The 230,686-nt window shown below is 60.1% G+C and carries 191 protein-coding genes (2 of these 191 only partly in view); 110 read left to right on the top strand and 81 right to left on the bottom strand.

What is annotated here, in order from left to right:
• A protein-coding gene (locus AB9L16_RS04140; RefSeq protein WP_375123143.1) for an L-serine ammonia-lyase crosses the window boundary here: on the bottom strand, nucleotides 1–1,364 show its 5' portion. The gene continues 13 nt to the left of window position 1, outside the view; only the first 1,364 of its 1,377 coding nucleotides appear in the window; the start codon lies at nucleotides 1,362–1,364; the stop codon falls past the left edge of the window.
• A 135-nt stretch (nucleotides 1,365–1,499) separates the two neighbouring features.
• On the opposite strand from AB9L16_RS04140, the gene AB9L16_RS04145 reads away from it, so the two are divergent.
• A complete protein-coding gene (locus AB9L16_RS04145; RefSeq protein WP_016771630.1) occupies nucleotides 1,500–2,447 on the top strand; it encodes a LysR substrate-binding domain-containing protein in 948 nt (315 codons plus the stop codon).
• Between the two features lie 200 nt (nucleotides 2,448–2,647).
• A complete protein-coding gene (locus AB9L16_RS04150) occupies nucleotides 2,648–3,055 on the top strand; it encodes an HPF/RaiA family ribosome-associated protein (RefSeq protein WP_016771629.1) in 408 nt (135 codons plus the stop codon).
• Between the two features lie 10 nt (nucleotides 3,056–3,065).
• Here the strand turns inward: AB9L16_RS04150 and AB9L16_RS04155 are convergent, their stop codons facing one another.
• The 4 genes from AB9L16_RS04155 to AB9L16_RS04170 all read right to left on the bottom strand — a co-directional run bounded on the left by AB9L16_RS04155 (nucleotide 3,066) and on the right by AB9L16_RS04170 (nucleotide 8,101).
• Entirely contained in the window at nucleotides 3,066–4,076 is a 1,011-nt protein-coding gene (locus tag AB9L16_RS04155; protein ID WP_375123144.1) for a hypothetical protein, read from the bottom strand.
• 69 nt (nucleotides 4,077–4,145) lie between these two features.
• Nucleotides 4,146–6,479, bottom strand: a complete 2,334-nt coding sequence (fecA, locus tag AB9L16_RS04160) for a TonB-dependent Fe(3+) dicitrate receptor FecA (protein WP_375123145.1) — start codon at nucleotides 6,477–6,479, stop codon at nucleotides 4,146–4,148.
• A 162-nt stretch (nucleotides 6,480–6,641) separates the two neighbouring features.
• Nucleotides 6,642–7,574 carry a DUF4880 domain-containing protein gene (locus AB9L16_RS04165; protein ID WP_375123146.1) on the bottom strand — a complete coding sequence of 311 codons (933 nt, stop codon included), beginning with the start codon at nucleotides 7,572–7,574 and terminating at the stop codon, nucleotides 6,642–6,644.
• Complete coding sequence (locus AB9L16_RS04170) at nucleotides 7,571–8,101, bottom strand: sigma-70 family RNA polymerase sigma factor (protein ID WP_341639119.1); 531 nt, start codon at nucleotides 8,099–8,101, stop codon at nucleotides 7,571–7,573. Before AB9L16_RS04170 ends, AB9L16_RS04165 begins: the two co-directional genes overlap by 4 nt.
• A 145-nt stretch (nucleotides 8,102–8,246) precedes the next feature.
• Between AB9L16_RS04170 and AB9L16_RS04175 the strand changes: the two genes are divergently transcribed.
• The 6 genes from AB9L16_RS04175 to AB9L16_RS04200 all read left to right on the top strand — a co-directional run bounded on the left by AB9L16_RS04175 (nucleotide 8,247) and on the right by AB9L16_RS04200 (nucleotide 14,654).
• A complete protein-coding gene (locus tag AB9L16_RS04175) occupies nucleotides 8,247–8,552 on the top strand; it encodes a DUF3649 domain-containing protein (protein ID WP_041479671.1) in 306 nt (101 codons plus the stop codon).
• The gene (locus AB9L16_RS04180) at nucleotides 8,549–10,132 is read left to right on the top strand and encodes a PepSY-associated TM helix domain-containing protein (protein ID WP_375123147.1); all 1,584 of its coding nucleotides are present in this window, start codon (nucleotides 8,549–8,551) and stop codon (nucleotides 10,130–10,132) included. The genes AB9L16_RS04175 and AB9L16_RS04180 overlap by 4 nt, the downstream gene beginning before the upstream one ends.
• Nucleotides 10,132–10,458, top strand: a complete 327-nt coding sequence (locus tag AB9L16_RS04185; protein WP_150636167.1) for a DUF3325 domain-containing protein — start codon at nucleotides 10,132–10,134, stop codon at nucleotides 10,456–10,458. The genes AB9L16_RS04180 and AB9L16_RS04185 overlap by 1 nt, the downstream gene beginning before the upstream one ends.
• Before the next feature lies 1 nt (nucleotide 10,459).
• Nucleotides 10,460–11,026: an RNA polymerase sigma factor gene (locus AB9L16_RS04190; RefSeq protein WP_071174434.1), complete on the top strand. Its 567-nt coding sequence runs from the start codon at nucleotides 10,460–10,462 to the stop codon at nucleotides 11,024–11,026.
• On the top strand, nucleotides 11,023–12,012 hold the full coding sequence (locus tag AB9L16_RS04195) for a FecR domain-containing protein (RefSeq protein WP_375123148.1): 990 nt from the start codon (nucleotides 11,023–11,025) through the stop codon (nucleotides 12,010–12,012). The genes AB9L16_RS04190 and AB9L16_RS04195 overlap by 4 nt, the downstream gene beginning before the upstream one ends.
• Nucleotides 12,013–12,224: 212 nt before the next feature.
• Entirely contained in the window at nucleotides 12,225–14,654 is a 2,430-nt protein-coding gene (locus tag AB9L16_RS04200; RefSeq protein ID WP_375123149.1) for a TonB-dependent siderophore receptor, read from the top strand.
• Nucleotides 14,655–15,116: 462 nt separating this feature from the next.
• Here the strand turns inward: AB9L16_RS04200 and AB9L16_RS04205 are convergent, their stop codons facing one another.
• Nucleotides 15,117–15,992 carry a helix-turn-helix domain-containing protein gene (locus AB9L16_RS04205; protein WP_375123150.1) on the bottom strand — a complete coding sequence of 292 codons (876 nt, stop codon included), beginning with the start codon at nucleotides 15,990–15,992 and terminating at the stop codon, nucleotides 15,117–15,119.
• 140 nt (nucleotides 15,993–16,132) lie between these two features.
• On the opposite strand from AB9L16_RS04205, the gene AB9L16_RS04210 reads away from it, so the two are divergent.
• The gene (locus AB9L16_RS04210) at nucleotides 16,133–17,035 is read left to right on the top strand and encodes a DMT family transporter (RefSeq protein WP_150636173.1); all 903 of its coding nucleotides are present in this window, start codon (nucleotides 16,133–16,135) and stop codon (nucleotides 17,033–17,035) included.
• 18 nt (nucleotides 17,036–17,053) lie between these two features.
• On the opposite strand, the gene AB9L16_RS04215 is transcribed toward AB9L16_RS04210, so the two are convergent.
• From AB9L16_RS04215 to AB9L16_RS04230, 4 genes are all read right to left on the bottom strand, one after another.
• Nucleotides 17,054–17,563, bottom strand: coding sequence for a DUF2165 family protein (locus AB9L16_RS04215; protein WP_375123151.1), 510 nt, complete (start codon nucleotides 17,561–17,563; stop codon nucleotides 17,054–17,056).
• 140 nt (nucleotides 17,564–17,703) lie between these two features.
• Nucleotides 17,704–18,678: a 2-hydroxyacid dehydrogenase gene (locus tag AB9L16_RS04220; protein WP_375123152.1), complete on the bottom strand. Its 975-nt coding sequence runs from the start codon at nucleotides 18,676–18,678 to the stop codon at nucleotides 17,704–17,706.
• Nucleotides 18,679–19,795: 1,117 nt separating this feature from the next.
• Entirely contained in the window at nucleotides 19,796–20,170 is a 375-nt protein-coding gene (locus AB9L16_RS04225; protein WP_150742824.1) for a DUF6124 family protein, read from the bottom strand.
• A gap of 389 nt (nucleotides 20,171–20,559) precedes the next feature.
• Nucleotides 20,560–21,528: a LysR family transcriptional regulator gene (locus AB9L16_RS04230; RefSeq protein WP_024011667.1), complete on the bottom strand. Its 969-nt coding sequence runs from the start codon at nucleotides 21,526–21,528 to the stop codon at nucleotides 20,560–20,562.
• Between the two features lie 272 nt (nucleotides 21,529–21,800).
• Between AB9L16_RS04230 and AB9L16_RS04235 the strand changes: the two genes are divergently transcribed.
• From AB9L16_RS04235 to AB9L16_RS04250, 4 genes are all read left to right on the top strand, one after another.
• The gene (locus tag AB9L16_RS04235) at nucleotides 21,801–23,300 is read left to right on the top strand and encodes an efflux transporter outer membrane subunit (RefSeq protein WP_375123153.1); all 1,500 of its coding nucleotides are present in this window, start codon (nucleotides 21,801–21,803) and stop codon (nucleotides 23,298–23,300) included.
• A gap of 139 nt (nucleotides 23,301–23,439) precedes the next feature.
• The gene (locus AB9L16_RS04240; protein ID WP_236168113.1) at nucleotides 23,440–25,632 is read left to right on the top strand and encodes an FUSC family protein; all 2,193 of its coding nucleotides are present in this window, start codon (nucleotides 23,440–23,442) and stop codon (nucleotides 25,630–25,632) included.
• On the top strand, nucleotides 25,622–25,822 hold the full coding sequence (locus AB9L16_RS04245) for a DUF1656 domain-containing protein (RefSeq protein ID WP_016771611.1): 201 nt from the start codon (nucleotides 25,622–25,624) through the stop codon (nucleotides 25,820–25,822). The genes AB9L16_RS04240 and AB9L16_RS04245 overlap by 11 nt, the downstream gene beginning before the upstream one ends.
• 10 nt (nucleotides 25,823–25,832) lie before the next feature.
• Entirely contained in the window at nucleotides 25,833–26,699 is an 867-nt protein-coding gene (locus AB9L16_RS04250) for an HlyD family secretion protein (protein ID WP_095180415.1), read from the top strand.
• A gap of 45 nt (nucleotides 26,700–26,744) precedes the next feature.
• Here the strand turns inward: AB9L16_RS04250 and AB9L16_RS04255 are convergent, their stop codons facing one another.
• The 3 genes from AB9L16_RS04255 to AB9L16_RS04265 all read right to left on the bottom strand — a co-directional run bounded on the left by AB9L16_RS04255 (nucleotide 26,745) and on the right by AB9L16_RS04265 (nucleotide 29,526).
• Nucleotides 26,745–28,040, bottom strand: coding sequence for a hypothetical protein (locus AB9L16_RS04255; protein ID WP_375123154.1), 1,296 nt, complete (start codon nucleotides 28,038–28,040; stop codon nucleotides 26,745–26,747).
• A 161-nt stretch (nucleotides 28,041–28,201) separates the two neighbouring features.
• Complete coding sequence (locus tag AB9L16_RS04260; RefSeq protein WP_375123155.1) at nucleotides 28,202–29,026, bottom strand: SDR family oxidoreductase; 825 nt, start codon at nucleotides 29,024–29,026, stop codon at nucleotides 28,202–28,204.
• Nucleotides 29,027–29,061: 35 nt separating this feature from the next.
• Nucleotides 29,062–29,526, bottom strand: a complete 465-nt coding sequence (locus tag AB9L16_RS04265) for a hypothetical protein (RefSeq protein ID WP_056783040.1) — start codon at nucleotides 29,524–29,526, stop codon at nucleotides 29,062–29,064.
• Between the two features lie 170 nt (nucleotides 29,527–29,696).
• On the opposite strand from AB9L16_RS04265, the gene AB9L16_RS04270 reads away from it, so the two are divergent.
• Nucleotides 29,697–32,441 (top strand): RHS repeat domain-containing protein, encoded by a 2,745-nt coding sequence (locus AB9L16_RS04270; protein ID WP_375123156.1) that lies wholly within the window; start codon nucleotides 29,697–29,699, stop codon nucleotides 32,439–32,441.
• Nucleotides 32,442–32,520: 79 nt separating this feature from the next.
• On the opposite strand, the gene AB9L16_RS04275 is transcribed toward AB9L16_RS04270, so the two are convergent.
• From AB9L16_RS04275 to yaaA, 13 genes are all read right to left on the bottom strand, one after another.
• A complete protein-coding gene (locus AB9L16_RS04275; RefSeq protein ID WP_024011673.1) occupies nucleotides 32,521–33,972 on the bottom strand; it encodes a mannose-1-phosphate guanylyltransferase/mannose-6-phosphate isomerase in 1,452 nt (483 codons plus the stop codon).
• 154 nt (nucleotides 33,973–34,126) lie between these two features.
• Entirely contained in the window at nucleotides 34,127–34,783 is a 657-nt protein-coding gene (locus tag AB9L16_RS04280; RefSeq protein WP_095180418.1) for an alginate O-acetyltransferase AlgF, read from the bottom strand.
• Between the two features lie 14 nt (nucleotides 34,784–34,797).
• On the bottom strand, nucleotides 34,798–35,970 hold the full coding sequence (locus tag AB9L16_RS04285) for an alginate O-acetyltransferase (protein WP_110646400.1): 1,173 nt from the start codon (nucleotides 35,968–35,970) through the stop codon (nucleotides 34,798–34,800).
• A 10-nt stretch (nucleotides 35,971–35,980) separates the two neighbouring features.
• A complete protein-coding gene (locus tag AB9L16_RS04290; RefSeq protein WP_375123157.1) occupies nucleotides 35,981–37,546 on the bottom strand; it encodes an MBOAT family O-acyltransferase in 1,566 nt (521 codons plus the stop codon).
• A gap of 271 nt (nucleotides 37,547–37,817) precedes the next feature.
• Complete coding sequence (locus AB9L16_RS04295) at nucleotides 37,818–38,930, bottom strand: mannuronate-specific alginate lyase (protein WP_095180419.1); 1,113 nt, start codon at nucleotides 38,928–38,930, stop codon at nucleotides 37,818–37,820.
• An 8-nt stretch (nucleotides 38,931–38,938) separates the two neighbouring features.
• A complete protein-coding gene (locus tag AB9L16_RS04300; RefSeq protein ID WP_375123158.1) occupies nucleotides 38,939–40,405 on the bottom strand; it encodes an alginate O-acetyltransferase in 1,467 nt (488 codons plus the stop codon).
• 11 nt (nucleotides 40,406–40,416) lie between these two features.
• The gene (algG, locus tag AB9L16_RS04305) at nucleotides 40,417–41,988 is read right to left on the bottom strand and encodes a mannuronan 5-epimerase AlgG (RefSeq protein WP_197892463.1); all 1,572 of its coding nucleotides are present in this window, start codon (nucleotides 41,986–41,988) and stop codon (nucleotides 40,417–40,419) included.
• 26 nt (nucleotides 41,989–42,014) lie between these two features.
• Complete coding sequence (locus AB9L16_RS04310; RefSeq protein ID WP_041479487.1) at nucleotides 42,015–43,496, bottom strand: alginate export family protein; 1,482 nt, start codon at nucleotides 43,494–43,496, stop codon at nucleotides 42,015–42,017.
• On the bottom strand, nucleotides 43,493–45,001 hold the full coding sequence (gene algK, locus AB9L16_RS04315; RefSeq protein WP_205900631.1) for an alginate biosynthesis TPR repeat lipoprotein AlgK: 1,509 nt from the start codon (nucleotides 44,999–45,001) through the stop codon (nucleotides 43,493–43,495). Before algK ends, AB9L16_RS04310 begins: the two co-directional genes overlap by 4 nt.
• A gap of 9 nt (nucleotides 45,002–45,010) precedes the next feature.
• Entirely contained in the window at nucleotides 45,011–46,180 is a 1,170-nt protein-coding gene (locus AB9L16_RS04320) for an alginate biosynthesis protein Alg44 (RefSeq protein ID WP_024011680.1), read from the bottom strand.
• A gap of 35 nt (nucleotides 46,181–46,215) precedes the next feature.
• Nucleotides 46,216–47,697, bottom strand: coding sequence for a mannuronan synthase (gene alg8, locus AB9L16_RS04325; protein WP_162098720.1), 1,482 nt, complete (start codon nucleotides 47,695–47,697; stop codon nucleotides 46,216–46,218).
• Between the two features lie 79 nt (nucleotides 47,698–47,776).
• On the bottom strand, nucleotides 47,777–49,093 hold the full coding sequence (locus AB9L16_RS04330) for a nucleotide sugar dehydrogenase (RefSeq protein WP_016771595.1): 1,317 nt from the start codon (nucleotides 49,091–49,093) through the stop codon (nucleotides 47,777–47,779).
• Between the two features lie 809 nt (nucleotides 49,094–49,902).
• Nucleotides 49,903–50,682, bottom strand: a complete 780-nt coding sequence (gene yaaA / locus AB9L16_RS04335) for a peroxide stress protein YaaA (RefSeq protein WP_236168109.1) — start codon at nucleotides 50,680–50,682, stop codon at nucleotides 49,903–49,905.
• Between the two features lie 363 nt (nucleotides 50,683–51,045).
• Here yaaA and AB9L16_RS04340 point away from each other — a divergent pair, with 363 nt between their 5' ends.
• The 6 genes from AB9L16_RS04340 (at nucleotide 51,046) to AB9L16_RS04365 (ending at nucleotide 56,302) form a co-directional block, all read left to right on the top strand.
• A complete protein-coding gene (locus AB9L16_RS04340; RefSeq protein ID WP_375123756.1) occupies nucleotides 51,046–52,122 on the top strand; it encodes a polysaccharide deacetylase family protein in 1,077 nt (358 codons plus the stop codon).
• 338 nt (nucleotides 52,123–52,460) lie between these two features.
• Nucleotides 52,461–53,855, top strand: coding sequence for a PhoH family protein (locus AB9L16_RS04345; protein ID WP_024011685.1), 1,395 nt, complete (start codon nucleotides 52,461–52,463; stop codon nucleotides 53,853–53,855).
• 240 nt (nucleotides 53,856–54,095) lie between these two features.
• On the top strand, nucleotides 54,096–54,569 hold the full coding sequence (moaC, locus tag AB9L16_RS04350) for a cyclic pyranopterin monophosphate synthase MoaC (protein WP_007972660.1): 474 nt from the start codon (nucleotides 54,096–54,098) through the stop codon (nucleotides 54,567–54,569).
• Entirely contained in the window at nucleotides 54,566–54,808 is a 243-nt protein-coding gene (locus AB9L16_RS04355) for a MoaD/ThiS family protein (protein WP_016771591.1), read from the top strand. Before moaC ends, AB9L16_RS04355 begins: the two co-directional genes overlap by 4 nt.
• A 2-nt stretch (nucleotides 54,809–54,810) precedes the next feature.
• A complete protein-coding gene (gene moaE, locus AB9L16_RS04360; protein WP_095180425.1) occupies nucleotides 54,811–55,263 on the top strand; it encodes a molybdopterin synthase catalytic subunit MoaE in 453 nt (150 codons plus the stop codon).
• Between the two features lie 262 nt (nucleotides 55,264–55,525).
• Complete coding sequence (locus tag AB9L16_RS04365) at nucleotides 55,526–56,302, top strand: ABC transporter substrate-binding protein (protein WP_150742837.1); 777 nt, start codon at nucleotides 55,526–55,528, stop codon at nucleotides 56,300–56,302.
• Nucleotides 56,303–56,403: 101 nt separating this feature from the next.
• Here the strand turns inward: AB9L16_RS04365 and AB9L16_RS04370 are convergent, their stop codons facing one another.
• The 5 genes from AB9L16_RS04370 to AB9L16_RS04390 form a co-directional block, all read right to left on the bottom strand.
• Nucleotides 56,404–57,030, bottom strand: a complete 627-nt coding sequence (locus tag AB9L16_RS04370; protein ID WP_016771588.1) for a transcriptional regulator — start codon at nucleotides 57,028–57,030, stop codon at nucleotides 56,404–56,406.
• Nucleotides 57,031–57,114: 84 nt separating this feature from the next.
• Nucleotides 57,115–58,242, bottom strand: coding sequence for an FAD-binding oxidoreductase (locus AB9L16_RS04375; protein ID WP_252868834.1), 1,128 nt, complete (start codon nucleotides 58,240–58,242; stop codon nucleotides 57,115–57,117).
• A 150-nt stretch (nucleotides 58,243–58,392) separates the two neighbouring features.
• Nucleotides 58,393–59,337, bottom strand: coding sequence for an ornithine cyclodeaminase family protein (locus AB9L16_RS04380; protein ID WP_305382263.1), 945 nt, complete (start codon nucleotides 59,335–59,337; stop codon nucleotides 58,393–58,395).
• Between the two features lie 117 nt (nucleotides 59,338–59,454).
• The gene (gene rhlB, locus AB9L16_RS04385; protein ID WP_375123159.1) at nucleotides 59,455–60,933 is read right to left on the bottom strand and encodes an ATP-dependent RNA helicase RhlB; all 1,479 of its coding nucleotides are present in this window, start codon (nucleotides 60,931–60,933) and stop codon (nucleotides 59,455–59,457) included.
• A 96-nt stretch (nucleotides 60,934–61,029) separates the two neighbouring features.
• The gene (locus AB9L16_RS04390) at nucleotides 61,030–61,686 is read right to left on the bottom strand and encodes an alpha/beta hydrolase (RefSeq protein ID WP_056783069.1); all 657 of its coding nucleotides are present in this window, start codon (nucleotides 61,684–61,686) and stop codon (nucleotides 61,030–61,032) included.
• A gap of 468 nt (nucleotides 61,687–62,154) precedes the next feature.
• Between AB9L16_RS04390 and AB9L16_RS04395 the strand changes: the two genes are divergently transcribed.
• The 4 genes from AB9L16_RS04395 (at nucleotide 62,155) to AB9L16_RS04410 (ending at nucleotide 66,317) form a co-directional block, all read left to right on the top strand.
• Entirely contained in the window at nucleotides 62,155–63,186 is a 1,032-nt protein-coding gene (locus tag AB9L16_RS04395; RefSeq protein ID WP_016771583.1) for an amino acid ABC transporter substrate-binding protein, read from the top strand.
• 66 nt (nucleotides 63,187–63,252) lie between these two features.
• Nucleotides 63,253–64,434 (top strand): amino acid ABC transporter permease, encoded by a 1,182-nt coding sequence (locus tag AB9L16_RS04400; protein ID WP_071174462.1) that lies wholly within the window; start codon nucleotides 63,253–63,255, stop codon nucleotides 64,432–64,434.
• A 10-nt stretch (nucleotides 64,435–64,444) separates the two neighbouring features.
• Nucleotides 64,445–65,539: an amino acid ABC transporter permease gene (locus tag AB9L16_RS04405; protein WP_016771582.1), complete on the top strand. Its 1,095-nt coding sequence runs from the start codon at nucleotides 64,445–64,447 to the stop codon at nucleotides 65,537–65,539.
• 13 nt (nucleotides 65,540–65,552) lie between these two features.
• Nucleotides 65,553–66,317 (top strand): amino acid ABC transporter ATP-binding protein, encoded by a 765-nt coding sequence (locus AB9L16_RS04410; RefSeq protein ID WP_016771581.1) that lies wholly within the window; start codon nucleotides 65,553–65,555, stop codon nucleotides 66,315–66,317.
• Nucleotides 66,318–66,374: 57 nt separating this feature from the next.
• Here the strand turns inward: AB9L16_RS04410 and AB9L16_RS04415 are convergent, their stop codons facing one another.
• The gene (locus AB9L16_RS04415; protein WP_056783073.1) at nucleotides 66,375–66,863 is read right to left on the bottom strand and encodes a type II toxin-antitoxin system MqsA family antitoxin; all 489 of its coding nucleotides are present in this window, start codon (nucleotides 66,861–66,863) and stop codon (nucleotides 66,375–66,377) included.
• Complete coding sequence (locus AB9L16_RS04420) at nucleotides 66,860–67,171, bottom strand: type II toxin-antitoxin system MqsR family toxin (protein ID WP_071174464.1); 312 nt, start codon at nucleotides 67,169–67,171, stop codon at nucleotides 66,860–66,862. The genes AB9L16_RS04415 and AB9L16_RS04420 overlap by 4 nt, the downstream gene beginning before the upstream one ends.
• Nucleotides 67,172–67,337: 166 nt before the next feature.
• On the opposite strand from AB9L16_RS04420, the gene AB9L16_RS04425 reads away from it, so the two are divergent.
• From AB9L16_RS04425 to AB9L16_RS04445, 5 genes are all read left to right on the top strand, one after another.
• The gene (locus AB9L16_RS04425; RefSeq protein WP_095180430.1) at nucleotides 67,338–67,997 is read left to right on the top strand and encodes a FadR/GntR family transcriptional regulator; all 660 of its coding nucleotides are present in this window, start codon (nucleotides 67,338–67,340) and stop codon (nucleotides 67,995–67,997) included.
• On the top strand, nucleotides 67,987–69,291 hold the full coding sequence (locus tag AB9L16_RS04430) for a CynX/NimT family MFS transporter (RefSeq protein ID WP_375123160.1): 1,305 nt from the start codon (nucleotides 67,987–67,989) through the stop codon (nucleotides 69,289–69,291). The genes AB9L16_RS04425 and AB9L16_RS04430 overlap by 11 nt, the downstream gene beginning before the upstream one ends.
• A 190-nt stretch (nucleotides 69,292–69,481) precedes the next feature.
• A complete protein-coding gene (locus AB9L16_RS04435; protein ID WP_095180432.1) occupies nucleotides 69,482–69,952 on the top strand; it encodes a nuclear transport factor 2 family protein in 471 nt (156 codons plus the stop codon).
• Nucleotides 69,953–69,992: 40 nt separating this feature from the next.
• Nucleotides 69,993–70,295: a GIY-YIG nuclease family protein gene (locus tag AB9L16_RS04440; RefSeq protein WP_095180433.1), complete on the top strand. Its 303-nt coding sequence runs from the start codon at nucleotides 69,993–69,995 to the stop codon at nucleotides 70,293–70,295.
• A gap of 84 nt (nucleotides 70,296–70,379) precedes the next feature.
• Nucleotides 70,380–71,315 (top strand): glutathione S-transferase family protein, encoded by a 936-nt coding sequence (locus tag AB9L16_RS04445; protein ID WP_375123161.1) that lies wholly within the window; start codon nucleotides 70,380–70,382, stop codon nucleotides 71,313–71,315.
• Between the two features lie 116 nt (nucleotides 71,316–71,431).
• Here AB9L16_RS04445 and AB9L16_RS04450 read toward each other — a convergent pair whose 3' ends face one another.
• Nucleotides 71,432–71,782, bottom strand: coding sequence for a glutaredoxin family protein (locus AB9L16_RS04450; protein ID WP_041479507.1), 351 nt, complete (start codon nucleotides 71,780–71,782; stop codon nucleotides 71,432–71,434).
• Nucleotides 71,782–72,786 (bottom strand): nucleoid-associated protein YejK, encoded by a 1,005-nt coding sequence (gene yejK / locus AB9L16_RS04455; RefSeq protein WP_039759184.1) that lies wholly within the window; start codon nucleotides 72,784–72,786, stop codon nucleotides 71,782–71,784. Before yejK ends, AB9L16_RS04450 begins: the two co-directional genes overlap by 1 nt.
• Nucleotides 72,787–73,181: 395 nt before the next feature.
• Here yejK and AB9L16_RS04460 point away from each other — a divergent pair, with 395 nt between their 5' ends.
• Nucleotides 73,182–73,463, top strand: a complete 282-nt coding sequence (locus AB9L16_RS04460) for an HU family DNA-binding protein (protein WP_003221909.1) — start codon at nucleotides 73,182–73,184, stop codon at nucleotides 73,461–73,463.
• Between the two features lie 194 nt (nucleotides 73,464–73,657).
• Here the strand turns inward: AB9L16_RS04460 and rlmF are convergent, their stop codons facing one another.
• The 5 genes from rlmF to AB9L16_RS04485 all read right to left on the bottom strand — a co-directional run bounded on the left by rlmF (nucleotide 73,658) and on the right by AB9L16_RS04485 (nucleotide 80,325).
• Nucleotides 73,658–74,677, bottom strand: coding sequence for a 23S rRNA (adenine(1618)-N(6))-methyltransferase RlmF (gene rlmF / locus AB9L16_RS04465; RefSeq protein ID WP_016771571.1), 1,020 nt, complete (start codon nucleotides 74,675–74,677; stop codon nucleotides 73,658–73,660).
• A 232-nt stretch (nucleotides 74,678–74,909) separates the two neighbouring features.
• Complete coding sequence (locus tag AB9L16_RS04470) at nucleotides 74,910–77,756, bottom strand: valine--tRNA ligase (protein WP_375123162.1); 2,847 nt, start codon at nucleotides 77,754–77,756, stop codon at nucleotides 74,910–74,912.
• Between the two features lie 194 nt (nucleotides 77,757–77,950).
• Nucleotides 77,951–78,337: a hypothetical protein gene (locus tag AB9L16_RS04475; protein ID WP_056783087.1), complete on the bottom strand. Its 387-nt coding sequence runs from the start codon at nucleotides 78,335–78,337 to the stop codon at nucleotides 77,951–77,953.
• Nucleotides 78,338–78,345: 8 nt separating this feature from the next.
• Nucleotides 78,346–78,774 (bottom strand): DNA polymerase III subunit chi, encoded by a 429-nt coding sequence (locus AB9L16_RS04480; protein WP_056783088.1) that lies wholly within the window; start codon nucleotides 78,772–78,774, stop codon nucleotides 78,346–78,348.
• Between the two features lie 60 nt (nucleotides 78,775–78,834).
• Nucleotides 78,835–80,325: a leucyl aminopeptidase gene (locus AB9L16_RS04485; RefSeq protein ID WP_150636214.1), complete on the bottom strand. Its 1,491-nt coding sequence runs from the start codon at nucleotides 80,323–80,325 to the stop codon at nucleotides 78,835–78,837.
• Between the two features lie 296 nt (nucleotides 80,326–80,621).
• Here AB9L16_RS04485 and lptF point away from each other — a divergent pair, with 296 nt between their 5' ends.
• From lptF to pdxJ, 8 genes are all read left to right on the top strand, one after another.
• The gene (lptF, locus tag AB9L16_RS04490; protein WP_016771566.1) at nucleotides 80,622–81,743 is read left to right on the top strand and encodes an LPS export ABC transporter permease LptF; all 1,122 of its coding nucleotides are present in this window, start codon (nucleotides 80,622–80,624) and stop codon (nucleotides 81,741–81,743) included.
• Entirely contained in the window at nucleotides 81,736–82,797 is a 1,062-nt protein-coding gene (lptG, locus tag AB9L16_RS04495; protein WP_056783092.1) for an LPS export ABC transporter permease LptG, read from the top strand. The genes lptF and lptG overlap by 8 nt, the downstream gene beginning before the upstream one ends.
• Nucleotides 82,798–82,970: 173 nt before the next feature.
• Nucleotides 82,971–84,767 carry a translation elongation factor 4 gene (gene lepA / locus AB9L16_RS04500; RefSeq protein ID WP_016771564.1) on the top strand — a complete coding sequence of 599 codons (1,797 nt, stop codon included), beginning with the start codon at nucleotides 82,971–82,973 and terminating at the stop codon, nucleotides 84,765–84,767.
• A gap of 9 nt (nucleotides 84,768–84,776) precedes the next feature.
• Nucleotides 84,777–85,631: a signal peptidase I gene (gene lepB, locus AB9L16_RS04505; protein ID WP_375123163.1), complete on the top strand. Its 855-nt coding sequence runs from the start codon at nucleotides 84,777–84,779 to the stop codon at nucleotides 85,629–85,631.
• 169 nt (nucleotides 85,632–85,800) lie between these two features.
• Nucleotides 85,801–86,490 (top strand): ribonuclease III, encoded by a 690-nt coding sequence (rnc, locus tag AB9L16_RS04510; RefSeq protein WP_024011703.1) that lies wholly within the window; start codon nucleotides 85,801–85,803, stop codon nucleotides 86,488–86,490.
• Nucleotides 86,483–87,385, top strand: a complete 903-nt coding sequence (gene era, locus AB9L16_RS04515; protein WP_016771562.1) for a GTPase Era — start codon at nucleotides 86,483–86,485, stop codon at nucleotides 87,383–87,385. Before rnc ends, era begins: the two co-directional genes overlap by 8 nt.
• A 166-nt stretch (nucleotides 87,386–87,551) precedes the next feature.
• The gene (gene recO, locus AB9L16_RS04520) at nucleotides 87,552–88,241 is read left to right on the top strand and encodes a DNA repair protein RecO (protein ID WP_056783095.1); all 690 of its coding nucleotides are present in this window, start codon (nucleotides 87,552–87,554) and stop codon (nucleotides 88,239–88,241) included.
• A gap of 39 nt (nucleotides 88,242–88,280) precedes the next feature.
• Nucleotides 88,281–89,027, top strand: a complete 747-nt coding sequence (gene pdxJ / locus AB9L16_RS04525) for a pyridoxine 5'-phosphate synthase (RefSeq protein WP_095180437.1) — start codon at nucleotides 88,281–88,283, stop codon at nucleotides 89,025–89,027.
• 83 nt (nucleotides 89,028–89,110) lie between these two features.
• On the opposite strand, the gene mltF is transcribed toward pdxJ, so the two are convergent.
• Nucleotides 89,111–90,571: a membrane-bound lytic murein transglycosylase MltF gene (gene mltF, locus AB9L16_RS04530; protein ID WP_375123164.1), complete on the bottom strand. Its 1,461-nt coding sequence runs from the start codon at nucleotides 90,569–90,571 to the stop codon at nucleotides 89,111–89,113.
• A 285-nt stretch (nucleotides 90,572–90,856) separates the two neighbouring features.
• On the opposite strand from mltF, the gene purL reads away from it, so the two are divergent.
• The 3 genes from purL to AB9L16_RS04545 all read left to right on the top strand — a co-directional run bounded on the left by purL (nucleotide 90,857) and on the right by AB9L16_RS04545 (nucleotide 96,364).
• Nucleotides 90,857–94,753, top strand: a complete 3,897-nt coding sequence (gene purL / locus AB9L16_RS04535) for a phosphoribosylformylglycinamidine synthase (protein ID WP_095180438.1) — start codon at nucleotides 90,857–90,859, stop codon at nucleotides 94,751–94,753.
• Between the two features lie 5 nt (nucleotides 94,754–94,758).
• The gene (locus tag AB9L16_RS04540; RefSeq protein ID WP_252868840.1) at nucleotides 94,759–95,070 is read left to right on the top strand and encodes an NGG1p interacting factor NIF3; all 312 of its coding nucleotides are present in this window, start codon (nucleotides 94,759–94,761) and stop codon (nucleotides 95,068–95,070) included.
• Between the two features lie 934 nt (nucleotides 95,071–96,004).
• The gene (locus AB9L16_RS04545; protein ID WP_150636222.1) at nucleotides 96,005–96,364 is read left to right on the top strand and encodes a DUF6124 family protein; all 360 of its coding nucleotides are present in this window, start codon (nucleotides 96,005–96,007) and stop codon (nucleotides 96,362–96,364) included.
• A 57-nt stretch (nucleotides 96,365–96,421) separates the two neighbouring features.
• Here the strand turns inward: AB9L16_RS04545 and AB9L16_RS04550 are convergent, their stop codons facing one another.
• From AB9L16_RS04550 to AB9L16_RS04585, 8 genes are all read right to left on the bottom strand, one after another.
• A complete protein-coding gene (locus tag AB9L16_RS04550) occupies nucleotides 96,422–102,145 on the bottom strand; it encodes a toxin (protein ID WP_375123165.1) in 5,724 nt (1,907 codons plus the stop codon).
• 130 nt (nucleotides 102,146–102,275) lie between these two features.
• Nucleotides 102,276–103,991, bottom strand: a complete 1,716-nt coding sequence (nagE, locus tag AB9L16_RS04555) for an N-acetylglucosamine-specific PTS transporter subunit IIBC (RefSeq protein ID WP_375123166.1) — start codon at nucleotides 103,989–103,991, stop codon at nucleotides 102,276–102,278.
• 23 nt (nucleotides 103,992–104,014) lie between these two features.
• Nucleotides 104,015–106,528, bottom strand: coding sequence for a phosphoenolpyruvate--protein phosphotransferase (ptsP, locus tag AB9L16_RS04560; protein ID WP_375123167.1), 2,514 nt, complete (start codon nucleotides 106,526–106,528; stop codon nucleotides 104,015–104,017).
• 34 nt (nucleotides 106,529–106,562) lie between these two features.
• Nucleotides 106,563–107,585, bottom strand: coding sequence for an SIS domain-containing protein (locus AB9L16_RS04565; RefSeq protein ID WP_375123168.1), 1,023 nt, complete (start codon nucleotides 107,583–107,585; stop codon nucleotides 106,563–106,565).
• Complete coding sequence (gene nagA / locus AB9L16_RS04570) at nucleotides 107,566–108,672, bottom strand: N-acetylglucosamine-6-phosphate deacetylase (protein WP_252883232.1); 1,107 nt, start codon at nucleotides 108,670–108,672, stop codon at nucleotides 107,566–107,568. Before nagA ends, AB9L16_RS04565 begins: the two co-directional genes overlap by 20 nt.
• 40 nt (nucleotides 108,673–108,712) lie before the next feature.
• Nucleotides 108,713–109,444 carry a GntR family transcriptional regulator gene (locus tag AB9L16_RS04575; protein ID WP_056783114.1) on the bottom strand — a complete coding sequence of 244 codons (732 nt, stop codon included), beginning with the start codon at nucleotides 109,442–109,444 and terminating at the stop codon, nucleotides 108,713–108,715.
• Nucleotides 109,445–109,726: 282 nt separating this feature from the next.
• Entirely contained in the window at nucleotides 109,727–110,242 is a 516-nt protein-coding gene (locus AB9L16_RS04580; RefSeq protein ID WP_076566026.1) for a murein L,D-transpeptidase family protein, read from the bottom strand.
• 74 nt (nucleotides 110,243–110,316) lie between these two features.
• A complete protein-coding gene (locus AB9L16_RS04585; RefSeq protein ID WP_056783116.1) occupies nucleotides 110,317–110,871 on the bottom strand; it encodes an NUDIX hydrolase in 555 nt (184 codons plus the stop codon).
• 147 nt (nucleotides 110,872–111,018) lie between these two features.
• On the opposite strand from AB9L16_RS04585, the gene AB9L16_RS04590 reads away from it, so the two are divergent.
• From AB9L16_RS04590 to purT, 5 genes are all read left to right on the top strand, one after another.
• The gene (locus AB9L16_RS04590; protein WP_016771547.1) at nucleotides 111,019–111,618 is read left to right on the top strand and encodes a CoA pyrophosphatase; all 600 of its coding nucleotides are present in this window, start codon (nucleotides 111,019–111,021) and stop codon (nucleotides 111,616–111,618) included.
• A 38-nt stretch (nucleotides 111,619–111,656) separates the two neighbouring features.
• A complete protein-coding gene (locus tag AB9L16_RS04595; protein ID WP_016771546.1) occupies nucleotides 111,657–112,181 on the top strand; it encodes a gamma carbonic anhydrase family protein in 525 nt (174 codons plus the stop codon).
• Nucleotides 112,178–112,393 (top strand): DUF1289 domain-containing protein, encoded by a 216-nt coding sequence (locus AB9L16_RS04600; protein WP_039759143.1) that lies wholly within the window; start codon nucleotides 112,178–112,180, stop codon nucleotides 112,391–112,393. The genes AB9L16_RS04595 and AB9L16_RS04600 overlap by 4 nt, the downstream gene beginning before the upstream one ends.
• A 153-nt stretch (nucleotides 112,394–112,546) precedes the next feature.
• Nucleotides 112,547–113,014, top strand: a complete 468-nt coding sequence (locus AB9L16_RS04605; RefSeq protein ID WP_016771544.1) for a VUT family protein — start codon at nucleotides 112,547–112,549, stop codon at nucleotides 113,012–113,014.
• Between the two features lie 100 nt (nucleotides 113,015–113,114).
• A complete protein-coding gene (gene purT / locus AB9L16_RS04610; protein WP_150742857.1) occupies nucleotides 113,115–114,296 on the top strand; it encodes a formate-dependent phosphoribosylglycinamide formyltransferase in 1,182 nt (393 codons plus the stop codon).
• 124 nt (nucleotides 114,297–114,420) lie between these two features.
• Here the strand turns inward: purT and AB9L16_RS04615 are convergent, their stop codons facing one another.
• From AB9L16_RS04615 to AB9L16_RS04625, 3 genes are all read right to left on the bottom strand, one after another.
• Nucleotides 114,421–115,737: an MFS transporter gene (locus AB9L16_RS04615; protein ID WP_041478199.1), complete on the bottom strand. Its 1,317-nt coding sequence runs from the start codon at nucleotides 115,735–115,737 to the stop codon at nucleotides 114,421–114,423.
• A gap of 275 nt (nucleotides 115,738–116,012) precedes the next feature.
• Complete coding sequence (locus AB9L16_RS04620; protein ID WP_375123169.1) at nucleotides 116,013–117,254, bottom strand: CNNM domain-containing protein; 1,242 nt, start codon at nucleotides 117,252–117,254, stop codon at nucleotides 116,013–116,015.
• Between the two features lie 12 nt (nucleotides 117,255–117,266).
• Nucleotides 117,267–118,079 (bottom strand): inner membrane protein YpjD, encoded by an 813-nt coding sequence (locus tag AB9L16_RS04625; RefSeq protein ID WP_016771539.1) that lies wholly within the window; start codon nucleotides 118,077–118,079, stop codon nucleotides 117,267–117,269.
• Nucleotides 118,080–118,289: 210 nt separating this feature from the next.
• Between AB9L16_RS04625 and ffh the strand changes: the two genes are divergently transcribed.
• The 5 genes from ffh to rplS all read left to right on the top strand — a co-directional run bounded on the left by ffh (nucleotide 118,290) and on the right by rplS (nucleotide 121,872).
• Entirely contained in the window at nucleotides 118,290–119,666 is a 1,377-nt protein-coding gene (ffh, locus tag AB9L16_RS04630) for a signal recognition particle protein (protein ID WP_007967791.1), read from the top strand.
• A gap of 261 nt (nucleotides 119,667–119,927) precedes the next feature.
• Nucleotides 119,928–120,179, top strand: coding sequence for a 30S ribosomal protein S16 (gene rpsP / locus AB9L16_RS04635; RefSeq protein ID WP_003185073.1), 252 nt, complete (start codon nucleotides 119,928–119,930; stop codon nucleotides 120,177–120,179).
• A gap of 5 nt (nucleotides 120,180–120,184) precedes the next feature.
• Complete coding sequence (rimM, locus tag AB9L16_RS04640; RefSeq protein ID WP_016771538.1) at nucleotides 120,185–120,721, top strand: ribosome maturation factor RimM; 537 nt, start codon at nucleotides 120,185–120,187, stop codon at nucleotides 120,719–120,721.
• A gap of 2 nt (nucleotides 120,722–120,723) precedes the next feature.
• On the top strand, nucleotides 120,724–121,476 hold the full coding sequence (gene trmD, locus AB9L16_RS04645) for a tRNA (guanosine(37)-N1)-methyltransferase TrmD (protein WP_038860625.1): 753 nt from the start codon (nucleotides 120,724–120,726) through the stop codon (nucleotides 121,474–121,476).
• 45 nt (nucleotides 121,477–121,521) lie between these two features.
• The gene (gene rplS / locus AB9L16_RS04650; RefSeq protein ID WP_041478196.1) at nucleotides 121,522–121,872 is read left to right on the top strand and encodes a 50S ribosomal protein L19; all 351 of its coding nucleotides are present in this window, start codon (nucleotides 121,522–121,524) and stop codon (nucleotides 121,870–121,872) included.
• Between the two features lie 166 nt (nucleotides 121,873–122,038).
• Here the strand turns inward: rplS and AB9L16_RS04655 are convergent, their stop codons facing one another.
• Nucleotides 122,039–123,847 carry a cation:proton antiporter gene (locus AB9L16_RS04655; protein WP_375123170.1) on the bottom strand — a complete coding sequence of 603 codons (1,809 nt, stop codon included), beginning with the start codon at nucleotides 123,845–123,847 and terminating at the stop codon, nucleotides 122,039–122,041.
• Between the two features lie 108 nt (nucleotides 123,848–123,955).
• Between AB9L16_RS04655 and xerD the strand changes: the two genes are divergently transcribed.
• From xerD to AB9L16_RS04690, 7 genes are all read left to right on the top strand, one after another.
• Nucleotides 123,956–124,852, top strand: a complete 897-nt coding sequence (gene xerD, locus AB9L16_RS04660; protein WP_071174488.1) for a site-specific tyrosine recombinase XerD — start codon at nucleotides 123,956–123,958, stop codon at nucleotides 124,850–124,852.
• 366 nt (nucleotides 124,853–125,218) lie between these two features.
• Nucleotides 125,219–125,950, top strand: coding sequence for a bifunctional protein-disulfide isomerase/oxidoreductase DsbC (dsbC, locus tag AB9L16_RS04665; protein ID WP_016771534.1), 732 nt, complete (start codon nucleotides 125,219–125,221; stop codon nucleotides 125,948–125,950).
• Between the two features lie 131 nt (nucleotides 125,951–126,081).
• Nucleotides 126,082–127,386 (top strand): homoserine dehydrogenase, encoded by a 1,305-nt coding sequence (locus AB9L16_RS04670; protein WP_252885418.1) that lies wholly within the window; start codon nucleotides 126,082–126,084, stop codon nucleotides 127,384–127,386.
• A 106-nt stretch (nucleotides 127,387–127,492) separates the two neighbouring features.
• The gene (gene thrC, locus AB9L16_RS04675) at nucleotides 127,493–128,902 is read left to right on the top strand and encodes a threonine synthase (protein ID WP_375123171.1); all 1,410 of its coding nucleotides are present in this window, start codon (nucleotides 127,493–127,495) and stop codon (nucleotides 128,900–128,902) included.
• A gap of 120 nt (nucleotides 128,903–129,022) precedes the next feature.
• Nucleotides 129,023–130,396, top strand: coding sequence for a transporter substrate-binding domain-containing protein (locus AB9L16_RS04680; RefSeq protein ID WP_375123172.1), 1,374 nt, complete (start codon nucleotides 129,023–129,025; stop codon nucleotides 130,394–130,396).
• Between the two features lie 117 nt (nucleotides 130,397–130,513).
• Entirely contained in the window at nucleotides 130,514–130,921 is a 408-nt protein-coding gene (locus AB9L16_RS04685; RefSeq protein ID WP_041478191.1) for a response regulator, read from the top strand.
• 162 nt (nucleotides 130,922–131,083) lie between these two features.
• A complete protein-coding gene (locus AB9L16_RS04690) occupies nucleotides 131,084–131,365 on the top strand; it encodes a DUF3509 domain-containing protein (RefSeq protein WP_016771530.1) in 282 nt (93 codons plus the stop codon).
• A 220-nt stretch (nucleotides 131,366–131,585) separates the two neighbouring features.
• On the opposite strand, the gene AB9L16_RS04695 is transcribed toward AB9L16_RS04690, so the two are convergent.
• Nucleotides 131,586–132,785, bottom strand: a complete 1,200-nt coding sequence (locus AB9L16_RS04695; RefSeq protein ID WP_375123173.1) for a CaiB/BaiF CoA transferase family protein — start codon at nucleotides 132,783–132,785, stop codon at nucleotides 131,586–131,588.
• A 146-nt stretch (nucleotides 132,786–132,931) separates the two neighbouring features.
• Between AB9L16_RS04695 and AB9L16_RS04700 the strand changes: the two genes are divergently transcribed.
• The 3 genes from AB9L16_RS04700 (at nucleotide 132,932) to AB9L16_RS04710 (ending at nucleotide 136,611) form a co-directional block, all read left to right on the top strand.
• Nucleotides 132,932–133,474 carry a YaeQ family protein gene (locus AB9L16_RS04700; protein ID WP_007908961.1) on the top strand — a complete coding sequence of 181 codons (543 nt, stop codon included), beginning with the start codon at nucleotides 132,932–132,934 and terminating at the stop codon, nucleotides 133,472–133,474.
• A 54-nt stretch (nucleotides 133,475–133,528) separates the two neighbouring features.
• Complete coding sequence (gene recJ, locus AB9L16_RS04705) at nucleotides 133,529–135,238, top strand: single-stranded-DNA-specific exonuclease RecJ (protein WP_375123174.1); 1,710 nt, start codon at nucleotides 133,529–133,531, stop codon at nucleotides 135,236–135,238.
• A 266-nt stretch (nucleotides 135,239–135,504) separates the two neighbouring features.
• Nucleotides 135,505–136,611, top strand: coding sequence for an NADH:flavin oxidoreductase/NADH oxidase (locus AB9L16_RS04710; protein WP_039759093.1), 1,107 nt, complete (start codon nucleotides 135,505–135,507; stop codon nucleotides 136,609–136,611).
• A gap of 177 nt (nucleotides 136,612–136,788) precedes the next feature.
• On the opposite strand, the gene AB9L16_RS04715 is transcribed toward AB9L16_RS04710, so the two are convergent.
• On the bottom strand, nucleotides 136,789–138,417 hold the full coding sequence (locus AB9L16_RS04715) for a glucan biosynthesis protein D (RefSeq protein ID WP_150636247.1): 1,629 nt from the start codon (nucleotides 138,415–138,417) through the stop codon (nucleotides 136,789–136,791).
• A gap of 403 nt (nucleotides 138,418–138,820) precedes the next feature.
• Here AB9L16_RS04715 and AB9L16_RS04720 point away from each other — a divergent pair, with 403 nt between their 5' ends.
• A complete protein-coding gene (locus AB9L16_RS04720) occupies nucleotides 138,821–139,006 on the top strand; it encodes a hypothetical protein (protein ID WP_041478186.1) in 186 nt (61 codons plus the stop codon).
• Nucleotides 139,007–139,185: 179 nt separating this feature from the next.
• Nucleotides 139,186–139,917 (top strand): tellurite resistance TerB family protein, encoded by a 732-nt coding sequence (locus AB9L16_RS04725; protein WP_375123175.1) that lies wholly within the window; start codon nucleotides 139,186–139,188, stop codon nucleotides 139,915–139,917.
• Nucleotides 139,918–141,312: 1,395 nt separating this feature from the next.
• Here AB9L16_RS04725 and AB9L16_RS04730 read toward each other — a convergent pair.
• The 6 genes from AB9L16_RS04730 to AB9L16_RS04755 form a co-directional block, all read right to left on the bottom strand.
• Nucleotides 141,313–141,729: a hypothetical protein gene (locus AB9L16_RS04730; RefSeq protein WP_375123176.1), complete on the bottom strand. Its 417-nt coding sequence runs from the start codon at nucleotides 141,727–141,729 to the stop codon at nucleotides 141,313–141,315.
• Between the two features lie 345 nt (nucleotides 141,730–142,074).
• On the bottom strand, nucleotides 142,075–142,506 hold the full coding sequence (locus AB9L16_RS04735; protein WP_252887377.1) for a HEAT repeat domain-containing protein: 432 nt from the start codon (nucleotides 142,504–142,506) through the stop codon (nucleotides 142,075–142,077).
• Nucleotides 142,503–147,278, bottom strand: coding sequence for an RHS repeat-associated core domain-containing protein (locus AB9L16_RS04740; RefSeq protein ID WP_375123177.1), 4,776 nt, complete (start codon nucleotides 147,276–147,278; stop codon nucleotides 142,503–142,505). Before AB9L16_RS04740 ends, AB9L16_RS04735 begins: the two co-directional genes overlap by 4 nt.
• Nucleotides 147,278–148,015, bottom strand: coding sequence for a DUF4123 domain-containing protein (locus AB9L16_RS04745; RefSeq protein WP_375123178.1), 738 nt, complete (start codon nucleotides 148,013–148,015; stop codon nucleotides 147,278–147,280). The genes AB9L16_RS04740 and AB9L16_RS04745 overlap by 1 nt, the downstream gene beginning before the upstream one ends.
• Nucleotides 148,005–150,047 carry a type VI secretion system tip protein TssI/VgrG gene (tssI, locus tag AB9L16_RS04750; RefSeq protein ID WP_375123179.1) on the bottom strand — a complete coding sequence of 681 codons (2,043 nt, stop codon included), beginning with the start codon at nucleotides 150,045–150,047 and terminating at the stop codon, nucleotides 148,005–148,007. The genes AB9L16_RS04745 and tssI overlap by 11 nt, the downstream gene beginning before the upstream one ends.
• A 134-nt stretch (nucleotides 150,048–150,181) precedes the next feature.
• Complete coding sequence (locus tag AB9L16_RS04755; RefSeq protein WP_007949952.1) at nucleotides 150,182–150,697, bottom strand: Hcp family type VI secretion system effector; 516 nt, start codon at nucleotides 150,695–150,697, stop codon at nucleotides 150,182–150,184.
• Between the two features lie 438 nt (nucleotides 150,698–151,135).
• On the opposite strand from AB9L16_RS04755, the gene AB9L16_RS04760 reads away from it, so the two are divergent.
• From AB9L16_RS04760 to AB9L16_RS04820, 13 genes are all read left to right on the top strand, one after another.
• Entirely contained in the window at nucleotides 151,136–152,758 is a 1,623-nt protein-coding gene (locus AB9L16_RS04760; protein ID WP_056783144.1) for a methyl-accepting chemotaxis protein, read from the top strand.
• Nucleotides 152,758–153,294, top strand: a complete 537-nt coding sequence (locus tag AB9L16_RS04765; RefSeq protein WP_056783146.1) for a chemotaxis protein CheW — start codon at nucleotides 152,758–152,760, stop codon at nucleotides 153,292–153,294. Before AB9L16_RS04760 ends, AB9L16_RS04765 begins: the two co-directional genes overlap by 1 nt.
• The gene (locus tag AB9L16_RS04770; RefSeq protein ID WP_256810801.1) at nucleotides 153,291–154,565 is read left to right on the top strand and encodes a CheR family methyltransferase; all 1,275 of its coding nucleotides are present in this window, start codon (nucleotides 153,291–153,293) and stop codon (nucleotides 154,563–154,565) included. Before AB9L16_RS04765 ends, AB9L16_RS04770 begins: the two co-directional genes overlap by 4 nt.
• Entirely contained in the window at nucleotides 154,562–155,245 is a 684-nt protein-coding gene (locus AB9L16_RS04775) for a chemotaxis protein CheW (protein ID WP_056783150.1), read from the top strand. The genes AB9L16_RS04770 and AB9L16_RS04775 overlap by 4 nt, the downstream gene beginning before the upstream one ends.
• A complete protein-coding gene (locus AB9L16_RS04780; RefSeq protein WP_375123180.1) occupies nucleotides 155,242–157,512 on the top strand; it encodes a hybrid sensor histidine kinase/response regulator in 2,271 nt (756 codons plus the stop codon). The genes AB9L16_RS04775 and AB9L16_RS04780 overlap by 4 nt, the downstream gene beginning before the upstream one ends.
• Nucleotides 157,509–158,519, top strand: coding sequence for a chemotaxis response regulator protein-glutamate methylesterase (locus AB9L16_RS04785; RefSeq protein WP_095180462.1), 1,011 nt, complete (start codon nucleotides 157,509–157,511; stop codon nucleotides 158,517–158,519). The genes AB9L16_RS04780 and AB9L16_RS04785 overlap by 4 nt, the downstream gene beginning before the upstream one ends.
• A 48-nt stretch (nucleotides 158,520–158,567) precedes the next feature.
• A complete protein-coding gene (locus AB9L16_RS04790) occupies nucleotides 158,568–159,569 on the top strand; it encodes a PleD family two-component system response regulator (RefSeq protein ID WP_041478162.1) in 1,002 nt (333 codons plus the stop codon).
• A gap of 307 nt (nucleotides 159,570–159,876) precedes the next feature.
• A protein-coding gene (gene prfB, locus AB9L16_RS04795; protein WP_099758102.1) for a peptide chain release factor 2 occupies nucleotides 159,877–160,972 on the top strand; the annotation gives its coding sequence in 2 pieces (ribosomal slippage) (nucleotides 159,877–159,948 and nucleotides 159,950–160,972; 1,095 coding nt in all).
• 79 nt (nucleotides 160,973–161,051) lie between these two features.
• Nucleotides 161,052–162,554 carry a lysine--tRNA ligase gene (lysS, locus tag AB9L16_RS04800; RefSeq protein WP_076566067.1) on the top strand — a complete coding sequence of 501 codons (1,503 nt, stop codon included), beginning with the start codon at nucleotides 161,052–161,054 and terminating at the stop codon, nucleotides 162,552–162,554.
• A 105-nt stretch (nucleotides 162,555–162,659) separates the two neighbouring features.
• Entirely contained in the window at nucleotides 162,660–163,373 is a 714-nt protein-coding gene (locus tag AB9L16_RS04805) for a TetR/AcrR family transcriptional regulator (RefSeq protein WP_056783159.1), read from the top strand.
• Between the two features lie 139 nt (nucleotides 163,374–163,512).
• Nucleotides 163,513–164,763, top strand: a complete 1,251-nt coding sequence (locus AB9L16_RS04810; RefSeq protein WP_166554750.1) for a flavohemoglobin expression-modulating QEGLA motif protein — start codon at nucleotides 163,513–163,515, stop codon at nucleotides 164,761–164,763.
• Nucleotides 164,764–164,915: 152 nt separating this feature from the next.
• Nucleotides 164,916–165,821 (top strand): alpha/beta hydrolase, encoded by a 906-nt coding sequence (locus AB9L16_RS04815; protein WP_375123181.1) that lies wholly within the window; start codon nucleotides 164,916–164,918, stop codon nucleotides 165,819–165,821.
• The gene (locus tag AB9L16_RS04820) at nucleotides 165,818–166,147 is read left to right on the top strand and encodes a hypothetical protein (RefSeq protein ID WP_041478159.1); all 330 of its coding nucleotides are present in this window, start codon (nucleotides 165,818–165,820) and stop codon (nucleotides 166,145–166,147) included. Before AB9L16_RS04815 ends, AB9L16_RS04820 begins: the two co-directional genes overlap by 4 nt.
• 239 nt (nucleotides 166,148–166,386) lie before the next feature.
• On the opposite strand, the gene AB9L16_RS04825 is transcribed toward AB9L16_RS04820, so the two are convergent.
• The 4 genes from AB9L16_RS04825 to AB9L16_RS04840 all read right to left on the bottom strand — a co-directional run bounded on the left by AB9L16_RS04825 (nucleotide 166,387) and on the right by AB9L16_RS04840 (nucleotide 170,799).
• Nucleotides 166,387–168,630, bottom strand: a complete 2,244-nt coding sequence (locus AB9L16_RS04825; protein WP_375123182.1) for a hypothetical protein — start codon at nucleotides 168,628–168,630, stop codon at nucleotides 166,387–166,389.
• Nucleotides 168,631–168,831: 201 nt separating this feature from the next.
• Entirely contained in the window at nucleotides 168,832–169,620 is a 789-nt protein-coding gene (locus tag AB9L16_RS04830; RefSeq protein ID WP_024011746.1) for an OmpA family protein, read from the bottom strand.
• 55 nt (nucleotides 169,621–169,675) lie between these two features.
• Nucleotides 169,676–170,080 carry a DUF4398 domain-containing protein gene (locus tag AB9L16_RS04835; RefSeq protein WP_024011747.1) on the bottom strand — a complete coding sequence of 135 codons (405 nt, stop codon included), beginning with the start codon at nucleotides 170,078–170,080 and terminating at the stop codon, nucleotides 169,676–169,678.
• Nucleotides 170,081–170,454: 374 nt separating this feature from the next.
• Complete coding sequence (locus AB9L16_RS04840; protein ID WP_016771500.1) at nucleotides 170,455–170,799, bottom strand: hypothetical protein; 345 nt, start codon at nucleotides 170,797–170,799, stop codon at nucleotides 170,455–170,457.
• 213 nt (nucleotides 170,800–171,012) lie between these two features.
• Between AB9L16_RS04840 and ppc the strand changes: the two genes are divergently transcribed.
• The 7 genes from ppc (at nucleotide 171,013) to AB9L16_RS04875 (ending at nucleotide 178,350) form a co-directional block, all read left to right on the top strand.
• Complete coding sequence (gene ppc / locus AB9L16_RS04845) at nucleotides 171,013–173,643, top strand: phosphoenolpyruvate carboxylase (RefSeq protein WP_252883244.1); 2,631 nt, start codon at nucleotides 171,013–171,015, stop codon at nucleotides 173,641–173,643.
• A gap of 300 nt (nucleotides 173,644–173,943) precedes the next feature.
• The gene (gene adk / locus AB9L16_RS04850) at nucleotides 173,944–174,594 is read left to right on the top strand and encodes an adenylate kinase (RefSeq protein ID WP_056783171.1); all 651 of its coding nucleotides are present in this window, start codon (nucleotides 173,944–173,946) and stop codon (nucleotides 174,592–174,594) included.
• 93 nt (nucleotides 174,595–174,687) lie between these two features.
• Nucleotides 174,688–175,362, top strand: a complete 675-nt coding sequence (gene tsaB / locus AB9L16_RS04855) for a tRNA (adenosine(37)-N6)-threonylcarbamoyltransferase complex dimerization subunit type 1 TsaB (RefSeq protein ID WP_056783172.1) — start codon at nucleotides 174,688–174,690, stop codon at nucleotides 175,360–175,362.
• A gap of 257 nt (nucleotides 175,363–175,619) precedes the next feature.
• Entirely contained in the window at nucleotides 175,620–175,928 is a 309-nt protein-coding gene (locus AB9L16_RS04860) for a hypothetical protein (RefSeq protein WP_016771497.1), read from the top strand.
• The gene (locus AB9L16_RS04865) at nucleotides 175,928–176,788 is read left to right on the top strand and encodes a DUF72 domain-containing protein (protein ID WP_236168075.1); all 861 of its coding nucleotides are present in this window, start codon (nucleotides 175,928–175,930) and stop codon (nucleotides 176,786–176,788) included. Before AB9L16_RS04860 ends, AB9L16_RS04865 begins: the two co-directional genes overlap by 1 nt.
• Nucleotides 176,789–176,818: 30 nt before the next feature.
• Entirely contained in the window at nucleotides 176,819–177,655 is an 837-nt protein-coding gene (locus tag AB9L16_RS04870; RefSeq protein ID WP_375123183.1) for an oxaloacetate decarboxylase, read from the top strand.
• 2 nt (nucleotides 177,656–177,657) lie between these two features.
• Nucleotides 177,658–178,350 (top strand): extensin family protein, encoded by a 693-nt coding sequence (locus AB9L16_RS04875; RefSeq protein ID WP_305382295.1) that lies wholly within the window; start codon nucleotides 177,658–177,660, stop codon nucleotides 178,348–178,350.
• 3 nt (nucleotides 178,351–178,353) lie between these two features.
• Here the strand turns inward: AB9L16_RS04875 and AB9L16_RS04880 are convergent, their stop codons facing one another.
• Nucleotides 178,354–178,974, bottom strand: coding sequence for a hypothetical protein (locus AB9L16_RS04880; RefSeq protein WP_056783179.1), 621 nt, complete (start codon nucleotides 178,972–178,974; stop codon nucleotides 178,354–178,356).
• 92 nt (nucleotides 178,975–179,066) lie between these two features.
• Between AB9L16_RS04880 and AB9L16_RS04885 the strand changes: the two genes are divergently transcribed.
• Nucleotides 179,067–179,849 (top strand): class I SAM-dependent methyltransferase, encoded by a 783-nt coding sequence (locus AB9L16_RS04885; protein ID WP_375123184.1) that lies wholly within the window; start codon nucleotides 179,067–179,069, stop codon nucleotides 179,847–179,849.
• A 108-nt stretch (nucleotides 179,850–179,957) separates the two neighbouring features.
• Here AB9L16_RS04885 and AB9L16_RS04890 read toward each other — a convergent pair whose 3' ends face one another.
• Nucleotides 179,958–180,593, bottom strand: a complete 636-nt coding sequence (locus AB9L16_RS04890; protein ID WP_056783182.1) for a TetR/AcrR family transcriptional regulator — start codon at nucleotides 180,591–180,593, stop codon at nucleotides 179,958–179,960.
• Between the two features lie 94 nt (nucleotides 180,594–180,687).
• On the opposite strand from AB9L16_RS04890, the gene AB9L16_RS04895 reads away from it, so the two are divergent.
• The 3 genes from AB9L16_RS04895 (at nucleotide 180,688) to AB9L16_RS04905 (ending at nucleotide 186,821) form a co-directional block, all read left to right on the top strand.
• A complete protein-coding gene (locus AB9L16_RS04895) occupies nucleotides 180,688–181,788 on the top strand; it encodes an efflux RND transporter periplasmic adaptor subunit (protein WP_041478148.1) in 1,101 nt (366 codons plus the stop codon).
• Between the two features lie 6 nt (nucleotides 181,789–181,794).
• The gene (locus AB9L16_RS04900) at nucleotides 181,795–184,863 is read left to right on the top strand and encodes an efflux RND transporter permease subunit (protein ID WP_375123185.1); all 3,069 of its coding nucleotides are present in this window, start codon (nucleotides 181,795–181,797) and stop codon (nucleotides 184,861–184,863) included.
• 566 nt (nucleotides 184,864–185,429) lie between these two features.
• The gene (locus AB9L16_RS04905) at nucleotides 185,430–186,821 is read left to right on the top strand and encodes a Fic family protein (protein WP_252868863.1); all 1,392 of its coding nucleotides are present in this window, start codon (nucleotides 185,430–185,432) and stop codon (nucleotides 186,819–186,821) included.
• Here the strand turns inward: AB9L16_RS04905 and AB9L16_RS04910 are convergent.
• The 3 genes from AB9L16_RS04910 to plsB all read right to left on the bottom strand — a co-directional run bounded on the left by AB9L16_RS04910 (nucleotide 186,818) and on the right by plsB (nucleotide 190,550).
• Nucleotides 186,818–187,507: a DUF4197 domain-containing protein gene (locus AB9L16_RS04910; protein WP_252868864.1), complete on the bottom strand. Its 690-nt coding sequence runs from the start codon at nucleotides 187,505–187,507 to the stop codon at nucleotides 186,818–186,820. The two genes, AB9L16_RS04905 and AB9L16_RS04910, sit on opposite strands and share 4 nt — an antisense overlap.
• A 23-nt stretch (nucleotides 187,508–187,530) precedes the next feature.
• Nucleotides 187,531–187,929 carry a YbaY family lipoprotein gene (locus AB9L16_RS04915; protein WP_137215256.1) on the bottom strand — a complete coding sequence of 133 codons (399 nt, stop codon included), beginning with the start codon at nucleotides 187,927–187,929 and terminating at the stop codon, nucleotides 187,531–187,533.
• Between the two features lie 119 nt (nucleotides 187,930–188,048).
• Entirely contained in the window at nucleotides 188,049–190,550 is a 2,502-nt protein-coding gene (gene plsB / locus AB9L16_RS04920; protein ID WP_122610711.1) for a glycerol-3-phosphate 1-O-acyltransferase PlsB, read from the bottom strand.
• A gap of 236 nt (nucleotides 190,551–190,786) precedes the next feature.
• Between plsB and AB9L16_RS04925 the strand changes: the two genes are divergently transcribed.
• Nucleotides 190,787–190,996 (top strand): cold-shock protein, encoded by a 210-nt coding sequence (locus tag AB9L16_RS04925; protein WP_016771489.1) that lies wholly within the window; start codon nucleotides 190,787–190,789, stop codon nucleotides 190,994–190,996.
• Between the two features lie 137 nt (nucleotides 190,997–191,133).
• Here AB9L16_RS04925 and AB9L16_RS04930 read toward each other — a convergent pair whose 3' ends face one another.
• From AB9L16_RS04930 to AB9L16_RS04945, 4 genes are all read right to left on the bottom strand, one after another.
• Nucleotides 191,134–191,511, bottom strand: coding sequence for a hypothetical protein (locus AB9L16_RS04930; RefSeq protein WP_375123186.1), 378 nt, complete (start codon nucleotides 191,509–191,511; stop codon nucleotides 191,134–191,136).
• Between the two features lie 75 nt (nucleotides 191,512–191,586).
• Nucleotides 191,587–192,396: a putative RNA methyltransferase gene (locus AB9L16_RS04935; protein WP_323620725.1), complete on the bottom strand. Its 810-nt coding sequence runs from the start codon at nucleotides 192,394–192,396 to the stop codon at nucleotides 191,587–191,589.
• Nucleotides 192,396–193,547 carry a succinyl-diaminopimelate desuccinylase gene (gene dapE / locus AB9L16_RS04940; protein WP_258707662.1) on the bottom strand — a complete coding sequence of 384 codons (1,152 nt, stop codon included), beginning with the start codon at nucleotides 193,545–193,547 and terminating at the stop codon, nucleotides 192,396–192,398. Before dapE ends, AB9L16_RS04935 begins: the two co-directional genes overlap by 1 nt.
• A gap of 242 nt (nucleotides 193,548–193,789) precedes the next feature.
• Nucleotides 193,790–196,381: a glycosyltransferase gene (locus AB9L16_RS04945; RefSeq protein WP_056783195.1), complete on the bottom strand. Its 2,592-nt coding sequence runs from the start codon at nucleotides 196,379–196,381 to the stop codon at nucleotides 193,790–193,792.
• A gap of 214 nt (nucleotides 196,382–196,595) precedes the next feature.
• Here AB9L16_RS04945 and tcdA point away from each other — a divergent pair, with 214 nt between their 5' ends.
• Nucleotides 196,596–197,414, top strand: coding sequence for a tRNA cyclic N6-threonylcarbamoyladenosine(37) synthase TcdA (tcdA, locus tag AB9L16_RS04950; RefSeq protein ID WP_071174533.1), 819 nt, complete (start codon nucleotides 196,596–196,598; stop codon nucleotides 197,412–197,414).
• Nucleotides 197,415–197,503: 89 nt separating this feature from the next.
• On the opposite strand, the gene AB9L16_RS04955 is transcribed toward tcdA, so the two are convergent.
• The 4 genes from AB9L16_RS04955 to AB9L16_RS04970 all read right to left on the bottom strand — a co-directional run bounded on the left by AB9L16_RS04955 (nucleotide 197,504) and on the right by AB9L16_RS04970 (nucleotide 200,670).
• Complete coding sequence (locus tag AB9L16_RS04955) at nucleotides 197,504–197,908, bottom strand: SufE family protein (protein WP_375123187.1); 405 nt, start codon at nucleotides 197,906–197,908, stop codon at nucleotides 197,504–197,506.
• Nucleotides 197,905–199,110, bottom strand: coding sequence for an aminotransferase class V-fold PLP-dependent enzyme (locus AB9L16_RS04960; RefSeq protein WP_056783198.1), 1,206 nt, complete (start codon nucleotides 199,108–199,110; stop codon nucleotides 197,905–197,907). Before AB9L16_RS04960 ends, AB9L16_RS04955 begins: the two co-directional genes overlap by 4 nt.
• A gap of 131 nt (nucleotides 199,111–199,241) precedes the next feature.
• Complete coding sequence (dapD, locus tag AB9L16_RS04965; RefSeq protein ID WP_041478134.1) at nucleotides 199,242–200,276, bottom strand: 2,3,4,5-tetrahydropyridine-2,6-dicarboxylate N-succinyltransferase; 1,035 nt, start codon at nucleotides 200,274–200,276, stop codon at nucleotides 199,242–199,244.
• Between the two features lie 31 nt (nucleotides 200,277–200,307).
• A complete protein-coding gene (locus tag AB9L16_RS04970; protein ID WP_038860603.1) occupies nucleotides 200,308–200,670 on the bottom strand; it encodes an ArsC family reductase in 363 nt (120 codons plus the stop codon).
• Between the two features lie 291 nt (nucleotides 200,671–200,961).
• Between AB9L16_RS04970 and AB9L16_RS04975 the strand changes: the two genes are divergently transcribed.
• On the top strand, nucleotides 200,962–202,593 hold the full coding sequence (locus tag AB9L16_RS04975; RefSeq protein ID WP_375123188.1) for a Na+/H+ antiporter: 1,632 nt from the start codon (nucleotides 200,962–200,964) through the stop codon (nucleotides 202,591–202,593).
• A 45-nt stretch (nucleotides 202,594–202,638) separates the two neighbouring features.
• Here the strand turns inward: AB9L16_RS04975 and dapC are convergent, their stop codons facing one another.
• From dapC to map, 3 genes are all read right to left on the bottom strand, one after another.
• Nucleotides 202,639–203,838, bottom strand: coding sequence for a succinyldiaminopimelate transaminase (dapC, locus tag AB9L16_RS04980; protein ID WP_375123189.1), 1,200 nt, complete (start codon nucleotides 203,836–203,838; stop codon nucleotides 202,639–202,641).
• 221 nt (nucleotides 203,839–204,059) lie between these two features.
• Nucleotides 204,060–206,762, bottom strand: coding sequence for a [protein-PII] uridylyltransferase (locus AB9L16_RS04985; RefSeq protein WP_016771478.1), 2,703 nt, complete (start codon nucleotides 206,760–206,762; stop codon nucleotides 204,060–204,062).
• A 40-nt stretch (nucleotides 206,763–206,802) separates the two neighbouring features.
• The gene (gene map / locus AB9L16_RS04990) at nucleotides 206,803–207,585 is read right to left on the bottom strand and encodes a type I methionyl aminopeptidase (protein ID WP_056783207.1); all 783 of its coding nucleotides are present in this window, start codon (nucleotides 207,583–207,585) and stop codon (nucleotides 206,803–206,805) included.
• A gap of 373 nt (nucleotides 207,586–207,958) precedes the next feature.
• On the opposite strand from map, the gene rpsB reads away from it, so the two are divergent.
• From rpsB to kdsA, 20 genes are all read left to right on the top strand, one after another.
• The gene (gene rpsB, locus AB9L16_RS04995) at nucleotides 207,959–208,696 is read left to right on the top strand and encodes a 30S ribosomal protein S2 (protein WP_003222119.1); all 738 of its coding nucleotides are present in this window, start codon (nucleotides 207,959–207,961) and stop codon (nucleotides 208,694–208,696) included.
• 191 nt (nucleotides 208,697–208,887) lie between these two features.
• Nucleotides 208,888–209,751 carry a translation elongation factor Ts gene (tsf, locus tag AB9L16_RS05000; RefSeq protein WP_095180487.1) on the top strand — a complete coding sequence of 288 codons (864 nt, stop codon included), beginning with the start codon at nucleotides 208,888–208,890 and terminating at the stop codon, nucleotides 209,749–209,751.
• 209 nt (nucleotides 209,752–209,960) lie between these two features.
• Nucleotides 209,961–210,704 carry a UMP kinase gene (gene pyrH, locus AB9L16_RS05005; RefSeq protein WP_003222124.1) on the top strand — a complete coding sequence of 248 codons (744 nt, stop codon included), beginning with the start codon at nucleotides 209,961–209,963 and terminating at the stop codon, nucleotides 210,702–210,704.
• Nucleotides 210,701–211,258, top strand: a complete 558-nt coding sequence (gene frr, locus AB9L16_RS05010) for a ribosome recycling factor (protein ID WP_007954771.1) — start codon at nucleotides 210,701–210,703, stop codon at nucleotides 211,256–211,258. The genes pyrH and frr overlap by 4 nt, the downstream gene beginning before the upstream one ends.
• A gap of 14 nt (nucleotides 211,259–211,272) precedes the next feature.
• Complete coding sequence (gene uppS / locus AB9L16_RS05015) at nucleotides 211,273–212,028, top strand: polyprenyl diphosphate synthase (protein ID WP_016771475.1); 756 nt, start codon at nucleotides 211,273–211,275, stop codon at nucleotides 212,026–212,028.
• Complete coding sequence (locus tag AB9L16_RS05020) at nucleotides 212,028–212,834, top strand: phosphatidate cytidylyltransferase (protein ID WP_375123190.1); 807 nt, start codon at nucleotides 212,028–212,030, stop codon at nucleotides 212,832–212,834. Before uppS ends, AB9L16_RS05020 begins: the two co-directional genes overlap by 1 nt.
• Nucleotides 212,831–214,021: a 1-deoxy-D-xylulose-5-phosphate reductoisomerase gene (ispC, locus tag AB9L16_RS05025; RefSeq protein WP_375123191.1), complete on the top strand. Its 1,191-nt coding sequence runs from the start codon at nucleotides 212,831–212,833 to the stop codon at nucleotides 214,019–214,021. The genes AB9L16_RS05020 and ispC overlap by 4 nt, the downstream gene beginning before the upstream one ends.
• Before the next feature lie 54 nt (nucleotides 214,022–214,075).
• Nucleotides 214,076–215,428 (top strand): sigma E protease regulator RseP, encoded by a 1,353-nt coding sequence (gene rseP, locus AB9L16_RS05030; RefSeq protein WP_056783211.1) that lies wholly within the window; start codon nucleotides 214,076–214,078, stop codon nucleotides 215,426–215,428.
• Between the two features lie 74 nt (nucleotides 215,429–215,502).
• On the top strand, nucleotides 215,503–217,878 hold the full coding sequence (gene bamA / locus AB9L16_RS05035) for an outer membrane protein assembly factor BamA (RefSeq protein WP_041478127.1): 2,376 nt from the start codon (nucleotides 215,503–215,505) through the stop codon (nucleotides 217,876–217,878).
• Nucleotides 217,879–217,923: 45 nt separating this feature from the next.
• Nucleotides 217,924–218,427 carry an OmpH family outer membrane protein gene (locus tag AB9L16_RS05040; protein WP_003222140.1) on the top strand — a complete coding sequence of 168 codons (504 nt, stop codon included), beginning with the start codon at nucleotides 217,924–217,926 and terminating at the stop codon, nucleotides 218,425–218,427.
• Between the two features lie 3 nt (nucleotides 218,428–218,430).
• Nucleotides 218,431–219,486, top strand: coding sequence for a UDP-3-O-(3-hydroxymyristoyl)glucosamine N-acyltransferase (gene lpxD, locus AB9L16_RS05045; protein WP_056783213.1), 1,056 nt, complete (start codon nucleotides 218,431–218,433; stop codon nucleotides 219,484–219,486).
• Nucleotides 219,487–219,592: 106 nt separating this feature from the next.
• Nucleotides 219,593–220,033: a 3-hydroxyacyl-ACP dehydratase FabZ gene (fabZ, locus tag AB9L16_RS05050; RefSeq protein ID WP_016771469.1), complete on the top strand. Its 441-nt coding sequence runs from the start codon at nucleotides 219,593–219,595 to the stop codon at nucleotides 220,031–220,033.
• Nucleotides 220,030–220,806 carry an acyl-ACP--UDP-N-acetylglucosamine O-acyltransferase gene (gene lpxA, locus AB9L16_RS05055; protein WP_150636319.1) on the top strand — a complete coding sequence of 259 codons (777 nt, stop codon included), beginning with the start codon at nucleotides 220,030–220,032 and terminating at the stop codon, nucleotides 220,804–220,806. Before fabZ ends, lpxA begins: the two co-directional genes overlap by 4 nt.
• Before the next feature lie 2 nt (nucleotides 220,807–220,808).
• A complete protein-coding gene (gene lpxB, locus AB9L16_RS05060; RefSeq protein WP_370695114.1) occupies nucleotides 220,809–221,939 on the top strand; it encodes a lipid-A-disaccharide synthase in 1,131 nt (376 codons plus the stop codon).
• Nucleotides 221,940–221,950: 11 nt separating this feature from the next.
• Nucleotides 221,951–222,577 (top strand): ribonuclease HII, encoded by a 627-nt coding sequence (gene rnhB / locus AB9L16_RS05065; protein ID WP_252886035.1) that lies wholly within the window; start codon nucleotides 221,951–221,953, stop codon nucleotides 222,575–222,577.
• Between the two features lie 76 nt (nucleotides 222,578–222,653).
• Nucleotides 222,654–226,175, top strand: coding sequence for a DNA polymerase III subunit alpha (dnaE, locus tag AB9L16_RS05070; protein WP_122747625.1), 3,522 nt, complete (start codon nucleotides 222,654–222,656; stop codon nucleotides 226,173–226,175).
• Between the two features lie 139 nt (nucleotides 226,176–226,314).
• A complete protein-coding gene (locus tag AB9L16_RS05075) occupies nucleotides 226,315–227,262 on the top strand; it encodes an acetyl-CoA carboxylase carboxyltransferase subunit alpha (protein WP_016771465.1) in 948 nt (315 codons plus the stop codon).
• Between the two features lie 132 nt (nucleotides 227,263–227,394).
• A complete protein-coding gene (tilS, locus tag AB9L16_RS05080) occupies nucleotides 227,395–228,723 on the top strand; it encodes a tRNA lysidine(34) synthetase TilS (RefSeq protein ID WP_252877524.1) in 1,329 nt (442 codons plus the stop codon).
• A 274-nt stretch (nucleotides 228,724–228,997) separates the two neighbouring features.
• Nucleotides 228,998–230,629 carry a CTP synthase gene (locus tag AB9L16_RS05085; protein ID WP_076566135.1) on the top strand — a complete coding sequence of 544 codons (1,632 nt, stop codon included), beginning with the start codon at nucleotides 228,998–229,000 and terminating at the stop codon, nucleotides 230,627–230,629.
• Between the two features lie 4 nt (nucleotides 230,630–230,633).
• Nucleotides 230,634–230,686: the 5' portion of a 3-deoxy-8-phosphooctulonate synthase gene (kdsA, locus tag AB9L16_RS05090; protein WP_007954807.1), read on the top strand. Its footprint extends 793 nt past the window's final position; 53 of the gene's 846 nt are visible here — the first part of the coding sequence; the start codon lies at nucleotides 230,634–230,636; its stop codon lies beyond the right edge, outside the window.

A 230,686-nucleotide genomic window follows, 5' to 3' on the forward strand; every position in this document is an offset into this window, starting at 1 on the left:
CAGTTCACCGCCAGCCCGCCCCGCGAGGTTTCCTTGTACTTGTCGTGCATGTCGGCGCCGGTGTCGCGCATGGTGCGAATCACCCGGTCGAGGGAAATAAAGTGATTGCCGTCGCCGCGCAGGGCCATTTGCGTGGCGTTGATCGCCTTCACCGCCGCGATGGCATTGCGCTCGATGCACGGCACTTGCACCAGGCCACCGACCGGATCGCAGGTCAGGCCGAGGTTGTGTTCCAGGCCGATTTCGGCAGCGTTCTCCAGTTGCTCCGGTGTCGCGCCGAGGACGTCGGCGAGGCCGGCGGCGGCCATTGCGCAAGCCGAACCGACTTCGCCCTGGCAGCCGACCTCGGCACCGGAGATGGAGGCGTTTTTCTTGCACAAAATGCCGACAGCGGCGGCGCCCAGAAAGAACGCAACGACGTCATCGTCAGACGCATCCGGATTGAATTTCATGTAGTAGTGCAGAACCGCCGGAATGATGCCGGCGGCACCATTGGTCGGCGCGGTGACCATGCGCCCGCCGGCGGCATTTTCTTCGTTGACGGCAAGGGCGAACAGGTTGACCCATTCCATCGCCGACAGGGTCGAGCTGATCACATTCGGTTTGCCGATTTCCAACAGGCTGCGATGCAGTTTCGCCGCGCGGCGCGGTACTTTCAGACCGCCGGGCAGGATGCCTTCGTGGCGCAAACCTTGTTCGACGCACTCGCGCATCACTGACCAGATGTGCAGCAGGCCTTGGCGAATCTCGGCATCGCTGCGCCAGGCGCGTTCGTTGGCCATCATCAGTTCGGACACGCGCAGATTGTGCTTTTTGCACAAAGCGAGCAGTTCGGCGGCGCTGGAAAAATCGTAGGGCAACACCACGTCGCTGGTTGGCGCCACGCCAGATTCGGCTTCAGCCGCTTCGACGATGAAACCGCCGCCCACCGAGTAATAGGTTTGCGCGAACAGCTCGGCGCTTTCGCCAAAGGCGCTCAGCGACATGGCGTTGGGGTGGTAGGGCAGGCTCTCGTCGAGCAGCAGCAGATCGCTCTGCCAGTCGAACGCAATCGAGCGTTGACCGGCGAGGGACAGTTGTCCGGTTTCGCGCAGTTGCTGGATGCGTGGATCGATGGTCGAAGGATCGATGCTGTCCGGCCACTCGCCCATCAGGCCCATGACCGTCGCGCGATCGGTGGCATGGCCAACGCCGGTCGCAGACAGTGAGCCGTACAGACGGATTTCCACCCGTCGCACGTCATAGAGCAGATGCTGGTCGATCAGGGCCTGGGCAAAGGTCGCCGCTGCACGCATCGGGCCGACGGTATGGGAACTGGACGGGCCGATGCCCACTTTGAATAGATCGAAAACACTGATAGCCATGCTAAACCCTTACAAGCAATGGAGTAGGAATCGCTGCCATTTTTTGTCGGACAAGCGCAATGTCGGCGATACTGCCTGCCTCGCTTCGAGGTGACCAACGAAACCTCCTAAGACAGCCTTTAGCAGGACTAAACAATGAGTCGTCAATTGCATGCCCAGACCTACGTCTGGCTGCAGGTGTTTGCCTGTGCCGCGCGGCACCTGTCGTTCACCCGTTGTGCCGAAGAGCTGCACATCACCCCGGGCGCGGTCAGCCAGCAGATCCGCCAATTGGAAGAGCGCCTGGGTTTTCGCCTGTTTCATCGGCGAGCGCGGGGCGTTGAGTTGAGCGCGCAGGGGCAGCGGCTGGCGATTACTGTCAATGAAGCCTATGGCAGCATCGATGCGGAGCTGCGCCGGCTGGACGCGGGGATGATCAGCGGAACTCTGCGGTTGCGGTCGATCCCGTCGTTTCTCGGCAAGTGGCTGACTCCGCGCCTGCCGCGCTTGCAGCAACGCTTTCCGGACATCCAGTTGCGCCTGGTGGCCGAGGACAGCAGCGTGCCGTTGCACGAAGGCGATTTCGATCTGGCCATCGACCTCAACGATGGCAGTTACCCCGGATTGTTATCCACAGCCTTGCTCGACGAGCAGATTTTCCCGGTGTGCGCGCCGAGCCTGTTACGTGGGCGACCGCCGTTGCACGGGCCGGCGGATCTGGTGCATTTCCCGTTGCTGCACGACATCACCGCCTGGCGTGGCAGTTACGAATACGCGGAATGGGAGTTCTATTTGAATGCGATCGGCTTCGAAGGCGCCGATGTGCGGCGCGGCCACACGTTCAATCGCAATCACTTGACCATCGAAGCGGCGATTGCCGGTATGGGCGTGGCGATTGCCCGGCGCACGTTGCTCAATGATGAGCTGGAGCGCGGCACTTTGATTGTGCCGTTCGGGTTGTCGGTGCCCAACCATAAACGCTACGTGCTGCTATATGCGCCGGGGGCGTTGAGCCATCCGGGCGTGCGCGCTGTGCATGACTGGCTGGTGGAGGAGGCGGGGATTTTTCGCAGCCTGCACCCGCTGAATGAGCAACAGATGTGAGCAGATTTTTCTGCGGAGCGGGTCGACCCAACTCCCGACATTAACAGCGCCCAGCTCGGTTGTCCGGCTTTTTTTGCGAATGAATATTTTTCTTTTTTCAGGGGTTGAAATGTTCGTCGCTCGGGCCGATTGTTGTAACCAGGAGGTCAGGAAATTCAACTCAAGGCCTCCAGCGAGCTAGCTGAAATAAGGGATGAACTATGCAAATCCAAGTCAACAGCGATAACCATATTCAAAGCAGTAAGCGACTGGAGGAGTGGGTACGTACAACTATTGAGAGCACGCTCGACCGTTATGAAGAAGACCTGACCCGTGTCGAAGTCCATCTGAGCGACGAGAACGGCGAGAAACCAGGTCCCCATGACTTGCGCTGCCAACTGGAAGCGCGGCCAAAAGGCCACCAACCGATTTCCGTGACCCACAAAGCCGATTCGCTGGAACAGGCGATCGACGGTGCTGCCGAGAAACTCGAGCACAAACTGGATCATCTGTTCGGCAAACTGCGAGGTAAACCACGCGCCGCTGTAGTGCCATTTACCGGCAAAGCCAACGACAAGCTGTTGGCGGAAGAATTTGACGAGAACGAACAGGCAGCGATCAACAGTTGATGCGCTGATTTCACAAGTAACCAAAGGAGAACGGGCCTGCTGATGCAGGCCCGTTTTTTGTTTGTGGTGTTGGTGATTGCTCGCAGGGTTTAAGACCGTAGCCCCTCACCCCAGCCCTCTCCCGAGGGAGAGGGAGCCGATCCCGGTTGTTTTCAAGTCCAGCGTTCGGCTCGATATTGCAGGCGAGCGTAAATCGTAAATACACCTCGGTCAGTCCCTCACCCTCTGGGAGAGGGGGCCGATTCCGGTTGTTTTCAAGTCCAGCGTTCGGCTCGATATTGCAGGTGAGCGTAAATCGTAAATACACCTCGGTCAGTCCCTCACCCTCTGGGAGAGGGGGCCGATCCCGGTTGTTTTCAAGTCCAGTGTTCGGCTCGATATTGCAGGCGAGCGCAATTCGTAAATACACCTCGGTCAGTCCCTCACCCTCTGGGAGAGGGGGCCGATCCCGGTTGTTTTCAAGTCCAGCGTTCGGCTCGATATTGCAGGCGAGCGTAAATCGTAAATACACCTCGGTCAGTCCCTCACCCTCTGGGAGAGGGAGCCGATCCCGGTTGTTTTCAAGTCCAGCGTTCGGCTCGATATTGCAGGCGAGCGTAAAGCGTAAATACACCTCGGTCAGTCCCTCACCCTCTGGGAGAGGGGGCCGATCCCGGTTGTTTTCAAGTCCAGCGTTCGGCTCGATATTGCAGGCGAGCGTAAAGCGTAAATACACCTCGGTCAGTCCCTCACCCTCTGGGAGAGGGGGCCGATTCCGGTTGTTTTCAAGTCCAGCGTTCGGCTCGATATTGCAGGCGAGCGCAAATCGTAAATACACCTCGGTCAGTCCCTCACCCTCTGGGAGAGGGGGCCGATTCCGGTTGTTTTCAAGTCCAGCGTTCGGCTCGATATTGCAGGCGAGCGTAAATCGTAAATACACCTCGGTCAGTCCCTCACCCTCTGGGAGAGGGGGCCGATTCCGGTTGTTTTCAAGTCCAGCGTTCGGCTCGATATTGCAGGCGAGCGTAAAGCGTAAATACACCTCGGTCAGTTCCCTCTCCCTTTGGGAGAGGGTTAGGGTGAGGGGCTTTTGATCTTCGATGGGGTGGGGTCAGAACGCCACCGACGTCTGCACATAAACCGTCCGCGGCTCTCCCACGTACTTGCCCTTGTTGTTGTCATCGAACGAGCGTGTGAAGTACTGCGTGTTGAAGATGTTCTTCACGCCCACCGCCACATTCAAATCCGACAGTTGCGGTCCGAAGTCATACCCGGCGCGGCTGCTGAACAGCATGTAACCGGGGATCTTGCCAGTGCTGCCATCGGCACTTTCCTTCGAGGTGTTGGCGTTGTCGGCGAACTGGTCGCTCTGGAAGCTGCTGTCCAGATTCAGCTTCCATGGCCCTTCGGTATAACCGACGCCAATCGTGCCTTTGTGCTTGGAGGAAAACGGCACGCGGTTGCCTTTGTTCGGCCCGTCTTCGCGAATGGTCGCATCGACATACGCATACGTGGCGTAGACATCGAAACCGGCCAGCGCCGGACTCAGATCATCAAGCGCGTAATTGACGCTGGTCTCGATGCCCTGATGGCGGGTTTCGCCGCGAGCGATCACCGAGTCGTTGGTCTGGTTGCTTTCGTACTGGTTGTCGAAGTTGATCAGGAATGCGCCGATTTCCGCGCGCAGGGCACCGTTGTCATAGCGCGTGCCGAGTTCCCAGGTGCGGGCTTTTTCCGGCTTCACTTCGCCGCTGCTGACCCGGTTGGGCATCTGGCTGTATTGCACGCTGCCGAACGAGCCTTCGGTATTGGCATACAGGTTCCAGCTGTCGGTGAGGTGATAAAGCACGTTCAGCGCCGGCAGCGCGGTGTTGTAGTCGCCCTTGTATTTGACGTTGGTCAGGTTGTTGGTCTGTTGCGACTCGATCATCTCGTAGCGCACGCCCGGGGTGATGGTCCATTTGCCGATGTCGATGCGGTCATCGACGAAGAATGCGTTGGCCTCGGTACCACCGCGAGTGTCACGGTCGTTGCGGCTGCTGGTGGTCGGGTATTCGTTGGCGCTGATCGGCGTGCGATAGCGCAGTTCGTGGCCGGCCTCATTGATGTAGCGGTAGCCGACGCCGACTTCGTGGCTGCTCGGACCCAGGTCGAAGCCTTGGGCGAAACGGGTTTCCAGACCACGCACCCAATACTCGCGAGGCGACAGCGAAAGAAACGTGCCCTGATCCAGATAACCGCTGCGCAGGGTTTTGGTGAAGAAGGTGTTGGCGGTGAATTCTCGGCGATCTTGCTGATAGCGATAGCCGAAGTTGAACATCGTGCGGCGCCCCCAGAACTGGTCTTTCGGTCGCGTCGACTGATACGGATCGGCATCGTAATCGGCGACATTGAGACCGCCGGGCATGTCGGCCTTGCCCTCGTAATACTGGGCCATGGCGTTGAAGCTGTTGGCGTCGTCGAGCTGGTACTTGCCCTTGAGGATCAGGTCGTCGATCTCGGTATCGCTGTGTTCACGCCAGTCACCACCACGGGTGCCGGAGTACAGCAAGGCGCCACCGAGGCCGTTGGCGTTGGTGCCGCCGGCCAGCAGATTGGCGCTGGTCTTGAAACCGTCGTGGCTCGACGATGGGCTTGTTTCAGTCTGCAAACCACCCTTGACCGTTGGCTCGTCGGGAATCGCCCGGGTCACGAAGTTGACCACGCCGCCGACGTTCTGCGGGCCGTAACGTACCGCACCGCCGCCACGCACCACGTCCACGGCATCCATGTTGCCCATGCTGATCGGCGCGAACGAAAGCTGCGGCTGACCATACGGCGCGAACGGCACCGGGATGCCGTCCATCAATACTGTCGAGCGTGCGGCCAGGCGCGGATTCAAACCGCGAATGCCGAAGTTCAGTGCCATGTCGTGGCTGCCGGTGCCGTTGTTCTCCGGCGCATTCACACCGGGGATGCGGTTGAGCACGTCGCGGGCCTGGGTCGCGCCCTGGCGTTCGAACTCTTCGCGGCGGATCACATCACGCGCGCCGGGGTGTTCGAAGACATTGATCTGCGCCGCATCGCCGAGCCAGTCGCCGACTACGGTCGAGGTGCCCAGCTCCAGCGCCGCGTCAGCCAGCGGTTGCAGGCTGAAGGCGTTATTACCCTCGGCGCGGGCTTGCAGGCCGGTGCCTTCGAGCAAGGCATCGAGGCCTTGTTGCGCGGTGTAATTGCCTTCCAGACCACGGCTTTGCACGCCGCTGGTGACTTGCGAACCGAAGGAAATCAGTACGCCTGCTTCACGGCCAAACTGGTTGAGCGCGGTTTCCAGCGATGCCGGGGCGATGTGATAAACCTTGGCTTCGGCACCCATCGCGGCGGGCAGGGCGGTGAAACTCAGGCTGGCGCCGAGCAGAAGATTGCGCAGGCTGCGGGCCAGTGGCGTAAGGCGGGTGGGCTGCATGTGGATGATCCTGAGAAGGTGGAATCAAGGGGGCTTTCCTTCTCTGTCACGCCAGATCTGAAAAACGGCTCATTTATTTTTTCAGAATCAAAAGATCGCAGCCTTCGGCAGCTCCTACAGAAAAAATGCATTCCAAATGTAGGAGCCGCCGAAGGCTGCGATCTAAACCCGCGCTTCGACGCTCACCCAATAACGGGTAAAGCGCTTCACTTGCACCGGCAGACTGATCTGCAGCAGGTCGAGAATCCGCTCGCTGTCATCCAGTGGATACGTCCCGGAAATCAGCAGATCGGCAACCTGACTGTCGCACCGCAGCTGCCCGCGCCGGTAGCGGCCAAGCTCTTCGAGGAAATCGCCGAGGCGCATATGGGCGGCGACCAGCATGCCGTCGGTCCAGGCGCCGCTGTTGGCGTCCAGCGGTTTGGGGGCGCTGACCGAGCTGGCAGTAAAACTCAACTGCCGCGCGATCGGCAGCAGCAGGGGCGCGCGCTGGCTGGCGATGAGTTCGACTCGTCCTTCGAACAGGGCGATCTGCGTGCGATCGGCAAAGTGGCGCACATTGAGGCGCGCACTTTGGGTTTTCAGCACACCGTGTGCCGTACGTATTTCGAACGGATTTGCAGCGCTCAACAGCATTTCGCCTTCAAGCAGACGAATAGACCGCTGCGTACCATCAACATCAACCGAGCTGGCGGTATTGAGCTGCAACGAATCGGCACCGCCCAGGCCGATCTTGCGCCGCTGGCCGACCGGCGTGCGGTAATCGGCGAGCAGCGACGGCAACGGCGTGTGCTCGCGCATGCCCCAGGTCGCCGCTGAGCCGGCACCGAGAATCAGCAACATTTTCAGCGCCTGACGGCGACTGCCGGACTTCGGTCCGTTCAACGCGGCGTGGGCCAACGGCGACGACACGCCGCGCAAGCGCTGGTTGACCCGTTGCATGTGTTCCCACGCTCGGCGGTGTTCGCTGTGTGCATCCAGCCATTGTTGCCAGGCCTGTTGCTGGCGCGAGGTCAGCGTGCCCTGCTGCATTTCCAGCAACCAGTGCACCGCCTGTTCGGCGACTTGCGCGGAGAAATCCGGCGTGCGATTCACAGGGCGAAATAGCAGCGCATGGCCGCTTTGTTCAAATGGCGTTTGACCGTGGCCACCGAGATTCCCAGTTCTGCGGCGATCTGTGGATAAGTCAGACCATCGACCTGAGCGAGCAGGAACGCGCGTTTGATCTGGCGCGGCAAACCGTCGAGCAGCTCATCGAGTTCGACCAATGTCTGCAGGATGATCGCTTTGTGCTCTTCTGACGGCGCGACCATTTCAGGCATCTGCGCCAGCGTCTCGAGGTAGGCGCGTTCCACATCCTGCCGCCGGTAATGATTGAACAGCACGCGCTTGGCCAGGGTGGTGAGAAAGGCGCGCGGTTCGATGATCAGCGGTGGCTCGCGGGCGGTCAGCACTTTGATGAACGTGTCCTGGGCCAGATCCGCCGCACTGTCCGGGCAGCCGAGCTTGCGCCGCAACCAGCCGGTGAGCCAACTGTGATGGGCATGGTAGAGCGATTCGACGGGATGGGCGGGCGGCAACGAAATGACTCCGGACGCAAAACTTGCGTAGAGAACGTGCATTAGAGAACAAGAACGGTTCGCATTGTAGAGGCTGGCGATAGTGTCCGGCAATCAGATGCTTTTGCGTATGATAATATTTATCATTAATATTGCTCGCCTGTAGATTCGGCTTGTCGGCCGAACGTTTCCGTTTCAGGGTCGAAACATGAAAGGCAAACTCGCCACCCTTCCCATGTCCTATCGTCTGGCCGTCACTTCGCGAGTGCTGGCGGCGATTTTCGGCGGCTATCTGGTCGCGGCGCTGGCCAGTGTCACCCTGACGTTGTGGCTGCCGCTGAACCGCGCCGAAGCGGTGGTCACTGGCATGACTGTGTCCTTTCTGGTCTATCTGGTTGCCGTGCTCTGGTGCTTTGCCTGCCGCAGCGCGTGGTCGGCGTGGGTCGGCCTGTTGGTGCCGAGCGTGATTCTCGCCACCGTTTCCGGTGCCGCGCGCGGTCTGGGGCTGGCATGAAGGAAGGGTTCCGGCAGGCGATGGCCTGGCTGCACACCTGGGCCGGGCTGGTGTTCGGCTGGCTGCTGTTCGCGATTTTCCTCACGGGAACGCTGGCTTACTTCAAAGATGAAATCAGCCACTGGATGCAGCCGGAGATCGCAGCACATTCGCTTGATAGCGAAGCGAGCCTGGCGCAGGCGCAAGATTATCTGCAACAACACGCCGCCGGTGCCTCGCGCTGGCTGATCGATCTGCCCGATGCCCGCGACCCCGGTCTGACCGTGCGCTGGCAGCAGGCGCCGGGCAAACCCGGCGAGCGCGGCCGCTTCGAATCCCGAACTCTCGACGCTCAGACCGGGGCCGAGGTGCAGGGCCGCGAAAGCATGGGCGGCGAGTTCTTTTACCGTTTCCACTTCCAGTTGCAGATGCCTTACCCGTGGGGGCGCTGGCTGGCGACCCTCGCCGCGATGGTGATGTTCGTTGCGTTGATCAGCGGCATCATCACCCACAAGAAAATCTTCAAGGACTTCTTCACCTTCCGCCCGCGCAAGGGCCAGCGTTCCTGGCTCGACGGGCATAACGCCGTGGGCGTGCTGGTGCTGCCGTTTCACTTGATGATCACCTACAGCAGCCTGGTGATTTTTATGTCGATGGTCATGCCGGCGAGCATCGTCGCCTCTTACGGCAGCGACGTGCGCAAGTTCTACGACGAAGTCTTTCCCGCCTCGAAGACCCCCGAGCGCGCCGATATCGCCGCGCCGCTGACCGCCATGGCGCCGCTACTGGCCAAGGTCAGCGAGCAGTGGTCGGGCGGCCATACCGCGCGCCTGTCGGTGAGCAACCCGGGCGATGCCAGCGCCACGGTAGTGCTGTCCCGCGCGGGCGATCGGGTGGTGCATGATTTCGGCCGGGCGGTGACCTTCAACGGCGTCACCGGGCAGCTTCTGAGCAGCACCCCCGATCAACCCATAGCGATGGCGGTGGGTGGCGCGTTCTACGGTTTGCACATGGGCCATTTCGCCGGGCCGCTGTTGCGCTGGCTGTATTTCATTTGCGGACTGGCCGGCACGGCGATGATTGGCACCGGGCTGGTGATCTGGCTCGGCAAGCGGCAGCTCAAGCACATGAAAAGCGCGGCGCTGCCGTTCGAATTGCGCCTGGTCGAGGTGCTGAATATCGCCAGCATGGCCGGCCTGGTATCGGCGGTGGCGGTGTTCTTTTTAGCCAATCGACTGTTGCCGGTGAGTCTGGCGGGGCGGGCCGATTGGGAAGTGAATGCGTTTTTTATTGCCTGGGGGCTTAGCCTGTTGCACGCGGTATTGCGTCCGGGACGCAAGGCGTGGATCGAACAGCTGACGCTCGGCGCCGCGCTGTTTATCGCGGTGCCGCTGATCAATGCGCTGACCACACCGTGGAATCTTGGCGCGACCCTGATGCAGCGCGACTGGGCACTGGCCGGATTTGATCTGACGTGTCTGGCGACGGGACTTTTTCTCGGCTGGGCTGCGCGCAAGATGCAGCGTACGGGCGACCGCGTCAGCGTTCGCAAAGCAAGTTCTTCGCCTCGCTCGAACACAGTTGAACAGGGGGCCAACTGATGCTGCTGGCCCTGTTGCTCACCTATGCCGGCTTCACCGCGTTGTGCCTGTCGATGCCACGCCATCATGCCGAGTTGCTCGGCGCCAAACCGTCGACGCGCCGCCGTCAGGGTCTGGCGGTGGCGGGATGGCTGTTGCTGGCGCTTTCGCTGTGGGCGGCGGTGGCGGCCGGTGGCTGGAGTTTCGGTCTGGTCGACTGGTTCGCGGTGCTGATGCTCAGTGCTTTGGCACTGGTGCTGTTGCTGCCGTATCGCCCGCGTCTGGCCATGGCACTGGCCGGGTTGAGCCTGCTGGCGAGCCCGGTCGCCGCATGGGCGCAGTGCTGAAGTGCTGATCGGTCTGCCGCCGGAATCGCGTGACGATGAAGCGCGTGGCGCGCGTGCGCATTTTCTTCAGGTGTTTCTGTCACAGCGTGCGCAAATGGAAGCGCTGGTGAACCGGCGCGTGGGTTGTCGGGCGACGGCGGCGGATCTGGTCCAGGATCTGTTTTTGCGCTTCTGGCGGCGGCCGCTGGTGCAGGTCGAAGAACTCAGCACCTATCTGCTGCGCTGCGCCGGCAACATCGCCATCGATCATTTACGCAGCGAAGGCACGCGCACGCGGGTCAACGAAGGCTGGCAGCCGGACGAACCCGACAGCCACGGCAGTGAGCCTCAGGCCGCGCTGGAAGCGGGCAACGATCTGCGCCATGTCGAAGCCGCGTTGCGCGCCTTGCCCGAGCGTACCCGGCAGATCTTTCTGCTCAATCGCATTCACGGGCGCAAGTACGCCGACATCGCCAAGGCCATGGGCCTGTCCCAAAGTGCCGTGGAAAAACATATGATGCGCGCCCTCGAGGCCTGCAAGGCCAGCCTGCGCGACCCCGCGCCACGCCTGCCAGGGAAAGCACCGTGAAGCCATCCGATCCGATCACACCGACGCCGGCCCAGGAGCAGGCCGCGCTGGCCTGGCTGAGCCTGTTGCACGACCGCCCGAGCACTGGCGATCAACTCACCTTCAGCCAATGGCTGCGCGCCGATCCGGCCCATGCCGAAGCGTATGCGCAGGCGCAGGTGATCTGGGAACTCAGCGAAAGCCCCGCGCGCACGCTGGCCGATGAAGATGCGTTCGCGCTGCAAGGTTATCTGCAGGCGATGCACGCCCCGCGTCGTTCGCCGATGTTGCGTTGGTCTGGAGCGCTGGCGCTGGCCGCGTGTCTGCTGCTGATGGTCAGCCTCGGCACCGGGTGGCAGGCGCAGCGCTGGCTCGACGATCTGCGCGCTGATCATGTCTCGGCACCTGGGGAAATCCGCACGGTGACTCTGGCCGATCAGTCGCAAGTGACACTGGATGCCGACAGTGCGATTGCTGTGGATTTCAGTCATGGCCAGCGCCGCGTGAAATTGATCAGAGGTGCTGCTTTCTTCAGCGTCACCCACACCGGCGACCCTTTTGTGGTGGCGGCGGAGCAGGGCGAGGCGCGGGTGCTCGGCACCCAGTTCGAAGTACGTCGGCAACCTCACGGCGCACAAGTGACGGTATTGTCCGGGCGTGTCGCGGTGACGGCAGACGAGCATGCCCAACAGCAGATTCTCACGGCCGGCCAGCAAGTTGCCTACGCCGACGGCACTGCGGAAAAACTGCATCCCGTGGACAGTGAAGCGCAACTGGCCTGGCGTCAGGGTTGGCTGACCTACTACAAGACCACGCTGGCCGATGTCGTCGAGGATCTGCGCCGCTATTACCCGGGGCGGATTGTGCTGCTCAACGATGAGCTGGCGGCGCGCAAGGTCAGCGGCAGCTTTCCGAGCAAGGATCCGCAGGCGGTGCTCAATTCGTTGCAGGGGGTACTGGGATTTGAGCAGCATCGGGTGTTGGGGCAACTGATTATTTTGCGCTGAGGCTGCCGGCCTCTTCGCGAGCAGGCTCGCTCCCACAGGGTACGCATTCCAAAGGTGGGAGCGAGCCTGCTCGCGAAGGCGTCAGCCCAGGCAACAAATCCCCCGCAAAATATTTTCAAATTAAAGGTGAGGTAACCCCGAGCCCCATCCGTGTAGTGACTGAAACTGCGAGCCATTCGCATCCGTTGCGGTTCTACACAGGTCATTGAGCAATGAAGTCCAGGGCAAAATCCGGTTCGGTCAAACAGTGGTTGGGCATGTCGGCGTTGAGTTTTTCCGCGTTGGCATTGCTGCCGATGAGTATCGCGCTGGCGGCAGAAGCGGTGAGCAATCAGGCGCAACAGCAATTCAATTTTGCCCTCGCCGCGAAACCGTTGCCGCAAGCCCTGAGCGACTTCAGCCGCGTGACCGGGCAAAGCGTGGTCTACACCGATGAAGCGCCGTACGGCCTCAATGCTCCGGCAGTCAACGGCCAGATGAGCGCCGAACAGGCCCTGCAACGTCTGCTCGGCAATTCCGGCCTGAGCTTTCGCCGCACCGACAGTCATACCCTGGCGCTGGAGCCGTTGCCGACCGAAGGGGCGCTTAATCTCGGCGCCACCACCATCACGTCCACGCGCGACGAATCGATGAGCTATCAGCCGCCGGAAACCAGTTCGGTGATGCGCTCATCGGCGTCGCTGCAAGAAATTCCACAGACGGTCAATGTCATCCCGGCGCAGGTCATTCGCGATCAGGCGCCGCGCAATCTCGATGACGCGCTGGCCAATGTCAGCGGCATCACCCAGGGCAACACCTTGGGCAGTACCCAGGACTCGGTGATGACTCGCGGTTTCGGTGACAATCGCAACGGCTCAATTATGCGCGACGGCATGCCGCTGGTGCAGGGCCGTGGCATGAACGCGACCGTGGATCGCGTCGAAGTGCTCAAAGGCCCGGCCTCGTTGCTCTACGGGATTCAGGATCCGGGTGGCGTGGTCAACCTGGTCAGCAAGAAGCCGGAACTGACCCAGTACAACGCCGTGACCGTGCGCGGTTCGACCTACGGTGACGGCAAGAACGGTAGCGGTGGCGCCTTCGACAGCACCGGCGCGCTGGGCGACTCCGGCTTCGCCTATCGCATGGTCGTCGATCATGAAGACGAAGATTACTGGCGCAACTTCGGCACCCACCGCGAGACGCTGATCGCACCGTCGCTGGCCTGGTACGGCGAGCGCACCAAGCTGTTGTTCGCCTACGAGCACCGCGAGTTTCTCACCCCCTTCGACCGTGGCACGCTGATCGATCCGCGCACCAACCATCCGCTGGATATCTCGCGCAAGCAGCGTCTCGATGAGCCGTTCAACGACATGGAAGGGCGCTCGGATCTGTACCATTTCGAAGCCGACCACGAACTCAACGACGACTGGAAAGCCCACTTCGGCTACAGCTGGAACCGCGAAACCTACGATGCCAGCCAAGTGCGCGTGACTGCGATCGACACCAACAAAGGCACACTGACCCGCAGCATGGACGGCACCCAGAATGCGATCAGCACCGATCGTTTCACCACCGCCAGCCTCGAAGGCAAGGTGAATGTACTGGGCATGCAGCATGATCTGGTGTTCGGCGTCGATGACGAGTACCGCAAGATCTACCGCGAAGATCTGATCCGGCAGAAAAGCCTGACCACGTTCAGCTATCTCAACCCGGTGTATGGTCGCGAAGTGATGGGCACTACGGTGAGTGCGCCCGACAGTGCGCAGACCGACAAACTGCGCAGCGATTCGCTGTTCCTGCAGGATTCGATTCACCTCAACGAGCAGTGGATTCTGGTCGCTGGCGGACGTTTTCAGGAGTACGACCAGTACGCCGGCAAAGGCGTGCCGTTCAAGGCCAATACCGACAGCAATGGTCAGAAATGGGTGCCGCGCGCCGGCCTTGTGTATCGCTACAGCGATGCGCTGTCGTTCTACGGCAGCTACACCGAATCCTTCAAACCCAACTCGACCATCGCCCCGCTGAGCGGCAGCAGTACCGTGCTCGACGGCAGCATTGCGCCGGAAGAAGCCAAGTCGTGGGAGCTGGGTGCGCGGCTGGATATGCCGGGCAGCATCACCGGCAATATCGCGTTGTTCGACATCAAGAAACGCAACGTACTGGTGGCCAACTCCGAAGGTCCGACGACGATCTACAGCGCCGCTGGCGAGGTGCGTTCACGCGGGCTGGAAGTCGACCTGAGCGGGCAACTCAGCGAGCACTGGAACCTCATCGGCAGCTATGCCTACACCGATGCCGAAGTCACCGAAGACCCGGAATACAAAGGCAAGCGCCTGCAAAACGTAGCGAAGAATTCCGGCTCGCTGTCGGCGGTGTATGACTTCGGCAATGTGTTTGGCGGCGATCAGTTGCGTGTCGGGGCGGGCGCGCGGTACGTCGGCGAGCGTGCCGGCAACGCGGTGAATGATTTTGACCTGCCGAGCTATACCGTGGCGGATGCGTTTGCCACTTACGACACCACGGTTGAGGGGCAGAAGGTCAAGTTTCAGTTGAACGTGAAGAACCTGTTCGACCGCACTTATTACACCTCTTCGGCGAGCCGCTTCTTTGTGTCGATGGGGGATTCGCGGCAGGTTTCGCTTTCCAGCACGCTGGAGTTTTGAGGCAAGATCAAAAGCCCCTCACCCTAGCCCTCTCCCGGAGGGAGAGGGGACTGACCGTGGGATATTCCAGAGGTACACCGACTTGAACGTGTTGCTTTGAATCCATAATCGATTCGGTGTTTCAGGTCGACGTACAGTGCAAGACAACTCGGTCAGCCCCCTCTCCCTCTGGGAGAGGGGGCTGACCGTGGGATATTCCAGAGGTACACCGACTTGAATGTGTTGCTTTGAATCCATAATCGATTCGGTGTTTCAGGTCGACGTACAGTGCAAGACAACTCGGTCGGCCCCCTCTCCCTCTGGGAGAGGGGGCTGACCGTGGGATATTCCAGAGGTACACCGACTTGAATGTGTTGCTTTGAATCCATAATCGATTCGGTGTTTCAGGTCGACGTACAGTGCAAGACAACTCGGTCGGCCCCCTCTCCCTCTGGGAGAGGGCTGGGGTGAGGGGAAAAGGGCTCAACGCAAAAACGCCTGCCGATACTCGCCCGGCGTCCCACCCAAAACCTGCTTGAACCGATTGGTAAAATGGCTCGCACTGGCAAACCCGCACGCCAGCGCAATCTCGCCCAAGGGCAACGTCGTCCCGCGCAACAATTCCCGCGCCCGACTCAAGCGCCGCGCCAGCACATATTGATGCGGCGGCAGGCCGAAGCTCAGGCGAAACATCCGCGCAAAGTGATATTCCGACAGTGCACACAGCCCGGCCAGTTGCCCGAGGCTGATGGCTTCGCTCAACTGGTTGTCGATGAACTCCACCAGTTGTCGGCGCTGATGTGGCGCCAGCCCGCCCTTCAAGCGCAAGCCGTGTCGCGCACCGACCTGGCTGAGCAAGGTGTGGCTGATCAATTCATGGGCGAGGCTGCTGGTCAGCAAGCGCTCGGCCGGCTCTTGCCAGTTCAGGTTCAGCAACTGCCGAAAGCGCTGCGCCTGCTGCGGATCTTCGAGAAAGGTCTGCTCGCGTAATTGCATCTCGCGCGGTTCGCGATCGAGCAACGTGACGCAACCGAGGGCGAATTGTTCGGCGCTGAAATACAGGTGCGCCAAGCGGATGTCGCCATTGATCACCCAGCCCGATTCGTGATCGGCCGGCAGGATGCACAGCTTGTCCGGCCCGCCTTTGCGGCCCGGCTGGCCACGACGGAATGTGCCGGTGCCGCCGGCGACGTAGCAGGACAGCGTGTGATGACTTGGCGCTTCGTATTCCTGGGCATCGTGGTGGTTGGTCCACAAAGCCGCAGACATGCCGTCACCGAGCTCGGCGCTGTGCACAAGGCGTGCATTCGGCGAGCGGTTGAGGGCTTGAAAGACTTGCAGGGTATCGATAGCAGCCATGTTCTGTTCTCTCCAACGCCTTGCATCCTACTCCGTAGACGCCGCGCTGCCAGCCTGCCGCCAGACAAAAGCGCAAGATTGTGCAAGCGCCGAATGATGACCGAGGCAGACACTCAAGGCCTGTTTAAGGAGTGTTGGCCATGAACCTGTCGTTGTACTTGCTGACCGTACTGATCTGGGGCACCACCTGGATTGCCTTGAAATGGCAATTGGGCGTGGTCGAAATTCCGGTGTCGATTGTCTATCGCTTCGGCCTGGCTGCGCTGGTGTTGTTTGCCCTCTTGCTGCTCAGCCGGCGTCTGCAACCGATGAACCGCCGTGGGCATTTGATTTGTGTGGCTCAAGGGTTATGTCTGTTCTGTGTGAACTTCATGTGCTTTCTGACCGCCAGCCAGTGGATTCCCAGCGGTCTGGTGGCGGTGGTGTTTTCTACGGCGACGTTGTGGAACGCGCTGAATGCGCGGGTGTTTTTCGGCCAGCGCATTGCGCGCAATGTGTTGATGGGCGGTGCGCTGGGGCTGTTCGGTCTGGGGCTGTTGTTCTGGCCGGAACTGGCCGGGCATCAGGCCAGTCCGCAAACCCTGCTGGGGCTGGGTCTGGCGTTGTGTGGCACCTTGTGTTTTTCAGCGGGGAATATGCTTTCGAGCCTGCAACAGAAGGCCGGCCTCAGACCGCTGACCACCAACGCCTGGGGCATGGCCTACGGCGCGGCGATGCTGACGGTGTGGTGTCTGTTCAACGGCATACCCTTCACCATGGACTGGTCGCCGCGATATGTCGGTGCGCTGTTGTATCTAGTGATTCCCGGCTCGGTGATCGGCTTCACCGCGTACCTGACGCTGGTCGGGCGCATGGGCCCGGAGCGGGCGGCTTACTGCACGGTGCTGTTCCCGGTGGTGGCCCTGAACGTGTCGGCGTTTGCCGAAGGTTATCAATGGACCGCGCCAGCGCTGGTCGGGCTGGTGTTGGTGATGTTGGGCAACGTGCTGGTGTTTCGTAAACCGAAAGTGCTGTTGTCTGCGGCTCAAGGGAAGTTGGCTTGATAAAACGAGCGCTGATACTCAGCGCTCAACTTTTAAAGTGATGTAGATCATCACCGGGAAGATGAAGTCGACAATATGCCTTGCCCAGTCCTTGGCATTCCAGGATTGCGAAGTGTCCATGTCGAACCATTCGACACCTACAGTTTGCAGGCACACGTAATAAATGAAGATGGCGACCAATATACCCATGATCGAAAATTTCTTGGCTTCATGGAATACCGCTGGCGATGCATCGATGTAGCGATACAACTGGTAAGTGCCGATCAGGCAGAGCACGGTGTAGGTGACTTCCATGGTGATGATGAACCAGTAGATCCGGTGATGGATCATCGGCGAATCGATCGCGCGGTACATGATGTTTTCACTGGCGTTGGTGGTGTCCATGCTCAGGATATGTGCAACGTAAGTATAGTTGGACTCATAGTCAGTGAAGTTATGGATCATCACCAGCAGGCCAAAGAAACTTATATAAGCCATCAAGATGACTTTGCTGTAACGAATGAGTTTGTCGGTGGTCAGGATGTTCACGAGGTTGGCTCTCCATGGCAATTAATCAATAAGTTGATAAGTTGCGAGAGCTTATATTGCTGTTACTTGGTCTGGCGTTTTTGTTCGGTTGCAAGTTATGTAAGGTGAAGGCCGGCGCAATGTTGCGCCGGCCCTTTTTTTCAGCCGCGCCAGACTTGCGGGTTGACCAGATCCTGCGGCCGTTCGCCGAGCAGGGCGCTGCGCAGGTTGGCCAGGGCGCGGTTGGCCATGGCTTCGCGGGTCTCGGTGGTGGCCGAGCCGATGTGCGGCAGGGTCACGGCGTTTTTCAACTGGAACAGCGGCGATTCGGCCAGCGGTTCTTTTTCGTAGACGTCCAGCCCGGCGCCGCGGATGCGATTGTTTTGCAGGCCTTCGATGAGTGCCGGTTCGTCGACCACCGGGCCGCGCGAGATGTTGACCAGAATAGCGCTCGGCTTCATCAGCGCCAGTTCGCGATGGCTGATCAGGTGGCGGGTCTTGTCGCTCAACGGCACTACCAGGCAGACAAAATCGGCTTCGGCCAGCAGTTCATCCAAGCTGCGGAACTGCGCGCCGAGCTCCTGTTCCAGTTCGGTCTTGCGGCTGTTGCCGCTGTAGATGATCGGCATGTTGAAGCCGAAGCGCCCGCGCCGGGCGACAGCGGCGCCGATGTTGCCCATGCCGACGATGCCGAGGGTCTTGCCGTGCACATCACTACCAAACAGCGGGGCGCCGACGCTGGCCTGCCATAGCCCGGCCTTGGTCCAGGCGTCGAGTTCGGCGACGCGGCGGGCGCTGCTCATGATCAGGGCGAAGGCGAGGTCGGCGGTGCTTTCGGTGAGCACGTCGGGGGTGTTGGTGAGCATAATCCCGCGTTCGTTGAAGTAGTCGAGGTCGTAGTTGTCGTAGCCGACCGAGACGCTCGAGACCACTTCGAGTCTGGTTGCGCTTTGCAGTTGTGCGCGGCCGAGTTTGCGGCCGACGCCGATGAGGCCGTGGGCGTGGGGCAGGGCTTCGTTGAACTGGGCGTTGATATCACCGGTCTTGGGGTTGGGGACGATGACGTCGAATTCTTCTTGCAGGCGTTCGATCATGGGCGGGGTGATGCGGCTGAAGGCCAGGACTGTTTTTTTCATTGGGCTTGGGCTCGTCGGGGCTTGATTGCAAGCACGCTAACATTTTCTCGCTCGGGTTGTCTTGGCGGCCTCTGGGCCGACCAGGTTCTTGGGGTTTTGGGTGAATATCCGTTTCTTCGGGTGTTGCTGATTACGGTTCCGCCCTTACGGCGGGTCACCTTTTTCAAACGCCAAAAAGGTAACCCAAAAGGCTTGCTCCTGCGTTCGGCCCTCGCAGGCTCGGGTCCCTTCGCTCCGGAACTGATCCGGGCGCAGCGGCTCCGGTTTGCTTCGCTGCACCTACACTCGCTGTGTACGACTGCGTCGTACGGTCGCTGCGCTCCCACGCCCGGATCAATCCCTCCACTCAGCCTTCCGACGTCGCCGGTGGATCAAGATCAAAAGCACTCGAGCTTGCGCTCATTGTTGAGTGGGGCGGCTGCGCCGCGGGCAGCTGCGCTGCTTTGCCTTTGCTTTTGTGGGAGTGAGCCTGCTCGCGATGGCGGCCTGACAGTCGACCTGTTTCTCGCTGATGTACTCGATTCAAACTGTGGGAGCTGGCTTGCCAGCGAAGGCGGCCTGACAGCCGACCTGTTTCTCGCTGATGTACTCGATTCAAACTGTGGGAGCGAGCCTGCTCGCGAAAGCGTCTCCACTGCCAACCCATCTCTGCCAGATTCACCCCGTCCCTGTGGGAGCTGGCTTGCCAGCGAAGGCGGCCTGACAGCCGACCTGTTTCTCGCTGATGTACTCGATTCAAACTGTGGGAGCGAGCCTGCTCGCGAAGGCGTCTCCACTGCCAACCCATCTCTGCCAGATTCACCCCGTCCCTGTGGGAGCTGGCTTGCCAGCGAAGGCGGCCTGACAGCCGACTCATATCTCGCTGATGTACACGATCCAGAATTGTGGGAGCGAGCCTGCTCGCGAAAGCGTCTCCACTGCCAACCCATCTCTGCCAGGTTCACCCCGTCCCTGTGGGAGCTGGCTTGCCAGCGAAGGCGGCCTGACAGCCGACCTGTTTCTCGCTGATGTACTCGATTCAAACTGTGGGAGCGAGCCTGCTCGCGAAAGCGGTTTATCTGACACCTCGAATGTTGAATGTGCCGAAGCCCTCGCGGTCGGGCTCGCTCCCGGGAGGTCAGCTGCGTGACGGGAGCTGATGGATTTCGTAGTTATCCAGCACGCGGTTCACCGCCAGTTCCGCCAGCATGATCACCTGCTGGATGGCCAATATCGTGTGCCGTTGTGGGCTGTCGACGTGGGCGGCGATGTCGCTGCTCATGATGCTGGCCGAGGCGAGGGATTCGCAGGCGTGGGCCAGCAGGCTTTCGTTGTCCTGGTCCGGGGCGACCTGGAACATGGTGCTGGGTTTGTGGTTTTGCTGCGCGCTGGCGGACGGTTTGAGGTAGTGATCCAGCGCACGCTCGGCGGCGTCGTGGAGTTTCGTTGAGTCGGGGGATTGGTAGGGGGAGGTGCTTGCGGATTCGGGGGGATTGGGTGTGGGTTTGAACATGGTGAAACTCCATTCTGGAAGTGGAGTTCGCCACTGACTGCGACCAAGCAATCGGGTGGCGAACCGTACGCGGGTTGGTCGACCAGGGAATGGAAACCCGGCAGGGACGAGGCCCTCCCACGCACAGCTCGCCATTAAGCATGCTTGAAAATGTGCGCCATTCTAAACCCGGACGACCAAGTCCGGTCGCTGATTCGTCAGCAACCGCCAAATCCTAGCCAGCGCTCTTCCGACGGACAACCTGCAAAACCTGTCGGAAACTTCCCCGTAAACACCGCGATGTAGGAGCTGCCGTAGGCTGCGATCCGTTGATTTTTAAACAGCAAGATCCAAAGATCGCAGCCTCGTTGCACTCGTCAGCTCCTGCACGAAGTCAGCGGTGTTTAAAGTCAGGTGGCGACGCGCGCGCCAGCCAGACTCCCGCTCAACTCATACGCGACCAATTCCGCCTGATGCGCCGCCAATATCTCCGGCAACGACCCACGCAAGTACTCCACCCAGGTTTTGATCTTGGCATCCAGGTACTGCCGCGACGGGTAGATCGCGTAGAGGTTGAGTTCCTGCGAGCGGTAGTTCGGCATCACGCGCACCAGGGTGCCGTTGCGCAGGCCTTCGATGGCGGCGTAGACCGGCAGCACGCCGACGCCCATGCCGCTGGTGATGGCGGTTTTCATGGCGTCGGCGGAGTTCACCAGGAATGGCGAGCTGTTGATGGTGACCGTTTCCTGGCCGTCCGGGCCGTCGAAGGCCCATTTTTCCAGAGGGATCACCGGGCTGACCAGGCGCAGGCAGGCGTGGTTGAGCAGGTCGCTGGGTTTCTGTGCGGCGCCGTTGGCTTTCACGTACGCCGGCGAGGCGCAGACGATGCTGTAGGTGATGCCCAGGCGCTGCGAAACGAAGCCCGAGTCGGGCAGTTCGCTGGCCAGCACGATGGACACGTCGTAGCCCTCGTCGAGCAGGTCCGGCACGCGGTTGGCCAGGGTCAGGTCGAAGGTCACGTCGGGGTGGGTCTTGCGGTAGCGGGCGATGGCGTCGATGACGAAGTGCTGACCGATGCCGGTCATGGTGTGCACTTTCAGCTGGCCGGCGGGGCGCGCGTGGGCGTCGCTGGCTTCCGCTTCGGCTTCTTCGACGTAGGCGAGGATCTGTTCGCAGCGCAGCAGGTAGCGCTTGCCGGCTTCGGTCAGGGCGATGCGCCGGGTTGTGCGATTGAGCAGACGGGTTTGCAGATGGGCTTCGAGGTTGGAGACCGCGCGCGAGACGTTGGCGGTGGTGGTGTCCAGTTGCACGGCGGCGGCGGTGAAGCTGCCCGCTTCGGCAACACAACTGAAGGCGCGCATGTTTTGCAAAGTGTCCATGGGGTGCTCTCAAGGGAGATGGCAAATTGTGACACGAAGTTTCAGGGGCTGAGACCCCCGACCAAGGGATTATCTCGTTAACCGTAACAAAGATTCACAGAAATCCCAGCTTATCGCCGCAGAGGCAGCTCCATAGAATTGCGCCGATCCCTGTAGGAGCTGCCGAAGGCTGCGATCTTTTGATGTTGTCTTTAAAAAGATCAAAAGATCGCAGCCTTCGGCAGCTCCTACACAAGTCCCTCGATTGATCCCTTTCTCAGGAATTCGCAGCTGTGCCGCGTCGCATCAACAGAGCGCTTTTGCCGCTCAGTGTTCTGGCTTTAACCCTGGCTCTCGGCGGCTGCATCTCTACCCAAGGCATTGCCCCTCACGGCGAGGCACTCGCGGCCGATTCACTGGCCACCGACGCGGCCATTGCCGAGGCCGCCAAAGACGCCCACTGGCCCAGCGCCCAATGGTGGCAGGCGTTTGGTGATGCGCAACTTAATCGCTGGATCGACCTCGCCGTGCAAGGCAGCCCGAGCATGGCCATGGCCGCTGCGCGGGTGCGTCAGGCCAAGGCCATGGCCGGTGTTGCCGAAGCGGCCGAGGCGTTGCAGATCAATGGCGAGTCGACCCTCAAGCGACACAACTGGCCGACCGATCAGTTCTACGGCCCCGGCGAACTGGCCAATACCACCACATGGGACAACAACGCCGCGCTCGGCTTCAGCTACGCCCTCGACCTCTGGGGCCGCGAGCGCAATGCCAGTGAACGCGCGGTGGATCTGGCCCATGTGAGCGTGGCCGAGGCGCGACTGGCGCAGCTGGAACTGCAGAGCAATCTGGTCCGCGCCTACATCGAGTTGTCGCTGCATTACGCCCAGCGCGACATCGTCGCGGCGACGCTCCAGCAGCAACAGCAGATTCTCGATCTGGCGCAGAAACGCCTCAGCGGCGGTATCGGCACGCATTTCGAAGTCAGCCAGGCCGAAGCGCCGCTGCCGGAAACCCATCGCCAACTCGATGCGCTGGACGAGGAAATCGCCCTTAGCCGCAACCAGATTGCAGCGCTGGCCGGTAAAGGCCCGGGCGCTGCGGCGCAACTGCAGCGGCCGACGCTGTCCCTCGCGGCGCCGTTGAAATTGCCCTCGGCATTGCCTGCCGAACTGCTCGGGCAGCGTCCGGACGTGGTCGCCAGTCGTTGGCAAGTGGCGGCGCAGGCGCGTGGCATTGATGTTGCCCACGGCGGTTTCTACCCCAACGTAGATCTGGTCGGCAGCCTCGGCTACATGGCCACGGGCGGCGGCGCGCTGGAGTTTCTGACCGGCAAGAAACTCAACTACAACGTCGGCCCGGCGATCTCGTTGCCGATCTTCGACGGCGGCCGCCTGCGTGGCGAATTGGGCGAAGCGGCGGCCGGTTATGACATCGCCGTGGCGCACTACAACCAGACCCTGATCAACGCGCTGAAGAACATTTCCGATCAGTTGATCCGCCGCGAGTCGATGGACAAGCAGCAGAACTTCGCCGCCGAGTCCGTGGCCGCAGCACAGAAGACCTACGACATCGCGATGATCGCCTATCAACGCGGCCTCACCGATTACCTCAATGTGCTCAATGCGCAGACCTTGCTGTTCAAGCAACAGCAGGTTCAGCAGCAAGTGCAGGCCGCGCGATTGAGTGCGCATGCCGAGCTGGTGACTGCCTTGGGGGGCGGCCTCGGTGCGGGTAATGACGTGCCGACAGCCGAGCAGACCCAGGCCCCGAAAACCCCGGCGCTCCTGCGTTGAACACAGCATCCATTGTGGGAGCGAGCCTGCTCGCGAAGGGGGCGTATCAGTCAATGAACATGTTGCCTGGGACTGCGCTTTCGCGAGCAGGCTCGCTCCCACAGGTTTCGAGTCCGCATTGCATGCCTGAGTATTTCCAATGACCTCCTTGCCCGCCCCCCTGCGCTGGCTCCACTCCCTGGAATGGCGTCGCGGTTTTTTCGACTGGGCACGCAGCGATGGCGTGACCTGGGTGTATATCTTCAAGGTGTTGCTCGCCGCGTTTCTCACATTATGGCTGGCGATGCGTCTGGAATTGCCGCAACCGCGCACGGCGATGATCACGGTGTTTATCGTCATGCAGCCGCAGAGCGGCCAGGTGTTCGCCAAGAGTTTCTATCGCTTGCTCGGCACGCTGGCCGGGTCGGCGATGATGGTCACGCTGATCGCTTTGTTCGCGCAAAACACGGAGCTGTTTCTCGGCTCGCTGGCGATCTGGGTCGGCATCTGCTCAGCCGGTGCCGCACGTTGCCGCAACTTTCGCGCGTATGGTTTTGTTCTCGCCGGTTACACCGCAGCGATGGTCGGTCTGCCGGCGCTGGCGCACCCGGACGGCGCCTTTATGGCGGCGGTGTGGCGGGTGCTGGAGATCTCGCTGGGCATTCTCTGTTCGACGCTGATCAGCGCGGCGATCCTGCCGCAGACCGCCAGTGCGGCGATGCGCAACGCCTTGTATCAGCGCTTCGGTGTGTTCGCGCTCTTCGTCACCGACGGCTTGCGCGGGCGCAGCAAAGCCGAGGCGTTCGAAGCCAGCAACGTGCGCTTCATTGCTGAAGCCGTCGGCCTGGAAGGGCTGCGCAGCGTGACCGTGTTCGAAGACCCGCACATGCGCCGGCGCAACGGTCGTCTGAGTCGTTTGAACAGCGAGTTCATGGGCATCACCACGCGCTTCAACGCCTTGCATCAATTGCTCGAACGCCTGCACGGCAATGGCGAAGAGCACGTCGTGGCAGCGATCAAACCGGGCTTGCAGGACCTCGCCGAAGTGCTCGACGGCTTCAGCGGTCGCGCGCTGACCAGCCCGGATGCGGCACGTTTGGCGACCGCGTTGGCCACCTACAAGGAAGGTCTGCCGGCTCGTGTCCGAGCGTTGCGCGGAATCTTTCAGGACACTGCTCCGAGCGAAGCCGAACAACTGGATTTTCACACCGCCTACGAATTGCTCTACCGCTTCGTCGATGACCTGCACAGCTATGCGCAGACCCACGCGTCGCTGGGCGAGCATCGTCACGAACGCGAACGCTGGGACGAGCCGTTCACCCCGCAAACCAACTGGTGGGCGGCGGCCGCTTCGGGGATCCGCGCCTCGTTCATTCTGCTTGTGCTGGGCAGTTACTGGGTCGCCACCGCGTGGCCGAGCGGGGCGACCATGACCCTGATCGCCGCCGCCACCGTCGGTCTTTCCGCCGCCACACCGAACCCGAAACGCATGGCTTTTCAAATGGCCTGCGGGACTTTTCTCGGCGCGCTGATCGGCTTCGTCGAGATGTTTTTCATCTTCCCGTGGATCGACGGTTTCCCCTTGCTCTGCGTGATGCTCGCGCCGGTGATCGTGCTCGGTTCGTTCCTCGCCTCGCGGCCGCAATACGCCGGGGTCGGACTGGGCCTGCTGATTTTTTTCAGCACTGGTTCAGTGCCGGACAATCTCACGATCTACAACCCCTACACCTTCATCAACGACTACATCGCCATGGTCATGGGCATGCTCGTGTGTGCTGCGGCGGGGGCGATTATTCTGCCGCCGAACAGTCGCTGGCTGTGGCAGCGCCTGGAGCAGGATCTGCGCGGGCAAGTGGTCTATGCGATCAGTGGAAAACTCAAAGGCCTGGCCTCGAGTTTCGAGAGCCGCACCCGCGATCTGCTGCATCAGGCCTATGGCCTCGCGGCAGGGCAACCGAAGGTGCAGAAGAGTCTGCTGCGCTGGATGTTCGTGGTGCTGGAAGTCGGCCACGCGATCATCGAGTTGCGCAAGGAGCAGGCGATCCTGCCGGTGCACCCGGCGTATGCCGAATCGCAGCCGTGGCGTCAGGCAATCCGCGTGATGGGGCGTGCGCTGGTGCGCCTGTTTCTGCAGCCGAACGCAAGCAATCTCGAACGCGCACTGGTCGCGGTCGATCACGCCATCAGCCGCGTCGCCGCCACCGATGAGCCGTTCGCGCCGCACTTCGATACCTCCGCGTTGCGCCGGGTGAAAAGCTATCTGCACTTTATTCGCACCTCGTTGCTCGACCCGCAATCACCCCTGGCCGAATTCGCTCCCGCCAGGCCCGAAGGACTTGCCCATGCCTCGTGAAATCGCCTTCCACGGCGTGTACATGCCGACCATGACCCTGATGTTTTTCATTGCTGCGGGATTGGCCTGGGCAGTTGACCGCTTCCTCTCGGGGTTCGACCTGTACCGCTTTTTCTGGCACCCGGCGCTGCTGCGCCTGAGCCTGTTTACCTGTCTGTTCGGTGCCATGGCGCTGACTGTCTACCGTTGAGAACATCTTGATGAAAAAGTTTTTCAGCCTGCTCGCGACCCTGCTGGTGCTGGCCCTGGCGCTGTGGATTGGCCGCACGTTGTGGGAGCACTACATGAACACGCCGTGGACCCGCGATGGCCGCGTTCGCGCCGACATCATCAACGTTGCCGCCGACGTCACCGGTGAAGTAGTCGAAGTGCCTGTGCGTGACAACCAACTGGTGAAAAAGGGCGATCTGCTGATGCGCATCGACCCCGAGCACTACCGCATTGCGGTCAAGCAGGCGCAGTCACTGGTCGCTTCGCGCAAGTCGACCTGGGAAATGCGCAAGGTCAACGCCCATCGCCGCGCCGACCTCGACAATCTGGTGATCTCCAAGGAAAACCGCGACGACGCCAGCAACATCGCCGACGCCGCGCTGGCCGATTACCAACACGCCCAGGCGCAACTGGAAGCCGCCGAACTCAACCTCAAACGCACCGAAGTGCGTGCGGCGGTGGACGGTTACGTGACCAACCTCAATGTGCATCGCGGCGATTACGCACGTATCGGCGAGGCGAAGATGGCCGTGGTCGACATGAACTCGTTCTGGGTTTACGGCTTTTTCGAAGAAACCAAACTGCCGCACGTCAAAGTCGGTGACCAAGCCGACATGCAATTGATGAGCGGCGAAGTGCTCAAGGGTCATGTCGAAAGCATTTCGCGCGGGATCTACGACCGCGACAACCCGGAAAGCCGCGAACTGATTGCCGACGTGAACCCGACGTTCAACTGGGTGCGGCTGGCGCAGCGCGTGCCGGTGCGGATTCATATTGATGAGGTGCCAGAGGGCGTGTTGCTGGCGGCGGGGATTACTTGCACGGTAGTGGTGAAGCAGGACCTGGCAGACAAGTGATCGACGGCGTCGCCCCTGAACCGGGCGACGCGGTGATGCTTCCAGCTACTGGGAAATGTTGTAGCGATACAGACAACCCAGAGGGTTTTCTGGATTGATGTTGAGGGCAACAATCAATTTGCCTGGGGCCTGCTGATAATGAAGCCTGGAGAGCGAGTCGGTGGTCTCCTCGCGATGGATGACGCCACCCGCGTCTGAAAAATCGGAGTTGTAGCCACCGCTCCGGGTTTTCACACAGGCAATATAATTGCCCTTCTCGTCTCCACCAGAAACTACGATGTTATCAGCGAAAGGAACATGGTCCGCCCAGTTGACTCGCCTGTCGCTGCCGAGAGCTGGTGGGAGTGGCATGGCATTCGGATTGCCGAAAACGTCAAAATCGGGCTTACCTTTTTCATCGAAGGCGAACAACATGCCGTATCGCTCACTGACACCGCTGCCCATGTTGGTGTAGCCAGATGCCGTAAATCTATCAGGGGCTCGCTGTCTCACAGTATTGAGTTCGGCACCCATGAAGTTGTACCGGACTACCACAACCCCGGGTCTTTCCGGGAGGCCGAAACTCTCATGGAGCGCGCCACTGTCTGAATTCAACATCACGAGGAGACCGTCCGTGTTCACGTCGGGCTCGTATTTTTCGTAGCCTGCAAATAACAAGAGTCCATTGTCGAGCACGCAACCGTCGCTGAGTGAAGTCGATGCATGCGGCATCCCGTGATTAATTTCAACTCGGCCATCTGTGCCGAATGCCTTCACGGGTGCGCCTTGCGCATCGAATTTGTAAAGGTGCGCCCTGAGCACGTCAGGCGTGTGGTAATCAACGCCGACAATAACGCTGCCATCGGGTAGCGCGAAGACGAATGCCGGGCCTTTTTTCGTAAGCCGTTGTGTGTTTGGGGGATCGATGATGACTTGGCCATTCTCGCCAAAGCTGCTCACTCGATTGCCTTTGCTGTCAAGGCAGAGAATCGCAGCGCTAACCTCGTTCGATTGCTCATTGGCTGTGCTGCCTGCCATGAACAGCCGCCCATCGGCACCTTCTGCAATCGGCCCGCCAGAGGCCTGCTCATTGGCCAGGAACGAACCCGTGACACGCCCTGCGACCCCAAACGCCAGGTCTACGGCACCCAAGTGGTTCAGCTTGGAAATGAAGAAGACGCCTTTGTCGAAGGTACTGGTGACCAGCAACGATTTATCGCTCAGCAGCGTCGACCCCGTGAGGGGCCGGGACTTCGTCGGGTCATCCTGGAATATATCGTCAAGTTGAAGTTTGCCTTGGCCGCTTCCCCATGTAGCGTCGATTGTCGCCCTGATGTTCGCGGCCTTCTCTGCGATTGCCATATACGTCCCTGCGCGGTTGTCGTGAGGTCGGTTGATTCGCCGGGCGCTAACACGGTCTTAACACTGTTCACCTGGCTTGAACTCACGATAGGCCTTCGCTTAGAGGGCGCCTACTGTCAACTCTGACAGGTCTGGCTACCGATGGTCGCAACGACTGGGGATCAGAGCCTGGCGCGCAACCCGAACCGCTTCATCAACGTCGATTCCAGCAAACCCTTCGGCAACAACGCCGCCAATAACGGCAACGCCCGGCTGCCGTTGCCGATGCGAACCAGCCGTGGCGGCTTGCTCTGCCGCACCGCTTTCAACAGCTCAGCCGCAAACTCACTGGCCGGTGTTGGCTTGTCCTGCGATGCCTTGGCCCGTGCCCGAATGCCTTCACGCAGGGGAAACCACGGCGATTGCTCGTTGATCAACTGCTCGGCTTCATGTCCGGCATTCTTCGCAAAACTCGATTCGATCGCACCGGGCTGGACTTCCATCACACGGATGCCAAACGGTGCCAGCTCCATGCGCAACGCGTCGCTAAGCGCATGCACCGCCGCTTTCGACGCGCAGTAGGCGCCGGCAAACGGTGTGACCAGCACACCCGACACACTGCCGATATTCACCACCAACCCCTTGGCCGGACGCAGCAGCGGAAACAACGCGCGGGTGACGCCAACAATCGAAAACACGTTGGTCTCGAACTGGCGCTGCATCGCCTGCACGCCGCCGTCGAGCAGCGGCCCCATCGCGCCGTAACCGGCGTTGTTGATCAGTACATCAAGGCCGCCATGTTGCTGGCTCAGACGCTCGGCGAGGTGTTCCAGCGCGGCGCCATCGTTGACGTCCAGCTCGACAGCGGTGAAACCGGCAGCGCTGAGCGCGCTGACATCTTCAGCCTTGCGCGCACTGGCCCAGACTTCGTAGCCGGCGGCTTTGAACGCGTCGGCAAGGGCGCGGCCGATGCCGCTGGAACAACCGGTAATCAACGCAACGGGCATGGCGCATTCCTTGTGCAAACAGTCGGGGGAGGGGATTAGTCGGAGAAACTACCTTGCAAATGCTCGGCGCGAAACTCCAGGGTTTGCGGGCGATAGCCGGGGCGCAGCGGCGGCAGTGGCAAGCAGTCTTCCCAGGTCGCGCCGGCCTGCAATTCGCCGGGGCCGCGATAGCGTGGGGCAGTGTATTGATTGTCGGCCAGGTTGACCGTATCGCCCGGCGCATAAGCGGCGATGCGCCAGCGCAGCTCGGTCAGCGGCACATTGTTGCCATTGTTCATTTTCAATTGCAGCGGACGGTCGGCCGGGCATTGCTCGGGAGCGTAGGCAATGCGCAGTTCCAGGCGCGCCAGTTGCTTGATCTCGCGGTTGTCCAGCCACACCACCCACATGGCCACGAAACCCAGGCCAATCGCAGCGGCTACCGAAACCGGCAAGGCCTTGGCCGGGTAGCGCAGCAGCAGGATCAACCAGGTAATGACCAGCAGGATGCCGATGAACATGCGTGAGCGCTCCGTGGGTGAGTGAGCCCCATCCTACCGAAGGCTTGGCGCAATGGGTATTCGGGACGAGTTTGTGCGCACCGTTGGTCGGGACTGTAATTTCTGACAGTAGGAATGCGGTTTCGCGCTTGCTCTCATGAGCCAAGGGCACACTGGGACGTTGACGCACTATGGGCATCCACAGCAATACGCCAACGCTTGCCGTGAACGATCCGCGCGGTTTGGCCATCCTCAACGTCAACTACTGGCGCGCCGATGCGGCGCTGGCAAGCGAGCCCCGGATCGAGCGGACGTTGCGCGACAACGCCGGCCGTGCAGTCAAACAATGGGATGCGCGATTGTGGGCGTTGCAGGCGATTGATCCACAAGCGCCCGCCAGCCTCACCACTGTCCATGCCTTGAACGATATCGCGCTGCGCTCGGACAGTACCGATGCGGGAGTCCAGGTCCAGTTGCCGGGTTTGGCCGGCCAGACGCTGTGCAACTGGGACAGCCGTGGCACATGCCGCGAAATTGCATACGATGACTTGTTGCGACCTGTCGCGGTGTTCGAGGAAGGCACCGGCGTACCTCGCCGTTGTTCCGAGCGCCTTGCCTATGGCCGCCCCGGCGCGGGCGATCCGCTGCGCAATCAGCTCGGTCAAGTGATTCGTCATGACGATCCCGGTGGCAGTGTTCTGTTCTCGCAGTTTGCGATCACCGGGCAGTGCAGTGAAAACATCCGTCACTTCACGCTTGAGCCGGTTGCCGCGGATTGGCCAGAGGCTATCGTCGATCGACAGAAGTTGCTCGAACCCCAAGGGGCAACCACACAGTGGCGCTACGCCCCGCTGGGACCTGTACTCGAACAGATCGATGCCGGTGGCAATCGGCAGGCCTTCGCACTGACTCTCCACGGCCAGTTACGCGCAGTTGAAATACGGCTCAAACTTCAGACTCAGAACCATTCGGTCGTCAGTGATATTCGCTACGACGCTTACGGACAAGTCACTCATGAACTGGCAGGCAACGGCGTGCTGACTACGCTGAGCTACCGTCCCGAAGACGGCCGCCTGCTCACGCGCCATGCTCAGGACAATCTAGGCAATGTGCTGCAGCATCTGATCTACGCCTACGACCCGATGGGCAATGTAACGAGTATCGAAGACCAGGCATTGCCCGTGCGCTGGTTCGCCAACCAGCGCATCGAGCCGGTCAGTCGTTACCGCTATGACAGTCTTTATCAGTTGTCCCATGCCACTGGCTGGGAGGCCGGCGTTGCCGGTGGCGGGCCGACCGCTGTCGCCAACTACAGCCAGCGCTATCATTACGACGTCGGCGGCAATTTGCGCGGGCTGACTCACGTCGGCCAACAGAGTCCAGGTCATCAACTGCAGGCCGCACGCTTTAGCAATCGGTGTTTGCCGTGGCACGACGGTAAGCCGCCCTCTGAAGCAGAGATCGCGGAAGCTTTCGATTCGCGGGGTAATTTGTTGTTGCTGGATCAGGGGCGCCGGTTGCAGTGGAATCTGCGTTGCCAGCTGGACTCGGTCGTGGTCGTCTCACGCCGATCAGATGCCGATGATCGTGAAAGCTATCTCTACGACGGCGCCGGTCAGCGGGTATGCAAGACGCGTTCGTCACGGGCCTCTGCACGCAGTCTTCTTGCACAGGTGCGTTATCTGCCAGCGCTGGAATTACGCACCGATACCGGCACCGGTGAGAGCCTGCAGGTGATCATCGTGCGGACCGGACTCAATATCGTACGCGTCCTGCATTGGCAAAGCGCACCGCCGACCGGCCTCAATAATCTCTACCGATACAGTTTCAATGATCATCTGGGCTCAATCAGTCTTGAGCTGGACGCGGATGCGCAACTGATCAGCCGCGAGCATTTTTATCCATTCGGTGCAACGGCGTGGGCCGAAGAACCCGACGTCAGCTACAAGACCGCGCGGTATTCGGCAAAGGAACGTGACGCCACGGGACTTTACTATTACGGGTTTCGCTATTACGTCCCGTGGCTGCAACGCTGGCTGAACAGCGATCCTGGTGGAGCGATCGACGGCCATAATCGCTACCGCGCGCTGCGCAACAACCCAATGACTTACAGGGACAGCGACGGGCGCAAGCCCGACAAGCCCGACAAGCGTGCTGGCGACCGGGTGTATCACGATCTTGCCGACAAGAAACTGGTCAATCCCGTGCAAGCCGCCGGCATGCAGCCAGTGCGCCGTTACTTCGAGAATGATCCAAATCCCGACGTCCAGGCCTACCGCCGCGAAATACCGGTAGCGCTGGCAGAGCTGGGAGCCCGGGACAACTCCGTGCTCAACACACATCAGGCACATGTCATTGCCGCCGTCCGGACGCACACCGCGCCACCTTCGGGGGCCGTGCTGTACCACTCCGGTGAATTCGTTTCTTCGACAATGAATCGGGTGTTGGGGGAGGAGACCACCAGCCGGATCATGGGACCCATGTCCGTTGCGTTCAACAGCCCTGTCGAAGAACCGCAAGTGCTTGCAGCCAGGCGCGGTGCCGTGGCCAAAGGCTTCCAGATCGGCGGAAATCTGCTGATGCACGCCGCTAACCCCGCAGCTCAGTTGGTGGGCTCACTGAGTGTGGCAATGGGCAATGCCATGCAGGTTTCCGAGGCTCAGACGCGGATTCAGTACAAACTGCTCAGCACACCCGTTGCCGTGCCTCTTGCCATCTCCTCGAACAGTCCGGCGGTCGACTTGCAGTCCTTCAATCGATCGGCCCGGCGGCAGCCGTTGTTCGCAGAACCGGAATCAACGCCCACACCGTTGGCGCAGCAACTGTTTGCAGCCGCGTTTACACAAGGTCCAGCGGAGCTGGCGCAGGCGACGGAAGGCGAGTCGGTCGATGAAGATTCACCACTGGCGAGACGCCGCAATTCAGTCTTCGGCTAGACAAAAAAAGCCCCCGCCCAGCCCGCTGCGGATAGGGAACGCAACGGGCTGGACGAGGGCTTCTTGTTTCAGCAGGCGATTACTGCGCGATGGTTTTCACCGACACGCCGCGTTCGATCGGGGTGGAGCGGCCGTAGATATCTTCGAAACGCTCGATATCGTCTTCACCCAGGTACGAACCCGACTGCACTTCGATGATTTCCAGCGGGATCTTGCCCGGGTTGCGCAGGCGATGCACCGAGGCGATCGGGATGTAGGTCGACTGGTTTTCGGTGAGCAGGAACACGTTCTCGTCGCAGGTCACTTCGGCGGTGCCGCTGACCACGATCCAGTGTTCGGCGCGGTGGTGGTGCATCTGCAGCGACAGGCACGCACCCGGCTTGACCGAGATGTGCTTGACCTGGAAACGCCCGCCCATGTCCACCGAGTCGTACGAGCCCCACGGACGATAGACTTCGCAGTGGTTCTGGGTTTCGCTGCGGCCCTGGGCATTGAGGGTGTTGACCATCTGCTTGACGCCCTGGACCTTGTCCTTGTGGGCAATCATCATCGCGTCCTTGGTTTCGACCACGACGATGTTTTCCAGACCGATCACCGAGACCAGTTTGCCGTTGCCGTGGATCATGCAGTTCTTGCTGTCCTGGATGACCACATCGCCTTTGCTGACGTTGCCGTTGGCGTCTTTCTCGTTGACTTCCCACAGCGACGACCAGCAGCCGACATCGCTCCAGCCAGCGGTCAGCGGCACCACGCAGGCGCGCTGGGTTTTTTCCATCACCGAGTAGTCGATGGAGTTGTCCGGGCAGCAGGCGAAGGTGGCTTCGTCGAAAGTGATGGTGTCGGCGTCCTGCTGGCTGCGCTCAAGGGTCAGCAGGCAGGTGTCGTAGATGTCCGGATCGTGCTTTTTCAGTTCTTCGAGGAAGCGGCTGGCGCGGAACAGGAACATGCCGCTGTTCCAGTAGTAACCGCCGGATTCGACGTACTCGGTGGCGCGCTTCACATCCGGTTTTTCGACGAAGTGCGAGACGCGGCTGACGCCTTCGGGCAGCAGCGAATCAGCAGTGGATTTGATGTAGCCGTAGCCGGTTTCCGGTTTGGTTGCCGGCACGCCGAACAGCACCATTTCGCCGTTTTCCGCAGCGACGGTGGCCAGGGCCAGCGCACGTTGCAGGGCTTTCTGGTCTTCCAGCACGTGGTCGGCCGGCAGCACCAGCATCAGTTCGTCACGGCCTTCATTGACCAGCATCATCGCGGTCAATGCTACGGCCGGCGAAGTGTTGCGGCCGAACGGTTCCATCAGGATGCGCTGGCATTCCAGATTGCGCGCGGCCAGTTGCTCGTTGACGATGAAACGGTGCTCTTTGTTGCAGACCACGATTGGCGTGTCCATGCCTTCGAACACCAGACGCTCGAGGGTTTGCTGGAACAGTGTGTGTTCGCCGGTCAGGGCGAGGAATTGCTTGGGGAATTGCTTGCGCGAAAGAGGCCACAGACGCGAACCGCTACCACCTGACAAGATCACCGGAATCATAGTGTTTACTCCATAAAATCAATTTGGTTAGAGCCCTGTGGGAGCGAGCCTGCTCGCGATGGCGATGGCTCAGTCGACATTGATGTTGCATGTCAGACCGTATTCGCGAGCAGGCTCGCTCCCACAAGGGGTACTGCGTCAGTTCACAAAAGGATTAGCGAGTCGACACCGGGCGTTTCACCCAGACTGGCGACAGGTTGCTGCCGTTGCCGGTGACGTACAGCACCGCTGCCTCACCGCGCTCCAGGGCGACCGGTTTCACGTCGCCGACTTTCTTGTCGCCTTCGTACAGCGCCAGGCTGACTTTCACCGGGTTGATTTCACGTTCGCCACGGCCCTTGGCAGCGACGTTCGGCACCACTTCGGTCTTGCCGTCGGCGGTTTTCAGGGTCAGCGATTTGTCGCTCAGGTTCTGCACACGCACCAGGGATTTCTGCTTGTTCTTGAACGGCGGCTCTTCGATCAGTTGTGGCGCGCCGGAAGCGTTGTTGACCAGGGTGTAGTAGTGGTCACCAGCGAGTTTGACCGGCAGGGTCTGGCTACCGACCTTGGCGCTGTAATCGCCGCCCGGCATGAAGCTGAAGTCGCTGCTGGCCAGTGGCGCGATATCGCTCAGGTTGGTGCTGCCGACAGTCGCGCTGACTTCGGCGTTGCTGGCGTTGTAGACACGCACGAAGGTCGAGCCTTTCGGAGCGGTCGGGCCGTACAGCGCGGCGTCGCCACCGGCGAAGGCTGGGACGGAAAGTACGCTGAGGCCAGCAACCAGTGCGAAGCTTTTAGCGAGACGACGAGGAGTAGTAGTGAAAGTCATGGTGTACCTCTCTTTCAGTTTTGCGCCCGATCGGGCGTCTCGGATTTAGTGTTGATGGCTACGTTTTGTTGGCGGGCGCCGGCTTGTTTGAGCTCTGCGACCCACTGTGGGTCGGCGTCGCCGATTTCGTTGTTCACAGGCAGATATCGTTCAGGAAACTCCCAGATCAGCACTTGTGGCGGGCTGTTCTTGAAGTCATCGCTTTTCAGGTAGCTGAGCATCGGCAGAATCGGGCCATGGCCGTCTTCGGCGTAGTTGACGACGTCGCTGTGCAGCGCTTGTTTGAGCGCACCGACGAAGTTCCAGTTGGGGTTGGCGCTGTAGCTGGTGCCGATCAGCGCGACCGGTACTTCGCTGTTGGCGAACAGGGCGTCGTCACCGGCAGGCTGTTCGGCGGCAACGGTGTTGCGTTTGAGCAGTGGCTCAGGCGCCGGCATCATGTTTTCGAACAGCGGATCGAGCGGCAGGAACAGACGCAGATCGCCCTTGTGCGTGACCTTCTCCGCTGGCGTGGTGACGAAGCGCTGTGGCTCGCCGCTCAGCGGGAATTTCTCGGCAATGGTTTTCGCCAGCGTGTTGGCGGCGATCTCGGCGCCTTCCGGCGTCCAGTGGGTGTCGGTGCGCAGGAACACTTGCTGACCGTTCTGCTTGGCCTGTTGCAGCGGGCCGAGCAGGTCAGGGGCGAGGATCTTGTCGGCCGCGACACGGGCGTGGAAATCCTGATACAGGTTCTGGTGAATGCTCGAAGGCTTCACTTCATCCAGATGCTCCGGATACAGACGCACCTTGGCCGGCACGATCGCCATCACCAGTTTCACGCCTTTCTCTTTCAGGGTCTGACGCACGCCTTCGACCAGCGCGTAGTTGCCTTGCAGGTTCTGCTGTTCGTTGACGATCGGGTTGAATTCCTCATCGCTGTACAACCACTGGTCGCGGCCGAGCACGACGCCCGGACGACCTTCGTTGAACAGTTTGAAATCCAGCGCGGCCCAGAGGTTGGTGCCCAGGCGCTTGATCGGGAATTCATCGTCGTAGTGGGTTTCCACCGCCTTCGTCCAGCGGCCGTTGAGCACCGTCGCATCGGCGTTGGTGCTGAAGCCGAAGAAGCTGCGAACCGACCACAGACCCAGGACCAACAGCGTCACCAGGAACAGGGCGATGTAGAAGATGCGTAATGAGCGGGTCATGTCAGATCCCTCAGAACTGGAAGTAAAGGAACGGCGAGAAGCTTTGCGCCGAGAGTTTGAGAATCGAGGCGATGAACAGCAGCAGGATCAGCCCGCGCATCACATAGCGCGACCAGTCAGCGGTGCAGTAAGCCGGTTGCACTTGGGCTTCTACGCCGACGGTGTAGCCAGGTTCGTGGATGCTCGCCGGATTTTCCCCAGGCGCTGCCTTGATCATTCCCGGCGTCGCCGTGGCAGGGCCATTGGCCTCGACGTTGACTTCCGGTTTGGTCTTGGCTGGCGGCTGATTGGTGTACAGATCACGCAGGCCGAAGAACGCCAGGGTTACGTAAGCCACCACCAGAGTCGCTACTTGCAGACCGGTGAGGCTGGCCTGATTGAGTTCCGACAGCGACCAGTCGCCGAAGCTGAACATTGCACCGTACATGCGACCGGCGACGTGCAGATTCTCGGCACGGAAGATCACCCAGCCCATCACCACCAGCAGGAAGGTCAGTGCCCAGCGGATCGGGTTGAGGCTGCGCGGCGAAGTGTTCAGGCCGAGCATTTTTTCGATCGCCAGCCACATGCCGTGCCAGGCGCCCCAGATGATGTAAGTGATATTCGCGCCGTGCCACAGACCACCCAGAAGCATGGTCAGGAACAGATTGCGATAGGTCATCAGCGTGCCTTTACGGTTACCGCCGAGGGTGATGTACAGGTAGTCACGCAGCCAGGTGGAGAGGCTGATGTGCCAGCGGCGCCAGAACTCGGTGATCGACTGGCTGATATACGGCTGCTTGAAGTTTTCCATGAAGCGGAAACCCATCATCAAGCCCAGACCGATGGCCATGTCGCTGTAACCGGAGAAGTCGAAGTACAGCTGCGCGGTGTACGCCAGCGCACCGAGCCAGGCATCACCCGTGGTCGGATTTTGCAAGGCGAAGCAATGGTCGGCGACCACGGCGAGGGTGTCGGCGATGAAGACCTTCTTGATGAAACCCTGCATGAACCGCGTGCAGCCCTCGGAGAACTTGTCGAGGGTGTGCGTGCGGTTGTTGAACTGATCGGCGAGGTCGCGGAAACGCAGAACCGGGCCGGCAATCAGGTGCGGGAAGATCGCCACGAATGCTGCGAAGTCGATCAGGTTGCGCGTGGCCGGAGTGTCGCCACGGTACACGTCGATGATGTAGCTGATCGATTCGAAGATGTAGAACGAAATACCGATCGGCAGCAGCACGTGGGTGAGGATGAACGGCTCGAGACCGAACGAAGTCATGATTTCGTTGATGCTGTCGACACCGAAGTTGGCGTACTTGAAGTAGCCGAGGATGCACAGGTCGACGGCCACGCCGAGCAGCAGCCAGCGCTGCGCCGGTTTGGTTCTGACGCCAGCGGCACCGACTTTCAGGCCGATCCAGTAGTTCCACAACGTGACCGCTGCGAACAGCGCGAGGAAGTCCACCCGCCACCAGGCGTAGAACACATAGCTGGCGATCAGCAGCAGCAGGTTGCGATAGCGTTGCCCGCTCAGGTAGTACAAGCCGAGAAAGATCGGCAAGAACAGAAACAGGAACACGTTGGATGAAAATACCATCCCGATCTCTCCATGTTTGAACCAACAGTCAAGGGCCAAAGCCCCCCCAAACCCCCCGTGGTAGTGGAGGGGTGACACAGTGTTTGCTTGAGGTCTGGGCTGGCCGTCAAACCGCGCCCCTCACCCCCCGCCCTCTCCCGGAGGGAGAGGGAGCCTGATCTCCATGGTTTTCAAAAATGGAGATCGACTCGGTATTTCATTTCGACGTAACTCGCACAGCCACCTCGGTCAGTCCCCTCTCCCTCCGGGAGAGGGTTAGGGTGAGGGGCTTTTAGCCCTTTTCATGCGACGGGTCGTAGACCTTGGTCAGGTCGCCGCCAAGACGGAAAGTCTTGAACGGTTGCATGTCGCGTTTCTTCTCGATCACATCCGGCGCACAGGTGTAGAGCGTGCAGAACGGTTCGAGCCAGGCGAATTTCATGTCCTCTTTCAGGTCGGTCATGTCCTGCTTTTTGCCGTTCTTTTCTTCGAACTCGTCAGGGTCCTTCACGCCGGCCAACACGCGGTCACCCAGACGCTTCAGTGCGCCATTGTTTTCCTGACGCAGATCGACACCGTTGACCTGGGCGAAACTGGCGATCATCGCCAGCGGCGGCAGGGCGTAGTTGTGATAGGCGAGGGCGCGTTGCTGGCGCTTGAGTTCGTTGGGCAGGAATCCGTCGGCGTCGACCTGGTTGACGCCGACCTTGTATTCCTTCACCGCCCAGTCGAACAGGTCGCGGCGGTTGGTGGCGACGGCGGTGGCCATCACCGACCAGGCGGCCCAGTACGAGTGGTTGTTGGTTTTTTCCAGCGGCAGGTTGTCCCAGTCGCTGACCACCTGATCGGCCATTTTGCTGAACCAGGCTTCGATCACCTGCGCTTCCTGCTGATGCTGGGCCAGCGGATGCGAGTCGGAAAACTTCAGGCGAATGTACGACGAGGCCATGCTGCCCAGTGCCCATTTGCGCATCGACTTGCCGGTGTGGTTGAAGTCTTTGGACATCAACGCGTCAGCCTTGGCCCATGCGGTCAGCCAGTTGAGCGTGCATTCGAGCTGCTCCGGGCGACCGTCGCGCATGAACTGCATGACGCGCTTGGCGGTGCCGCGCTCCAGCGTGGTGATGTCTTTGGTGGTGTCGCGAAAGGCTTTTTCCGACTGCACATTCAGCGTCGCGCGGGCCTTGTCCGAACCTTCGTATTTGCTGCGAAATTGCAGCGGACCGGTGTATGGCGCCGGCATCGCGTCGCAGCCGTCGCTCTTGTCGCCGGTCTTGAATTTATCCACCGGGGCGAAGTAGCCCTGCGGTGGACGCAATGGCGCGGCGGCCTGAGTTGCCCCGGCGAACATCGCCAGGCTCAGGAGTGTCGGTGCCAACAGATTTTTCAGTTTCGGATTTCGCATAGCAGACCTCATTGCCCGAGCTGCGCGGTCTGTTGACCGACGCCCGGGAATACGTTGCGTTTGCAGATTTTCGCTTCGACTTTTTGTGGCGCGGCGCCAGGTCCGGCTTCAGGACCCTGGACTTCGACTGCCAGCAGGTTTTGCGAGGCCCAGTCTTCGTCCGTGCGCAGCTCAAAGGCGAAACGACCGTCGGTGTCGGAGGTTTCCGGTTTCTCGATCTTGATGTCCTCGTGGCGACCGTTCATGTACCAGAGGGTGGCTTGCAGGGTTTTCACCGAGGTGTCGGCGAAGCGGATATCAACCTGATGGTTGGAGTTCTGCAGGTTCAGGTTCTTGCTGTTGACCAGCAGTTCTTGCTTGCTGCCCGGCTTCAGCGTGGCGCTGGCGGACATCTGCGCGTCCTTGCCTTCGCAACCGTTGTCGAGCAGCGCCATCATCTGGCGATAGATGGTTTCCTGGTCGAGGCGATACAGCGGCGAGAATTCCCAGATGAGAATCTTCGGCGGGGTCTTCTGGAATTCTTCGCTGCCCAGGTATTGCAGCATCGAACCTTCGAAACCGCCGCCGGGGAAGGCCACGTTGAGGATGTCGGCGCCGATGGCTTCTTCGAGGAAACCGGCGAAGTTGTAGTTCTTGCCGCTGTGCGATGTACCGACCAGAGTGATCTGCGGATTGCCGGAATCGCCGAACAGATCGCCGTCACCGGCCTCGCCTTTCGGCTCGGTGGTGAACTGGTCCATGTACTGGATCGCGTAGCTGGTGCCGCACAGTTGCCCGGCCATGTTGTGCAGGGTGCCGGTCTTGCCCATGCGCCCGGAGCGCTTGGTCTCGAATTCACGCTTGGGAATGTCGGCGAAGGCCGGGATCTGCTTGACCTTTTCGGCGACGATTTTTGCCGTGCGCTGGGCACCGTAAGGTGTCCAGTGCTGGTCGCCACGGAAGTAGAAATCGTGGGCGGGCAGGGTGTCCGGCAGCGATTCGTTGGTCAGTGGCGACAGGTCCGGCACCACGTAGCCCATCTTGGCGAAACGGCCGAGCATGGTCTTGTAGTTGCCCAGCGCTTTCTCGTAATCGAACGCGGCTTTTTCCTGCGGGTTGAGCTTGTTGCGGTTCACCAGGCCACGGGTCGGCTGGTAAACGATCACCAGCTCGACGCCTTTGCTCTTGAACGCATCGTGCAACTGCTGCAGGCGCTTGTAGCCGGCCGGCGTGGTGTTGAACTCGGTGCGCAGGTCTTCCTGGGTACGGAACAGCCAGTCGCCCTGAGCCTGTACCAGGGTGGTGAAGTTCTGCTGATAACGCGTGGTGTAGTTCTTCGCGTCATGGGCCGCCGGGCACAGGTTGCAGCACGGCTCGGCGGTGAACTTCGGTGGCGTGACGCTTGCGCCTTCAGCGTCGGCGCGAGCGTTGCCGGCAGCGAGAATGCCGAGAGTCAGGGCCGAGAGGCTGAGCAGTTTGATCATGTGTGGGTGCATAAAAATTATCCTCAGTCCTGCAATTCGGTCTGGCGTTCGACAGGGTCGATCAGCACGGCTTTCTGCTGGCGCACCAACAGATCGAGAATTTCATCCTGGCGCTCGCCGAGGATGCCGTTGAAGCTGATCCCGCTGGACTTGGTCGGCGCCAGCATCGACACGCGATACAGCTCGACACTCAGCGGCGAGTCGATCGACAGCGGACCGCTGCCATTGGCCGCCAGCTCGCCGCCGACGACGATCAGCGAGACCTGCGCGTCGAACGGGTCGAGCTTGATGTCACGGTCGGTGTCGGTCAGGTCCTTGATGTGGCCGTAGATACCGGTCAGGCCGTTGGTCATGGCGACGTTTTCGTAGAGGCGGATGTTCACACTGTTACGAATACGAATGCCGTGACGGGTATTGCTGATGACCTTGTTTCCCCACAGCAGGTTGTCGGCGGACTCGTAGAGCGTGATGCCGTCGGTGTGGTTCTTGTAGATCTCGTTGTAGGCAATGATGTTGTTGACGCTGTTACGGTCGATCACCAGGCCCGACAACTTGTTGTCGAAACTCTTGTTGTTGAAGATGAAGCTGTCGTTGACCTCACGGGAAATGATGATCCCGTGCTTCTTCTTCGTGCCATGAACGGTGTTCTCGGCAATGATCAGACGGTGCGAGCGGTCATGCGGGTCGATGCCGTAGACGATGTTGTCTTTGTAGGTGTTGCCCTTGACCACAAAGTCGCTGGTTTCGTAGCAGTAGAAGCCGTACCACATGTCCGAGAACTCGGAGCCGACGATCCAGCCGGTCGGTTCCGGGCGCTTGAGGACTTTGGCCATGTTCGGCGTGTACTGGGAAATACTCACCCCGTACGACTTACTGTTGGCGTAACCGAAGCTGGCCATCTTGCTGTTGACGATGTAGGTCTCGGTGCCGCCCCAGGAGAGCAGGAACGGACGGAATTCCTTCGGCGAACGGAAGGTCGCCGGGCCGTTTTCCTTTTCGCGCCAGCCGGTGACTTTGGTGTCACGCACGAACAGCTTGCCGTCGTTGACCAGGAACGAACCGGCCTCTTGGGACAGGCGCAGTTCCTGGGTCTGACCGTCGATTTCGAGGATGCCTTTCTCGCCGACCACGATCGGCAATTTGGCCAGGTACACGCCCGGGGACGTCTCGCTGAAATACTGCTTGGGCAGTTTTTTCGCCAGATCCTTGAGGTTCATGTAGCCGTCGTCGATGAAGATCGCCTGCGGGATGCCGTGCTGACGCACCACCCATTCGGCCATCTTGTTATCGCCGCCGATGAAGTCCTTCAGGGCGTTTTCCTGCATCATCCGGCGCACACTGATCTTGCCCGGTTTGCTGCGCACGATCTTCGCGGCAGCGGCTTCGGCGGTGAAGCCGGACAGGTCGGGCAGTGTCGGCTTGGCCAGTTTCAGTGCGTCGGTCGGCGCGCTGCTGACGGTGTAGGTCTTGGCCTGTTGCAGTTCCTTGGCCACGGTCGCAGGTTTCGCCGGTTCAACATTGGCGAAGGCGCCGGCGCTGGCCAGCAGCATCGCGCCGGCCAGCAGGCTGAGTGAGCCTGTTCTGGTGCTGATCATGTCGGGCACTCCCTTGGCGGTTTGCATCAGAAGCGCCAGATCACGTCAATGAATGCGCGGTGCATGTAGGAATCAACCTGGCTGCCATAGGCGTCGCCCGGTTTGAACACACCGCCACGGAAACGCACCAGTGCCGAAGGCTCGTCGATCGACTGGCTCAACGCCGCCGGCAACAGGCCTTGCTTGAAGTACTTGGTGACGACCAGGTCCATTTCCTGACCCAGGTCCTTGTTGCCATCTTCAAGCGGCAAGGATGTGCTGGAGAGGATCGCGCCGGTGACGTCGTCGGTGTTGTTTTCCACCGCATTGATGCCGTTGCTGCCGACCGGCTTGTTGCCGTCGACACGCCAGAACTTGTGGTAGATCAGGCTGGCGTCGTACTCGTCGTTGACCATCCACGAACCGAACAGGGTGGCGGTCTGCATGTTGTTCATTTCGCCACGGAACGCTTCGCCGAAACGGTGCACGCGCGAGCGGGTACCGGTGTAGTTGGAGCGGTTGCTCTCCAGACCGTTCTGTTCGTAATCGGCACTGGCGCGGGCGTAGGCACCGCCGACTTGCCACTGCGGATCGAGGCGCAGACGCACGCCGACATCGGCTGCCCAGCCGCTGATGTCATCGCTGCGCTTGGCTTGTGTCGGGCGCGTGCCGTCGGCGTTCAGCGCGTTGACCGTGTCGCGGTCGCCGCTCATGCCGGTGATGCTGCCCCAGTAGTTGACGGTGTTGGTGTTGCGCCAGTTGTAGGCGTCGCTGTCAGCGGTCAGGCCGATCCAGCTGATGTCGCCGTTCTCGGTCTTGTCCAGCGAGTCGCGCGGGACGCCCGGCTCGGCGTAATCGAGTTTGCCGTCATCGTGAGTGTGGTGGCCGCGAATGCCGACCCACTGGCCCGGTGTCCACTGGTAAGCAGCGTCGGCGTAGGCGTGCAGGCGATCCTTGTCTTTCGGCGCCAGCTCTTTCAAGTCGGTGCGGTATTCGCTGAAACGCTCGGCAACACCGGCATTGGCGCGCAGCAGGGTGGTGTCGAAGGTCCAGTTCAGCGCTTCGATGTTGGTGTCGCGCCATTGGCCGTCGTCATTGCGCAGACGCTGGCGACCGAACTTGAGCATCTCGCCCGGGTACGGGGTGAGGCCGCTGTAGCCGACCCAGAACTCGCGCATCGCCAGGTAGTTCTTCTTGGTTTTGCGATCACTGTTGTCGGTGGCTTGTTCGCCGTCGGATTGTTGCAGGGTGTCGGTCTCGATGATGTCGGTCGAGGTCACCGCCTGACCCATCGCGTAGGCGCTCCACGCGCCGCTTTCGCCGTAGATCCAGGGACGCAGGTCGAGGCCCACGCCATTGACGTCACCGCCGCCGGCAGTGCCGAGGTCACGGTCGTCTTCGGACTGGCCGGTGAGTTTCACTTCCAGGCCGAAGTTCTTGGTTTCAGTCATCGCAGCCAGTGTCGGGCAAGACCAGATCAGCGCGAAGGTGAGGCCAATACCGGCCTTCACGAATGGGTTCAGCTTCATAGTTTTTCCTCGCCGTCTTCTTCTTGCAGGGCGTGCAGTTGCAGCGTGTTCGAGTTCAGGGCGCCACGGCTGGCCTGTTCCTGTTGCAACAGGCGGCGGGCTTCGGGCAGGCGCTCGGGCGGCAGTTGCGCCTCGAGGGTCGCTGCCAGTTCATCGGCTTGCGGGGTGTTCTGGGCCTTGGCCAGTTGGCTGAATACGTAGGCGTTCAGCGGGTCGGGCTTGGTACCCTTGCCTTGGGAAAACAACTGGGCGATGGCGAAGTCGGCACTGTTCTGGCCGTTGCGCGCAGCGGTCAGCAGGTGGTCCAGAGCCTTCTGCGGATAGACCTTGCCCAGGTAGCCACGACGGTAGATCTGGCCGAGGTAGTAGTCGGCGGCCACTTCGCGGCCAACGGCTTTCTGGAAGTGTTCCTCGGCGACTTTCGCGTCGGCCGGGACCATTTTGCCTTCGTAGTAGACCTTGCCCAGCAGCAGTTCGGCGCGCGGCTGGTCGGCGGCGCGACCGTTGTCCAGGTACTTCATCATCTGGTCGACGTCGCCCAGTTCGGGGAAGTCGTAAAGCAGTTGGGCGAGGGTGACCCACGATGCCGGGTAGCCCGGAGCGATCGGCTCGAGCAGCGCCTGCGCGGTTTTTTCGTCAGTCTTGCCCAGGGTCGAATCGGCCAGCACGCGGGCCACGGAATCGACACGCTGCGCGGTGACGGTGCCACGGCTGTAACCGGCCTGCATCTGCTTGATCAGCTCGGCCTGTTGCTCCGCCTGGCCACGTTTCTGGTAGACGGTGGCCAGTTCGACGTAGCAGATGTCGGTGGTATTGAGCGCGGCCTTGCAGATCTTTTCCACGTCATCCAGATGCTGGTCGTAAGTGCCTTGGGTGCGATACAGCAGCACCTGCGCCAGACCCGCTTCCGGGTAGCCCGACTTGCGCCACTGATCGATCTGCTGCTGCGCGTTGATGTTGGGGAAGCTGTGCGGGTATTGCAGATACAGCATCGCCAGCGGGATCAACGTGTTGCCTTCGCCATTGGCGGCGGCTTTTTTCAGCAGGGTTTCGGCTTCGTGGTGCTCGGCTTCGGTGGAGCCTGGCTTGGCCACCAGCAAACGACCGAGACGTGCCTGGGCACGCGGCGACACGCTGGCCGCTGCGCGGTAAGTCGCCTCGGCCTGTTTCATCTGCGCCGGGTCACGGCTGTCGACCTGGATATCGGCCAGGCCGACTTGCGCCTCGCTGTAACCCAGATCGGCCAGTTGCTGGTAATTCTGCGCAGCGGTGGCGGTGTCGCCACGCTTGAGCGCTTCGTTGGCCAGACGCTGATCGGGCAGCCCGGCGCAACCGGCCATAGAAACTGCCAGTGCCAGCGAGCACACCATCAATCCCATGTGGGAGCGAGCCTGCTCGCGAAGCAGTCGACTCGGTACTTCAGACAAACCGCGCTGGCCCTTTCGCGAGCAGGCTCGCTCCCACAGGGTCGGCGGTGTGTTCAAGTTATGCGTAGTCACAGGCATGTCCTCGACTTAAAGACCGGCAGCCATGGCTTTGTCGATCAGCCAGTTCAGGTTCGGGCCACGGTCGCTGTTCACTTCCACCGGGCGGCCGGCGAGGCTGCTGTCGAGCGGCTCGTCAGGCTGGATCTGCACGCGGATGTCGGAGGACAGGTCGGCGCTCTTCAGGCTCGTGCTGCTGACGATCTTGCCGGTGCGGGTCTTGTCTTCGCCGGCGATCTGGAAGCTCACCGGGGTGCCCGGGCGCACGTCGCCGAACTGGCGATAGGAGAAGCGTGCTTCAACATTGGCCTGGGTGTTGCGCGGCACCAACTGGAAGATCACGTCGCCCTTGCTCGCGTACTGCCCGTCAGCCACCAGTTGCTGGGCCACGGTGCAGTCGCACGGCGAAGTCAGGGTGCCGGTCATTTGCTTGCCGAACAGTTCTTCAACCTTGGCCGGGGCCAGTTGGTCTTCGGCCAGATGGCCCTTGAGCACGTCGAGCATGCTGGTGCTGAAGGTCGCCAGCGGTGCGCCTTTGGCGGCAACGCCGTCGGACTTGACCAGGCTCTGTACGGTGCCGTCACGCGGCATGGTGATGTTCATCCCCGGCACGCTGACCAGACCGGCCTGCGCGTGGCTGACGAAGTACATGCCGTACACCGACTTGAAGATGAAACCGGCAGCGACCAGACCAACAGCGAAAATACCGGCGCTGAAGGTCACGGCTTTCAGGCGGCCGAACGGGGTCATGCCGGTGTCGTTGGTCTTGTTCTTGCGCGCCTTGGTGAAGTTGTCGCGCTGCAGGGTCGCCAGCACTTCGCCGATGCTGACGATGTCGCCGGCCAGGTGCGAAGTGATCAGGTGGCGCAGAGTGGAAATGTCCTGCGGCTCGAGGTTCTGGAACTGGCAGCCGGCGCGGCCGGTGGCGCGGTCAAAGGAACGCACCTGCAGTTCAACGTCCATGGCCAGGCCGAGGTTGTCGATGACAAATTGCAGACGCGCCTTGTACACCTCGCCGATGGTCAGCGGCATCTGCCCGGCGTTGAACGCCAGACCGCCAGCCGACAGATCGAGGACCCGCGCTTCGAGCGGAGTCCGGTCAGGGCCGAAGAAACGCAGCTTGGCCGGGATTTTCACGCGAGCGTGCTGGCGCTGGGCTTCGGATTCATGCACTACGTTGACGTTGACGGCGGTATTCATAGGGGCGATTTCCTTGTTAATTCAATAGGAGCGGGTCAGACCATCATCAGCAGCACGGCGACAAAAATGCTGCCGGCGGAGAAGGTCATGGTCCGAGACGACCAGGTGTTGAACCAACGTTGAAAGCTGGCGAGATCACGGGTCAGGGATGTGGGCTGGCGAGTCCAGGATTGTTGGTCGAGGCGGAAGAACACGTAGATCTTCACCAGGGCGCCAACGATCTGGTTGTAATACAGAATCGCCGGGTAAGCAGGGCCGATGCGGTGACCGGAACACGACAGCAACAGCGTCAGGATCAGGCGGGTGATACCGATCCACAGCAGGTACACGAGGATGAACGCGGTGCCGTACTTGAAGCTGGCGATCAGTGCGACGGTCAGGCCGAGCAGCGAGGTCCACATCGACACGCGCTGGTCGAACAGCACCACCGAGGTGAACGCGCCGAGGCGGCGGATACCCAGACCCAGTGCACGCGAGTTCTGGCGCAGGTTGTTGCCGTACCAGCGGAACATCAGCTTGCGGCTGGCCTTGATGAAGCTCTTTTCCGGCGGATGTTCAACGGTGTTGATCGCGGCATCCGGCACGTAGAAGGTGTCGTAACCCAGGCGCATCAGGCTGAACCAGCTCGACTTGTCGTCACCGGTCAGGAACTTGAAGCGGCCCAGACGCCAGTGTTGCAGCGAGTCGCTTTCAACGTCGGCGATGAACTCCGGATTGGTCACCACGGAGGCTTTGAAAACCGACATCCGACCGGTCATGGTCAGTACGCGCTTGGACAGGGCCATCGAGCACATGTTGATGTGGCGCTGGGCGAAACGCAGCTTGTGCCATTCGCTCATGATGTAGCCGCCGCGCACTTCGCAGAACTCGTTGGTGGTCAGGCCGCCGACATTGCCGAACAGCTGGAACCACGGCACGGTCTTGCGCACGACGCCTTCGCCGAGCACGGTGTCGCCGTCGATCACGGCCACCACGGCACGGTCGTCCGGCAGGTGACGGGAGATCGCACGGAAACCGAAGGCCAGACCATCGCGCTTGCCGGTGCCGGGAATGCGCACGAAGTCGAGCTTGACCCGCTCCGGCGGATTCATCCGTGCCCACAGTGCCTTGACCAGCAGCTCGTCGGACATTTCCACGATCGAGCAGACAATGGTGGTCGGCAGTTCGCAGTCGATGGCTTCGCGGATCACCGAGCTGTAGACCTGCGCGGTTGTCAGCGCGTCAATACGAAAGCTGGTGACCATCAGAAACACATGCGACGGATCGGCCGCTTTACCCAGCTTGCGTACTTTGCGACGCAGGTGCGGGTAAACGATGTAGAGAAAAATCATGCCGCGCACAAAGTGCGTTGCACCCATCGAGTAGCGCCAGATACCCACGGCGCCAATCAGGAAAATGAAGTCCTTCGACTCGGAGTCGAATGTGGACGTGGGCAGCATCAAGGCCAGGCCCATCAGCAGACTGAGATAAAAAAGCCAGCCGGCTGATTGCAGAAAAAAATGTTTGAGCTTGGTCATAACCGTCATCCGAAGGTGATGGAGGCTTCAAGCCGCAAGCGTGTTGCTTTTGCTTGCGGCTTGAAGCTTGAGGCTTGCCTTACCAGCAAATGCCTTCGGTGCGGCTACCGGCGCTGGTGGCCTTGGACATGAAGCCCACCAGGTCGATGACTTGCTTGCCCTGCGGCGCTTCCTGGGCCAGCGAACGGAATTTCTCGTCGCGGTTGCCGAGGATGATCACGTCGGAGTTATCGATCACCGAGTCGAAGTCGGAGTTGAGCAGGGACGATACGTGCGGAATCTTCGATTCGATGTAGTCCTTGTTCGCACCGTGGACACGGGCGTATTCGACGTTGCTGTCGTAGATGCTCAGGTCGTAACCCTTGCCGATCAGCATTTCCGCCAGTTCGACCAGCGGGCTTTCGCGCAGGTCGTCGGTGCCGGCCTTGAAGCTCAGGCCGAGCAGGGCGACTTTGCGTTTTTCATGGCTTTCAACGATGTCGAAAGCGTTCTGCACTTGCGATTCGTTACTGCGCATCAGCGAGTTGAGCAGCGGTGCTTCGACGTCCAGAGAACCGGCGCGGTAGGTCAGCGCACGCACGTCTTTGGGCAGGCACGAACCGCCGAAGGCGAAGCCCGGGCGCATGTAGTACTGGGACAGGTTCAGAGTCTTGTCCTGGCAAACCACTTCCATCACTTCACGACCATCGACGCCGACCGCTTTGGCGATGTTGCCGATCTCGTTGGCGAAGGTCACTTTGGTCGCGTGCCAGACGTTGCAGGTGTACTTGATCATCTCGGCAACGGCGATGTCCTTGCGGATGATCGGGGCGTCGAGTTCTTCGTACAGCGATTGCAGAACGTCGCCCGAGGCGGTATCGAACTCGCCGATAACGGTCATCGGTGGCTGATCGTAGTCAGCGATGGCGGTGGATTCGCGGAGGAATTCCGGGTTGACCGCAACGCCGAAATCGACGCCGGCTTTCTTGCCCGAGCAGTCTTCCAGAATCGGGATGACCACGTTGGCCACGGTGCCTGGCAACACGGTGCTGCGCACGACGATGGTGTGGCGGGTGGTTTTTTCACGCAGGACAAAACCGATCTCGCGGCACACGGCCTCGATGTAGTTCAGTTCCAGGTCGCCGTTCTTTTTGCTTGGCGTGCCGACGCAGATCATCGACAGGTCGGTATCACGAATCGCCTCGGCGAAGTTGGTCGTGCCGCGCAGACGACCGGTCTGGATACCCTGTTGCAACAGTTCACCCAGGCCCGGTTCAACGATCGGCGATTTGCCGGCGTTAATCATGTCGATCTTGTCTTTGGCAACATCGACGCCAACTACGTCATGGCCCCGTGCAGACAGGCAACCGGCACATACTGCGCCAACGTAACCCAAACCAAATATGCTGATGCGCATCGCAATTACCTCTGTATATATCAGGCCTTAGAAGGCCGGAGTTAATGGTGTTCAGCGGTCACTAGTGCACTCGGAAGTGCGGCTTACAGGCGCCACAATGCCGTGTGCAGGCATACAAAGTTCCGAGTGTCTAATAAGTGCACTCAAGATGTGCGCAACTAGGCCTTGTTGTTATGACTTGCCCTGTTATGCAGCCGATCTTCCGTGCGGGAAGACTCTAGTGCAGTCGTGTAGCCTGCTCGACGTCCGGTAGGGAGCCGGTAAATCAAGCAGTTAGGTGCTCAGGCGAGCACGTTTATAGGGGCGCGGCCTTGGCCTTTGTAGGGGATATTAATGGTGCGTATCTCCTGTCCTTCGATTGTTTTGAGACTAGTTAGTCACTCAGGCAAGTTGCTGTGACAACTTGGTTACATGGCTATCAGCTCTGCGTAAGTTATCTCGTACAAACTCGGCGAGAATCGTTACCGGTGGTATGAGCAACGCATTTGGACATAGTTCCAGCCCGCTCATCGTGCCAGCCGAAATTTTTTGAAATATTGATGAGGATGGCACTGGGTGCAAACTGATAGCACTAACGATTTCGCCCTTTAGTTATCGGGGCGAAACCGGGGTCGATATTTTTGTGCCACTACGGGTAAAAAATTTAAGTGCCACTACTGAAAAAAAACTTCAGTGTCGAGTGAAACTAAAATTAGAAAAGAGTGTGTGGTTTTATTGGCGCCATGAATTTGGCGATATGCAGCGGGGGAATTTTGACTTCGGGCGGACTGCACGACTCTGGAGGAAAAGAGTCGTGCAAAGGGCATGCTTTATTCCGGGGCGTGGTCGCGCAAAAACACCAGATTGTCAGGTTTCGATTGTTCGGCGCTGTAGCGATAACCCTGTACATCGAATTGCTTGAGCTGAGCCGGGTCGTTGATGCGTTCCTGGATCACAAAACGGCTCATCAGGCCGCGCGCTTTCTTCGCGTAGAAACTGATGATCTTGTACTGGCCGTTCTTCTGATCCTTGAACTCGGTGTTGATGATCCGCGCATTCAGGGCGCTGCGCTTGACCGCAGAAAAGTATTCGTTGGATGCAAGATTGAGCAGTACGTCATCGCCCTGATCGGCCAGCGCTTCATTCAGCCACTCGCTGATGCGCGTACCCCAGAACGCATACAGATCCTTGCCACGGCCGTTGGCCAGTTTGGTGCCCATTTCCAGGCGATAGGGTTGCATCAGGTCCAGCGGCCGCAGCAGGCCATAAAGGCCGGAGAGCATGCGCAAGTGCTTTTGCGCGTAGTCGAATTGCGCCTCGCTGAAGGACTGCGCGTCGAGGCCGGTGTACACATCACCCTTGAAGGCGAGCAGGGCCTGCTTGGCGTTTTCCGGGGTGAAGTTGGGGGTCCAACTGCCGAAACGCGCGGCGTTGAGGCCACCGATTTTGTCGGACACGTGCATCAACTCGCTGATCTGCGCCGGACTCAGCTCGCGCAACTGCTGGATCAATTCCTGGGAATGGTCGAGGTACTGCGGCTGGGTAAAGCGCTGGGTCGCCGGCGGTGTTTCGTAGTCGAGGGTCTTGGCGGGGGAAATCACCATCAGCATGAAGTCGTCTCCTTTAATAGTGGGGGCGATTCTAGGGGGTTGTCCTTGTTGACTCCAGCTATCAAGCCCATAGGTGATCGACGGCTTAACTCAAACCCCTTGTGGGAGCGAGCCTGCTCGCGAAAGCGGATTCACATGATCGTTCCCACGCTCCGCGTGGGAATGCAGCCCGTGACGCTCTGCGTCACAGTCGTCGGACGCGGAGCGTCCGGGGAGGCGTTACCCCGCAGAGCGTGGGAACGATCATCCGTGGCTGAGGGGAATAGGGCAGGATCAGCTATAGTGCCGCGCGGGTTTTGTTATGGAGACATCCCTTTGCGCATTGTTCTTTTATTCACCGCGTGGCTGCTGAGCTTCGGCGCCATGGCGGCGCCCGGTGATGCGGCGACGCTGGATCGCACGACCTGGCCGGAGCAGCTCAGCAACCCGACCCTGTTCGACGTCGCGTCGCGGGCGGAAATCCTCATGTTCGCTCGCGGCCTGCTCGGCACCGAGTCCATCGACGAGGCGGCACTGGCCCAGCGCCTGGGCCTGCGCACGGTCAATATCGATGCGGTCAATCAGCTGCGCCAGCGCCTCTGGCAGCGCTTGCTCGCCAACTACAACCACGCCCAGCAAAGCTGCGATCAGGACGCCTCGTTCTGCTTCCTCGTCGAAGACCTGCCGACCCTGCGCGAGCAGGCGGCCAAGTTCGTCGTCAGCGACGACAGCTATTACACCAAGTGGGCCGAGCCGAGCCGGATCTTCCATTTGCAGTACCTCGACGAGCTGATGCGCAAGGCCGCGCTGTCGCCACAAACCAGTAGCGAATTCGATCGTTTCGGCGACTACGAGCGCAACGGCGACGACATGCACGACCGGCTGTTTCTGCTGACGTTCGACAGCGCCGCCAACGTGCAACCGGACAACACCGACTGGCTGACCGAATACCTGCGCAAGTCCAATCTGAGCGGGACATTCTTTGTCTTGGGCAAGGATATTCAGGCGCGACTCACCGGCAGCTCGGTCAGCAGCCTGCAGGCGAGTTTCTCCCGGCAGTGCGTTGGCGTGCAGGGCTGGGAGTTCCGCTCCCACAGCCATTGGCAGGACTGGCAGGATTCGGTGCGGCGCAGCGCCGATCTGGTGAAGAACAAACTGCCGGAAAACTACGTGCCGCTGTTCCGTCCGCCGGATGGCCAGCGCCGCAGTGACGCACAAGGTTTCTTCAATAGCCAGGGCCTGCAAGTGGCGCTGTGGGACATCGATGCCCAGGACGGTGCCGGCAAGCTCAAAGGCCCTGCAAGCGCGCAGCGGGTGCTGACCCTGATGCTGCTGTGGCGGCACGGGGTGATCAATTTCAACATGAAACAGGATGCGGTGAAGACGTCCTTACCGTGGCTGATCACCCAGACTGCGCAGAGCGGCATCGGCTGGGAAGACTGTCAGGACGCGTTTCGTTGAGAAACGACAAAAAGCCCGGAAACATTGGGCTTGGGGTAATTTTCAGGAGGAATTCGATGCAGGCGGACTTCCGACTTTAGCGGGGTACGGGGAGTCCGCCAAGGGCTTTTCGTCACTCTGCAAAATAAACTTAAAAAAACCGTCAAAGTGCTTTTTTATGTCATCGGTTTTGGAGTATTACGAAGACAGACCGCCGAAACCTGCGACACAGGTGGCGTCTTCCCAGACTCCTATTGTGTGCAGTTCATCCAGACCCTCGTGGATGAATTCGGCAGTCACCTCGAGGCGCAGCACTGTCACGGTATTGCGTCGAATGGCTCCCACAAAGGTGACCGAGTATGGATGATCACGGACGCAGCCCTTCCTCCAACCAGCCAATCCTGTATGTACTCGATACCAACGTATTGATTCACGATCCAAATGCCCTGCTGAATTTCGAAGAACACCACGTCGCCATCCCGATGACCGTGCTGGAAGAGCTGGACAAGCTCAAGAGCGGCCATCACAGCGTGGCCGCCGAATGCCGCCAGGCGATCCGCCTGATCGACAAGACCCTGGGCGATGCGTCCCCTGAAGACGTTGAGCTGGGCGTGCCGATCCAGCGTGGCAAGGGCGGGCCGAAGGGCTTGCTGTCAATTCTGATGAGCAAGCAGGCCGAGTCGAACCTGATTCTGCCCGAGCATCTGAACGACAACAAAATCATCAACCAACTGATTGATCTGCATACCCGCGATCCGCAAAAACCGGTGGTGCTGGTCACCAAAGACATCAACATGCGCCTCAAGGCGCGCGCCTGTGGGATCGACGCCGAGGACTACAGCACCGACCAATTGGTCGATGACGTGTCCCTGCTGCCCAACGGCTACCACAACATGACCGGCTCATTCTGGGACCGCGTGAGCAAGGTCGAAACCCGTCAGGACCACGGCCGCACCTGGCATCAGGTACAACTGATCGACAACCTGCCGGCCGTGCACATCAACGAGTTCATCATCGACGAGCAGGGCTTTGTCGGCTGGATCAAGGAAATCCAGGAAGACCGCCTGCTGATCCTCGACCTGCACCAGGAGCCACTGCTGCATCAAGAGGCCTGGGGGCTGAAGCCGCGCGACATCTATCAGAGTCTGGCGCTGTATGCGTTGCTTGACCCGGACATTCATCTGGTCAACCTGTCCGGCGCCGCCGGGTCCGGTAAAACCATTCTGGCGCTGGCCGCTGCGATCGAGCAGACCATGGTCAGCAAACGTTATCGCCGCATCATCGCCACCCGCAGCGTGCAGGGTCTGGACCAGGAAATCGGCTTCCTGCCCGGCACCGAAGCGGAAAAAATGGAGCCTTGGCTGGGCGCCATCACCGACAACCTCGAAGCCTTGCACATGGATGACGAAAACACCCATGGCAGCGTCGACTACATCCTCAGCAAAGTGCCGTTGCAGTTCAAATCGCTCAACTATATTCGTGGTCGCAGCTTCCAGCAGAGCCTGATCCTGATCGACGAATGCCAGAACCTCACGCCGCACCAGATGAAAACCATCATCACCCGTGCCGGCGCCGGTTCCAAAGTGGTGTGCCTGGGCAACCTGGCGCAGATCGACACCCCATACCTGTCCGCGACCAGCTCCGGGCTGACCTACCTGACCGAACGCTTCAAGGATTTCCCCAACGGTGTGCACATCACCCTGCAAGGGGTGCCTCGCTCGATCCTGGCCGAATACGCCGAATCGCATTTGTAACCTTTCACCCAGAACCGGGTGGCCCTTAAAGCCGCCCGGTTTTTTTATGGATAAATGCATATCTCCTGTGGGAGCGAGCCTGCTCGCGAATGCGGTGTATCAGTCGACATCTATAGTGAATCTGAATCCGCTTTCGCGAGCAGGCTCGCTCCCACAGGGGGCAACGGTGATTTCATAATCAGTGATGCGGATATCTGACCCACAGGTTTACAATCCACGCTCCTGATCAGGAGTAATCCCGTGCTGACTCATCTCGATTCCCAAGGTCGCGCCAACATGGTCGACGTCACTGAAAAAGCCGTGACGTTCCGTGAAGCGACCGCTCAAGCGCTGGTGCGCATGCTCCCTGAAACCCTGCAGATGATCGTCAGCGGCGGTCATCCCAAGGGTGATGTGTTCGCCGTGGCGCGCATTGCCGGAATTCAGGCGGCGAAGAAAACCAGCGATCTGATTCCCCTGTGCCACCCGCTGATGCTGACTGGCGTCAAAGTCGAACTCAGCGCCGAAGGCGATGACAGCGTGCGCATTGTCGCCCGCTGCAAGTTGTCCGGGCAGACCGGTGTCGAAATGGAAGCGCTGACCGCCGCCAGCGTCGCCGCCCTGACCATTTACGACATGTGCAAAGCCGTCGACCGGGGCATGACCATCGAAAGCGTGCGTCTGCTGGAGAAAGTCGGCGGCAAGAGCGGCCACTTCCAGGCGGAGCAGCCATGAAACTGACCGTGAAATTTTTTGCCCGCTACCGTGAAGCGCTGGGCGTGGATTCGGTTGCGGTTGAAGGCGATTTCGCCACCGTCGATGACGTTCGCGCACTGTTGGCGCAACGTGATGGCGCCGAAGTGCTGAGCGAGCAGAACCTGATGTGCGCACGCAACGAAGACCTCTGCCAGCTCGACGAGCCAGTAGTTGATGGCGACGAAGTGGCGTTTTTTCCCACCGTCACCGGAGGCTGAACATGACGATTCGCGTGCAGGCCAAGCCGTTTGATCCGGGCGCTGAAGTCAATGCGATGCACGCGGCCAATGTCGGCGTTGGCGCAGTGGTGAGTTTTGTCGGTTATGTGCGCGACTTCAACGACGGGCTCGACGTGGCCGGGATGTTCCTCGAACACTATCCGGGCATGACCGAAAAGGCTCTGGGCAAGATCACTGTCGAAGCCGAGCAGCGCTGGCCGCTGTTGAAACTGGAAGTGCTGCACCGCATCGGCGCGCTGGAGCCGGGCGAGCCGATCGTATTCGTCGGTGCCGCCAGCGCCCATCGCCAGGCCGCGTTCGACGCCTGCGCCTTCGTCATGGACTACCTGAAAACCCGCGCGCCGTTCTGGAAAAAAGAAAACACCAGTGACGGCCCGCGTTGGGTCGAAGGGCGTGACAGTGATCATGCGGCTGCGGATCGCTGGAAGAAGTAGTTTCTGTAGCGCCCTCCGGTCAGTCTTCGCGAGCAGGCTCGCTCCCACAATTGGAAAGCGTTCCCCTGTGGGAGCGAGCCTGCTCGCGAAGGCGTCATCTGTGACACCGAAAATCCTTCCCTCTCTACCCGATTGACGATTTGTACCTGAGAGTCCAGTATGGATTTCCAAGTACAAAAAAGCTTCTGTCTTGCAGCTATCAGCTTGCCGCTTGTAGCTGCTCTTCTTCGCCAAACCAACAACAACCCGCGAGAGAACGAACATGAAGAAACTTCCCCTCATCACCGGTCTGGCTCTCAGTCTGCTGGCCTGCTCCAGCGTCTTCGCCGCCGAGAAAACCCTGCGTATCGGCATCGAAGCGGCCTATCCGCCATTCGCGTCGAAAACCGACAAAGGTGAAATCGTCGGCTTCGACTACGACATCGGCAATGCCCTTTGTGCGCAGATGAAGGTCAAGTGCGTGTGGGTCGAAGGTGAGTTCGACGGGCTGATTCCTTCGCTGAAAGTGAAGAAGATCGACATGGCGCTGTCGTCGATGACCATCAACGAAGATCGCAAGAAGTCGGTGGATTTCAGCCACAAGTACTATTTCACTTCTTCGCGTCTGGTCATGAAGGAAGGCGCTACGGTCGATGATCAGTACGCCAGCCTCAAAGGCAAGAACGTCGGCGTGCAGCGCGCGACCACCACCGATCGTTATGCCACCGAGGTGTTCGAACCCAAGGGCATCAACGTCAAGCGCTACAGCAACAACGAAGAAATCTACATGGACCTGGCGGCGGGGCGCCTCGATGCGATTTTCGCCGACACCATCCCGCTCAATGACTTTCTGTCGATGCCGCGCGGCAAGGGTTATGCGTTTGTCGGGCCGGAGCTGAAGGATCCGAAGTACGTCGGCGAGGGTGCCGGGATTGCCGTGCGCAAGGGCAACGGTGAACTGGTCAGCCAGTTGAACAGCGCCATCGACGGGATTCGCGCGAATGGCGAGTATCAGAAGATTTCCGAGAAGTATTTCAAGACCGATATCTACGGCGATTGATCAAGCGCTTTCGCGAGCAGGCTCGCTCCCACAGGGGTAACGCATTCCAAATGTGGGAGCGAGCCTGCTCGCGAAGAGGCCAGCGCTAGCGATGCAAATCTTCAGCCCTTCAATTCCTTCAAATGTTTGTACACCGTCGCCCGCCCCATGTTCAGCACATTGGCCACGTAGTTCGAGGCGCTCTTGCCCTTGAACGCGCCCTCGGCGTGCAGCGCCAGCACCAGTTCGCGTTTGTGATCGCGGGTCAGCAGGTTCAGGCTCAACTGCCGCTCGCGCAACCAGGCGTGGAGGAAGGTGTTGATGCGTTCCTGCCAGTCATCACGGAACAGCGAGTCCGGCTGCGGAATCAGCTTGCTCGGCGAGAGAAACAGGTCCAGCGCCGCTTTGGCGTTCTCGAACAGGGAAATATTCAGATTGATGCACAGCACCGCCAGCGGCCGACTTTCGCTGTCACGCAGCACGGTGCTCAGGCTGCGAATTTTCTGACCGTCCCAGTTGAGCTTTTCGTACGGGCCGATGTTCCTGTCGCTGACATCCTCGCTGAGCATGTCTTCGAGTGACGAGTCGTCGCCGATCTCGCGCTTGGACAGGTTGTTGGCGATGTAGTCGACCTTCTGCGTGCGCAGGTCGTGCAGCACCACCTCGGCATGTGGAAAGAACAGCGTGGCAATGGCGTCGGCGATGGCGCGGAAGTTATCCAGCGCCGGGTCGAATTCGGGGGCAGTCATGACAGTGGAGCTCCAGGCAGCGTCAGCGCCCCTTGTGCCGGGGCGCTGCGAGTGTGCCGCAATCTTTTCGACGAGTCGATGCGATCAAACCAGTCGGGCCGGGGAGAGCATGGCGCTGTCCAGACCGAATTGATGCAGGTGCTCGGGGAATGGCTCGCCGCGCACCAGCGCCGCACTGGCCTGGCCCATCGCCGGCGACGTCTGAATGCCGTAGCCGCCCTGCGCGGCGACCCAGAACAGCCCTGGCACCTGCGGATCAAAGCCGCTGAGCAAATCACCGTCGGCAACGAAACTGCGCAGACCGGCCCAGGTGCGGGTCGGACGGCGAATGGTCAGCGTGGTGGCCTCTTCGATCTGATAAATGCCCATGGCGATGTCGAGTTCTTCCGGCTGCACGTCGTGCGGTTCGACCGGATCGGCATTGGCCGGCGAGCCGAGGAACATGCCGGCGTCGGGCTTCATGTAGAAGGATTCGTCGAGGCTGACCAGCATTGGCCAATGATGAGTGTCCACGCCTTCCGGCCCGGCAAAGATAAACGCAGCGCGGCGTTTCGCTTGCAGACCCAGCGGCTGCGCACCGGCCAGGGCAGCGATCTTGTCGGCCCACGCACCGGCGGCGTTGATGATCACCGGTGCGCTGAACGTCTCGCCATTGGTCTGCACGATCCACAGGCCATCGGCATCGCGGCTCAAGCCGAGCACTTCGCAATCGGTGCGCACTTCGCCGTGGTTGCGCCGGATGCCGCGCAGGTAGCCTTGATGCAGCGCGTCGGTGTCGATGTCGCAGGCCGATGGATCGTAGATCGCGCCGTGGACTTTTTCCCGGCGCAGGATCGGCAGACGCGCGCAGGCTTCGTCGGCGCTGAGCAGTTGCATCTGCGGCACGGTGGCTTTGGCGCTGAGGTATTGGTTGTTCAGTTCGGCGGGATCACCGATGAAGTCGACGGTCATTTCGCCGCGTGGGGTCAGCAGCGGATGCTCGCAAAAGCCGCTCGGAGGACTGTCGAAAAACGCGCGGCTCGCCTGAGTCAGTGCGCGGACCTGTGCGGTGCCGTAGGCGGCGGTGTACAGCGCGGCGGAGCGACCGGTGGAGTGATAGCCGGGATGGGTTTCACGCTCGAGCACGATCACTTTGCCGTGCGGCGCCAGCCAGAACCCGGTGGAAGCGCCGGCAATCCCGCCGCCGATGATGATGAAATCTGCGTGGCTCATGTAGGTCTCCAGTGGGTACGCAATATCAAGGCGTTCGCTAGTCCATCGTGGGAGCGAGCCTGCTCGCGAAAGCGGTGTATCAGTCGACATCTTCGCTGAATGTCAGACCGCATTCGCGAGCAGGCTCGCTCCCGCAGGGGATTTTTGGCGTTAGTGGGTTAAGTGATAAACCGCATTGGCGAGGGCAATGTCTTCCAGGCCCAAGCCGATTGAACGGAAAAACACGTGACGGTCGTAACCCGGGCGCTGCACTTTTTCGCTGAGCAAGTCGGCGAGGTCGCCAACAATCGAATCCTTGCTCCAGCCATGCTGTTCGGCGGCAATCAGCATCTCACCTGCCGAACCCGGCGTGGTCTGACGATAGTCGCAGAACACCTGCATGTCGTTGAGACTTTGCGGCGGTACCTCATGGGCGCGGGGGGCGTTGGTGCTGATCGAGGTGATCAGCGCCGGTTTGCTTAACGTTGCAGGATCAATCACCGGCCCGGCCGACGAGGTGCAGAGCATGATCACATCCGCATCGGTAACGGCGGTCTCGCGGCTGTCGGCAATCTTCAGTGACGGCGCGATGGACTTCAACACAGCCTGTGTTTGCGCATCTTCGAGCAGCGATGGCGAATACAGGCTGATGCTCTGCCAGTCGCGCAGCGCTTTGGCGTAGTACAGATGCGCTTGAGCGACCTTGCCGCTGCCGATGATCGCCAGTCGCTGGGCATTCAACGGGGCGAGGGCGTCGACCGCCACGGCCGTGGTCGCGGCGGTGCGCGCGGTGGTCAGTTCGCCGGCATCACAGAGCAGCAGCGGCTGGCCGGTTTTCGTCGACATCAGCAGGGTCCACGCCGTCACCAGCGCACCCTGCTCACGGACGATGTACGGCGAAGTCTTCACTCCGTACACGCCGTCCTCGGCCAGTACACCCAAGTAGTTGATGAAGTCGCCGGCACCCTGCGGAAACTCGACCCATTGCTGCGCCGGCTGCACGGCGTTCCCGGCCGCCAGATCGCGGAACAGCTTGCGCAGGATTTGCGGAACATCGATACGCGCCAACAGCTCATGGGCCTGGGCTTGATCGATCACATAGGGCGTACTGGACATTTCGCGCTCCGAAACTAAACTTATTTTTCCATTATGGACTTTTAGTTCTGGCGAGCAACCATCGGGCATAAAAAAAGCGCAGTCCGTTTCCGGCTGCGCTTTTTCATATGGCGGGGCTTACTGCGGACGCTTGCGCTCAACCGAACGCAGCAGATGCGTCGGCGGGGTTTCACAGCTGATCTTGCGACCAAGCTTTTCTTCGATCGACGGCAACTGGTAAGAGTCGTCCTCGCCGGCAAAGCTGATCGACACGCCATCGGCGCCGGCACGACCGGTACGGCCAATGCGGTGCACGTAATCGTCCGGGACTTCCGGCAGGGTGAAGTTGATCACGTGGCTGATGCCGTCGATGTGGATGCCGCGACCGGCGACATCGGTGGCCACCAGCACGCGGATCTTGCCTTCGCGGAAACCTTCCAGAGTCTTGATGCGCTTGTGCTGCGGCACATCACCGGAGAGTTGCGCGGCGTTGATGCCGTCACGCACCAGACGCTCTTCGATGCGGCGTACTTCGTCCTTGCGGTTGGCAAACACGATGACTCGCTCCCAACCGTTGTCGTTGACCAGGTTGTAGAGCAGCTTGTATTTGTCGGCAGCGGCCACGGCGTAGATGTGCTGCTCGACGTTCTCGTTGGCAACGTTGGTGATTTCGATTTCGACAATCGCCGGGTCGGTGGTCCATTGCTTGGCCAGATTCATCACGTCTTCGGTGAAGGTCGCGGAGAACAGCAGGGTCTGGCGCTCGGATTTCGGCGGGGTCTGGCGAATGATCTGCCGTACCTGCGGGATGAAACCCATGTCGAGCATGCGGTCAGCTTCGTCCAGGACCATCACTTCGACCATGTCCAGGTGCACATCGCCGCGCTGGTTGAAGTCGAGCAAGCGGCCCGGCGTAGCGACGAGGATGTCGCAATGCCGCGCTTCGAGGTGCTTGAGCTGTTTGTCGAAATCCATACCGCCGACGAACGTCATGACGTTGAGGCCGGTGTACTTGGTCAGGTCAGCGGCGTCCTTGGCGATCTGCACCACCAGCTCGCGGGTCGGCGCGATGATCAGTGCGCGCGGTTCGCCCATGTAGCGCTCTTTCGGCGGCGGCGTCTGCAGCAACTGGGTGATGATCGAGATGAGGAACGCGGCGGTCTTGCCGGTGCCGGTCTGCGCGCGGCCGATGGCGTCTTTGCCGGCGAGGGTGAAGCCCAGCACCTGCGCCTGGATCGGCGTGCAGTAAGGAAAGCCCAGGTCCTGAATGGCGTGCATCAGTTCCGGGGCAAGCTTGAAATCGTGAAAGCGGGTTTTGCCTTCCTGTGGCTCGACGACGAAGTCTTCGAGTTTCCATGGAATGACCGGTGCCTTGGGCTTCGGTTCGCGACGCGGTCTGGCCGGTTTCGGCGCTTCGCCGGGTGCAGGCTCTACGGCCATTGGCGCGGCCGCAGCGGGTTTTTCTTCGGGCTTCGGTGCGGCTGCGGGAGCGGGGCGGTCGGCCTGCGGGGCATCGGCGCGATGACCGGGGGCGTGCGACGGCGCACTGGGAACTGGCGCGAGCTGCTCAGCCTCGCTTTTACCGAACATTTTCTTGAGTGCTTTGAGCACGGTCATCTCATCAATTGGTTAAGGAATGTACGCCGGCCAGTGTAATGCAAGAATCGGGCGCGGCGTAGTAGGAGGGATCAATGGGCAGGGATTGGTCGACAATCAGCGCAGTCGTTCGCTCAACCAGACACCAATGTCGCGAATCTCTTCAGGTAACACTTCGTGCTCCATTGGGTATTCCTGCCATGTCACGGTGACACCATGCTTCTTCAAATGCTCGTAAGCACTGCGGCCCATCGAGTTCTGCACCACGTTATCGAACTGGCCGTGCAGCGAGAGCACCGGAATGCGCTGCTGGCTGGCGGATAACTCCAGTTCGTCGCTGAATGTCGGTGCGTAAGTCGACAACGCCAGCACCCCACCCAACGGCCCCTGCCACTTCAGAAATGCGGTGTGCAATACCACCGCGCCGCCCTGGGAAAACCCGGCGAGAAAAATCCGCGAGGCGTCTATTCCGCTGGCGCGCTCGGCTTCGATCAGTTCGATGATGCGCTCTGCCGAAGCTTCCAACTGGTCACGGTCGATCGCCCGGGCCGGGCTCATGGCCTTGATGTCGTACCAGCTGGGCATGGCATATCCGCCATTTATCGTCACTGGACGCGTCGGCGCCTGCGGCAGCACAAAACGCGTGCTCAGCAGGCTTTCCTGCAACGCCTCGGCCACCGGCAGGAAGTCGTAACGGTCGGCGCCGAGGCCGTGCAGCCAGATCACGCAGGCGTCTGCGGGCTTAACAGGCTGAAGAATCAAGGGCTCGGTCATGTCTGCTCCAAAAATGTGCGGGCGCTCTCATTGAGTGCGTGATTGAAGTGCGCGCCCGGTTGATCCGTTAACAAGATGTCGCAAGGTTACAAGTTTAGCTATTGACGTGTCGCGCAATCACTTTCGCAAGCGGTGTGGTACGGCGTTTGCTATGGAGGTTTGCGTACGAAGCGTCCTACGCGTGGCGGTAACACTATCAGTGTCAGTCGCGTGATGGGATAGCAACGAATCCGGTGATGGATGTTCGCCAATGGCCGCTACGGGCTTAGCGAACGTGAAAGGGCTACAGCCCGTTCGGCCGATTGGTGAGAAGTGAGTGATCCATGATGTGGATTTTCTCCTACTAGACTCATAGCGAAGGTCTTACGTCGGTTGACCCCAAAAAAAGCCAACACGGGTCAACAACGCCTCAAAAGGGTGCGACTGGACTCAAGCTCCGACACAACAAGAGCAAAACTGGAGGTTTGAATGAAGATGTTGAAATCCACTCTGGCGGTCGTGACCGCTGCAGCAGTACTCGGCGTCAGCGGGTTCGCTCAGGCGGGTGCAACCCTGGATGCGGTACAGAAAAAAGGTTTCGTGCAGTGTGGCGTGAGCGACGGTCTGCCGGGCTTCTCGGTACCGGATGCGACCGGCAAGATTCTCGGCATCGACGCCGACGTCTGCCGCGCTGTGGCCGCAGCCGTTTTCGGCGACGCCAACAAGGTCAAGTTCAGCCAGTTGAACGCCAAGGAGCGCTTCACCGCGCTGCAGTCCGGCGAGATCGACATCCTATCGCGCAACACCACCATGACCAGCTCCCGTGACGCGGGCATGGGCCTGAAATTCCCGGGCTTCATCACCTACTACGACGGCATCGGCTTCCTGGTAAACAACAAGCTGGGCGTGAAAAGTGCCAAAGAGCTCGACGGCGCTACCATCTGCATCCAGGCCGGTACCACCACCGAGCTGAACGTTTCCGACTACTTCCGTGGCAACGGTCTGAAATACACCCCGATCACCTTCGACACCTCCGATGAAAGCGCCAAGTCGCTGGAATCCGGTCGTTGCGACGTGCTGACCTCCGACAAGTCCCAGCTGTTCGCCCAGCGCAGCAAGCTGGCCTCGCCGAAGGACTACGTGGTTCTGCCGGAAACCATTTCCAAAGAACCACTGGGTCCGGTCGTACGTAACGGCGACGACGAGTGGCTGGCCATCGTGCGTTGGGTCGGCTACGCGCTGCTCAATGCCGAAGAAGCCGGCATCACTTCGAAGAACGTCGAAGCTGAAGCCAAGTCCACCAAGAACCCGGACGTGGCCCGTATGCTCGGTGCTGACGGCGAATACGGCAAAGACCTGAAACTGCCGAAAGACTGGGTTGTGCAGATCGTCAAGCAGGTCGGCAACTACGGCGAAATCTTCGAGAAAAACCTCGGCAAGAGCACTCCGCTGGAAATCGACCGTGGCCTGAACGCCCTGTGGAACAACGGCGGCATTCAGTACGCACCACCAGTGCGCTAATGGTTCTATCGCCCGGCGGGCCAACCGCCGGGTGATGTTCTTGTTCCATTTCTTCCGGGGCACTTCATGCAAAATTCAATCGGCGCACCAAAGCAGAGGCTCAGCCTCAGCGATCCACGAGTGCGTGCGTGGCTATTCCAGATCATCACCGTTGTGGCGGTGGTCTCGCTTGGCTGGTACCTGTTCGACAACACGCAAACCAACCTTCAGCACCGGGGTATCACTTCCGGTTTCAGCTTTCTGGAGCGTAGTGCCGGGTTCGGCATCGCTCAAACCCTGATCGACTACACCGAAGCGGACAGTTATGCGCGGGTGTTTGTCATCGGCCTGCTCAACACCCTGTTGGTGACATTTATCGGCGTGATCCTGGCGACGATTCTCGGTTTCATCGTCGGTGTAGCGCGGCTGTCGCAGAACTGGATCATTGCCAAACTGGCGACGGTGTATGTGGAAGTATTCCGCAACATTCCGCCGCTGCTGCAGATCCTGTTCTGGTACTTCGCGGTGTTCCTGACCATGCCGGGGCCGCGCAACAGCCACAACTTCGGCGACACCTTTTTCGTCAGCAGCCGTGGCCTGAACATGCCGGCCGCACTCGCCGCTGACGGCTTCTGGGCATTCGTGATCAGCATCGTGCTGGCGATCGTCGGCATCGTGCTGATGTGCCGCTGGGCCAACAAGCGTTTCGAAGAAACCGGCGTACCGTTCCACAAGTTCTGGACCGGCCTGGCAATTGCGCTGGTGATCCCGACCCTGTGCGCGCTGATCTTCGGCGCTCCGCTGCACTGGGAAATGCCCGAGCTCAAGGGCTTCAACTTTGTCGGTGGCTGGGTGCTGATCCCGGAACTGCTGGCGTTGACCCTGGCGCTCACTGTGTACACCGCAGCGTTCATTGCCGAGATCGTGCGTTCCGGGATCAAGTCGGTCAGCCACGGCCAGACCGAAGCGGCGCGTTCGCTTGGCCTGCGCAACGGCCCGACCCTGCGCAAGGTGATCATCCCGCAAGCCCTGCGCGTGATCATTCCGCCGCTGACCAGCCAATACCTCAACCTGGCGAAAAACTCCTCGCTGGCAGCCGGTATCGGTTATCCGGAAATGGTTTCGCTGTTCGCTGGCACCGTGCTTAATCAGACCGGGCAGGCCATCGAAGTGATTGCCATCACCATGAGCGTGTACCTGGCGATCAGTATCAGCATTTCCCTGCTGATGAACTGGTACAACAAGCGCATTGCGCTGATCGAGCGGTAAGGAAAAGCGCATGAGTACTCATACTTTCAAACCCGACATGCCTCCACCCAACAGCAGCATCGGCGTGGTGGCGTGGATGCGCGCAAACATGTTCTCCAGCTGGCTCAACACCCTGCTGACGCTGTTTGCGTTCTACCTGATCTACCTGGTTGTGCCACCGATCCTCAGCTGGGCAATCGTCGACGCCAACTGGGTCGGCACCACCCGCGCCGACTGCACCAAGGAAGGCGCCTGCTGGGTGTTCATTCAGCAGCGGTTCGGCCAGTTCATGTACGGCTACTACCCGACCGAACTGCGCTGGCGCGTCGACCTGACCGTGTGGCTGGCGGTCATCGGCGCAGCACCCCTGTTCATCTCGCGCGTGCCGCGTAAAGCGGTGTACGGCCTGAGCTTCCTGGTGCTGTACCCGATCATTGCCTTCACTTTGCTGCATGGCGGTTTCGGAATGACCACCGTGCCGACCAGCCAGTGGGGCGGCCTGATGCTGACCCTGGTGATCGCCACCGTCGGCATCGCCGGGGCGTTGCCGCTGGGTATCGTGCTGGCGCTGGGACGACGTTCGAACATGCCGGCGATTCGTGTGGTCTGCGTGACCTTCATCGAGTTCTGGCGCGGCGTGCCGTTGATCACGGTGCTGTTCATGTCCTCGGTAATGCTGCCGCTGTTCCTGCCCGAAGGCATGAACTTCGACAAGCTGCTGCGGGCGCTGATCGGCGTGATCCTGTTCCAGTCGGCGTACGTCGCCGAGGTGGTGCGTGGCGGTCTGCAAGCGATTCCCAAAGGGCAGTACGAAGCGGCTGCGGCGATGGGCCTCGGTTACTGGCGTTCGATGGGCCTGGTGATCCTGCCGCAAGCCCTGAAGCTGGTGATCCCGGGCATCGTCAACACGTTCATTGCGCTGTTCAAGGACACCAGCCTGGTGATCATCATCGGTCTCTTTGACCTGCTCAACAGCGTCAAGCAAGCCGCTGCCGACCCGAAATGGCTGGGCATGGCCACCGAAGGCTACGTGTTCGCCGCCCTGGTGTTCTGGATTTTCTGTTTTGGTATGTCGCGCTATTCCATGCATCTGGAACGCAAGCTCGACACTGGCCACAAGCGTTAGGAGTTCTCTGTAAATGAGCGAAGCAATCAAAAAGCCTGTGGGTCCGGAAGGCATCATCCAGATGCAGGGCGTGAACAAGTGGTACGGCCAGTTTCACGTGCTGAAAGACATCAACCTCAATGTCAAACAAGGCGAGCGTATCGTCCTGTGCGGCCCGTCGGGTTCCGGCAAATCGACGACGATTCGTTGCCTCAATCGCCTGGAAGAACACCAGCAGGGTCGCATCGTCGTCGACGGCGTGGAACTGACCAACGACCTCAAGCAGATCGAAGCGATCCGCCGCGAAGTCGGCATGGTGTTCCAGCACTTCAACCTGTTCCCGCACCTGACCATTTTGCAGAACTGCACCCTGGCGCCGATGTGGGTGCGCAAGATGCCCAAGCGCAAGGCCGAAGAAATCGCCATGCATTACCTGGAGCGCGTACGCATTCCGGAGCAGGCGCACAAATATCCGGGGCAGCTTTCCGGCGGTCAGCAACAGCGTGTGGCGATCGCCCGCGCCTTGTGCATGAAGCCGAAAATCATGCTGTTCGACGAGCCGACTTCAGCGCTTGACCCGGAGATGGTGAAAGAGGTTCTGGACACCATGATCGGTCTGGCCGAAGACGGCATGACCATGCTCTGCGTGACCCACGAAATGGGCTTCGCCCGCACCGTGGCCAACCGCGTGATCTTCATGGACAAGGGCGAAATCGTTGAGCAGGCCGCGCCGAACGACTTCTTCGACAATCCGCAGAATGATCGGACCAAGTTGTTCTTGAGTCAGATTTTGCATTGATGCCCGTCAGGCACTGAAACAAACCCGGACTCAGTTCCGGGTTTGTTTTATCTGGGCTCATCTGGCCAGAACAGGTTCCCGCTCCGGGTAACGAGTTTCCAGAAGTTGTTTGAGACCGTCGTCTGCGTGAAGTGCCTGAATTTCCTCTAGCAGATCGGGATGACGATCCAGAAGCCGCATCAGTGTGAACAACGGCTGCGGCGGAGCCAGTTCGCCGCGTTCATATCGTGAAAACGCATTATGCCCACCTCCTGACAGCCACTTCACCGCACTTCTTTGAGTGAGATGGAGCTTTCGGCGAATACGCTTCATTTCGGTACCGATCAGCCGAAGTACGTCTTCGAGTAATTGATCGCCGGCATCTACGTAGCGCTCGGCACTGTCGGTACCACTGTCAAAAATGATTTCGCCACAGATCCTGCACTCCCAGCCGGCGAGAAGGTGTACGGGCCGCGAAAACTGTTTGTAATTGACGTCGAGACTGCGATCTTGAAAGTGGTGCATTGCGTGTTCGGTGCCGCAACTCAGGCATTGCCTCTTGCTCATGTGTTTTTCTCCTTGAAGGAGATCACCGGAGAACCACCGCTCGTGCAGTAGGTCACTTTGATGTAGATCTCCCGATTTCGAAACGATACGTGATAGACGTCGTGCCAGTTCCGATGGTTGGAATAAGAGGTCATGGATTTGTAGAGCATTCGCCGCTCAAGCGTTGCCACAACCTGCATCATCACTTTCCAGGACATGCCCATGTCCCGGCCTGTCTCAAGTGCATAACGTGTAAAGGCTTCTTTGCCTCGTCTAATTACTTCGGCCTTCACGACTGCCAAGTCGTAATGGGGTGTGTTCTTTTCCATAAGAAGCCAAAACCCTGTCCCTGAAATTACCCTTAAAGGGTAATTTTGACCAATCGAAAATGCCGCTCCATGTGTCTCCGATTGACCCTAGGTGGTTGCCGTCCTACATGGGTCTGACTAACATGTCGGAAAATTCATCCTATGATTGGATGAAAAGGCGAGGCACATGTCAGATATTTCCCCTTTGATCAAGCGATCCCTGGTCGATCAGGCTTTGGATCAACTGCGTCAGCGCATCAACAGCGGTGCGTGGCAGGTCGGCGAGCGTCTGCCGACCGAACCTGAGCTGTGCGCCGAGCTGGGCATCAGCCGCAACACCGTGCGCGAAGCCATGCGTGTTCTGGCATTTTCCGGTCTGATCGAAATTCGCCAAGGCGACGGCAGTTATCTGCGCGCCGTGGTCGATCCGCTGGATACGCTGAAGGCGTTGTCCCGCTGTTCCCTGGAGCAGGCTCGGGAGACCCGACACATCCTTGAAGTCGAGGCCATCGGCCTGGCGGCGTTGCGTCGTACCGATGACGATCTGGCGGCCCTGCGCGAAGCGCTCGGCACCAGCGGCAGCCACTACCATGGTGATCTCGACACTTACATCGCCTGCGATCTGGTGTTCCATCGCCGACTGGTCGACGCCGCGCACAACCCGACCCTCAGCGAGCTGTATCGATATTTCTCCAGCATCGTCGGCGCGCAATTGCGCCAGACCTTGAATATCTCCCCGCGCCGTCAGGAAGTGTTCGATCTGCACATCGACTTGCTCGATGCGGTCGAGCAACGCGACCCGGAACGGGCCAAAGCCTTGTCGAGGCAGTTGATCAATGAACCTTGAAAACGAGAAATCCATGCCCCGCAGTGAGTTATCCACAGCGTCGAAACGCTCCGCCGAACTTGAAGAGCTGCTGATCGATGCCGAGGCTGATGACGAGCAGGTCCAGCAAAGCCACCCATTGGTAAAACGCCCGTGGCTGTTGCTGCTCGGGTTGATTCTGGTGGCGCTGAACCTGCGCCCGGCGTTGTCGAGCATGGCGCCATTGCTCAGCGAGGTCTCCAGAAGCCTCGGGCTGTCTGCGGCGCAGGCGGGATTGCTGACCACGTTGCCAGTGCTGTGCCTGGGCTTGTTTGCGCCGCTGGCGCCGATTCTGGCGCGGCGTTTCGGTGCTGAGCGGGTGGTGTTGGGGATTCTGCTGACGCTGGCCGGCGGGATTATCCTGCGCAGTAATTTCGGCGAGATCGGCCTGTTTGCCGGCAGCGTGCTTGGGGGCGCCAGCATCGGCATCGTCGGCGTGCTGCTGCCGGGCATCGTCAAGCGCGACTTCGCCAAACACGCCGGGACCATGACCGGCGTCTACACCATGGCGCTGTGCCTGGGCGCAGCGATGGCGGCGGGTTCGACCGTGCCGCTGAGTGAACACTTCGGCAACAGCTGGGCGATGGGCCTGGGGTTCTGGGTGATTCCGGCATTGGTGGCCGCAGTGTTCTGGCTGCCACAAGTCGGCTCCAAACATGGCGCACACAACGTCGCCTATCGCGTGCGCGGGTTGCTGCGTGATCCGCTGGCCTGGCAGGTGACCTTGTACATGGGCCTGCAATCGTCGCTGGCCTACATCGTATTTGGCTGGTTGCCGTCAATCCTCATCGGGCGCGGGCTGACACCGACTCAGGCCGGATTGGTGCTGTCCGGTTCGGTGATCATTCAACTGGCCAGTTCGCTGGCCGCGCCGTGGCTGGCGACCCGGGGCAAGGATCAGCGCCTGGCGATCGTCGTGGTCATGGCGCTGACCCTGGCCGGCCTGTTCGGCTGCTTGTACGCACCGATCGAAGGTCTGTGGGGCTGGGCGATTCTGCTCGGACTGGGGCAGGGCGGCACGTTCAGTCTGGCCCTGACCCTGATCGTGCTGCGCTCGCGTGATTCCCATGTCGCGGCGAACCTGTCGAGCATGACCCAGGGGTTTGGCTACACGCTGGCGTCCATGGGGCCGTTTGCCGTGGGCGTGGTGCATGACTGGACCGGTGGCTGGAATGCTTTGGGCTGGATCTTCGGCATTATCGGTGCCGGTGCGATCCTCGCCGGGCTGGGTGCGGGGCGCGCGTTGTATGTGCAGGTGCAAAGCGAAAAGATCTGAATGCACTGGGTGCAAATGTGGGAGCGAGCCTGCTCGCGAAAGCGGTGTTTCGGTCAACATGGATGTTGAATGTTGAATTGCCTTCGCGAGCAGGCTCGCTCCCACAAGGGTTTTGCGTATTGCCGATAGTGTTTCTGCGCGCGGCAGATTATGGTGCTGGCAATCTGTACCTATTTCTTTGGAGATTGCCTTGAGCGAAGCCCATAGCGCCCTGATCACCCGCTTCTACCAAGCCTTTCAGCGCCTTGACGCAGAAGCCATGGCGGCCTGCTACACCGACGATGTGGTCTTCAGCGATCCGGCCTTCGGCGAGTTGCGCGGGCGCGATGCCGGCGACATGTGGCGCATGCTGACTACCCGCGCCAGGGATTTTTCCCTGACTTTTGACAATGTCCGCGCCGACGAGCGCACCGGCGGCGCGCATTGGGTGGCGACTTACCTGTTCAGTCAGACCGGCAACGTCGTGGTCAACGACATCCAGGCGCGCTTCGTCTTCCGGGACGGCAAGATCTGTGAGCACCACGACCACTTCGATCTGTGGCGCTGGTCGCGGCAGGCGTTGGGTTTCAAAGGCCTGCTGCTGGGCTGGACGCCGCTGGTGCGCAACGCGGTACGTGCCCAGGCGCGCAAGGGACTGAAGGCATTTCAGGCCGGGCGCTGATAAGATCGCCGCCTGTTTTCCTACACGTTCAGATCCCGAAGTGACCAGCCTTAGCGAAAAATCCGTCGATGCTGCCGAACCAGTGAGTAAATCCTGGTTCGTCTACCTCGTGCGTGCCGCCAATGGCTCGTTGTATTGCGGAATCAGCGACGACCCCGTACGCCGTTTCGCCAAGCACCAGAGCGGCAAGGGAGCGCGGTTCTTTCTTTCCAGCCCGGCGATGGCGTTGGTCTACACCGAACTGTGCCGCGACAAAAGCGATGCCCTGCGACAGGAACGGCTGATCAAGAAACTCAAGAAGAGCGCCAAGGAATGCCTGGTCGCGTCTTATCAATCTGACTGATTGGTTCCCATCAGGCAGATCGGTAGGCCTGTCAGGCAATGCGCGCTAAGCTGCGGATTCACTTTTCCAGCGGCGGAGCCGAGCATGTCCGAGTTGATTCTGCACCATTACCCGACCTCTCCATTTGCCGAGAAGGCGCGCCTGCTGCTGGGCTTCAAAGGCCTGTCCTGGCGTTCGGTGCATATTTCCCCGGTGATGCCCAAGCCTGATCTGACGGCATTGACCGGTGGCTACCGCAAGACTCCAGTGTTGCAGATCGGTGCCGACATCTATTGCGACACCGCACTGATCGCTCGACGCCTGGAGCAGGAAAAAGCCCTGCCGGCGTTCTTTCTCGAAGGCCAGGAAATGACCAGCGCCAGTTTCGCGGCGTGGGCCGATTCGGTGGTGTTCCAGCACGCGGTGAGCCTGGTGTTCCAGCCAGAATCGGTAGCCGTGCGTTTTGGCAAATTGCCGCCGGAAGCGATCAAGGCCTTCCTGGCCGACCGCGCCGGTTTGTTCAGCGGTGGCAGCGCCACACGTCTGTCCGCCGAGCAGGCCAAGCATCAGTGGCCGACGATCATGGCGCGTCTGGAGCAGCAGTTGCAGCGCGAGCAGGGCGACTTCCTCTTCGGCGAGCCATCGATTGCCGACTTCGCCCTGGCGCATCCGATGTGGTTCCTCAAGGCGACCCACGTCACGGCGCCGCTGGTGGATGAATATCCGGCGGTTGCGGCGTGGCTGGGTCGGGTGCTGGGGTTCGGCCATGGCGCAGCGAGCGAGATGTCCTCTGCCGAGGCATTGGAGGTCGCGCGTAACGCGACGCCAGCGGCATTGCCGGATGAGCGGTTCGTTGATCCGAACGGCTTCAAGACGGGACAGCAAGTGGCAATTGCCGCTGTCGATTATGGCGTCGACCCGGTGGCAGGCGAGCTGCTGTTTGCTGGCAGTGAAGAGCTGATCATTCGCCGTGAAGACGAACGTGGCGGCGTGGTGCATGTGCACTTTCCGCGTTTTGGTTTCCGTATCGAAGCGCGCTGATTTATCAAGCAGCTGCAAAACCTGTGGGAGCGAGCCTGCTCGCGAAGACGATGGATCATTCAACATGGTTGTTGGCTGATGCAGCGCTTTCGCGAGCAGGCTCGCTCCCACATTGGTTATTTCAGGGCTGCGAGGATTTCGTCGGGATCGAACCCGCGAATCAACGTGCCGTTCACATCGATCAGCGGAATCCCGCGCCCACCCAGTGCCTCATACGCCTTGCGCGCATCAGCATCTTTCTCGATGTCGAACTCCTTGAACGGTATGCCCTTGCTGTCGAGAAAGCGTTTGGTCTGTTTGCAGTAGCCGCACCAGTCGGTGGCATAAAGCACGACATTGGCTTGCGCCCGGGTCTGCTGCGAGACCATTTGCGCGGGATTGAATACCCGCTCGATCTTGCCCCAGTTCTGATAGACCACGACCACCAGCAGCACCAGGGCGACCTTTTTCAGCACATTGCCGAGCATCAGTTACGCCGCTTCAACTGATCGGTCAGCGAAGTCGGCAGGCCTTTGATGATCAGGGTGCCGTTCTCTTCGTCGTACTCGATCTTCGAGCCCAGCAGGTGCGCTTCGAAGCTGATCGACAAACCTTCGGCGCGGCCGGTGAAACGACGGAATTGATTGAGGGTGCGCTTGTCTGCCGGAATCTCTGGCGACAGGCCATAGTCCTTGTTGCGGATGTGATCGTAGAAGGCTTTCGGGCGTTCCTCGTCGATCAGCTCCGACAGCTCCTCAAGACCCATCGGTTCGCCGAGCTTGGCCTGGCTGCTGGCATAGTCGACCAGGGTCTTGGTTTTCTCGCGGGCCGAGTCTTCCGGCAGGTCTTCGCTCTCGACAAAGTCACTGAAGGCCTTGAGCAGTGTGCGCGTCTCGCCGGGGCCGTCGACGCCTTCCTGGCAACCGATGAAGTCGCGGAAATACTCCGAGACCTTCTTGCCATTCTTGCCCTTGATGAACGAGATGTACTGTTTCGACTGCTTGTTGTTCTGCCACTCCGAGACATTGATCCGCGCTGCCAGATGCAACTGGCCAAGGTCGAGATGGCGCGAGGGCGTCACGTCGAGCTCGTCGGTCACCGCCACACCTTCGCTGTGATGCAGCAGGGCGATCGCCAGATAGTCGGTCATGCCTTGCTGATAGTGGGCGAACAGCACGTGGCCACCCACCGACAGGTTGGATTCTTCCATCAGTTTCTGCAGATGCTCGACCGCCACTTTACTGAACGCGGTGAAGTCACGGCCGCCTTCCATATACTCCTTCAGCCAGCCGCTGAACGGGAATGCGCCGGATTCCGGATGGAACAGGCCCCAGGCTTTGCCCTGTTTGGCGTTGTAGCTTTCGTTGAGGTCGGCGAGCATGTTTTCGATGGCTGCGGACTCGGCCAGTTCAGAGTCACGGGCGTGCAGAACTGCGGGCGTGCCGTCGGGTTTTTTGTCGATCAGGTGGACGATGCAATGACGGATCGGCATGGGCTTCTCGGCTGTTGGAAGGGAGGAGGGCAGGCTCCCCCGAAAAAGCGCTCAGTGTACCGCAACCACTGGTTTTGGCGCGGGTTGCAGGGCAAAACCGGGGCGCGCGCCCGGCCTTAAGCGGTTTTTTACCGATTTAGCGCAATAAAGCTGACCAAATGGGTAGCTAGAGGCGGATATTTCCTTGTCGCTGTGCTAGTTTTGCCCGGTCTTACGCGAAGTCACTGCGTTAAGCGTGCATTCAGCATTTGTCAGGTCGAACCAAACCCTGATTTCGGCATCTATAACCCGACTCGTCGTGGTTATCGCCGAGGGTGCCAGATCCAGAAGATCGGGCTCGATGGCTGACACTGCACTCTGCAATCCATATGAATTTGATAGGGAAGGAACACTACATGGCTCTTACTAAAGACCAACTGATCGCCGACATCGCTGAAGCTATCGACGCGCCGAAAACCACCGCGCGTAACGCTCTGGACCAACTGGGCCAAATCGTTGCCGATCAGCTGGAAAACGGCGGCGAAATCACCTTGCCAGGTATCGGCAAGCTGAAAGTGACCGAGCGTCCTGCCCGCACCGGCCGTAACCCTTCGACTGGCGCTGCCATCGAAATCCCTGCAAAGAAAGTGATCAAGCTGGTTGTGGCCAAAGGCCTGACCGACGCTGTGAACAAGTAAGACGCAGCGATAAAAAAACCGTGCTTCGGAGTGATCCGGGGCACGGTTTTTTTGTGTCTGTGATTTAGCGACTGAATCGCAGTGCCAATGTGGGAGCGAGCCTGCTCGCGAAAGCGGTAGGTCAGTCGATATTGAAGCTGACTGACACGCCGCCTTCGCGAGCAGGCTCGCTCCCACAGGGGATCTGCTGTGTGTTAGCGAACCCAGCGCTCGCGTCGCCAGATCTGCTGCTCGGACTTGGTCTGGAAGGTCCAGGCAACAAAGCGGCTCTGCTTCTGGCCCTGCGACATCTCCACGACCTGGCTCTCCAGCACGCCAGCCTTCTTCAGTGCGGTCTCGATGGCCGGCAGGTTCGAGGCCTTCGACACCAGGGTGCTGAACCACAACACTTTGTGCTGGAAGTTCGCACTTTCGGCAATCAACTGCGTCACAAAGCGCGCTTCACCGCCTTCACACCACAGCTCCGCCGATTGCCCACCGAAGTTCAGCACCGGCAGCTTGCGTTTCGGGTCGGCCTTGCCCAAGGCGCGCCATTTGCGCTCGCTGCCCTTGGTCGCTTCTTCCATCGAAGCGTGGAACGGCGGGTTGCACATGGTCAGGTCGAAGCGCTCGCCCGGCTCCAGCAAGCCGATGAGGATGTGTTTGCGGTTTTCCTGCTGGCGCAGCTGGATCACCTTGCTCAGATCGTTGGACTGCACGATGGCTCGCGCCGCCGCCACGGCTGTCGGGTCGATCTCCGAGCCGAGGAAGTGCCAGCGATATTCGCTGTTGCCGATCAGCGGATACACGCAGTTGGCGCCCATGCCGATATCCAGCACATTGACGATCGCGCCGCGCGGGACCTTGCCGTCGTTCATGCTCGCCAGCAGGTCAGCGAGAAAGTGCACATAGTCGGCACGCCCCGGAACCGGAGGGCAAAGATAGTCCGCCGGAATGTCCCAATGCTGGATGCCGTAGAACGCCTTGAGCAGCGCCCGATTGAACACACGTACCGCGTCGGGGCTGGCGAAGTCGATGCTTTCCTTGCCGTACGGGTTGGTGATCACGTACTTGGCCAGTTCCGGCGTGGTCTTGATCAGCGCCGGAAAGTCGTAACGACCCTGATGGCGATTGCGCGGATGCAGGCTGGCCTTCTCGCGCGGCTCGACGGCTTTGCTCGGGGACGCGGCGTCAGGCTTCTTGCGCGCAGGTTTGGGTGTGCGGGGGGCGGTCATGGGCGTGGTCGATTCGGGTATGGCTGAAAGTGGCGGGCATTGTCCCACATCTGAAGGCAACACCGTTCAAACTGTGGGAGCGAGCCTGCTCGCGAAGGCGTTTCACATCCGGCAGATTTGTCGGCTGACACAGCGCTTTCGCGAGCAGGCTCGCTCCCACAGGGGACTCAAGGTTTTTCAGGAATAAAAAAGGGAGGCCACTTGGGCCTCCCTTTTTCAGTGCGGTTTGCCGTTACAGGCTGGCAATCCGCGCATGCTGCTCGGCCAGCTTGCCCAGGGCTTGTTCGGCCTCGGCCAGTTTGGCGCGTTCCTTCTCGATGACTTCGGCCGGGGCCTTGTCGACGAATCCTGCGTTGGAAAGCTTGCCGCCAACCCGCTGGACTTCGCCCTGCAGACGCAGGATTTCCTTGTCCAGACGCGCCAGTTCCGCGCCCTTGTCGATCAGACCGGCCATCGGCACCAGCACTTCCATCTCGCCGACCAGTGCGGTGGCGGACAGCGGTGCTTCTTCGCCAGCGGCGAGTACGGTGATCGATTCCAGGCGCGCCAGCTTCTTCAGCAGCGCTTCGTTCTCGGTCAGGCGGCGCTGGTTGTCAGCGCTGACATTCTTCAGGAAGATCGGCAGTGGCTTGCCCGGGCCGATGTTCATCTCGCCACGAATGTTGCGCGTGCCGAGCATCAGTTCCTTGAGCCATTCGATGTCGTTTTCCGCCGCCGGATCGATGCGCTCTTCGTTGGCCACCGGCCAAGGCTGCAACATGATCGTCTTGCCCTGGATGCCGGCCAGCGGCGCGATGCGCTGCCAGATTTCTTCAGTGATGAACGGCATGAACGGATGCGCCAGACGCAGCGCCACTTCCAGCACGCGTACCAGCGTCCGGCGAGTGCCGCGCTGACGTTCGACCGGTGCGTTCTCGTCCCACAGCACAGGCTTGGACAGTTCCAGATACCAGTCGCAGTACTGGTTCCAGATGAACTCGTACAGCGCTTGCGCGGCGAGGTCGAAACGGAACTGATCCAGTTGGCGGGTCACTTCGGCTTCGGTGCGTTGCAGCTGCGAGATGATCCAGCGATCAGCCAGCGACAGCTCGTAGGCTTCGCCGTTCTGGCCGCAGTCTTCGCCCTTGTCCAGAACGTAACGCGCGGCGTTCCAGATCTTGTTGCAGAAGTTGCGATAGCCTTCGACGCGACCCATGTCGAACTTGATGTCGCGACCGGTCGAGGCCAGCGAGCAGAACGTGAAGCGCAGGGCGTCGGTGCCGTAGCTTTCGATGCCGTTGGCGAACTCTTCGCGGGTGGCTTTCTCGATCTTCTTCGCCAGTTTCGGTTGCATCAGGCCCGAGGTGCGCTTCTGCACCAGGGTTTCCAGGTCGATGCCGTCGATGATGTCCAGCGGGTCAAGGACGTTGCCCTTGGACTTGGACATCTTCTGGCCTTGGCCGTCGCGCACCAGACCGTGTACGTAAACGGTCTTGAACGGAACCTGCGGCGTGCCGTCTTCGTTCTTCATCAGGTGCATGGTCATCATGATCATCCGGGCAACCCAGAAGAAGATGATGTCGAAACCGGTGACCAGCACGTCGGTGGAGTGGAATTTCTTCAGGAACTCGGTCTGCTCAGGCCAGCCCAGGGTCGAGAAGGTCCACAGGCCGGAACTGAACCAGGTGTCGAGTACGTCGTTGTCCTGTTGCAGCGCAACGTCCGGGCCGAGGTCGTGCTTGGCACGGACTTCGGCTTCGTCGCGACCGACGTAGACCTTGCCCGACTCGTCGTACCAGGCCGGAATCCGGTGGCCCCACCACAGCTGACGGCTGATGCACCAGTCCTGGATGTCGCGCATCCACGAGAAGTACATGTTTTCGTACTGCTTGGGCACGAACTGGATGCGACCGTCTTCAACGGCAGCAATCGCCGGCTCGGCCAGCGGCTTGGTCGATACGTACCACTGGTCGGTCAGCCACGGCTCGATGACCGTGCCGGAGCGATCGCCTTTCGGCGTTTTCAGATTGTGATCGTTGACACTCACCAGCAGGCCGGCGGCGTCGAACGCGGCAACGATCTGCTTGCGCGCTTCGAAACGTTCCAGGCCAGCGAACTCGGCCGGAATCTTGCCGTCGATGCTCTCGTTCAGCGTGCCGTCGAGGTTGAACACCTGAGCGGCAGGCAGCACGTTGGCGTTCTTGTCGAAGATGTTCAGCAGCGGCAGGTTGTGGCGCTTGCCGACTTCGTAGTCGTTGAAATCGTGGGCCGGGGTGATTTTCACGCAGCCGGTGCCGAATTCAGGGTCGCAATAATCGTCGGCGATGATCGGGATGCGGCGGCCAACCAGTGGCAGCTCGACGAATTTGCCGATCAGCGCTTTGTAGCGTTCGTCGTTCGGGTTAACCGCGACGGCGGAGTCACCGAGCATGGTTTCCGGACGGGTGGTGGCGACGATCAGGAAGTCATCGCCCTCGGCGGTTTTTACACCATCGGCCAATGGGTATTTCAGGTTCCACAGGAAGCCTTTCTCTTCGTGGTTTTCCACTTCGAGGTCGGAAATCGCCGTGTGCAGTTTGGTGTCCCAGTTGACCAGACGCTTGCCGCGGTAGATCAGGCCGTCTTCATGCAGGCGCACGAAAGCTTCCTTGACCGCTTCCGAGAGGCCGTCGTCCATGGTGAAGCGCTCGCGGCTCCAGTCGACGGACGAGCCGAGGCGACGGATCTGCCGGCTGATGTTGCCGCCGGACTGATCTTTCCATTCCCAGACTTTTTCGAGAAATTTTTCCCGGCCCAGATCGTGACGATTCTGGCCCTGGGCTTCGAGCTGACGCTCCACCAGCATCTGCGTGGCGATACCGGCATGGTCGGTGCCCGGTTGCCACAGGGTGTCGCGACCCTGCATGCGGCGGAAACGGATCAACGCGTCCATGATCGCGTTGTTGAAGCCGTGACCCATGTGCAGGCTGCCGGTGACGTTCGGCGGCGGGATCATGATGGTGTAGGACTCGCCCGCGCCTTGCGGGGCGAAGTAGTTCTCGGACTCCCAGGTCTTGTACCAGGAAGTTTCAATGGCGTGCGGCTGGTAGGTCTTATCCATGCGCGGCGGGACCCTATTGGCATTTATTCAGGAAAAGCCGGGAAGTATAGCGGGGCATGGTGCCGAGGGCGAGCGGGGGAGGTCGGGCGGAGATCTAAATGTAGGAGCTGCCGAAGGCTGCGATCTTTTGATCTTGTTTTTTGTGAAAGCAAAGTCAAAAGATCGCAGCCTTCGGTAGCTCCTACACCAGCGGCTTATTCGTACTGGCTGAGCAGCCGCTCCATCCGCGCATCCAGGCGACGTTTGATTTCGGTTTCGATGTGCGGGGCGAAGTCGTCGATCACGTCTTGCATGATCAATTGCGCGGCGGCGCGCAGTTCGCTGTCCAGGTGCAGCAAGGCATCCGGGCCTTTATCGACCGGTGCGGCAGCCGGGGCAGCCGGCGGCGCTGGTGGCGGCTCGACGGCCGCCGGCTGATTGCCGACGGAATCGAACAGCATCGGAATCTGTTCCTGTTCGCCGTCATCGACCGTATCGGTCAACAGCGGCGGTTGCAGGTTGTCATCGCCGAGCAACTGGCGGATCGATTCGAGATCGTCCAGCAGGTGTGCGGATTTCTGTTGCGGTTTCGGAGTGTCCATTGGAATGCTCAGAGTCGCTGTAAACGGTGGTCTTGCAGAGAATAGCCCTGTTCGCGGTAGAAACGGAAACTCTCCCGCGCCGCTGCGCGGATGGTCGGATCTTCCACCACCACTTCCGCCACGCGGGCGAATTTGCTGGCGAAGGCCGGGACTTTCAGATCGAGATTGACCAGCAGATCCTGGTGCTCACCGCAGTCTGCCCCGTGTCCCAGCACGATCAAACCGTCGGGCTCACTGTCGGCAGGGCCGTGAGGCACGAAACTTTCGCCCTTGAATGCCCACAGACGCGCATCGAGATCGTCACGTTGGGCCGCATCGCTGCAATGCAGGTAGATGCGATGGCCCATGCGCCAGGCTTTCTCGGTGAGCTTGCAGGCGAAATCCAGACGCGCTGAAGGATCGGCGCTGGGCAGGATATAGAAGTCGACTTTGGTCATTGCGGTTCCAGAGCGGCAAGCGGCGTCACCCGAAAGTGGCGCCGCCGCCCATCAGCGGTGTCAGGCTTTGGCGCGATCGAGCAGGTACTGGGTCAGCAGCGGAACCGGACGGCCAGTGGCGCCCTTGTCCTTGCCGCCGCTGGTCCATGCCGTGCCGGCGATGTCCAGGTGCGCCCAGTTGAGGTTCTTGGTGAAGCGCGACAGGAAGCAGGCGGCAGTGATGGTGCCGGCCTTCGGCCCGCCAATGTTGGCGATGTCGGCGAACGGGCTGTCCAGCTGCTCTTGATACTCGTCGAACAGCGGCAGTTGCCAGGCGCGGTCGTCGGCAGCCTTGCCGGCGCTGAGCAGTTGGTCGATCAGTTCGTCGTTGTTGCCCAGCAGGCCGGACGTGTGTGCGCCCAGGGCCACCACGCAAGCACCGGTCAGGGTGGCGATGTCGATCACCGCTTGTGGCTTGAAGCGCTCGGCGTAGGTCAGCGCATCGCACAGCACCAGACGGCCTTCGGCGTCGGTGTTGAGGATTTCCACGGTCTGGCCGCTCATGGTGGTGACGATGTCGCCCGGACGGGTCGCATTGCCGCTCGGCATGTTTTCGGCGCAGGCGAGGATGCACACCAGATTGATCGGCAGTTTCAGCTCAAGCACGGCGCGCAATGTGCCGAACACGGAGGCAGCGCCGCCCATGTCGTACTTCATCTCGTCCATGCCGGCGCCCGGCTTCAGGCTGATGCCGCCGGTGTCGAAGGTGATGCCCTTGCCGACCAGCGCGTATGGCTTCTCGGATTTCTTGCCACCGTTGTATTGCATGACGATCAGGCGCGGCGGCTGGGCGCTGCCCTGGCCCACGGCGTAGAACGAGCCCATGCCGAGGGATTTGATCTTCTTCTCGTCGAGGACTTCGACTTTCAGATCCTTGAACTCTTTGCCCAGATTCTTGGCCTGTTCGCCCATGAACGTCGGGTGGCAGATGTTCGGCGGCAGGTTGCCCAGATCGCGGGTGAAGGCCATGCCGTTGGCGATGGCGGTGGCGTGGTTCACGGCGCGCTGCACTTCGGCTTGCGCAGCCTTGATGGTCAGCAGGGTGATTTTCTTCAGCGCGCGCGGTTCGGCTTTCTGGCTCTTGAACTGGTCGAAGGTGTAGCCGCCGTCGACCAGGGTTTCCGCCAGCAGGCGGGTCTTGCCGTAGCTGTCGCGACCTTTGACGATGACTTCATCCAGCGCCAGCACGGCATCACCGCCGCCCAGGCCTTTGAGGGTGTTGAGGATGCCGGCAACGATTTTGCGGAACGGACGGTCGCCCAGTTCCTCGTCCTTGCCCACGCCGACCAGCAACACGCGCTCGGCTTTCAGGTTCGGCAGGCTGTGCAGCAGCAGGCTCTGACCGACTTTGCCGGCCAGGTCGCCACGCTTGAGCACGGCGCTGATGGCACCACCGCTCGACTCGTCGACCAGTCTGGCGGCGACACCGAGTTTGCGGCCTTCGCCGACGGCAACCACCAGGGTGGCGGTTTTCAACGTTTCTGGGCTAACGCTTTTTACAACCAGTTCCATGTCCGGATCCCTGAATGAATGGTCAACACGCAGGCGTTCGACGCTGTTCGCAGTCGCCTGCTTATAGATAGAAGAGGCGCAGGCCAAAGCCTGCGACAAGGGCCGCAGTTTGAACCTCGCTCCCCGCGCCTGACAACCCTCAGCAAAGGATTACAGAGATGGATGAGTGTGCGCAGTGACAGGCGCACCCAATCACAGGATAATGCCGCATCTTTTTTCGACCGCTCTGCATGGCGGGCCGGTCGATGTGTTTGCTTGTTTGGCCGCCTTAGCCTGACAACCCTGGAGTGTCTGGTTTGATCGTCTTCCGTTATCTGTCCCGCGAAGTCCTGTTGACCCTCAGCGCCGTAAGTGCCGTGCTGCTGGTCATCATCATGAGCGGTCGCTTCATCAAATACCTGGCGCAGGCTGCGGCCGGTCAGCTCGATCCGGGCTCGCTGTTCCTGATCATGGGCTTTCGTCTGCCGGGTTTCCTGCAACTGATTCTGCCGCTGGGCCTGTTCCTCGGGATCCTGCTGGCCTACGGTCGCCTGTACCTTGAAAGCGAAATGACCGTGCTTTCGGCCACCGGCATGAGCCAGCAGAAGCTGTTTCGCATGACCCTGTTTCCGGCGACGCTGGTGGCACTGGTGGTCGCGTGGCTGAGCCTCGGCCTGGCTCCGCAGGGCGCCAACCAGTTTCAGCTGCTGCTGAACAAGCAGGACGCGCTGACCGAGTTCGATACCCTCGAGCCGGGCCGCTTCCAGGCCCTGCGTGATGGCACTCGGGTGACCTACACCGAAACCCTGAGCGACGATCGCGTCAATCTCGGCAGCGTGTTCATCTCGCAGAAGAACCTCGGTGCCGATAAGAAGGACCGCGGGATTTCCGTACTGGTGGCCGAGTCGGGCCGTCAGGAAATCCGCCCCGATGGCAATCGCTACCTGATTCTCGACAACGGCTATCGTTATGACGGCAGCCCCGGGCAGGCCGATTACCGCGCCATCCATTACGAAACCTACGGCGTGCTGCTGCCCAAGCCGGACGTCAGCGAAGAAGTCACCGATCGCGATGCGATGCCGACCTCGTCCCTGTGGGGCAGCGACGACATTCGTTCGAAAACCGAACTGCAATGGCGTATGTCGCTGCCGTTGCTGGTGTTCATCGTGACCCTGATGGCGGTGCCGCTGTCGCGGGTGAATCCGCGCCAAGGGCGTTTTCTCAAGCTGCTGCCGGCGATTCTTCTTTATATGGCTTACCTGACCATCCTGATTGCCGCTCGCGGCGCCCTTGAAAAAGGCAAGATCCCGCCGGCCCTCGGTCTGTGGTGGGTACATGCGATCTTCCTGGTGATCGGCCTCGGCCTGCTTTACTGGGAGCCGCTGCGCCTGAAACTGGCCAGCCGTCGCAGCGCCGCGCTGGAGGTGGCCCGTGGTTAAACTCGACCGCTACATCGGCAGCAGCGTGTTCATGGCGATCATCGCCGTGCTGGCGATCATCCTCGGCCTGGCGACGCTGTTTGCCTTCATCGATGAAATGGGCGACGTCAGCGACACCTACACCCTGGTCGACGTGCTCGGTTTTGTATTGCTGACCGCACCGCGCCGGCTGTATGAAATGTTGCCGATGGCCGCATTGATCGGCTGCCTGATCGGTCTCGGCAGTCTGGCCAGCAGCAGTGAGCTGACGGTCATGCGCGCTGCTGGCGTGTCGATCGGCCGTATCGTCTGGGCTGTCATGAAGCCGATGCTGGTGCTGATGCTCGCCGGCGTGCTGATCGGCGAATACGTCGCCCCGGCCACCGAAAGCATGGCCCAGGCCAATCGCTCGCTGGCCCAGGGCAGCGGCGACGCGCAAAGCGCCAAGCACGGTATGTGGCACCGTCAGGGTGAGGAATTCATCCACATCAACGCGGTTCAGCCGAACGGTCTGTTGTACGGCGTGACGCGCTATCACTTCGACAAGGAGCGCCATCTGCTCAGCTCCAGCTTCGCCAAGAAGGCTGAGTTTGACGGCACCAAGTGGCAGCTCACCGACGTTGCCACCACGCTGTTCCATGAGCGCAGTACTGAAGTGGTCAACAGCCCGAGCGAGGAGTGGGACGTGGCGTTGAGCCCGCAGCTGCTCAGCACCGTGGTGATGGCGCCGGAATCGCTGTCGATCAGCGGTCTGTGGGGCTACATCCACTATCTTGCCGAGCAGGGCCTGAGCAACGGCCGTTACTGGCTGGCATTTTGGGTCAAGGTGTTGCAGCCGCTGGTGACTGCCGCGCTGGTGCTGATGGCGATCTCGTTCATCTTCGGTCCACTGCGTTCGGTGACCCTCGGTCAGCGTGTTTTCACCGGCGTGCTGGTGGGCTTCACCTTCCGCATCGTCCAGGATCTGCTGGGGCCATCGAGTCTGGTGTTCGGTTTCTCGCCGCTATTTGCGGTGCTGGTGCCGGCCGGCGTGTGTGCGCTGGCGGGTGTCTGGCTGCTTAGACGAGCGGGCTGATGAACAAGCTTTCATTCAGCGCTTGAACCCTGAAAACGCCTCGGTCGCCAGACCGGGGCGTTTTTGCATGCGATCCGGGTGACAGGCGAACGTGACGCTTGCGCCGTGTATCAGGTACAATTCCCGGCTATTTTTCGGCGGGCCAAGCCTGCAGCCTTTTTGAGTGTTGATCCGTGAGTGATTTGAGTCATATCCGCAATTTCTCCATCATCGCCCACATTGACCATGGCAAGTCGACGCTGGCTGACCGTTTCATCCAGATGTGCGGCGGCCTGGCCGAGCGTGAAATGGAAGCCCAGGTACTGGATTCCATGGATCTTGAGCGTGAACGCGGGATCACCATCAAGGCCCACAGCGTTACCCTCTATTACAAAGCCAAAGACGGCATCACCTACCAGCTGAACTTCATTGACACCCCGGGCCACGTCGACTTCACCTACGAAGTCAGCCGTTCCCTGGCCGCGTGCGAAGGTGCCTTGCTGGTGGTCGATGCGGGGCAGGGCGTAGAAGCCCAGTCCGTGGCCAACTGCTACACCGCCATCGAGCAGGGCCTGGAGGTCATGCCGGTACTGAACAAGATCGACCTGCCACAGGCCGAGCCGGATCGCGTCAAGGACGAGATCGAGAAAATCATCGGCATCGACGCTACCGACGCCGTCACCTGCAGCGCCAAGACCGGCCTGGGTGTCGACGAAGTGCTCGAGCGTCTGGTGCACACCATTCCTGCGCCGACCGGCAACATCGAAGATCCGCTGCAAGCGTTGATCATCGACTCCTGGTTCGACAACTACCTGGGCGTTGTTTCCCTGGTACGCGTGCGCCACGGCCGTGTGAAGAAGGGCGACAAGATTCTGGTCAAGTCCACCGGCAAGGTGCACCTGGTCGACAGCGTCGGCGTGTTCAACCCGAAACACACCGCCACCGTTGATCTGAAGGCCGGCGAAGTGGGCTTCATCATCGCCAGCATCAAGGACATTCACGGTGCGCCGGTCGGTGACACCCTGACGCTGAGCTCCACGCCGGACGTGCCGGTGCTGCCGGGCTTCAAACGCATTCAGCCACAGGTTTACGCCGGTCTGTTCCCGGTCAGTTCCGACGACTTCGAGGATTTCCGCGAAGCGCTGCAGAAGCTGACCCTTAACGACTCGTCGCTGCAGTACACCCCGGAAAGCTCCGACGCCCTGGGCTTCGGCTTCCGTTGCGGCTTCCTCGGCATGCTGCACATGGAGATCATTCAGGAGCGCCTCGAGCGCGAATACGACCTGGACCTGATCACCACCGCGCCGACAGTAATTTTCGAGCTGGTGCTGAAAACCGGTGAAACGATTTACGTCGACAACCCGTCGAAGCTTCCGGATGTGTCGGCGATCGAGGACATGCGCGAGCCAATCGTGCGCGCCAATATCCTCGTGCCGCAGGAACACCTGGGCAACGTCATCACCCTGTGCATCGAGAAACGCGGCGTTCAGGTCGACATGCTGTTCCTCGGCAATCAGGTGCAAGTCACCTACGACCTGCCGATGAACGAAGTGGTCCTGGACTTCTTCGACCGTCTCAAATCCACCAGCCGCGGCTATGCTTCGCTGGACTACCATTTCGATCGTTACCAATCGGCTAATCTGGTGAAACTGGACGTGCTGATCAACGGCGACAAGGTCGATGCCCTGGCATTGATCGTGCACCGTGACAATTCGCACTTCAAAGGTCGCCAGTTGACCGAGAAGATGAAAGAACTGATTCCTCGTCAGATGTTCGACGTGGCGATTCAGGCCGCCATCGGTGGTCAGATCGTGGCCCGGACAACCGTCAAGGCGCTCAGAAAGAACGTATTGGCCAAATGCTACGGCGGTGACGTCAGTCGTAAGAAGAAGCTGCTCGAGAAGCAGAAGGCCGGTAAGAAACGCATGAAACAGGTCGGCAACGTGGAAATTCCACAGGAAGCCTTCCTCGCCGTGCTCAGGTTGGAATAATCAGGTCCTATGTCGCTAAATTTCCCGCTGTTGCTGGTCATCGCCGTGTTCCTCTGCGGCCTGTTGGCGTTGATTGATCTGCTGTTCCTGGCACCGCGTCGGCGGGCTGCCATTGCCTCTTATCAAGGCAGTGTCAGCCAACCCGAGCCTGTGGTGGTCGAGAAGCTGAACAAAGAGCCGCTGCTGGTTGAATACGGCAAGTCGTTCTTTCCGGTGCTGTTCATCGTCCTGGTGCTGCGTTCGTTCCTGGTGGAGCCGTTCCAGATTCCGTCCGGCTCGATGAAACCGACGCTGGACGTCGGCGACTTCATTCTGGTGAACAAGTTTTCCTACGGCATCCGTCTGCCGGTGATCGACAAGAAGATCATCGAAGTCGGTGACCCGCAGCGCGGCGATGTGATGGTGTTCCGCTACCCGAGCGACCCGAACGTCAACTACATCAAGCGTGTGGTGGGCCTGCCGGGTGACACTGTGCGTTACACCGCCGACAAGCGTCTGTTCGTCAACGGTGAGTCGATCGCCGAGAAGATGGCCGGCGCCGAAGCAGGTTCGCTGGGCAGTGCGGAGCTCTATCAGGAAAAACTCGGCGCAGCCGAGCACCTGATCCGCAAGGAAATGAGCCGTTACCGCGCCACTCCGGATCGTTCGTGGACGGTGCCTGCCGGGCACTACTTCATGATGGGCGACAACCGCGACAATTCGAACGACAGCCGCTACTGGGATGATCCGAACATTCCCAAGGATCTGCTGGGCATGGTTCCCGACAAGAATATTGTCGGCAAGGCCTTCGCGGTCTGGATGAGCTGGCCAGAGCCGAAACTCAGCCACCTGCCGAATTTCTCGCGGGTCGGCCTGATCAAGTAATCAAACACGGCGCTGTTGACCACAGCGCCGAATGCATTTCTGGAGCCGGCACAATCGGCTTCGCAATCGCCAGGATCTATTTTTTGAACACAGCGTTAATTGTCCCAGGCCTGCGCCGTACCCCGGCGATGGCAGTGGAAACCAGCCACGAACTCAGCGTGGGTAAACCGTGAGCGTTTCTCTAAGCCGTCTCGAGCGCCAGCTCGGCTACACCTTCAAGGACCAGGAGCTGATGCTGCTGGCCCTCACGCACCGCAGTTTTGCCGGGCGCAACAACGAGCGTCTGGAATTCCTCGGTGATGCCATCCTCAACTTCGTCGCTGGCGAGGCGCTGTTCGATCGCTTCCCGCTGGCCCGCGAAGGCCAGTTGTCGCGTTTGCGCGCGCGGCTGGTAAAAGGTGAGACGCTGGCCGTACTGGCTCGCGGTTTCGACCTCGGCGATTATCTGCGCCTGGGTTCGGGGGAACTGAAGAGCGGTGGTTTCCGCCGTGAATCGATTCTCGCCGATGCCCTCGAAGCTCTGATCGGTGCGATCTACCTCGATGCCGGCATGGACGTCGCCCGCGAGCGCGTACTGGCGTGGCTGGCCGGCGAATTCGAAGGCCTGACGCTGGTCGACACCAACAAGGATCCGAAAACCCGCTTGCAGGAACACTTGCAATCGCGCGGTTGCGAACTGCCACGCTACGAAGTGGTGGATATTCAGGGCGAACCGCACTGCCGTACCTTCTTCGTCGAATGCGAAGTGGTCTTACTGAATGAAAAAAGCCGAGGTCAGGGTGTGAGCCGTCGTATTGCCGAACAGGTAGCGGCCGCCGCAGCACTGATTGCCCTGGGCGTGGAGAATGGCAATGACTGATACAAACGCAACTCGCTGTGGCTACGTTGCCATCGTCGGCCGTCCCAACGTCGGCAAGTCGACGCTGCTCAACCACATCCTCGGGCAGAAGCTCGCGATCACCTCGCGCAAGCCGCAGACTACCCGCCACAACATGCTCGGGATCAAGACCGAGGGCGACGTCCAGGCGATCTACGTCGACACTCCGGGCATGCACAAGGGTGGCGAAAAGGCCCTGAACCGTTACATGAACAAAACCGCTTCGGCGGCGTTGAAAGACGTCGATGTGGTGATCTTCGTCGTCGACCGCACCAAGTGGACCGACGAAGACCAGATGGTTCTGGAGCGTGTGCAATACGTGACCGGCCCGCTGATCGTCGCGCTGAACAAGACCGATCGCATCGAAGACAAAGCCGAGCTGATGCCGCACCTGAGCTGGTTGCAGGAACAGCTGCCAAACGCCCAGATCATCCCGATTTCCGCGCAGCACGGGCACAATCTCGAAGCGCTGGAAAAGGTCATCGCCGATCACTTGCCGGAGAATGATCACTTCTTCCCGGAAGACCAGATCACCGACCGCAGCAGCCGTTTCCTTGCCGCCGAACTGGTGCGCGAGAAAATCATGCGCCAGATGGGTGCCGAGCTGCCGTACCAGATCACCGTCGAAATCGAAGAATTCAAGCAGCAGGGCAAGACCCTGCACATCCACGCGCTGATTCTCGTCGAGCGTGACGGCCAGAAGAAAATCATCATTGGCGACAAGGGCGAGCGCATCAAGCGCATCGGCACCGAAGCGCGCAAGGACATGGAGCTGCTGTTCGACTCCAAGATCATGCTCAACCTGTGGGTCAAGGTGAAGGGCGGCTGGTCCGATGACGAGCGCGCGCTGCGTTCGCTGGGTTATGGCGATCTGTAAGTAGCGATCTCGAAAACACCGCTACTCACTGTGGGAGCGAGCCTGCTCGCGAAGAGGATGTAACATTCAGCATTGATGTTGACTGTCACTCCGCTTTCGCGAGCAGGCTCGCTCCCACAGTGGTTTTGGGTTGTATGTAAAACCGCGTTTCTTCATCGAGAACTCAATGTCGCAAAACCCGCCTCCCGCCCAACCCGCCTATGTCCTGCATTCGCGCGCCTATCGCGAAACCAGCGCACTGGTCGATTTCCTCACGCCGCAAGGTCGGCTGCGGGCGGTGTTGCGCAGCGCGCGGGGCAAGGCCGGGACGCTGGCGCGGCCGTTCGTGGCGCTGGAGGTCGAGTTCCGTGGCAAGGGCGAGCTGAAGAATGTCGGGCGCATGGAGAGTTCTGGCACCTCGGCGTGGCTCAATGGCGAGGCGCTGTTCAGCGGCCTCTATCTCAACGAGCTGTTGATTCGCCTGTTGCCTGCCGAAGATCCGCATCCCGCCGTATTCGACCACTATGCCGCGACCCTCTTGGCGCTGGCCGAAGGTCGACCACTGGAACCGTTGCTGCGCTCTTTCGAATGGCGATTGCTGGATGATCTCGGCTACGGCTTCTCCATGAACACCGATATGCACGGTGAGCCCGTCGCTGCTGACGGCCTCTACCGTTTGCAAGTGGACGCCGGACTCGAGCGGGTGTATCTGCTGCAACCCGGCCTGTTCAACGGTACCGAGCTGCTGGCCATGGCCGAAGCCGACTGGTCGGCGCCCGGTGCGCTGTCGGCGGCCAAGCGTCTGATGCGCCAGGCGCTGGCAGTGCATTTGGGCGGGCGTCCGCTTGTCAGTCGCGAGCTGTTTCGCAAGCCCTGATATGCTGTGCGCCGAATCTCTCAATTCAGGAGCGCATCCGTGACCAGCAGCAATCGCATTCTTCTCGGCGTGAACATCGACCACGTCGCCACCCTGCGTCAGGCCCGTGGCACGCGCTACCCGGATCCGGTCAAAGCGGCGCTGGATGCAGAAGAGGCGGGCGCCGATGGCATCACCGTGCACCTGCGCGAAGACCGCCGTCACATCCAGGAGCGCGACGTGTTGCTGCTCAAGGATGTGCTGCAAACGCGCATGAATTTCGAAATGGGCGTCACCGAAGAAATGATGGCTTTCGCCGAGCGCATTCGCCCGGCGCACATTTGCCTGGTCCCGGAAACCCGTCAGGAACTGACCACCGAGGGTGGCCTGGATGTAGCGGGGCAGGAGGAGCGAATCAGGGCTGCGGTCGAGCGCTTGTCGAAAATCGGCAGCGAAGTGTCGCTGTTCATCGACGCCGACGAGCGCCAGATCGCCGCCTCCAAGCGCATCGGTGCACCGGCCATCGAGCTGCACACCGGGCGTTACGCCGATGCCGAAACCCCGACTGAAGTGGCAGAAGAGCTCAAACGCGTCGCTGATGGCGTGGCGTTTGGACTGGCGCAGGGCCTGATCGTCAATGCCGGGCACGGCCTGCATTACCACAACGTCGAGGCCGTGGCGGCGATCAAAGGCATCAACGAACTGAACATCGGCCACGCGCTGGTGGCGCATGCGTTGTTCGTGGGCTTCAAGTCCGCCGTATCGGAAATGAAAGCGCTGATTCTGGCTGCTGCTCTCAAGGGCTAAGATCAAAAGATCGCAGCCTTCGGCAGCTCCTACAGGTGTACACATAACCCTGTAGGAGCTGCCGAAGGCTGCGATCTTTTGCTTTAAAGAGGGGCGGGCTCTTGCGCCGGTTTCGACTTGTCGATCGCCGGCACATGCAGGTTGCCCTCGGCCACCTGATCGCCCTCAAGCTGCGGCTGGGTCACCCAAGTCAGGATGTCGTAGTAGCGACGGATGTTCGCCACGAAGTGCACCGGTTCGCCACCCCGGGCGTAACCGTAGCGGGTCTTGCTGTACCACTGCTTCTGCGAGAGGCGCGGCAGGATCTTTTTCACGTCCAGCCACTTGTCCGAATTCAAGCCTTCCTTCGCCGCCAGTTTGCGCGCGTCATCCAGATGACCGCTGCCGACGTTGTACGCCGCCAGGGCGAACCAGGTGCGATCCGGTTCCTGGATCGAATCGTCGAGCTGATCTTTCATATAAGCCAGGTACTTGGCACCGCCCATAATGCTCTGCTTGGGATCGAGGCGGTTCGACACGCCCATCGCCTGCGCGGTGTTCTGGGTCAGCATCATCAGACCGCGCACGCCGGTTTTCGAGGTCACCGTCGGCTGCCACAGGGATTCCTGATAGCCGATGGCGGCCAGCAGGCGCCAGTCGACTTTCTCTTTCTTCGCGTAATTCTTGAAGTGCTGTTCGTATTTCGGCAGGCGCTGCTGCAAGTGCTGGGCGAAGGTGGTGGCGCCCATGTAGCCAAGCACATCGACATGGCCGTAGTAGCGGTCTTTCAGGCGTTGCAGGGTGCCGTTCTTCTGCACCTTGTCCAGATAGGCGTTGATTTCATTGAGCAGGCTGTTGTCTTCGCCCGGGCCCACCGCCCAGCTCTGGCTGCGCGCGTCGCCGAGGTCGAAGGCCACGCGGATGTTGGTGAAGTACACCTGATTCATCGCCACTTCGTTGGAGTCGACCAGGGTCAGGTCAATCTGGCCTTCATCGACCATGCGCAGCAGATCGACCACTTCAACGGCGTCGGATTCATCGTATTCGATGCCGGGATATTTCTGTTTCAGCGCGGCCAGTTGTTCGGCGTGGGTGCTGCCCTTGAGCACGGTGATCTTCTTGCCGACCAGATCCGCCGGATCTGTAGGGCGCGACTGGCCGTTGCGGTAGATGATCTGCGGGGTGACTTCGAGGTAGGAGTGGGAGAACCGCACCTGCTTCTTGCGTTCATCGCTGCTGACCAGACCGGCGGCCGCGAGTACCGGGCCGTTCGGCTTGCCGACCTGGTTGAACAGGTCATCGAGATTGTCGGCCGTCTCGATCTTCAGCTCGACGCCCAAATCGTCGGCGAAGCGCTTCACCAGCTCGTATTCGAAGCCGGTTTCACCGCTGCGATCCTGAAAGTAGGTGGCGGGGCTGTTGCGGGTAACCACGCGCAGCACACCATCCTCCTTTACGCGCTCGAGTGTGTTGGGTTTATCAACACAGCCACCGAGCATCAGGAAGAGTCCGGTTGCGATCAGCCATTTGGCGTATCGCGGACGCAAAGCCGTTGGGAAAAACATCTGCGCAGTATACGCAAACGGCCACGAGCGCCATATCTCGACAGCGTAGGACTAGTCTGCTAGCGATCACAAATCCGAGCGAAATCCCTTGAATACGGGCCTTCAGGGCATTTTGTTACAGTAAAAATAAGCCATGCTGAAACGCTCGATTTACCTGACCCCGAAGGCAGAAACACAGATTGCTACCCGAGTGCAACCGTGCGTAGCGTTTCGGGTGATGTTGAGGTCGGTTTAGGCTAGAATGCACGGCCTCAAAGCACACCCCTTCCCGAGGCTGTCCCGAAGATGTTGATCCTGCGCGGCGCTCCTGCCCTTTCTGCCTTTCGCCACAGCAAACTCCTTGAGCAACTGAGCCAGAAGGTTCCAGCTGTCAGTGGCCTGTATGCTGAATTCGCTCACTTCGCCGAAGTCACCGGCGTCCTGACCGGCGACGAACAGCAGGTGCTAGCGCGCCTTCTGAAGTACGGCCCAAGTGTTCCGGTTCAAGAGCCGACCGGTCGTCTGTTTCTGGTGTTGCCGCGTTTCGGCACCATCTCGCCGTGGTCGAGCAAGGCCAGCGACATCGCCCGCAACTGCGGCCTGAGCAAGATCCAGCGCCTGGAACGCGGTATCGCCTTCTATGTTGCAGGGCAGTTCAGCGAAGCCGAAGCCCAGCTGATTTCGGACGCGCTGCATGACCGCATGACCCAGATCGTGCTGGCCAACCTTGAGCAGGCCGCCGGTCTGTTCAGCCACGCCGAGCCGAAGCCGCTGACCGCCATCGACATCCTCGGTGGCGGCCGCGCCGCGCTGGAAAAGGCCAACACCGAGCTGGGCCTGGCCCTGGCCGAAGACGAGATCGACTATCTGGTCAACGCCTTCAACGGTCTGAAGCGCAACCCGCACGACATCGAACTGATGATGTTTGCCCAGGCCAACTCCGAGCACTGCCGCCACAAGATCTTCAACGCCAGTTGGGACATTGACGGCCAGAGCCAGGAAAAAAGCCTGTTCGGCATGATCAAGAACACCTATCAGATGCACAGCGAAGGCGTGCTGTCCGCTTACAAGGACAACGCTTCGGTGATTGTCGGCAACGTTGCCGGCCGCTTCTTCCCGAACCCTGAAACCCGCCAGTACGGCGCGGTGCAGGAGCCGGTGCACATCCTGATGAAGGTTGAAACCCATAACCACCCGACCGCGATTGCTCCGTTCCCGGGCGCATCCACCGGCTCCGGTGGCGAGATCCGTGACGAAGGTGCAACCGGTCGTGGCGCCAAGCCCAAGGCCGGCCTCACCGGTTTTACCGTCTCCAACCTGCAGATCCCAGGCTTCGAACAGCCGTGGGAAGTGCCGTACGGCAAGCCTGAGCGCATCGTCACCGCGCTGGACATCATGATCGAAGGCCCGCTCGGCGGCGCTGCGTTCAACAACGAATTCGGCCGTCCGGCGCTGACCGGCTACTTCCGTACCTTCGAGCAGTCGATCACCACCCCGCACGGCGACGAAGTGCGCGGTTACCACAAGCCGATCATGCTGGCTGGCGGCATGGGCAACATCCGTGAAGAGCACGTCAAGAAAGGCGAGATCGTGGTCGGCTCCAAGCTGATCGTGCTCGGCGGCCCGGCAATGCTGATCGGCCTGGGCGGCGGCGCGGCTTCCTCCATGGCCACCGGCACCAGCTCGGCAGACCTGGATTTCGCTTCGGTACAGCGTGAAAACCCTGAAATGGAGCGTCGTTGCCAGGAAGTCATCGACCGTTGCTGGCAGTTGGGCGACAAGAACCCGATCAGCTTCATTCACGACGTTGGCGCGGGCGGTCTGTCCAACGCCTTCCCGGAACTGGTCAACGACGGCGATCGCGGTGGCCGTTTCGAACTGCGCAACATTCCAAACGACGAGCCGGGTATGGCCCCGCACGAAATCTGGTCCAACGAATCCCAGGAACGTTACGTGCTGGCGGTCGGCCCGGAAGATTTCGAGCGCTTTCAGGCGATCTGCGAACGCGAGCGTTGCCCGTTTGCCGTGGTCGGGGAAGCCACTGCCGAACCGCAATTGACCGTCACCGACAGCCACTTCGGCAACAACCCGGTGGACATGCCGCTGGAAGTGTTGCTGGGCAAGGCGCCGCGCATGCACCGTTCGGTGGTTCGCGAAGCCGAGCTGGGCGATGACTTCGATCCGTCGAACCTCGACATCAGCGAGTCCATCGAACGCGTTCTGCATCATCCGGCCGTGGCCAGCAAAAGCTTCCTGATCACCATCGGCGACCGCACCATCACCGGTCTCGTCGCCCGTGACCAGATGGTCGGCCCATGGCAAGTGCCGGTGGCCGACGTTGCCGTCACCGCCACCAGTTTCGACGTCTACACCGGTGAAGCCATGGCGATGGGCGAGCGTACTCCGCTGGCTCTGCTGGACGCGCCGGCCTCGGGCCGCATGGCCATCGGCGAAACCATCACCAACATTGCCGCCTCGCGGATCAACAAGCTCTCCGACATCAAACTGTCGGCGAACTGGATGTCGGCGGCCGGTCACCCGGGCGAAGACGCGCGTTTGTATGACACCGTGAAAGCGGTCGGCATGGAGCTGTGCCCTGAGCTGGGCATCACCATTCCGGTGGGCAAGGACTCGATGTCCATGGCCACGCGCTGGAACGACAACGGCGAAGACAAGACCGTCACCTCGCCGATGTCGCTGATCGTGACCGGTTTCGCGCCAGTGGCTGACATCCGTCAGACCCTGACCCCGGAACTGCGCATGGACAAGGGCACCACCGACCTGATCCTGATCGACCTCGGTCGCGGCCAGAACCGCATGGGTGCATCGATCCTCGCGCAGGTCCACGGCAAACTCGGCAAACACGCGCCGGACGTCGATGACGCCGAAGACCTGAAGGCCTTCTTCGCGGTGATCCAGGGCCTCAATGCCGACGGTCACCTGCTGGCCTACCACGACCGTTCCGACGGTGGTCTGCTGACCTCCGTGGTGGAAATGGCCTTCGCCGGCCACTGCGGTCTGAGCCTGAACCTGGACAGCGTTGCCGAATCCGCTTCGGAAATCGCCGCGATCCTGTTCAACGAAGAACTCGGCGCAGTGATCCAGGTTCGCCAGGACGCCACCCCGGACATCCTCGCGCAGTTCAGCGCCGCCGGTCTGGGCGACTGCGTGTCGGTGATCGGTCAGCCGATCAACAATGGCCAGATCAACATCACCTTCAACGGTGACACAGTGTTCGAAGGCCAGCGTCGTCTACTGCAACGTCAGTGGGCCGAAACCAGCTACCAGATCCAGCGTCTGCGCGACAACGCCGACTGCGCCGAGCAGGAATTCGACGCGCTGCTGGAAGAAGACAACCCGGGCCTGAGCGTCAAGCTCAGCTACGACGTCAATCAGGACATCGCCGCGCCTTACATCAAGAAAGGCATCCGGCCACAGGTTGCCGTGCTGCGTGAGCAGGGCGTCAACGGTCAGGTGGAAATGGCCGCCGCGTTCGACCGTGCCGGTTTCAGCGCGATCGACGTGCACATGAGCGATATACTCGCCGGTCGTGTCGACCTCAACGAGTTCAAAGGCCTGGTGGCCTGCGGCGGTTTCTCCTACGGCGACGTGCTTGGCGCCGGTGAAGGCTGGGCCAAGTCGGCGCTGTTCAACAGCCGCGCCCGCGATGCGTTCCAGGGCTTCTTCGAACGTAACGACAGCTTCACGCTGGGCGTGTGCAACGGTTGCCAGATGATGTCCAACCTGCACGAGCTGATCCCGGGCAGCGAGTTCTGGCCGCACTTCGTGCGCAACCGCTCCGAGCAGTTCGAAGCGCGGGTAGCGATGGTGCAGATCCAGGAATCGAATTCGATCTTCCTGCAGGGCATGGCCGGTTCGCGCATGCCGATCGCCATCGCCCACGGTGAAGGGCATGCCGAGTTCGCCAGCGAAGAAGCACTGCTGGAAGCCGATCTGTCCGGTTGCGTGGCGATGCGTTTTGTCGACAACCACGGCAAGGTCACCGAAGCCTACCCGGCCAACCCGAACGGCTCGCCGCGCGGGATCACCGGTCTGACCAGCCGTGACGGTCGCGTGACGATCATGATGCCGCACCCGGAGCGTGTGTTCCGTGCGGTGCAGAACTCGTGGCGTTCGGAAGACTGGACCGAGGATGCTCCTTGGATGCGCATGTTCCGTAATGCGCGCGTCTGGGTGAACTAAGGCCTGTGTACAAGCTGGCGTTTTTTGTTCCTGACAGTCATGTCGAGGTGGTCAAAGGGGCTGTGTTCGCTGCCGGTGGTGGGCGGATCGGTGACTATGACCACTGTGCGTGGCAGGTGCTTGGCTCTGGTCAGTTTCGACCGTTGGACGGCAGTCAGCCGTTTGTCGGTCAGGCGGGGCAGGTTGAGCGGGTTGAGGAATGGAAGGTTGAGCTTGTTGTTGCGGATGATTTGGTTGTGGCTGTTGTGGCGGCGTTGAAGCTCAGTCATCCGTATGAGACGCCGGCTTATGAGGTGTGGCGGCTGGAGGATTTCTGATCTTCTTTGCTGCTGGAACGGGAAACCCGCAGATGAGGGATTGTCTGCGGGTTTTTTGTTGGCCTTGGTTTTGTTTTGATTTGGGTGAATATCCGTTGCTTCGGGTGTGGCGGCTGGCGGTTTCGCCCTTACGGCGACTCACTTTTTTTACAAACGCCTAAAAAAAGTAAGCAAAAAAACGCTTGCTCCTACGTTCGGCCCTCGCAGGCTCGGGTTCCTTCGCTGCGGGATCGATCCGGGCGCAGCGGCTCCGGTTTGCTTCGCTGCACCTCCTTCCGCTGTGTTCGACTTCGTCGAACGGTCGCTGCGCTCCCACGCCCGGATCAATCCCTCCACTCAGCCTTCCGACGTCGCCGGTGGATCAAGATCAAGAGCAGGCGAGCTGACACTCGGCCTATTGAGTGGTGAAAAGCGTGTGTGTCCGGCTTTTGATTTGTGTTGTTGCTGCCCCTCACCCCAGCCCTCTCCCGAGGGAGAGGGGGCGATTTTGTGTGGTTTGCAAATCCTGAGTTCAACTCGGACTTTCACGTCGGCGTACCTCGCCTGAACAACTCGGTCAGTCCCCTCTCCCTCTGGGAGAGGGCTAGGGTGAGGGTGGCGATCTGGAGTGTGTTTAAAGCAGTGTCTGAGTTCGCAGAACCTTCCCACAAGGTTTTCAGGTTGTCCGTCGGACGTGCGATCTCTAGTCTTTTCCCGTCGCTGCGAATCAGCGATCGGGAGTGAGATCCCCGGATAGCTTGCAACTGGCGCCAGCACCACGATAATTGGCGCCAGCTCAATCTGCTGCCTGCTTTATGGCGGCTGTGTGCGGGCAGACTTCGGTCTGGCCGGTTGCCTGCTCCGGTGGATCTCACCTCGCACATAGCTGCCACCTATCCGCCGCGTGAGATCCGGCGATCGATGGCTGTCCATCAGCATCAGCAGGAGAAGCATTGTGGATAAAATCGTTCCCGATCCACCATACGAACCCACCCCCCTCGAACAAACCATCCGCGCCGACGACCTCGCGAAAAACCGCGAAGCGATCAAGCGGGCTCTGGATTTTTACCTGTGCCCGCAACCTGGCAAGGCGCACCCGCCCAGCACCATGTTTCTCATCCAGCCGGAAATCGATACCGAAACCCTGCTCGCCCATGCCTGTGAATCCCTCGCTTCAGCCAACACCCTGGCCAGTGATTTCGCTGATCAGTTGGGGCGACCGCAGCGCAATACGGCGCTGGCGATTCAGCAGATCATCATGCTCGCTGAGCTGGCGGTGAACCGTGCGCTGGATCGGGTGGATCCTCAGGCATGAAAAAACCACTGGGCCTTCAAGCCCAGTGGTTTTCCACAACGTTCAATTGCCCGGGCGTCACGTCACCTGTGTCAGCTTCACGTCTGTGACGAGCATGTCGATCAACGTGCGCAGGTAGGTGAAGGTCTGATCTTTTTTCTCCCAGCGATCAACGAAGAACAGACCCTTGTCATTGATCTGAATCGGCGTCTCAACGATCTCGCCGGACCTGGATTTATGCACCACGCTGGCGTTGCGGGTGTCTGCATTTTCTATAAGGAAGTTTCCGGGTTCGGTCAGTTTGCTGCGACTGACAGAAGGCGTCGCAGCAGGCTTTTTCGTTCCGGGGACGGCCACCTCCATCACAAAATCGCTGCTCAAAGCCCTGACGTTGGCCTCGTGCTTGCCGCTGACAAATTCCCACGACCCACGGTGAATATCCCGGGCCAGTTCAGGGGCTGTGTCGCGCACGTGCAGGCTGACGGCGGACAGTGTATCGGCCAGACCTGGCACACCGAGGTTGTAATTGGTATGCGCACTGCCGATGAAGGCCACCCATTTATGCGGCCCGTTGGCCAATTGATCAGCCTCGATCACTTGGGTTGCAAAATAGCTGAACATCTCGTTTCGCGAGACGTGTTCGTCATACACGCCCTTGAGGTGATAGGACGCCGTGCAATCTAGGGCTCTGATGCGAATGTTGTATTTGGCCGCCGCCTGACAGACCGCCGTGTACGTATCGTTCCCTGTGTAATTCGGCATCTGCCCTTGATCCTGGCGATGCAGGTAAGCCTTGAGCCTGTCGGGCATGCGCTGGGTACGCAGAAAAGTGTCGAGATCGGCCTGGTGCAGGTCGGTGAACAGGTGCTCGACATACAACGTGTCATAGCCTGCTTCCTTGAGGGCTTTCATGTGCTTTTTCAGCAGCGCTTTGCTCGCTACATCGACGTGGGCTTCGCCGATCAGCAGATTCAGACGTCCGTCGGTCAATTGCCGTAAAAAAGCTTCGAATGTGCAGTCGGCGGTGAGCACCGGCAGGATCGGCGCATCGGGTGGGACGTAGTCGGTAAAAGCGTCCCTGGCGGTTTTTTCCAGACGTTTGCGTTGGGCAAGGAAAGCCTCGTAGGCCGTTCTTTCACTGGCTACTGTCGGGGTGTAATGGGAATCCATGGAGTAGGGCTTATGCAACATTTCAGCAATATCGTCGCGCAGTGGCGAAGCAATATCGAACTCGCTGAAATGTTCAACGGCGCTAGCTGCGGCGGGCGGCTTGGAGACAGGTAGAGGTGCCTTGTAGGCACTCGGCATCTGTAGGAGGTAATCACCTTGCGCTGTCGCGTCTCCCGCGATGGCACCGGGCGCGTCCCTGCTTATGCGTGCGGGTTGGTACAAGTCGATGTCTTCAATACGCACGGCAACGGCCTCGTGGAGGTCGGCCAGGCCCGGGGTGTTGTCGAACGTGGTCATGCGCGACTGCTCGGTCAGGGCAATCCAGCGCTCTTCGCCGATCTCGGCCATATCGGTGGCAAGCGCCTTGTGCGAATAAAAGTTTCTGATGCGGTTGTTTCGCGGGGTCAAAGGCGAGAGCCTGGACATCACCATGATCCCTTCGAGTTGATAACTGGTCGAGCCGTCCAGCGCATGAATGCTCATGCCTTTTTCCCGTGCCTTGCGCACCAGCGCCAGGTAAGAGAAAGGCGCGTCAGGCTCATGGCCCATGGCTTTATCGAGCGCTTTCAGATGTTTCTTGATATGGCGCCAGGATTCTCCCTTGTTGAATTTTTCCAGTTTGAGATGAAATACGTCTCCCGGCAGGTATTCGAGGAAGAGGTGCTTGTAGCCGTTCTCCAAAAGCACGTCGAGATTTTCGATCAGTGCCTGTTTGCTGGCGATAGAGCCCGGCTGTGCACCGATGACCAGATTCTTTGCGGCGAATGCATCGCTGGCGATCAACTGTGCGAATGAGGTGTTGGCGGCAACCGCCGGCACTTCGGCGCGAGCGGGCAGCGGTGCGAGTTGGGCAAAATGGCGCGTGGCGTCCGTGGTGAGTTTTTCCACCTGTTGCAGATAGGCTTGGCGCATGCTGGCCATTTTGTCGACCACGTTGACCAGGATGACCTGGGGTGAGAAGCCCATGTAATGCTCGCCCTCCTGGAGCATTCGTCGTCGCGATTGCGGGTCCAGCAACTCTTCAACGAGATCCCGGTACTTGATCGCGACTCCATAGTCCTTATGCGGGCCGGGTGTCTCGGGCACGGCTTCGTATTTTGGTGCACCGCCGGACAGGCCGCTGCGCACCATCACTCCGTCGGAGTTGCGCACGGTCAGAATGCCGGTCGAAAGCAGTCCGGAGCCATTCGGATCCGGGCGGTAGAGCAAATAACGGCCGAGTGCGTCCGGGGTCGTGCTGGCGTAATACGACTGCCCTCTGAAAACGACGGCATGCATATCGTCCCGGACCGGTTCGGTCGCCATTTGATCGATCAATGGCAGAAGATCCTCTTGCTCGTCGCCAACGGTGGTGACAGCCCGACGCAACGGGCGCCGGACGGGCTTGAGTGAACGCAGCGCCGGACGCAGATCCGTCAGCACCGCGCCAGCACTGTTGAACAGATAACCGAGCAAGTGCCGGAACGCTTCGTTGTTATTACCCTGACGATAGGCATGCAGGGCGAGCATCGCGTCCTTGAAGGCCAGCAACAGGCCGGTGCTCAGGCTCAACAGCGGGAACGGCGCGGTGGCGATGGCAGCGACCCATTCGACGCTCGTCCAGATCAGGCCGGCGATCATTTCGGCGCGACTGGTGGTCGTGGCATGGACGTTGTCGATCCGCCGTTGCAACTTCATGTCGTAGAGCGCGGTACGCAGGTCGCTGACGGCGTCGGCCGGGCGCATCGAGTCATAACGGGCGGGGCTGGGGATGGTTCTGTTGAGGTCTTTGGGCAGTTTCTTGCGGATGTTTTCCAGGTACGTGCGCACCCGGGTCTGGGCACTGACACCCACCCGCTGGGTCAGGTATTCGATCATGCCGGACTGCAGCAGCAGGTAATTGAACAGGCGTGCTTCGCGAAAACGCACGCCGTCCGGTGCGTCCGGCGTATACAGCAGGACCGGATCGCCGCCATGGCTGAACAACCAGGCATCGATCACCCATTCGCCGTCGATCATCAACCGGTGGATCGGGTATTTCGTCCGGGTCTGCCCCGACGTTTGATCCATGCTGCTGATGCTTTGCTGCAGCCATTGCAGGTCGCTGCTGGCGATATGTCCTTGCAGCTGGCATTCCAGCGCGGCGCTCTGCATCTGGCGCTGAGTGATGGCCAGTGTCGCGTTGCGTCGGAACGCGTAGCCTTCGCTTTTCGAATCCTGCAGCTCGTTTTTGACTTTGTCGGTATAGCGTTTGCCGATCCAGACCCCCGTGACCGAGCGGGCTACGTTCTGCGCGGTCAGGCTACTGATATCGACGCCTTGCGGACCTTTGAAGCGCGCCGAGCGTGAGAATTTCTGGTCGAGAAAACCGACGCCGTCGGCATAGCCGTCGCGATACAGCCGGGTATAGGTCAGCGGTTTCGGCGTCCATGAGGGCACGATCGACTTTGGCGAATAGGCCCAGACGGTGTCCGGATCGACGTCATTGGCAGGGCGTTTGAGCAAGCGGTTCAGGCTGATCTTCGCTTGCGCATGCACGTAATCGTCAAACGCCTGAAAACGTCCGCCCGACAGCGGATGCTGATTGAACGCGCGCAAAGCCCCCTCGGCGTCGTCGCTCAGGGTCGAGAGTTTTCGGCGATTGGCCGCATTGGTCGAGCGATACCACACCGGGGTGCTGAAATCGTAGTCGTCGATGCGTGTGGCGAGCATGTGTTCAGCCATCGCTTTGAGGCAATCGAGATGGTTGCCCAGGTGGTCGAACGTGACTTTCTGGTGCTCTGCTGCTTCCGGCTTCAGGCTCAGCCCCGACAACACCTTGCGCAGGGTCGAACGAAAGCGCATCGGCGCGCGGCTGATCAGATAGCCGGCCATGCTTTCGGCGGCGTCATTCTGCTTGGCCCAACCCAAGAGATGGGTCTGCAATTGGCGCTCGCTGTCGAACGCCTCGAACTGGCGTTCACGGGGCGCCTGCGGTGTGCAGAGCAGCAGGCGGCGGACCGCGCCGGATTCGTCGGTCTGACGCAGCACCCACAGATCCTGCAGCTGGGCGCCGTGCAAAGACAGGGTGGCGGCGCGCAGCTGTGGATCGCTGCCGTTACGCAGGCGCTGGAGCATTTGCAGATCGCCGTCGAGCAGGTGCCCTTGCAGCGCTGCGGCATGGGCGAGCGCGACGATGCGCTGATCGAGCATCTGCTCGATCGCAGGTTTGATCGCGGATCTCGCCTGCATCTGCGTTTGCAAGCGTGCGAAGTCGACGCGCGGTTCCAGCTCCAGTGCCTGCTTGATCACCCAGGCGGGCGTTACGTCCGCGTACTCGTCGGATAACGGCAGGTCGTTGTAAGTCAGCCGGGTGTGGCTGAGAAACGCCGAGCCTGGTAGCTCATCGCCAGTGTGCGGGCCGCGCAAGGTCAGCTCGAGCAAATTGCTCTTGTGCACATAAGCGCCGAATCCGGGGACCTGCCGATCCGTAATGATCTGCAGCTTGTCCGGTTCCAGGTCGTCGATTTGCAGATCATCACTCAGCCGTTCCAGCCATTGGTGGCGGGCCACGGCCATCAGGCTGACCGCCGGACCCATCAGGTCAAGCAGGTTTTGCCGGGCCTGATTGTAGTTGCCCAGGTGCAACGCCAGCTCGGCCCGCTTGGCGGCGTCGGCGCTGCGGTACCAGTCCGGGGCGCTGTTGCGCAAATGCCGCTCGAACAGGGTTTGAGCCTGAAGTGCCAGGCGCGGGGTGAGATACGGCAGCGCAGCGCCGATGGCGCGCTCCAGCTCGGCGATCAGTACAGCGGCATCCTGCTGCGGATTGGCGGCGAAACTCAATGCATGTTCGATATCCTGAGTGCGCTTTTCGATCAAGGCATCGTAGATGTGTTCGAACAGCGGTTTGCTGTCGATGGGCGCCAGCTGCAATGGCCAGATTCCCGCTGTACCGACATCGTGGTAGCGGCTGGGCAGCAGCTGCATCAATTCGCCACGGCTAATGCTGTGCTGCATGGTCTTGAGCAGATGGGCATCGAGATCAGCCAGGGAACTGAACAGCTCCAGGCCCCTGGCCGGTGTGAACAACACGACGAAGCCCGCGCTCTGGTCGGTCAACAGATCGCTGACTTTCGGGGTGTCTTTTTGCGTCACAACAAAGGCCCCGGCCAGCTCGACAGTGGTTTGCTGATAAGTGAACTGCAACGCATACATGGCCGGACGCAACAGCGGGCCGAGGGCCAGTTTCTGCATCAGCTCGCCGGCCTGTGGGTGCAGCAGGCGATCGGTGACGGCCTGTTTCGCCTCGTACTCAAGCGCAGTGAAACCGGCGTCGTATTTGAGGAAGGTTTTTGCCGATTTGCCGTTGATCTCGTCACGCAGATCCATGTTGATCAGTTGCGTGTTGAGGCGCACCTTCAGCGTGGCGATCAGTTGCTTGCCTGCCTCGCTCTGCAGGTCGGTGGTTGCCAGCGCCTGATAGAGCGCGCGGCTGCGTTGCAGGTAGCCGTCGCGATAGGTTTTCAGCTGCTCTTCGAGGCGTTTGAGATGAGCCTGCTCGGTGCTCGGTTTGTGCTCGGGCAACAGCGGGGTTTCGGTGTTGAAGAGAAGACGACCGATCTGGTTGAGATCGTTTTTGAGCTCATCGGGTGTGGGTGCGTTGGGGGTGCTCATAGGGCACGATTTCCATGCTGGGGATGAAGGGCCAGCATGGCGAGCAGGGCGTGGAGGAGGGTGGTATTCATGTATCGTGCGCGTGCCGTATTTTCGGCGCCCGCCCCAGCCCTCCCGCCACCCGCGCAGATCAAACCTGCGCGCTGACCTCCCCGCGACTCAGCAACCCCTCGATCGCCCCGCTCAAACTCGCTGCCTTGTCCCCCACCAGCAAATGCCAGACGCCACCGTCCAACCGGCTGACACCCAGGCAGCCGAGCGCTTTGAGCTGCGCCTCGGACAGCGCCTTGGCATCGGCCAGTTGCAGGCGAATACGGGTCATGGCGATGCAATCGAGTTGCAGCACATTGTCGCGACCGCCCAGTGCATTCAGCCATTGCTGCGCCTCGTTGCGGGTAAGCGCGACAGTCGTCGGCTCATCGGCAACTACTACGGTTTCTGCCAAAGTTGTACGGCCCAGGGCAGGCATGGCCAAGCGAATCTCATCGGCAATGCTGTCAGCCAACGGCCCGACCACGACCTGCAAGCTGCCGCCCTTGCCCGGGCGCACCACCGCCATCGCGCCCAGCGCTTTCAGCTCGGCATCCGAGGCCTTGTTGCGATCGACCATCTCCAGGCGCAGTCGGGTCGTGCAGGCGCCGACGGTGAGCAGATTCTCGGCGCCGCCCAAGGCTTTGATATACGCACTGGCGCGTTCGGTTTCCGAGAGCACGGCTTTTTCGGCGCTGGCGACGTCTTCGCGCCCCGGCGTCTTCAGGTTGAAACGACGGATACAGAAGTCGAAAACCAGGTAATAAATAACCGCGTAAGCCAGCCCGACCGGCACCACCAGCCAACCATTGGTCGACTTGCCCCAGCCGAGAATCATGTCGATGAAACCACCGGAAAAGGTGAAGCCCAGATGAATGTTCAGGCCGTTGGTGATCGCCATCGACAGCCCGGTCAGCAGCGCATGCAGGAGGAACAGCAGCGGCGCGAGAAACATGAAGGCGAATTCGATCGGCTCGGTCACACCGGTCAGAAACGAGGTCAGCGCCATCGACAGGAAGATCCCGCCCATCACCTTGCGCCGCTCCGGCAACGCGTTGCGATACATCGCCAGGCACGCGGCGGGCAGGCCGAAGATCATCATCGGGAACATGCCGGTCATGAACTGCCCACCCTTCGGATCGCCGGCGAAATAACGCGACAGATCGCCGGTCACCAATGCCCCAGTGGTCGGGTCGGTGAAGTTGCCGAAGACGAACCACGCCATGTTGTTGAGGATGTGGTGCAGGCCAGTGACGATCAGCAGGCGGTTGAACACGCCGAAGACGAAGGCGCCGATGCTGCCGCTTTCCATCATCAGCGCGCCGAACGCATTGATGCCCTGCTGGATCGGCGGCCAGATATAGCCGAACAGCACGCCCAGCCCCACCGCTGCAAAACCGGTGACAATCGGCACGAAACGCCGGCCACCGAAGAACGCCAGATACTCCGGCAGCTTGATGTCCTTGAAGCGGTTGTACAGCGCACCGGCCATCAGGCCGCTGACGATCCCGGCGAGCATGCCCATGTTGATGCTCGCATCGAGCACCTTGAGCGTGGAGATCATCACCAGATAACCGATCACCCCGGCCAGACCGGCGGTGCCGTTGTTGTCTTTGGCGAAACCGACGGCGATGCCGATGGCAAAGATCATCGCCAGGTTGGCGAAGATCACTTGTCCGGCATCGTGAATGATCGCGATGTTCAACAGGTCCGTGTCGCCCAGGCGCAGCAGCAGGCCGGCAATCGGCAGGATCGCGATCGGCAGCATCAGCGCGCGGCCCAGGCGTTGAAGGCCTTCGATGAAGAGTTGGTACATGGCGTTTGTCCTTTTTGTTTTTGTTAGCGCAGAGGCCAATGTTGATGACAGGCGTGGCGAACGGCGGCGGCGCTGGACAGCTTGAGCAAGTCGCGGCTCAGGCGCTGACATTCGGCTTCGTGCAGCTGACGCACGCGGTCCTTGATTTCACCGATCTGCACCGGGCTCACCGACAGTTCAGTGACGCCCAGGCCGATCAGCACCGGCGTGGCCAACGGGTCGGAGGCGAGGGCGCCGCAGACACCAACCCAGCGCTTGTGTACTGCCGCACCCTCGCAGGTCATGGCGATCAGGCGCAGCAACGCCGGGTGCAGGGCATCGACCCGCGCCGCCAGCCCGGCGTGATCGCGGTCCATGGCCAGGGTGTATTGCGACAGATCGTTGGTGCCGATCGAGAGGAAGTCGGCGTGTTCGGCCAGTTGCTCGGCTTGCAGCGCGGCGGCGGGGACTTCGATCATCACGCCGATTTCCGGGCGCTCGGTAATCCCCAGCTCCAGACACAAGGCATCGACGCGCTGGCGGATGTGCAGCAGCTCGTCGACCTCGGTGACCATCGGCAACAGAATCCGGCAACGCGGCAACGGCTTGACCTGCAACAGCGCGCGCAGTTGCTGATCGAGAATTTCCGGCCGCGCCTGGGCCAGCCGAATGCCGCGCAGACCGAGCACCGGGTTGGCCTCGGCGGGCAGTGGCAGGTAGTCGAGTTGCTTGTCGCCACCGACGTCGATGGTGCGGATGATCACCGACTTGTCGCCCATGGCATCGATGACCGCTTGATAGGCGCTGCGCTGTTCTTCGACGTCCGGTGCCGTCTGGCGATCGACGAAGAGAAACTCGGTGCGCAACAGGCCTACACCATCAGCACCGTTGGCAAATGCGTCTGCCGCTTCGTTGCTTGAGGCGACGTTGGCGACCACTTCGATGTGCACGCCATTGCACGTTTCAGCGGGCAAATGGGCTTTGGCCTGTTGGCTGTCGCGACGCTGCCGGCGCTCGATTTGTGCCTGTTGCACTTCGCTCAGGCGCTCGGCGTTTGGCGTCAATTCGAGGCGCCCGTCGTCAGCGTCGAGCACCACGGCTTGATCTTGCGGCTTCTCAAGTAATTGCGCGCCCAAAGCGACGAGGCACGGCAGACCTTTGCCGCGTGCCAGTATCGCGACGTGCGAGGTCGCGCCACCTTCGGACATGCACAACCCGGCGACACCTTGCGCACTGAGTTGCAGCAGATCCGACGGCGTCAGTTCGTGGGCGGCAACGATGGCTCCGGCCGGAACCTGGTATCCCCAGGCCTCGCCAAGCAGAGCGCGCAGGACGCGTTGCTTGAGGTCGCGCAAATCGTTGGCACGTTCGGCCAGCAGCGGACTGCCGGTGCCTTGGAGCATGTCGCACTGGGTGTCGATCGACTGACTCCAGGCGTGCGTCGCTGCGGTGCCTTGCGCGATGAATTGCTGCGCGGCGTCGAGCAGGGCCGGGTCTTCGAGCAGCGCCATGTGTGCAGCGAAGATCGCTTCTTCGTCGGCGTTCCTGTGCTTTTTCGCCTGGGCGAGGGTGGCGGCGATTTCGCTGCGCACCGCGTTCAATGCCGCTTCAAGAATCGGCTGCTGTTGCACCGGATCGTGGTTGCCCGCATCCGCCGGCAAGGTGATCGCGTTCAAGCGAAACAACGGCCCGGCGACCAGCCCCGGCGCCGCGCAGACACCGTGCAACACGCCAGCCTCGGCCGGGCGTTTCGGCGCCCCAGTGCTGACCGGCGCTTGCGCGTGATGATCGTCCGGCAGCGCCGTGGCCAATGCGCTGAGCAGAGCTTGCAATGCGGCATCGGCGTCCGGTCCCTGACAACTGACCTGCACCTCATCCTGCTCGCCAATGGCCAGACCCATCAAACCGATCAGGCTGTTGCACGGCGCCGATTTGCCGTTGAAGTGCAGCTGTGAGTGGCTGCTGAAACCTTGGGCGGTCTGGCGGATCAGCGCAGCCGGGCGCGCATGCAAGCCGCCGCGATGAGCGACCCGCACTTGGCCACGAACCTCAGGCCCGCCGCTTGTATCGGTATTCGCCGCCACCACATTGCGCGCGATGATGTGCAGCAGCGGCTCGCCGACTTTCACTGTTTTGAGGGTGATCGGCCGCACCTGAAAATCCGCGCTGTTGGTCAGGATCAACAGGCTGACCAGGCTTTTGCAGTGCTGGCCGACCTTGTCCAGGTCATAGCGCAGCAGCGGCTGACCGAGGCTGACGCGATCGCTTTCCTTGACCAGCATGGCGAAACCTTCACCGTTCAATTCAACGGTGTCGAGACCCAGATGCAGGAGGATTTCCGCGCCGTTGTCGGCGCGCACGGTCACCGCATGGCTGCTGCGCGCGACGTGGATGACCACGCCGGCGCAGGGCGAATACAGCGTGTCGTTGAGCGGGTCGATGGCGATGCCGTCGCCCATCGCGCCACTGGCGAACACCGCGTCCGGGACGTTGGCGAGCGTCAGCACCGGGCCGCTGAGCGGGGCGCTGAGGGTCAGCTCTTTATTGTTGTCGGGCATGGCTGGGTCTCATCAGGTGTGCAGTCAGTCGGACTTAATGCGTGCGGGTTACTTTGCTCAAATGGCGCGGCTGATCCGGGTCCATGCCCCGCGCCTCGGCCAGGCTAGCGGCCATTACGTAGAAACTCTGGATCGCCAGAATCGGGTCGAGGGCCGGGTGTTCGGCGCGGGTCAGGGTCAGGTCGCGTTCGTTGACGTCATCTGGCGCGGCGAGCAAGACCCGGGCGCCGCGTTGACGCATCTCTGCCGCGAGGCTCAGCAGGCCGGCCTGCTCGGCACCGCGCGGGGCGAACACCAGCAGCGGATAGTGTTCGTCGATCAGTGCCATCGGGCCATGACGGACTTCGGCACTGCTGAACGCTTCGGCCTGAATCGCCGAGGTTTCCTTGAACTTCAGCGCCGCTTCCTGAGCAATCGCGAAACCGGCGCCACGGCCGATCACCATCAGGCGCTCGCAATCGCGCAGGGCTTCGATGGCCACGCTCCAGTCCTGTTTAGCCGCTTCGCGCAGGCCTTCTGGCAGCGCATCGTGGGCTTGCAGCAATTCGCTGTCCTCTTTCCAGTGCGCGATCAAACGCGCGCTGGCGCTGAGGGTGGCGATAAAACTCTTGGTCGCGGCGACGCTGCTTTCCGTGCCGGCGAGCAGCGGCAGGCTGAATTCACAGGCCGCTTCCAGTGGCGAATCGGCAGCGTTAACCATCGACACGCTCAGCGCGCCACGCTTGCGCAACAGGCGCAGGCTGTTGACCAGATCCGGGCTCTGCCCCGACTGCGAAAACGCGAACGCGACCTGACCGCTGACTTTCAGCGGCGCCTGCTGCATGGTCACCACCGACATCGGCAACGAGGCCACCGGCACGCCCAGTTGCTGCATGGTCAGGTAGGCGAAGTAGCTCGCCGCGTGGTCGGAGCTGCCACGGGCGACGGTCATCGCCACTTGCGGCGGCTGGCGGCGCAGGCGCCCGGCGATCTCGATCATCGGCGCGTCGAGCTGTTGCAGTTGGGCTTGCACGGCCTCGAACGAGGACAGCGCCTCTTCAAGCATTTTTGAAGTCAATGTCTTCTCCTTCGACCATGACGGCGGTCAGTGTGAGTGAGCGATCGAGCCGCACGCAGTCGGCCCAGGCGCCGGGGGCAAGGCGCCCGCGTTCGGTGATGCCGAGATAGTCGGCGGGAAATTGCGACAGACGCTGCGAGGCTTCGGCGATCGGCAAACCGATCTTCACCAGATTGCGCAGGGCCTGATCCATGGTCAGGGTGCTGCCGGCCAGCGTGCCGTCGGGCAGACGCACGCCGCCCAGGCATTTGGTCACGGTGTGGCTGCCAAGCTTGTATTCACCGTCGGGCATGCCGGCGGCGGCGGTCGAATCGGTGACGCAATACAGGCACGGGATCGAACGCAGGGCCACGCGGATGGCGCCGGGGTGCACGTGCAGCAGATCGGGAATCAGCTCGGCGTATTTGGCGTGCGCCAGTGCTGCGCCGACGATGCCCGGCTCGCGGTGATGCAGCGGGCTCATGGCGTTGTAGAGGTGGGTGAAACTGCTGGCACCGGCAGCCAGCGCGGCGACGCCTTCCTCGTAGCTGCCGAGGGTGTGGCCGATCTGCATGCGGATGCCACGGCTGCTCAGCTCACGGATCAACGCATCGTGGCCAGCGATTTCCGGGGCGATGGTGATGACGCGGATCGGCGCCAGCGCCAGATACTCTTCGACTTCGGCCATCAACGCGGTGTGGGCGAAGTTCGGTTGAGCGCCGAGTTTTCCCGGGTTGATGTAAGGGCCTTCAAGGTGTACGCCGAGGACTCGCGCGGCGCCTTTCGGACGCTGTTCACAGAATTCTCCTACCTCTTTGAGGACGCTGGAGATCTCCGCGCTCGGCGCAGTCATGGTCGTGGCCAACAGCGAGGTGGTGCCAAAGCGCACGTGGGTTTTGCTGATGGTTTCGAAGGCTTCTGCGCCTTCCATGATGTCTTTGCCGCCGCCGCCATGCACATGCAGGTCGATGAAACCCGGCAGCAGATAGGGCAGATCGTTAGCGGCCGGATCGCAGGGCACGCCTTCGATCGACACGACCTTGCCGTGTTCGTGAATCAGCCGGCCGCGAACCCAGCCGCTGGCGGTGAGGATGTTGTCTTCGGACATTTTCGTTCTCGCTTGGGGCCGCGCTCAGCGACGCGGCTCTTTATCTACGAAGCTCTGCAACAAAGTCGTAGTAGTCGTTGCGGCAATAGGTGTCGGTGACTTCGATCGGTGTGTTGTCTTCCAGATAGCCGACCCGGGTCATCAGCAGCATGGCGGTGCCGGGGGCGATACCGACCAGTGCGGCGAATTCGTCCGAGGCGTTGATTGCCTGGATGTGCTGAAGGGCGCGGACGATCGGTTTGCCGATGCCGTCGAGGTATTCGTACAGCGAATCGCCCACCGCTTGCGGCCTGGGCATGATCGACGCGGGCAGGGTGCTCATCTCGATCGCCATGACCGTGTCATCGGCTTTGCGCAGGCGCTTCATGCGCGCCACCTTGTCATTCGGCGACAGGCTGAGGCGGATCAGTTCTTCGTGGGTTGGGAGGGTGATCTCCCGCTCCAGCCATTTCGAACTCGGCACGAAACCTTTCAGGCGCAGCATCTCGCTGAAGCCGGAAAGACGCGACAGTGGTTGTTCCAGGCGTGGGGTGATGAACGTGCCCGAGCCTTGCAGGCGGCGGATCAGGCCTTGCTCGAGCAAGACTTCCAGCGCCTTGCGTGCGGTGACCCGGGAGATGCCGAGCTGGTCGCTGAGATTGCGCTCGGACGGCATCGCCTGTTCGGCCTTCCACTGCCCGGCATGAATCGCCGCTTCCAGATTGCGCGCCAGTTGCAAGTACAGCGGCGTCGGCTGGGAATCGTCGGGACGTAGGGGCTGGAGGTCGTTCATTTAGGTCGTTTCCGTCGCGAGTATAGGATTGTTGTGGCTCGCTTGTGCGACGGAAGCTAATACCACTTGAATACCATGTCAACGCGATGAAATGGCATCTAACCCAATAGATTGGCGGTTTTCAGGGGGCAATGTTTAAAGTGGTATTAGTGATGGCCTATAAAAAGCAAAAGATCGCAGCCTGCGACAGCTTCTACAGTTGAGAGTGGTATCACCCCTGTAGTCGCCGTCGCAGGCTGCGATCTTTTGATTTATTTTTTTTGCGGTGACCAGCGGTCGAGGTTACGGACGAATCTCGATCATCGTGCCGTCCGGTACCAGATTCCACACTTCACGCATATCGACGTTGCGCATGGCGATACAGCCGTCGGTCCAGTCGAGGGTATGGAACAGCTGTTCCGGATTGTCTGCCGAGTCCGGGGTGCCGTGGATCATGATCATGCCGCCAGGCTCAACGCCTTCACGACGTGCGCGGGCGGCATCGCTGATGTTCGGGTAGGAGATGTGCATCGACAGGTTGAATTTGTCGCTGGTCTTGCGCCAGTCGATCCAATAGAAACCTTCGGGTGTGCGTTTGTCGCCCTCGATCAGTTTCGGCCCTTTCTTCGCGCCCTTGCCCAAGGAAATGCGATAGGTCTTCAGCGGCTTGCCGTCGGCAATCAGCTGCAGTTGGTGGGCTGATTTGAGTACCAGGACTTTTTCGATCAGTGGAGTGTTCGAGGGCGTCACGGTGGTCACGAATGACGCTTGCGAAACGCTGACGAACGACAGGCAGAACAGGGCAAGCAACCAGCGCATTGAAACGATTCCCCAAGGAGTGACGCAATCAGGTTTTAGGTAGGAGTTGCCGAAGGCTGCGATCTTTTGATCTTCTAGCCAACAATCACCGGCTGAACCAATGGCGGAATCGATTCCGAACGAACCGGATACTTCTCGACGCGCCGATCAGCGAAGAAGCATTCTAAGGTACGCCCGACCGTGCGGAAAGCCAGCTCGTCCCAGGGAATGTCGGCTTCTTCGAACAGCTGCACTTCAAGGCTTTCCGGCCCGGCCGCGTATTGCAGATCGGCCAGTTCGGCGCGAAAGAACACATGCACCTGGCTGATGTGCGGCACGTCGATCAGCGTGTAAATGCTCAGGTTGCGCACCCGGGCGCAGGCTTCTTCAGCCGTTTCGCGGATGGCGGCCTGCTCGATGGTCTCGCCGTTTTCCATGAAGCCGGCAGGTAGCGTCCAGTAACCGAGACGCGGCTCGATGGCGCGGCGGCAGAGCAGCACTTTCGTCCCCCACGTCGGCACGCACCCGGCGACGATATTGGGGTTCTGGTAGTGAATGGTCTGACAGCTGTCGCAGACAAATCGCAGCCGCGAGTCGCCTTCGGGAATGCGCTGGGTGACCGGGTTACCGCAGTGGCTGCAAAATTTCATGCTCGGGTTCCTGAATGCTGCGCCTATCTTGGCGTGCAGCGGGGCCGGTCGGCAAGTTGTCGTTTCGCGACACGACGGGTTTCGGGGGCTTGGGCGCTCGCTTTGATTGGTGCATGATGCGGAGCAAGGCACCGATCGAGAACACTCATGCTGGACGAGCTACTGCATAGGGTAAGCAACCACACACCGCGCACGCTGGAGACCGACGCACGTTTTCCCGAAGCCGCCGTGCTGGTGCCGATCACCCGCAGTGACGAACCGGAACTGGTCCTGACCCTGCGCGCCAGCGGGCTTTCGACCCACGGCGGCGAGGTCGCCTTCCCTGGTGGACGCCGCGACCCGGAAGACCCGGACCTGATCTTCACCGCGCTGCGCGAAGCCGAAGAAGAAATCGGCCTGCCGCCGGGTCTGGTCGAAGTCATCGGCCCGCTGAGTCCGCTGATTTCCCTGCACGGCATCAAGGTAACGCCGTATGTCGGGGTGATTCCCGACTTCGTCGAATACCAACCCAACGATGCCGAGATCGCCGCCGTCTTCAGCGTACCGCTGGAATTCTTCCGCAAGGACCCGCGCGAGCATACCCATCGCATCGACTATCAGGGCCGCAGCTGGTACGTGCCGAGCTATCGCTTCGGCGAGTACAAGATCTGGGGCCTGACGGCGATCATGATCGTCGAGTTGATCAACCTGCTCTATGACGCCAAAATCAGCCTGCACCGACCGCCGAAAAGTTTTATCGATACCTGAGCCGTCGTTCGAACGGCCGTGAGCCCGAGGAAAACAAAATGAAATACCGCCTGGGCGACGCCCGTGTCGAAACCCATCCGCAGAGCTGGGTCGCGCCCAATGCCGTACTGGTGGGCAAGGTTCGCCTGGAAGAGGGCGCCAACGTCTGGTTCAACGCCGTATTGCGCGGCGACAACGAACTGATCCTCATCGGCAAGAACAGCAACGTGCAGGATGGCACGGTGATGCACACCGACATGGGCTATCCACTGACCATCGGTACCGGCGTGACCATCGGCCACAACGCCATGCTCCACGGCTGCACGGTCGGCGATTACAGCCTGATCGGTATCAACGCGGTGATTCTCAACGGCGCGAAGATCGGCAAGAACTGCATCATCGGCGCCAATTCGCTGATCGGCGAAGGCAAGGAAATTCCCGACGGCTCGCTGGTGATGGGCTCGCCGGGCAAGGTCGTGCGGGAACTGACCGAGGCGCAAAAGAAGATGCTCGAAGCCAGCGCCGCGCACTATGTGCATAACTCGCAGCGTTACGCCCGCGATCTGGTCGAGCAGGAACAATGACGACTGTTGAACGACCCGTTGCCTCGCCGTGTGTGAATATCTGCGCGCTGGACGAAGATGACGTTTGTACCGGGTGCCAGCGCACGGTCGCGGAGATCACCCGCTGGGGCCGCATGAACAATGACGAGCGCCGCGTGGTGCTGGGGTTGTGTCATGAACGGGCGAAGGCGAGTGGATTGGTCTGGATGATTCCCGCGAAGTCAGGCGTCTGAACCACTGCTTTCGCGAGCAGGCTCGCTCCCACTTTGAAATGCATTCAAATGTGGGAGCGAGCCTGCTCGCGAAGACGTCGGTCCTGTCACCGCACCTATTGGCGCAATACCAGCGCTCAAGTAACCTGTGCGCCAAATCGACAGGCCGCCCCCATGATCTTTCTCATCGCCTACATCAGCAGCGTCGTGCTGATCAACTTCGCCTTTTCCACCGCACCGCACCTGGACATCATCTGGTCGGCCTGGGGCGGGCTGGTGTTCGTGCTGCGCGACATGGTGCAAACGCGCTTCGGTCACGGCGCGATCGTGGCGATGCTGGCGGCGCTGGTGCTTTCCTACATCACTTCCGACCCTTCCATCGCGCTGGCCAGCGCCACGGCGTTCGCGGTCTCCGAGTGCATCGACTGGCTGGTGTTCAGCATCACCAAGCGGCCATTGCGTGATCGTCTGTGGATCAGTTCGGCGCTGAGTATTCCACTGGATACCTTCATCTTCTTCGGCATGATCGACGCCTTGACGCCGCCGGTGATCATCACCGCGCTGGCCTCGAAGTTCGCCGGCGTCACCGCCGTCTGGCTGATCATGGCCTGGCGTGATCGCAAACAGGCTGTCGCCAGCTGAAGCCAAACCCTCGGGTTCATGTAAAATGCCGCGCTTTCTCCCCATGGAAAGCGCACCTGCGTGGCTTTCCTCGATGATCCGCTTCCTTTGAGGACCTGAGATGACCCGTATCGGAACTCCATTGTCGCCAACCGCGACCCGCGTATTGCTGTGTGGCTGTGGTGAGTTGGGCAAGGAAGTGGTAATCGAACTGCAGCGCCTGGGCGTTGAAGTGGTTGCCGTCGACCGCTACGCCAACGCGCCGGCCATGCAAGTCGCCCATCGCAGCCACGTGATCAACATGCTCGACGGCGCCGCCCTGCGTGCAGTCATCGAAGCCGAGAAGCCGCACTTCATCGTGCCGGAAATCGAAGCCATCGCCACCGCCACGCTGGTCGAGCTGGAAGCCGAAGGCTTCACCGTAATTCCGACCGCGCGTGCGGCGCAACTGACCATGAACCGCGAAGGCATCCGTCGTCTGGCTGCCGAAGAGTTGGATCTGCCGACTTCGCCGTACCACTTTGCCGACACCTTCGAGGACTACAGCAAAGCCGTTCAGGACCTGGGTTTCCCCTGCGTGGTCAAGCCGGTAATGAGTTCGTCGGGCAAGGGTCAGAGCCTGCTGCGCAGCGCCGATGATGTGCAAAAAGCCTGGGATTACGCGCAAGAGGGCGGTCGCGCCGGCAAAGGTCGGGTGATCATCGAAGGCTTCATCGATTTCGATTACGAAATCACCCTGCTGACCGTGCGCCACATTGGCGGCACCACGTTCTGCGCACCGGTCGGTCACCGTCAGGAGAAGGGCGACTATCAGGAATCCTGGCAGCCGCAGGCCATGAGCCCGATTGCTCTGGCTGAATCCGAGCGTGTTGCCAAAGCTGTGACTGAAGCGCTGGGAGGTCGTGGTCTGTTCGGCGTCGAGCTGTTCATCAAGGGCGACCAGGTGTGGTTCAGCGAAGTTTCGCCACGGCCGCATGACACCGGGCTGGTGACGCTGATCTCTCAGGACCTGTCGCAGTTTGCCCTGCATGCCCGCGCCATTCTCGGCCTGCCGGTACCGCTGATCCGTCAGTTCGGCCCGTCGGCGTCGGCAGTGATTCTGGTTGAAGGCCAGTCGACCCAGACCGCATTCGCCAATCTGGGCGCTGCGTTGAGCGAGCCGGATACCGCGCTGCGTCTGTTCGGCAAGCCGGAAGTGAACGGTCAGCGCCGCATGGGCGTGGCGCTGGCGCGGGATGAGTCGATCGAGGCTGCTCGCGCCAAGGCGACCCGTGCGTCGCAGGCGGTTGTTGTCGAGCTGTAAACCGGGTCGCGGCATCCATTCGCGAGCAGGCTCGCTCCCACATGGGATTGGGTGAACAGAGAATCTGTGACCAATCCCAAAACCCTGTGGGAGCGAGCCTGCTCGCGAAGCTCTTGATCTTCTGTCAGGCAACCTGATTCAGATCGTTATTGCGCGTCTCCTTCAAACACAACACCGCGATCAGGCTCAACACCGCTGCCGCCGACACATACCCGCCGACATAGCTCAACCCGCCCATCGCCACCAGTTTCTGCGCGAAGAACGGCGCCGCCGAGGCCCCGACGATGCCGCCCAGGTTGTACGCCGCTGAAGCGCCGGTATAACGCACGTGGGTCGGAAACAGCTCAGGCAACAGCGCGCCCATCGGTGCGAATGTCACGCCCATCAAAAACAACTCGATGCACAGAAACAGCGCCACGCCCCAGGTCGAGCCCTGCGTCAGCAACGGTTCCATCAGGAATCCGGACAGAATCGCCAGCACACCACCGATGATCAGCACCGGTTTGCGCCCGTAACGATCGCTGGCCCAAGCGGATAATGGCGTCGCTGCCGCCATGAACAACACGGCAAAGCACAGCAGGCCCAAGAACGTTTCGCGGCTATAACCCAGCGTGGCCACGCCGTAGCTCAGGGAAAATACCGTCGAAATGTAGAACAGCGCATAGCACACCACCATCGCCGCCGCACCGAGCAAGGTCGGCGCCCAGTATTGGCTGAACAACTCGACCAGCGGCACTTTCACTCGCTCCTGACGGGCGATCGCATTGGCGAACACTGGCGTTTCATGCAATTTGAGGCGCACATACAGGCCGACCATCACCAGCGCCGCGCTGAGCAGAAACGGAATGCGCCAGCCCCAGCTGCGGAACTGTTCATCATCCAGGGTCATCGCCAGGGTCAGAAACAGGCCGTTGGCCGCAAGAAAACCAATCGATGGCCCGAGCTGCGGGAACATGCCGAACCAGGCGCGTTTGCCCTTCGGCGCGTTTTCCGTGGCCAGCAGCGCCGCACCGCCCCATTCGCCGCCAAGGCCCAGGCCCTGACCGAAACGCAGCACGCACAGCAGAATCGGCGCCCAGGCACCAATGCTGTCGTAGCCCGGTAGCACGCCAATCAAGGTGGTGCACACGCCCATCAACAGCAGCGAGGCGACCAGCGTCGACTTGCGCCCGATGCGGTCGCCGAAGTGGCCAAACAGTGCTGAACCCAGTGGTCGGGCGAGGAAGGCAATGCCGAAAGTGAGAAACGCCGAAAGCATCTGCGCCGTGCCGGAGGTCTGCGGAAAGAACACCGGCCCGATCACAAGCGCCGCAGCAGTGGCGTAAACGTAGAAGTCGTAGAACTCGATAGCAGTGCCGATAAAGCTTGCCGTGGCCACGCGGGTGGCGGAATTGGTCGGCTGGGCAGGCGCGGTTTCGCTGTAAGCGGTATGGGTCGTCATGCGGTGATCCCTGACAGTCATGAGCTCCAGTGGAGCGAATTATTATGGTGGAACACCCAGGGATGTGGGGTAGGGCGCGAGCGCTGTTTCGAGTAGGAACAGTCGTCGGTTTGCAGCGGAAACAGCCAGGATCCGGGCAGTGCCGGGTAGGCACAGGGATCGACGGCGCTTGGGTAAGCGCCTCGATTATAGGAAGGGGGCTAACGATCAAACAAGCGCAAAAGATCGCAGGGTAGGAGCTGCCGAAGGCTGCGATCTTTTGATCTTTTGATCTTTTATCTGGCGGGCACCAAAGCAGGAGCAGAAGAGGTATGCCAGATCAGCACCTTGCTCACCCGGTTCTCTTCGGTCTCGAGGATTTCCAGTCGATAACGCCCGATCTTCAGGCACACCGCGCTTTCCGGAATGGTTTCCAGCGCTTCGGTGACCAGGCCGTTCAGGGTCTTCGGCCCGTCGCTCGGCAGGTGCCAGCCCAGGCACTTGTTCAGGTCGCGGATCGACGCGGCGCCATCGATCACCATTCGACCGTCGGCCTGGGGATGAATGTGCGGATTGTCGAGGCTGTGCTCGCTTTCGGATTCGCCGACGATTTCTTCGAGAATGTCTTCAAGGGTGACGATGCCCAGCACTTCACCGTACTCGTCCACGACCATGCCGAGACGGCGTTGCTGTTTGTGGAAGTTCAGCAGTTGCAATTGCAGCGGCGTGCTTTCCGGGACGAAGTAGGGCTCGTAGCTGGCGGCCAGCAGCGCCTCGCGGGTCAATCCGCCGTTGCTCAGCAAATGGCCGATCTGGCGAGTGTTGAGCACCGCTTCGACCTGATTGATGTCACTGTGAAACACCGGCAGACGCGTGCGCTTGTTCTCGCGCAGTTGCTCGATGATCTCTTCGATCGGATCGTCGAGGTTGATGCCGTCGACGTCACTGCGCGGCACCAGAATGTCGTTGACCGTGATGTTGTCCAGCGCATGAATGCCCGACACCGGGTGGGCGCGGACCGGATGTTCGGGATCATCATCGTGATCGGCCGGCAACTCGTCCTCGCTCTGTTGCACCACCTGAGCCTTGCGCGTGAACGGGCTCAGCAGCAAAGTGCTGACCCGGCTGAACAGCCACGCGAACGGGTAGACGATTTTCATCGGTACGGCCAGCAGGGCATTGCCGAACGCCAGCACGGCGTCGGGATAGCGCCGGGCCACGGTGCGTGGGAAATAATCGGCGAACACCAACAGGATGCCACCGGCGCCCAGGCAGGCCGCCCACGGGCCATTTTCTTCGCAGAGAAAAATCGCCAGCAGCGTCGCGAGGATCACCGCGAGGGCGCGGCACAGGGTGTTGCAGAGGATCAGGCTGTCGAGCGGGAAGCTCAGCTTCGCCAGCGGCTTGTCGCTGGCGCGCGAGGCGATCCGTTGCGCGAGCAGGTGCTGCTGCGCGATTTCGACGGCGGTAAACAGCCCTGACCATAAGATCAGCAGGACAAATACCGCGAGCATCGGCCCTATGGGCAAACCGTCCATTTATGCCGCCCGTCAGATGTGCAGTATGTATTCACGAACCAGTTTGCTGCCGAAGTACGCCAGCATCAGCAGGCAGAAACCAGCGAGGGTCCAGCGAATCGCCTTGTGGCCGCGCCAGCCCAGTCGGTTGCGACCCCACAGCAGCACGCTGAAGACGATCCATGCCAGACAGGCCAGCAGGGTCTTGTGCACCAGATGCTGGGCGAACAGATTCTCAACGAACAGCCAACCGGAAATCAGCGACAGCGACAGCAGCGTCCAGCCGGCCCAGAGAAAGCCGAACAGCAGGCTTTCCATGGTTTGCAGGGGCGGGAAGTTCTTGATCAGTCCGGACGGGTGCTTGTGCTTGAGCTGATGGTCCTGAACCAGCAGCAGCAACGCCTGGAACACGGCGATGGTGAACATGCCGTAGGCGAGGATCGACAATAGAATGTGCGCGAGAATGCCCGGCTCTTCGTCGATGATCTGCACTGTGCCGGTCGGCGCGAACTGCGCCAGCAATACCGTGATCGCACCGAGCGGGAACAGGAGCACCAGCAGGTTTTCCACCGGGATCCGCGAACAGGCCAGCAGAGTCAGGGCAATCACCGCAGCGGCAATCAGGCTGGACGCGCTGAAGAAGTCCAGACCGAGGCCGATCGGGGTCAATAGATGTGTAAGCAGGCTGGCGCCGTGGGCGAGCACGGCGAATACGCCGAGGCTGACCAGCAGGCGCTTGTTCGCCTTGGCGCCGGTGGCCAGGCGGGTACTTTGATAGACGGTCGCAGCGGCATAGAGCAGGGCGGCGGCGAGGGTGGTCAGCAAACTGGGTGACAAGGGGAGCATAAATCCTGTTAGGCGAGCCCGAAAGGCGCTGAGTTTGGCATAGAACCGGCACGGCACGAAAGACTCCGCAAGCTGACAGCGAGGTGTCCGCCGGCCGCAGTCTTCGCTATAATCCGCGACCTGCCCACGCCGCAGGCTCGCCGAGCACATGTTGATTCCGGTCTGGGCCGCCATTATCCCGGTTCGTACAGGGCCTGAAAGGATCGCGCAATGTTTGAAAACTTAACCGACCGTCTCTCGCAGACGCTGCGCCATGTCACCGGCAAGGCCAAGCTGACCGAGGACAATATCAAAGACACCCTGCGTGAAGTGCGCATGGCGTTGCTCGAAGCTGACGTCGCATTGCCGGTGGTCAAGGACTTCGTCAATTCGGTCAAGGAGCGCGCTGTCGGCACCGAGGTGTCGCGCAGCCTGACGCCGGGCCAAGCGTTCGTGAAGATCGTCCAGGCCGAACTCGAAAGCCTGATGGGCGCGGCCAACGAAGACCTCAACCTGAGTGCCGTTCCGCCAGCCGTGATTCTGATGGCCGGTCTGCAGGGCGCGGGTAAAACCACCACTGCCGGTAAGCTGGCGCGCTTCCTTAAAGAGCGCAAGAAGAAGTCGGTCATGGTCGTGTCTGCGGACATTTACCGTCCGGCCGCGATCAAGCAGCTGGAAACCCTGGCCAACGACATTGGCGTGACATTCTTCCCGTCCGACCTGAGCCAGAAGCCGGTCGACATCGCCAATGCGGCTATTAAAGAAGCCAAACTGAAATTCATCGACGTGGTCATCGTCGACACCGCCGGTCGTCTGCACATCGACGAAGAGATGATGGGCGAGATCAAAGCGCTGCACGCCGCGATCAACCCGGTTGAAACCCTGTTCGTGGTCGACGCGATGACCGGTCAGGACGCCGCCAACACCGCCAAGGCGTTCGGCGATGCGCTGCCGCTGACCGGTGTGATCCTGACCAAGGTCGACGGCGACGCCCGTGGCGGTGCCGCGCTGTCGGTGCGCGCCATCACCGGCAAGCCGATCAAGTTCATCGGTATGGGCGAGAAGAGCGAAGCGCTCGATCCGTTCCACCCTGAGCGTATCGCCTCGCGGATCCTTGGCATGGGCGACGTGCTCAGCCTGATCGAACAGGCCGAAGCGACCCTCGACAAGGACAAGGCCGACAAACTGGCCAAGAAGCTGAAAAAGGGCAAGGGCTTCGACCTCGAAGACTTCCGCGATCAGCTGCAACAGATGAAGAACATGGGCGGCCTCGGCGGCCTCATGGACAAACTGCCGAGCATCGGCGGCGTCAACCTGTCGCAGATGGGCAATGCCCAGAACGCCGCAGAAAAGCAATTCAAACAGATGGAAGCCATCATCAATTCCATGACCCCGGCCGAGCGCCGCGACCCTGAGCTGATCAGCGGTTCGCGCAAGCGTCGGATCGCCATGGGTTCCGGCACGCAGGTGCAGGACATCGGCCGCTTGATCAAGCAGCACAAGCAGATGCAGAAGATGATGAAGAAATTCACCGCCAAGGGCGGTATGGCGAAAATGATGCGCGGCATGGGCGGTATGTTGCCCGGCGGCGGCATGCCGAAAATGTGAGACAGGACACCAAGACTTCGCCGGTCGTCGCACCGGCGCAGACCCTGCAAGGACGCAGGATCAACAGCAAACCCGCACTCGGCGGGAGCTGACTGGCCGTTTTTAACGACGGCTCTCTATGCAAATCTGCACGGCATGCCATGGGCGCCGGAAAAAGTCATTTGCAAAAGTCCGGATATTCCTTAGAATATGCGGCCTTTCGGGCACCCATGCCCGCTGTGCATTTAGATTTGCAGCACCGACTACAGGAACGATGTTCACATGCTAACAATCCGTCTTGCCCTTGGCGGCTCCAAAAAGCGCCCGTTTTACCACCTGACCGTAACCGACTCGCGTAACCCGCGTGACGGCTCCCACAAAGAACAGGTTGGTTTCTTCAACCCTGTTGCCCGTGGTCAGGAAATCCGTCTGTCCGTGAACCAAGAGCGCGTTGCCTACTGGCTGAGCGTTGGTGCACAACCTTCTGAGCGCGTTGCTCAGTTGTTGAAGGAATCTGCCAAGGCTGCGGCCTGAGCAATATGAACGCGACGCCAGCCCCTGCCGATGATTTGATCGTTATTGGCAAAATTTATTCTGTTCATGGCGTTCGCGGCGAAGTGAAGGTTTATTCCTTTACTGATCCGACTGAAAACCTGTTGCAGTACAAAACCTGGACGCTCAAGCGCGAAGGCAATGTCAAACAGGTCGAGCTGGTCAGTGGACGCGGGAGCGACAAGTTCCTGGTCGCCAAGCTCAAGGGTCTCGATGATCGTGAAGAAGCTCGTCTTCTGGCCGGTTATGAGATCTGCGTGCCGCGCAACCTGTTCGCTGAATTGACCGAAGGCGAGTACTACTGGTACCAGCTGGAAGGTCTGAAGGTCATCGACACCCTCGGGCAACTGCTCGGGAAAATCGATCATCTTCTGGAAACCGGCGCCAATGATGTAATGGTCGTCAAGCCTTGCGCTGGCAGCCTGGATGATCGCGAACGCCTGTTGCCCTATACGGAGCAATGCGTGTTGGCCGTCGACCTGGAAGCGGGCGAGATGAAGGTGGATTGGGACGCGGACTTCTGAACGTGGCTAACTTGCGCGTAGAAGTGATCAGTTTGTTTCCCGAGATGTTTTCCGCCATTGGCGATTACGGCATCACCAGTCGTGCGGTCAAACAGGGGCTCTTGCAGCTGACCTGTTGGAATCCGCGAGATTACACGACGGATCGGCATCACACTGTGGACGATCGCCCGTTTGGCGGTGGTCCGGGCATGGTGATGAAGATCAAGCCCCTGGAAGATGCTCTGGCCCAGGCCAAGGCAGCAGCCGGGGAGGCGGCGAAGGTGATTTACCTGTCCCCCCAAGGCCGTCAACTGACTCAGTCGGCGGTACGCGAGCTGGCACAATCGGATGCATTGATCCTGATTGCCGGCCGCTACGAAGGCATTGACGAGCGCTTTATTGAGGCTCATGTCGATGAAGAGTGGTCGATTGGCGACTATGTACTGTCTGGCGGCGAGCTGCCGGCCATGGTCCTGATCGATGCGGTTACACGACTGCTGCCTGGAGCTTTAGGGCATGCGGATTCCGCTGAGGAAGATTCCTTTACGGATGGTCTGCTGGATTGCCCGCATTACACCCGACCGGAGGTGTATGCGGATCAGCGTGTTCCCGACGTGTTGCTGAGTGGCAATCACGCGCATATCCGGCGTTGGCGTTTACAGCAGTCCCTTGGTCGGACCTATGAACGACGCGCCGATCTTCTGGAAAGCCGCTCGCTTTCTGGAGAAGAGAAGAAGCTGCTCGAGGAATACATCCGCGAGCGGGACGATAGTTAACAACGTATCGATGGTAGATCGAACGATTTACCTTAGGAGCACAGCATGACCAACAAAATCATCCTTGCACTCGAAGCAGAGCAGATGAGCAAAGAAATCCCTACCTTCGCCCCAGGCGACACTATTGTCGTTCAGGTGAAAGTGAAGGAAGGCGATCGTTCCCGTCTGCAAGCGTTCGAAGGCGTTGTAATCGCCAAGCGTAACCGCGGCGTGAACAGTGCGTTCACCGTTCGTAAAATCTCCAACGGTGTTGGCGTAGAACGTACTTTCCAGACCTACTCCCCGCAGATCGACAGCATGGCTGTTAAACGTCGCGGTGACGTACGTAAAGCCAAGCTGTACTACCTGCGCGACCTGTCGGGTAAAGCAGCACGCATCAAGGAAAAACTGGCTTAAGCCCAGCTTCCGATGCAGAAAAAAGCAGCCTACGGGCTGCTTTTTTGTTGCCCGGGATTTGTGCTGCAAAGATCTTCAGTCTGTCCGTGACCCAGTCGCGGCCTTCGCGAGCAGGCTCGCTCCCACAGGAATACAGTGGGAGCGAGCCTGCTCGCGAATCGATCCATCAGGCGCTGGAACCTTCTGGTTGAATCAACGCCAGCAACGTCCACCCAGCCCCCGGCTTCAACGCCGTTTCCGGTGTCACCACATGCACCCAGCCGCTGTCATCACGCATGAACAGCAACGTTGCGCGGTTGCCGTGCAGCGCCCGGTAATCATCCCAGCCAAACCCATCCGTCAAGGTTGTGCTGTACAGCTCGGCACCCTGGCCCATCAGGCCGGCCAGTTTCGAATAGGTCAGTGCCTCACTGCCCAACTGATTGCCCCGGTGTTCCAGGCTCGCCCGATGTTTATCGCTGCGGCGGATTTCATGGCCGCTGGCCAGACCGAACAGGCGCTGATGACCGAAGTCATGACGAAAGCGCATCGCCGCCAATGTGTTCAGCTCGCCCGACGGTGACAGCGCCAGCAAATGCCCCAACCCCACCAGGTCCAGATGCGCGTCAGCATGCTGCGACGCCGGGTTGCCGAAATAAGTCGGCAAGCCTTCCATGCGTGCCGCGCGGATATTCTCCCAGCTCGAATCGGTCAGCAGTACGCGACTGCCCAGTTGCTGCAGCGACTTGCCCAATGCGCGGGCCGGGCCATTGGCTCCAACGATCAGAAAACCGCTCGGCGCCGGTTCGGCGACCTTTAACAGCCGTGCCAGCGGTCGCGCCGTTGCGCTTTGCAAAACCACGGTGCCGATGATCACCGCAAAGGTCAGCGGCACCAGCAGCAGGGCGCCTTCATGTCCGGATTCATCCAGGCGAATCGCGAAAATCGCCGAGACAGCCGCTGCGACGATCCCGCGTGGCGCGATCCAGCACAGCAACGCCCGTTCACGCCAGCTGAGACTGGAACCGGCGGTGCTGAGCAAAACATTCAATGGGCGAGCGATCAACTGGATCACCAGCAGCAGAATCAACACCAGCGGTCCCAGACCGATCAACGCGTTCAGGTCCAGGCGCGCCGCGAGCAGGATGAACAGTCCGGAAATCAGCAACACGCTGAGGTTTTCCTTGAAGTGCAAGATGTGCCGCACGTCCACGCCTTTCATGTTGGCCAGCCACATGCCCATCAGCGTCACCGCCAGCAGGCCGGACTCATGCATCACTTGGTTGGCACCGATGAAGATCGCCAGCACCGCTGCCAGCGAGGCCAGGTTATGCAAGTATTCCGGCAGCCACTGACGCCGGATCACCGTCCCCAGCAGCCAGCCACCGACGACACCAAACACGGCGCCGCAGAGGATCACCCCGCCGAAGGTGAGAAGACTTTGCTTGAGGCCATGCCCTTCAGCGCTGGCGATGATAAAGCTGTACACCACGACGGCGAGCAGAGCGCCGATCGGATCGATGACGATGCCTTCCCAGCGCAGGATGTTGGCGATCGAGGCTTTTGGCCGCACCACCCGCAGCATCGGCACGATTACGGTCGGACCGGTAACCAGCGTCAGGCTGCCAAACAGAATCGCCAGCATCCAGTCGAAGCCCAGCAGAAAGTGCGTGGCCACCGCGATGACGATCCAGGTCGAAATCGCACCGAGGGTCACCAGTCGATGAACGACGCTGCCGATCTCTTTCCATTCCGACAGGTGCAGGGTCAGGCTGCCTTCGAACAGGATCAGCGCCACTGCCAGCGACACCAGTGGCATCAGTAGCGGGCCGAACATTTCCTGCGGGTCGAGCCAACCCAGCAGCGGGCCGGCCAGAATGCCGGTCAGCAGCAGAAACAGAATGGCCGGCAGTTTCAGGCGCCATGCCAGCCACTGACAACCCAGCGCCGCCGCGCCGATCCCGCCAAATGCCAAGAGAATTTGCTGCTCGTTCATTGATGCTCCCTGTTCCTTGATCTGGCTGGCTATGAAAGACTAGCGGCCATTCCCGTCGTTCACTGTCTATTTGCGCGCAGTGTTAAAAACTGCCTGCCCCGAGCACCCATGCCTGCCATCGACCATCCGCTGATTGATCAATTCCTCGACGCTTTATGGCTGGAGAAAGGCCTGTCCGACAACACCCGCGACGCCTATCGCAGCGACCTCGCGCTGTTCAACGGCTGGTTGCAGGAGAAAAATCTCGAGCTGATCAATGCCGGTCGCGAATTGATCCTCGATCACCTGGCGTGGCGGCTGGAGCAAAACTACAAGCCGCGCTCCACCGCGAGATTTCTCTCCGGGGTGCGTGGCTTTTATCGCTATCTGTTGCGGGAAAAACTGATCAGCGTCGACCCGACGTTGCGCGTCGACATGCCGCAACTGGGCCGGCCGTTGCCCAAATCGCTATCGGAAGCCGATGTCGAAGCGCTGCTCAAGGCACCGGACCTGAGTGAAGCCATCGGTCAGCGTGACCGCGCGATGCTGGAAGTGCTGTATGCCTGTGGCCTGCGCGTGACCGAACTGATCAGCCTGACACTGGAGCAGGTCAACCTGCGCCAAGGCGTATTGCGGGTGATGGGCAAGGGCAGCAAGGAGCGTCTGGTGCCGATGGGCGAGGAGGCGATTGTCTGGGTCGAGCGCTATATGCGTGATGGTCGTGGCGAGTTGCTCGGTGGCCGCCCCAGCGATGTGCTGTTCCCCAGCCAGCGCGGCGAGCAGATGACCCGGCAGACGTTCTGGCATCGGATCAAGCATCAGGCCAAGGTCGCCGGGATCAGCAAATCGCTGTCGCCGCACACATTGCGTCACGCGTTCGCCACGCACCTGCTCAACCACGGCGCGGACTTGCGCGTGGTGCAGATGCTGCTCGGGCACAGCGACCTCTCTACGACGCAGATCTATACCCATGTCGCCCGCGCCCGATTGCAGGATCTGCACGCCAAACACCACCCACGCGGCTGACACATCCCATAATGTTGAAATACTGACCTGTGGCGAGGGGATTTATCCCCGTTCGGCTGCGCAGCAGTCGCAAACCCGGCTGGCTCGATTTTGACTGAAAGATCGCGGTGGATGGTTTAGGGCTGCTTCGCAACCCGGCGGGGATAAATCCCCTCGCCACAATAATGTGTGTCAGCCACATGTGGTTGTGGGTCAACTGTACAAGCATGAAGATGTGTCAGTTGCACATGAGTGTGTGGCGACAGGCGCATTCGGCCCTCGCGGCCTTATGTGTTAGGCTTTGCCGGTTTGCACGATGGACGGTTATGACCCGGTGTTTCGCACGGGCGTTCTGATCGTTTCATTGGCCCGCCCTCAGGAGTACTCATGCGTCTGACCCAGATTTTCGCCGCCGCCGCCATTGCGCTGGTGAGCACCTTTGCCGTCGCCGACGACGCGGCTGACAAAGCCATTCGTCAAAGCCTGGAAAAACTCGAACTCGAGGTTCCGGTCGAAAGCATCAGTGCCAGCCCGTTGCCTGGCATGTACGAAGTCAAACTCAAAGGCAGCCGCGTGCTGTACGCCAGTGCCGATGGCCAGTACATCGTGCAGGGCAATCTGTACCAGCTCGCGAATGGCAAACCGGTCAACCTGACCGAGAAGACCGAACGCCTGGGCATTTCCAAACTGATCAATGCCATCCCGGTGGCCGAAACCGTGGTCTACCCGGCCGTGGGCGAGACCAAATCGCACATCACCGTGTTCACCGACACCACCTGTCCGTACTGCCACAAACTGCATGCCGAAGTGCCCGAGCTGAACAAGCGCGGCATCGAAGTGCGCTACGTGGCGTTCCCGCGCCAGGGCCTGAATTCGCCGGGTGACGAGCAGCTGCAAGCAGTGTGGTGCTCGAAAGACAAGAAAGCTGCCATGGACAAAATGGTCGATGGCAAGGAAATCAAAGCCGCCAAGTGCGATAACCCGGTTTCCAAACAGTTCGCGCTCGGTCAGTCGATCGGCGTGAACGGTACACCGGCCATCGTTTTGGCCGACGGCCAGGTCATTCCGGGCTACCAGCCGGCGCCACAAGTCGCCAAACTGGCGCTGGGCGCGAAGTAATTCGCATCGTCACGGGCAACCGTTGATGATCGTGGTCCGGCAGCTACAGCGCCGGGCCATCAACAGAGAGCCGCGAGCACGCGGTTGTTTTCCGGCCGACCCTGTGTCGGCCGTTTCATGGGGAGTTCACAGTGAATCCGGTCAAAGTAGGCATCTGTGGGTTAGGGACCGTCGGTGGCGGTACCTTCAACGTACTTCAGCGCAACGCCGAGGAAATTGCTCGTCGTGCCGGGCGTGGAATCGAAGTGGCACAAATTGCCATGCGCACGCCAAAGCCTCAGTTCCAGACGACCGGTATTGCGATTACCAACGATGTCTTCGAAGTGGCCACGAACCCTGAGATCGACATCGTCATAGAGCTGATGGGCGGCTACACCGTTGCCCGCGAGCTGGTACTCAAGGCCATCGAGAATGGCAAGCATGTGGTCACCGCGAACAAGGCGCTGATAGCCGTTCACGGTAATGAAATTTTCGCCAAGGCACGCGAGAAAGGCGTGATCGTGGCATTCGAAGCGGCCGTGGCCGGTGGCATTCCGGTGATCAAGGCGATCCGCGAAGGCCTGTCCGCCAACCGCATCAACTGGGTTGCCGGGATCATCAACGGCACCGGCAACTTCATCCTCACCGAAATGCGCGAAAAAGGTCGTACGTTCGAAGACGTGCTCGCCGAAGCGCAGGCGCTGGGTTACGCCGAAGCCGACCCGACCTTCGACGTCGAAGGCATCGATGCCGCGCACAAGCTGACCATTCTGGCGTCTATCGCCTTCGGTATTCCGCTGCAATTCGACAAGGCGTACACCGAAGGCATCACCAAACTGACCACTGCCGACGTCAACTACGCCGAAGCGCTGGGCTATCGCATCAAGCACTTGGGTGTGGCGCGCAGCACTGACGCCGGCATCGAGTTGCGCGTGCACCCGACGCTGATTCCGGCCGATCGCCTGATCGCCAACGTCAACGGCGTGATGAACGCCGTCATGGTCAACGGTGACGCCGCCGGTTCGACGCTGTTCTATGGCGCTGGCGCTGGCATGGAGCCGACCGCTTCTTCGGTGATCGCCGATCTGGTCGACGTGGTTCGCGCGATGACTTCCGACCCGGAAAACCGTGTGCCGCACCTGGCCTTCCAGCCGGACTCGCTGTCGGCGCATCCGATCCTGCCGATCGAAGCCTGCGAAAGCGCTTACTACCTGCGCATTCACGCCAAGGACCACCCGGGCGTACTGGCTCAGGTGGCGAGCATCCTGTCGGAGCGCGGCATCAATATCGAATCGATCATGCAGAAGGAAGTCGAAGAGCATGACGGCCTGGTGCCGATGATCCTGCTGACCCACCGCGTGGTCGAGCAACGCATCAATGATGCGATCACCGCGCTGGAAGCACTGGCTGGCGTCGACGGCCCGGTTGTACGGATCCGTGTCGAACATTTGAACTAAAAGCAGCGGCAAGCTTCGAGCTGCAAGCGGCAAGAGAGAAGCAGTCTGGCTTTTACTTGCGACTTGCAGCTTGCAGCTTGCAGCTCAAACCGAAGGTTTGAAAAAAATGCGATATATCAGTACTCGCGGCCAGGCCCCGGCCCTGAATTTCGAAGAGGTCCTGCTGGCCGGTCTGGCGACCGATGGCGGTCTGTACGTCCCGGAAAACCTGCCACGTTTTACTCAGGAAGAGATCGCTTCCTGGGCTGGCCTGCCGTATCACGAACTGGCCTTCCGGGTGATGCGCCCGTTTGTCACCGGCAGCATCCCGGATGCCGATTTCAAGAAGATCCTCGAAGAAACCTACGGTGTGTTCGCCCACAGCGCCGTTGCGCCATTGCGTCAGCTGAAGGGTAATGAATGGGTGCTTGAGCTGTTCCACGGCCCGACCCTGGCGTTCAAGGACTTCGCCCTGCAACTGCTCGGTCGTCTGCTTGATTACGTGCTGGAAAAGCGCGGTGAGCGCGTAGTGATCGTCGGTGCCACCTCCGGTGATACCGGTTCGGCGGCCATTGAAGGCTGCAAGCACTGCGAAAACGTCGACATCTTCATCCTGCACCCGCATCAGCGTGTATCGGAAGTGCAGCGTCGGCAGATGACAACGATCTTCGGCGAGAACATCCACAACATCGCCATCGAAGGCAACTTCGATGACTGCCAGGAAATGGTCAAGAACAGCTTCGCCGACCAGAGCTTCCTCAAAGGCACACGTCTGGTGGCGGTGAACTCGATCAACTGGGCGCGGATCATGGCCCAGATCGTTTACTACTTCCATGCCGCTCTGCAGTTGGGTGGTCCGGCGCGTTCGGTGTCGTTCTCGGTACCGACCGGTAACTTCGGCGACATCTTCGCCGGCTACCTGGCACGCAACATGGGCCTGCCGATCAATCAGTTGATCGTGGCGACCAACCGCAACGACATCCTGCACCGCTTCATGAGCGGCAACCAGTACGTCAAGGAAACCCTGCACGCAACGCTGTCGCCGTCGATGGACATCATGGTGTCGTCGAACTTCGAGCGCCTGCTGTTCGACCTGCACGGGCGTAACGGTGCGGCGATTGCCGGCCTGATGGACTCGTTCAAAAAGGACGGCAGTTTCAGCGTCGAACAAGAACGCTGGACCGAAGCACGCAAGCTGTTCGATTCGCTGGCGGTGGACGATGCGCAGACCTGCGAAACCATCGCCGACGTCTACGAGCAAACCGGTGAAGTCCTCGACCCGCACACTGCCATCGGTGTGAAAGCTGCGCGCGAATGCCGTCGCAGTCTGGATATCCCGATGGTAATTCTGGGCACTGCCCATCCGGTCAAGTTTCCTGAGGCAGTGGAGAAAGCGGGTGTAGGAAAAGCGCTCGAACTACCTGCACATCTTTCTGATTTGTTTGAGCGAAACGAGCGTTGCACGGTTCTGCCAAACGACCTGAAAGCCGTGCAAGCCTTTGTCAGCCAGCATGGCAACCGCGGCAAGCCACTCTAAGCCAGTAAAAGCTGTCACATTTTGAAGCCCGTCTCCTGACGGGCTTTTTTGTTTCTGCTGCCACACTGCTCGGGTTTTCACCCACGAAGGACGGGTGAGTCGATCACGAAGGAAATGGCAATGCTGTTTTACAGAGGTTTGAAACCGGCACTGGGCTGGTTGTTTTTGTTGGCGGTGCTGGGATGGATGCACAGCGGCGTGGCAGCGCAGATGGCACTCGATCAGGCCAATGCGTCGGGCACTGTGCCGGTTGTCGAACTGGATGCGCACGAGCGGCAATGGATCCGTGACAACCCCAGAGTAACGGTGGCATCGGTGCAATATCCGCTGTACCTGTTTCAGGACGAACACGGCCAGTGGAGCGGTCTGAACAACGATGTGCTCAAGCGGGTCAGCGCAATGACCGGACTGCAATTCGAGCACCAGGAATCGTTCTCTACCGACCATATGCTCGATCGCCTGCAAAGCGGGGTCGCGGACATCAGTACGACGTTGGCCATGAGCGATGAACGCAAGGCCTTTCTCGATTTCAGTCATGCTTTCGGAGGTGCTGGCTGGGTGTTTGTCGGACATGCCAATGCCCCGAGGGTGGAGTCTTTCGAGCAACTGGCGAAGCGCGTTCTGGTGCTGCCCGCCCGTCATGCCCTGGAGGATGCGATTCGGCGCGATTATCCGTCGATTGAAATACGCTCGGTGAAAACCTACGCCGAAGCGCGGGCGCTGGTCGAGAGTGGGGAAGCCTACGCAACCATCGAAAACGAAATCGGCGCGCAGCTCTATCCGTTGGGCATGCTCAAGGTCGGTGCTCTGGTAGAGGGCAAGTGGGAAGCCGATCATCTGGCTGTACGAAAAGGCATGCCGCAACTACTGAGTATTCTTAACAAGGCGCTGGAAGCTTTCCCTGCTGCGGAGTTGCGGGCGATTCGTCTAAAGTGGCTGGCAGGCGTTTCGCCGCCGCCCGTGCCCTCCGTGTGGAAGCGCCTGGTCGAGTGGGCATGCTGGGCGATGGGGGGAATCGGCGTTTTCGGAATGCTGTCGCTGGTGTGGAACCGGCGCCTGGCGGCCGTGATCAAGCTGCGCTGCGCGGCGGAAAAGGAGTTGGGCGATCAACTGGCCTTTCAGCACGCTCTGATCGATTCGATGCCGGATCCGGTGTTTGTCCGTGATCTGCACGGGCGTTTGATCATCTGCAATCGCAGTTACGAAGAGGCGCTGTCGGTGCGCCAGGACCAGATGCAGGGACGCTTGCTGATCGAAGTCGATGCGTTTCCGGAAACCACCGCGCGGATGCTCCACGACGAATTCATCGCCCAGTTGCAAACCCGCAAGTCGCGCTTCAGCAAACGCCAACTGCTGTTCAAGGGCGGGCCTCGCGAGGTTTATCAGTGGACCGTGACGTTTTACAGCGGCGACGGCAAATTGCGCGGCTTGTTGGGCGGCTGGACCGACATCACCCAGCGTCGGACCGAGAGCGGGTGTCGCTGTCTGCAGTAAAGAAGGGAAATGTCCTGCAAGACGCGGCTACTTTTCTGATGGGAGGCTTAAGACGCCTGCCCTAGAGTGAACGACACCTGCGGTGAGAGTCCGCGATGATCGCTCCAGAGGTCGCCCATGCGCTCGCTTAAAGTCCTGATTCTTGAACCCAACCCGTTCCAGCTGATGGCATTGCATCAAATGCTCAATGCCATCGGCATCTACGACGTATTGACCGCGCCTTCGCTGGCGTCAGCCCTGTCTTCACTGGGGCATCGCGGTGCGGTCGATATCGCCATTTGCGATCCGCAGCTCAAAGGTGGCGATGGGTTGGCATTGATTCATCACCTGGCGGCGCACCATGAGGCGCGTGCCCTGATTCTGCTGGGCTCGGTCGCGCAGAGTTTGTTGAGTGACCTGGAGCCGGTGCTTCGTCAACAACGCCTGCGCCTGCTGGGGCGTCTGCAGACACCGGTTTCGGCGGTGTTGATGCGAGGTCTGCTGGACAGTTATCTGATCACTGCGCAGGCACTCATCGAGGCCTGATACCGGCGAATATTTTTCTGTCATCTTCGCCATGCATGCTCTGTCAGACACGGTCCTGCAAGGTCGGAACGTGACAGGCAGAACTTTCTTCTCGGGCCGGTGGTCATTTAATGTGAACACGCCCCAGGCACTGTGTTTTCGGACTATTGAGTGGAGATCGAGATGGAAAGTATCAGTCTATTGCTCGGTGAGGCTCTGAGCCCGTATCAGGTGACGCTGACCCCTCGCGGCAGCCATGGTGAATGTCTGGTGACGCTGAAGAACAGCAGCGGCGCCATTGTGGTGGAACGCGAATTCAATCAGGCCCAGTTGAGCGACAAGCGCTTGCTGACCGACGTGGTGGACGGCCTGCACCGTGACGTGATGATCGCCGAAGGGCGGCTGGAACCCTGCGTCATTGCGGCGTTGCGCAATGCAGCTCTGGACAAGCGTCCGGCCCTGTAAAGATGAAATATTTTTTGTGGGAACCTTCCTGCATCCCTGTCAGTCAGACCCCATAACAGCAGGATCAAGCATTGTGCTCCGGTGCTTGTCGCTTGCTGCTACGGGTCTCGAAGCAGACCCCGTTTAACCCCGAGTCGTCTCCCCACTTCTCGGGGTTTCTTTTGCCCGGCGTTTGCCCTGTGCACAGCTTTTTGCTCGAAAACCAAACCTCCAGCGTTGCTCAAATGGCCCCGTCTTCGCGCAGCCGAGCGATTTGCGCCGCGTCGTAGCCCAGATCGCCAAGCACCTGCGCATTGTGTTCGCCAAGCTGCGGTCCGACCCATTCGGACGAGCCCGGCGTTTCCGACAGCTTCGGCACGATGCCGGGCATCTTGAAGTCCTTGCCGTCCGGCAGCTTGGCATGCAGGAACATCTCCCGCGCCAGGTATTGCGGATCGTTGAACATGTCCTCGGCGCTGAAGATCCGGCTGACCGGTACGTCGGCCTGATTGAGCAAGTCGAGAACGGTCTGCAGCGGTAAGGAATTGACCCAGCGATCAATCACGCCATACAACTCGTCCCGGCGACTGTCACGCCCGTCGTTACTGGCCAGCACCGGGTCGTTGGCAAGATCTGCGCGGCCAATCACGAGCATGAAGCGTTTGAAGATTGCATCACCATTGGCGCCGATTTGCACATGCTTGCCGTCGGCACTGGTGTGGATCGAAGAGGGCGTGATGCCCGGCATGATGTTACCGCTGCGCTCGCGGATGAAACCGAAGACGTCGAACTCCGGCACCATGCTTTCCATCATCGCGAAGATAGCTTCGTACAGCGCAACGTCGACCACTTGGCCCAGTCCGCCATTGACCTCGCGATGACGCAGCGCCATCAGTGCACCGATCACGCCCCACAGCGCGGCAATCGAATCGCCGATGGAAATCCCGGTGCGCACTGGCGGCCGGTCTTCGAAACCGGTGATGTAACGCAAACCGCCCATGGATTCGCCGACAGCGCCGAAGCCGGGCTGATCTTTCATCGGCCCGGTCTGACCGAAACCGGAGAGGCGCACCAACACCAGTTTCGGGTTCAGTGCGTGCAGGGTTTCCCAGCTCAGACCGAGTTTTTCCAGGACGCCGGGGCGGAAATTCTCGATGAGGATGTCGGCTTCGCCCAGCAGTTGTTTCAGGATCGCCAAACCGTCGGGGTGTTTCAGATTGAGGGTCAGCGACTTCTTGTTGCGCGCCTGGACAAACCACCACAACGAGGTGCCTTCGTACAACTTGCGCCATTTGCGCAGGGGATCGCCGCCGTCCGGCGATTCGATCTTGATCACTTCGGCGCCGAATTCGCCGCAAATGCGCGTGGCAAACGGCCCGGCAATCAACGTACCCAATTCAATGACTTTCAGACCCGAGAGCGGTTTGCTGGTGAACGGCATGCGAAATCCTGTAGGACAAGGCTGAGCGGATACAGGGTTTTAACATAGCCGACTGTCAGACGCCGCAGCTTGATTGCCATCAATTCGATGATTGCCTGTGGCATCGGTTAGACTTGCCGACTTTCCTCGTATCAAGAAGCCCGTTCATGGCCCAGCCGTCCACTACCTACAAATTCGAACTGAACCTCACCGACCTCGACCGCAGCGTCTACGAAAGCGTCAAGCAGACTATCGCCCGTCATCCTTCGGAGACCGAAGAACGCATGACTGTGCGGCTGCTGGCCTACGCGCTCTGGTACAACGAGCAGCTGTCGTTCGGCCGTGGTCTGTCAGACGTGGATGAACCGGCCTTGTGGGAAAAGAGCCTGGACGACCGTGTCCTGCACTGGATCGAAGTCGGCCAGCCGGATGCCGATCGCCTGACCTGGTGCTCGCGCCGCACCGAACGCACCAGCCTGCTGGCCTACGGCAGCCTGCGTGTGTGGGAAACCAAGGTGATCCCGGCGATCAAGAACCTGAAAAACGTCAACATCGCCGCCGTCCCGCAAGAAGTGCTGGAGACCCTGGCCAAGGACATGCCGCGCGTCATCAAGTGGGACGTGATGATCAGCGAAGGCACGATCTTCGTCACCGACGATCGCGGTCAGCACGAAGTCCAGTTGCAATGGCTGCAAGGTGAGCGCGGCTGAGGTCGCGACACCGCTGATATTTCCCACGAATCAAAGAGAAGCCTCCGTCGCCCCATGCGTATCGAACCTCGTCAATTGCCTGCCACGCTGCCTTTCCTCGGTGATCTGCCGCCACTGCTGACCCGCCTGTACGCGGCGCGGGGCGTGCAGTCGGAGGCGGAGCTGGACAAGAGTCTGGCGCGCTTGATCCCGTTCCAGCAGCTCAAAGGCATCGATGCGGCGGTCGACCTGCTGGTGACGGCTCTGGAGCAGTGTCAGCGCATTCTCATTGTTGGCGACTTCGATGCGGACGGCGCCACCGCCAGCACTGTCGGTGTGCTCGGTCTGCGCCTGTTGGGCGCGGCGCATGTCGATTACCTGGTGCCGAACCGCTTCGAATACGGCTACGGCCTGACGCCGGAAATCGTCGAAGTCGCGCTGACCCGTGAACCGCAATTATTGATCACCGTCGACAATGGTATTTCCAGTGTCGAAGGCGTCGCGGCGGCCAAGCGCGCCGGACTGAAGGTGTTGATCACCGACCACCACTTGCCCGGCGATGAACTGCCGCAGGCTGATGCGCTGGTCAATCCGAATCAGCCGGGCTGCGAATTTCCGAGCAAAGCGCTGGCCGGCGTCGGGGTGATCTTTTACGTACTCATGGCGTTGCGCGCGCGTCTGCGCAGCCTCGGCTGGTACGAGAGCAAGCCACAACCGAACATCGGCGAACTGCTCGATCTGGTGGCGCTGGGCAGCGTCGCCGACGTGGTGCCGCTGGATGCCAACAACCGCATTCTTGTGCATCAAGGGCTGGAGCGGATTCGCGCCGGCCGGGCACGGCCGGGGATCAAGGCGATTCTCGAAGTCGCCAAGCGAGAGGCTGCGCGGATCACTTCCACCGACCTGGGTTTCATCGTCGGCCCGCGCCTGAACGCCGCCGGACGTCTGGACGACATGAGCCTGGGCATCGAATGCCTGCTTACGGCCGACGCCAATCTGGCGCGGGAAATGGCTGCGCAACTGGACGGCATGAACCAGGATCGCAAATCCATCGAGCAGGGCATGCAGCGTGAAGCGCTGGCGCAGCTCAAGGATCTGCCGGTCGAGTCGATGCCGTTTGGTCTGTGCCTGTTCGATCCGGAGTGGCATCAGGGCGTGATCGGCATCCTCGCCTCGCGCATGAAAGAGCGCTATTTCCGCCCGACCATTGCCTTCGCCGATGCCGGTGATGGTCTGCTCAAGGGCTCCGGTCGCTCGGTGCAGGGCTTCCATATTCGCGATGCGCTGAGTGTGGTCGCGGCGCAGCATCCGAACCTGATCACCAAATATGGTGGTCATGCGATGGCCGCTGGTCTGACCTTGCCGCAGGAGAATTTTCCGCTGTTCGCCGAGGCATTTGACGCTGAAGTACGTAGGCAACTTCGCGAAGAAGACCTCACCGGGCGCATGTTGTCCGATGGCACGCTGGCCGTCGAAGAGTTCCACCTCGAACTGGCCCGCGCCTTGCGCCACGCCGGGCCGTGGGGGCAGCATTTTCCCGAGCCGCTGTTTCACGGTGTGTTTCAACTGGTCGAGCAGCGCGTGGTCGGCGAACGGCATTTGAAAGTGGTGCTGAAAAGCGGATGCGGTTCGGTGAAGCTCGATGGCATCGCGTTTGGCATTGATCGCGATGTGTGGCCGAACCCGACGATTCAATGGGTTGAACTGGCTTACAAGCTCGACGTTAACGAGTTTCGTGGCAACGAGACTGTGCAGCTGATGATTGCTCATATCGAACCGCGTTAAGCCATTCGCGAGCAGGCTCGCTCCCACAGGTACGGTGTAGTCTTGTGGGAGCGAGCCTGCTCGCGAAAGCATCCTTTCACACACTGAATTACTCTGAACCCTCCGTCATTCCCGGTTGTCGACTAGGCTCTAAGCACTGCTTGATTGGCCTTGTGACGTCTTGTCGAATTTTTGCCCGCGGGGGCGGGTGCTGCACCCTTTTTCTGTCACTCGTCGACTTTTCAAACAGAACCCTGGAGCCTGCCCACTGATTCGAGAGGTGCCCCATGAGTCTGCTGCTTGAACCCTTTACTCTTCGCCAACTGACCCTGCCCAACCGCATCGCCGTGTCGCCGATGTGTCAGTACTCCAGCGTCGACGGCCTGGCCAACGACTGGCATCTGGTGCACTTGGGCAGCCGCGCGGTGGGCGGTGCCGGTCTGGTTTTTACCGAAGCCACGGCGGTTACCGCCGACGGACGCATCACCGCCGAAGACCTTGGCCTGTGGAACGACGAACAGATCGAACCGCTGCAACGCATCACTCGCTTCATCACCGCCCAGGGCGCGGTCGCCGGTATTCAACTGGCCCACGCCGGGCGCAAGGCCAGCACCCACCGGCCGTGGATCGGCAAGCATGGCAGTGTCAAACCCGAGGACGGCGGCTGGACCCCGGTCGGGCCATCGCCGATTGCTTTCGACCCGCAGCACACTCAACCGAAGCAGCTGGATGAGGGGCAGATCGCCGAAGTGATCCAGGCCTTTGTCGACGCGGCCAAACGCGCGCTGACGGCGGGTTTCAGCGTGGTCGAGGTGCATGCTGCGCATGGCTATCTGCTGCATCAGTTTCTCTCGCCGCTGAGCAATCAACGCCGCGATCAGTACGGTGGTTCGTTCGAGAATCGTATCCGTCTGGTGCTGCAAGTCACTGAAGCGGTGAGGGCGGTATGGCCGGAGGAGTTGCCGGTGTTTGTCCGCGTCTCGGCGACCGATTGGGTCGAAGATGGCTGGAATCCGGATGAGACAGTGGAGCTGGCGCGGCGCCTTCATACGCTGGGCGCCGATCTCATTGACGTGTCTTCAGGAGGGACTGCTGCAAACGCGGAAATCCCGGTTGGACCCGGATATCAGACGCGCTTCGCCGAGCGTGTGCGCAAAGAGTCAGGCATCGCCACCGGTACTGTCGGAATGATTACCGAGCCGGCCCAGGCCGAGCACATTCTGCGTACCTGTCAGGCCGATATCATTTTCCTCGCGCGCGAACTGCTGCGCGATCCCTACTGGCCGCTGCATGCCGACGATGATCTGGGTGGGCGCAAAGCAGTGTGGCCGGCGCAGTATCAGCGCGCGACCCATCGGGATCAGCCGATTCATGAATCGGATTTGCGCGATTGATTGAAGGCTGGAAAGCAAAAGCCCCGAGCCGGTGAGGGTCGGGGCTTTTCTATTCGGCACAATTTTGCGTTGTCAGGCGGGCCTCTTCGCGAGCAGGCTCGCTCCCACAATAGGAATGCGGACCCCTGTGGGAGCGAGCCTGCTCGCGAATGACGCCAGAACAGCCGCCTTAGAACCTCAAGGGTATTTACGCTTGTCCGGCGCCGGCGGTAAATACTGGTACAGCCAGGTCTCGCTCAACGTGCGGTCATTGGTGCGAATGAACAGGCGCAGTTCCACTGGCTCGACACTGTCATTGGTCGGATACCAATCGAACAGAATCCGGTAGCCCTTGATGTCATCCAGCACCAGCACGCTGAAGTCCTGCACCTTGCCGTTGGAACAGGTAATCACCGGCTCGATCCCGGTGCCCTGTGGCAGGCGCTCGAGGCCGCCACCGGTGAAGTCCACGGCAAAGCGCCGCGCCCAGACCGGCGGGTAGTGCTCACCCGGCGCCCAGCCCTCGGTGAAGCCGCCCATGCCCGAACGCGTCGCGTGCACCCGGGCCAGTGGCGTGCCGACCGGTGGCAGCGCGCTCCAGTAGAGCTTGTACCCGTAGTTCAGCGAATCACCGGCAGCCACGGGTTTCTTCGGCGTCCAGAACGCAACGATGTTATCCAGCGTCTCGCCGGTCGTAGGAATTTCCAGCAGATCGATAGAGCCTTCGCCCCAGGCGGTTGTAGGTTCTACCCACAGGCTCGGGCGCTTGCTGTACCAGTCGACAGTGTCCTGATAGTTGGCGAATTCGTGGTCGGTCTGCACCAGGCCGAAACCCTTCGGGTCCTTGTCGGCAAATGCATTGAATTGCAGCGTCGCCGGGTTGTTCAACGGCCGGCAGATCCACTCGCCATTGCCGCGCCACATTGCCAGGCGATCGGAGTCGTGAATCTGCGGATGAATGGTGTCGCACATGCGCCGTTCGTGGGTGCCGCAGCTGAACATGCTCGTCATCGGCGCCACGCCCAACTGTTCGATGGTGGTGCGGGCGTTGATGTGCGCGTCGATTTCCATGACCACGCGCTCGGCCTGGCAATCGATGTCAAAGCGATAGGCGCCGGTCGCGCTCGGCGAGTCGAGCAGGGCGTAGACCACAAAACGCGTGGCGTTCTTGTCAGGCGTCTCGAACCAGAACTTGGTGAAGTCGGGAAACTCTTCGCGCTTCTTCGCGTAGGTGTCGATGGCCAGGCCGCGCGCGGAGAGGCCATATTGGCCAGTAGCATCGACCGCACGGAAATAGCTGGCGCCGAGAAACGACACCACGTCATGCCGATCCAGCTCCGGCGCCTTGAACAGCTTGAAGCCGGCAAAACCCAGATCGCCCTTGAGCTGCTGGGTGTCGACCGAAGTGTTCTCGTAATTGAACAGCGCCGGGCGGAAGTGCACTTCGCGCGCCATGCGCGTCTTCGGATCAACGCTGTACATGCGCACCGGTTGACGGAAACCCATGCCGACGTGGAAGAACTGCACGTCCAGCTGACCTTTGTTTTCCTTCCACAAGGAATGCTCGCCGTCGTAGCGGATCGCGTTGAAATTTTGCGGAGTCATGGTCGCCAGGGTTGGCGGCAACACCTGTTTCGTATCCTGATAGGCACTGCCGGCGAGCTGCTTGGCCTGACGCTTCAATGCTTCGAAATCGAAGGCCTGGGCCTCGCCATCGGCGGCGCCGCCATTGGCTGCCCAAGCGCGGGCGGCCAACAGGCCCGACGCGGAAAGACCGGTATAGGCCGCAATGGCCATGGACGCTTTGAGCAAATTCCTGCGGTGCATAAATACAACCTGTCGTGTGCAATCCGGCGCCGTTCCTGGCACCTGTCGGATCGGAAATTACGGTTCGGTCATGCCTTCGGCCAAACGCAACGGACTATAAACAGATGCCCGCTAGCTTAATCGGTTCGATTGTCGGGCAAAAAGGGTTGTTTGCGTTGCGTCATCTGGCAATGAAACAAGACATGTCTGTAATTTTTCTGACAGGGCTCTCTGATTTAGAGGGCATATCTGCTTTTTTCGATTAATTACTCTAAAAACCGCTTTTCAACGCCGATTTAATTCCTATTCTATGGGCAAGACCGGATACAAGCCTTCGTGCCGGCGGGGCACACGACGCTGCTCGAAGAGGCAGGGCGATGTGAGGTTCAGCAGTTTCTTGACTCAATAGAGAAGGACATCGTCCATGGCAAAAATACAGAGCATCACCGAAATGTTGGGCATCTTCCCTTGCTTGGGCGGCGGGCGCAGAAGACGCCGCCTCAATTCCGAAGAATTGAAACTTGTGGAGCGTTATCGAGAACTATCGGAAAGCGACCGGATTGCCATGCGCTATCTGGTGGATGCGATGCGGAGTGTTTCGCGATTCTAAGGGGGAGGGGAGAAGGGGGCCGGCCGAGAAGCCTGCCCCTTTTTCATTTGCGTAACGCTCGAAACATGCCCTTCTGAGTGGCGAGCAACATCTCGAAGCACACTCGCAGGTCGGGGTCGGGCACTTTCGAACTAGGCTGAGGGCCTTAGATCCGGATAACCCTTGTTTGGAGACGGAACATGAACACCCGTGGATTGCTCGATCAACTGCTCAAGTCCGGGCAGGAAATGCTGCAGAACAAGACTGGTGGCGCTTCCAACAAGTCGGCTGCCAGCGGACTGGGCGGTTTGCTCGGTGGCTCGTCTGGCTCCAGCGGCCTCGGCGGCCTGCTGTCCGGCGCGGGCGGCGGCGCATTGGCCGCGGGCGCGATGGGCCTGCTGCTCGGCAACAAAAAAGTCCGCAAGGTCGGCGGCAAAGTCGCCATCTACGGCGGCCTCGCCGCGCTGGGCGTGCTGGCCTACAAGGCCTACGGCAACTACAACGCTCAGAAAGGCAGCGCACCACAACGCGAACCACAAACCCTCGACCGCCTGCCACCCGCGCAAGTCGAAGAACACAGTCAGGCGATCCTCAAAGCCCTGGTCGCCGCCGCCAAAGCCGACGGCCACATCGACGAGCGCGAGCGCGAACTGATCGAAGGCGAATTCACCAAACTCGACAACGACCAGGAGCTGCAACACTGGCTCCACGCCGAACTCAACAAACCCCTCGACCCCACCGACGTCGCCCGCGCGGCCAGCACGCCGGAAATGGCGGCGGAGATGTACATCGCCAGTGTGATGCTGGTGGATGAGGAGAATTTTATGGAGAAGAGCTATCTGGATGAACTGGCACGGCAGTTGAAATTGGAGCCGGGGTTGAAGGTGGAGTTGGAGAGGCAGGTGCGGTTGGCGGGGGCGGATAGCGTGTAATCGTAGTGGCGATCGCCGGGCATCAGCAGGCGGTTGCCCTTTTACGTTAGCTAGACTTCCTGCGTTTCAGTAGTTTCCGTAACGGCGTTGAATCGATCTTTGTCCCGATAGCGGACACTGCGCATGCCGCTGGCTCTGTACATACTTTTGGCACTGACCGGGTAATAGAGCTGGCAAATAGATCACTAGCAATCGGTGATTAGCGCACTGACGTCGTCGCCAGATCAGTGTTATTTAACAGTCGACCATTGAGGTCTGAGTCGGCGGGCCTGCCGTCGAGCAAGTTTCCTTCTGCTAGAAGTATTTGAATGGGTATGTGTCTCCCGTGATTATTATTGAATCTTTCTCTGTATATACGCTGTTGATGTTGTTGATAACCAATTGTGGGTTGGTTGGGTTTTGAAAAAGATGATAGAAGAGTTCGAAGTAAAGATGATCTTCGATCAAACTTGCTGCTAGGTTTGGATGGGTGTTCAGAAGTTCATTGAAAGTCGGGTAATCAACTGTCGCAAGCTCGGGGATGTCCGCATAGCCTTGCACGGTATCGTCAATCCTGCATTCCGAAATAAACGTATCTGAAATAATTTCAAACTTTCTTGGAAAGTCGCCGGGTTTGATTTGCAGTATGTAGGGCTGAGTCTTGATCGTAACCGCCTCTCCGAATCCCAAGCTTCTATAAGATACGGTATTTGGATTGACTGCGTTGCCCGAGCACTTAAATATCATGGTTTTGCTTTCGCTGTTATAGGTTTGGTTGTCGAGATTTTTTTACCCGAAAGAAAACTCCCCTTGCACTACAAGTCTGAGGCCTTTCCCAAAACAATCGCATCGGCATCGGCATCGGCATCGAACGCAGACTGCTTTAGCTTAGGGTGTTGCTTAAACATTTTTTTGCTGAGAGAGTGGCGCCGCCACATCCTATGTATTAGCCAATGTCAGGTCCACTGCTTTCCCCGTATACTTCAGATTTGTAAAGGCTGCATCAGATTTGTTTAACTTTATGTAGTGTGTGGTCTAAAGTTTTTTCAAGGCCGCTCCAAGTTTTGGCGGTGTCGGTGAATATTGGAAATTCTCCAAGCTTGATTTGCAATTAATGAAATTCTAAAAGTGCCATTTTTGCTAAATAATAGATGCCATCCGATGTCTATTATTTGTTCCAGGCCAGTAGTTGTGCTCGTCGTGATTTTTGCTGTTCACGTCCAGGTTGTCGGTGCATTCGTAGCGGGTAGTACTGCCGAGTTCGCTCTATTCGGGAGTTACGCGATCGTCAGTTGTTAGTATACGCGCGCGTGGTACGCTGAGCAGATTAGATGTGCCAGGTGACTCGCGGCGTTTCATTTGTAAAAAAGCTGCACTGAGAAAGGGCAAGCATCGAAAATCTTGTGTCGACACTTCCTATGTTTTGAAAAATCGATAGCCGGCATCAAAGACGCTTATGGTATGCATGTTGCTGTAATTCACTTCGAATATTCCTTCAATTGGCGGTTGCGTGCGTTTCGCCTGTAAATTTAGAGTTTCTGCCACGTTTCGAAGTTTATGGTATGTTGCTATGTAGACATGATCGGAAGCGGAGAAGTCAAGAGTTATCTTTTGGGGTGAAATAATCGCAAGATTGATTAGGAGTTGAGGTGATGTGAATGATCTACCTCCAATGTCATAGATCTTGTCTTTATTTTCCAGTTTGGGTCTGTAAATTTCATGTAATAAGTAGTCTTTCCCTTGATCTAAGACTCTTACCAGTTTTTCGTGACCTTTTATTTTTTCAAATGTAACGGCTGCTTTTTTGATTATTAGGAAGCCATCCTCGTCCATGTTTTCTAGAAAGTTTAAGTCTTGGCTTTCTATTGAAGACGTTATTGCTAATCTAATAGGTTGAGAACAAAATTGAAGATTTCTACTTGGAATTTTTCCTTTATGTTTTCAGTGGGAGGGATATTCATGTAGGATATAATTCCGCCTGCATTGTCGTAATCGATTGCACCAAAATATCTGTAATGTCAATGTAGATATTCATTTTGTTTTTTTGATTGCCGATTGATTATAGGCTGTCTTAATTAATTGTTGGTTCTTTATTGGCGCCTTTTTGGTAAGTGGCGTTGGGCGTTTGTCGGTAATATTTTAAAAGTTCGCTTATACAAGATTTGGTGGGCTTAGCTATTATATTTCTGATGATTCTGCTTTCGCAAGTAAACTATATATTTCTGGTTCTATTTCACTTTTTGGTGTGGTATCTATTATCTGCTTTACATGGTGAGAGTATTTTTTTTCAATCGGTACTTCGGCCCAGTCGAGCTCGTAAATAGAAATAATTTTAACGTCTTTATATCCCGATTTTGAAAGTAGAGTCTTTAAAATTTCTATGGCTTGGGTGGTACGATTTTCTCCAAGTGAAACGGCGCATCTTTGTTGCCAAAATTCCGGCATTTTGAGTATTGCTTTTTTTAGGACTTCCCAGTCCTTATCACTGAAGTCTATGAGTACCGTTTTAGCAACTAGCTCGGTGCTGTATTCAGTCCATGGTGAATCTTCAGATTCACCTATCCATGAGCAGAGCTTTTTATATAGATTTTCTTCATTGCCAGTCGTCATGGTGTTGCTCCCGTAGGGTATGAAGAAGTGATGACATCGTTTTCTTTAATAACCTGCCATTGAACTCCGTCCACGATTTTGGTGTGTTCGGTCACTACCGCGCCTGGATCGTTCCGTAACACTCTGCCTGGCTCTGCTGCTACCTCATCAGTAACTCTCAAGATTTTCGCGTCACTCCAAGATTTCGGCGCAAATGTATGTCTATTTGGAGACTTTGCTGCAGACCAGCCGATGGTTCCATCCTTACGCTCTAAAATCATTTTAAAATTTTTAACGCTGGTAGTTCCGTCCTTGTTAGTGCTGACAATATCGTACTGATATTTTGGAGAGTTCATAACCTGCGCCGAATGACCGCCTACTGGTTTGTTATGGCCGGGGCTCCGTGTGCCATACAGTATTTTGTTCTGCATTGCCTTGGGGATCGGTCCGGTATAGGGCGCTTCGGGGCTGCCGTCATCAACTTTCGATTTTTTTTCTTCTTGGTCAGTTCGGTTACCTGATGAATCTTTATCTCCGGCTCCGGGACATGTATTCAATCCTAGAGGATCCACCCACCCCGTAGGATTGGTCACGTACTGGTAGCTATTCAACCCACCCGCAAGCTTGATCGGATCCGGCGTCAAAAACCGTCCAGTCCCCGGATTGTAGTAGCGGTGGCGGTTGTAATGTAACCCTGTCTCGGCGTCGAAATACTGACCTTGGAAGCGTAACGGGTTATCGATTTCGCTCACATCCAGCGCCGCGAGGTTGCCGTAGGCGCGGTATTTTGCCGACCACATGATTTCGCCGCTGTAGTCGGTCAGTTCTTGAGGGGTGCCGAGGTGGTCGAGTTGGTAATAGAACGGGGCCGCTTTTAGCGGGCCTTCGCCGTCGAGCATTGCCAACGGGCGGAAGGTGCCCGGTTCGTAGATGTAACTGCGGTAGCGGTTCTCGGCGCTTTCAGCGATGAGGCGTTCGCCTTGCCACAGAAACTCGGTGGTGTGACCGTCGACTGACTTTTCAATGCGGCGGCCAAAGGCGTCGTATTTGTAGGTTGCAGTGCTGCCACCCGGCAGGCTGACGCCGATCAGGCGGTGCTGGCAGTCGTAGCGGTATTCGGTGACAAGTTTTTGGCCTGTTCCTCGACTCTCGCGGACTAGGTTGCCATAGGCGTCGTAATCGTAGTGGCGGTCGCCTTGCATGAGCAGGCGATTGCCTTTAACGTTGGCGAGATTCGCAACGGGCAGGTCATTTTGTCCGAGCAGGTTGCCCGCCGGGTCGTGGGCGAAGCTCTCTGGCATGGCGCCGCGCACGCTGATCAGGCGATCCAGCGGGTCGTAGTGATAGCTGCGGTTGCCTTTGCGGCTGTCGTCGATTCCGGCGAGGTTGCCGTTGGCGTCGTAGTTGTAGCGACGCTGGAACAGGTGCTTGTCCCGTTGGCTAACGCTGTGCGCTTGCAGACGTCCCTGTTCATCGTATTGGTATTGGCTAAGCAGCAGACCTTGTTGGCGCTGTTGCTCTCGACCAGCGTTGAACTGATGAGAGGTCAGGCGAGAACCGTTGAGGTCGATGCTGGTGAGTTGCCCGCCAGGCTGGTGGCGGTAATCGAGTTTGCTGCCATCGGGCAAGCGGCAGTGCTTGAGCTGGCCGACGCTATCGTATTCGTAGCGCAGAGTGCCCCAGCCTTGGTGCTCCTCGATGAGTCGGTCTTGCAGGTCGTATTTGTAGGCGAGCGGCCAGTGGCCGTCGTCAACGTTAACGAGGCGGCCAAGCGCGTCGTAGCTGTAGTGAATCTCTTCGCCGTCGGGCAGCGTTTTTACAAGCAACCGGCCTGCGGCATCACGCTGATATTCGGTGACCAGTTCGCTGCCGTCGTCGCCGAACTCGGTTTTCTTCAGCAGTTGGCCGTTGAGGTCGTACTCGTAGCCAGTCCGACGACCATCGAAGCCGGTTTCCTGTTGAATCAGGCCGTTGGCGTAGTAATCAAGGTGATAGTGCTCGCCGCGCTCGTTTTCAATTTCAGTGAGCAACAGACGCGAGTTGTCGTAGCGGTAGCGCAGTTGGCTGCCGTCGGGATTGATTCGGCGGCTGACGAGGTGAAGATTGTCGGCATATTCATAGCGGGTGATACGGCCAAGTTCGTCACGTTCAGCAGTGACATTGCCGTAGGCGTTGTAGCTGAATGCGCGAGTGGCGCCGCCGGGCAGCGTAACTTGGGCAAGGCGATTGGCAGCATCCCATTGGTAATGAGTGATCGCGCCGGACTCTTCCTGGCGAGTGATCTGCCTGCCTAGTGCATCGTAACGGTACTTGCGCTGACCGCCGTCGGGAAGACGTTCTTCAAGCAGTTGACCGAGATTGTTCCAACCGAGTTGATGACGGCTGCCGTCCGGGTGACGGATTTCCAACAGACGACCCTGCGGGTCATAGCTGTAATGGCTGGCATTGCCGTCCGGGTCAATCTGCGCAGTGACATCACCTTGTCGGTTGCGTTGATACTTCCAACTGGCTTTGCCGCGACGAACGTCGCTGACGAAACCATTGATGTACTCGTAAGTGGTGGCTTCGTCTTCCGGCGGGATGACCGCGGTCATCAAACCATTATCGTCATAGCGATATTCAGTGACTGCGCCCAGCGGATCCTTTTCGGCGATCAATTGGCCTTTGTCGTTGTAGGCCTTGAGATGCTCGGCACCATCCGGATCGATCTTGCTGATCAATCGGGCCTGATCGTCGTGGGTATAGACCTCTTCGCTGCCATCGGCGTTGGTTACGGTGACGCTGCCTTTGTCGTCCCAGACGTACTGCGCTTCCATCTGCGAAAAGTTGGCCCAGTGACGAGTGCAGCGAGACAGTTTGCCTTCGTTTTCCCATTCCCAATAGAACGCCGCGCCGCCTGCCAATTGCCGCTCGAGAATGACGTGCTGCTCGTTGTAGCGATAACGCTCGGCTTCGCCCGCCGCGTTTTTCGCCTCGATCAGGCGATGTTGCGCGTCGTAGCTATAGGTGACCAACGTCTGCACGGTATTCCAGACGTCTTCCAGATTATCGGCGGGCAGAAACTGCTGATAATCGACGGCGATGATGTGCTTGCGGTCGTAGCGCAGAAGCAGGGCGCGGCCGGCACCGTTGTCGAGACGTTTGATGCGCCCATGGATGTCGCGAGTAACGTGCAAGCGGTTGCCATAGCTATCGCTGATGGCGATCAGGGTCGCGCCTTTGCTGTCGAAGCGGAAGTGATAGAACGATGGTCGCTTGCCAGCCTGCGCGAGAATCAGCTCGGATGGATCGTCACCTAGAAAAATGGCCGCGTGCGATAGGCTGTTGGTGATGGCGGGACGCTGCTCGCTCGGAAGTGGGAAAACGGTGGAGCGGTTTTCCTGATCGGTCCAGATGACTTCATCGCCATTGATCTCGATGCGGTGGGCGAGCGCGTGGCTCCAGCCATAGCCGAGACCGCAGTCGATTTCCACAGCGCTGGTGCGATAGAGACGGGTCCATTCGAATGGCAGCAGGCCGTCGAGTTGGCCGTCAGTTAACGTCAATAACTCTTCGCCAGTGACCATCGAAACAGGGCACCCGTTAGTGCAAGTCTTTGCAGCAGGTTCTGCGCTCTTTTCGGCGGGATTCGTCGCCTGGTTCGATACGTCATCAGCGACTTTACCGTCAGCAAGTCTGGCGTTTTTCTTCCCATCAAAACGCAACTCGGAAATCCCGTTCCTGACCTTCGCGGTCACCCCTCGGGCCGCCACTGCGGTGTACTTGGCGACATACTCCATAAAGCCGTTGATGATCTTGAACACCGACTTCACGAAGCCGATCACAGCCTTGATGACAAGCTCTCCGTACTTCTTCAGTCGGGCCGCAAGGTAGATGACGCCGGTACCTTCTGCCGCGATGGTCAGTACCACGCCGATCACGATGTCGATCGCAATGCCAACCACAATTGCCGTGGTCATCTTCGCTACATCGCCTGCCATTTTCATCGGCGGCAAGCCCGCCAGCCAGATCACCGCGCTGCGCACCAGCAAAAACAAGGCCGCTTCATCACTGGCCAGCAACATGGCTTTTTTCATGATGTCCGGCGAGCTTTTAGCGACTTTGATCAGCTCGTCTGCGCCAGCGCCGAGATCCTTGGCGAATTTCTTCGGATCCTGGAGGATATCGAGCACGAGACTGATGCCGTCCCATACGCCCTTGATCGCTTCCCAGCCACCTTCAAGAATGCCGTTGCCGATGGCCATGGCTGTGCCGGAGGTCGAAAGATTCGACCATTGCGGTTTGAAGCCGGCCCATTCCTTGCGCAGGAAACCTTCAAGGTCCGCAGTCACGCCGCTGTAAGAACTGAAGAGGGCGTCGATCTGCGCCGGGGTCACTTCGTTATGGACGCGAATCGTGTAGAACTTGCCGGGCACACCGCCGGTCCATGCGGCTTTGCCTTGGGCGTCGAGTTTTACCTTGCTGACAGCACCACCGTCCACGGCCACGATTTCGACTTCGATATCGCCGACGGGAATGTCGTAAACCGATTCGAATTTGCTTTCGATCAGCAACGGACCCTTGAGCGGACATTGAGCTACGTTCGAGGTGAAGTTACCGTCGGTCATGCTCACCGCTTTACTGGTGTTGCCCACCTTGATGACACGCTCCATACCCAGCAAAGACGGCATGTCAGCGGCACGGCTACCCTTGTCGAGGGCCTGTGCATACCAGGTTTTGGTTTGTTCCTGATACAGCTTCAGACTGTCCTTGAAGGTGTTCAGTTGGTTGTCAACAAAGGCAACGCGATCCATCAGCCTTGCTCCAGAATCAGGTGGTTTATCAATGCTTCTTTAAGATTTTGCGGCGCATCCGGGCGGCGCACGAAGCGGGTGATTTTCAGCTTCAGATTGTTCTCGGGCCATGCGGTGTAGAGGTCCGGGCGGTCTTCTTCCAGCCATTGCATCAGGTTGCTGACCAGCGTCGCCGGATTGTCCTTGCTCAACCCCTCCAACAACCCCTTCGGCACCTCCCACCACGGCCAGTCCTTGACCTTCGGCACCACCCGCGCGCCCACTTCCAGCGCCTGCCCATTAATCAGATACCGCTCAAACACCGGCAGCACTTCTCCAGCCTTCTCCCCAAGCCCCCGCAGAATCGGATAAATATGCCGCCCATCCCAAAACCGGAAAAACACCTCGGTCCCGTCCGGCATCTTCACCTGCGTCAGGCTGCGCAGGTGTTCGAACACTTCGTTCGGTTCTGAACGCGACACCGCCAGCCAGCCCCAGTCGAGGGCGTCGGTTTCGGCGATCCATGGCAGGAAGGCGGAGTTGGCTTTGAGTTCGGTGAGGTAGGGCATCACCGGTTGCCAGGTGGAGTAGGGCGTGCCGCCCCAGATCGGGATGAGCTGGGCGGTGGGTTCGGTGAGGTACAGGGTTTTCAGGGCGTCTGCGTCGCTGGCGGCGCTGATGATCAGGTACAGGCGCTCGCCGCTTTGCAGCGGCTGTTGCGCCAGCCAGTCCTTGGGGGAAATTCGTTCAGATGGCACAGGCACCTGCCTTGCATTTTTCGCATTCTTCACAGAACGGCGCGTTACGTTTTAGGGTGTTGATCTGCGCCGGGGTCAGGACTTGGCCAGCCTTGTCGGCATCCGCCTGTTTCAGCACGCCGGGCATCAATGGCGCGGCGCCCGTACCAACGCCGGGGCTGCCGCCGGAGTTCATGTTGATCACCGGCCCACTCATGGTCACGCCACCAGCGTCGATCTTGATGAAGCTGCCGCCGCCGACCAGGGTCAGCTCCGCACCGGCTTCCATCACCACTTTCATGCCGCTGCTCAGATGGATTTCTTGCCCGGCGTCGATGAACTGGCCGGTGCCGATCTTGATGTGCTGGTTCACGCCGACGGTGAGGTGGTCGTTGGCGCGGGTTTCGACTTTGCGGTCGGCGTAGACGGTGTGGTGTTCTTCGGCCTTGAACTCGGTGTAGCTGTTCTTTTCGACGGTGTCGTGGCGTTCGTTGCCGACGCGGATTTTCTGGTCGTGCTCGATGTTTTCGTCCCAGTCGCGCTGGGCGTGCAGGTAGATTTGTTCCTGGCCTTTTTTGTCTTCGATGCGCAGTTCGTTGTAGCCGCCACCGCCCATGGAACTCAGGGTCTTGAAGGTGCTGCGGGTCTTGTTTGCCGGCAGTGGATAGGGGACGGTGTTTTCCTTGTGGTACAGGCAGCCGCTGATCAGCGGTTGATCGGGGTCGCCTTCAAGGAACGTGACCAGCACTTCCATGCCAATGCGCGGGATGGCGATGCCGCCGTACTGGGCGCCGGCCCAGGCGCTGGAGATGCGCAGCCAGCAACTGGTCTTGTCGTCGGCCTGGCCTTCGCGGTCCCAGTGGAATTGGACTTTGACCCGGCCGTATTCGTCGCAGTGGATTTCTTCACCTTTCGGGCCGGTGACCACCGCGCTCTGGCTGCCGAGGATGCGCGGTTTCGGGTGGCGTAGCGGCGGGCGATTGGGCACGTCCCACGGCGTGGCCTGGAAGCGGTTGCGGTAGCCCTGGTGGAAATCGTCTTTCAGCGCGGTGGTGTCGCTGGTCACCGACTCTTCGAGCACCTGCGGCTGCTTGCCTTCATGCAGCACTTCGGTGAGCAGCCAGAGGTCGTTCCACTTGGCTTTCGGGTGTTCGGTCAGGGCGAGGAAATGGCCGCTGACCAGCAGTGGCTGATCACTCTTGCCTTCGGCGAGCTGGAAGTCGCTGCGGTGGCGTTCGAGGGCGCGTTTGGCCAGATGCTTGCCGCGCTCGCGGTCGATGAAGCGGCCCGGGTAATCGTAGTCTTCGAGGTCGGGCAGGGCGTCGCCACGGTTTTCGCTTTCCAGGGTCAGACGCGGTTTTTCGAAGTCGTAGTCGCGACGGGTGGTGCGGCTGGTGCGGGTTTCCAGGCGCAGGTCGAAACGCTTGATCACCGGGTTGCTGGCGACCATGCCCGAGTCTTGCTGATAGGGCACCGGCTTGAGCTTCGGGAACACCGTCTGGTCGTCGCCGAACACCAACTTGTGCGCGTTGGCGCTGTGCTGGAAGTGGAAGTGAATGCCTTCTTCCTCGCACAGGCGCTGGATGAAGTGCAGATCCGACTCGTCGTATTGCACGCAGTAGATGCGCTCGGGATAGATCGAGCCGGTCTTGAATTCGTAGGCGTTGCCTTGGATGCCGTGCTCTTCCAGCACTTGGCCGATGATTTTCGGCACGCTGAGGTTCTGGAAGATGCGCTGGTTGATGCGGTGCGCGAGGTAAGCCAGTTGTGGGCGCAGCGTCACCGAATAACGGGTCAGGCGCTTGCCCGAGTCACCTTGCGCGGCGCGGTAGATCTGGCCATGGATGCCGCTGCCGTCAGGCGACAGCTGCAGGAAGGCCGGTTTGTGCAGCAGGGTTTCGAGGTCCAGCGACGGCTGCTCACTGACCAGCTCCACCTCAAAGACAAAAGGCTGGCTGATGGCTTCCCGGCCGGTGAGGGTAAACACCTGAAAGTCGGCGGAAAGCCCTTCGATGGTCAGGGCAAAGTGGGTTTCATTGGCCGGCGCGAACATCCCTTGTTCCTCGTGCTGTACAGCGGCGCTCGTCGACGGCCGCAAAAAAGCGGCTCAACGTACGCGAAATTCTGGAGGGGCGTAAACAACATCGACCAGCAGAGCTGGCCGATGCGTGTAACGGTCAGCCGTAATTAAACGACTGGAGCACGCCAGTCATCGGAACCCGAAGTACCGGATACTTCGTGGGTCCAGGTGATTTTGCGGTAGGTGAACTGCACTTCTTCCAGGTGGGTGAAGTGCGCGTTGCCTGGATCCTGGCAGTTGTGCATTTTGTTGTTGATGGCGACGATGATCGCGTCTTCCAGTTTGGTGGTGTAGTAGTGCTCTTGGGTGCCTTGGGCCGAAGTGCGGTACCACTGGATAACGATTTCGCTCATGCGCTCGCCGGAAGTCAGAGCTGCTTGCAGCAGTGGCGAAGCCTTGTCGTAGACCTTGGTGATCACAACTGGCTTGTGTACGCGCTGACCGGTTGGCTGACCGGATTGCGGGTCACGCGGGATGATCACGTCGTGGGTGAAAGCCTGAACCATGACCTGGTCTTCGTGGCCTTCCTGGTAGGTGTTGCCAACGGAGTCGGCGGTGAAAGCGCCGGCAGTGATCAGGCCTTGTTTTTCGCCGGTAACCGACATGTACGCTGGTGTTGCCATGGGGTGCTCTCCTTGCGGATAAAGTTAGGGTGCCCGGAGGCGAAATCGCCCGGTGGGTGGCTGAGAGTTATCAAGGAGCGTGCCAGGTTTTGCGCGGTGCCCGGATGGCGGGGGCGCCACGGTAGTTGGTGATCATTCGGGGCGATTTTCAGCGGGAAAGTCGGGAGAAAGTGCGCAAGAAGTTGCGCAGTACTGCGCAACTTCTTGCGCACTTGGCTGCAGGGCTTGCACCGCTTGGGCTGCGCAGGATTTAGGCCCTGAAATATTACGACCAACTGCGCAACTTCTTGCGCAGTTGGGTATTTGCCGGGACTGCGGTGTGGCCTTCGCGAGCAGGCTCGCTCCCACAAGGACAGTACTGCCAGCGAAAGCGTCTTATAAATGAAACACCGCCCTCGGCTATACTCCCCGCATTTCGATCAGGCACGAGGATTCACTGTGAAGAATTGGACGTTGCGCCAACGCATTTTGGCGAGCTTTGCGGTGATTATCGCCATCATGCTGTTGATGGTGGTGCTGTCCTACTCGCGGTTGTTGAAAATCGAGGCCAGTGAAAACAGCGTGCGCGACGATGCCATCCCCGGCGTCTATTACAGCTCGATGATTCGTGGTGCATGGGTCGACAGTTATTTGCAGACGCAAGAGCTGCTCGGCCTCAAGGAAGGCCAGGGCGTTTCCAGCGAAGACGCTGCCGACTACAAGGCATTCGAGGCGCGTCTGCAAGAGCAGATGGCCAACTATCGCAAGACCATGGCCACCGATGAAGACCGTTCCGAATTCGCCCTGTTCGAGAAGTACCACGATACCTACATGCAGATTCAGGATGCCGTGCTGGACCTGCACAAGCGCAATCTGGAAGCCGATGCCATCAAGCTGTTCAACGAGAAACTGACCCCGGCGTGGTACACCGGGCGGATGAAGCTCAACGACATCATTGGCGAGAACAAAGTCGTCGCTGATACCGCCATGGCCAATATCGACGACGCGGTGGCAACGGCCAAAGTCAGCATGGTCATTTCCCTGCTGGTTGCGGTGCTGGCCGCCGGCCTCTGCGGTCTGCTGCTGATGCGCGCGATCATGGCGCCGATGAACCGCATCGTGACCATCCTCGACATCATGCGCACCGGCGATCTGAGTTCGCGCCTGAACCTTGATCGCAAGGACGAGTTCGGCGCGGTCGAAACCGGCTTCAACGACATGATGACCGAGCTGACGTCGCTGGTATCCCAGGCCCAGCGCTCCTCGGTGCAGGTGACCACCTCGGTCACCGAGATCGCCGCCACTTCCAAGCAGCAACAGGCCACCGCCACCGAAACCGCAGCGACCACCACCGAAATCGGCGCAACCTCCCGTGAGATCGCCGCGACTTCGCGGGATCTGGTGCGCACCATGACTGAAGTGTCCACCGCTGCCGATCAGGCCTCGGTGCTCGCCGGCTCCGGCCAGCAAGGCCTGGCGCGCATGGAAGACACCATGCACTCGGTCATGGGCGCAGCGGATCTGGTCAACGCCAAACTGGCGATCCTCAACGAGAAGGCCGGCAACATCAATCAGGTGGTGGTGACCATCGTCAAAGTGGCTGACCAGACCAACCTGCTGTCGCTCAACGCGGCGATCGAAGCCGAGAAGGCCGGCGAGTACGGTCGCGGTTTTGCCGTAGTCGCCACCGAAGTCCGGCGTTTGGCCGATCAGACCGCCGTGGCCACGTACGACATTGAACAGATGGTTCGCGAGATCCAGTCGGCGGTGTCGGCCGGGGTGATGGGCATGGACAAGTTTTCCGAAGAAGTGCGCCGCGGCATGTCGGAAGTGCAGCAGGTCGGCGAGCAGCTGTCGCAGATCATCCATCAGGTGCAGGCGCTGGCGCCGCGCGTGCTGATGGTCAACGAAGGGATGCAGGCCCAGGCCACTGGCGCCGAGCAGATCAACCATGCGCTGGTGCAGTTGGGCGATGCCAGCAGCCAGACCGTCGAGTCGCTGCGTCAGGCCAGTTTCGCTATCGACGAACTGAGCCAGGTGGCCGTCGGCCTGCGCAGCGGCGTTTCGCGATTCAAAGTCTGATGAGCGAAATCATCGCCAAACGTGGCGCCGCGCCAGTGGCGAAGCAGGCGCTGTTTCTGCTGTTTCGCATCGGCAACGAGCGCTATGCCCTGCGCGCCACGGAAGTGGCCGAAGTGCTGCCGCGCCTGCCGTTGAAGCCGATTGCCCGGGCGCCGCACTGGGTGGCTGGGGTGTTCGCCTATCGCGGGGCGGTGGTGCCGGTGATCGACCTCAGTGCGCTGACTTTTGGCCAGCCCGCCGAGGCGCGCACCAGCACGCGGCTGGTGCTGGTCAATTATCAGCCGGATCAATCGCAATCAGCACAATGGCTCGGGCTGATTCTCGAGCAGGCCACCGACACGCTGCGCTGTCATCCGCAAGATTTCCAGCCCTACGGCCTCGACAACCGCGAGGCGCCGTACCTCGGCCCGGTGCGCGAAGATGCGCAGGGATTGCTGCAATGGGTGCGGGTCGATGACTTGCTCGATGATGCCGTGCGCGGTTTGCTGTTCCCCGATCCGCCGCGTGATCCGGCGCAGCTTGAGGCGCAGCCATGAGCAGTGAGCAGCGCTTTTTCGATTTCCTCAAGGAACGCATCGGCCTCGATGTCGCTTCGGTGGGCGCGGCGATCATCGAGCGTGCCGTACGCCAGCGCACGACCCTGTCCCAGGCTGCCCACGCCGACGAATACTGGCAGCTGTTGCAAGGCTCGCGGGACGAGCAGCAGGCGCTGATCGAAGCGGTGATCGTTCCGGAAACGTGGTTTTTCCGTTATCCGGAATCTTTCGCGACGCTGGGCAAACTGGCGCGAGGTCGGCTTAAAGAACTCAATAATATGCGCGCGCTGCGAATTCTGAGCCTGCCGTGCTCGACCGGCGAAGAACCCTACTCGATTGCCATGGCCTTGCTTGATGCCGGATTGCAGCCGCATCAATTCAAGGTCGACGGCATGGACATCAGCCCGCTCTCGGTGGAAAAGGCGCGGCGTGCGGTGTATGGCAAGAACTCCTTTCGCGGTCAGGATCTGGAATACCGCGACCGACATTTTTTTGCCGAGCAGGACGGCCACCGGGTCAACGAATACGTTCGCGAACAAGTGCGCTGGCAGGTCGGCAATGTCCTCGATCCGACGCTGTTGGCGAGCGAGCCAGCCTTCGATTTCGTGTTCTGCCGCAACCTGCTGATCTATTTCGACCAGCCGACGCAAAAGCAGGTGTTCGAAGTGCTCAAGCGCCTGACCCACGTCGACGGCGTGCTGTTTATCGGCCCGGCGGAGGGCAGTCTGCTCGGGCGTTTGGGCATGCGTTCGATCGGCATCCCGCAATCCTTCGCTTTCAGCCGCCATAGCGAGCCGCACCCCGAACCGCTGCCGATGCCCAAACCGGTCGCCGTGCCGGTCAGCCAACCACTGCGCAGCGCGCCGCCGCCAGCGCCAGTGCGCAATCGGCCGTTCGCTGCCGTGACGGCTTTGCCGGTGACGAAAAAAACTGCCGACCCGGACGCCGCAACACTGCTGGCGCAGATTGCTGCACTGGCCAACGAAGGCAAAAGCGCCGAGGCCCGCGCCGCGTGCGAACACTATCTGCGCAGCCATGAACCCGTGGCGCAGGTGTTCTATTGGCTGGGCCTGCTCAGCGATGTCGCCGGGCTGAGCCTCGAAGCCCAGGGGTATTACCGCAAAGCGTTGTACCTCGAACCGCAACACCCCGAAGCGCTGATGCACCTGGCCGTATTGCTGCAGGCTCAGGGCGATACGGCGGGTGCCCGACGATTGCAGGAGCGCGCCGCCCGCAGCGGGCGCACCGCCGACAGTGAGCGTAAACGATGAGCGCGTCCGACACCTTGAACGTTACCCACGAAGACGCCCGCGCCATCGACGATTGCTGGAACCGCATCGGCATTCATGGCGACAAGTCCTGCCCGTTGCTGGAAGAGCATATTCATTGCCGCAACTGCTCGGTGTATTCCGCCGCCGCCACATGCCTGCTCGACCGTTATTCGTTGCAGCAGGACCAGCGCGAAGCGGTGGTCAGCAAGGTCGAAACCGACGTCAAGACCCGCTCGCTGCTGATGTTCCGCCTCGGCGAGGAATGGCTCGGACTGGCGACGCGCAGCCTCGTCGAAGTCGCGCCGTTGCAGGCGATTCACTCGCTGCCGCACCAGCGCTCGCGGGCCTTGCTCGGCGTGGCCAATGTCCGTGGCGCACTGGTCGCGTGCCTGTCTCTGGTGGAACTGCTCGACCTCGGCGCCAGCGTTGCGCCGGTCAGCGGCGGGCGAATCATGCCGCGCATGCTGATCATCGCCGCGCACGGCGGGCCGGTGGTGGTGCCGGTGGATGAAGTGGACGGCATTCATGCCATCGACGAGCGCATCCTCGACGCCGCGTCGCAGTCCGGTGCGCAGAACAGTGCCAAGTACACCCGTGGCGTTCTGCAATATCGCGGTCGCAGCCTGCGCTGGCTGGATGAAGAACAGCTGTTGTCCGCCGTGACCCGGAGCCTGACATGACCCCCGAGCAAATGCGCGACGCCTCTCTGCTCGAGCTGTTCAGTCTCGAAGCCGAAGCCCAGACCCAAGTGCTCAGCGCCGGGCTGTTGGCGCTGGAGCGCAATCCGACCCAGGCCGATCAGCTGGAGTCGTGCATGCGTGCGGCGCACTCGCTCAAAGGTGCGGCGCGCATTGTTGGCATCGACAGCGGCGTCAGCGTCGCCCACGTCATGGAGGATTGCCTGGTCAGCGCGCAGGAAGGGCGTTTGTTGCTGCGTCCCGAACACATCGACGCGTTGTTGCAGGGCACCGACCTGCTGATGCGCATCGCCACGCCGGCCAATGCGCCGCAACCCACGGACATTGAAGCCTACGTGACGCTGATGGGGCGTCTGCTCGATCTTTCGGCGCCAGCCGCTGTGGTTGCCACGCCACCGATGGCCGAGTTGCAGATCGAGCCAGTGCCGATAGTGTCGGCGCCGATTGTCGACGAGCCCGCCGAACCGACCCCGCGCAAAAACAAACGCACCACCGAAGGCGGCGAGCGCGTTTTGCGCGTCACTGCCGAACGCCTGAACAGCCTGCTCGATCTGTCGAGCAAATCGCTGGTGGAAACCCAGCGTCTCAAGCCGCATCTGGCGACCATGCAGCGCCTCAAGCGCATGCAGAACAATGGCCTGCGCGCACTGGAAAATCTCAATGTGCACCTGAAGGACCACGCACTGAGCCTGGAAGCGCTCGAGTCACTGGAAGATGCGCGACGTTTGCTCGCCGAGTCGCAGCAATTGCTCAGCGAGAAAAACGCCGAACTCGACGAGTTCGCCTGGCAGGCCAGCCAACGTGCACAAGTGCTCTACGACACCGCGCTGGCCTGTCGCATGCGCCCGTTTGCCGACGTGCTCAGCGGGCAGGCGCGCATGGTTCGCGATCTCGGTCGCAGCCTCGGCAAACAAGTGCGCCTGGAGATCGAAGGTGAGAAAACCCAGGTCGATCGCGACGTGCTGGAAAAGCTTGAAGCACCGCTGACTCATCTGCTGCGCAACGCCGTCGATCACGGCATCGAAACCCCGGAACAACGCTTGCTCAAGGGCAAGCCCGAAGAAGGCCTGATTCGCCTGCGCGCCTCCCACCAAGCCGGTTTGCTGGTGCTGGAACTCAGCGATGACGGCGGTGGCGTCGATCTGGAGAAAGTCCGCCGCAGCATCGTCGAACGGCAGTTATCCCCAGCCGAAACCGCAGCGCAATTGAGCGAAGAAGAACTGCTGACCTTCCTGTTTCTGCCGGGATTCAGCCTGCGCGACAAGGTTACCGAAGTGTCCGGGCGTGGCGTCGGCCTGGACGCTGTTCAGCATATGGTCCGCCAATTGCGTGGGGCCGTGGTGCTGGAGCAGACGGCGGGCGAGGGCAGCCGTTTCCATCTGGAGGTGCCGTTGACGCTTTCGGTGGTACGCAGCCTCGTGGTGGAAGTCGGCGAAGAGGCTTACGCATTCCCCTTGGCGCACATCGAACGCATGTGCGATCTGGCCCCCGAAGACATCGTGCAGGTCGAAGGACGCCAGCATTTCTGGCACGAAGGCCAGCATGTCGGGCTGGTTGCGGCCAGCCAGTTGCTCAATCGCCCGGCCAGTCAGAACGATGGCGCTACCCTGAAAGTCGTGGTGATCCGCGAGCGCGAGGCGATTTATGGGGTGGCTGTCGAGCGCTTCGTGGGTGAGCGCACGCTGGTGGTGTTGCCGCTGGACGAGCGTCTGGGCAAGGTTCAGGATATTTCCGCCGGGGCCTTGCTCGATGATGGTTCGGTGGTGCTGATCGTCGATGTCGAAGACATGCTGCGTTCGGTGGACAAGCTGCTCAATACCGGGCGCCTGGAGCGCATTGCCCGCCACGGCAATCAAACTGCCGAAGCGGCGCGCAAACGGGTGCTGGTGGTCGACGATTCGCTGACCGTGCGCGAGCTGCAACGCAAACTGCTGCTCAATCGCGGCTATGACGTCGCGGTGGCGGTGGACGGCATGGATGGCTGGAATGCGCTGCGTTCGGAGAACTTCGATCTGCTGATCACCGACATCGACATGCCGCGCATGGACGGCATCGAGCTGGTCACGCTGCTGCGCCGCGACAACCGTTTGCAATCGTTGCCGGTGATGGTCGTGTCGTACAAGGATCGCGAAGAAGACCGCCGCCGTGGACTGGACGCCGGCGCCGACTATTATCTGGCCAAAGCCAGTTTTCATGACGACGCCCTGCTCGATGCAGTGGTCGAGCTCATCGGGGGAGCGCGGGCATGAGGATCGCAATCGTCAACGACATGCCCCTGGCGGTGGAGGCCCTGCGCCGAGCGCTGGCCTTCGAGCCGGCGCATCAGGTGATCTGGGTCGCCAGCAACGGCGCCGAGGCGGTGCAACGCTGCGCCGAGTGCACGCCAGACCTGATTCTGATGGACCTGATCATGCCGATCATGGACGGTGTCGAAGCCACGCGGCGGATCATGGCCGAGACCCCATGCGCGATCGTCATCGTCACCGTCGACCGCCAGCAGAACGTGCACCGCGTGTTCGAGGCCATGGGCCACGGCGCGCTGGACGTGGTCGACACGCCGGCGATCGGCGCCGGCAATGCCCAGGAAGCGGCGGCGCCGTTGTTGCGCAAGATCCTCAACATCGGCTGGCTGATCGGCGACAAGGCGCCGCGCTCGCGCCCGGCGCCGAGTTCACCGCGCAGTTCGCCGTCACGTCAGCGGCTGGTGGCGATCGGTTCGTCTGCGGGTGGGCCGGCGGCGCTGGAAGTGTTGCTCAAAGGCCTGCCGAAGGATTTTTCCGCCGCGATCGTGCTGGTGCAGCATGTCGATCAGGTGTTCGCCGCCGGCATGGCCGAATGGCTGGCCAGCGCCAGCGGCCTCGATGTGCGTCTGGCCCGTGAAGGCGAGCCGCCGCAAAGTGGCGCGGTGCTGCTGGCCGGGACCAATCACCATATTCGCCTGTTGAAAAACGGCACGCTGGCCTACACCGCCGAACCGGTCAACGAGATCTATCGCCCCTCGATCGACGTGTTTTTCGAGAGCGTTGCCAGTTACTGGAACGGTGACGCGGTCGGGGTTTTATTGACCGGGATGGGGCGCGATGGCGCGCAAGGGCTTAAGCTCATGCGCCAGCAGGGCTATTTGACCATCGCCCAGGATCAGCACAGCAGTGCGGTGTACGGCATGCCCAAGGCTGCCGCGGCAATCGATGCCGCGGTGGAAATCCGCCCGCTGGAAAAGATAGCGCCACGATTGCTGGAGATTTTCCCCAAATGAACAGGTTGATCGGCAATCCAGGCCCCCGCAGTACTCAGGTGACCGCTCATGAATGATTTACAGATCGACGACATTAAAACCGACGAGAACGCCGCCATGGTGTTGTTGGTGGATGATCAGGCGATGATCGGCGAAGCGGTGCGCCGTGGGCTGTCGAATCAGGAAAACATCGACTTCCACTTCTGCTCCGACCCGCAGCAGGCCATCGCCCAGGCGGTGCGGATCAAACCGACGGTGATTCTCCAGGACCTGGTGATGCCCGGCCTCGATGGCCTGAGCCTGGTGCGCGAATACCGCAATCATCCGGCGACCAAGGACATCCCGATCATCGTTCTCTCGACCAAGGAAGACCCGCTGATCAAAAGCGCGGCGTTCTCCGCTGGCGCCAACGACTATCTGGTGAAACTGCCGGACACCATCGAACTGGTCGCGCGCATTCGCTACCACTCGCGGTCCTACATGACATTGCTGCAACGCGACGCCGCGTACCGAGCGTTGCGGGTCAGCCAGCAGCAATTGCTCGACACCAATCTGGTGCTGCAACGGCTGATGAACTCCGATGGCCTGACCGGGCTGTCCAATCGCCGCCACTTCGACGAGTACCTGGAACTGGAGTGGCGCCGTTCGCTACGTGATCAGACGCAGCTGTCATTGCTGATGATCGACGTCGATTACTTCAAGTCGTACAACGACAGTTTTGGCCACGTTGAAGGCGACGAAGCCTTGCGCAAGGTCGCCACGGCGATCCGCGAGGCCAGTGCGCGACCGTCGGACCTGCCGGCGCGTTACGGCGGCGAGGAGTTTGTGCTGGTGCTGCCGAACACTTCGCCGGGCGGCGCGCGGCTGTTGGCCGAGAAACTGCGCCAGACCGTGGCGGCGCTGAAAATTCCGCACAACACGCCGGCCGAGGGTTCCAGTCTGACCATCAGCATCGGTCTGGCGACCATGGTGCCGCAGGCGGGCAGTGACTGCCGGCTGCTGATTTCGGCGGCGGATCGCGGCTTGTATCTGGCCAAGAACAATGGGCGCAATCAGGTCGGGATCGAGTAACGGCCGTTGCCCTCACCCCAGCCCTCTCCCGGAGGGAGAGGGGGCCGACCGAGGTGTCTCGGGCCAGACATCGACCTGAGAGATCGCAGCGATTATGGATCTTCAGGCTTGGCGATCACGGATTCGGTGAAGCCATTCTATTCGGCGTATGTTTCAAATATCCCCCGATCGGTCCCCTCTCCCTCCGGGAGAGGGCTAGGGTGAGGGCAGCAATCTCGGCCCATTCACCGCCAGACGGGCTGCCGCGACAGGCTGTTTACGTTATACTCGCCGGCTTTCAAAAGTTCGCCAACGAGTGCTGCCCGTCATGGAAATCAACCCGATCCTGAACACCATCAAGGACCTGTCCGAGCGCTCCGAAACTATTCGGGGGTATCTTTGACTACGATCAAAAGCATGAGCGTCTGACCGAGGTCAATCGCGAGCTTGAAGATCCGAGTGTCTGGAACAAACCTGAATACGCCCAGGAGCTGGGCCGCGAGCGTGCCGCGCTGGCGCAGATCGTCGACACTCTCGACGAACTGAACGGCGGTCTGGCCGATTGCCGCGACCTGCTGGACATGGCCGTCGAAGAGAACGACGAAGGCGCAGTGGGCGATGTCGTCGCCGAGCTGGCCCGTCTCGAGGAAAATCTGGCCAAGCTGGAATTCCGCCGCATGTTCAGCCATGAAATGGACCCGAACAACGCCTACCTGGACATCCAGGCCGGTTCCGGCGGTACCGAAGCGCAGGACTGGGCCAACATCCTGCTGCGCATGTACCTGCGCTGGGCCGACAAACGCGGTTTCGACGCGACCATCATGGAACTGTCCGCCGGTGAAGTCGCCGGGATCAAGGGCGCGACCGTGCACATCAAGGGCGAATACGCCTTTGGCTGGCTGCGTACCGAGATCGGCGTGCACCGTCTGGTGCGTAAGAGCCCGTTCGACTCCGGCAACCGTCGCCATACCTCGTTCTCCGCTGTTTTCGTCTCGCCAGAGATCGATGACAAGGTGGAAATCGAAATCAACCCGGCAGACCTGCGGATCGACACCTATCGTTCCTCCGGTGCCGGTGGTCAGCACGTAAACACCACCGACTCGGCCGTACGTATCACCCACGTACCGACCAACACCGTGGTCAGCTGCCAGAACGAACGTTCCCAGCACGCCAACAAGGACACCGCCATGAAAATGCTGCGGGCCAAGTTGTACGAGCAGGAAATGCAGAAGCGCAATGCGGCCTCGCAGGCGCTGGAAGACACCAAGTCGGACATCGGCTGGGGTCACCAGATCCGCTCTTACGTGCTCGATGCCTCGCGGATCAAGGATCTGCGTACCAACATCGAACGCAGCGATTGCGACAAGGTGCTCGATGGCGACATCGACGAATACCTGGAAGCGAGCCTGAAATCCGGCCTGTAACACCCTCTGTGGGAGCGGGCTCGCCCGCGATCCCCAGCCGAAGGCTGGGGGCAACGAACCTGATGGAATACTTAAAGACATGAGCGACCTACAACTCGACCCGCAAGCCCTGCAACAGGAAGAAAACTCCCTGATCGCCCTGCGCAAGGAAAAGCTTGCTGCCGAGCGCGCCAAGGGCAATGCCTTCCCGAACGACTTCCGCCGCGAAAACTACTGCGATGCCTTGCAGAAACAGTACGCGGACAAGACCAAGGAAGAGCTGGCAGAGGCTGCAATCCCGGTCAAGGTTGCCGGTCGCATCATGCTCAACCGTGGCTCGTTCATGGTGATCCAGGACATGACCGGACGCATTCAGGTCTACGTCAACCGCAAGACGCTGTCCGAAGAAACCCTGGCTGCGGTGAAAACCTGGGACATGGGCGACATCATTGCTGCCGAAGGCACCCTGGCGCGTTCCGGCAAGGGCGACCTGTACGTTGAAATGACCAACGTGCGTCTGCTGACCAAGTCGCTGCGTCCGCTGCCGGACAAGCACCACGGCCTGACCGACACCGAACAGCGCTACCGTCAGCGTTACGTCGACCTGATCGTCAACGAAGACGTGCGCCAGACCTTCCGCGTGCGTTCGCAAGTGATCGCGCACATCCGCAGCTTCCTGATGAAGCGCGACTTCCTCGAAGTCGAAACGCCGATGCTGCAGACCATTCCCGGCGGCGCCGCAGCCAAGCCGTTCGAAACTCACCACAACGCGCTGGACATGGAAATGTTCCTGCGTATCGCGCCTGAGCTGTATCTGAAGCGTCTGGTGGTCGGTGGTTTCGAGAAAGTCTTCGAGATCAACCGCAACTTCCGTAACGAAGGCGTTTCGACCCGTCACAACCCTGAATTCACCATGTTGGAGTTCTATCAGGCGTACGCCGATTACGAAGACAACATGGATCTCACCGAGGAACTGTTCCGCGAGCTGGCGCAGCTGGTGCTGGGCAGCACCGACGTGCCGTACGGCGACAAGGTGTTCCATTTCGGCGAGCCGTTCGTGCGGCTGTCGGTGTTCGACTCGATTCTCAAGTACAACCCTGAGCTGACTGCCGATGATCTGAATGACATCGACAAGGCTCGCGCCATCGCCAAGAAGGCCGGCGCCAAGGTGTTGGGCTTCGAAGGTCTGGGCAAACTGCAGGTGATGATTTTCGAAGAACTGGTCGAGCACAAGCTGGAGCAGCCGCACTTCATCACTCAGTACCCGTTCGAAGTGTCGCCGCTGGCCCGTCGCAATGACGAGAACCCGAACGTCACCGACCGCTTCGAGCTGTTCATCGGTGGTCGTGAAATCGCCAACGCCTACTCCGAGCTGAACGACGCCGAAGACCAGGCCGAGCGCTTCATGGCGCAGGTGGCCGACAAGGACGCCGGTGACGACGAAGCCATGCACTACGACGCCGACTTCGTCCGTGCGCTGGAGTACGGCATGCCGCCAACCGCCGGTGAAGGTATCGGCATCGATCGTCTGGTGATGTTGCTGACCAACTCGCCGTCGATCCGCGATGTGATCCTGTTCCCGCACATGCGACCGCAAGCGTAAACGTTTCAGTTGAAAAGCCGCCTAAAACAGGCGGCTTTTTATTGCCTGTCTGGTACAAATGTATCAATTGGTTAATTTGCAAATAGCAGAGGAAGTGCTGTCGTGATGGGTGCAATAGCTCAAGAAGGTGCAGCGGGTATCGCCACTGCGGTCGCTGAAAGTGTTCAGTACCAGGGCCGCAAGGCCAGCCGACAGGGCAGTGAGCAGCGTCGCCAGGACATTCTCGACGCCGCGATGCGCATTGTCGTGCGCGACGGCGTGCGAGCCGTGCGCCATCGTGCGGTCGCGGCGGAGGCCGGTGTGCCGCTGTCGGCGACCACGTATTATTTCAAGGACATCGATGACCTGCTCACCGATACCTTCGCCCAATACGTTGAACGCAGCGCGGCGTACATGGCCAAGTTGTGGATCAATAACGAAGGTCTGCTGCGCGAAATGGTGGTCAGCGCCGACGGCAGCCCGGAGTCGCGCTCGCAACTGGCCGATGACATCGCGCGGCTGATGGCCGATTACGTGCACCGGCAACTGATCAACCGCCGCGAGCATCTGATGGCCGAGCAGGCGTTCCGTCAGGAAGCGCTGCTCAATCCGCGTCTGGCCATTCTGGTGCGCTCCCATCAGCAGATTCTGTTGCAGGGCACCTGCCAGTTGTTCCAGGTACTGGGCTCGCGCGAACCACAGCAGGATGCCAAGGTGTTGACGGCGATTATCGGCCGGATGGAATATCAGGGCCTGCTCAACGACGCCGAGCCATTGGCCGAAGAGGACATGCTCGGGATTCTGACGCGGTATATGCACCTTGTATTGGCGTCGGTGTAACACAATGTCGTCCGTCTGACGCCGATCCCCCTGTAGGAGCAGCCTTCGGCAGCTCCTACAGGGAGCCCGCGCCCAGTCATTCAAAGCGTCACGTTTTCTACAGGAGTTTCGGGTGGACGATTACCAGCAGACGATACGCATGTTGTCCGATCGCATTGTGCTGGCGCAGACGCCGATCCGCGTGCTCGATGCGGTCAAGTGGGACGACAACGTGCGCAAGGGCTTCCTCAAGGCCAAAGGCAAGGAAATGCCGGCGGTGGATCGCGACTACTACCTCAACCGCCCGCTGTCGTTCGATTCGAGCCAGGTCAAACTGGAATTCCAGAACATCGAGCGCGACATCACCCGCCAGCTCGGCCAGTTCAACCCGGTCGGGCAGATCATGCGGCGCATGTGCAAGGAATACCGCATGGTGGTGCGCATGCTCGAAGCGCGCGGCACCGAGGACTTCGGACTGATCTCGCAAGAACTGTACGGCGCGGCGTCCGATGCCTTCCACGCCGGTGACCCGACATTGGCCGACCTCGGCCTGATGATGTCCGACTACCTGAATAACATCGACGGGCGCGGCGATCTGAAGGACGAGCCGAAAATCCTCACCGCCAAAGACGCGGTGCACCTGCTGCAAACCCGACTGAACAAGGTATTCGGTGAGGCCGAAGAAACCATTCGCGTGTTCGAGTCCGACGGCATCGTCGCCGACGCCGCGGCGGGCGCCGACTACATCAAGATCCGCACGGATGCGCTGTTCAACGACCGCGACGTGCGCGCACTGGAAGTCCACGAAGGTCTGGTGCACGTCGGCACTACGCTCAATGGCTTGAACCAGCCTATCTGCACTTTCCTGTCCAAAGGCCCGCCCTCGTCAACGGTGACCCAGGAAGGGCTGGCGATCCTGATGGAAATCATCACCTTCGCTTCTTACCCGAGTCGCCTGCGCAAACTGACCAACCGCACCCGTGCGATTCATATGGTCGAGGAGGGCGCGGACTTCTTGCAGATCTACGAATTCTTCCGCGAGCAAGGTTTCGAGATGGCCGAAAGCTACGGCAACGCCAGCCGGGTTTTCCGTGGCTCGACGCCGACCGGTCTGCCATTCACCAAAGACTTGTCCTACCTCAAGGGCTTCATCATGGTTTACAACTACATTCAGTTGGCCGTGCGCAAGGGCAAGCTCGAGCAGATTCCGCTGTTGTTCTGTGGCAAGACCACACTGGAAGACATGCGAACCTTGCGGCAACTGGTGGATGAAGGGCTGGTGGTGCCGCCGAAATATCTACCTGACCAGTTCCGTGACTTGAATGCGTTGTCGGCGTGGATGTGTTTCTCCAACTTCCTCAACCATTTGAGCCTGGACCGGATTGAGGCGGATTACTCCAATATCCTCTAGACCCACCACCGAACCCCTTGTGGGAGCGAGCCTGCTCGCGAATGCGATTTCACCTTCAACATTGATGTCGGCTGATACACCGCTTTCGCGAGCAGGCTCGCTCCCACAGGTTTGATTTGTGTTCAGTTCTCTTCTTTGCGAGGTTTCACCGGATGAGAATCCTCGGCATCCTTTGCCTGCTCTTGACCCTCGGCGGTTGCAGTTCGCTGCTGTTCTACCCTGAACCGGGCCAGATATTTACTCCGGACAAAGCCAAACTCGAATACCGCACTGTCACTCTGATCACCGCTGATTGCTTCAAGCTCAACGCCTGGTGGCTGCCGGCCAAACCTGGCGTCGAGGTCAAAGGCACGGTCCTGCATCTGCACGGCAACGGCGGCAATCTGCCGATGCATCTGGGCGGCAGCTGGTGGTTGCCGAAGAATGGCTATCAGGTACTGCTGGTCGACTATCGCGGTTACGGTTTGTCCGAGGGCAAGCCGAGCCTGCCGGCGATCTATCAGGACATCGACGCCGCGTTCGCCTGGCTCGACAAAGCGCCCGAGGTCAAAGGCAAACCGCTGGTGCTGCTCGGGCAGAGCCTCGGCGGCGCGATGTCGGTGCATTGGCTGGCGCAGCACCCGGCACGGCAAAAACAACTCAAGGCCCTGGTGCTGGATGGTGTGCCGGCCAGTTATCGCAGTGTCGGCCAATTCGCCCTCAGCACTTCGTGGCTGACCTGGCCGTTGCAGGTGCCGCTGTCGTGGCTGGTGCCGGATGGCGACAGCGCGATCAACTCGATGGCGCAGCTGACCGGCGTGCCCAAGCTGATCTTCCACAGCATCGACGATCCGCTGGTGCCGATGGCCAACGGCATTCGCCTGTATCAAGCGGCGCCGCCGCCGCGCGTGTTGCAGCTGACCCGTGGCGGTCATGTGCAAACCTTCGGCGACCCGGTGTGGCGTCAGGTCATGCTGCGCTATCTCGACGATCCCGAGCACTTCGACGGCCTGCGCCGCCTCGGCGAAATCCCCAACTATCCGCCGCCCCCGAATTCCGAAGATGAGACCCCGCAATGACTGAAGAACGTAATGCCATCCCGCTGATCATCACCGGTATCTGCAGCATCCTCGGCACCGTCGGAGCGCTGTGGTACTACGGCTACCTGCACTTTGCCAAGCCGGAGGATGCATTGCTGCTCAGCGAATTCACCATGCTCAAGACGGTGCCGGGCGAGGACTACAAAGTCTCGCTGACCCCCGCGCCGCAAGTGGCGCAGTGCATTGATGGTGTGCTGGTGTTGTTTGATACCGAGCAGAAAGGGTTGACCGGTGTGTTGATCAATGGCCAGAAAAAGGCTGTGCGCTGCATGGGGGAGGAGACGCCGCAGAAGCTGGAGCAGTGATTCTGCTGGATCACTTTCCCCCTCTCCCATTGGGAGAGGGGACTGACCGAGGTGTATTCCGCCATACATCGACCTGAGAGACCGTGTCGATTATGGATTCAATAAAGCACTTTCAGATCGATGTATCTCTAGAGCATCCCCCAATCGGCTCCCTCTCCCTCGGGGAAGGGTTGGGGTGAGGGGCTACAGTAGGAAACTTAACAAAGAGCCCCTCCATTTGAACGAAGGAGCTTTTACAGCTAAGGGCTGGCTGTCACCGTGATTTTTCGATTGGCACTCCACGGCGAGCGCTTACCGTCAATGCTTTGCCATGCAGTCATGGAAAACGGGCCGACGGGTAAGCTCCAGACACTTTGCACCGACCAGTTGCCGTAAGCATCGGCATCTGTTTCCGCCAGTATGTTGTAAGGGCCGTTAACCTTGGTGACCCGGATATGGGCACCCGGCAGCGCTTTTCCCGAGAGCAGCGGATTTTGGCCGCTTTCACTGCCCTCTACCGGTGTGTCGATAACAGGCGCTGCGGGTGCGTCAGTTACCGTGATTTTTCGATTGGCGCTCCAGGGTGAGCGATGGCCATCGATACTTTGCCATGCAGTCATGGAAAACGGGCCGACGGGTAAAGTCCAGACACTTCGCACCGACCAGTTGCCATAGTCATCGGCGTCTGTTTCCGCCAGTACCTCGTAAGGGCCGTAGACCTTGGACACACGGATATGTGCGCGCGGAACAGCTTTGCCGGAGAGCAGAGGGTTTTGACCACTGTCACTACCCTCTAGTGGGGTTTCTATGACTGGCGCCTCGAGCGTATCAATTACCTTGATTGTTCTATTGGCACTCCACGGCGAGCGCTTACCATCAATGCTTTGCCAGGCTGTCATGGAAAAAGGCCCTGAGGGTAATGTCCAGACACTTCGCACTGACCATTTGCCATAGGCATCAGCGTCTGTTTCCGCCAGTATTTCGTAAGGGCCGTAAACGCGGGTTACGCGAATATGGGCGCCAGGCAATGCTGTGCCTGAAAGCAAAGGGTTGTAACCGGAGTCAGCGTTTTCCACTGGCCTGGAGATAACCGGGGGAGGCACATCCACGATATCAACAACGTTGAATAAACGCTGCTCGGACGGCCCCGAGACTCTGTCGCCAAAGTACTGCCGAAGCACAAGCGCATTGGGGCCTGATGGCCTATCGGTAGGAGGGGTTATTGACCACCTGCCTTGTACATCCGCGATAGCTGTTGCGAAGAAAGTCTCCGGGGTTGCGGCTTCTGCTACCTTGATCGTTGCTCCCGGTCGCGCCGTTCCAGTGATCAAAGGTTTCAGCGTTGTTGTAGCGTTCTGCTCGGGTGTCATGACCAGCGGTGGCACGACTGTCGTTGTGCAATATGGGAGGCCTTGTCCGTTTATTGCAATTGCGAGCGATCCACCAGCCTTATCCGTCGCACAGACTTTGATTTTGATTTTTGCCGTCGCGTCTTCCAGCGTCCGTCCTGGCTGCAGGGTAGGATCGTTCGTTGTGGCAGTTTCTGGCGAGGCATCCAATTGCACATTGCGCACCGTCCCGTTCAGTGACGAGTACCTGATCCAGACGCCGGTCACGCGATTATCGGTGGGAGAAAATTCGTCGAATGGTGTGGGCTGGCGGTACTCAAGCGCTATCAACTGAGGTTCTGTGGGCCGATTGATCATGTAAAGTTGAGGCCCTTCCTTACCCAATACCCCCAGGCGGTACAGACCTGTCTTACTGATCACGGCGGCTTGCGAGTCATCTAGCCAGCCGGAAAACCACCGGTTGATTGCCGGATAGAGTGTTCCGCCACCCGATACCGAGTCTCCAGTATCACCATACCCGACCGGGCTGCACTCTTCAGGAGCCTGAACAACGTCGTTACTCACCGGACATTTGGTATAAGTGCCGCCATGTGGGTATCCCAGATTGTGGCCGAATTCGTGCTTCCATGTATGCGGTGAGCCCGGCATACCTTTAACCCAAATCCAGTTTCCCGGCACCGTAGCGATTGCGCCGCCGCCACAGGGGACCGCCACAAAGAGGAATGGAAAACCTGCGGGATCAATGTTTTGTGCACGGGCCGCTTTGCGTCCTGCGTCGAGACTGCCTGAAGCGGAGCATGTTGCAGGTTTTGGACCGAAATCTGCCTCGATCTGTGTGCCTTCCAGTTTCAGTTTATTGCCGGAGGCAGCGAGGATGTAGGAGCGCAATGAATTCCAGTGCGTTGAGAAAGTTTGCTCAGCAATTTTTCCGGAGTCCAGGCCCGGTTCGCCTGACCAGTGCCCGACCACCAGCAATACCTTTTGAACGCCTGTGATGGGGCGTTTTATCGAGGGAGTCAGTAGTTCGGGATCGGTGCTGATGACCATGTCATCGGGATCATACAAAGGCTCTGGTGGGATTGCCGCGTTGCTCCAGCTCATCGCTGTATGGAGAAGTGTCGACAAAAATCCGACTGCGATGATTGATCGTTTCATCGGGGAATCCTTGTGAGGATCAGGCTGACAGGTAACAGCCTCTTCCATGTACCGATTCTCGTCCACTGTCATAGTTGACAGTGGACTTCGCTTTCGGAAGACGAAACGGTCATGGGAATTGAGTCAACCGACTTTCACAATTCCACAAAAAAAGCCCCGCCTGATCAACTCAGGCGGGGCTTTTGCGTTACCGGGTGGAGCTTAGTTCGAGCTCACCGAAGAACGCGGTGCAACCGGCTGGTTGTCGTTGGAAATGGTCACTTCCACACGACGGTTCATCGCACGACCCGAAACGCTGCCGTTATCCGCTACCGGGTATTCCTTGCCATAACCCTGAGCGACGATGCGCGAAGGGTCGACGCCCATCTTGATCAGGGCCATCTGCACGGAAGTCGCGCGGCGCTCGGACAGCGACTGGTTGTAGCTTGCGGTGCCAGTGCTGTCGGTGTAACCCTCGACGATCACTTTGCGATCCGGGTTTTCCTGGAGGAATTGCGCCAGTTTGTTGATGTTCACCAGACCGCTGGATTTCAGATCAGCCTTGTTGGTGGCGAACAGCACGTCACCGAAAGTCACCAGCGTACCGCGATCGGTCTGCTTGGCGTTGAGGCTGTCCTGCAGCTGTTTGATCTGCTGGTCACGGGCATCCAGACGAGCCTGGGCGCGTTGCGCAGCGGCGTTTTTCAGGTTGTTTTCAGCGGTGCGCAGAGCGATGGTCTGCTTGGCCACTTCCACGCGCTGGTTGGTCAGGTAAGCCAGTTGGTCAACCTTGGCTGCATCTTCTTTGTCCAGATAAGCCTTGTCGGCCTTGTCCAGGTAATCGCTGGCGTCTTTGGTTTCCAGTGCCGCGACTTTGCTCGCCTGTGGGTTGGCCTGCAGGCCGGCGTAGTTGGTGCGCGCCTGTTCCAGGTTCGGGTTAGGCGGTGTGGAGCAGGCTGCCAGTGCAACGCTTGCGGCCAGAAGAGCGGGAATCATCAGTTGCTTACGCATAATTTTTCGTCCTTTCTATCGGTAAGAGTTTCAGCTTTGCGGTCGGGATGCGCGCTTACTGCACAGTGCGCTGGCTTTCCTGACGCAGTTCCTGAACACCTTTCTGGGAATCCTTCACAGCCTGTTCGGCCTTGGCGGCCTGAGCCTTGCGTTCAGCGACGCGAGCGTCCCATTCAGCCTGTTCGGACAGGCGACGGGCTTCGTCATACTTCTTGTCGTGCATGGCGATTTCAGCTTGTTTCAGCTTGTCCTGAGCCTGCTTCATTTCCACCGCAGCGAATTCGGTACCGCCAGCGCTGACGGCGCTGTTGACGGCCGATTGGGTCACGGCGTACTGCTCGGTCGGTGGGTTACCGGCGCAACCGGCCAGTACGAAGCTGGTGCCGATGGCCAGAGCGGCCAGTTTCAGACCGCGCAGGTGGGAAAACGAGGTTTGGGTTTTCATGGTCTTCAACTCCATTAGGCATCTCCTGAAAATACAACTGAATCCATCCTGGCAGAGGAGGCGAAAGCATCGCTTGTAGACGCGAATTGAAACGCTCGTTCCAGGCGTGGTTACCTGTTCCGACCGGCGGCATTTTTGAAAAGTTCAGAAAAGATGGCCTATCGCCAAAAATTTAATTGACCGTTTGGACAAGGCTCTGGGGCGGGAACTTTGGGGCTTTGGAGCGGTACGCGCGGGTGTATTTTGTCTGTTGATAAACCAATTTGCGAACTGGAATACAGCCTATGAGCGAGCCTGCTCGCGAATGAGATGTGTCAGTCAGCGCAAATGCTGAATGAAAATCCGCATTCGCGAGCAGGCTCGCTCCCACGGTTTTGATGTGTGTCGAGTCAGTGCTTCTGCTTGTTCTCAGCCGAGGACAGATCATGCAAATGCCGTCGCGACAACGCCAGAAAACGCGGCGTCGGGCCAACATCTTCATACAGCGGATCACCTTCCTCATCCGTCGCCACCACTGTTGAACCCTTCACATACGGCAGGCTCGCTTCGAATTCTTCAAGTGCGGCGCCGATCAGCTCGCCGAGCAGTTCCTCGGGATGACGCTTTGGGTACATTTCGGCAATCGCCGCCAGCCTTGCGGCGGCTTCGACGTCCAGATGAATCGTGTAGCCGGTGTCGGTCAGGCGACCTTTGGCGTTTTCTTCCCAATGCTGGGCGAGTTCACGAATTTTCATGATGACCTCATTTAGCGCCTGCTGACGGCAGGCCTGGGTGAGTGTCCGGCAGCGCCGGCGGCGGGCCGTCGTACGGCTTACTGTTGAGACTAGCTTTCGCCGGCAAGGTTTAAAGTCAATTCGTCGCCTGCTTGTAAGAAGCGGCGCAGAGCGGCACTCTCTGGCAAAGCATTCGTTTCTGCGCTGTCCCCGATTACCGCTGGAGAACTGCTGATGACCGATATTGATGCACGCTTGCGCGAAGATGTTCACCTGCTCGGAGAGCTGTTGGGCAACACCATTCGAGACCAGTACGGCGAGGCGTTCCTCGACAAGATCGAGCAGATTCGCAAAGGCGCCAAGGCCGACCGGCGCGGCTCGATGGACGCTGAACTGAGCGCCAGCCTCAATCAATTGAGCGAAGACGAATTGCTCCCGGTCGCGCGGGCCTTCAATCAGTTTCTCAACCTGGCCAACATTGCCGAGCAGTACCAGCTGATCCATCGCCGCGAGGAGTCGCAACCGGCGCCGTTCGAGTCGCGGGTGTTGCCGGAACTGCTCGCGCGCCTGCGCAGCGAAGGGCACAGCGCCGAATCTCTGGCCCGGCAGCTGGCGCGGCTGGAAATCGAACTGGTGCTGACCGCGCACCCGACCGAAGTGGCGCGACGCACGTTGATCCAGAAGTACGACGCGATCGCCGCGCAACTGGCCGCGCAGGACCATCGCGACCTGACCAGCGCCGAGCGCGAGCAGATCCAGAGCAAACTGCAACGGCTGATCGCCGAAGCCTGGCACACCGAAGAAATCCGCCGCACCCGCCCGACGCCGGTCGATGAAGCCAAGTGGGGCTTCGCGGTGATCGAGCATTCGTTGTGGCAGGCGATCCCCAACCATATGCGCAAAGCCGATCAGGCGCTGTTCGCCGCTACGGGCCTGCGCTTGCCGCTGGAAGCCGCGCCGATCCGCTTCGCTTCGTGGATGGGAGGCGACCGTGACGGCAACCCCAATGTCACCGCCGCCGTCACTCGCGAAGTCTTGCTGCTGGCGCGCTGGATGGCCGCTGATTTGTACCTGCGCGATGTCGATCATCTTGCTGCCGAGCTGTCGATGCAGCAGGCCAGCGACGCGCTGAAGGCCAAGGCTGGCGACAGTGCCGAACCGTATCGCGCGGTGCTCAAGCAACTGCGCGAACGCCTGCGCGCCACACGCAACTGGGCGCATGCCGCGTTGACCGCGCCGACCCCGGCAACCGCCGATGTGCTACACGACAATCGCGATCTGCTCGAGCCTTTGCAGTTGTGTTTCAACTCGCTGCACGAATGCGGCATGGGCGTCATCGCCGACGGGCCGTTGCTCGATTGCCTGCGTCGGGCGGTGACGTTCGGCCTGTTTCTGGTGCGCCTCGATGTGCGTCAGGATTCGACCCGGCACAGCTCGGCGATGACGGAAATCACCGATTACCTCGGCCTCGGCCGCTATGAGGAATGGGACGAAGAACAGCGCATCAACTTCCTCACCGAAGAATTGAGCAACCGTCGCCCTTTGCTGCCCGCGCATTTCAAACCGTCGGCGGACACCGCTGAAGTGCTCAACACCTGCAAGGAAATCGCCGCCGCACCCGCTGCGTCGCTGGGCTCCTACGTGATCTCCATGGCTGGCGCCGCTTCCGATGTGCTCGCGGTGCAACTGCTGCTCAAGGAATCCGGCGTACTGCGGCCGATGCGCGTGGTGCCGCTGTTCGAAACCCTCGCCGACCTCGACAACGCCGGGCCGGTGATGGAACGTCTGCTGCTCTTGCCGGGCTATCGCGCGCGTTTGCACGGCCCGCAGGAAGTGATGATCGGCTATTCCGACTCGGCCAAGGACGCCGGCACCACCGCTGCGGCGTGGGCGCAATATCGCGCGCAGGAACGACTGGTGGAAATCTGCCGTGAGCAGCAAGTCGAATTGCTGCTGTTCCACGGTCGCGGCGGCACCGTGGGGCGTGGTGGCGGTCCGGCGCACGCGGCGATTCTGTCGCAACCACCGGGTTCGGTGGCGGGACGTTTCCGCACCACCGAGCAGGGAGAAATGATTCGTTTCAAATTCGGCCTGCCGGACATCGCCGAGCAAAACCTCAATCTGTATCTGGCCGCCGTGCTTGAGGCGACCTTGCTGCCACCGCCGCCGCCGACTCCGGAATGGCGCCATCTGATGGACGAACTGGCGGCGGACGGTGTCAGCGCTTACCGCCAGGTGGTGCGGGAAAATCCGCAATTCGTCGAGTATTTCCGGCAGTCGACCCCGGAGCAGGAATTGGGACGTTTGCCTCTGGGCAGTCGCCCGGCCAAACGTCGCGCCGGCGGTATCGAAAGCCTGCGGGCGATCCCGTGGATTTTCGGTTGGACCCAAACCCGATTGATGTTGCCGGCCTGGCTGGGTTGGGAGACGGCGCTGAGCAAGGCGCTGGAGCGCGGCGAAGGTGAGTTGCTGGGGCAGATGCGCGAACAATGGCCGTTCTTCCGCACCCGTATCGATATGCTGGAAATGGTCCTGGCCAAGGCTGATGCAGATATTGCGCAGTCCTACGACGAGCGTCTGGTTGAAGCTGATCTGCTGCCATTGGGCGCGCAGTTACGCGACCTATTGTCGCAGGCATGCTCCGTCGTGCTCGGTCTGACCGGGCAGTCGCAGCTGCTGGCGCACAGTCCGGACACCCTCGAATTCATCCGCTTGCGCAACACCTACCTCGACCCGCTGCATCTATTGCAGGCGGAACTGTTGGCGCGTTCGCGGCAGCAGGATGTCGAGCAGGGCAGCCCGGTGGAACAGGCGCTGCTGGTGTCTGTGGCGGGGATTGCCGCCGGATTGCGCAATACCGGCTAAGGTTGCTGATCACCTCAGGCGGCATTCGCGACAAGGGTCGGATGCCGCTTCTCCTGCTGTAGGAAAGTGCCGCGAGGCGACAGTTAATGTAGGGGTTGCGACTTGGGTTACCGCGTCGCGAGGTCACGGCGGGCGTCGGTTTCTCCGACTTTTGGCGTCTTGTGTGGGCGCAGCCTGCTGTGTATCTTGATCAGCCTTTGGCCGTTTGTGCGGCCACGACCCGTATTTTCAGGATCCGCCGGTTACGAGCGAATCCTTTGTTTTGTAAAGCTTTTATATAAAAAATTGAGGAGCACATCGATGCGCGTCATTCTGCTGGGAGCTCCCGGGGCCGGTAAAGGTACTCAGGCAAAGTTCATCACCGAGAAATTCGGCATTCCGCAAATCTCCACCGGCGACATGCTGCGTGCTGCGGTCAAGGCTGGCACTCCACTGGGCGTGCAAGCCAAGAGCATCATGGATGCCGGCGGCCTGGTGTCGGATGACCTGATCATCGCGCTGGTCAAGGACCGCATCGCTCAACCTGATTGCGCCAACGGTTTCCTGTTCGACGGCTTCCCGCGCACCATTCCGCAGGCTGAAGCGCTGGTCACTGCCGGCGTCGAGCTGGATGCCGTGGTCGAGATCGCTGTAGAAGACGAAGAAATCGTTCAGCGCATCGCCGGTCGCCGTGTTCACGAAGCCAGCGGCCGTGTTTACCACATCGTCTACAACCCGCCGAAACTGGCTGGCAAGGACGACATCACCGGCGAAGAGCTGGTACAGCGCAAGGACGACACCGAAGAGACCGTGCGTCATCGCCTGTCGGTCTACCACTCGCAGACCAAACCGCTGGTGGAGTTCTACCAGAACCTTTCCGCCAAGAACGGCGGCAAGCCAAAGTACAGCCACATCGAAGGCGTGGGTTCGGTTGATGCAATCACCACCAAGGTGCTGGCCGCGCTGAGCTGAAAAGTCTGATCGGCTGCATCATCCACGGCCCGCTTGCGGGCCGTTGTTGTTTATACTGACGCACTTTTTCCCACCCCTGTTTTGGAAACATCGATGAGCACCTTGCTGGCCCTGGACACCGCGACTGAAGCTTGCTCCGTTGCCTTGCTGCATGACGGCAAGGTCACGAGCCATTACGAGGTGATCCCGCGCCTGCATGCGCAGAAGCTGCTGCCGATGATTCAGCAATTGCTCGCCGATGCCGGCACCACGCTGCAAGCGGTCGACGCGATTGCTTTCGGCCGTGGCCCGGGCGCGTTTACCGGTGTGCGCATTGCCATTGGTGTGGTGCAGGGTTTGGCCTTTGCTCTGGATCGTCCGGTGTTGCCGGTATCCAACCTTGCCGTGCTGGCCCAGCGTGCCTTTCGTGAACATGGCGCAAGCCAGGTCGCGGCTGCGATCGATGCGCGGATGGATGAAGTGTATTGGGGCTGCTACCGCGAGACGGCGGGGGAGATGCGTCTGGTTGGTGCCGAAGCCGTGTTGCCGCCGGAAGTCGCCGCGTTGCCCGCTGATGCCAGTGGCGATTGGTTCGGTGCCGGTACCGGTTGGGGTTACGGCGAGCGCATCGCGGTCAATCTGAGCGGCTCCGACGCCGGCATGCTGCCCCACGCCGAAGACCTGCTGACCCTGGCGCGTTTCGCCTGGGAGCGCGGTGAGGCGATCCCGGCAGATGACGCGCAGCCGGTTTACTTGCGCGATAAAGTTGCCACCCCCAAAGCCCGCTGATACGACACTTTCTCCTGTGGGAGCGAGCCTGCTCGCGAAGGCTTCTGGTCAGTCAATGCATGTGTTGAATGTGCTGAACCCTTCGCGAGCAGGCTCGTTCCCACAGGTTCGCGGTCACATACAAATATCGCCAATCGTCAGTTTCTGCCCCCTCGCTTAAAACCTTTTGCGCTTTATGTGTTCTAGTTATCACTCGGCGGTTTGCTAAGTCGGTCAAGTGCCGCTAAATTGCCATCATTGATACCGAGCATGACATTATGCGTATAGACGGCGTTTCCACTCAGTCCTACCCCATCAAGCGCAAGCCGCGTAAAGGCAATGCGGCGCTGGATGAGTCCGTCGAGATCATCGACGGCGAGCTGGAATTCCCGAGCGAAGAGCAGTTGGCCGCCCGTGCTGCCCAAGCTACCGCGCAACGCCTGAGCAACCTGCCTGCCCGTCAGCAAGACATGATCTACCACCGCGCGATGAAGAAAAGCGTAGCCATGGCCCTGGCCAGCTACCTGAGCACCGCCGGTTTTGTCGATTGGGACGCAGACGTGCTGGGCCTCGATCTGTATATCTGATGGATCTGCCTTACTACCTCGGTTGCCCGTCCTGGAGCGAAAATGCCTGGCGCGAGTATCTGTATCCGGTAGACGCAAAAACCTCCGACTTTCTCGCTCTCTACTGCCAGGTGTTCAACGCCGTCGAAGGCAACACCACCTTCTACGCCAGCCCGTCGCCAGCCACTGTGCAACGCTGGGCCGAGATCATGCCGGCGCACTTTCGCTTCACTGCCAAATTCCCCGGCGACATCAGCCACAGCGGCGACTTGCGCGAGCAACTGACCGCTGCCGAAACCTTCCTGCAATTACTCAAGCCGTTAGGCGAACGTGTTTCGCCGCTGTGGCTGCAACTGTCGAAAAGCTTCACGCCGCAGCGTCTGCCGGAGCTCGCGGCGTTTATCGATGCACTGGATTGCCCGCTTGCGGTCGAGGTGCGCAATGAACAGTTCTTCGCCAAGGGCGAGAGCGAGCGTCTGCTCAATCGTCTGTTGCTGGATCGCGGTGTCGAGCGCATCTGTCTCGACCCGCGCGCGCTGTTCAGCTGCTTGTCGACCGAGTCCTCGGTGATCCACGCGCAGTCGAAAAAGCCGCGAGTGCCCACCCGTCCGGCGGCGTTCACGCAGTTTCCGCAGGTGCGCTTCATCGGCCATCCCGAGCTTGAGGCCAACGATGCGTTTCTCGTGCCGTGGGTGGCGAAGATTGCTGAATGGATCGAAGAGGGGCGCACGCCCTACGTCTTTCTGCATACCGCCGATAACCTGTTGGCAGCGAAACTGGCGCAGCGTTTTCACTCCCAACTGATGCAACGTTTGCCTGGCTTGCCCGCGCTGCCTGAGCTATACAGAGAACCCGCCGCCGAGCAGCTTGGCTTGCTCTGAGGCGGGTTTTTTCTGCCCGGGAGGCCGTCGATGAACGTCCAAGTCAGTCAACAGCAACGCCTCAAAGCCCAAGCCTTCAAAGCGCTGCATGATCGCCAGGGGATCTTCGTCATCCCTAATCCGTGGGATGCCGGCTCGGCGAAGATGCTCGCCAGTCTCGGTTATCAGGCCTTGGCCACCACCAGCGCTGGTTACGCGTTTTCCCAAGGCAAGCCTGATGGCGCGTTGAATCTCGACGAGACCCTGGCCAATGTCCGGGCGATTGTCGCAGCGACGGATCTGCCGGTGGCGGTGGATCTGGAAAACGGCTTTGCCGATGATCCGGTCGAGTCTGCGCAGAGTCTGTTGCGCGCCGCCGAAGCGGGCGCGGTGGGCGGGTCGATCGAGGACGCTTCGGGCCGTGCGGACGCGCCGATCTATTGCTTCGAACACGCCGTTGCACGGATTGAAGCCGCTGTCGCGGCGGTGCGCACCCTGCCGTTTCCCTTCATCCTCACCGCTCGCGCGGAAAATTACCTGCACGGCAACCCCGATCTTGACGACACCATTCGCCGTTTGCAGGCATTTGCCGAAGCCGGAGCCGACGTGCTCTATGCGCCGGGTTTGCGCAGCGCCGAAGAAGTGCGCGCAGTGGTGCAAGCGGTGGCGCCGAAACCGGTCAATGTGTTGATGTCTGGCGGTTTGAAACTGACCGTGCAACAGCTCGAGGAACTGGGCGTCCGGCGGATCAGCACCGGCTCGGCACTGGCGCTGGCGGCGTTCGGCGAGTTCTTCCGCGCGGCTGAGGAAATCCAGCAATCCGGCACCTTTGGCTTCACGTCACAGTCGATGCCGTATGCCAAGGCCAATCAACTCTGCAAGGACTGAGCATGGGACGTTGGCTGTTCTGGGGGGTGTTGCTCGCGATCGCTGGTGGCGCGGTGAGTGTCTGGCGTGGCTGGCTGGACGTGCCGCCGCAGTGGAACCCGTGGGCGCCATTGGACATAAAAGCCGCGCCCAACTGGCTGACCGGTTACAAACTCATGCGCCTGCGCAGCGATCCTGAGCTTTGCGCACAGGCGCTGAGCAGCTCGGATCTGCGCGTCAGCCCCCAGGCCGACAGCCCCGGCGCCAAGTGTCCGCTGGTCGGTGCTCTGCGGGTGCAGGGCGGTGGAGTGGCGCTGAGCAGCAGTTTCATTGCCAGTTGCCCGCTGGCGGTGGCGTACGCGATGTTCGAACACCACACCCTGCAACCGGCCGCGCAATCGGCTTATGGCCAGAAGATCGCGCGTGTCGATCACCTCGGCAGCTTTGCCTGTCGCAATGTCTACAACCGTGAGAGCGGTGCCCTCAGTCGACATGCCAGTGCCGACGCGCTGGACATTGCCGGTTTCCGTTTGGCTGGCGGACGCACGATCAGCGTGCTCAGGGATTGGCCCAAGCAAAACCAGGACGCAGAGTTTCTCCGCCAACTGCGCGACGGCGCCTGTGAGTCATTCAGTGTGGTGTTGAGTCCGGACTACAACGCCGCCCATCGCAATCACTTTCATGTCGATGTCGGGCGCTGGAGCGTGTGTCGCTGAGGATCAGGCGGCGAGGCGCAGGTTCTGCAGAACGATCGGGCGAGCCCAGCCGTTATCGAAGTCCAGAGCTTTCTGCTGCTCGACGATTTCTTCCGGCGGGAACGGCGGGTAAGGCTTCTGCAGCAAGTCCAGATCGAACTCGGCAATCGGCAGGTACAGCGGACGTTTCTGCGGCGCAGGGCCTGGCTCCGGCACTGGCTGGCCATTGTTGATCACAATCGGGCGTACCCAGCTGCTGTCGAAATCCTGTTGCTCTTGCTGGGCTTTGAGCTCTTCCGGCGGGAACGGTGGGAACGGCTTGTCCAGCAGCTCCATTTCGAACTCGGCGATCGGCAGGAACAGTGGCTCCGGCGGGCGAACCTGGGTTTCGACCACATCGCATTCGCGCTGGCTGACGATGTGCGCGTGCAACTCGCTGCCAACGGTTGGTTCTTCCGGGCTGTTCAGGTCAACCGGTGGAAACGTGCCACAGGCAGGCACCACTTCACTCGTCTGTTCGGCCAGAGCCTGGGCAAAGAAATCCTGCCACAGGTGACTGACGCCGCTCAGTGCTTGAGTGTTATGACGGCTGAAGTCGCCATGGGGCGAAACGTAGCCAATCGATGTGGGAAGAATGCCTGACATTTTTTTCGGTTGACGCTCAGCTCTGGCAAAATGCGCGTTGAATGGTTTATCGGCGGTTTTTGTCGATCCTTAACTTTTTTGAGCGTTTTTTCATGATCGAGTCACCCGCGGCCTGCCGCATCCATGTCCAGGCCCTCGCCCCGACGTTTCAAGCGCAAGCCGAACACTGGGCCGAACGTCTCGGCCTGCCGCTCGGCGAGGCCGACGGCGAGTTCGCCTTGCAGGTCGGCGAGCAGGGTTTGCAGTTGCAGCAGCTTGGCCCGGATGCGCCTGGACCGGTGCGGGTCGACTTCGTCGAAGGCGGCGCGGCGCATCGTCGTTTGTATGGCGGCGGCAGCGGCCAGATGATTGCCAAGGCTGTCGGCATCGCCCAAGGCGTGCGCCCGCGCGTGCTGGATGCCACGGCGGGCTTGGGCAAGGATGCATTTGTGCTGGCCAGTCTCGGTTGTGAAATGAGCCTGATCGAGCGTCAGCCGCTGATCGGCGCACTGCTTGAGGACGGCTTGGCGCGGGCGGCAGAAGATTTCGACGTGTCGCCGATCGTGGCGCGGATGAAATTGCTCAAGGGCAACTCCATCGAAGTGATGCGCAGTTGGGAAGGGGAGCCGCCGCAGGTGATCTATCTCGACCCGATGTTCCCGCATCGCGAGAAAACCGCGCTGGTGAAAAAGGAAATGCGCCTGTTCCGCCCGCTGGTCGGTGATGATCCGGATGCACCGGCCCTGCTTGAAGCCGCGCTGGCGCTGGCCACGCACCGGGTGGTGGTCAAGCGCCCGCGCAAGGCACCGTGCATCGAAGGGCCGAAACCGAGCCATGCGCTGGATGGCAAATCGAGCCGGTATGACATTTATCCGAAGAAAGCGCTGAAGCCCTGAGACCGCGTCGCCCCATTCGCGAGCAGGCTCGCTCCCACAGTAGGAAATGCATTCCAGTGTGGGAGCGAGCCTGCTCGCGAAGCGGTCTGCACAAGCACCGCAAAACTGTCAGGGTTTGTAAGCCCGCATAAACAACCCCACCACCTCCCGCACATGCCGCTCCGCTTCCTCTCCGGTCAGCGGCTCGCCGCAGCCGTACAACAAACGAAAATTTCCCGCCCCTTTGATCAGGCAGAAGAAGTGCTCGGCGGCGTTGCGTGGCTGGTCGATGCTCAGCGCGCCGGTTGCATGGATTTTCGCCAGCAGACCTTCCATGCCGTTGACCACGCGCTCTGGGCCGGCCTCGAAGAAGATCAGCGACAGCTTCGGGTCCTGACTGCCCAGCGCCATGATCAGACGGTGCAGGTTCACCGATTCATCGCTGTTGATCAGTTGGTGAAAGCCCCGGGCAATGTTCAGCAATACATTTTCCACCGCGATGCCGTCCGGCAATTCGAAGAACAGCGGCGGCAATTGTTCCTCGCATTTCGCGACGACGGCGGCGGAGAACAGCGTCTCCTTGTCGTTGAAATGGCTGTAGACCGTCAGCTTCGACACGCCCGCCTCGCTGGCCACCGCGTCCATGCTGGTGTTGGCGTAGCCATGGCAAAGAAACAGGGTTTTCGCCGCATCCAGGATCGCCTGGCGTTTGGCCAGATCCTTGGGGCGGCCCGGGCCGTTTGGAGCTGAAAGATTGTTCGACATTCTTCGCTTTTAATACTGGACTGGTGAGTTTGCTATTAATACCATACCCGCCAGTATAAATATTCCAAGCCTCATTCGCGAAAGGTCCGTCACCATGTTCCGCCATGCGTTGTCCTTTGCCGTGCCAGTCAGTCTGGCGTTCCTGTTATCGGCGTGCGGTCAGGAGGAGGTGACGAAAGTCACCGTGCGCCCGGCCATGGTGGTGCAACCCGAGCCTTCGGCGCAGGCGATGGAAAGTTATCCGGGCGAGGTGCGAGCCCGCTATGAGCCTGATCTGGCGTTCCGCATCGGCGGCAAAGTCAGCCGACGACTGGTCGACGAAGGCCAGCGCGTCAAAGCCGATCAGCCTCTGGCCGAACTCGATCCGCAGGATGTGCGCCTGCAACTGGAAGCTACCCGCGCGCAGGTCGCCGCCGCCGAGGCCAATCTGAACCTGGTCCGCGCGGAACGTGATCGCTATAAAACCCTGATGGATCGGCAGATGGTCAGCCGCTCGGCCTACGACAATGCCGAAAATCTATATCGCTCCGGCGAAGCCCGCCTTAAACAAATCAAAGCTGAATTCAACGTTTCGACCAACCAGGCCAGTTACGCGGTGCTGCGTGCGCCACAGGACGGTGTGGTGGCCAAGCGTTCGGTGGAAGTCGGTCAGGTGGTCGCTGCCGGGCAAACCGTGTTCACCCTCGCCACCGATGGTGAGCGCGAAGTGTTGATCAGCCTGCCGGAGCAAAGCTTCGGCCGCTTCAAGGTTGGTCAGCCGGTTACCGTGGAATTGTGGGCACAGCAAAATCAACGCTTCGCCGGGCAGATCCGCGAGTTGTCGCCGTCCGCCGACCCGCGCTCACGCACTTTTGCCGCGCGTATCTCATTCACCAGCGGCAAAGTGCCGGCTGAACTGGGGCAGAGCGCCCGGGTGTTTGTGCAATCGGCTGACAGTGTCTCGCTGTCGATACCGCTTTCCGCGCTGACCGCTGAAAACGGCGCGACCTACGTCTGGGTGGTCAACGGCAACAACACGTTGAAGAAAACCCCGGTGCGGGTCGGTCCGTTTGGCGAGAAAAGCGTGGCGGTGCTCGAGGGGCTCAATGCCAGCGACTGGGTAGTGGCTGCCGGCGTTCATGTGCTGCTCGACGGCCAGCAGGTGCGGCCGGTGGATCGCTCCAACCGTGTGGTCAATCTGGCGAACAAGGAGTAAGCCCCAATGCGCTTCAACCTCTCAGAATGGGCGTTGCGTAATCGCCAGATCGTACTGTTCCTGATGCTTTTGCTCGCCGTTGTCGGCGCGTTGTCCTACACCAAGCTCGGCCAGAGCGAAGACCCGCCGTTCACCTTCAAGGCGATGGTCATTCAGACCCGCTGGCCCGGCGCGACCGCGCAGGAGGTCTCGCGCCAGGTCACCGAACGCATCGAAAAGAAGCTGATGGAAACCGGCGAGTACGAACGCATCATGTCGTTCTCCCGCCCCGGTGAGTCCCAGGTGACCTTCATCGCCCGCGACTCGATGCACTCCAAGCAAATCCCCGATCTCTGGTATCAGTTGCGCAAGAAGGTCGGCGATATCCGCCAGACCTTGCCGCCGGGAATTCAGGGGCCGTTCTTCAACGATGAGTTCGGCACCACCTTCGGCAATATCTATGCGTTGACCGGTGACGGTTTCGACTACGCCGTGCTCAAGGATTACGCCGACCGCATCCAGATTCAACTGCAAAGGGTCAAGGACGTTGGCAAGGTCGAACTGCTTGGGTTACAGGACGAGAAAGTCTGGGTCGAGCTGTCCAACGTCAAACTCGCCACCCTCGGCTTGCCGCTGGCGGCAGTGCAGCAGGCGCTGGAAGAGCAGAACGCGGTGTCCACGGCGGGGTTCTTTGAAACCGGCAGCGAGCGCTTGCAGCTACGCGTCTCGGGGAATTTTCAGACAGTCGAAGAGATAAAGAACTTTCCGATCCGCGTCGCCGATCGTACGTTCCGTATCTCCGATATCGCCGATGTGCGTCGCGGTTTCAGCGACCCACCGGCGCCGCGCATGCGTTTCATGGGCGACGATGCGATCGGTCTGGCCGTGGCGATGAAGGACGGCGGCGACATTCTGGTGCTGGGCAAGGCGCTGGAGGGCGAGTTCTCGCGGATCCAGAAAAACCTCCCGGCCGGCATGCAGTTGCGCAAGGTGTCCGATCAGCCGGCAGCGGTAAAAACCGGCGTCGGCGAGTTCGTTCAGGTGTTGGTCGAGGCACTGGCGATCGTCTTGCTGGTGAGCTTCTTCTCTCTCGGTGTGCGCACCGGCATGGTCGTCGCGCTGACCATTCCGCTGGTGCTGGCGATGACCTTCGCCTGCATGTATTACCTCGGCATCGGCCTGCACAAGATTTCCCTCGGTGCGCTGGTGCTGGCGCTGGGTCTGCTGGTGGACGATGCGATCATCGCCGTGGAAATGATGGCGATCAAAATGGAGCAGGGTTTCGACCGCATTCGCGCGGCGAGTTATGCCTGGACCAGCACTGCATTCCCGATGCTTACCGGCACGTTGATCACCGCCGCCGGTTTCCTGCCGATTGCCACTGCGCAGTCCGGAACCGGCGAATATACCCGCTCGATTTTCCAGGTGGTGACCATTGCCTTGCTCGCCTCATGGGTGGCGGCGGTCATGTTCGTGCCGTATCTGGGGGAAAAACTCCTGCCGGATCTGGCGAAAATTCATGCGGCGAAACACGGCACAGGCGATGGTCAGCCGGACCCCTATGCGACGCCGTTTTATCAGCGCGTCCGGCGTCTGGTGGAGTGGTGCGTGGCGCATCGCAAGACGGTGATCGTGCTGACCGTGGGCCTGTTCATTGCCTCGGTGATGCTGTTCCGATTCGTCCCGCAGCAGTTCTTCCCGGCTTCGAACCGGCTGGAGTTGATGGTCGATCTGAAACTGGCCGAAGGCGTTTCTCTGGCCAATACCACCAGCGAAGTCAAACGCCTCGAAGCGCTGCTCAAGGAGCACGCCGGCATCGACAATTACGTGGCCTACGTCGGCACCGGCTCGCCGCGTTTCTACCTGCCGCTGGATCAGCAACTGCCGGCGGCGAGTTTTGCCCAGTTCGTGGTGCTGGCAAAAACCATCGAAGAGCGTGAAGCGCTGCGCAGCTGGTTGATCGAAACCCTCAACGAACAGTTCCCGGCCCTGCGTTCGCGGGTCACCCGTTTGGAAAACGGCCCGCCGGTTGGCTATCCGGTGCAGTTCCGCGTTACCGGTGAACACATCGAAGAAGTCCGTGCGTTGGCGCGCAAAGTGGCGGCAAAGGTTCGCGAGAATCCGCATGTGGTCAACGTGCATCTGGACTGGGAGGAGCCGAGCAAAGTTGTCTACCTGAACATCGACCAGGATCGCGCCCGCGCCCTCGGTGTGAGCACGGCCAATCTGGCGAAATTCCTGCAGAGTTCGCTGGTCGGCTCGACCGTCAGCCAGTACCGCGAAGACAACGAATTGATCGAGATTCTACTGCGCGGCACCGTGCACGAGCGCACTGAATTGTCGTTGTTGCCGAGCCTGGCGGTGCCGACGGATAACGGTCGCAGTGTGGCGTTGTCGCAGATTGCCACGCTGGAATACGGCTTCGAGGAAGGCATCATCTGGCACCGCAATCGGCTGCCGAACGTGACGGTGCGCGCCGACATTTACGGCAAGGAGCAACCGGCGACGCTGGTCAAGCAGATCATGCCGACGCTGGACCCGATTCGCGCCGAATTACCCGATGGTTATCTGCTGGATGTCGGCGGCACGGTGGAGGATTCCGAGCGCGGGCAGAAGTCGGTGAATGCCGGGGTGCCGATGTTCATTGTCGTGGTGCTGACCTTGCTGATGGTGCAGTTGCGCAGTTTCTCGCGCACGGCGATGGTGTTTCTGACGGCGCCGTTGGGGTTGATCGGGGTGACGTTGTTTCTGATGGTGTTCCGGCAGCCGTTCGGGTTTGTGGCGATGCTGGGGACCATCGCATTGTCCGGGATGATCATGCGCAATTCGGTGATTCTGGTCGATCAGATCGAGCAGGATATCGCTTCGGGGCTTAAGCCTTGGCAGGCGATTATCGAGGCGACGGTGCGGCGCTTCAGGCCGATTGTGTTGACGGCGCTGGCGGCGGTGCTGGCGATGATTCCGCTGTCGCGCAGTGTGTTTTTCGGGCCGATGGCGGTGGCGATCATGGGCGGGCTGATTGTGGCTACGGCGCTGACGCTGTTGTTTTTGCCGGCGTTGTATGCGGCCTGGTTTCGGGTGCGTAAGGAGGCTTGAGGTTTTTGTGTCGTGGCGGCCTTCGGGCCGACCATGACGTGGGGTTTTGGGTGTATATCCGTTGCTGTGGGTGTTGCTGATTACGGTTCCGCCCTTACGGCGGGTCACCTTTTTCAAACGCCAAAAAGGTAACCCAAAACGCTTGCTCCTGCGTTCGGCCCTCGCAGGCTCGGGTTCCTTCGCTGCGGGATCGATCCGGGCGCAGCGGCTACGGTTTGCTTCGCTGCACCTCCTTCCGCTGTGTCTGGCTGCGCCAGACGGTCGCTGCGCTCCCACGCCCGGATCAATCCCTCCACTCAGCCTTCCGACGTCGCCGGTGGATCAAGATCAAGAGCACTCGAGCTTGCGCTCATTGTTGAGTGGGGCGGCTTCGCCGCAGGTAGCTGCGCTGCTTGCTTTTCTGTGGGAGCGAGCCTGCTCGCGAAGGCGGTCTGACAGCCAATTCATTTCGAATCGCCAATTCACGCTGCCTTCCTACAGCTTTTTCAGAATCCTCCGATCTTGAGGCGCTGGCCGTCCAATGCTGTACTCCGGGTTCTGCTTTTCCGAGTCCTTGAGTCTGTCTGATGAAGAAACCACCGACATTAGCCGGCAGAACGGATCCTGTTTTCGACCTGTTGGCCCGCTCGCCACACAAGCAACGACTTGCGGATTATCTGGCGCTGCTCAAGCCGCTCGATGATCATGGGCGCTACTTGCCATTCGAGGCGTTGCGCTTTCGCTGGGCGGCAGGGTTGGACGCGAACCTTTGTTGGGCGTTGGTGAAGAAGGCGCGGGCGGCCCAGTACATTCATTTGTTGCCCTTGGGCGAGCCGGTGCAGTGGGGCAAATACGTGCCAACGCCGTTGGCGCAGAAAACCTTGGCTGTGGTGGATCGTTACGCCAGTACGGCCGCGCTGGATTACATGACCAGTCAGCTCGGCGAGCGGGCGCATTTCTCTTGTCTGCTCAATGACCTGATCGAAGACGAAGCCATCGCCAGTAGCCAGTTGGAGGGCGCGGCGACTACCACGCGCGTAGCCAAGGACATGCTCAAGCATCAGCGCCAGCCGCGGACGCCAGATGAGCGCATGGTCATGGGGAATTATCGAATGATGAATTTCGCTTGGGAAAAGCGTTATGAACCTCTGAGCATTGAGCTGATTGCAGAGATCCATCGAGTGGGTGTGGAGGGGATCGATGACGGGCAGTATTCCCCCGGATTGTTCCGGACCAATGATGAGGTGGTTGTTCAGGATGGTTCAGGCAACACCGTGCACCGACCACCTCCTGCTGCAGGATTGGTTGCGCGGTTGGCGAGGCTGTCCGCCTGGATCAACCGGCCCGCTGCCTCGATTCTGGACAAAAATTATCTGCATCCACTGACCAAGGCCGTGACGCTGCATTTCGCCATGGGTTATGAACATCCATTTCGCGACGGTAACGGACGGGTCGCGAGAGCCTTGTTTTACTGGTTCATGTTCAAACATGAGTTCGCGGCGTTTCGCTACATTGCGATCAGTCTGCTGCTGCGCAATGCACCGGTGAAATACGGACGCTCCTACCTGCACACCGAGGCAGATGAGCTGGATCTGACTTATTTCATCGAGTTTCAATGCGCGGTGATTTTGCGAGCCGTGGTCGGTTTTATAACTGTGTACCGCAAGAGTCTGGCAGACACTCAGGACTTTGAGCGCTGGCTGACGAGCTCTGGCGTAATTGCTCAACTGACGGAACGGCAGCGCGCGGTGTATCAGGTGGCTCAAAGCGGGGAGGCGAAGGAGTTTACGGCGAGCAATGTCGCGGAAAATTTTTCCTGCTCGGGTAGCGAGGCGGCGTCGATTCTGGAAGAGCTGGACCAATTGCAGCTTTTTGAGAGAAGGAAGATGGGGCGGGAGTGGGTGTTTTTTTTACGTAGTTCTTTACGTGGAGGCAAGCATGGGAGCGAATTGAATCGCCCCCATGTTGTAACGACTTAAAGCGTACCAAACACTTTCTTCGCCAGACTCGTCGCCGCAGCGGCCGGGTTCTGGCGGATGGTTTCTTCCTGTTTGCCGATCATCTCGAACAGGCCATTCAGCGCTTGCTCGGTGACGTAGTTCTCGACATTGGCGCTCTTCGCGTCCACCACGCCAAACGCAGCGGCCTGGCCCGCGAAGGCGTTGTACTTCTGCGCGACGCCGACCTTGTCGGTGGCTTGCTTGACGATGGGCAGGAATTTCGCGCGGATCTGTTCGCGGCTGGATTTGTTCAGGTATTGGGTGGCCGAATCATTGCCGCCGCTGAGGATGCCTTTGGCGTCGGCCACGCTCATTTTCTTCACTGCATCGACGAGGATTGGCTGGGCCTGGGTCACGGCGGATTCGGCGGCTTTGTTCATCGCGTTTTCCAGTTCTTCGACCTGGGCGCCCATGCCGAAGGCTTTCATCTTGCTCGCGGCTTTGCCGAGTTTGCCCGGCAGTTCGATTTTCACTTCGGGGTTATTGCTGAAGCCGCCCGGGGTGCCGAGTTGTTTCACGGCGATCTGGGCGCCTTGGGTCAGGGCGTCCTTGAGGCCGCCGGTGGCGTCTTGCTGGGACAGGTCGCTGAGCGACAGGGCCAGGGCGTTGGCGGAGATCAGCAAGCCGGCGCAGGCGGCGGCGAAGCGAAGGGTAGGGCGGCGCATGGCGTCTTCCTTTGGCGAGTGGATTAACGAACGGCGTCGACGCGGATTTTCAGCGGCTGCGGGTCGTTGCCGTCGAGTTGCACGGCGTGGTTTTCGGTGGTGATGAACATCAGCTCGCCGTTGACTTCAATGCGTGCGCTGATCGAATAACGATGGCCGGGTTTGACCTGCGCCGGATCGTAGCTCAAATGAAACGGCAGCGGCACCTGGCCTTTGATCGGGCCGTTCTGTTGGTCGAGGACGACGGCCGGTGCATCGGCCAGCGACACATCTTGCAGGCTCACGCTCAGAGTCGCGCTCGGGGGCAAAGCGATGCGTTGCAGGTAGAAGACTTCGCCGTCGAGGCTGGCCTTGCCGGCGGGTGTGGTTGATTGGCAGGCGCTCAGCAGCGTGGCGGCGGCGAGGGTCAGCAGTTTTTTCATGGGTGAATCTCCTTTCAATGTGGGAGCGAGCCTGCTCGCGAAAGCGCTGGATCAGTCAAACTAAATGGCGACTGACATTCCGTCTTCGCGAACAGGCTCACTCCCACAGGGGTAAGGCTTCAAGCCTCAGGCTGTGGCGTGATCTGATCCGCCGCATCTTCACTGCGGTGCAGCGCGACCTGGCGGATCGACAGGCGAATCTCCGCCGGCAACACGCGTTTGGCCGCGCCTTCGGCCAGCTCGCCAAGCAGTTCGTGGTAGCTGAGCTTGCCGGCTTCGTCGCGGCGCAGGACGTCGAGGTCGAGCAAGGTCTGGATGAAGTGGCGGAACAGGCTCTTGTCGAAGAATTCCGGCGCATTCAGGCCATGGAGGATCGACAGACGCTGGGCCATCACTGTGCAGAGGTCTTCCAGCTCTTCGGCGCTGATGCTGTTCTGGCCGCTGTTGAGCAGCAAAGATACGGTCATGTAGAACCGCTGCAGGGTCTGCGCGATGCTTTTCGACAGCAGCGTCAGCAGCACGAAATGCCGCGAACTCGGTGCCGGGCGCAGGTAAACGTCTTTCTCGAAACGCAGCAGGCCCTGCTCGACGAACGCTTCCAGCCACTGATCGATCACCGCGTCGAGTTCGTCCAGGCTCCAGCGGATGAACAATTCCGATTGCAGGTACGGATACAGCGCGCGGGTGTAGCGCAGGATCTGCTCGCGGCTCATGCGCGAGGTGCTCTGGAAGAAACTCGCCAGCAACGACGGCAGGGCGAAGATGTGCAGGACGTTGTTGCGGTAGTAAGTCATCAGGACCGCGTTCTGCTCGTCCAGATACAGAATCTTGCCCAGCGCATCGTTCTGCTCGGCGAGCAGATCCATGTCTTTCACATGCTCGATCAGCGCACGGCCGTCGCCTTCCGGCAAGGTGGTGTGCGGCGAATAAGGGACTTTGCGCAGCAGCGCGAGATACAAGTCAAGCACCCGCGCCATGGCTCGATCATCCAGGGCCAGACGCGTGGTCGACAGCAGGGCCAGCGCTACCAGATTCACTGGATTGATCGCCGCCGCTTCGTTGAGGTGCCGGGCGACTTTCTCGCCGAGGCGGTTGGTGGTTTCGTTGAGCCACGCCGGTTTGAATTGCGGGCCGAGTTCCTGCTGGCGCCAGTCCGGTTGCTCGGCGTCAAGGAATTCCGCCAGTTTGATCGGCTCGCCGAAGTTGACCGCGACCTGACCGAAGCGCTGCTTGAGCGCGCCGATCACTTTGAAAATATCGAAGATCGACTCTTTCTTTTTGCTCGCGCCGCGCAGCTCACCGAGGTAGGTGCGGCCTTCGAGCACGCGCTCGTATCCGATGTACACCGGCACGAACACGATCGGCATCCGCGACGAACGCAGGAAACTGCGCAGGGTGATCGCGAGCATGCCGGTTTTCGGTTGCAGCATGCGCCCGGTGCGCGAGCGCCCGCCCTCGACGAAATACTCCACCGGGAAACCTTTGGTGAACAGCGTGTGCAGGTATTCGTTGAACACCGAGGTGTACAACGGATTGCCCTTGAATGTGCGGCGCATGAAGAACGCACCGCCGCGACGCAGCAGGCTGCCGATCACCGGCATGTTCAGGTTGATCCCGGCGGCGATGTGCGGCGGGGTCAGGCCGTTGCGGAACAGCAGATAGGAAAGCAGCAGGTAATCGATGTGGCTGCGATGGCACGGCACGTAAATCACTTCGTGACCCTGCGCGACGTTCTGCACACCTTCGATGTGATTGACCTTGATGCCGTCGTAGATCTTGTTCCAGAACCAGCTCAGCACCACTTCGAGAAAACGGATCGCGGTGTAGGTGTAGTCCGAAGCAATCTCGTTGCCATAGCGCAGGGCCTGGGCCTTGGCTTTTTCCGGGGAGATTTTTTCGCGCTCGGCTTCGTCGAGGATCGCCTGTTTGACCAGCGGCTGATTGAGCAGGCCTTTGACCAGATTGCGCCGGTGGGAAATGTCCGGGCCGATCACCGCAGCTTTGAGGTTGCGGAAGTGCACGCGCAGGATGCGCTGGGCCATGCGCACGGTGCGCTCATGACCCTTGTTGTGATCGATCAGTTCGCGCAGGTGGATCGGCGCGGAAAACTGCACGCGGGTTTTACGCCCGAGGACGATAATGCTCAGCAGCCGGCGCAGGCGTCCGGTGACTGCCCAGCTGTCGGCGAACAACAGTTTCCACGGACTGTTTTCGCTGTCTGGCGACTGGCCCCAGAACACGCTGACCGGAATGATCTGCGCGTCTTCGGCAGCGTTCTGCGTCAGCGCGCTGACCAGGCGGGTGAGGGTCGGCGGCGCACCGCGTTTGTCCTGGCGGCCGAGCCAGTCCGGGTCCGGCGTCAAATAGAAAAACGCCGCTGGTTCGATGAGTGAACCCACCGACACCGCCAGCACCGGGCGTGGCAGACCGGCCTTGGTGCACTCGGTGTCAACCACCGCCAGATCGGTCAGCGAAGGGTTTTGCAGGACGTAGAACACCGGACGACTGCGGTCGAGGTTAAGAGTGAACGACGACTGATTGATGGTCTCGGAGCGAACCCAGAGATACAACAGGCGGCGCAGGGTGCCAAACACAAGACGGCGGAACGGGGAACGGGTCATACGGCTTCTGCGTGAGTGGATAAAACCGAGCAGGCGCTCGGGGCGGACAGTTTGCCGTATTAGGCGAAAATCGGCAAAAAAGCGCCGAAGTAATCTCCTGTTGAGAGTTTCCGCACCTGTCATATACTCGGCGCTCTGTTGCCGGTGCCCTGTCATGGACGTCGGACGCAGGCTGACGTTCCTCTAAGGCTTTCCTGCGAAAAGCCCGTTCAATAATAAAAAAGGAGTATGAACAGATGGCAACACGCGAAACCGGCAACGTGAAGTGGTTCAACGACGCCAAAGGCTATGGCTTTATCCAGCGCGACGACGGCGTGGACGTGTTCGTGCACTACCGCGCGATTCGCGGTGAAGGGCACCGCTCGCTGACCGAAGGTCAACAGGTTGAGTACGCGGTGATCACCGGCGAGAAGGGGTTGCAGGCTGAGGATGTTGTAGGCCTGTAACACAAACCTCCAGAACGCCAAAACCACTGTGGGAGCGAGCCTGCTCGCGAATGCGGTGTATCAGTCACCATTCATATCGACTGACACTGCGCATTCGCGAGCAGGCTCGCTCCCACATGGGCTCTACGTTGACCTGATTACACGGTCTTCCAGTTGATCTCTTCTTCTCCGTCTTCGCTGATGCGAATCCAGCGATCGGCGGTTTCTTCACCTTCTTCTTCGACCCACGTCCCCGGTGCGCAACGCACTTCGACGTTCAGCGCGGCAAAGGCTGCGCGGGCGCAGGCGATGTCGTCGTCCCAGGGGGTCTGGTCGCTTTCCAGGAACAGGCTGTTCCACTTGCCCACGGCTTTCGGCAGCCAGGTCACCGGCACGTTGCCGGCCTTGCACTTGTACGTCCGGCCTTTCTGTACCCAGTCGCTGCACGGGCCAAGCGCTTGGCCGAGCCAGGCGGCGATGGCCTTGTGGTCGACGTCGGCGTCTTTCAGGTAAATCTCGATGTCCGGTTGGCGCATGGATGTCCTCACTGCGGGTCTGAAAAATCCATTCGCGGATTTAGCCGGCCCCGGGTCTGTGCCCGAGACCAAAAGTTATTGAAGAACGAAATAATCGTAGCGCATCGACACGGTGGTCTCGAACGGCTCGGCCTGTTCGATCACCGCCGCACGACGCTCGGCACTGGCACGCCAGCCGTGAGGCGTCATCGCCAACAGGTTGGCGCGGTCCTCGGGCTTGTCCAGGGTCAGCTTGAATTCCAGGGTTTCGCTGTGCGCCAAAACCATGCCTTCCGGCACCAGGGCCAGGTGCTTGTCGTCGGTGTACTCGCGCACTTCGTCGTACAGGCGTTCGCGCAATTCCATCAGATGGCCACGGGTCGGGCCGACTTTCATCAGGCCGCCGCCGACGCTGAGCAGACGCTTGGCTTCCTCCCAATCCAACGGACTGAAGACGCTGGCGAGAAACTGGCAACTGCCTGAAGCCAATGGCACGCGGGCCATGCTGGCAATCAACCAGGTAATTGCCGGGTTGCGCTTGCAGGCGCGTTTGACGGCTTCACGGGAAATGTCCAGTGCATAGCCATCCGCATTGGGCAAAGCTTCGGCGATTTGCGCGGTGTAGTAACCCTCGCCACAACCGATATCGACCCAGCGCTCCGGCGCATAACTCGCCGCCAATTCAGCCAGACGCTTTGCCACTGGCGCGTAATGCCCGGCGTTGAGGAAATCACGCCGCGCCTCGACCATGGCCTGATTGTCGCCCGGGTCGCGGCTGTTCTTGTGCTGCACCGGCAACAGGTTCAGATAACCCTGGCGCGCACGGTCGAACCGATGCCCAGCGGGGCAGACCACGCCGTTGTCCACCGCATTGAGCGGCTCACTGCAGATCGGGCACGCGAGCATCAGGCGAGCAACTTGATCAGGGTCTGGTAATAGATTTCCGTCAGCACGTCGAGATCGGCTGCCAGCACGCGCTCGTTGACCTGGTGGATGGTCGCGTTGACCGGGCCAAGTTCAACCACTTGCGTGCCCATGGTCGCGATGAAGCGGCCATCGGAGGTGCCGCCGCTGGTCGACGCCTTGGTCTCGCGACCGGTGATGTCCTTGATGCTCGACGATACCGCATCGAGCAGCGCGCCCGGTTCGGTGAGGAACGGCAGGCCGGACAGCGCCCAGTCGATGTGCCAGTCCAGACCATGCTTGTCGAGAATATCGGCAACGCGTTTCTGCAGGCCTTCGACGGTCGATTCGGTGGAAAAACGGAAGTTGAACACCGCCACCAGATCACCCGGGATCACATTGGTCGCGCCGGTGCCGGAATTGAGGTTGGAAATCTGGAAACTGGTCGGCGGGAAGAAATCGTTGCCGTGGTCCCAGTGCTCGGCGGCCAGCTCTGCCAGCGCCGGAGCGGCGAGGTGGATCGGGTTCTTCGCCAGATGCGGGTAGGCCACGTGGCCCTGCACGCCTTTGACCGTCAGCTTGGCGCCGAGGGAACCGCGACGGCCGTTTTTCACCACATCGCCGACCAGCGTAGTGCTCGACGGCTCGCCAACGATGCACCAGTCCAGACGCTCCTTGCGCGCGACCAGACGTTCGACCACAGCCTTGGTGCCGTGATGCGCCGGGCCTTCTTCATCGCTGGTGATCAGGAAAGCGACCTTGCCTTTATGGTTCGGATAGTCGGCTACGAAACGTTCAGCGGCGACGGTCATCGATGCCAGGCTGCCTTTCATGTCTGCCGCGCCACGGCCGCAGAGCATGCCATGTTCGTCGATCACGGCATTGAACGGATCGATCTGCCATGCGGTAACCGGACCGGTCGGCACCACGTCGGTGTGACCGGCGAAGCACAGCACCGGACCGTCGTTGTTGCCGTGAGTGGCCCAGAAGTTATCCACATCTTCGATGCGCATCGGCTCCAGGGTGAAACCGGCATCGCCCAGGCGCTGCATCATCTGCTTCTGGCAGTCGGCATCGACCGGGGTCACGGAAGGACGGCGGATCAGGTCGATGGCCAGTTGAAGGGTCGGCGATAGGTCGGCGTGGGCCGTCATGGAAAACTCCGGGATCATGGGGTGTGAGCTTGGGCTTCTCATGTGGGAGCGAGCCTGCTCGCGAAAGCGGTCTACCAAGCACCTTAAAGGTTGAATGTTACAACGCCTTCGCGAGCAGGCTCGCTCCCACAAGGGACAGGGGTGGTCAGTCAGACCGGTTATCACGCCAAGCCCCGCAAAATGGCGGTTATCTTAAAGCAAAACGGCGACCATTGGCCGCCGTTTAGTGCTGCGTTGCGGATTTAGACGACCGGTGCCGGCTCAGCCTTGGCCACAGGTTTGGGCAGCGACGACAGGAACGCCATGATCAGCGCCGCCAGATACGGCAGCGACTGCACCAGCAACATGGTTACCCAGAAGCGCATGTCATTGCTCGGAATGCCCTGCACCAGGAAAATCCCCAGCGCCGCACCCCACAGCAACAGCATGATGAACAGCTCCTCGCGAGCCTCGCTGATCGCCACCCAGAAACCGTGGTTGTCAGCGTTTTTCGGCGTGCGGAAAAACGGAATGCTGCTGGTGAAGAAACCGTACAGCACCGCCTTGGCGATGGTGTGCGACAACGCCAGCCCGGCCAGTGCCGCGCAGAACGCATCTTTCAGATTCACGCCGACGGCGCGACGGTAGAGGAAGATGATCTTGCCGACCTTGAACACGAACAGCGCCAGCGGCGGGATTGCGAAAATCAGCAACGGTGGATCGACCCGTTGCGGCACGATGATCATCGCCGCCGACCACAACAGCGCGCCAACGGTGAAGAAGATGTTCATGCCATCGGCAACCCACGGCAGCCAACCGGCGAGGAAGTGATAACGCTGACCACGGGTCAGTTCGGTGTCCTTGCCGCGCAGCAGGCTGCGGGTGTGGCGCTTGATGATCTGGATCGCGCCATAGGCCCAGCGGAAACGCTGTTTCTTGAAGTCGATGAAGGTATCCGGCATCAGGCCCTTGCCGTAGCTGTCGTGGTAATACGCCGCCGACAGGCCTTTCTCGAACACGCGCAAACCGAGTTCGGCGTCTTCACAGATGCACCAGTCAGCCCAGCCCAATTCTTCCAGCACGGAACGGCGGGTCATGGTCATGGTGCCGTGCTGAATGATCGCGTCACGGTCGTTGCGAGTGACCATGCCGATATGGAAGAAGCCCTTGTATTCGGCGTAGCAGAGCTTCTTGAAGGTGCTTTCGTTCTGGTCGCGATAATCCTGCGGTGACTGCACCACGGCGATTTTCGGGTCGGCGAAGTGCGGCACCATGTGCTTGAGCCAGTTCGGGTGCACGCAGTAATCGGAGTCGATCACGGCAATGACTTCGGCATCCTTGGCGGTGTGCGGGATCAGATAATTCAGCGCGCCGCCCTTGAAACCGGCCAGCGGCGAAACGTGGAAAAACTTGAAGCGCGGGCCAAGGGTTGCGCAGTAATCGCGCACCGGTTCCCACACCGCCGGATCCTTGGTGTTGTTGTCGATGATCAGGACTTCGAAATCCGGATAGTCGAGCGCGGCCAGGGCATCGAGGGTCTGTTTGACCATCTCTGGCGGCTCGTTGTAGCACGGCACGTGGATCGACACTTTCGGCCGGTAGTCGGAATCGCCCAGCACCGGCAGGAATTCCCGCCGGCGCTTGTGAATCCACACCGCTTCGGCCAGTTCATGGGCCTCGGTGAGCAGGACGATGAATACCCCGAGCGCACCGAGCGCCAGGAGGAATCCGACCGTGAGGCTGAACCACGTGCTGTATTGCTGGCTGTAGTCGTAACCGATGTACACCAGCACCGAGCCGCAGAGGAACGCGATAAAGGTCAGGAACGTACGACCGCGCTGGCGCAGGGCCGAGCCGTCGATCATCAGCAGGGTCAGCGACAGCAGCGCCAGCACCACCGAGCCGATGGCCAGCACGCGCCATTGTGGAATCGCCACCACCGGGCCTTCGAAATTGAATTTCTGCTGACGCGCGGCGTTGAACACGCCCCAGTAGGCGCCGACCGAACCTTCGTCGCTGGCCTTCCACGGTTGGTCAAACGCTTCGATCACGAAGTAGTTGAAGCCTTGGCGATTGAGCTTGTTGACCAGTGTGCGCAGGTAAATCGCCTGATCTGCCGGCGAGGCATCGGCGCCACCGCGCATGCGACCGTTGCTCGGCCAGCCTACCTCGGACAGCAGCAGCGGTTTTTTCGGAAAGAGTTTTTTCAGATCGCGGGCGCGGTCGAAGACGAACTGGCCGGCCTTGTCCACCGGAATGAATTCCCAGTAGGGCAAGACGTGGGCGGCGATCAAATCGACATGTTTGGCCAGTTGCGGGTATTTCTCCCAGATGTGCCATTGCTCGGAAGTGGTCACCGGTACTTTGACCGCAGCGCGCACTCGATCCAGCAGAACGATCAGGGCTTCCGGGGTGATTTCTTCACGAAACAGCGCTTCGTTGCCGACCACCACGCGCACGACGCTGCGCGAGGTGTTGGCCAGTTCGATGGCTTTGGTGATTTCCCGTTCGTTGCGTTCCTGGTCCGGGCTGATCCAGATACCGAGGGTGACGCGCAGGCCGAATTCCTCCGCCAGTTTCGGGATGTCTCCCAGCGAACCGTCGACCGAATAGATACGGATGTTGTCGGTCAGCTTGCTCATGATTTCCAGGTCACGGCGCATTTCATCGTCAGACGGATACTGATCCTTCTGTGGGAATTGGCCTTGCTGGAATGGCGAATACGAGAAGCCGGAGATTTGCTGCGGCCAGTTCGGCGCCGTGACCGGGCGATTGACCAGCGCCCAGAAACCGGTGAACAAGGCAGCGATGGCCAGCACCACCACCAGGTTGAGTCCAAATTTACGCGATGACATAGCTGTTTCGGGTTCCAAAGGCTGTGGAACGAAGGATCGGTCGGATAGACGCCCGAGGGGCGCGCATCCTACACCGGCGGTTAACCAGTCGTACAACTGACGGGAAAATGCCTGACATTGGGCAGCCGTCTCTGACTTAAGTTCTTACACTTGTCGCTTGCAGCTTAAAACTTGTCGCTGCGTAGCCCTATAATGCGCGCCGGTTTTTGGGGTAATGGTCATGAGTACAGAAGATCCGCGGTTTGCAGGCATCGCCCGGTTGTATGGCATCGAGGGCCTGGAACGCTTGCGCGCCGCCCATGTGGCGATCGTCGGCGTTGGTGGCGTCGGTTCCTGGGCGGCGGAAGCCATGGCCCGTTGCGGAGTTGGCGAGATTTCGTTGTTCGACCTCGACGACGTCTGCGTCAGCAATGCCAACCGTCAGTTGCACGCCTTGGACAGCACTGTCGGCAAACCCAAGGTCGAGGTGATGGCCGAGCGCCTGCGCGGGATCAACCCCGATTGCACGGTGCACGCCGTGGCCGATTTCGTCACCCGCGACACCATGGCCGAATACATCACGCCGAACATCGACTGCGTGATCGACTGCATCGATGCGGTGAACGCCAAAGCGGCGCTGATCGCCTGGTGCAAACGCCGCAAGATCCAGATCATCACCACCGGCGGCGCGGGCGGGCAGATCGACCCGACGCTGATTCAGGTTTGCGACTTGAACCGCACCTTCAACGATCCGCTGGCCTCGAAAGTCCGTTCGACGTTGCGCCGGGACTACGGCTTCTCCCGCACCGTGACCCGTCACTACAGCGTGCCGTGTGTGTTTTCCACCGAACAGCTGCGCTACCCGAAACCGGATGGCAGCATTTGTCTGCAGAAAAGTTTTGTCGGCGACGGCGTGAAGCTCGACTGCGCCGGCGGGTTTGGCGCGGTGATGATGGTTACCGCGACATTTGGCATGGTCGCGGCGACCAAGGCTGTGGACAAGATTGTGGCGGGGGTGCGGCGCCCTTCGGACCGGGTCAAGCCTCAAGCCTGAAGGTATTAATGAGGGCCTCTTCGCGAGCAGGCTCGCTCCCACAGGGAAATGCATTTCCATTGTGGGAGCGAGCCTGCTCGCGAAGGCGATTAGCGCGCCAACTCATTCATCCGCTGGAGCACCGCATTCAGGCCATTACTGCGCGAAGGCGACAACTGCCGCGACAGTCCCAGCTGATTGAACCACTCCGGCAGATCCACCTGCTGCAACTCCGCCGCCGACAAGCCATTGACCCGCAACAGCAGCAACGCCACCAACCCGCGAATCATCCGCGCATCGCTGCTCGCCTTGAACTGCCAGTGCCCGTCGCGCAAATCCCCGACCAGCCACACCTGACTTTCACAGCCGTGCACCCGATTGGCCTCGCACTTTTGCGCGTCATCCAGCGCCGGCAAGCGATCGCCAAACTGCATTAACAGCCGCGCGCGCTGTTCCCAGCCCGCCGTATTCTGAAACGTCTGCAGCGCTTCGGCCGCTTCAATCGGCAAGCTCATCGCAACAACTCCAGCGCCTGATCCAGCGCCTCGAAAAAGCGCTCCAGATCTTCCGAGTCGTTATACAGCGCCAACGACACGCGAATTGCGCCGGCCAGTTCGAAGCTTTTCATCAACGGCATGGCGCAGTGATGCCCGGCGCGTACGGCGATGCCTTGTTCGGTGAGCAGATGCGCCAGATCAGCGTTGTGCACGCCTTCAACGACAAAACTGGCCAGTGCCAGTTGCGGCTTGCCGAGCAGGCGAATGCCATTGCGGGCAGCGAGGCCGCGCAACAGATAGTCGTGCAGCGCCGCTTCATGGGCAGATACGGCGTCCTGATCCAAACCGGCCAAGTAGTCGAGGGTCGCTCCGAGGCCGATGACACTGGCGATTGGCGGTGTGCCAGCCTCGAACCCCAACGGCGCCGGGCGGAAGCGCGAATCCTGATAGTTGGCGTCCAGCACCATCTCGCCGCCGAACTGCCATGGCTGCAATTGCTCCAGCGCAGCGTTGCGTCCGAACAGCACGCCCAGTCCCTCAGGGCCGTAGAGTTTGTGGCTGGAAAACACATAGAAGTCGCAACCCAGCGCCTGCACATCATGCCGGCCGTGCACCACGCCTTGCGCGCCATCGACTACCGTCAGCGCGTTCTGCGCCTTGGCCATGCCGAGCAAAGCGGTCAGCGGTTGCCAGGCACCAAGGACGTTGGACAGCTGACTGACCGCCAGCAAACGCGTGCGCGGGCCGATCAGATGCACGGCAGCGGCGAGGTCGATCAGGCCGTCGGCATCCAGCGGCAGGATCACCAGTTTCAGGTTGCGGCGTTGCGCCAGTTGCTGCCACGGCAACAGGTTGGCGTGATGCTCCAGAGCGCTGATGACAATCTCATCGCCCGGCTCGAACAAATGTTCAAGACCGTAAGCCAGCAGATTCAAGGCACTGGTGGCGCCGTGCGTGAAAATTATCTGCCCGCTGTCACCGGCATTCAGCCACTGGCCAACCTTGCGCCGGCTGTCTTCGAACGCTTGTGTCGCGTGGGCACCGGGCAGGTGTTGCGCACGATGCACATTGGCCGCGCCGTTGGCGTAGTAATGCGTCAGTGCGTCGAGCAGGGCCTGGGGTTTTTGCGTGGTGGCGGCGTTGTCCAGATAGGTCTGGTCTTGCCGTTGCAGCGCGGCGATGGCCGGGAAATCGGCGCGCCACGGGGAGGGGATCATCATGGGTTCAGCCCTGTGAAATTGGGCGGGGTGTACGCCAAACCTTGTGGGAGCGAGCCTGCTCGCGACAGCGTCCTTGAGGACGCCAGAAGCTTCGCGAGCAGGCTCGCTCCCACAGGAGGTCGATGTGCTGCTTAGTTGTGAGCGTGCAGCGCTTCGTTCAGTTCGATCGCCGATTTGTGGGTCTTGCATTCCACAGCACCGGTTTCCGAATTACGACGGAACAGCAGATCAGTCTGACCAGCCAGCTCGCGCGCCTTCACAACCTTGACCAGATTGTTGTTTTCGTCGAGCAGCGCAACCTTGGTGCCAGCGGTCACGTACAGGCCCGACTCCACAGTGTTGCGGTCGCCCAACGGAATACCGATACCGGCGTTGGCGCCGATCAGGCAGCCTTCACCGACCTTGATCACGATGTTGCCGCCGCCCGACAGGGTACCCATGGTCGAGCAACCGCCGCCCAGGTCCGAACCCTTGCCGACGAATACGCCAGCGGAAACGCGGCCTTCGATCATGCCCGGGCCTTCGGTGCCGGCGTTGAAGTTGATGAAACCTTCGTGCATGACGGTGGTGCCTTCGCCGACGTAGGCGCCCAGACGCAGACGTGCGGCATCAGCGATACGCACGCCGGCCGGTACCACGTAGTCGGTCATCTTCGGGAACTTGTCCACGGAGAACACTTCCAGCAGTTCGCCGCGCAGACGCGCTTCGAGTTGCATTTCCGCCAGTTCGCTCAGGTCGATCGCGCCCTGGCTGGTCCACGCCACGTTCGGCAGCAGCGGGAAGATACCGGCGAGGCTGACGCCGTGCGGCTTGACCAGACGGTGCGAGAGCAGATGCAGCTTGAGGTAGGCCTCAGGCGTGGAGGTCAGTTGCGCGTCTTCGGCCAGCAGCGTGGCAACCAACGGCTTGTGGCTTTCAGCCAGGCGAGTCAGCAGCTTGCCTTGCACAGCGTCGATGCCTTTGACGGCTTCAGCCAGTTGCGCGGCCTGGGCGGTGGTGAAGGTGATGGCCTGGTTGCCTTCGGTGTAACCGAGGATCGGCGCGACCGCTGCGACCAGTTCGGCCGAAGGATTGAGCAGTGGCTGGGCGTAGAACACTTCCAGCCATGCGCCTTGACGGTTCTGGGTGCCGACACCAAAGGCGATGCTGAACAGGGAATTGGACATGTGAATACCTCTACAAAGAGTGACGGGCTGCTTACTTCAGAGCGGCCGCGTAGATATCTGGCTTGAAGCCAATCAGGGTTCGGTCACCGAGATCGAGCACCGGGCGCTTGATCATCGAGGGTTGTGCGAGCATCAGTTCGATGGCTTTCGCTTGGTCGAGATCGGCTTTGCGTTCGTCGTCGAGTTTGCGAAAGGTCGTGCCGGCGCGGTTCAGCACGGTTTGCCAGCCGTGCTCGTCGCACCATTGGGTCAGGTGCTCACGGTCAATGCCGGCGGTCTTGTAATCGTGAAAGTCATAACTGACAGCGTGTTCATCGAGCCAGGTGCGCGCCTTTTTCATGGTGTCGCAGGCTTTGATGCCGAAAAGGTGCAACGTTTTACTTGAAACGGCCAAGGAATCGCCCCCTTTACAGGTGCTGGAAAAAAATGGTGACGGATTATGCCATGACCGGACGGTTTCGTCGGCCACGGTTGTCGTAACGCTGTAAAACCTGTGGGAGCGAGCCTGCTCGCGAAGAGGCCACATCAATCAATATCTCTGTGTGCTGAACGACCGCTTTCGCGAGCAGGCTCGCTCCCACAAGGGTGTCGCTTGCGGTCGTGCGACATAGGTGCAACGGTCAGCCACAGCCTAAGGCGCTAATATGGCAGTTCAACGCTGTCGATCGCCTGAGATTTCCGTTTTATGCAAACTGCTTACACCGTCCTGATCCTGCTGATGCTGGTCAGCGTCTCGCGACTGGTCGGGCGGGTTATCCCGCTGCCATTGCCGCTGGTGCAAATCGCCGCCGGTGCCTTGCTCGTCTGGCCGACCCTGGGGCTGCACGTCGCCCTCGACCCGGAATTGTTCCTGTTTCTGTTCCTGCCGCCGCTGCTGTTTTCCGATGGCTGGCGCATGCCCAAACGCGCCTTCTGGCAATTGCGCGGACCGATCCTGACCCTGGCCGTCGGCCTTGTTCTGTTCACCGTGGTCGGTGCCGGCTATTTCATTCATTGGCTGTTGCCGACGATTCCGCTGCCGGTGGCCTTCGCCCTTGCAGCGGTTTTGTCACCGACGGACGCCGTAGCGGTTTCAGCGATTTCGCAGAACCGTCTCCCCACGCCGCTGATGCACATCCTCCAGGGCGAGGCGCTGATGAATGACGCCTCAGGCCTGGTGACCTTCAAATTCGCCCTCGCTGCAGCGGTCACGGGCGTGTTCTCGTTGACCAATGCCAGTCTGACCTTCGTCGCGGTGGCGCTCGGTGGTCTGGCGGTCGGCGTGGCGTTGAGCTGGCTGGTCGGACGCCTGCGCGCGTGGATGATCGCCCGTGGCTGGGACGATCCGGCCACTCATGTGGTGTTCATGTTGCTGCTGCCGTTCGCCGCTTACGTACTGGCTGAACGTCTGGGCGCTTCGGGCATTCTTTCGGCGGTGGCGGCGGGGATGATGCAAAGCTGGCTCGACCTGCTGCCGCGCCAGACCAGCACGCGGCTGCTCAACCGCAGCGTTTGGGCGCTGCTCGAATTTGCGTTCAATGGCTTGATCTTCCTGCTGCTTGGCCTGCAATTGCCAGACATCATCAAGGCCGTGGTCAGCCATGAGCCGACGCTGTGGCCAACGCTGTTCTATCGCTGCCTCGATGTGCTGGCGATTTTCGTCGCGCTGGTGCTGCTGCGCTTCATCTGGGTGCAGAGCATCTGGCGCTTGTCGGTGTTGCTGCGCCGACTGCGCGGCAAGGGCGAGCTGACGCAAGTGCCGACGGCGCGTTCATGCTGGTTGCTGACGGTGGGCGGTGTGCGCGGGGCGGTGACGCTGGCAGGCGTGATGTCGGTGCCGATGCTGATCGGCGCCGAGGCTTTTCCTGAACGCGACTTGCTGATCTTCATTGCAGCCGGGGTGATTCTGCTGTCGCTGGTCTCGGCCTGTATCGCGCTGCCCTTGCTGCTGCGCGGCATCGACAAAAGTCCCGACGACAAGCGTCGTCAGGAAGTGCGCGACGCCTGGCGCAAGACGGCCGAAGCGGCGATTCACTCGCTGGAAAGCGAAGAAGTGGTCCCACAGGATGCCGCTCAAGCAGCGCTGGCAGCGGAGCTCAAGGCGCGGATCATGTCCGAATATCGCCATCAACTTGATGTGTTCAACGATTCTGCCGAGGCTCAGGCGCTGGCATTCCAGATGGATCTGCTTGAGCGTCGCCTGCGTTTGAAAGCGCTGCGCGCGCAGCGTCTTGAGCTTTACAGCCTGAGCCGTCAGCACCAGATCGGCGATGACGTGTTGCGAGAAGTGCTCGGGGAACTGGATTTGAGCGAGGCCAATCTGGGCCAGGTCAAATAACCGGTTGAGCGCTTGCAGCAGGGGACTGCCGCAAGCGCTCCGTGATCACTTCTGGCGGGTGATGAAGTCACGAATCCGTTCGGCGGCTTCGACGCATTCCGCCAGCGGCGCAACCAGTGCCATACGCACACGGCCGGCGCCAGGATTGACGCCATCGACATCGCGTGAGAGATACGAGCCCGGCACCACGGTCACGTGTTCCTGCTCGAACAGATCGCGGCAGAACGCCGCATCATTGCCCTGCACATTCGGCCACAGATAGAAGCTGCCATCCGGACGCTGTACGTCCAGCACCGGGCTGAGGATGTTCAGCACCGCATCGAACTTCTCGCGATACAGCGCACGGTTGGCGCGCACATGCACTTCGTCATTCCACGCGGCAACGCTGGCCAGTTGGGTTTGCACTGGCATCGCGCAGCCGTGGTAAGTGCGATAGAGCAGGAAGCCCTTGAGGATGTCGGCATCGCCGGCAACAAAGCCTGAGCGCAGGCCCGGCAGGTTGGAGCGCTTGGACAGGCTGTGAAAGACCACGCAGCGCTTGAAGTCATTGCGGCCGAGTTCGACGCAAGCACTCAGCAGGCCCGGCGGCGGCGTCTGTTCGTCGAAGTACAGTTCGCTGTAGCACTCGTCGGCGGCAATCACGAAGTCGTACTGATCGGCGAGGGCGATCAACTTCTTCAAGGTATCGACCGGAATCAGCGCGCCGGTCGGATTGCCCGGCGAGCACAGGAACAGGATCTGGCAGCGCTGCCAGATATCCGGTGCTACCGCGTCGAAGTCCGGGTTGAAGCCGTTTTCATCCAGGCATGGCAGGTAATGCGGCTTGGCCCCGGCGAGAAACGCCGCGCCTTCGTAGATCTGATAGAACGGGTTCGGGCTGACCACCAGCGCATCGTCGCCACGGTTGACCACGGTCTGGGTGAAGGCGAACAGCGCTTCACGGGTGCCGTTGACCGGTAGCACATTGCGCGCCGGATCGATCCAGCCGTTCGGCACGCCAAAACGACGCTCGCACCAGCCGGCGATGGCTTCGCGCAGGGCCGGGATACCGAGGGTGGTCGGGTACACCGCCATCTGATCCAGATTGTTCGCCAGCGCTTCGGCGACAAAACTCGGCGAACGGTGTTTCGGCTCGCCGATCGACAGGGCGATCGGGCGTTTGTCCGCGTTCGGGGTCACGGTGCCAAGCAGGGCGCGGAGCTTTTCGAACGGGTACGGCTGGAGCTGGTTCAGAGCGTTGTTCATGGGGGCCTCTTTTAAATGCTCAAGAGCTTTCTGTGGCGAGGGGATTTATCCCCGTTGGGCTGCGCAGCGGCCCCAAAACCATCACTGCGGTTCAACTGAATGTCCGCATACACAGGTTTTACGACTGCTTCGCAGCCGAACGGGGATAAATCCCCTCGCCACAGGGGATTGTATGTACCGGAGGAAAGCATGGGCTGCATTCACAGGGATAAACGGGTGATTCAGATACTGATCCGCGAAAGTTTGATATCCGGTTCCTGATTGACGCTCAGCTGTTCGACGATCGCATCCTGCAAACGGCTGCATAGCAGCGGATCGGACAGCGGCTGGTTATGCGCGTCGGTGATGAAGAACACGTCTTCCACGCGCTCGCCCAGGGTCGCAATCTTGGCGTTCTGCAGCGACAGGTCGAACTCGAGGAAAATCCCTCCGACCCGCGCCAGCAGGCCCGGCCGGTCAGGCGCGGTCAGCTCTAGCACGGTCACTGGACGTTGGGCGTCGTTGTGGATCGTTACTTGCGGGGCGAAGGCGAAGTGTTTGAGCTGGCGCGGCACACGGCGCTGGATGATCGTTGGGTAGTCGTCCGGGTTGCGCAGCGCTTCGGTCAGGCCTTCGCGGATCTGCTTGATCCGCGCCGGGTTGTCGCCGATCGATTCGCCTTCGTTGTCGAGCACGATGTAGGTGTCGAGGGTGAACTGGCTGCTCGAGGTGATGACCCGGGCGTCGTGAATGTTCAGGTTGAGCTGGTCCATCGCCGCCACGGTTACGGCGAAGAAGTCATGCTGGTCCGGTGCATAAATGAAGATCTGCGTGCCGCCCTCGAACTCGCGCTGGGTGGTTTCCTTGATCAGCACCAGCGGCCCGCCATCCACCGGTTGCTGCAGGATCGCATCGCTGTGCCAGGCTACATCGCCGGCGGTGTGACGCAGGAAATAGTCATCGCCCAATTGCGCCCACAGTTGCTCGACGTCATCCGGGTCGGTGCCGCCGCGCACCAGAATGTCCAGTGCCGCGCTTTGCGTCTGGCGGATCTGCTCTTCGCGATCCACCGGATTTTCCAGACCCCGGCGCAGGGCTCGTTTGGTCTCGGTGTAGAGCTGGCGCAACAGGCTGGCGCGCCATGAATTCCACAGCGTCGGATTGGTCGCGTTGATGTCGGCCACGGTCAGCACGTAGAGGTAGTCGAGGCGCGTTTCGTCGCCGACCGCCTGGGCGAAATCGTGGATCACCTGCGGGTCGGACAGATCCTTGCGCTGCGCAGTGGTGGACATCACCAGGTGGTTCTGCACCAGCCAGACGATCAGGCGGCTGTCCCACACCGGCAACTGATGGCGCTGGCAGAACGCCTCGGCATCGACCGCGCCAATCTCCGAGTGATCGCCATGCCGGCCCTTGCCGATGTCGTGGTACAGGCCGGCCATGTAGATCAGCTCAGGTTTGGGCAACTTGGCCATGAGCTTGGCGGCCAGCGGAAATTTCTCCGAGACCTGGGTGTACTGCAGTTTGCGCAGGTGCTTGATCAAGTTCAGCGTGTGCGCATCGACCGTATAGATGTGGAACAGGTCGTGCTGCATCTGCCCGACGATAAAGCCGAACTCTGGCAGATAACGGCCGAGAATGCCGTAGCGGTTCATTCGCCGCAGATTGCGATGGATGCCGATCTTGCACTTGAACAGCTCGATGAACAGGCTGGTGTTGCGGATATCGTTACGGAAGTTGTCATCGATCAGATGACGATGTTCGCGCAGCAGACGAATGGTGTCGGCGCGCACGCCTTTGATTTCCGGCTGCTGGGCCATCAGCACGAAAATCTCCAGCATGGCGAACGGCGTGCGGCGGAACACGTTGTCATTGCGCGCTTCGATGTAACCGTCATGCAACTGGAAGCGCGAATTGATCGGTTGCGGCGGCGCTTCGTCTTCCGGGGCGAGGATGACTTCCTCGAAGTGCTGGATGATCAGATCGCTCAGTTGGGCGATGCTCATCACGGTGCGGAAATACTGCTGCATGAAGTTTTCGACCGCCTGTTTGGCGTCGTCTCCTTCAAAGCCAAGCAGGCCGGCAATGGTGCGTTGATGATCGAACAGCAAGCGGTCTTCGGAGCGGCCGGCGAGCATGTGCAGGGCGTAGCGCACTTTCCACAGGAATTCCTGGGACGAGGCGAGCAGGGCGTTTTCGCTTTCGACCAGAAAGCCTTCGCCGGCGAGGGCGCGCAGGTTCAGGGTGCCGTACTGTCTGCGGGCGACCCAGAGGATCGTCTGGATGTCACGCAGACCGCCGGGCGATCCTTTGACGTTGGGTTCGAGGTTGTATTCGGTGTCGTTGTATTTGTGGTGACGGGCCTTTTGCTCGGCACGCTTGGCCAGGAAGAACTCCTTGGCCGGCCACATGTGCGCGGTGCTGGTGACGTCGAGCATGCGCTGGCGCAAACGCTCGGGGCCGCAGATGGTGCGGCTTTCCATCAGGTTGGTGACGACGGTCAGATCGGCGCGGGCCTCTTCTGCGCATTCGTCGACCGAGCGCACGCTCTGGCCGACTTCCAGACCGATGTCCCACAACAGCGTCAGAAAACGCTCGATGGAATCGCGGAAAACTTCGTGGTCGGCACTGTCGAGCAGGATCAGCAGATCAATGTCGGAATAGGGATGCAGCTCGCCGCGACCGTAGCCGCCCACTGCCACAAGGGCGATGTCGGCGTCTTCGCTCCAGTTGAACTGCTCCCAGGCCTTTTGCAGGATATTGTCGACAAACCAGGCGCGGTCTTCGATCAGCCGGCGGATGTCGCGGCCATTGCGAAAACGCGTGTCAAGGACCTCGCGAGCCTGGCGGATCGCCTTCTTGAACGCCGCGATCGGACTCGCTTTAAGGGCCAGTTCAGCCTGGAACTGGCCGCGGTCGAAGAGTTCGGGATCCACCTGCGGCATCGATTGGCTTTCCTTCTATAGGCTGGGAGCGTTCTGGGTGTCAGGCCGAGATGCGCGCGATGGTGTCATCGCTGCGCAAGGTGAAGATCTCGTAGCCGGTGTCGGTGACCAGCAGGGTGTGTTCCCACTGTGCCGAGAGCTTGCGGTCCTTGGTAATCGCGGTCCAGCCGTCGCCGAGAACCTTGGTGTCGGCCTTGCCCTGGTTGATCATCGGCTCGATGGTGAAGGTCATGCCTGCCTTCAGTTCCATGCCAGTGCCGGCGCGACCGTAGTGCAGGATCTGCGGCTCTTCGTGGAAGACCTTGCCGATGCCGTGGCCGCAGAACTCGCGCACCACCGAGAAACCGTTCTTTTCCGCGTGCTTCTGGATCACTTCACCGATGTCGCCGAGGCGGCAGCCAGGTTTGACGATCTCGATGGCCTTGTACATGCATTCCTGAGTGACCTGCGACAGGCGCTCGGCCCAGACCGGCACTTCGCCGACGTGGAACATGCGGCTGGTGTCGCCGTGGTAGCCGTCCTTGATCACTGTGACGTCGATGTTCAGGGTGTCGCCGTTTTTCAGCGGCTTGTCATTCGGAATGCCGTGGCAGACCACATGGTTGATCGAAGTGCAGATCGACTTCGGGTAGCCCTTGTAGTTGAGCGGGGCAGGGATGGCCTGCTGCACGTTGACGATGTAGTCATGGCAGATCTGGTTGAGCTGATCAGTGGTCACGCCCGGTTTGACATGTTCGGCAATCATTTCCAGCACATCGGCGGCCAGTTTGCCGGCGACACGCATGCCAGCGATGTCCTCGGGGGTTTTGAGGTTGACGGTCATACAGGCTCTCTCTGCGCTCGGCGGCGCTTACGGATACGAATTGGGTGGCAAGCGTACATTTTGCGACCCTGAAAAACGCGATTCTAACAGACGAGAGGCGCAAATCCGCGCCTGCATGTCTGGCTTGTGTCTATACAATGGAGCCCATCGAGCCGATTCCAAGGGGGCTGCGCCCATGTCACTGGTGCGAATACAGATTCCGGGTTCCGTTTCTGCGCACCCTGTGGTATAAAATGCGCCGCTTTCCGGGGATGCCCCGAAAAGCTTAAATCCACACACGTGTCGACACGATGACCTGGGTGCCTTGGGCTTTATGCCTCTGGTTGGTCATTGGGATACGTGGAGGCCAAACCCGACTTATCAAGGAACTATCATGTCCCAAGTCAACATGCGCGATATGCTGAAGGCCGGTGTGCACTTCGGTCACCAAACCCGTTACTGGAATCCGAAAATGGGTAAGTACATTTTCGGCGCGCGTAACAAGATTCACATCATCAACCTTGAAAAAACCCTGCCAATGTTCAACGAAGCTCTGACTTTCGTAGAGCGTCTGGCCCAGGGCAAAAACAAGATTCTGTTCGTCGGCACCAAGCGTTCCGCTGGCAAGATCGTTGCTGAAGAAGCAGCACGTTGCGGTTCGCCGTACGTCGATCACCGCTGGTTGGGCGGCATGCTGACCAACTTCAAGACCATTCGTGCTTCCATCAAGCGTCTGCGTGACCTTGAAGTTCAAGCCGAAGACGGTACTTTCGCCAAGCTGACCAAGAAAGAAGCGCTGATGCGCTCCCGTGATCTTGAGAAGCTGGATCGTTCGCTGGGCGGCATCAAGGACATGGGCGGTCTGCCAGACGCACTGTTCGTGATCGACGTTGACCACGAGCGCATCGCGATCACCGAAGCCAACAAGCTGGGCATCCCGGTCATCGGCGTTGTCGATACCAACAGCAGCCCGGAAGGCGTTGACTACATCATCCCAGGCAACGATGACGCCATCCGCGCTATCCAGCTGTACATGGGTTCGATGGCTGACGCAGTTATCCGCGGTCGCAACAACGTTGCTGGCGGTACTGTTGAATTCGCAGCTGAAGAAACTCAGGCTGCAGCTGAGTAATCGACGCCCCTGGCGTTGACTCAGTAAGCAAAAAGGGGGCTTGGCCCCCTTTTTGCCACCTCGAAAACCATTTGTCGGCGCCCACGTCTGTATTTGTCATGTGCGGCAGCCAACATGGGTGGTTCGGGAAGAATTGAACGCCCGTTCGATCGGGTGGAATGGTTGAAAACCTATCCAAGAGGAATTTGAAAATGGCAGCAATTACTGCAGCGTTGGTCAAAGAACTGCGCGAGCGTACCGGCGAAGGCATGATGGATTGCAAGAAAGCCCTGGAAAAGGCTGACGGCGACATCGAAAAAGCCATTGATGACATGCGTGCTTCGGGCGCCATCAAGGCTGCGAAAAAAGCTGGCAACGTTGCCGCTGAAGGCGCAATCGCCATCAAATCGAATGACAAGGCAGCCGTGCTGCTGGAAGTCAACTCGCAGACCGACTTCCTGGCCCTGCAAGACGATTTCAAGAACTTCGTTGCTGCCAGCGTAGAAAAAGCTTTCGACGAAAAACTGACCGACGCAGCTCCGCTGATCGCCGCTCAGGAAACGGCTCGTGAAGCGCTGGTTGCCAAAGTCGGCGAGAACGTCAACATCCGTCGTCTGGTACGCGTAGAAGGTGACGTTGTCGGCACCTACCTGCACGGTAACAAGATCGGTGTTGCTGTTGTCCTGAAAGGCGGTGACGTCGAGCTGGCCAAAGACATCGCTATGCACGTTGCTGCAAGCAACCCTGAGTTCCTGCTGCCTTCGCAAGTCTCCGACGAAGCGATCGAGCGTGAGAAAGCTGTGTTCCTGCAGCTGAACGAAGAAAAGATCAAAGGCAAGCCAGAAAACATTGTTGAGAACATGGTCAAAGGCCGTATCAGCAAGTTCCTGGCAGAAGCGAGCCTGGTCGAGCAGGCGTTCGTCAAGAACCCTGAAGTCAAGGTTGGCGAGCTGGCCAAGAAAGCCGGCGCTGAAATCGTTTCCTTCACTTACTTCAAAGTAGGCGAAGGCATCGAGAAGCCGGTCGACAACTTCGCTGAAGAAGTTGCTGCCCAGCTGGCTGCCGCCAAGCAATAAGACGGTTTTTCAACTGTCGCCCGAAAGAGGCTGCCCGCTAACGCGCGCAGCCTCTTTTCAGATGGGGTACCAATTTTTTATTTGGTTTCCACCCGGAACTGACTTACAAAGCCATGTTCCGATGGCGCTGCAGCAGCGCCAAGCTAGAGTGAACGCCAGCTGTAAACAGCTCGCAAAGAATTTTAAATACGCCGCAGGAGAGATTCGCAATGGCTCAGCAGGGCAGTGGTTATCAGGCTCGCTATAAACGCATTCTACTCAAGCTTAGCGGCGAGGCCCTGATGGGCTCGGAAGAGTTCGGGATCGATCCGAAGGTACTGGATCGCATGGCGCTGGAAGTCGGCCAGCTGGTCGGCATCGGCGTCCAGGTCGGTCTGGTCATCGGCGGTGGCAACCTGTTCCGTGGCGAAGCCCTGAGCAAGGCCGGGATGGATCGGGTCACGGGCGACCACATGGGCATGCTGGCCACTGTGATGAACGCCCTGGCCATGCGCGATGCGCTGGAACGTGCCAATATCTCGGCCATCGTCATGTCCGCCATCTCCATGGTCGGTGTGACCGATCACTACGATCGCCGCAAAGCCATGCGTCACCTGAACTCCAAAGACGTCGTGATCTTCGCGGCCGGTACCGGCAATCCGTTCTTCACTACGGATTCGGCAGCCTGCCTGCGTGCAATCGAAATCGACGCCGACGTAGTGCTCAAGGCCACCAAGGTTGATGGCGTGTACACCGCAGACCCGTTCAAAGACCCGCATGCCGAGAAGTTCGATCATCTGACTTATGATGAAGTACTGGATCGCAAGCTGGGCGTAATGGATCTGACTGCCATCTGCCTGTGCCGCGATCACAAGATGCCGCTGCGCGTATTCAACATGAACAAGCCCGGCGCCCTGCTGAACATCGTGCACGGCGGCGCTGAAGGGACTTTGATCGAGGAAGGCCAACAATGATCAACGAAATCAAGAAAGACGCCCAAGCGCGTATGCAGAAATCCCTGGAATCTCTGAACCACGCGTTCGGCCAGATTCGTACCGGCAAGGCTCACCCGAGCATTCTGGGTAGCGTCATGGTGCCTTACTACGGCACTGACACTCCGCTGAGCGGCGTTGCCAACGTCACCGTAAAGGACTCGCGCACCCTGCAGGTCGTGGCCTTCGAGCGCAACATGCTCGCTGCCGTCGACAAGGCAATCCAGAGCGCCGGTCTGAACCTCAACCCGACCAACCTGGGCGAGTTGCTGTTGATCCCGATGCCTGCCCTTACCGAAGAAACGCGCAAAGGCTTCACCAAGCAGGCCCGCAGTGCAGCCGAAGACGCGCGCGTAGCCGTGCGCAACATCCGTCGCGATGCCTTGGGCGAGTTGAAAAAACTGGTCAAGGACAAGGAAATCAGCGAAGACGAAGAGCGTCGTGCCATCGCCGATATCGACAAGCTGACCAAAGAATCCGAGGCCCAGATCACCAAGGCCACGGACGAGAAAGAAAAAGACCTGATGGCCGTATAAGGGTCGAGCTTTAAATGGACAAGACCAAGCAGACTGCGCCGTCCGCGGTGCCGCGCCATGTCGCGATCATCATGGATGGCAATAATCGCTGGGCGAAAAAACGCTTTATGCCGGGTGTCGCCGGGCATAAAGCGGGCGTGGATGCTGTGCGGGCGGTGATCGAGGTGTGCGCTGAGGCCAAGGTCGAAGTCCTGACCCTGTTCGCCTTCTCCAGTGAAAACTGGCAGCGCCCGGCCGATGAAGTCAGTGCCTTGATGGATCTATTCTTCAAGGCTCTGCGTCGTGAGGCCAAGCGTCTCAACGACAACAACATCAGCCTGCGCATCATTGGCGATCGCTCGCGCTTCCACCCTGAGCTTCAGGCGGCGATGCGCGAGGCCGAGGCCATGACGGTCGGTGCCAACCGCTTTGTCCTGCAGATCGCCGCCAACTATGGCGGCCAGTGGGATATCGCTCAGGCCGCGCAGCGTCTGGCGCGTGAAGTCCAGGCCGGGCATTTGCGCCCGGAGGACATTACCCCGGATCTGCTGCAGACTTGTCTGGCCACCGGCGATCTGCCGTTGCCTGACCTATGCATCCGCACCGGTGGCGAGCATCGCATCAGCAACTTCCTGCTGTGGCAGCTGGCCTACGCCGAGCTGTACTTCTCCGACCTGTTCTGGCCGGACTTCAAACACGACGCCATGCGCACTGCGCTGGCCGATTTCGCTTCGCGCCAGCGTCGTTTCGGTAAAACGAGCGAACAGGTCGAAGCTGGAGCCCGGGTTTAATGCTTAAACAACGAATCATCACTGCACTGATCCTGCTGCCGATCGCCTTGTGCGGGTTTTACCTGCTCAAAGGTGCCGGCTTCGCGCTGTTCATCGGTCTGGTAGTCAGTCTCGGTGCGTGGGAATGGGCGCGTCTGGCCGGCTTCACCGCACAATCGTTCCGCGTCGGCTTTGCCGCCGTGGTCGCCTTGATGCTGTTTGTCATGTACGTGCTGCCCGGGCTTGCGCCTTGGGTGCTCGGTGCATCGGTAATCTGGTGGGCGATTGCGACTTATCTGGTGCTGACGTATCCACGCTCGAGCGCGCACTGGTCCACAGCGGCGACCAAACTGCTGATTGGTCTGCTGATCCTGCTACCTGCGTGGCAGGGTCTGGTGCAGATCAAGCAGTACCCGCTGGGTAACTGGTTGATCATGGCGGTGATGGTGTTGGTCTGGGGCGCGGACATCGGCGCTTACTTTTCCGGGCGCAAGTTCGGCAAGCGCAAGCTCGCGCCGCAGGTCAGCCCGGGCAAGAGCTGGGAAGGCGTATACGGTGGTCTGGCGCTGAGTCTGGTGATTACCGCGATTGTCGGGCTGGTGCGCGACTGGACCGTGGCCGAGCTGCTCAAAGGCCTGATCGGCGCTGCAGTGATCGTCTTTATTTCCGTGGTCGGTGACCTTACCGAAAGCATGTTCAAGCGCCAATCCGGCATCAAGGACAGCAGTAATCTGCTGCCCGGGCATGGTGGCGTGCTGGATCGCATCGACAGCCTGACCGCGGCCATTCCGGTGTTCGCCGTATTGCTCTGGATGGCCGCACCGTGAGTCGTCCCCAGCAGATTACGGTGTTGGGTGCGACCGGTTCGATCGGTCTGAGCACCCTTGATGTGATTGCGCGTCATCCTGAGCGTTATCAGGTTTTCGCATTGAGTGGTTTCACGCGCCTCACTGAGTTGTTCGCGTTGTGCGTGCGTCATGTGCCGCAGTTTGCCGTGGTGCCTGAAGTGGCCGCAGCGCGCGGTTTGCAGGATGACTTGCGTGCAGCCGGTTTGCCGACTCGCGTCCTGGTAGGCGAGGAGGGCCTGTGTCAGGTTGCCTCCGCGCCCGAAGTCGATGCAGTAATGGCGGCCATCGTCGGTGCGGCCGGGCTGCGTCCGACACTGGCGGCGGTCGAGGCGGGCAAGAAGATTCTGCTGGCCAATAAAGAAGCGCTGGTGATGTCCGGCGCTCTGTTCATGCAGGCCGTGCGCAAAAGCGGTTCGGTACTGCTGCCGATCGACAGCGAACACAATGCGATTTTTCAATGCATGCCAGCGGATTTCGCCCGCGGCTTGAGCTCGGTGGGTGTGCGGCGGATTTTGCTGACAGCCTCTGGCGGGCCTTTCCGGCAGACACCGATGTCCGAGCTGGCGAATGTTTCGCCTGAGCAGGCGTGTGCACATCCGAACTGGTCCATGGGGCGCAAGATCTCCGTGGATTCAGCGAGCATGATGAATAAGGGCCTGGAACTGATCGAAGCCTGCTGGTTGTTCGACGCCAAGCCGGCTCAGGTCGAAGTGGTAATTCATCCGCAAAGCGTGATCCATTCTCTGGTGGATTACGTCGATGGCTCGGTGCTGGCGCAATTGGGCAACCCCGACATGCGCACCCCGATCGCCAATGCCCTGGCCTGGCCGGAGCGTATCGATTCCGGCGTAGCGCCACTTGATCTGTTCGCCATTGCACGACTGGATTTCGAAGCGCCCGATGAAAGCCGTTTCCCCTGCCTGCGTTTGGCCCGTCAGGCGGCCGAAGCTGGCGACAGCGCGCCGGCGATGCTTAACGCGGCCAATGAAGTGGCGGTTGCAGCGTTTCTCGACGGACGGGTTCGCTACCTGGAAATCGCGAGTATCATCGAGGAAGTCTTGAATCTGGAGCCGGTGGTGGCGCTGAACGATCTGGATGCCGTATTTACGGCGGACGCGAAAGCGCGATTGCTGGCCGAGCAATGGTTGAGTCGGCACGGCCGATAGTTTTTGCAACACAACGGCGACACGCGACACTGAACAGGATTGCGGAGAAAGTAGATGAGCGCGCTCTATATGATTGCCGGCACCCTGATCGCCCTGGGTGTGCTGGTCACCTTCCACGAATTCGGCCACTTCTGGGTCGCGCGTCGCTGTGGCGTCAAGGTTCTGCGTTTTTCCGTGGGCTTCGGCATGCCGCTGCTGCGCTGGCATGACAAGCAAGGCACTGAGTTCGTGGTCGCCGCGATTCCGCTGGGCGGCTACGTCAAGATGCTCGACGAGCGCGAAGGCGAAGTGCCGGTCGATCAGCTTGATCAGTCGTTCAATCGCAAATCGGTACGTCAGCGCATTGCTATTGTTGCCGCCGGCCCGATTGCCAACTTCCTGCTGGCGCTGGTGTTTTTCTGGGTGCTGGCGATGCTCGGCAGCGAGCAGGTGCGGCCGGTCATCGGCGCGGTCGAGTCTGGCAGCATTGCCGCCAAGGCTGGTCTGAACGCGGGTCAGGAGATCGTCTCGATCGATGGCGAGCCAACGTCCGGTTGGGCTGCGGTCAATCTGCAACTGGTGCGTCGTCTCGGTGAAAGCGGTGCGATTCAATTGCTGGTGCGCGAGCAGGGCTCGACCGCTGAGTCGCCCCGCACGCTGGCACTGGATAACTGGCTAAAAGGTGCCGACGAGCCGGATCCGATCCGCTCGCTGGGTATTCGTCCTTGGCGTCCGGCCTTGCCGCCGGTGCTTGCCGAGCTGGACCCGAAAGGTCCGGCCCAGGCCGCCGGGCTGAAAACCGGCGATCGCTTGCTGGCTCTTGATGGTCAGCCGCTGAGTGACTGGCAGCAGGTGGTTGATACCGTTCGTACGCGTCCTGATACCAAAATCATGCTGCGCATCGAGCGCGACAATGCTCAAATCGACGTCCCTGTGACCCTGGCGGCGCGCGGTGAAAGCAAATCGCCAAGCGGTTATCTGGGCGCTGGCGTCAAAGCCATCGACTGGCCACCGGAAATGATCCGCGAAGTCAGCTATGGCCCGCTGGCCGCGATTGGCGAGGGTGCCCGTCGCACTTGGACCATGAGCATTCTGACTCTGGATTCACTGAAGAAAATGCTGTTCGGCGAGCTCTCGGTAAAAAACTTGAGTGGACCGATAACCATTGCTAAAGTGGCGGGCGCTTCTGCCCAGTCGGGCGTCGCTGATTTCCTGAATTTCCTTGCTTATCTGAGTATTAGCCTGGGCGTTCTGAATTTGCTGCCCATTCCTGTACTGGATGGGGGGCATTTGTTGTTTTATCTGATCGAGTGGGTGCGTGGTCGCCCCTTGTCGGATCGGGTGCAAGGTTGGGGGATACAGATCGGTATCAGTTTGGTGGTCGGGGTGATGTTGCTTGCTCTGGTCAACGATCTGGGTCGACTGTAACGCTTCGCTGAATTGCGAATCTGCCGCATTTTGCGGCAGTTTGTTTATTGCCAGTTGGAATAAGAAAGGACTTCATGAAACGTCTGCTGCTAACTGCGGTTCTCACCGTATTGATGATCGCCGAAGTTCACGCCGAGTCCTTCACTATCTCTGATATTCGCGTCAATGGCCTCCAGCGGGTCTCCGCGGGTAGCGTCTTTGGTGCCTTGCCGTTGAACGTCGGCGAGCAGGCGGATGATCGTCGCCTGGTGGAATCCACTCGTGCGTTGTTCAAAACCGGTTTCTTTCAAGATATCCAGCTGGGCCGCGAAGGCAACGTTCTGGTCATCACCGTGGTCGAGCGTCCATCGGTCGCCAGTATCGAGATCGAAGGCAACAAGGCCATCTCTACTGAAGACCTGATGAAGGGCCTCAAGCAATCCGGTCTGGCCGAAGGCGAAATCTTCCAGCGCGCCACCCTCGAGGGTGTGCGTAACGAACTGCAACGTCAGTACGTCGCCCAGGGTCGCTACTCGGCAACCGTTGACACCGAAGTGGTTTCGCAGCCGCGTAACCGCGTGGGTCTGAAGGTCAAGATCAACGAAGGTACCGTTGCCGCCATTCAGCACATCAACGTGGTAGGCAATACGGTTTTCCCTGAGGAAGACCTGACCGACCTGTTCGAACTGAAAACCACCAACTGGCTGTCGTTCTTCAAGAACGATGACAAATATGCCCGTGAAAAACTTTCCGGTGACCTGGAGCGTCTGCGTTCCTACTATCTGGACCGCGGCTATATCAACATGGACATCGCTTCGACCCAGGTATCGATTACCCCGGACAAGAAGCACGTCTACATTACTGTCAACGTCACCGAAGGCGAGAAGTACACCGTTCGTGACGTCAAGCTCAGCGGTGACCTGAAAGTCCCTGAAGACCAGATCAAGTCGCTGTTGCTCGTGCAGAAGGGCCAGGTGTTCTCGCGCAAGCTGATGACCACCACCTCCGAGCTGATCACCCGTCGTCTGGGTAACGAGGGCTACACCTTCGCCAACGTCAACGGCGTGCCTCAGCCGCATGATGATGACCACACTGTGGACATCCTCTTCGCTGTCGATCCGGGCAAGCGTGCCTACGTAAACCGCATCAATTTCCGTGGCAACACCAAGTCCGAGGACGAAGTGCTGCGTCGTGAAATGCGTCAGATGGAAGGTGGCTGGGCTTCGACCTACCTGATCGACCAGTCCAAGACCCGTCTTGAGCGTCTGGGCTTCTTCAAGGAAGTCAACGTTGAAACCCCGGCTGTGCCAGGTGTCGACGACCAGGTTGATGTGAATTACGCCGTTGAAGAACAGGCTTCCGGTTCGATCACCGCCAGCGTCGGTTTCGCCCAGAGCGCCGGTCTGATCCTCGGTGGCTCGATCACCCAGAACAACTTCCTCGGTACCGGTAACCGCGTCAGCATCGGCCTGACCCGCAGCGAATACCAGAGCCGCTACAACTTCGGCTACGTTGACCCCTACTGGACCGCTGATGGCGTGAGCCTGGGTTACAACGCGTTCTATCGCACCACCGACTACGATGAACTCGATGCCGATATTTCCAGCTATGCGGTAGACAGCCTCGGTGCGGGCGTGAACGTTGGCTACCCGATCAGTGAGACTTCGCGTCTGACGTTCGGTCTGTCTGCCCAGCAGGACAAGATCAACACCGGTCGCTATACCGTTGACGAGATTTTCGATTTCGTCGAGAAGGAAGGCGACAACTACCTGAACTTCAAGGCCTCGGCCGGTTGGTCCGAGTCGACCCTGAACAAAGGCGTGTTGCCGACCCGTGGTCGTTCCCAGAGCCTGACCCTGGAAACCACCATTCCTGGCAGCGACCTGTCGTTCTTCAAACTTGACTACCGTGGTCAGCTGTTCCAGCCGATCACCGAAAACTACACACTGCGCCTGCACTCCGAACTCGGTTATGGCGATGGTTACGGTTCGACCGATGGTCTGCCGTTCTATGAAAACTACTATGCCGGTGGTTTCAACTCGGTTCGTGGCTTCAAGGACAGCACCCTCGGCCCGCGTAGTACGCCGAGCCGTGGTAACAACCCGGGCACTATTGCAGACCCGGACCAGGATCCGCTGCCGTTCGGTGGTAACGTCCTGATCCAGGGTGGCGTGGAAGTCCTGTTCCCGCTGCCATTCGTCAAGGATCAGCGTTCCCTGCGGACTTCGGTCTTCTGGGATGTCGGTAACGTGTTTGACTCGCAGTGCAAGGACACTACGAACGCCAATGGTTCGTCGTCCAACACCAAGTGCAACGACATCAGCCTGAGCAACATGGCCAGTTCCGTAGGTGTCGGCGTGACCTGGGTCACCGCACTGGGTCCGTTGAGCTTCGCCCTGGCGATGCCGATCAAGAAACCGGATGACGCTGAAACTCAAGTGTTCCAATTCTCCCTCGGCCAGACGTTCTAAGCGTCTGACCCAAGATAACGACAATGGATTTTGTAGGAGTGCATCGTGCGTAAGTTGACTCAATTGGTTCTCCTGGCCTCCGTACTGGTGGCAGGCCCGGCGTTCGCCGACATGAAAATTGCCGTGCTGAACTATCAGATGGCTCTGCTGGAATCCGACGCGGCGAAGAAGTACGCGGTGGATGCAGAGAAGAAGTTCGGTCCGCAACTGACCAAGCTGAAAACCCTGGAAAGCAGCGCCAAAGGCATTCAGGACCGTCTGATGGCCGGTGGCGACAAAATGCAGCAGGGCGAGCGTGAGCGTCTGGAGCTGGAATTCAAGCAAAAGGCTCGTGACTTCCAGTTCCAGTCCAAGGAACTGAATGAAGCCAAAGCCGTTGCCGACCGTGAAATGCTCAAGCAACTGAAGCCGAAACTGGACAGTGCCGTGGAAGAAGTCATCAAGAAAGGTGGTTTTGACCTGGTGTTCGAGCGTGGCGCAGTCATCGATGTCAAACCTCAGTACGACATCACGCGCCAGGTTATCGAGCGCATGAATCAGCTGAAGTAACCCATGACCGTGACTATCAGGCTCGGCCAGTTGGCCGAGCACCTCGGCGCCACCCTGCGTGGCGACCCCGAGACGCAAATTACTGGGCTAGCCACTTTGCAAGAGGCTGGCCCAGCTCAGTTGAGCTTTCTGGCAAATCCCCAATACCGCAAATACCTGGCCGGTTCTCAGGCAGCTGCACTGCTGCTCAAGGAGGCCGACGCTGAGGGTTTTGCCGGTAATGCCCTGGTGGTGCCGGACCCTTACCTGGCCTATGCACGCATCTCGCATCTGTTCGATCCAAAGCCAAAAGCGGCTGGCGGGATTCATCCGACAGCGGTGATCGCGGCGGACGCAGTGGTTGATCCAAGTGCCAGCATCGGTCCGTTCGTGGTGATCGAAGCCGGTGCACGCATCGCTGCACAGGTCACGCTGGGCGCGCATTGCGTAGTCGGCGCGCGCAGCGAAATCGGTGAAGGCGGCTGGCTGGCTCCGCGCGTCACGCTCTATCACGATGTGCGCATCGGTAAGCGTGTGGTTATTCAGTCCGGCGCAGTCATCGGCGGTGAGGGCTTCGGCTTCGCCAACGAGAAAGGTGTCTGGCAGAAAATCGCCCAGATCGGTGGCGTGACCATCGGCGACGATGTCGAGATCGGCGTGAACACCGCCATCGACCGCGGCGCTCTGGCCGATACGGTGATTGGCAATGGCGTGAAGCTCGACAACCAGATTCAGATCGCGCACAACGTCCAGGTCGGTGATCACACCGCCATGGCTGCGTGCGTCGGCATTTCCGGCAGCACCAAGATCGGCAAGCACTGCATGCTCGCTGGCGGTGTAGGTCTGGTCGGCCACATTGATATTTGCGACAACGTTTTCCTGACCGGGATGACCATGGTGACTCACTCGATTACCGAGCCGGGCGCCTATTCTTCCGGCACAGCCATGCAACCGGCGGCCGAATGGCGCAAAAGCGCGGCCCGCATCCGTCAGCTCGATGACATCGCGCGACGGTTAAAACAGCTGGAAAAGCGCGTTGGGGAAGTGACCCCTGACGGTAATGCTTCATCTGATGGCTGATACCATTTCCATATCAAGTGTGCACAGCCTCTGGACTGCCTCCTTGATTTGCTAGAGGAGTGCGCGTCAGTCGCGCTCCCAATCTTTACATAGGCTTTCCCCTGAAATGATGGACATCAACGAGATTCGCGAATACCTGCCTCACCGTTACCCGTTCCTGCTGGTGGACCGGGTGGTGGAACTGGACACTGAAGGCAAGCGAATTCGCGCCTACAAGAATGTCAGCATCAATGAACCGTTCTTCAATGGTCACTTCCCTGCGCATCCAATCATGCCGGGCGTGCTGATCATCGAAGCGATGGCTCAGGCTGCCGGGATCCTCGGTTTCAAGATGCTCGACGTCAAACCGGCCGACGGCACCCTGTATTACTTCGTCGGTTCCGACAAGCTGCGCTTCCGCCAGCCAGTCAAGCCGGGCGATCAGTTGATCCTTGAAGCGACTTTCATCAGCTGCAAGCGCAAGATCTGGAAGTTCGAATGCCAGGCTTCGGTGGACGGCAAGCCGGTCTGCTCGGCAGAAATCATCTGCGCGGAACAGAAAGTATGAGTTTGATTGACCCTCGCGCAATCATCGATCCGTCCGCCGTTCTGGCTGACGGCGTCGAGGTCGGCCCGTGGTCGATCATCGGCGCAGGTGTGGAAATCGGCGAGGGTACCGTGATCGGGCCGCACGTGATCCTCAAGGGGCCGACCCGCATTGGTAAAAACAATCGCATCTACCAGTTTTCTTCGGTAGGCGAAGACACCCCGGATCTGAAGTACAAAGGCGAGGAAACCCGCCTGGTGATCGGCGACCACAACGTCATCCGCGAAGGCGTGACCATTCACCGTGGCACCGTGCAGGACCGTTCGGAAACCACACTGGGTGATCACAACCTGATCATGGCCTATGCCCACATCGGCCATGACAGCGTCATCGGCAATCACTGCATTCTGGTCAACAACACTGCGTTGGCCGGGCATGTACACGTTGACGACTGGGCGATCCTCTCCGGTTTCACCCTGGTGCATCAGTACTGCCACATTGGCGCCCACAGCTTTTCCGGCATGGGCACGGCGATCGGCAAGGACGTTCCGGCGTTCGTCACCGTATTCGGCAACCCGGCCGAAGCGCGCAGCATGAACTTCGAAGGCATGCGCCGTCGCGGTTTCAGCGAAGACGCGATCCACGCCTTGCGTCGTGCTTACAAGACGGTCTATCGGCAGGGCCTGACGGTCGAGCAGGCGCTGGCCGAGCTGGCCGAGCCGTCTGCGCAGTTCCCTGAAGTCGCCGTGTTCCGCGATTCGATCCAGGCGTCGACTCGCGGCATCACCCGCTGATCATGGCCAGTCTGCGTATCGCGCTGGTGGCGGGTGAGGCTTCCGGTGACATTCTCGGCGCCGGCCTCATGCGCGCGCTCAAGACTCAGCACCCGACAGTCGAGTTCATCGGCGTCGGCGGTCCGCTGATGCAGGCTGAAGGCCTGACCTCGTACTTTCCCATGGAGCGCTTGTCGGTCATGGGGCTGGTGGAGGTCCTCGGTCGGCTGCGTGAGTTACTCAAGCGCCGCAAAGAGCTGATTGCCACACTGATCGCCGCGAAGCCGGACGTGTTCATCGGCATCGATGCGCCGGATTTCAACCTCAATATCGAACTCAAGCTGCGTCAGGCCGGGATCAAGACCGTGCATTACGTCAGCCCTTCGGTATGGGCGTGGCGGCAGAAGCGGGTGCTGAAGATCCGCGAAGGCTGCGATCTGATGCTGACCCTGTTGCCGTTCGAGGCGAAATTCTACGAAGAGAAAGGCGTGCCGGTGCGTTTCGTCGGTCACACCTTGGCCGATACCATTCCGCTGCAAGCCGACCGCGCCGCTGCACGCACCGAACTAGGCTTGGCCGACGGTCCGCTGGTAGCGCTGATGCCGGGCAGCCGTGGCGGGGAAGTCAGTCGCCTCGGTGCGCTGTTCCTCGACACCGCCGAACGTCTGCGCGGCATGCGTCCGGGCGTGCGCTTTGTCATTCCTTGTGCAAACCCGGAACGCCGGGTGCAACTCGAGGCCTTGCTTGCTGGCCGGGATTTGCCGGTAACCTTGCTCGACGGTAAATCCCACTTGGCCCTCGCCGCGTGCAACGCCGTGTTGATCGCCTCCGGCACTGCTACCCTTGAAGCGCTGCTGTACAAGCGGCCGATGGTGGTGGCGTATCGGTTGGCGCCGCTGACATTCTGGATTCTCAAGCGCATGGTCAAAAGCCCATACGTGTCGCTGCCCAACTTGCTCGCTCAGCGCTTGCTGGTGCCGGAGTTGTTGCAGGATGATGCGACTGTCGAGGCGTTGGCGCAGACGCTGTCGCCATTGATCGATGGCGGTGATGAACAGACCCGCGGCTTCGACGAGATCCACCGCACGCTGCGGCGCGATGCTTCCAATCAGGCGGCGCAAGCCGTCCTTGACCTGATCGGCAAAACACAATGAGCAAGACAAGCATGCAAATGGGCCTGGATTTCACTCTGGTAGCCGAAGTCGAAGAACTGGTCGCTGGTGTTGATGAAGTCGGTCGTGGTCCGTTGTGCGGTGCGGTGGTGACAGCTGCGGTAATTCTCGATCCGAACCGGCCGATCATAGGCCTCGATGACTCGAAAAAACTCACCGAAGCCAAGCGCGAAAAGCTCTATGACGAGATCTGCGAAAAGGCGCTGAGCTGGTGCATCGCTCGCGCCGAAGTCGAGGAAATCGACGATCTGAATATCCTCCACGCGACCATGCTGGCCATGCAGCGCGCGGTTGCCGGTCTGCACATTCAGCCGAAACTGGCGATGATCGACGGTAACCGCTGCCCGCATTTGCCGATGCGTGCCGAGGCGGTGATTCAGGGCGACGGCAAGGTGCCGGCGATCGCGGCGGCGTCGATTCTGGCCAAGGTCAGCCGTGACCGCGAAATGGCGGCATTCGAATTGATCTACCCGGGCTACGGCATCGGCGGCCATAAAGGCTACCCGACGCCCGTTCATCTGGAAGCACTGGCGCGGCTCGGCCCGACGCCGATTCACCGCCGCTCTTTCGCCCCGGTACGCCTGGCTTACGAGGCGCGGGAAAGCCTGACGCAGGTTTAGGCGCAAGGCTGATGTTTTATTCGAGGCCCGGTACAATCCGGGCCTCGTTGTCTCTATGTAACTGGACAGGATCACTATGCCGGCTTCATTCGTTCATCTACGCCTGCACACTGAATACTCCCTGGTCGACGGGCTGGTGCGGATCAAGCCGCTGGTCAAGGCGCTGACCGCCATGAACATGCCGGCGGTCGCGGTCACCGACCAGAACAACATGTGTTCCCTGGTCAAGTTCTATAAAAACGCCATGGGCGCCGGCATCAAGCCGATCTGCGGCGCCGACCTGTGGCTGGCGAACAAGGACCCGGATGCACCGCTGAGCCGCCTCAGCCTGCTGGTGATGAACGCTCAGGGTTATCGCAATCTCACCGAATTGATCTCGCGTGGCTTCATCGAAGGCCAGCGCAACGGCATGGTCATCGTCGAGCGCGAGTGGGTGGCCGAGGCCAACGAAGGTTTGATCATGCTGTCCGCCGCCAAAGAAGGCGAGATCGGCATGGCCATGATCGGCGGCAATCCGGCGGAAGCCGAAGCGCTGGCGCGCGAGTGGATGGCGGTGTTCCCGGATCGCTTCTATCTGGAAATCCAGCGCACCAACCGCCCCAACGATGAAGAACAGCTGCACGGCGCCGTGGCACTGGCCGACAAGCTTGGCGCACCGCTGGTGGCGACCAACGATGTGCGTTTCATCAAGCAGGAAGACTTCGCCGCCCACGAAACTCGTGTGTGCATCGGTGAGGGCCGCGCCCTCGATGACCCGCGTCGTTCGAAGAATTACAGCGATCAGCAATACCTGAAAAGCGCCGAGGAAATGCTCGAGCTGTTCAGCGATATTCCCGACGCCATCGAAAACACCGTCGAGATCGCCAAGCGCTGCAACATCGAAGTCAAGCTGGGCACACACTTCCTGCCCAACTTCCCGATCCCCGATGGCATGACCATCGACGAATATTTCCGCAAGGTCTCCTTCGAAGGGCTCGAAGAACGCTTGGCGGTGCTGCTGCCCAAGGACACCACCGAAGACTACGAAGCCAAGCGCCAGGTCTATGTGGACCGCTTGAATTTCGAGCTGGATATCATCATCCAGATGGGCTTCCCCGGTTACTTCCTGATCGTGATGGACTTTATCCAGTGGGCCAAGAACAACGGCGTGCCGGTGGGTCCGGGCCGTGGGTCGGGTGCCGGTTCGCTGGTGGCTTACGTACAGAAGATCACCGACCTCGACCCGCTGGAATATGACCTGCTGTTCGAACGTTTCCTCAACCCGGAACGGGTTTCCATGCCCGACTTCGACGTCGACTTCTGCATGGACGGTCGTGACCGGGTGATCGATTACGTGGCCGAAAAGTACGGCCGCAACGCGGTGAGCCAGATCATCACCTTCGGTTCCATGGCCGCCAAGGCTGTGGTCCGTGACGTGGCGCGGGTGCAGGGCAAGTCCTATGGCCTGGCGGATCGTCTGTCGAAGATGATTCCGTTCGAAGTCGGCATGACCCTGGAAAAAGCCTACGAACAGGAAGAAATCCTGCGCGACTTCATCAAGGTCGATGAAGAAGCAGCGGAAATCTGGGAGATGGCGCGCAAGCTTGAGGGCGTGGTGCGTAACGTCGGTAAGCACGCCGGTGGTGTGGTGATCGCGCCGACCAAACTCACCGACTTCTCGCCGATCTATTGCGACGAGGCCGGTGACGGTCTGGTGACCCAGTTCGACAAGGACGACGTTGAGGCCGCCGGTCTGGTGAAGTTCGACTTCCTAGGCCTGCGTACCCTGACGATCATCGACTGGGCGCTGAAAACCATCAACCGCGACCGCGCCAAGGTCAACGAGCCGCCGCTGGATATCGCCTTTATCCCGCTCGACGACAAGCCGACCTATCAGTTGCTGCAAAAAGCCGAAACCACGGCGGTGTTCCAGCTTGAATCCCGGGGCATGAAAGAGCTGATCAAAAAGCTCAAGCCCGACTGCCTGGAAGACTTGATCGCACTCGTTGCACTGTTCCGTCCCGGTCCGCTGCAATCGGGCATGGTGGACGACTTCATCAACCGTAAGCACGGTCGCGCCGAACTGGCCTATCCGCACTCGGACTACCAGTACGACGGGCTCAAGCCCGTACTGGCGCCGACTTACGGCATCATCCTGTATCAGGAACAGGTGATGCAGATTGCCCAGGTCATGGCCGGTTACACCCTCGGCGGTGCGGACATGCTGCGTCGGGCGATGGGTAAGAAAAAGCCCGAAGAAATGGCCAAGCAGCGCGGCGGCTTCATCGAGGGCTGCGCGACCAACGGGATCGACGCGGATCTTGCCGGTAACATTTTCGACCTGGTGGAAAAATTCGCCGGTTACGGCTTCAACAAATCCCACTCCGCCGCTTACGGCCTGGTGTCGTACCAGACCGCTTGGCTGAAAGCTCACTACCCGGCGCCGTTCATGGCCGCGGTACTTTCGGCGGATATGCACAACACCGACAAGGTCGTGACCTTGATCGAGGAAGTGCGGACGATGAAGCTGCGTCTCGACGCGCCGGACGTGAACACTTCGGAGTTCAAGTTCACGGTGAACGACGACGGCCGTATCGTTTATGGCCTCGGCGCGATCAAGGGTGTCGGTGAAGGTCCGGTGGAAGCGATCACCGAAGCGCGACAGGCCGGTCCGTTCAAGGATCTGTTCGATTTCTGCGCGCGGGTCGACCTCAAGCGCATCAACAAGCGCACCCTCGATGGACTGATCCGCAGCGGTGCGCTGGATCGCCTCGGCCCGTATTTCCACGACGAACAAAAGGCCTATCAAGCCAACATCGACCGTAACCGCGCGGTACTGCTGGCGGCGATGGAAGAGGCGATCAAGGCGGCCGAGCAGACTGCGCGGACCCACGACAGTGGCCACGCCGACCTGTTTGGCGGCTTGTTCGTCGAAGAAGACGCCGACGTTTACGCGTCTCATCGCAAAGCCAAGGAACTGACCCTAAAGGAACGCCTCAAGGGTGAAAAAGACACCTTGGGCCTGTACCTGACCGGTCACCCGATCGACGAATACGAAGGCGAAATCCGCCGCTTCGCCCGTCAGCGCATCATCGACCTGAAACCGGCGCGCGACACGCAGACGGTGGCGGGGATGATCATTGCCCTGCGGGTGATGAAGAACAAGAAGGGCGACAAGATGGGCTTCATCACCCTTGACGACCGCTCCGGACGGATCGAAGCGTCGCTGTTTGCCGATGCGTTCCATTCGGCGCAATCGCTGCTGCAGACCGACGCGATGGTGGTGGTCGAAGGCGAAGTCAGCAATGACGACTTCTCCGGCGGCCTGCGCCTGCGGGTCAAGCGCGTGATGAGCATGGAAGATGCGCGGACCAATTTGGCCGAGAGCCTGCGCCTGAAGCTGCACACCCAGGATCTCAAAGGCGATCAGCTACGCTGGTTGGGCGAACTGCTCAAGCGTCATCGCGGCGCGTGCCCGGTGACCATGGAGTACACCAGCCCGGATGCGAAGACCTTGCTGCAGTTCGGCGAGACCTGGCGGATCGACCCGGCGGATACCTTGATTCAAGCCCTGCGTGACCAGTTCGGGCGAGACAACGTCTTCCTCCAATACCGTTGACCGGCAAGTGCCATCATTGCGCTTGCCCACAACCTGAATTTTTAATCTCGACCTCAGCGCGCCTCTCCCTTAAGGTAGGGCGCGAATAGACAACCGGCCGGCCCAAGCTCACTTGGGACACGACCCAAGACGGACGCCTATGAACCCGAATTTTCTAGATTTCGAACAGCCGATCGCCGACCTGCAAGCCAAGATCGAAGAGTTGCGCTTGGTCGGTAATGACAATTCGCTGAATATCGGCGATGAGATCTCCCGCCTGCAGGACAAGAGCAAGACGCTGACCGAAGACATCTTCGGCAAGCTGACCAGCTGGCAGATCGCACGCCTGGCGCGTCACCCGAAACGCCCTTACACCCTCGATTACATCGAGCACATCTTCACCGAGTTCGACGAGCTGCACGGCGACCGTCACTTCTCCGACGACGCTGCCATCGTTGGCGGTATCGCCCGTCTGGAAGACCAGCCGGTGATGATCATCGGCCACCAGAAGGGCCGTGAAGTGCGTGAGAAAGTTCGCCGCAACTTCGGTATGCCGCGTCCGGAAGGCTACCGCAAGGCCTGCCGTCTGATGGAGATGGCCGAGCGCTTCAAGATGCCTATCCTGACCTTCATCGATACCCCGGGTGCTTATCCTGGCATCGACGCTGAAGAGCGCAACCAGAGCGAAGCGATTGCCTGGAACCTGCGTGTGATGGCGCGTCTGAAGACTCCGATCATCGCCACTGTAATTGGTGAAGGTGGTTCCGGCGGCGCACTGGCCATCGGCGTCTGCGATCAATTGAACATGCTGCAATATTCGACTTACGCGGTGATCTCGCCGGAAGGTTGCGCATCGATCCTGTGGAAGACCGCCGAGAAAGCACCGGATGCCGCTGAGGCAATGGGCATCACCGCTGAGCGTTTGAAAGGCCTGGGTATCGTCGACAAAGTGATCAGCGAGCCACTGGGCGGCGCCCACCGTGACCCGGCTGCTGCCGCCGCTTCGATCCGCGCCGAGCTGAGCTCGCAACTGGCAATGCTCAAGCAGTTCGATAACGAAGCGCTGCTCAAGCGCCGTTACGATCGCCTGATGAGCTACGGTCTCTAAGTCAGACGCGCATTATCCCTGTGGGAGCGAGCCTGCTCGCGAAACCGGTATGACAGTCGACGAAATTGTTGAATGTTAAATCGCTTTCGCGAGCAGGCTCGCTCCCACAGAGGGTTAGGCAAAGGTGCAGATATGGGCCAGTCCCCGATTGATTTGCCATCCCGTCTTCTGCTGAATCTTGAGCCTTGGCGCCACGCCGCTCACTGGCGCATCGCCTTCTCCGGTGGCCTCGATTCCACCGTCCTCCTGCATCTGCTCGCCACTCTGGCGAACACCGAATCCCTCCCTGCGCTCAGCGCCATTCATATCCACCACGGCCTTCAGGCTGCGGCCGATGCATGGCCGCAACATTGCCAGGCCGTTTGTAATGCGCTGGGCGTGCCGTTGCAAGTGAAGCGGGTGACCGTAAAGGGCGGGGCGAGCCTGGAGCGGGCGGCGCGGGATGCGCGTTATGCCGCGTTCAGTTCGCTGACGCAGACCAATGACGTGTTGCTGACTGGCCAGCACCGCGATGACCAAGCGGAAACGCTGCTTTTTCGGCTGTTGCGCGGTGCCGGTGTACGCGGGCTCGGGGCGATGCCGCAGCGGCGCCCAGTGGGGCAGGGCACGCTGGTTCGACCGTTGCTGGATGTCAGCCGTGCTGAGCTGGAAGGTTATGCACAGGCGCATCAGTTGCGCTGGATCGAAGACCCGTCGAACCAGGACCGGCAGTTTTCGCGCAACTATCTGCGCCATCAAGTCATGCCGGTCCTCACCGAACGCTGGCCGCAAGCGCAGGCCAGCATGGCGCGCACGGCTGCGCATCTGCGTGAGGCGCAGGGCTTGCTCGATGAGCTGGCGCAGATCGATCTCGCACAAGCCGAAACGGTCCATGAATTCGCTTGGCTGGGTGTGCCATCCCTGGAGCTGACATCATTGAGGGCATTGTCTGACGCGCGCCAGCGAAATGCCCTCAGCCACTGGCTCGAACCATTGACCCGGCTGCCAGATGCTGACCATTGGTCGGGTTGGACAACACTGTGCAATGCCGGCGCCGACGCTTCTCCGATCTGGCGTCTGGCCGACGGAGAGCTGCACCGCAGCGGCCGTCGCGTCTGGTGGCTGAGCGGCAATTGGTTGGGCGCGCCAGTGATCGGCGCCGACTGGCAGACCCCGACTTCAGCGCTACGCTTGCCGGATAACGGACGCGTAATGCTCCACGGGCAAGCTCCATCCGGGCCTTTGCGTATTGCCTATCGGCAAGGCGGTGAGGTCATGCAACTGGCCGAGCGCGGCAGTCGTGATCTCAAGCGTCTGCTCAACGAGCGCGCGGTCCCGGCCTTCGTGCGTGGCAGATTGCCGCTGCTGTTTCGTGGCGAAGAATTGCTCGCCGTGGCGAACCTGCCGGGTCTTGCTGGTCAGATGGACGAAGGCTGGACATTGCACTGGCAGCCAACAGACGAAGATCAAGGTTTGAGCTGAAAGGAGCATTCCGGTAGACTACGCTCCCTTCTTGATACAACTTCTGTGGATTCGCCTGAATTGCAGGAGTTGCCGATTACCAAGCAGTCTTTGCTGGGCGATTCCAAAAAATGTGTAGCGAGCAACGTACCGGTGTTTCATCTGCCGGTCTGTCACAACGCGGCGGTTTTTTCGAAAGGTGCACTGTGATTAATGCAGGTGATCGGGGGCTTCGGCCTTCCTTCGCTTTCCCCGGCGGCTCGTTCCGCTTTAACGCAGACTTCTAGGGTTTTTCATGACGCGCTACATATTCGTCACGGGCGGTGTTGTTTCTTCATTGGGGAAAGGCATTGCCTCGGCTTCATTGGCGGCTATCCTGGAGGCGCGGGGGCTTAAGGTCACCATGCTGAAGCTGGATCCGTACATCAACGTCGATCCAGGCACCATGAGTCCGTTCCAGCACGGTGAAGTGTTCGTCACCCACGACGGCGCCGAGACCGATCTGGATCTGGGGCACTACGAGCGGTTCATCCGCACGACCATGACCCAGAACAACAACTTCACCACCGGCCGTGTCTACGAGCACGTGCTGCGCAAAGAGCGCCGTGGCGACTACCTGGGTGCAACCATCCAGGTGATCCCGCACATCACCGACGAAATCAAACGTCGCATCATCAAAGGTGCCGGTGACGCTGACGTGGCGATGGTTGAAATCGGTGGCACCGTCGGTGACATCGAGTCGCAACCATTCCTCGAAGCCATCCGCCAGTTGCGTTTCGAAGTCGGCGCCAAGCGCGCGATGCTGATGCACCTGACGCTGGTGCCGTACATCGCCACCGCTGGCGAAACCAAGACCAAACCGACCCAGCACTCCGTCAAGGAACTGCGCTCGATCGGTCTGCAGCCAGACGTGCTGGTGTGCCGCTCCGATCACCCGATCGATGTGTCCTCGCGTCGCAAGATCGCGCAATTCACCAACGTTGAAGAGCGTGCGGTAATCGCGCTGGAAGACGCCGATACCATCTACAAGATCCCGGGCATCCTGCACTCGCAGGGCCTGGACGATTTCGTCGTCGAGCGTTTCGGTCTGCAGTGCGGCAGCGCCGATCTGTCCGAGTGGGACGCAGTGGTCGATGCCAAGCTGAACCCGGAACACGAAGTGACCATCGCCATGGTCGGCAAGTACATGGAACTGCTCGACGCGTACAAGTCGCTGATCGAAGCGATGAGTCATGCCGGCATCAGCAACCGCACCAAGGTCAACCTGCGCTACATCGATTCCGAAGACATCGAGAACCAGGGCACTGCGCTGCTCGAAGGTGTCGACGCGATTCTGGTGCCGGGCGGCTTCGGTCTGCGTGGCGTGGAAGGCAAGATCACTGCCGTTCAGTACGCTCGCGAAAACAAGGTTCCGTACCTCGGCATCTGCCTCGGCATGCAAGTGGCGGTCATCGAATTCGCCCGTAACGTACTGGGCTGGAAAGACGCCAACTCCACCGAGTTCGATCGGGCCAGCGGCCATCCGGTGGTCGGTCTGATCACCGAGTGGGAAGACGCCACCGGCGCTGTCGAAGTGCGTACCGAAGCGTCCGATCTGGGCGGCACCATGCGCCTCGGCGCGCAGGAGTGCCTGCTCGAGCCGGGCTCCAAAGTGCACGATTGCTACGGCAAGGACGTGATTGTCGAGCGTCACCGTCACCGTTACGAAGTGAACAACAACCTGCTGCCGCAGATCATCGAAGCCGGCCTGAAGATTTCCGGTCGCTCCGCCGATGCTGCGCTGGTCGAAGTGGTTGAAGCGCCGGATCATCCATGGTTCGTCGCCTGCCAGTTCCACCCTGAGTTCACCTCGACGCCACGCGACGGCCATCCGCTGTTCAGCGGTTTCGTCAAAGCCGCGTTGGCTCAACACCAGAAGAAGGCGTAACCCGATGGCACAGAAGATCATCCGCGTCGGCGACATCGAGATTGCCAACGACAAACC

This window comes from Pseudomonas sp. LW8 (assembly GCF_041956865.1).
Taxonomy (GTDB): Bacteria; Pseudomonadota; Gammaproteobacteria; order Pseudomonadales; family Pseudomonadaceae; genus Aquipseudomonas; species Aquipseudomonas siliginis.

What these genes read in the sequence shown, in the direction of transcription:
- dapC (WP_375123189.1), bottom strand. Translation starts at nt 203,838, where the DNA reads ATGAACAACGCTCTGAACCAGCTCCAGCCGTACCCGTTCGAAAAGCTC.
- algG (WP_197892463.1), bottom strand. Translation starts at nt 41,988, where the DNA reads ATGATCAGCACCAGAACAGGCTCACTCAGCCTGCTGGCCGGCGCGATG.
- AB9L16_RS04960 (WP_056783198.1), bottom strand. Translation starts at nt 199,110, where the DNA reads ATGATGATCCCCTCCCCGTGGCGCGCCGATTTCCCGGCCATCGCCGCG.
- AB9L16_RS04870 (WP_375123183.1), top strand. Translation starts at nt 176,819, where the DNA reads ATGAACGTCCAAGTCAGTCAACAGCAACGCCTCAAAGCCCAAGCCTTC.
- AB9L16_RS04265 (WP_056783040.1), bottom strand. Translation starts at nt 29,526, where the DNA reads ATGTTCATCGGCATCCTGCTGGTCATTACCTGGTTGATCCTGCTGCTG.
- AB9L16_RS04460 (WP_003221909.1), top strand. Translation starts at nt 73,182, where the DNA reads ATGGCTCTTACTAAAGACCAACTGATCGCCGACATCGCTGAAGCTATC.
- AB9L16_RS04295 (WP_095180419.1), bottom strand. Translation starts at nt 38,930, where the DNA reads ATGCGAAATCCGAAACTGAAAAATCTGTTGGCACCGACACTCCTGAGC.
- AB9L16_RS04740 (WP_375123177.1), bottom strand. Translation starts at nt 147,278, where the DNA reads ATGGATCGCGTTGCCTTTGTTGACAACCAACTGAACACCTTCAAGGAC.
- tcdA (WP_071174533.1), top strand. Translation starts at nt 196,596, where the DNA reads ATGGTCATGAGTACAGAAGATCCGCGGTTTGCAGGCATCGCCCGGTTG.
- AB9L16_RS04580 (WP_076566026.1), bottom strand. Translation starts at nt 110,242, where the DNA reads ATGCGCTGGTTGCTTGCCCTGTTCTGCCTGTCGTTCGTCAGCGTTTCG.
- AB9L16_RS04910 (WP_252868864.1), bottom strand. Translation starts at nt 187,507, where the DNA reads ATGCGCCGCCCTACCCTTCGCTTCGCCGCCGCCTGCGCCGGCTTGCTG.
- AB9L16_RS04475 (WP_056783087.1), bottom strand. Translation starts at nt 78,337, where the DNA reads ATGGACACTCCGAAACCGCAACAGAAATCCGCACACCTGCTGGACGAT.
- AB9L16_RS04880 (WP_056783179.1), bottom strand. Translation starts at nt 178,974, where the DNA reads ATGTCAGGCATTCTTCCCACATCGATTGGCTACGTTTCGCCCCATGGC.
- rseP (WP_056783211.1), top strand. Translation starts at nt 214,076, where the DNA reads ATGAGCGCGCTCTATATGATTGCCGGCACCCTGATCGCCCTGGGTGTG.
- AB9L16_RS04735 (WP_252887377.1), bottom strand. Translation starts at nt 142,506, where the DNA reads ATGACGACTGGCAATGAAGAAAATCTATATAAAAAGCTCTGCTCATGG.
- AB9L16_RS04250 (WP_095180415.1), top strand. Translation starts at nt 25,833, where the DNA reads ATGAAAAAGTTTTTCAGCCTGCTCGCGACCCTGCTGGTGCTGGCCCTG.
- AB9L16_RS05085 (WP_076566135.1), top strand. Translation starts at nt 228,998, where the DNA reads ATGACGCGCTACATATTCGTCACGGGCGGTGTTGTTTCTTCATTGGGG.
- AB9L16_RS04485 (WP_150636214.1), bottom strand. Translation starts at nt 80,325, where the DNA reads ATGGAACTGGTTGTAAAAAGCGTTAGCCCAGAAACGTTGAAAACCGCC.
- recJ (WP_375123174.1), top strand. Translation starts at nt 133,529, where the DNA reads ATGCGTATCGAACCTCGTCAATTGCCTGCCACGCTGCCTTTCCTCGGT.
- AB9L16_RS04955 (WP_375123187.1), bottom strand. Translation starts at nt 197,908, where the DNA reads ATGAGCTTGCCGATTGAAGCGGCCGAAGCGCTGCAGACGTTTCAGAAT.
- AB9L16_RS04985 (WP_016771478.1), bottom strand. Translation starts at nt 206,762, where the DNA reads ATGCCGCAGGTGGATCCCGAACTCTTCGACCGCGGCCAGTTCCAGGCT.
- AB9L16_RS04290 (WP_375123157.1), bottom strand. Translation starts at nt 37,546, where the DNA reads ATGGTATTTTCATCCAACGTGTTCCTGTTTCTGTTCTTGCCGATCTTT.
- moaE (WP_095180425.1), top strand. Translation starts at nt 54,811, where the DNA reads ATGACGATTCGCGTGCAGGCCAAGCCGTTTGATCCGGGCGCTGAAGTC.
- AB9L16_RS04380 (WP_305382263.1), bottom strand. Translation starts at nt 59,337, where the DNA reads ATGTCCAGTACGCCCTATGTGATCGATCAAGCCCAGGCCCATGAGCTG.
- AB9L16_RS04685 (WP_041478191.1), top strand. Translation starts at nt 130,514, where the DNA reads ATGCGCTCGCTTAAAGTCCTGATTCTTGAACCCAACCCGTTCCAGCTG.
- lpxA (WP_150636319.1), top strand. Translation starts at nt 220,030, where the DNA reads ATGAGTTTGATTGACCCTCGCGCAATCATCGATCCGTCCGCCGTTCTG.
- AB9L16_RS04710 (WP_039759093.1), top strand. Translation starts at nt 135,505, where the DNA reads ATGAGTCTGCTGCTTGAACCCTTTACTCTTCGCCAACTGACCCTGCCC.
- AB9L16_RS04820 (WP_041478159.1), top strand. Translation starts at nt 165,818, where the DNA reads ATGACTGAAGAACGTAATGCCATCCCGCTGATCATCACCGGTATCTGC.
- AB9L16_RS04790 (WP_041478162.1), top strand. Translation starts at nt 158,568, where the DNA reads ATGAATGATTTACAGATCGACGACATTAAAACCGACGAGAACGCCGCC.
- purL (WP_095180438.1), top strand. Translation starts at nt 90,857, where the DNA reads ATGTTGATCCTGCGCGGCGCTCCTGCCCTTTCTGCCTTTCGCCACAGC.
- AB9L16_RS04310 (WP_041479487.1), bottom strand. Translation starts at nt 43,496, where the DNA reads ATGAAGCTGAACCCATTCGTGAAGGCCGGTATTGGCCTCACCTTCGCG.
- lpxD (WP_056783213.1), top strand. Translation starts at nt 218,431, where the DNA reads ATGACCGTGACTATCAGGCTCGGCCAGTTGGCCGAGCACCTCGGCGCC.
- AB9L16_RS04925 (WP_016771489.1), top strand. Translation starts at nt 190,787, where the DNA reads ATGGCAACACGCGAAACCGGCAACGTGAAGTGGTTCAACGACGCCAAA.
- AB9L16_RS04890 (WP_056783182.1), bottom strand. Translation starts at nt 180,593, where the DNA reads ATGTCGAACAATCTTTCAGCTCCAAACGGCCCGGGCCGCCCCAAGGAT.
- AB9L16_RS04720 (WP_041478186.1), top strand. Translation starts at nt 138,821, where the DNA reads ATGGCAAAAATACAGAGCATCACCGAAATGTTGGGCATCTTCCCTTGC.
- tsf (WP_095180487.1), top strand. Translation starts at nt 208,888, where the DNA reads ATGGCAGCAATTACTGCAGCGTTGGTCAAAGAACTGCGCGAGCGTACC.
- AB9L16_RS04550 (WP_375123165.1), bottom strand. Translation starts at nt 102,145, where the DNA reads ATGAGCACCCCCAACGCACCCACACCCGATGAGCTCAAAAACGATCTC.
- yejK (WP_039759184.1), bottom strand. Translation starts at nt 72,786, where the DNA reads ATGCCGATCCGTCATTGCATCGTCCACCTGATCGACAAAAAACCCGAC.
- rpsB (WP_003222119.1), top strand. Translation starts at nt 207,959, where the DNA reads ATGTCCCAAGTCAACATGCGCGATATGCTGAAGGCCGGTGTGCACTTC.
- AB9L16_RS04700 (WP_007908961.1), top strand. Translation starts at nt 132,932, where the DNA reads ATGGCCCAGCCGTCCACTACCTACAAATTCGAACTGAACCTCACCGAC.
- frr (WP_007954771.1), top strand. Translation starts at nt 210,701, where the DNA reads ATGATCAACGAAATCAAGAAAGACGCCCAAGCGCGTATGCAGAAATCC.
- AB9L16_RS04175 (WP_041479671.1), top strand. Translation starts at nt 8,247, where the DNA reads ATGAAAGGCAAACTCGCCACCCTTCCCATGTCCTATCGTCTGGCCGTC.
- recO (WP_056783095.1), top strand. Translation starts at nt 87,552, where the DNA reads ATGTCGCAAAACCCGCCTCCCGCCCAACCCGCCTATGTCCTGCATTCG.
- AB9L16_RS04620 (WP_375123169.1), bottom strand. Translation starts at nt 117,254, where the DNA reads ATGGACGGTTTGCCCATAGGGCCGATGCTCGCGGTATTTGTCCTGCTG.
- AB9L16_RS04765 (WP_056783146.1), top strand. Translation starts at nt 152,758, where the DNA reads ATGAGCGAAATCATCGCCAAACGTGGCGCCGCGCCAGTGGCGAAGCAG.
- AB9L16_RS04225 (WP_150742824.1), bottom strand. Translation starts at nt 20,170, where the DNA reads ATGTTCAAACCCACACCCAATCCCCCCGAATCCGCAAGCACCTCCCCC.
- fecA (WP_375123145.1), bottom strand. Translation starts at nt 6,479, where the DNA reads ATGCAGCCCACCCGCCTTACGCCACTGGCCCGCAGCCTGCGCAATCTT.
- AB9L16_RS04390 (WP_056783069.1), bottom strand. Translation starts at nt 61,686, where the DNA reads ATGACCGAGCCCTTGATTCTTCAGCCTGTTAAGCCCGCAGACGCCTGC.
- dsbC (WP_016771534.1), top strand. Translation starts at nt 125,219, where the DNA reads ATGCGTCTGACCCAGATTTTCGCCGCCGCCGCCATTGCGCTGGTGAGC.
- adk (WP_056783171.1), top strand. Translation starts at nt 173,944, where the DNA reads ATGCGCGTCATTCTGCTGGGAGCTCCCGGGGCCGGTAAAGGTACTCAG.
- AB9L16_RS04905 (WP_252868863.1), top strand. Translation starts at nt 185,430, where the DNA reads ATGAAGAAACCACCGACATTAGCCGGCAGAACGGATCCTGTTTTCGAC.
- AB9L16_RS04150 (WP_016771629.1), top strand. Translation starts at nt 2,648, where the DNA reads ATGCAAATCCAAGTCAACAGCGATAACCATATTCAAAGCAGTAAGCGA.
- AB9L16_RS04840 (WP_016771500.1), bottom strand. Translation starts at nt 170,799, where the DNA reads ATGAAAATTCGTGAACTCGCCCAGCATTGGGAAGAAAACGCCAAAGGT.
- AB9L16_RS04320 (WP_024011680.1), bottom strand. Translation starts at nt 46,180, where the DNA reads ATGAATACCGCCGTCAACGTCAACGTAGTGCATGAATCCGAAGCCCAG.
- nagE (WP_375123166.1), bottom strand. Translation starts at nt 103,991, where the DNA reads ATGTACCAACTCTTCATCGAAGGCCTTCAACGCCTGGGCCGCGCGCTG.
- AB9L16_RS04450 (WP_041479507.1), bottom strand. Translation starts at nt 71,782, where the DNA reads ATGCTCGGCAATGTGCTGAAAAAGGTCGCCCTGGTGCTGCTGGTGGTC.
- AB9L16_RS04375 (WP_252868834.1), bottom strand. Translation starts at nt 58,242, where the DNA reads ATGAGCCACGCAGATTTCATCATCATCGGCGGCGGGATTGCCGGCGCT.
- AB9L16_RS04430 (WP_375123160.1), top strand. Translation starts at nt 67,987, where the DNA reads ATGAACCTTGAAAACGAGAAATCCATGCCCCGCAGTGAGTTATCCACA.
- AB9L16_RS04655 (WP_375123170.1), bottom strand. Translation starts at nt 123,847, where the DNA reads ATGAACGAGCAGCAAATTCTCTTGGCATTTGGCGGGATCGGCGCGGCG.
- AB9L16_RS04395 (WP_016771583.1), top strand. Translation starts at nt 62,155, where the DNA reads ATGAAGATGTTGAAATCCACTCTGGCGGTCGTGACCGCTGCAGCAGTA.
- AB9L16_RS04825 (WP_375123182.1), bottom strand. Translation starts at nt 168,630, where the DNA reads ATGAAACGATCAATCATCGCAGTCGGATTTTTGTCGACACTTCTCCAT.
- alg8 (WP_162098720.1), bottom strand. Translation starts at nt 47,697, where the DNA reads ATGACCAAGCTCAAACATTTTTTTCTGCAATCAGCCGGCTGGCTTTTT.
- AB9L16_RS04770 (WP_256810801.1), top strand. Translation starts at nt 153,291, where the DNA reads ATGAGCAGTGAGCAGCGCTTTTTCGATTTCCTCAAGGAACGCATCGGC.
- map (WP_056783207.1), bottom strand. Translation starts at nt 207,585, where the DNA reads ATGACCGTCAACCTCAAAACCCCCGAGGACATCGCTGGCATGCGTGTC.
- AB9L16_RS04180 (WP_375123147.1), top strand. Translation starts at nt 8,549, where the DNA reads ATGAAGGAAGGGTTCCGGCAGGCGATGGCCTGGCTGCACACCTGGGCC.
- AB9L16_RS04595 (WP_016771546.1), top strand. Translation starts at nt 111,657, where the DNA reads ATGAAATACCGCCTGGGCGACGCCCGTGTCGAAACCCATCCGCAGAGC.
- AB9L16_RS04625 (WP_016771539.1), bottom strand. Translation starts at nt 118,079, where the DNA reads ATGCTCCCCTTGTCACCCAGTTTGCTGACCACCCTCGCCGCCGCCCTG.
- AB9L16_RS04480 (WP_056783088.1), bottom strand. Translation starts at nt 78,774, where the DNA reads ATGACCAAAGTCGACTTCTATATCCTGCCCAGCGCCGATCCTTCAGCG.
- AB9L16_RS04230 (WP_024011667.1), bottom strand. Translation starts at nt 21,528, where the DNA reads ATGGACACTTTGCAAAACATGCGCGCCTTCAGTTGTGTTGCCGAAGCG.
- AB9L16_RS04415 (WP_056783073.1), bottom strand. Translation starts at nt 66,863, where the DNA reads ATGAGCAAGAGGCAATGCCTGAGTTGCGGCACCGAACACGCAATGCAC.
- AB9L16_RS04755 (WP_007949952.1), bottom strand. Translation starts at nt 150,697, where the DNA reads ATGGCAACACCAGCGTACATGTCGGTTACCGGCGAAAAACAAGGCCTG.
- AB9L16_RS04210 (WP_150636173.1), top strand. Translation starts at nt 16,133, where the DNA reads ATGAACCTGTCGTTGTACTTGCTGACCGTACTGATCTGGGGCACCACC.
- AB9L16_RS04255 (WP_375123154.1), bottom strand. Translation starts at nt 28,040, where the DNA reads ATGGCAATCGCAGAGAAGGCCGCGAACATCAGGGCGACAATCGACGCT.
- AB9L16_RS04930 (WP_375123186.1), bottom strand. Translation starts at nt 191,511, where the DNA reads ATGCGCCAACCGGACATCGAGATTTACCTGAAAGACGCCGACGTCGAC.
- uppS (WP_016771475.1), top strand. Translation starts at nt 211,273, where the DNA reads ATGGACAAGACCAAGCAGACTGCGCCGTCCGCGGTGCCGCGCCATGTC.
- rimM (WP_016771538.1), top strand. Translation starts at nt 120,185, where the DNA reads ATGAACGCGACGCCAGCCCCTGCCGATGATTTGATCGTTATTGGCAAA.
- AB9L16_RS04975 (WP_375123188.1), top strand. Translation starts at nt 200,962, where the DNA reads ATGCAAACTGCTTACACCGTCCTGATCCTGCTGATGCTGGTCAGCGTC.
- algK (WP_205900631.1), bottom strand. Translation starts at nt 45,001, where the DNA reads ATGCCTGTGACTACGCATAACTTGAACACACCGCCGACCCTGTGGGAG.
- rhlB (WP_375123159.1), bottom strand. Translation starts at nt 60,933, where the DNA reads ATGACCGTGCTCAAAGCACTCAAGAAAATGTTCGGTAAAAGCGAGGCT.
- xerD (WP_071174488.1), top strand. Translation starts at nt 123,956, where the DNA reads ATGCCTGCCATCGACCATCCGCTGATTGATCAATTCCTCGACGCTTTA.
- AB9L16_RS04725 (WP_375123175.1), top strand. Translation starts at nt 139,186, where the DNA reads ATGAACACCCGTGGATTGCTCGATCAACTGCTCAAGTCCGGGCAGGAA.
- AB9L16_RS04805 (WP_056783159.1), top strand. Translation starts at nt 162,660, where the DNA reads ATGGGTGCAATAGCTCAAGAAGGTGCAGCGGGTATCGCCACTGCGGTC.
- AB9L16_RS04835 (WP_024011747.1), bottom strand. Translation starts at nt 170,080, where the DNA reads ATGGAGTTGAAGACCATGAAAACCCAAACCTCGTTTTCCCACCTGCGC.
- AB9L16_RS04425 (WP_095180430.1), top strand. Translation starts at nt 67,338, where the DNA reads ATGTCAGATATTTCCCCTTTGATCAAGCGATCCCTGGTCGATCAGGCT.
- rlmF (WP_016771571.1), bottom strand. Translation starts at nt 74,677, where the DNA reads ATGACCGCCCCCCGCACACCCAAACCTGCGCGCAAGAAGCCTGACGCC.
- tilS (WP_252877524.1), top strand. Translation starts at nt 227,395, where the DNA reads ATGGGCCAGTCCCCGATTGATTTGCCATCCCGTCTTCTGCTGAATCTT.
- AB9L16_RS04695 (WP_375123173.1), bottom strand. Translation starts at nt 132,785, where the DNA reads ATGCCGTTCACCAGCAAACCGCTCTCGGGTCTGAAAGTCATTGAATTG.
- AB9L16_RS04260 (WP_375123155.1), bottom strand. Translation starts at nt 29,026, where the DNA reads ATGCCCGTTGCGTTGATTACCGGTTGTTCCAGCGGCATCGGCCGCGCC.
- ppc (WP_252883244.1), top strand. Translation starts at nt 171,013, where the DNA reads ATGACCGATATTGATGCACGCTTGCGCGAAGATGTTCACCTGCTCGGA.
- AB9L16_RS05075 (WP_016771465.1), top strand. Translation starts at nt 226,315, where the DNA reads ATGAACCCGAATTTTCTAGATTTCGAACAGCCGATCGCCGACCTGCAA.
- AB9L16_RS05020 (WP_375123190.1), top strand. Translation starts at nt 212,028, where the DNA reads ATGCTTAAACAACGAATCATCACTGCACTGATCCTGCTGCCGATCGCC.
- mltF (WP_375123164.1), bottom strand. Translation starts at nt 90,571, where the DNA reads ATGTTTTTCCCAACGGCTTTGCGTCCGCGATACGCCAAATGGCTGATC.
- AB9L16_RS04730 (WP_375123176.1), bottom strand. Translation starts at nt 141,729, where the DNA reads ATGGACGAGGATGGCTTCCTAATAATCAAAAAAGCAGCCGTTACATTT.
- AB9L16_RS04895 (WP_041478148.1), top strand. Translation starts at nt 180,688, where the DNA reads ATGTTCCGCCATGCGTTGTCCTTTGCCGTGCCAGTCAGTCTGGCGTTC.
- AB9L16_RS04300 (WP_375123158.1), bottom strand. Translation starts at nt 40,405, where the DNA reads ATGCACCCACACATGATCAAACTGCTCAGCCTCTCGGCCCTGACTCTC.
- AB9L16_RS04285 (WP_110646400.1), bottom strand. Translation starts at nt 35,970, where the DNA reads ATGACCCGCTCATTACGCATCTTCTACATCGCCCTGTTCCTGGTGACG.
- purT (WP_150742857.1), top strand. Translation starts at nt 113,115, where the DNA reads ATGACCCGTATCGGAACTCCATTGTCGCCAACCGCGACCCGCGTATTG.
- AB9L16_RS04220 (WP_375123152.1), bottom strand. Translation starts at nt 18,678, where the DNA reads ATGAAAAAAACAGTCCTGGCCTTCAGCCGCATCACCCCGCCCATGATC.
- AB9L16_RS04445 (WP_375123161.1), top strand. Translation starts at nt 70,380, where the DNA reads ATGTCCGAGTTGATTCTGCACCATTACCCGACCTCTCCATTTGCCGAG.
- rpsP (WP_003185073.1), top strand. Translation starts at nt 119,928, where the DNA reads ATGCTAACAATCCGTCTTGCCCTTGGCGGCTCCAAAAAGCGCCCGTTT.
- dapD (WP_041478134.1), bottom strand. Translation starts at nt 200,276, where the DNA reads ATGTCCAATTCCCTGTTCAGCATCGCCTTTGGTGTCGGCACCCAGAAC.
- lpxB (WP_370695114.1), top strand. Translation starts at nt 220,809, where the DNA reads ATGGCCAGTCTGCGTATCGCGCTGGTGGCGGGTGAGGCTTCCGGTGAC.
- tsaB (WP_056783172.1), top strand. Translation starts at nt 174,688, where the DNA reads ATGAGCACCTTGCTGGCCCTGGACACCGCGACTGAAGCTTGCTCCGTT.
- AB9L16_RS04785 (WP_095180462.1), top strand. Translation starts at nt 157,509, where the DNA reads ATGAGGATCGCAATCGTCAACGACATGCCCCTGGCGGTGGAGGCCCTG.
- AB9L16_RS04245 (WP_016771611.1), top strand. Translation starts at nt 25,622, where the DNA reads ATGCCTCGTGAAATCGCCTTCCACGGCGTGTACATGCCGACCATGACC.
- AB9L16_RS04900 (WP_375123185.1), top strand. Translation starts at nt 181,795, where the DNA reads ATGCGCTTCAACCTCTCAGAATGGGCGTTGCGTAATCGCCAGATCGTA.
- thrC (WP_375123171.1), top strand. Translation starts at nt 127,493, where the DNA reads ATGCGATATATCAGTACTCGCGGCCAGGCCCCGGCCCTGAATTTCGAA.
- ffh (WP_007967791.1), top strand. Translation starts at nt 118,290, where the DNA reads ATGTTTGAAAACTTAACCGACCGTCTCTCGCAGACGCTGCGCCATGTC.
- dapE (WP_258707662.1), bottom strand. Translation starts at nt 193,547, where the DNA reads ATGACGGCCCACGCCGACCTATCGCCGACCCTTCAACTGGCCATCGAC.
- ptsP (WP_375123167.1), bottom strand. Translation starts at nt 106,528, where the DNA reads ATGCCCGACAACAATAAAGAGCTGACCCTCAGCGCCCCGCTCAGCGGC.
- pyrH (WP_003222124.1), top strand. Translation starts at nt 209,961, where the DNA reads ATGGCTCAGCAGGGCAGTGGTTATCAGGCTCGCTATAAACGCATTCTA.
- AB9L16_RS04470 (WP_375123162.1), bottom strand. Translation starts at nt 77,756, where the DNA reads ATGGATAAGACCTACCAGCCGCACGCCATTGAAACTTCCTGGTACAAG.
- AB9L16_RS04355 (WP_016771591.1), top strand. Translation starts at nt 54,566, where the DNA reads ATGAAACTGACCGTGAAATTTTTTGCCCGCTACCGTGAAGCGCTGGGC.
- AB9L16_RS04810 (WP_166554750.1), top strand. Translation starts at nt 163,513, where the DNA reads ATGTTGTCCGATCGCATTGTGCTGGCGCAGACGCCGATCCGCGTGCTC.
- AB9L16_RS04330 (WP_016771595.1), bottom strand. Translation starts at nt 49,093, where the DNA reads ATGCGCATCAGCATATTTGGTTTGGGTTACGTTGGCGCAGTATGTGCC.
- plsB (WP_122610711.1), bottom strand. Translation starts at nt 190,550, where the DNA reads ATGACCCGTTCCCCGTTCCGCCGTCTTGTGTTTGGCACCCTGCGCCGC.
- AB9L16_RS04780 (WP_375123180.1), top strand. Translation starts at nt 155,242, where the DNA reads ATGACCCCCGAGCAAATGCGCGACGCCTCTCTGCTCGAGCTGTTCAGT.
- AB9L16_RS04915 (WP_137215256.1), bottom strand. Translation starts at nt 187,929, where the DNA reads ATGAAAAAACTGCTGACCCTCGCCGCCGCCACGCTGCTGAGCGCCTGC.
- AB9L16_RS04405 (WP_016771582.1), top strand. Translation starts at nt 64,445, where the DNA reads ATGAGTACTCATACTTTCAAACCCGACATGCCTCCACCCAACAGCAGC.
- AB9L16_RS04370 (WP_016771588.1), bottom strand. Translation starts at nt 57,030, where the DNA reads ATGACTGCCCCCGAATTCGACCCGGCGCTGGATAACTTCCGCGCCATC.
- era (WP_016771562.1), top strand. Translation starts at nt 86,483, where the DNA reads ATGACTGATACAAACGCAACTCGCTGTGGCTACGTTGCCATCGTCGGC.
- lepB (WP_375123163.1), top strand. Translation starts at nt 84,777, where the DNA reads ATGTCGCTAAATTTCCCGCTGTTGCTGGTCATCGCCGTGTTCCTCTGC.
- AB9L16_RS04715 (WP_150636247.1), bottom strand. Translation starts at nt 138,417, where the DNA reads ATGCACCGCAGGAATTTGCTCAAAGCGTCCATGGCCATTGCGGCCTAT.
- AB9L16_RS04275 (WP_024011673.1), bottom strand. Translation starts at nt 33,972, where the DNA reads ATGATTCCGGTGATCTTGTCAGGTGGTAGCGGTTCGCGTCTGTGGCCT.
- AB9L16_RS04875 (WP_305382295.1), top strand. Translation starts at nt 177,658, where the DNA reads ATGGGACGTTGGCTGTTCTGGGGGGTGTTGCTCGCGATCGCTGGTGGC.
- AB9L16_RS04365 (WP_150742837.1), top strand. Translation starts at nt 55,526, where the DNA reads ATGAAGAAACTTCCCCTCATCACCGGTCTGGCTCTCAGTCTGCTGGCC.
- AB9L16_RS04590 (WP_016771547.1), top strand. Translation starts at nt 111,019, where the DNA reads ATGCTGGACGAGCTACTGCATAGGGTAAGCAACCACACACCGCGCACG.
- AB9L16_RS04420 (WP_071174464.1), bottom strand. Translation starts at nt 67,171, where the DNA reads ATGGAAAAGAACACACCCCATTACGACTTGGCAGTCGTGAAGGCCGAA.
- dnaE (WP_122747625.1), top strand. Translation starts at nt 222,654, where the DNA reads ATGCCGGCTTCATTCGTTCATCTACGCCTGCACACTGAATACTCCCTG.
- AB9L16_RS04240 (WP_236168113.1), top strand. Translation starts at nt 23,440, where the DNA reads ATGACCTCCTTGCCCGCCCCCCTGCGCTGGCTCCACTCCCTGGAATGG.
- fabZ (WP_016771469.1), top strand. Translation starts at nt 219,593, where the DNA reads ATGATGGACATCAACGAGATTCGCGAATACCTGCCTCACCGTTACCCG.
- AB9L16_RS04935 (WP_323620725.1), bottom strand. Translation starts at nt 192,396, where the DNA reads ATGCTCGCGTGCCCGATCTGCAGTGAGCCGCTCAATGCGGTGGACAAC.
- AB9L16_RS04340 (WP_375123756.1), top strand. Translation starts at nt 51,046, where the DNA reads ATGGCGGCGCCCGGTGATGCGGCGACGCTGGATCGCACGACCTGGCCG.
- AB9L16_RS04815 (WP_375123181.1), top strand. Translation starts at nt 164,916, where the DNA reads ATGAGAATCCTCGGCATCCTTTGCCTGCTCTTGACCCTCGGCGGTTGC.
- lysS (WP_076566067.1), top strand. Translation starts at nt 161,052, where the DNA reads ATGAGCGACCTACAACTCGACCCGCAAGCCCTGCAACAGGAAGAAAAC.
- AB9L16_RS04600 (WP_039759143.1), top strand. Translation starts at nt 112,178, where the DNA reads ATGACGACTGTTGAACGACCCGTTGCCTCGCCGTGTGTGAATATCTGC.
- AB9L16_RS04945 (WP_056783195.1), bottom strand. Translation starts at nt 196,381, where the DNA reads ATGTCATCGCGTAAATTTGGACTCAACCTGGTGGTGGTGCTGGCCATC.
- AB9L16_RS04865 (WP_236168075.1), top strand. Translation starts at nt 175,928, where the DNA reads ATGGATCTGCCTTACTACCTCGGTTGCCCGTCCTGGAGCGAAAATGCC.
- AB9L16_RS04270 (WP_375123156.1), top strand. Translation starts at nt 29,697, where the DNA reads ATGGGCATCCACAGCAATACGCCAACGCTTGCCGTGAACGATCCGCGC.
- AB9L16_RS04680 (WP_375123172.1), top strand. Translation starts at nt 129,023, where the DNA reads ATGCTGTTTTACAGAGGTTTGAAACCGGCACTGGGCTGGTTGTTTTTG.
- AB9L16_RS04830 (WP_024011746.1), bottom strand. Translation starts at nt 169,620, where the DNA reads ATGCGTAAGCAACTGATGATTCCCGCTCTTCTGGCCGCAAGCGTTGCA.
- rnhB (WP_252886035.1), top strand. Translation starts at nt 221,951, where the DNA reads ATGCAAATGGGCCTGGATTTCACTCTGGTAGCCGAAGTCGAAGAACTG.
- AB9L16_RS04775 (WP_056783150.1), top strand. Translation starts at nt 154,562, where the DNA reads ATGAGCGCGTCCGACACCTTGAACGTTACCCACGAAGACGCCCGCGCC.
- AB9L16_RS04280 (WP_095180418.1), bottom strand. Translation starts at nt 34,783, where the DNA reads ATGACTTTCACTACTACTCCTCGTCGTCTCGCTAAAAGCTTCGCACTG.
- AB9L16_RS04345 (WP_024011685.1), top strand. Translation starts at nt 52,461, where the DNA reads ATGGATGATCACGGACGCAGCCCTTCCTCCAACCAGCCAATCCTGTAT.
- AB9L16_RS04605 (WP_016771544.1), top strand. Translation starts at nt 112,547, where the DNA reads ATGATCTTTCTCATCGCCTACATCAGCAGCGTCGTGCTGATCAACTTC.
- bamA (WP_041478127.1), top strand. Translation starts at nt 215,503, where the DNA reads ATGAAACGTCTGCTGCTAACTGCGGTTCTCACCGTATTGATGATCGCC.
- rplS (WP_041478196.1), top strand. Translation starts at nt 121,522, where the DNA reads ATGACCAACAAAATCATCCTTGCACTCGAAGCAGAGCAGATGAGCAAA.
- AB9L16_RS04410 (WP_016771581.1), top strand. Translation starts at nt 65,553, where the DNA reads ATGAGCGAAGCAATCAAAAAGCCTGTGGGTCCGGAAGGCATCATCCAG.
- AB9L16_RS04205 (WP_375123150.1), bottom strand. Translation starts at nt 15,992, where the DNA reads ATGGCTGCTATCGATACCCTGCAAGTCTTTCAAGCCCTCAACCGCTCG.
- AB9L16_RS04575 (WP_056783114.1), bottom strand. Translation starts at nt 109,444, where the DNA reads ATGAACGACCTCCAGCCCCTACGTCCCGACGATTCCCAGCCGACGCCG.
- AB9L16_RS04860 (WP_016771497.1), top strand. Translation starts at nt 175,620, where the DNA reads ATGCGTATAGACGGCGTTTCCACTCAGTCCTACCCCATCAAGCGCAAG.
- AB9L16_RS04690 (WP_016771530.1), top strand. Translation starts at nt 131,084, where the DNA reads ATGGAAAGTATCAGTCTATTGCTCGGTGAGGCTCTGAGCCCGTATCAG.
- AB9L16_RS04585 (WP_056783116.1), bottom strand. Translation starts at nt 110,871, where the DNA reads ATGAAATTTTGCAGCCACTGCGGTAACCCGGTCACCCAGCGCATTCCC.
- AB9L16_RS04885 (WP_375123184.1), top strand. Translation starts at nt 179,067, where the DNA reads ATGATCGAGTCACCCGCGGCCTGCCGCATCCATGTCCAGGCCCTCGCC.
- AB9L16_RS04400 (WP_071174462.1), top strand. Translation starts at nt 63,253, where the DNA reads ATGCAAAATTCAATCGGCGCACCAAAGCAGAGGCTCAGCCTCAGCGAT.
- nagA (WP_252883232.1), bottom strand. Translation starts at nt 108,672, where the DNA reads ATGTCCGAAGACAACATCCTCACCGCCAGCGGCTGGGTTCGCGGCCGG.
- AB9L16_RS04200 (WP_375123149.1), top strand. Translation starts at nt 12,225, where the DNA reads ATGAAGTCCAGGGCAAAATCCGGTTCGGTCAAACAGTGGTTGGGCATG.
- AB9L16_RS04615 (WP_041478199.1), bottom strand. Translation starts at nt 115,737, where the DNA reads ATGACGACCCATACCGCTTACAGCGAAACCGCGCCTGCCCAGCCGACC.
- AB9L16_RS04145 (WP_016771630.1), top strand. Translation starts at nt 1,500, where the DNA reads ATGAGTCGTCAATTGCATGCCCAGACCTACGTCTGGCTGCAGGTGTTT.
- AB9L16_RS04185 (WP_150636167.1), top strand. Translation starts at nt 10,132, where the DNA reads ATGCTGCTGGCCCTGTTGCTCACCTATGCCGGCTTCACCGCGTTGTGC.
- AB9L16_RS04170 (WP_341639119.1), bottom strand. Translation starts at nt 8,101, where the DNA reads ATGCACGTTCTCTACGCAAGTTTTGCGTCCGGAGTCATTTCGTTGCCG.
- yaaA (WP_236168109.1), bottom strand. Translation starts at nt 50,682, where the DNA reads ATGCTGATGGTGATTTCCCCCGCCAAGACCCTCGACTACGAAACACCG.
- tssI (WP_375123179.1), bottom strand. Translation starts at nt 150,047, where the DNA reads ATGTTCGCGCCGGCCAATGAAACCCACTTTGCCCTGACCATCGAAGGG.